Below are 194,186 nucleotides of genomic sequence, written 5' to 3' on the forward strand. Positions count from 1 at the left end.
GCCCACTCGGCGATGCGCTCGTCCTCGGGGCCCGGCTCGCCGAGCAGGCCGAGGGTCTTCTCCAGAGCCGCCAGGGACTCCTCGTACGCGCCGACATAGGCGTGCACGCGTCCGTGCTCGTAGGACAGGGCGGTGTCGAGCGAGCGGCCGTGTGCCTGGTGTCCGGCCGCGCGGGCCTCTTCGGCCAGCCGGGCCGCGTCGGCCAACAGGGCGAGCGCGTCGTCGAGGCCGTCGGTCCCTTGCTGCTGGGCCTGGAGCCGGGCGACCTCGCGCAGGCCGTTGCTGACGTTCTCGTAGTTCGGGGCCTTGGCGTGGGCGGCCAGGGCCTGGCCGAGGGCGTCGTGTGCCGGGCCGAACTCGCCGGACTCGGCGAGGAGCATGGCCGTCTCCGCCGCGATCATCGCGTGGCTGCCAGGGTCGTCGTCCCAGCCGGCCGACTCGGCCGCGAGGGCGGCGAACTCCGCCGTGGCCGCCTTGAGGTCGCCACCCGCGTGCAGCGCGCGGGCGCGGGTCAGCCGCAGCTGGGCGGTGAGCCGGTCGTCCAACTCGCCCTTGGTGACGTCCGGTTCGGCGAGGACGGAGTCCAGCAGGGCGATGCAGTCCTCGATCCGGCCCAGGTCGAGGCTGAGCTGTGCGGCGTTGCTGTACGAGCAGAAGCCGTCGATCCGCTCGTCCTCGCGCAGTTGGAATTCGGCCGCGCGGGTCAGATGCCGCAGGGCTTCCTCGGGGCGGCCCAGGTGCATGGAGGCTTCCGCCAGGTCGCCGTGGAGGCGGCCGCGGTCGACCGTGCGGGCGGGCCAGTCGGCGGCAAGACGCAGCGCCTCGGTCAGGTCGGCGTGGGCGGTCTGCGCGTCGCGCAGGCCGAGCTGGATGCGGCCGCGCAGGCCCAGGGTCCGGGGCAGGTGCCAGGCGGGTCCCTGCGCCCGCAGCAGGTCGAGGAGGGCGTCGATCTCGGCGACCGCGGCGGGCAGGTCCCCGGTGAGGGCGTGCGTGCTCGCCCGCAGCAGCCGGGCACCGGATATCTGGGTGGCGACGTCGTGCCGGACGGCGAACGTGTGCAGCAGGTCCACCTCGGCGGTGGCCGCCGCGGCGTGCTCGGCGCCGGGCGACGTCTGCAGGCGGAGCCCGGCCGAGGTCGCCCGCAACCGCAGCAGCCGGGCCTCCAGCTCCGGCGCGAGACCGTTGGCCTCTTCGTGAAGGCGTACGACGGTCGCGTGGGCGTCGGTCAGCGCCACGACCCTCGCGGCGACGACGGCCGCCTCGTCCTCGTCGGCGCCGGGACGCTTCTCCGCGAGGAGCTCGGCGGCTGCCACGGCCGCACCGGCACGGCAGAGCACCGTCCGGCCCGGCAGACCCGCGTCCTCGTAGAGCCCCGCCGCCTCCTCGAACAACTCGACGGCGACGGCGTGGTCGTCCTTGGCCCAGGCCCGCTCCGCCTCCTCGTTGAGCAGGTCCGCGCGCAGGCGGACGAGCGTGCCGACCGTCTCGATCTCGGGGTGCGTGTAGTCGCGGGCGGCGACGAGCGTACGAAGGCGCGCCCAGCACGCGTCCGCGTCCGGGTGGCCCTGATCGCCCAAGTCACGTGCGCGGGCGATGAGTTCGGGCAGCGACTCGGGTACGGGTGAGACGGTCCGGGCGGTGGGGACGGCGGCCGGGGCGAGCGGCTCGGACACGTCGTCGAGGCTGCGGGTGCGCAGGGTCAGTTCCAGCGCGTCCAGGAGCGGAGCGCGCTCCAGGCGGGCGCGGCGGCGGTCGGCGTGGGCCGTGGTGCCGTTACGGGCGTCGAAGCGGGCGGCGAGGTCGTCGGCCCGGCCGCGCACTTCGGTGTGCAGCTCCGCCACGGTCCAGGTGCGGCCCGCGTAGCCGGCGGTGGGGAGTTCGCCGCGGCCCAGGGCCGCGACGCGCCGGAGGAGGACCTCGACCCCGGTGAGGAAGTCGAGCTGCTCGCGCGGCGAGTCCACCTCCTCGAACAGGTTCCGGTTCTCGGCGAGCAGTTCGAGGCCGCGTGCCTCGTTGCCGGTCAGCGCGCAGAACTCCAGGTGGCGGCCGACCTCGGGGGACATCGAGGGGTTGCGGCGGCAGGCCCGGTACCCGGCTAGGTGCAGCTCGCGGGCCCGGTCGGCGCCACCGGTGCGCAGCAGCGGCAGCAGGGCGTACGAGACGGAGCGGGCGGGCTCCTCCTGGCAGGAGTCCTCGCCCTGGAGGACGGGTTCCCAGGTGCGCAGGGCCCGTTCGTCGTCGCCCGCCGCGAGGTGGAACCGCGCGCGCTCGCAGATCTCGCAGGCCTCGCAGTCGCTGAGCCGGCCGCGGGTGCGGCCCGCCCACAGCTCGTACGCGAGGGAGGTGTCCTCGCCGAGGTGGGCGGCGAGTTGGTACGCCTGCCCGTAGTACGGCTGGAGGTCGAGGCCGGCCGCGGTGTAGCGGTCGCGCATCTCGCCCAGCCACTGGCGCAGGCCGGCCAGGGGTACTTCGGGCAGGGCGAGCAAGGCGTTGGCGACCCACTTGAAGCGCCAGAAGAGCAGGTGCCGCAGGCGGTCGTCGAAGAGGTCGGGCTGCTCGTCGAAGAGGTTGAGCAGGCGGGCGAAGACGACGGGCGACTTACGGGGTTCGGAGCCGTAGGTGTACGCCTCCTGGAGTTCGAGGAGCGCGTGCACCAGGGCGGCCGGGTCGTCGAACTGCTCGGCGGCGTCGACGAGTTCCTCGGCGGTGACGGTGCGGGTGCGGCCGTAGGGGCGCTGGTCGTTCGCGGTCAGCGCCTCGTACAGCTCGTCGGTGTTCTGGGGGAGAGAGATGGTCGGCATCGTCGGCGGTCCTTAGCTGTCCTTGCGGAGGGCGTGGGCGAGGAGATCGAGGAAGGAGCGGTTGATGAGGCTCGACTCGGCGGGCCGCAGGGGGCGCCGGGAGAGCATCACGGCCTGCCCGTAGAGGGCTTCGGCGCTGGTGCGGGCCAGCTCGGGCTCCTCGATGGTGACGGCGGTGCGGACCAGGGGGTTGAGCTGGTTGAGGATCAGCTGGGCGCGGGGGGCCTCCTGGCGCAGGGCGCCGAGGATGTCGCCCCACAGGCCGCCTTCCTGCTCGCGGGCGAGCCGGGAGCGGGTGCGCTCGTGCCGGGCCTCGCGGCTGTCGACGAGCAGGGCCGGCGCGGAGGCCGGCTGGAAGGTGCGCAGCGCGACGTCGCAGTCGAAGACGGCGAGGGCGTCGCGGGCGCGGGCGAGGTAGGCCGCGGCGGCCAGTTCCGTCTCGCGGTCGACGGGGTCGAGGTGGGCGGTGAGGGTCTCCGGGTCGAGGTCGGAGACGGTGACCTCGGGCCGGATCTCGGGGAGCCGGTGGACGAGTTGACGGTCGTAGGTGTAACCGCCGTTGACGACGCCGAGTCCGGCGGCCGAGGCGATGGCGGCGACCTGCCGGAACTCCTCCACGCTGGAGGTGACGAGCACCGTGCGGTGGGTGCGGGCGAACTCGTCGAGGGTGGCGTGCCCCGCGGTGGTCTCGAAGGGCAGCCACGGCAGCAGCATCCGCAGGATCTCGTCGTCGTGCACGGCGAGGGACTTCACGGCCAGGTGATGGGCCTGGAGGAAGCGGCCGAGGAGGTCCGGGTCCTGGGCGGCCGTCCCGGCGATCCAGGCGCGCAGCCGCTCGGCGAGCGCGTCGCGGACGGCGGCGAGGGTGTCGTCCTCGTACAGCGACTCGCGGGACGCCGTCGGGCGCAGGCTCTCGGCGTCGACCACACAGCGGACGAAGAACGCCCAGTCGGGCAGGATCTCCTCGGCCTGCTCGGACAGCAGCATGCCCTTGACGTGCACGCGGTGCCCGTGGCGCCGCCCGGCCGGGACGGCCTCGGGCAGGATGCAGGCGATGCCCTTGAGTCCGACGGCCGGCAGGTCCAGCTCGATGGTGTCCAGCGGGGTGAAGCCGAAGACCTCCTCGCCGTACGCGGCGAGGGCGCGGGCCCGGGCGCCCGGCGTGGGGTGGTGGCGCGCCCAGGGGGCGGCCTCGGGGTTGACCGGCACGGCGGTACCCCCCGTCGCGCCGTCGTCGAAGGTCACCGGGTGGCGCAGCAGCGACCCGAAGTGCTGCGCCAGGGCGTGCACCTGGGCGGGGCGGGTCCATTCGACGGCGTCGGCTCGGGGCGTCAGCGTGACGGTCGTGCCGGGCCGGGGGCGGGCCGACGCGGGCAGCGTGCGGACGCTGTACGAGCCGTCGCCGCGGCCCCGCCACTCCACTGCGGGCGCGTCGGGGGTTCGGGCGGAACGGCTGACGACGTGGATCTCGTCCGCGACGAGGAAGCACGAGAGGAGGCCGATGCCGAACTGGCCGATGAAGTCTGCGCGTTGTTCGGCGATCCGCTCGGCGCGCTTGCTGCTGCGGCCGATCGTCGCGAGGAAGGTGTGCACGTCGGCCTCGGTGAGGCCGACACCGTCGTCCTCGATCCGCACCACTGAGCCGTCGGCGTACAGGCGGATGCCGAACTCCCCGGCGGAGGCTCCGGGTTCGAGGGTGTGGCGGGCGGTCAGCGCGTCGACCGCGTTCTGCATCAGCTCGCGCAGATAGACGCGGGGGCTGGAGTACAGGTGGTGGGAGAGCAGGTCGACGAGGCCGCGCAGGTCGACCTGGAAGGTGCGGTCGGCGGAGGTGTCGGGCAGAGTCATCGGGCAGTCCGGGGTGAGTGAGCGGCAGGTGGCGGGGCGAGGCGGGGCGGGCTCAGGCGTGACGCCGGAAACGGGCGTACGTCTTGTCCGGGTCCGACATGTAGGTCCACGGCCACAAGGTGTAGGCCCCGTCCAGTTCGTGGAAGACGCGCGCCGTGACGATGCTCTCGTCGGACAGGGCGAGGGCCAGGGCGAAGATGCTGAAGTCGTGCTGCCAGCCCGGGCGGCGCTCGTAGTCGGGGTGGAGGATGCTGTGCTGGGCCGCTTCCCTCAACTCGGCCTGGATGGCCGGTGTGTCGAGACAGTCGTGGCGGTCCGACTCCACCCAGTCCTCGATGTGCGCCATGGGGATCACACAGCCGATGCGGTGGCCCTCGGGGGAGCCGGCGAAGGCCCGGCGGGCGAAGGCGAGGGCCTCGCCCGGTTCGCCGGACCAGCGCGGCTGGAGCTGCGAGATCCAGTCGATGTGGGTCTCCAGGTCGAGCGGGGCGCGGCGCAGCGCGGCATCGAGACGGGTCTCGTTGACAGCGGGGCCCAGCGACATGCCGCGGCCCGAGGTGAGCAGGCGGCGCCACGGCGTGACCCAGCCGGGCCGCAACTCGGCGGCCTCGAACAGCTGCTCCTCCGCGATGTGGAGCCGCTCGTGGAAGGTGCGCCACTGCTCCTGCGAGACGTCCTTGGCGCGGGCGGCGGTGCGTGCCTCCCAGCCCCAACGGATCTGCCGCGCACCGGATATCAGCAGCGCGGTCGCCCGGTGCTCCTTGTCCTCCTCGACGGCCCGGCCGATCCAGTCCTGCACACCGTCGAGGTCGGCCAGTTCGTCGAGGACGAGGTGGTCGCGCCCGAGGTCGAACGGGGCCAGCGCCTCCTTGACCGCGCTCCAGTCCCCCGCGTCGGCCGCCTCCACCAGGGCGAGGACGCGCGTGTCGCCGAGGGCCCGCAGCCGGTACACGCCGTGGGACCTTTTGCGCGGGGCCGCGAGGGCGTACGGATCCGCCGATGCCCCTTCCCCACCCCTACCGAACAGCTTGCCGAACATGCCGCGCCCTCCCCAGGTCCCGCGTGAATCGTTTGCGCAGCATAAGCGGCCGCTCTGACAACGGCTTCACAGGGTGCCCGCGGGGCCTTCACACATTCACATCGGGACCGGGCAGGGGTGGATCGCCGTCCGCCGACCGAGGTCACACAGCTTCCGGAGAGGCCGACCACCCGCGGCGGAAGTGCGGCGAGTCGGCCTCTCATGGATCACCTCGTCCCGCACCGCGAACATCACGGCAGGACGTGAGGCACCACCCGCGTGGAGGGCATGGCAGGATCGCGAGCATGTCCCTCAGCGTTCCGCGTCTCCGGATCGGCTCGACCGAGATCATCGCCCTGGCCGACGGCGAGGGCCCGTTCTTCTCCCCGCGCGCCGAGGCCTTCCCCGAGGCCACGCCCACACAGTGGGCCGAGGCCGACCGCTACGACCCGGGCGCGGTCGACGCCGAGGGCCGCTGGCGGCTCCAGTTCCGCGCGTACGCGATCCGCGGCCCCAGGGGCCTCACCGTCGTGGACGCCGGGATCGGGCCTGCGGACAGCCCGGCCCGCTCATGGGCGCCCGTGCCCGGCGCACTCCCCGAGTCGCTCGCCGCCGCGGGCATCGACCCGGCCGAGGTCGACACCGTGGTGCTCACACATCTGCACACCGACCACGTCGGGTGGGCGGTCGTGACCGAGGCGGCCGTCCCGTCATCGGGCGGCGCGGTGCACGGCACCGCTTCGGCCATCGGCCGCCGCCCCTATTTCCCGAACGCCGAATACCTGCTCCAGCGGGTCGAGTTCGACGCCATCGACACCCTCAACCCGCAACTCCGCGAGACCCTCACCGACCCGCTCGCGGCAGCCGGTCGGCTCCGGCTCCTCGACGGAGACACACCGCTGCGCGCCGGGCGCGCGGTCGCCACGCCCGGTCATACGCCCGGCCACCAGAGCGTGCTGGTCACGGACGGGCGCGAGCAGGCGCTCGTCACCGGTGACCTCCTGGTGCACGCGCTCCAACTGCTCCACCCCGGACTCGCCTACGCGCACGAGGCCGACCCCGATGCGGCCCGGCAGTCAAGGAAGCGCATGCTCGGCCACGATGCCGCCACCACGCTGCACGTGGCGACGCCGCATTTGACGGAGCCGTTCCTTCCGGCGTGATCGCCGGAGCGCGGGCCACATCTGGTGCGGAGGTCCTGGCCTCCCACCCCACTTTGTCCCCGGCAAGGAAGAAGAAGACGGTTCATTGCGCGGAAGGGGTTACGCCCTTCGACGAAGGCCGCTAGCTTCCCTGAGGCGTGGTCGCCTCCACGGTGACCGGTGACCCGGTGACCGGTGATCGGCGACCCGTGACTTCATGGCGCGACGGCGCGCGCCCGCACTTCCCAGAGGACCACTCGGTAAGCCAACCCCTCACTCCTGGGAGACATTTGTGCGCACAAGACCGTTCAGACCCCTGAGACCGTCGAGTTCATCGAGTCCGTCGAGTTCATCGAGTCCGTCGAGTTCATCGAGTCCGTTAAGACCTTTGAGACCGTCACGGTCCCGCCCGTCCCGGCCCCGCCGGATCCGCTTCCTGGCGCTGGCCGCGATATGCGCCGTCGGCTGTCTCCTGCCGGGGACCCCCGCAGGAGCCGCCGGGCCCGCCGCCGCCTCGGTCGCCGGGGCCGCCGCGGCACCCGAGGACTTCCAGCAGGTCACCCTCGCCAAGGGCGTGGCCGAGACCGGTGAGCCGATGACCCTGGCGGTGCTGCCCGACCGTTCGGTCCTGCACACCTCGCGGGACGGCACTCTCAGGATCACGGACGCGGCCGGCACCACCAAGGTCGCGGCGAAACTGAACGTCTACAGCCACGACGAAGAGGGCCTTCAGGGCGTCGCGGCGGACCCCGCATTCTCGTCCAACCGGTACGTCTACCTCTACTACGCGCCCCAGCTCAGCACCCCCGCCGGTGACGCACCCTCGGACGGTTCGGCCGCGGACTTCACCCCGTTCGACGGCGTCAACCGGCTCTCCCGGTTCGTGCTGAAAGCCGACAACACCCTGGACCTCGGCAGCGAGAAGAAGATCCTCGACGTCCCCGCCTCGCGCGGCATCTGCTGCCACGTCGGCGGCGACATCGACTTCGACGCGGCCGGCAACCTGTACCTGTCGACCGGTGACGACTCCAACCCGTTCGCCTCGGACGGATACACCCCGATCGACGAGCGCGCCTCCCGCAACCCCGCCTACGACGCCCAGCGTTCGGCGGGCAACACCAACGACCTGCGCGGCAAGGTCCTGCGCATCAAGGTGAACGCGGACGGGTCGTACTCCGTCCCGAGCGGCAACCTCTTCGCGCCGGGCACCGCCAGAACCCGCCCCGAGATCTACGCGATGGGGTTCCGCAACCCGTTCCGGATGAGCGTGGACAAGGCCACCGGCATCGTCTACCTCGGTGACTACGGCCCCGACGCCGGCACCGCGAACGCCTCGCGCGGACCGGCCGGCCAGGTCGAGTTCAACCGCATCACGAAGGCAGGCAACTTCGGCTGGCCGTACTGCACCGGCAAGAACGACGCCTACACGGACTACGACTTCGCCACCGGCACCTCGGGCTCGAAGTTCAACTGCTCCGCCCCCAAGAACACCTCGCCCCGCAACACCGGCCTTGCCGACCTGCCGCCCGTCCAGCCCGCCTGGATCCCGTACGACGGCGGCTCGGTGCCGGAGTTCGGCAACGGCTCGGAGTCGCCGATGGGCGGCCCGGTCTACCACTACGACGCCTCCTCCACCTCCGAGGTGAAGTTCCCGCAGGAGTTCGACGGCGACTTCTTCGCCGGTGAGTTCGGGCGCCGCTGGATCAAGCGGATCGAGGCCGGCGGCGACGGCACCGTACAGTCCATCAACGCCTTCCCCTGGAGCGGCACCCAGGTGATGGACATGGCCTTCGGCCCGGACGGCGCGCTGTACGTCCTCGACTACGGCACCGGCTACTTCAACGGCGACGAGAACTCCGCCCTGTACCGCATCGAGCACGTCACCGGCGGCCGTGCCCCGGTTGCCCAGGCGAAGGCGAACGTGACCTCGGGCAAGGCGCCCCTCGCGGTGTCGTTCTCCTCGGCGGGCAGCTCGGACGCCGACGGCGACGCACTCACCTACGCGTGGAACTTCGGCGACGGAGCCACCTCCACCCAGGCCGACCCGTCACACACGTACAACGCCGACGGCCAGTACTCGGCGACGCTCACGGTGACCGACTCCACCGGCAAGTCCGGCTCGGCCTCCGTACTCGTCACGGTCGGCAACACCGCACCCAAGGTCACCCTGAACCTGCCGACGGACGGCCGCATCCACGACTTCGGCGACGCCATCCCCTTCACGGTGACGGTGACCGACGCCGAGGACGCCTCGATCGACTGCACCAAGGTCAAGGTCACCTTCATCATCGGCCACGACAGCCACGGCCACGCGCAGACCTCGGCCACCGGCTGCTCCGGAACCCTGCAGACCCTGGCCGACGGCGAGCACGACCCGAACGCCAACATCTTCGGTGTGATCGACGCCGAGTACACCGACCGGGGCGCGAACGGTCAGCCGGCGCTCACCACCCACGACCAGCACATCACCCAGCCCTCCCACCGGCAGGGCGAACACTACGGCGCCTCCTCCGGGGTCTCGGTCGTGAACCACTCCCCCGCCCGCGGCGGCAAGACGGTCGGCAACATCGAAAGCGGCGACTGGATCTCCTTCCAGCCGTACGCGCTCGACAACGCGACCGCCTTCACCGCCCGCGTCTCCTCCGCGGGCAGCGGCGGCACCATCGAGGTCCGGGCGGGCTCCGCGACCGGCACACTCCTGGGCACGGCCACCGTCCCGGTGACCGGCGGCTGGGAGACGTTCCAGGACGTCACCACCACGCTTACCAACCAGCCGCGCGGCTCGACCACCCTCTACCTGGTCTTCAAGGGCGGCGCAGGTGCGCTCTTCGACGTGGACGAGTTCTCCTTCACCACACCGCAAGGGTCACGTTCCGGTGCGGTGAAGGGCGTGAACGGCAAGTGCCTGGACGTGTCCGGCGGCGCCACCGCCGACGGCACCCAGATCCAGCTCTGGACCTGCAACAACACCACAGCCCAGACCTGGACCCTCCCGGGCGACAACACCCTGCGAGCCCTGAACAAGTGCCTGGACATCTCCGGCGGCGCCACCGCCGACGGCACCAAAATCCAACTCTGGACCTGCAACGGCACCCCAGCCCAGACCTGGACCCCGCAGACCGACACCACCCTGCGCAACCCCCAGTCCGGCAAATGCCTCGACGCATCCGGCGGCACCTGGAACGACGGCACACCCGTCCACCTATGGACCTGCCACACCGGAGCCAACCAGAAATGGACCCTGCCGTAGCGAGAGGAGGCAACACCTCATGCGACACCTCATGCGCCATCTCATGCGCAAGCAACTGAGCACAGCTACCGCCCTGTTCGCGAGTGCCCTGTTCTGCATGGCATCGCAGTCACACGTATCGGCTACGCCCGCGTCCGACACGACCGCGGCCGTAGCCGAAGCCGAAGCCGTAGCCGATCCCGCCTACAAGATCCTCGTCTTCTCCAAGACGGCCGGTTTCCGCCACTCCTCCATCGACGACGGCATCGCGGCCCTGCGGGACCTCGGGACGGCGAACAACTTCACCGTCGACGCGACGGAGGACGCCGCGGCGTTCACCACCGGCAACCTCTCCCAGTACAGAACGCTCGTCTTCCTGTCCACCACCGGCGACGTGCTGAACGGCACCCAGCAGACCGCGATGGAGCAGTACATCAAGGGCGGCGGCGGGTACGTCGGCATCCACGCCGCCGCCGACACCGAGTACGACTGGCCCTTCTACGGAGGCCTTGCCGGGGCACTGTTCCAGTCCCACCCCGCGATCCAGCAGGCCACGGTCGACGTCGAGGACCGGGCGCACGACGCCACCGCACACCTCGGCCCCGTATGGCAGCGCACCGACGAGTGGTACAACTACCGCGCCAACCCCCGCTCGACGGCGCACGTCCTGGCCTCGCTCGACGAGTCCACCTACTCGGGCGGATCGATGTCCGGGGACCACCCCATCGCCTGGTGCAAGGACTACCAGGGCGGCCGTGCCTTCTACACCGGGCTCGGCCACACCGATGAGTCCTACGCCGACCCCGCTCTTCGCCGGCACCTGCTCGGCGCCGTCCGCTGGGCGGCGGGCATGACCGAGGCCGACTGCCGCCCCGAGACGGGCTATCGCGCCCTCTTCGACGGCACCGGCACCAGCGGCTGGAAACAGGCGGGCCCCGGCGGGTTCACGCTCGCCGACGGCACGCTCACCTCCCACGGCGGCCTGGGCATGTACTGGTACGACGGCAAGGAGTTCACCGGCGACTACTCGCTGAAGCTGGACTGGAAAGCGAGCGGCGACGACAACTCGGGGATCTTCGTGGGCTTCCCCGCCTCCGACGACCCGTGGTCCGCGGTCGACAATGGCTACGAGATCCAGATCGACGCCACCGACACTCCCGACCGCACCACCGGCTCCGTCTACGGCTTCCAGTCGGCCGACATCCCCGCGCGGGACGCCGCACTCAACCCGCCGGGCGAGTGGAACACGTACGAGATCCGGGTCACCGGCGAACGCCTCGAGCTGTTCCTCAACGGCCGCAAGATCAACGACTTCACCAACACCGACCCGGCGCGAAGCCTGAAGCAGGGCCACATCGGTATCCAGAACCACGGTGACGGCGACGACGTGGCGTTCCGCAACATCCGGATCAAGGAGTCCGGCAGCACCCCGGGGCCACGTTCCGGTGCGGTGAAGGGCGTGAACGGCAAGTGCCTGGACGTCTCCGGCGGCGCCGGCGCCGACGGCACCCAGATCCAGCTCTGGACCTGCAACAACACCACAGCCCAGACCTGGACCCTCCCGGGCGACAACACCCTGCGAGCCCTGAACAAGTGCCTGGACATCTCCGGCGGCGCCACCGCCGACGGCACCAAAATCCAGCTCTGGACCTGCAACGGCACCGCAGCCCAGACCTGGACCCCGCAGACCGACACCACCCTGCGCAACCCCCAGTCCGGCAAATGCCTCGACGCATCCGGCGGCACCTGGAACGACGGCACACCCGTCCACCTATGGACCTGCCACACCGGCCCCAACCAGAAATGGGCGCTGCCCGGTTAAGTGCTTCGTCCGGATCCCCGAACCGCGGCGCTCCACCGTCAGGTCCTCCGGCCCCAGCCCTCATCGGCGGACCTGACGGTGTGCGCCGCCTCGCAAGCAGGGCCCGCTGACAGGCCCTGAGCGCTTCTCCTCAGCGGACCGGGGGGCGGGCAGGATCCGGACGGTGCAGTTGCCCGACGCCTCGACCCGTTCCTTCGCCCAGTGGACACCGTCGGTGTCTGTCACCACCCCGTTCTGCAAGAAGGGGACGTTCCCCACCCTGGCGGTGTCGTGTCGCCGCTCAGGCGCGTGACCCAGAGCCCTTCAGTATCCGAATCATCGCGCAGTGACCTGCATGCATCGAACGAAGGCCCGGCTGCCCTCACTCGGCCTTCCTGAACAGCTCCGACATCCGGTCCCCCGCCTCATGGTCGAGCGGTCCCGCCTCGTCCGCCCCGGTCAGGCCGATCCGCCCGGCCAGTTCCCGGCCGTGGACGTCGACGGCGGCCTCGATGAGTCCGGCGAGCGCGTCGAGGGCGTCGCGGGCGCGGGAGCGGGCGACCGCGGCGCAGCCGACGGCGACCAGCGCGGCCGGCCACCACCAGCAGGCGAGCAGGGCATAGCCCACGGCCCAGGCGGCGAGGCGGGCGGCCGTGCTGAAGGAGTCGTGCGCCGACTGGATGTGGCGTACGGCGGGTTCGGGAAGGATCAGCCACAGGCGGGGCCAGAGAGCGGCGAGGTCCACGCCGTAGGCGGCCTCTACGCGGTCTGCCGTCGCCTGCATGCGGTCGCCGTGCCAGGTGGGTCGGGTGGGTTCGCGCAGTGCTACGCGGTCACGGGCGTCGGTGAGTGCCTGGATCCGTGCAAAGTGCTCGACCGGGGTCGGCACCGCGTCACCGTCATGGGCAGGGGCAGGGGCAGGGGTAAGGGCATCGGCATCGGCGTCGGTGCGCGTGACAGGGTAGGCCGCATCGAGTTCCTGCTCCCGGCGCCCCCACCTCCGCCTGCGCCGGTCGACCAGGACGTGCGACAGCGGGTCGCGGGCGAAGCGGAGCCAGTACCGCTCGATCACGCCGCCGAGGAACTGCGCGGCGAGCGAGGCCGCCGTCGCGGTGAGCAGGACGAGAGCGACCAGGAGCGCGGCAGTCCCGGTGCGGTCGAGCGCGGGGCGGGCGGCGAGGTCGTCCAGGGTGGTGCGCAGCCGGTCGATGTCGTTCCAGTGCCGGTGGCCCAGGGTGGTGCCGACGGCCGTAGCGGCGAGGAAGAGTGCGCCGGGCAGGACCAGCAGGTTCAGCCAGCGTTCGGTGAGTTTGCCGCCCAGGGTGGCGAGGAGAGCGTTCATGCGGGCGGGGTCACTGAGCGGAGCCCAGTCGGCCCTTGCGCATGCGGGTGTCGTTGACGGCGCAGTGCGGGGCCGGGATCAGGTCGCGGGCCCGTGCGACGCGGTTGCACTCGGCCGGCCCCGGACATACGGCCACCTTGATGTGGGGCGTGATGCCGGGGACCACCCTGCTCCGGGACGCGTTGACGAGGCCGCGTGCGTCCCCGGCCCGGCGCAGCAGCACGTCCAGGGCGCGGAAGGAGGCGGCGAGTTCGTCGGAGCCCGCGCCCGACCGCAGCAGGTCCCGTGCCCGCTCGGCCGCCTCCCGGACCCCGGGCTGCCGCAGGTCCTCCGGCGAGCCGAGCAGCGCGCACAACGCCGCTGCCGCCCTGCGGCCGGGTCGGGGGAGCTCGGGGGATGCCGTCATGGTCCAAGTGTGCCGTAGATCGGGCAGAGTTGAGGGAGAGTTGACGCGCCGTCGAGGGTGGCGGCCGGGGGGAGCGAAGCCGTGAGGTACGACCGGGAGTGGTTCCTCCAGGCGGTCCGCGTGCGCCTCGACCGGGCCGTGACGGCGGACGGAGGTGTGGACGCGGACGTGGTGTTCGGTCCCTTCGCGGACGCCGAACTCCGGGGGCTGCTACGGACTTGCGACGTACGCACCGACATGGAGGCCCGGCACACGGCCGGCTGGCTCTGTGCCGCCCGTGCGATGGCCGCCCCGGGGGCCGGCGGCACCGTCCACGGGTGCATGTCCGGGACCCTGCTCTACCCGGTGTGGGTCGCCGAACCGGGCCTGGTGCCGCCGGAGTTGGCGGCGAGTTATGCGTCCAACGATCCCGCCACGCACCCCGACCCGGCGGACGCGGACGGCCCCGACGCGTGGGCGGCCCAGGTCGCCGCGTTCGAGATCGTCGTACAGGGGCGGCAGCACAAGCCGCCGCCGGACGCCTCCGAGGACGTGCGCCGACTCCACGAGATGGCCGAGGTGCTGGCCGCCATGCCGTTCTCGCCCGAGGTCCGGCTCGCCACCGCGATCGGGCTCGGCAGCCTCGCCGTCCTCGCGACACCTGAGTACGACCCCTGGTTCCCGGGGCGGCTCAGAGGCGTAGCCGCCCTCGTGACCCTCACGGGGGCGGCCTGGCCGTTCGGGGACCTGGCGGACGCGGATCCGGTCCGGTTCGTCCACGGTGCCCTCAAGCGGATCCCGGCCGGCTCCCCCGAACGGCCTCGTGTTCTCACCGGTCTGAGCCGGCGCCTCCTCGACCGCTACGTGGACGCGCACGACCCCGAGGACCTGCACGAGGCGGTGGGTATCGCGCGGGACGTAGTGGCCCAACTGCCGCCCGGCGACCCGCACCTGCCCCACTCCTTCAGCGCTCTGGGGACAGCGCTGATGCTGTTGCGGCAGGAGGAGGGGGCGACGCCCGAGGAGTGCGACGAGGCGGTGGACGTGTGCCGCCGCGCCGTCGCCGGCCATCCGAAGGGCGCCGCGGCGGCGGGCCACGACCTGGGCACGGCGCTCGTCCTCAGGGCGCACCACACCGGCCGTGTGGCGGATCTGGACGAGGCGATCTCCGTGTTCACCGAGGCCCTGCGGGTGGCAGGGGATCCGGGAGAGACCACCGCCCTGCGCAACACACTGCGCAACGCGCTGGGCAACGCTCTGCGCGCCCGCTCCGTAGCGACCGGCTCCCAGGCCGATCTGGACGCGGCGCTCGGCCTCACCGACCACTCCCAGGCCTCCGCCTCCGCCTCCGCCTCCACCGCCGCCTCTACCTCTACCTCTACCTCCGCGTCCGCCTCCGCCTCCGCCTCCGCCTCCGAGGACGCTGGGGACGGCCCGCAACCGCCGCTCATCGCCCCCGCGATGGCCCTGTACAACCGCTACCTGCGCGACCCGACGGCGAACGGGGCCGATCTGGACGAGGCGCTGCGCCAACTACGGCACGCCGAGGCGCTCATGCCGCCGGGCCACCCGACCCGGCCCGCGGCACTCGACGACCTGGGCCTGGTACTGGTCGCCTGCTATCAACGCTCGGGAAAACCGCAGCAGTTGAACGAGGCCGTACTGGCTCACCGGGAGTCGGCGTCACTCACCCGGGAGGGGCACGGGTCGCTCGGACCGCGGCTGCTCAACCTCGGTGCCGCGTTGAATCTGCGGCACCTGCTGACCGAGGACGGCGACGATCTGCGAGAGTCCCAGGAGTGCCGGCGACGGGCCTTCGAACTGCCCGGCATGGGCCCGGCGCACCGGGCGGCGCTCCGGAGTTCGGCCGGGCTCAGTCTCATGACGGGCTTCGAGCGTGCCCCCGACCCCGTGGCCCGACTCGACGAGGCGGTACGGCTCCTGAGGGAAGCGCTCGCCCTCACCCCGGAAGGTGACCCGGGGCTGCCCCGGCGTCGCCACAACCTCGCCGTCGCCCTCATGACACGTATCTCGAAGACGATGCGGATCGACGAGGCCCGCGAGGCCCGCGAGTTGGCCGACGCGGTGATCGCGGCGCTGCCCCCGGACTCCCCCGACCTGCCCCGCGCCCTCACGGTGGCCGCGGGCGCACGGCGCGCGAGCCTGCGTGCCCTGCTGTCGTCGGCTGCCCGGGACGAGGTGGTCGCGCTGTACCGGCGGGCGGTCGAAACCACTCCGCCCGGTCACCCCACACGCACGCAGCGCCTGTCGAACCTCGGCGGTGCCCTGCGCGACCTGGGGCCCCGCCGCCGTCGCCGCCCGGCCGATCTGGTCGAAGCGGCCGAGCGGTTCCAGGAAGCGGCCCTGGAGCAGCAGTGCGCGCCGGTCCTGCGCCTGGACGCGGCGCGGTCCTGGGGCGAGGTCCGAGCGGAGCTGGGTGACTGGGGCGGCGCCCTGGACGGCTATGTCGTGGCGGTCGACCTGCTGCACTCGGTCGCGCCCCGCCATCTCGTCCGCGACGACCAGGAGTTCCTGCTGAGCCGTACCGTCGGTCTCGGCGCCGCCGCCGCTGCCTGCGCGGTGCGCTGCGGCCGGCCCGGGCTCGCCGTCAAACTGCTCGAACAGGCGAGGGGCGTGATCCTCTCCCACGCCTTCGACGCAGACAGCGATCTGACGCGGCTGCGGGAGAGCGCCCCCGGCCTCGCCGACCGCTTCGAGGAGCTCCGGGAGGCCCTCGACACGGCGACCGGCAGCCAGAGTTTTCTGGCGGAGGAACCGTCCGGCCCCGCCGACACCCCCGCTGACACCCCCGCCGATGCCCCCGCCCCCGCTGACGCCCGGGCCGACGTACGGCAGCGCCTGGCCGCCGAGTGGCACGACCTGACCGCCCGGATCCACGCCGAGCACCCCGAACTGGGTCTGCTGCGTCCGCTGCGGGACTGGGACGAGGACGAGCTGCGGGCCACGGCCGCGGCGGGCCCGGTGGTCCTGGTCAACGTCTCCCCGTACGGCAGCGACGCCCTCATCGTCACCGAGCACTCCATCGACGCCGTTCCGCTCCCGGGTCTCGACCCGCGCACGACGGCCACACGCCGGCAGACCTTCCAGAACGCGCTGATCCGCATCGCGACACCCGGGACCTCCCGCAAGCAGTCGCAGCGCGCGCAGCAGGACGTACGGGAAACCCTCGCCTGGCTGTGGCAGGCGGTCACCGGCCCGGTCCTCGACCACCTCCCCGCGGCAACCCGCGTGTGGTGGTCGCCCGGCGGCCTCCTGGGCACGCTGCCCCTGCACGCGGCGGCGCCCGCGGACACCGCTCCGGGCGCCCTGGACCGGGTGGTCTCCTCCTACACGCCGACTCTGCGCGCCCTGCACCACGCCCGGCTGCGCGCCGCGCGCCCGACGGGCACCGGAACGCTCGTCGTCAGCGTCGCGCAGGCCACCGGCCAGCCCCCGCTCCCCGGCGCACGCGGCGAGGCCGAACACCTGGCCCGCCTGCTCCCCCGGGCCACGCTCCTCGCGGACGCCTCCGCCACACACTCCGCGGTCGTCTCGGCCCTGCCCCGCCACGCCTACGCCCACTTCGCCTGCCACGCCCTGGGCGACCTGGAGCGCGCCTCCGGCAGCCGGCTCGTCCTGCACGACCACACCGAACACCCGCTGACCGTCCGCGACCTGGCCCGGCTACGGCTGCCGTCGGTCCGCCTCGCCTACCTGTCCGCCTGCGACACCCTGCGCACCAGCCCCGAACTCGCCGACGAGGCCGTCCACATCGTCAGCGCCTTCCAGATGGCCGGCTTCCCCCATGTCGTCGGCTCCCTGTGGCACGTCGACGACGAGATCGGGGCGGAAGTCGCGCTCAGCGTGTACGCCACCCTGCACAGAGGCGACGGCACACTCGACGTCGCCCGCACGGCCGAGGCCCTGCACCACGCCGTACGCACCCTGCGCGACACCTACCCCCGAACGCCCAGCCTGTGGGCATGCCAAGTACACGCGGGCCCCTGAGGACTACCTTCAGTGCGGAAAGCCGCGGGACGGTCTGGTCGTGACGCCTTCCCGGAACTCGGCGATCCGCGCATGCACCTGACGCATCAGATACGTCTCCTCGATCCGGTCCAGGTAGAGGCAGCGGGCCGCCAGCCCTGGCAGTTCGAAGGTGAAGTACAGGGACATCAGCGGGTTGACGAAGAGTTCGCTGCCCCGGGTGCGGTCGGTGAAGCGCACGTCGCCGAAGGAGCCGCTCACCGCTGCCGCGATCGAGCCGTTGACGATGCTGGGGCGCTGCGGGGTGGCCTGCTGTGCGTGGGCCACCGCGTCGAGGTAGAGCGCGCCCTCGCGGGTGGCGCGGGGTATCGAGAACGCGCCGAGGTAGGCGCCGTCGCGTTCCAGGGCGGCGATGTTCTCCAGTACCTGGACGTGGTTGACGCCGTGGTACGCGTCCACGCCGAACCCGACCGACGCCACGAGCCGGGTCGGGACGCCGTCGAGGCCGGCCAGCGCCGCCACGCTGGTCAGGTCCTCCTCCGGGGTGCCCAGACCGGCTTCGTCGCCGCGCAGCAGGATGTCCGTACCACCGTCGACCAGCACCACCGCGTCGATGCGGTGCAGTTCGGTGAGCGCCCGGTAGGCGTCCCGCAGCGGTTGTACCCCGGTCTGCGGAAAGGCGTACACCGTGGACGGGTAGCCGTGCCGGTGCAGCCACTGGGCGAGGGTCCGTTCCGGGAAGTAGCTCTGGTGTGGCGCGCTGCCGGGGGTGACGGCGGCCAGGTCCGGGGCGGCCCAGTCGTCGACGGGGAGCCCGTCGAGCATGCTGAACGACAGGTTCGCGAGCCGGACCTCCTTGCCCTGGTGCAGGAGCGAAAGGGCGAGCGGCAGACCGGAGTAGATGTCGAAGCCGCCGCCCGCGCCCGCGACGAGGACCCGTTCGGCATCCGCCAGCCGTGCGAAGAACGGGTTGGTGTGAAGGGAGGTCATGGCGTCCATTGTCCCGGGCCGGTAGTGCCCCCGGCCTTTCGGTCGAAGCCGACGGTGTTCCTGCGCAAGCAGGCTTCCGGCCCCGATGCGGAGTGCTTCGCGCAGATGAAGTGTGCGTGTCGTGGAGCACGCACGTCGTTCCGGCGTTCACCACCTCCGGTTACGGTCGCCTCAGTTGATGTCCATCGCCCGAGGAGAGTCATGAGTCAGCCGACCCACGCTTCGCAGCAGGCGGCCTTACGAGGGCCTGGAGTTCTCGTCGTCACCGGTGGTACGGACGGGATCGGGCGGGCGCTCGCCGAGCGGCGGCTCCGGGAGGGTGACACGGTCGTCGTCATCGGGCGGGCGCGGGAGAAGGGCGAGGCGTTTCTCGCTCACGCCCATGGGCTCGGCGCCGCGGGCCGGGCGCATTTCATCCGCGCCGATCTGGGGCTGCTCGCGGACAACCAGCGAGTGATCGACGAGCTGCGCGGCGCCTTCCCGGTCATCGACACACTCGTCTTCTGCGCCCGCTACTACCGTTCCGACCGGGCGGAGACGGCCGAGGGCATCGAGGAGACGTTCGCGCACTTCTACCTGAGCCGGTATCAGCTCGGCCACGGACTGGCCGGCCCGCTGGGCCGGTCGGCGCATCCTGTCATCGTCAATGTGGCCGGACCGGGAGCCGGTCTGGACGTGATCCGGTGGGACGACCTGGAGTTCCGGGACGGCTACCACGGAGGTGCGGCGCTCGGGCAGGCCGGGAAGCTCAATGATCTGCTGGGGGTGACCTCCGCCGAACGGTACGCCGCCGCCGGACTGCGCTACGTACTCGTGCATCCCGGGGCGACCGTGACCAGCATCGCCGGACAGTACGACGAGGCGACGCGCCGGCACATCGAGGAGATGCAGCGCACCGCGAAGCCGGTCGCCGAGGCACTGGAGCCGATCGCCGCCGTCATCGGCCGTCCGCCCAGGCAGCCGCTCAGCGCGTTCGTCGAGGGCCACGAACTCGACGTGCTGACCGGGGACTTCGACCCGGCGGCCGCGCGACGGCTCGACGCGTTGACCGAGTCGTTCCTCAAGGACGCGTCGGCATGAGCCCCTGCCGCGGCGGGCCCGTCAGTCCACGTCGGGAGTCTCTGCCCCGTAGGCGTGCAGGAACGTGTCGACCGCGGCGTCGGCCAGCTCGCGCAGCTCCGCGGGGCCGATCCTGCGGGTGCCGAGCCGTGAGCGGACTTCCAGCGGGCCGGTGATCAGGGCGAGGAGCTGCTCGGCCGCGAGCTCGGGGTCGCATGGGCGCAGCCGGCCCGAGACGGTGAGGCGGGACAGCCGGTCCGCCAGGGCCTCACTGATCCGCAGCGAGGTGCAGCCCTGGACGACCTCGATCAGGTCGGGGAACCGGGCCACCTGCGCGTAGGTCAGCCAGCGCAGCGAGCGTGAGCGCTTGTCGCAACAGGAACGGGCGAGGCGGAGCGCCACCTCGGACAGCGCCGCGCGCAGGTCGTCGCCGGGCGAGCGCAGTCGGTCGAGCACATCGATGTTCTTCCGCATCACGGCCTCCGCCTCCGCCGTGAGGCTGGCCCTGAAGAGGGCCTCCTTGTCGGTGAAGTGGTTGTAGACCGTCGGCTTGGCGACGCCCGCCGCCTCGGCGATCTGCTGCACCAGAGTCTGCGCGTAGCCGTGGGTGGCGAAGACATCGAACGCCGCGGCGAGGATCGCGTTCCGTTTGTCGATGCGCCCGCGCGGGGGCGTCTTCGCTGCTGGTGCCGGTGCGGATGCCATGCCCCCAGCGTAACCGTCGCCCTCCCCGAGTGAACCCGTGGATACAGATTTCCTGACCTGCCTGTCGCGTTACTCATGAGGTTGGTAGATTGAACCTGCTGGTTCAGTTCGAGAGTGCCGACGTACGTCAGTGGAGACCGGGAGAGTCATGACCAACCCTCTGGAAGACAAGCTCGATCCGGCCTTGCGCCGGACGATCGGCGTGATCCTCATCGGCGGGATCATGGGTATCCTCGACAGCTCCATGACCGCCGTCGCGGTGGACACCCTGTCCACCGAGTTCGACGCCTCGATCAGTACGACCGGCTGGGTCTCCACCGGTTATCTGCTGGCGCTGACCGTGACGATCCCCGTCACGGCCTGGGCGGTCGACAAGGTCGGCGGCAAGAAGCTGTGGCTGTCCGGCCTGGTGCTGTTCATGGTCGGCTCCGTCGCCTCGGGGCTCGCCTGGAACATCGGGAGCCTCATCGCCTTCCGTGTCCTGCAGGGCTTCGGCGCCGGGCTACTCGATCCGCTGATGCTCACCCTGCTGGCACGCGCCGCGGGGCCGGCCCGGATCGGCCGGGTGATGGGCGTGATGGGCATCGTCAGCTCGACCGGTCCCGTCCTCGGTCCGATCGTCGGCGGTGTCATCCTCCAGGGCCTCGACTGGCGCTGGATGTTCTTCGTGAACGTGCCGATCGTGATCGTCGCGTTCCTGCTCGCCCGCCGTGATCTGCCCGCCGACGCCCCGGGTGAGCAGGCTTCCGTGGGCAAGCTCGACGTGGTCGGCGTCGCGCTCATCGGACCGGGTGTCGCCGTCGGCGTACTCGCCATGTCGGAGGTCGCGCTCCGCGGCACGTTCACCACCTGGCAGGTACTGCTGCCGCTGGCCGCCGCCGTCGTGCTCCTGGCCGGTTACGCGGTGCACGCGCTGCGCGAGCGCGAGACACCGCCGCTGATCGACCTGCGGCTGTTCAAGCGTGGCAGCTTCACCGCGAGTGTCGTCGCCGCGGCCATCCTGGGCATTGCCACGTTCTCCAGCATTTTCGTGATCCCGCTCTACTACCAGCAGGTGCGCGGCATGGACGTGTTCGAGGCAGGTCTTCGGCTCGCCCCGTTCGGCGTCGGTTCCGCGCTGGTGATGCCGCTGGCGGGCCGGCTGTCCGACCGCTGGGGCTCGCGCAATCTCGCCCTCACCGGAGCGGTGATCGCGCTCCTCAGTTCGCTGGCGTTCTCCCGGTTCGACGCCGGCACCAGCCAGTTCTGGCCGCTGCTGGCCGCGTTCACCCTCGGTATCGGCACGGGTTCCGCCGGAGCGCCGGTCATCGGCTCCGTGTACCGGACGCTGCCGCCCGCACTCGTCCCGCAAGGCAGTTCCGTGTTGTACATGCTCAATCAGCTCGGGGCGTCGCTGGGTATCGCCCTGGTGGCCCTGCTCATGCAGAACGCCGGTCCGGATCGTCCCGTCGACGGCTTCCAGCACGCGTACACAGCCGTCATCGCGGCGCTGGTCGTCATGATCGTCGCGGCCTTCTTCATCCCGGGGAAGGCCACTCCCCCGCTCACGCCACCCGCGGGACCTGACGACGCGGAGGCCCCGCCGGCCGCCGCGCAGGTCGGCGGCGAACAGCCCGCCAGGTGAGCGGTGGTGTGCCAGGACAGCCCGTCATGGAAGGTGATCCCCCTTGTCCGAGCCGTGGATCGACATCCTCCTCGCACCGGAGCGCGACCGGCTGTCCGTCGCGGAGGTCTGTCGGCGCAACGGAATCTCCCGCAAGACCTTCTACGTCTACCGTGACCGGTTCCGCGCCCTGGGCCCGGAAGGCCTCACCCCGCGCTCGCGCCGCCCGCTGAACTCCCCCCTGCGGACCGCGCGTTCGACGGAGCGGCTCATCCTGCAGATCCGCGACGCACACCCCGGTTGGGGCGCCCGCCGCATCCGGGGCGAACTGGTGCGGCAGGGCGTCTCGTCCGTGCCGGCCGTGTCGACGGTGCACGCGATCCTGCGCCGGGGCGGTCTGCTGACCGCCGCGCGGAAGACCACGGTGGCCGACGCGGGCGGAGCGCAGGAGTGCGCACGGGCCTGATACCGGCCGACGCAGCGGGTGGGCCCACCGGAACCGTCGGTGGGCCCACCCGCTGCGTCGCACCCGGCAACCGCTACCAGGTCACCGGCAGCCTGTTCACACCGAACACCAAGGCGTCCTCCCGGTATTCGACAGCCTCGAAGTCCACGTCGAGACGGAGTCCGGGCAGGCGTCGCAGCAGAGCGGGGAGGGCGATCTGCAGTTCCAGGCGGGCCAGTTGCTGACCGATGCACTGGTGGGCGCCGTAGCCGAACGCGAGATGCGCCACCGGGCCCCGCCGGACGTCGAGCCGGCCGGGGTCGTCGGGCACCAGGTCCCTTCCGTGGTTGGCGGCCAGTGTCGACAGGACGACCCTCTCGCCCGCTTCGACCGGCTGCCCGCCGAGGTCCAGACCGGTGTTGGCCTGACGCACCAGGGGCGGTGCCACGGACAGCAGCCGCAGCAGTTCCTCGACGGCGTCCGGCGCCGCCTTCTCGTCGTCGCGGACGATCGCCAGCTGCTCGGGGTCGCGCAGCAGCGCGAGCGTGCTCATGCCGATCATGCTGGACACGGTCTCGTGGCCCGCGACGAGGATGCTGTTGCCCATGCCGATCAGTTCGTCGTCGCTGAGCACGTCGCCGTGCTTGCGGATCAGGTCGCCGAGGATGTCGTCACCGGGCCGCTCGCGCTGCCGGCGGATCAGGTCGCCCATGTAGGCGGCCATCGCCGCGAAGTTCTCCAGTTGGTCGTCCAGGGTGTTGGCGACATCGGTGCCGGTGGCGCTGCGGCGCTGGATGTCGTCGCGGTCCTCCACCGGGACACCGAGCAGTTCGCAGATGACGAGCAGCGGGACCGGCCCTGCGAACGCCTCGATCAGATCGGCGCCGCGGCCGGTCTGCTCCAGGATGGCGAGCTGGGCCTCGATGATGCGCGTGATGGCGGGCGTGAGCGATCTGACCCGCTTGACGGTGAACGCGCCGGTGAGCATCCGCCGGTAGCGGGCGTGCTCCTCCCCGTCGTAGTTGAGCAGGATCCCGGGCTGGTTCATCACGGTGCGCGGGCCGGTGCGGTCGAAGGCGAAGCCGGCCTCGTACCGGGGGTCCGACAGGACCTGGCGGGCATCGGCCGCCCGGGTCACCAACACCGCGTCGAAAGCGCCGAGTTGAGGATTGCTCACCGGCACCCGGGGAATCTCCGGGTCCTCCCGGACGCGTTCCAGTTCCGCGTCGGGCCGGAACGGGCAGCCTGCGGGGCGCCGGTTGTTGGGCATGGGTACGGAACCCGTCATGGCGGGCCTCCTCTGGGTTGCGGGACGTACGGGACATGGGGGGATCCGCGGCCGCGGGTTCAGGGTCCGCGGGAGACACGCGCGGCCGGTCCGGACCCGGCGGTGTCGTGCAGCAGGCCGCGAGCCGTTCGGAGGCGGCCCGGGGCGTTCCAGCCGATGACAGCGACGAGTTGCCCCGCCGCCTCGGCATGGGCGACGAACCGGCGACTGTCGAGGGTCCCTTCGACGATCCGGATCGAGGAGCGCGCGGGCACGGTCCCGTAGACCTGGATGCGGGCCCGGTACTGATCGGACCAGAAGTACGGCACGGGCCGGTAGCGGGCGGCGGCGCCGAGGATGTCCGCGGCCACGAACATCGCCTGCTCGGTCGCGTTCGTACGGTTCTCCAGTCGTACGCCGCGCTCGGCGGTGCCGCCCGAGGCGCCGAACCGGGCGACGTCACCGACCGCGTACACCCCGTCAGCCGCGCGGCACCGGTCGTCGCAGACCAGCCCGTCGTCTACGGTGAGGCCGCTGCCGGCCAGCCAGTCCGTGGCGGGGCGGGCACCGACAGCGACCACGACCACGTCACCGGCAACCACCTCGCCGGAGGCCGTGCGCACCCCGGTGACCCGGCCGTCGGCTCCGGCCAGGCCCGTCACCGGTGTCGACGTCAGCATGCGGACGCCGTGCTCGGTGTGCAGCCGCGCGAGCTCGCCCCCGATCGTGGGCCCGAGCAGCCGTTCCATGGGGTACTGGGCGGGTTCGAGCAGCGCCACGGGCAGGCCGAGGCCCCGAAGCGTCGCGGCGATCTCGCAGCCCAGCACTCCGGCACCCACGACTACCGTCCGACGGGCGGTACGCAGGTCCTCGCGGAGCCGGGCGCTGTCGTCCAGGGTCCTGAGGGTGTGCACACCGGCGAGTTCGGCCTGGCCGGGGAGGCGACGGGCGTGCGCCCCGGTCGCCACGACGAGCCGGCCGTAGCGCAGGGTGCTGCCGTCGCGCAGGGTGACGCGGCGCCGTGCCGCGTCGAGGGCGACGGCCGGCCGGCCGAGGCGCAGGTCGAGGTCCAGGCCGTCGAGTTCGGGGCGCTCGCGCAGCCGGGTGCGGGCCGCCGGCCACTGGCCGGAGAGCACTTCCTTCGACAACGGCGGCCGGTCGTAGGGAAGTTCGCGCTCGGCGCCGATCAGTGCGAGCGAGCCGCGGAAGCCGCGCCGCCGCAGCGCCTGCGCCACCGTGAGACCGCCCACAGAAGCTCCGACGATCACCACGTCGGCGCCCGCCGCGCCCTCCGAATCCGCCGCGTCCGCCGCGCTCACGGCCCGCTCACGAGGCGGATGGCGGCAGCCGGGCACAGCAGCGCCGCCTCTTCGACGGCCGCCCGGGCACCGGCCGGGGGCCGTGGGTCGAGAAGGACGACGACGCCGTCCTCCTCCCGCTGGTCGAAGACCTCGGGGGCCGCCACGACGCAGTGTCCCGCGGCGACGCAGCGGTCCTCCTCGGTGCTGATGCGCAGCGTCCCGGGCTCGTGCGGCGACTTCATCGGAGCTCCTCGATGACCTTGGCGAACGCCTCCATCTCGGGTTCGAGCACACTGAAGTAGGTCAGCCCGAACCGTTCGCCGCGCTCGCGGAGCTGGTCGGCGCAGTCGCGGGGCGAGCCGATGAGGATCGAGGGGAGCTGGGCGAGTTCGGCGGCGTCGAGGTCGAGATTGTTCTGCCACACGTCGGTGACGTCGCCGAGTGGTCCCGACGCCAGCACGCGGTGGATCGGGACGTTGAGTTCGACGTCGCGGGCGCGGTCGCCGAGCAGCGCGCGCACCTCGTCGACCTGCCGGGTGATCTCGTCGAGGCCGCCGAGCCGCAGCCCTTCGCCGTCGCGTACGGGCACGGTACCGGTGAATCCGATGATGTCTGCGTGCTCGGCGGCCAGGCGCAGCACGCGGCGGCCCCGGCCGGCGATCATCAGGGGCGGTCCGTGCGGCTGGTCCGGTGGCGGGGTGAGGCCCGCTCGGCCGGGCCCGCCCAGGATGCGGCGCAGCTCCTCGACGGTGCGCTCCAGGTGGTCGACGCGTTCGCGCGGCGCCGACCAGGGCAGGCCCGCCGCGTCGAACTGCGCCTTGTCGTAGCCCGCTCCGAGGCCTATCTCCACGCGGCCGCCCGTGTAGTGGTCGACGGTCGCGATGTCCCTGGCGAGGACGGTGGGGTTGTAGAACTGCGTGTTGAGGACGAGCGTGCCGACCCGGATCCGTTCGGTGGCCTCGGCGGCCAGCGCGAGGGTCGTCATGGGGGCGGGCATGCCGAGGTGGTCGGAGACCGACACGACGTCGAAGCCGAGGCTCTCCGCCCGGCGGGCCTTGGCCACCCAGTCCGCCCGTGTGCGGGGGGTGAAGACGCCGAGGCCGAAGCGCAGGGGCCGGTGGTGCAGGCTGGTCACGGTGGAACCCTTCTGTCAGATGCGCCGAACCCGGAGGTGTCAGCGCTGATAGGGGCGCAGGGCGCGGGCGGTGCGCAGGGCGTCGGCCCACCAGACGAGCCGGTTCAGCATGGTCTTCGCGGCGACCTCGCTCTCCTCGGCGTCCCGGGGACGGCCGCCGTCGAATTTGTTCCAGGCCTGGTGGAAGATGAGCGACTCGCGCAGCGGCACGGCGTGGAGTTCGGTGAAGACATGGCGCAGATGGGCGACGGCCCACAGGCCGCCGCTCATTCCGCCATAGGAGACGAAGCCGACGGGCTTGGCCGCCCATTCGTCAAAGATCCAGTCGATGGCGTTCTTCAGGGCGGCGGGGATCGTGTTGTTGTACTCGGGGGTGACGACGACGAACGCGTCGGCCCTGCCGAGCCGTTCGGCGAGGTCGTCGCGGAGCCGGCCGGTGGCTTCGTCGGGCGCGTCGCCGGGCGTGGCCAGTTCCATCGGCAGCGGGTAGTCGATCAGGTCGATCGATTCGACGGCCACGTCGTCGCGTTGGGCGGCCTGCTCGGCGAACCAGCGGGCGACGGTGGGGCCGAAGCGACCGGCGCGGACGCTGCCGACGATGACGGCCACGTGCAGCGGCCCGGTGGGCGCGGTCGAAGTCGGGTTCGACGGGTGCTCGGTCATGTCGGTTGGCTCCCTGGGATGGAAGGGCTGCGGGGACCGGTGAGGGCGACGGCCAGTCCCGCGGCCCCGGCCAGCGCGATCACGAGCAGGGCGGGGCGCGGGCCCCCGCCGTGGGTGAGCAGGGCGGCGACCAGGGGCAGCATCACGACGCCGCCGAGCTGGACGCCCGTCTGGTAGAGCGGCACGGCCGAGCCGCGGTCCTGCGGTGAGAGGCCCTGCGTCGCCTGTAGGTTGAGCGCTGCGAAGGCGAGCACGAACGCGGCGCCGACCAGCAGGAGTGTCGGCAGCAGCACCGTCGCGTAGGACCCGGTCGTGGGCCGCAGCAGGAGCAGCAGCTGTCCGGCGAACGCGGCGGCGGCGCCCGCCGCGATGGGCCCTCGGGTGCCGAACCGCGCGCTCAGCCGCCCCGCGAACGCGGCCGACCCCGCGAGCGGAACACAGGCCGGCAACAGCGCGAGCGCCAACTGCCATGGTGCCCAGCCGAATTGACCGGTGACGCGGAATGTGATGAGCAGCAGCAGACTGGCGTACGTGCCGTTGAGGCTGGCGGCGACGAGCGCGGAGCGGAGCAGAGCGCGATGTCGCACGAGAGCCGAGACCGGCCGCCGCGCGCTGCGGCCGCCGTCGCTAGGGATCACCCGCAGGCCCCCTACCAGCAGGACCAGCGCGACGGGCGCCGGGAACAGGAAGGTCCAGCGCCAGCTCAGCGGCGTCAGCACTCCGGACAGCAGCAGGCCGAGTGTGAACCCGCAGGCGCCGAACAGCGAGTACACGGACACCGCCCGGCGCAGGCGCGGGCCTTGGGGGAAGGTGGCGCCGATCAGTGTCAGTCCCGCCGGCGCGGTGAGCGCGGCGCAGCCGCCCTTGACGACGCGTGAGGCGATGAGCAGCCAGAGTGTGTCGCCGAGCCCGCCGGCCACCGACGCCAGTGTGAAGACGAGCAGCGCGACGAGGTAGCAGCGGCGCAGCCCCCAGCGGGCCGTGAGCCGCGGGCCGATGAGCAGGACGGCCGCGAAGCCGAGCGCGAAGCCGGTCATCAGCCACTGCACCGTCCAGATGGACAGACGCAGATCGGCGGCGATCGACGGCAGGGCGACGAGCACCACGGACACCTCGACGGCGTCGAGGACCATGTTCCCGGACAGGACGAACAGCATCCGGCCCCCGTGGTCCTTGCGCGCCGGGGTGACGAGGGTCTCAGCCACCGGTCGGCACTCCGGCGGGCTCCGTACCGAGATGCTCGGCGAGCAGGACGGGCAGCCGCTCGCTGATCAGCTCGATGTTGCGTACGACGAGGTCGTCGGGCATGCCCGCGACGCTCGCCCAGAAGATCAGGTGGCGTACGGGAAGTCCTTTGGTCCGCTCGATGATCCGGGCCGCGGCGGCCTCGGGCGTCAGGATCTCCAGGAGCGAGAAGGAACCGTCCTCGTTCGGCCGCTGCGGGAACTCGTCCGCGCTGAGCAGGGGCGGGCGGGTCAGGTCGGTGCCCTCGACGGAGCCCTGCATGTAGCTGTTCATCTGGTGGGCGACATGGGGTGCGACCCGCGGCCAGGCGGCCTCGGGGTCGTCGGCCAGGATGATGGGGAGCAGATCCGACACCCGTGCCGACTCCGGGTCGTGTCCGCCTTCGGCGAGACCTTCGCGGTAGTGGCCGTACATCTCGTGGGAGATGTGCAGCAGTCCGATGCCGAGGCGCCCGGCGAGGCGTGCGCCGCGCGGACCGTAGAAGCCGCCCCACAGGGGCACGGGCGACTGGAGGGGCCCCGGGGTGACGCCGCCCTCGTCCCAGAGCCGCCGTATCTCGCGCACGTTGTCGCCGACCTGGCTGATACGCCGGTCGAAGTCCGCGCCGTACAGCTCGTATTCGGGTACCCGGTAGCCGGCGCCGACGCCGAGTTCGAGGCGGCCGCCGCTGATGAGGTCGACGACTGCGGAGTCCTCGGCGATCCGGGCGGGGTGATGGAGGTTCGGCAGGAGCACCGAGGTGCCGATGCGGACATGGCGGGTCCGGGCCGCGGCCGCGGCGGCGAAGGTCAGGGGCTGCGGCAGATAGCCGTCGTCGAACAGGTGGTGCTCGGTGAACCAGACACCGCCGGCGCCGCGCCGGTCCGCCTCCTCGCAGTACTCCAGGGAGCGGGCGTAGTGGTCGGCCCACGGGCGGTGCCACTGGGCGGGGTTGCGCAGGTCGAAGAGAAGTCCGACGTCCATCCTCAGGTCTCCGTTCGGGTGGCGCGGCTCGGGCGGGCGCCGTGGTGGTCGGGCACCGTGGCGAACACGCGGGCGACGAGCGCGCGCAGATCTCCGGTCTCGTCCGGTTCCCCTGCCGCGTACGCGGGAGGGCGGGGCGGGGTGGGCGGCCAGGGGGCGCGGGCGGGTGTCATGGGCGGTCACGCTCCTTGTCGGGTGGGCGGGCTCCGGGCCGGTCAGCCGAGCAGGGTGCCGCCGCTGGCGTCGATGAACGCCCCGGTGACCCAGCGGGCGTCGGGCGAGGCGAGAAAGGTCACGACGTCCGCCACGTCGACGGCCTCGCCTACGCGCTTGAAGGCGGAGAACTGTGCCATCTGCTCGACGGCCTCGGGGATGTCGAAGAGCGCGCTGCCGTTGTTGGTGATGCCGGGCGCGACGCTGTTCACGGTGATGCCCCGGGGTGCGAGGTGCCGTGCGAAGTGCAGGGAGATCTGCTCGACGGCCGCTTTGGTCATGGCGTAGGCGGCCTGGTCGGGGCTGGCGAACCGGGTGAGGCCCGAGGAGATGTTGATGATGCGGCCGTTCTCCCGCAGCAGCCCCAGGGCGCGCTGGACGATGAGGAACGGGGCCTGGGCGTTCACCGCGAAGAGCCGGTCGAGGTCCTCGGCCGTGACGTCCTCGGGCTGCACACCTGCCGGGGTGGTGATGCCCGCGTTGTTGACCAGGATGTCGAGTGCGGTTTCGCCGGTCCGCTCCTTCAGCCCCTGTTCCACGCCGAGGAACAGCTCGTGCACGTCGCCGGGCACGCCGAGTTCGGCGCGGACCGTGAAGGCGCGGCCACCGTCGCGTTCGATCAGCTCGACGGTGTGGCGGGCGGCGTCCTCGCCGGTGGAGTAGTGGACGGCCACCAGGGCACCCTCGTCGGCGAGGCGCCTCGCGATGGCCCGGCCGATGCCCCGGCTCGACCCTGTCACCAGTGCCGTCTTGTCGGTGAGCCTGCCCATGGTGTGAGTCCTCTCGGTTGTCCGTGTGTCGGGGTCGGTGCTGGTGGTGGCGGCCGGCGCGGCCAGGCCGCTGATGGACCGGGCCAGGCGGTGGCGTACGGGCGCCAACCGCAGGAGTTCGCCGAAGAGTTCGCGCAGCGGCTCCACCTCGGCGCCGCCGAGCAGCAGGAACGACTGGGCCTGGATGTCGGTGAGGGTGCGGGCGCCGACCGCCCTGCGGATCTCGTCGTAGGTGTCGAGAGCTCCTGGGTCGTGCGGGGCGGCCAGGTGTGCGGCGAGCCGGGCGCCGAGTTCAGCGGCGTCCTGGAGGCCGAGGTTGAGGGCCTGTCCGCCGACGGGCATCTGTACGTGGGCGGCGTCCCCGGCGAGCAGGACCCGGCCCCTGCGGTAGCGGGTCGCCTGGCGGCGTGTGTCGTCGAAGGCGTTCAGCCACGTCGGCCGTCCCTGGCCGATGTCCTCGCCCGTCACCTCGGCCCAGGCGGCCACGATCTCGTCGAATGCGGGCGGTCCTGTGCGCCGACCGGGGGCCGTGCCGAAGACATGCACCATCACCCGGGTGCTGCCGTCCGGCCAGCGGTGGGCGGTGGCGAGACCGCGGGGGTGGCGTTCGAACCGGCGGTCCGGGATGCGCAGGCCTTCGACGTCGGCCCGGAGCATCTCGCGTCGGGCGTCCGTTCCGGCGAAGTCGAAGCCTCCCAGCCGGCGTACGGTGCTGTCGCCGCCGTCGCAGCCGATGACGTGGGAGCAGGTGAGGCTCTCCCGACGGCCGTCGGCAGCGACCGCCTTGACGCTCATGCGGCCCCCGGTGTCGCGCAGGGCGACGAGGCGCAGGCCGCGCCGGACGACGGTGCCCAGTTCGACGGCCCGTTCCTGCAGCACCGCCTCGAGGCGGGTCTGCGGGCATTTCCACTGTCCGGCGTACGGGTGGTCGGGGTCGGCGGCCGTGAGGTCGAGCGGCATGCCGCCGAAGTGGCCGGGGCCGCCGCCCGGCAGCTCGCCGAGCCGTGCCAGGATGCCGCGCCGCTCCAGCAGTTCCATGGTGCGGGTGTGCAGAGTGGATGCCCTGGACTCGGTCATCGGCTCGGTGAGCCGCTCCACGACGACCGTCGGCACGCCGTGGGTGCGCAGGTCCCCGGCGAGGAGGAGCCCGACCGGTCCGGCGCCGACTATCACCACTGCGTCGTCGGGCATGGGTCAGCGCCGCGCTTCCGCGTACCCCTTGGCGTGCTCCAGGGTGGCCCGGCTGTTGGCCCCCAGCGCCTTGCGGACGAAGTCCCGTGCCTCGGGCACCCCGGCGTCCGGTCCGAGGACCTTGGTGATGTTGTCGGCGTTGAGCACGACGGTGTGCTGGGAGCTGGCGGTGACGCCACCGTCGTCGTCGCGGAACTCCCAGTACCCGGTGTGCAGGGCCATGAGCGCCGGCAGCGTCGTCTGCTTGTACACGATCTTCTGATGGGGGAAGCAGACCCGTACGGACTCCGTGGTGTGGGTGCTGCCGTCGACAGCCTTGGTGTCCATGCGCAGGACCTGGAGTCCGGGAGTGTCCTCGGTCAGCCGGACCTCGCTCACGTGCGGCAGCCGCTCGGTCCACCGGTCGGCCTCGTTCACGAAGTCGTACAGGTCCTTCGCGGAGCCCTCGACACGGACCGAGTCGACGAACGACAGGGTCAACTCGGCTTCGGTCGTGGCCTGTTCGAGGCCGTCCTTGAGACCGGGGAGTTCCTCGCGGCTGTTGCGGTCGACGGCCTGGTCGATCCAGGTCAGCCCGTCGGGGTCGTCGTCGACGGCGCGGTAGGTGTGCAGGAGCCGCAGCCGGGTCTCGTCCGGGCCCTGCGGTTCGACGATCCAGGTGCCGCTCATCTCCGCGACGGGCGGTGCGGAGACCTCCTGGCGGAACGTGATGCGCAGCGCCTCGGGGTCGAGTTCGCGCCGCGAAGTCCAGTTCTTCGCCTCGCCGTTGGCGGTGGCCCAGATCCGGATGCGTTCATGGCCGGGCTCCCGCTCCAGGTACTCGACGTGGACGTTCGGCGGGAAGAGGCGCGGCCAGTTCTCCACCTCGGCGAGCAGCCGGTAGACATCGGTGGCCGGGGCGTGCACGGTGATGCCGTGTTCGACCTCACGGACGGTCATGGGTGTGTTCCCTTCAGCGGTCGGTGACTTCGGTGGTGGGCTCAGAAGTTGCCGAGGCCGCCGCAGACGTTGAGGGCCTGCGAGGTGATGGAGGCGGCGGAGTCGGAGGCGAGATAGCCGACGAGACCGGCGACCTCCTCCGGCGTCGAGTAGCGGCCGAGCGGGATCTTCGACTGGAACTTGGTGAGGATCGCGTCCTCGGACGTGTCGTAGGCGGCCGCGTAGCCCTGGCGCACGCGCTGGGCCATCGGTGTCTCGACGTAGCCGGGGCAGACCGCGTTGACGGTGATGCCGGTCGGCGCGAGTTCGTTGCCCAGCGCTTTGGTGAAGCCGACGACGCCGTGCTTGGAGGCCGAGTAGGGAGCGCCGAGCACGACGCCCTGCTTGCCCGCGGTGGACGCGATGTTGATGATCCGGCCGCGGTCCTTGCCGCGCATGCCGCCGGTGTTCAGGGCGGCGCGGGTGACGAGGAAGACGCTGGTGAGGTTGGTCGCGATGACGTCCTCCCAGAGCGCGTCGTCGATGTCGGCCGTCACGCCGCCGCCGGAGCGGCCCGCGTTGTTGACCAGGACGTCGAGCGGCCCGAACCGGGCGACGGCGGCCCGTACGACCTCCTCGACCTGCTCCTTGGAGCGGACGTCACCGGTGGCGCCGTCGACGTCGAAGCCTTCGTTCTGGAGGGACTTGACCGTGTCCGCGACCGCCTGCGCGTCGCGGGCGCACAGGAAGACCCGGTGGCCCTGTTCGGCGAGGAGCCGGGCAGAGGCCAGGCCGATGCCGCTGGTGGCCCCGGTGACGAGGGCGACGCGGGCCGTCTTGTCATGGATGTCCGTCATGGCTCGTCCTTTGGGTCAGGCGGTCGCGGCGGTCAGGTGGCTGTTGACGAGGTCGATCAGCCGGCGCGGTGTCCTGGCCTCGGCCAGTGCCTCCTCGTCGAGGCTGATCCCGTGGGTGCGCTCGATGCGTCCGGCGGTCTCCAGGAGCGCCAGCGACTCGTAGCCGAGCTGCTCGAAGTCGCTGTCGAGGATGTCGCCCGCGAGGTCGACGTCGTCGTCGGCACCCGCGGCCTCCAGAAGGACGGTCCTGAGGTCGTTCAGAGTGAATGCGCTGGCTGGCATGTCAGGCCTTTCGCAGGGGAGTTGAGGGTTCGGCGGCGCGCACGACCATCGCGGAGTTGAAGCCTCCGTGGCCGCGGGCGAGGACGAGGGCCGTGTGCGGCGCGGTGGGGCGTGGGGCTCCGGTCACCAGGTCGATGTCGTATGCCGCGGAGAGCACGGTGTGGGTGGTGGGCGGGATGACGCCGTCGCGCAGGGAGAGCAGGGCGGCGGCGAGATCGAGCGGGGCCGCTCCCGAGTACAGGCGGCCCGTCGTCGTCTTCGGCGCGGTCACCGGTACGCCCCGCACACCGAACACCTTGGTGATCGCCTCGGCCTCGGTCCGGTCGAGCTCGGGGACCGCGGCCGCGTCGGCGAAGACCACGTCGACGTCGTCGGGAGTCACGTCGGCGTCGGTGAGGGCCAGCTCGATGGCGCCCTGCAGGGCGGGATCGCGGTCGCTGCCGGGCCTGGGGTCCATGGTGGAGGCGTAGCCCGCGATCTCTCCGTAGATGTGGGCGGCGCCGCGTTCTCGGGCGTCGTCTGCGTTCTCCAGGACGAGGAGCGCTCCGCCCTCTCCGGGTACGTGTCCGGCGGCGCGGTCGTCGAAGGGGAGGTAGGCGCGCTCGGGGTCGTCGCCGGTGTTCAGGCGTCCGCTGGTCAGCTGTGCCACCCAGCCCCAGGGGCAGATGGAGGCGTCGACGGCACCGGAGATCACCATGCGGGTGCCCTTGCGGATCTGCCGGCGGGCCTGGGCGATGGCGTCGAGACCGCCGGCCTGGTCGCTGACCACCACGCTGCTCGGCCCGCGCAGTCCGCCGCGGATCGATATCTGGCCGCTGTTGACCGCGTAGAACCAGGCGAACGACTGGTAGGCGCTGACGTACTGGCCGCCCTGGCTCCACAGCGCCCGCAGTTCGTTCTGGCCGAACTCGAAGCCGCCGGAGTGGCTCGCCGTGATGACACCGACGTCGTAGTCGGGCAGCTCGGCCGGGACCACGCCCGCATCCGCGAACGCCCAGTCGGCGCCGACGAGGGAGAGCCGGGTCATCCGGTCGGTCTGCGGCAACAGCCGGCCCGGCAGATGTTCGGCGGCGTCGAAGCCCCTGATCTCGCCCGCAAGGCGCGCCGGGTATCCGGAAGCGTCGAACCGGGTCACCGGGCCGATGGCGCCGCGTCCGGCGAGGGTCGCCGCCCAGTACTCCTCGACGCCCAGGCCGGTCGGCGCGAGCACGCCGAGACCGGTGACGAGTGTGCGTCGCGTCATCGCTGCTCCCGCTCGGGGTCGGCGAGCACGATCGCGCTCTGGAACCCGCCGAACCCGCTGCCGACCGAGAGGACCGCGTCGGTCAGCTGGTCACGGGCCGTCAGCGGTACGTAGTCCAGATCGCACTCGGGGTCGGGCGTGTGCAGGTTCGCGGTCGGCGGTACGACGTCGTGGACCATGGCGAGCGCGGAGGCGGCCACCTCGATGGCCCCGATGGCGCCCAGGGAGTGCCCCACCATCGACTTGATGGAGCTGACCGGCGTGCGGTACGCGTGATCGCCGAGGCTGCGCTTGAAGGCGGCCGTCTCGTGCCGGTCGTTCTGCTTGGTGCCCGAGCCGTGGGCGTTGATGTAGTCGATGTCCGTCGGGTTCATCCGGGCCTCGTGGAGCGCGACCCGGATCGCTTCCGCCATCTCCTTGCCATCGGGGCGCAGGCCCGTCATGTGGAACGCGTTGGAGCGGGTCGCGTACCCGGCCACCTCGGCGTAGACGCGGGCGCCGCGGGCTCGGGCGCTGTTCAGTTCCTCCAGGACGAACACGGCGGCGCCCTCGCCCAGGACGAAGCCGTTGCGGCTCGCGTCGAAGGGGCGGGAGGCGTGTTCCGGGTCGTCGTTGCGCGGGGTCGTTGCCTTGATCGCGTCGAAGCAGGCGACGGTGATCGGGGAGATCGGCGCGTCGGACGCACCCGCGATCATGACGTCGGCGGTGCCCTCGCGAACCAGGTCGGCGGCGTAGCCGACCGCGTCGAGGCCGGAGGTGCAGCCCGTAGAGACGACGGTGGCCGGGCCCTCGGCACCCACCGCCCAGGCGACCTCGGTCGCGAAGGAGCTCGGCACCATGAAGTTGTAGAGGTGCGGCACCGCGTAGGTGTGGTCGACGAGTTCCAGGCGGCCGTCGTCGCTGACGGTCCGGTACTCCTGGTCGAGGCCCATCGTGGCACCGACCGCGCTGCCGATGGTGACGCCGGTGCGGCGCGGATCGAGCGCCTCGAAGGCGAGCCCGCTGTCGGTCACCGCCTCCCGCGCGGTGACCACGGCGAACTGCGCGGCCCGGTCCATCCGCCGGATCTCCTGCGGTGTCAGGCCGGCCAGTTCCGGGTCGAAGTCGACCTCGGCGGCCACCTGTGAGCGAAACGGCGAGGGGTCGAAGGCGGAGATGCGGCGGGTGGCGGTGCGGCCGTCGGTGAGCAGATCCCAGAAGGCCTTGGCCCCGACGCCGCCCGGTGCGCTCACGCCCACTCCGGTGATGACGACCCGCCGTTCACCGGCGCTGCCCACGTTGTTTCCCATCACGCGCCCCACTCGTAGAAGCGCCGGGCCATGGCGTCGGCGGGTGAGCGCCAGGTCGCCGGGTCGTACGCCTCGATGTACGGCTTGAGGTCCTGGCTGATCGCGGTGAAGCGCGGGTCGGTCCTGGCGTCCTCGATGCGTCCCGCGCCGTCGTTCTCGTCGAAGTCCTGCAGGTGGAAGTAGAGGCCGCGGTAGGCGAAGAGCTGCCGGCGTCGGGTGCCCATCCGGGCGGGCATGTCGGTGCGGTCGAACGCGCCGAAGAGTTCGGCGACGTTCTCGGCGGAGGCCGGGGCCATCCGCGCCACGATCAGTGTGCTGTGCATGGTTCTCCTTGGTCGCTTGTGCGGCGGTCGCTCACGCGGCGGTAGCTCGTGCGGACAGGGCCGGGCGGGCGGGGCCGAACCACCGGGTCAGCGCCATGGGCAGGTCGTGGTGGCTGCCGGGTGCGGCCCACGCGACGTGTCCGTCGGGACGCACGAGCACGCCCGTGGTCCCGGTCAGCGGGCCGGACTCCGGGAGGCCGCGCGCAGCGGCCGTCACCACGTCGATCCGGTGGTTCCAGGGCTGGGCACGGCGGCGCAGCCCGGCGCTGTCGTCGAGGTCGAGGAGCAGCCCGCGTCCCGGGCGCAGCAGTTCGGTGGAGGTGGTGGTCCGGCGCCCGTCGTGCAGGGCGAGTTCGGGCAGGCGGGCGCCGAGCAGTGGGTGCCGGCCACCGCCGACGTCGTAGCGGATGTCGAGACCGGCGGCCCGTTCGGCGAGCCTGCGGGCCACCTCGTCGATGTCCAGGAGAGAACCGAGCACGTCGCGCAGCGGTGCCACGTCGTCGCCGCCGAGGATCAACAGGCTCTGGGCGCGCGTGTTGGCGAGCAGCCGGCGTCCGACCTCGTGCCGCTCCTCGTGGTAGGTGTCCAGGAGCGCCTCGGGGGCGGTGCCGCGGACCACGGAGGCCAGCTTCCAGCCCAGGTTGACGGAGTCCTGCAGCGAGGTGTTCATGCCCTGGCCGCCGGCCGGGAGGTGGATGTGGGCGGCGTCTCCGGAGAGCAGCACCCGGCCGCTCCGGTACTGGGTGACCTGCCGCGCGGCGTCGGTGAAGGCGCTGAGCCAGACCGGACGGGCGGCGGAGATGTCTACGTCGGTGAGGCGCTTGAAGACGTCCGCGACCTCGCTGAACTCCGGCGGCTCCGTGCGCCGCACCGGGGGTGCGCCACGCTCGGCGGCGATGATCCGCGTGATCCCGTCGGGCAGGTGCGCCACCATGACCAGGCCGCCGGCCGACGGGTCCGCGGTCATCTTCGCCGCGAGGTCCACGCCGCGCAGGTCGGCGACGAACAGCTCGGTCGTCGCGGGCGTGCCGGGGAAGTCGAAACCGGTGAGTTTGCGGACGGTGCTGCGGCCTCCGTCGCAGCCGACGACGTAGCGTCCGCGCAGGGCACGGTCGGCGCCCTTGACGGCGACGCTGACCCCGTCGGCGTCCTCGGTGAGCCCGGTGACCTCCTGGCCGCGGCGGATGCCGGCGCCCAACTCCCGTGCCCAGGCTTCGAGTACGGCCTCGGTGCGGGACTGCGGGACGGTACGGACGGCCTCGTGGGCGGCGCCCAGGACGCCGAGGTCGAGCGGCAGCCCCCCGAAGTGTCCCGCGGTGCTGGTCTCGATGGCGCCGAACCGGGGCAGCAGGCCCCGCTGGTCGAAGATCTCCATGGTGCGGACGGTGAAGCCGATGCCGCGGGACTGGCCGGTGGGCCGTTTTAGGCGTTCGAGCACGATGACGTCGATGCCGGCGAGTCGGAGTTCACCGGCCAGCATGAGCCCGGCAGGGCCTGCGCCGACGACGATGACAGAGGTGTCCGTGCGGTCCATGCGATCCCCCTAGAGGTAGGCCGAGTTGGGTTCGAGGCCGCACAGGGACCGGCCGTAGAGCTCCACGTTGACGCCGGGCGTGATCATGGCGTGCAGGGTGGCGGCGTGCAGATCCCGCTGGATCCGGGTGATGGGCACGTCCTGGTGGATCGAGGAGCCGCCGCTGGCCTGCGCGAGGATGTCGACGGCCTTCTTGCACTGCTGGGCGATCCAGCCGATCTGCACCCGGGAGGCGACCCGCTCGTCGGTGCTCCACGACTCGCCGCGCTCGGTCTTGCCCGCGATCAGGTCGGCGAAGCGATGGGCGCGGCTCTCGGCGTCCTCGATGAGCAGGGCGGCCTCGCCGACCTGGAGGTGGGTGAGCGGGGCCTCGCGCTGGCTCGGGTAGTCGGTGTAGGTCATCGGGCGGCCGGGGAGCCGTTCGAGGAACGCGGACAGTGCGTACCGGGCGGCGCCGATGAGCTGGCCGACCTGGATGGCGTTCGTGGTGACGAGGACCGGGACGCCGTAGGCGGGCTTGGCGGCGTTGACCAGGGACCGGCCGCCGCTCTGGTAGAAGTCGGCGCCGGTGATGACCCGGTGCTCTGGGACGAAGACGTCCTCGGCCACGGTGGTGACGCTGCCGGAGCCGCGCAGCCCCGTGGTGTACCAGTCGTCCTTGATCCGCAGGTCGGAGACGGGGACGAGGCAGAAGAGCGGGATCGCGGGTCCCGTGGAGTCCTCGGGCATCGCGACGTTGATCTTCCACTGGCTGTGCAGGACACCGCTGTTGAAGCCCCAGCTGCCGTTGAGGACATAGCCGCCCTCGGTGCGGCGGGCGGTTCCGGTGGGCGCCGTGGTGCCGCTCACCCGCACCTGGGGGTCGGTGTACACCTCGTCGAGCGCCTCGTCCGGCCACAGTCCGGTCATCCAGCCGAGCGAGGCGTACACGGAGAGGCAGAAGGCGACGGAACTGTTGCCCCTGGCCACCTCGGCGAGTACGTCGACGTAGGCGCGGATGTCCGACTCGTATCCGCCGTACTGCGCCGGCACCTGCATCTTCAGCAGTCCGGAGTCCTCGATCGCCTCGATGACGTCGTCCGGCAGCCGCCGGTGCTCGTCGATCCACAGGGCGCGGGAGCGCAGCAGGGGTACCAACTTGGCTGCGGCGTCGACGAGTTCGGCGCGGCTCGGGGCGGTGCGGTGCGGCATCAGATCCTCCGGCGGGGGCTTGTCGCGGTCTCGGGCACCTGGCGCTCCGTCACTCGCGCTCGAGGTTGGCGGCGATCCGGGCCAGAACGTCATTGGCGGCGAGGAATTCGGCTTCCGTTATGCCCGCCAGGGAGTTCGCGGCATGTGCGTTCACGAGCTTTTCGGCCCGCTCGTGCGCAAAGTGCCCGTTGTCGGTGAGGGCGACCTGTTCGCCGGTGGCCGCGACCCAGCCGCGTCCGATGAAATCGTCGACCACCGGCTGATAGGTTTCTTCGCCGTCGATGGCCAGGAACGGCGCGAAGGCGCTGTCGATGGCGGAAACCGTGGGAAGTCCGATACTGATGGCGTGCAGCACCTGCCATTGCCGTCGATTCAGTTCTTCCTCGGTCAGCGCGTGCGCGGTCGCCTCGTCGAAAAGCCGGTGCAGATGGAGCAGCCAATAGCCGAGACGCTTCGTCGTGTTCTTCTGGAGCATGAGAATTCTGCCTGCCTCGCTCGATGGTGGACGGTTCAGGCGGCTGCACCGTCTTGCGCGGATAGTCCCGCGGGGTGGGGAAGAACCCAGTAGAGGGTCAGTTCGATGCGGGAGAAGAGCCACGTGCCGTTCTCGCGCACATAGGTGTCGGTGAACTTGCCGGCCACCATGGCGCTGTCGTCGTCGAAGACGACCCGCTCCTCGAAGAAGCTGACTCCGGTGGCCCGGTCGCCGTGCACCTGCACGTCGTGGGCGTGCAGGAACTGCTTGACCAGCAGCCGGGAGCCGGGCCTGTCCTGCTGAATGAGGCCCGGCAGCGCGCTGAAGTAGGCGTGGATCGCGTCCTTTCCCGCGGCCTGGCCGAGGTGCGCGTAATCGAGGTGCGAGTCCTGTGCGAAAAGGTCCGCGACCCGGTCCCACTGTTCGTCGTTGATGCGGCGCGGCAACTCGGCACGCAGTCGGCCGAGTTCCTGGATGTCCTCCAGAATCCGGACCCGCTCACCGAGCGACTTCACGAGGTCGGCGAGTTGCGCCTCTTCCGGATTTTCTGCGTTTTTCGTGTACTGCGACATGGACGAAGGGGCCCCTCGGTCGACGGTACGGTCATCGGGAAGCTGTCCGGCTATTCGACCTTCGCAGTCGGTACCGGTTCCTCACAAGGGGCGCCGGGAGAGTCTACGGTTCGACCGTAGGCTTCTTTGCGGGTTCACTGCGGGCAGGCGTATGCGCTACGGAAAAGCGCCGCCCACCCGGTGTTCGGGTGAGCGGCGCGTCGGGGACGCTCAAGCAGGACGGCTTCTATTGCCCCGAATGGACCGAGCCGAGGGCGGAATGCAGTTCCCTGCGACCGGAGATGCCGAGCTTGCGGTAAACGCTGGACAGATGGAACTCGACGGTGCGGACGGCGAGGAACAGTGACTCGGCGATCTCCCGGTTGCTGTATCCCGACCGTGCCAGCCGGCTGATGCGCAGCTCCTGGCTCGTCAGCAGGGGGACGTCCTGTCGGTCGAGCGAGGCCCTGATGCGGTCGAGCCACAGGCCGTTGCGGCTCTCGCGGGCCACCGCGGCGGCGGTCTCCAGCCGGCCGCGCCCCGCGGCCGGGTCGCCGCGTTCGCCGTGCAGAGTGGCGAGGTCGTGCAAGGCGTGGATCAACTCGCCACGGGCGTGGGCGAGATCGAGCAGGTCTACCGCCTCCTCCAGGAGTGCCACGGCGGGGCCGTCACCACGGGCCACCGCGACGGCGTGCAGGGCGAGGCCGATGCCTCGCGGCGAACCCCAGGTGCGGGCCGCGGTGAGTTCGTCGTCGGCCAGGGCGGCCGCGAGATCGCGGCGTCCGGTGCCGAGGGCCGCGAAGACGGCGCGTGAACGCCAGGGGATGACGGCGGGGTTGGCGACGTTCCAGGTGACGAGCAGCCGGCCGCACGCGGTGAAGTCGTCCAGTGCGTGCTGGAAGTGGCCGGTCGCCATGTGCAGCGAGCCGCGGGCCGCGAGGACGTGGACGACGTCAGGCATGTCCGCGGCCAGCCGGCCCGCGAGTTCCTGCTGGAGCAGGGTCCGATGGGCGTCGTCGAGGCGGCCGGTCAGGATCTGCGCCTCGATGAGCCAGGCGGCGGCCAGCCGGGAGACGGATTCCGGCATGTCCTGGCCGAGGGCGTCGGCGAGCAGCCCCGCCGCCTTGACGCCGTCCCCGGCGAGCAGGCTGATCCGGGCGCGCAGCAGCGTGAGCATGACCTGGTGCTGCGGCGAGCCCAACCACCGCGGATCGCGGGCCAGTTGACGGCACTCCTCGTGGGCGGAGGGGAGGTCACCGGTGTAGAGGAGGGTGAGGAGCGCGAGCCACATGCAGTATGCGTGCCCGCGTCGGTCCTTCTGTCCGAGGATGCTCTCGACCTGCTCGTGCACGGCGGCCCGGCGGACGCCGAGATGAGCGAGTTCCAGGCTGTGCAGGGACAAGCAGACTTCGTCCGGAGGTATTCGTTCGGTGTCGGCCGGGTCGAGCCGGCCGGGTATGTAGATCGCCGAGCCCTCGCGGAACAGGCCGGGGCCGCCCCGTGTCCCGCCGCATGCTGCGGCCGGGGCCGCGGCGGCTCGGGTCGCCGCCGTGGGTCTCACGCTCGCGGTCGTCTTCATCATCGATTCCCCCTGGCCTGGCTTGTGGATTCCGTTCTCGTGCCGCAGGTACTCCTGCGTGCGAGCCCTCGGCCACGCCCGGACGGACGTCATGGCCTGCTCGGCGACCGGGAGTTGAACGACGATCCGGTGTGGGGGGAGGGCGGGCGCCGACGCCGGACGCGCCTTCACGGGCACGTTCGGTTCGTCGGGGTGGCGCGCGGTGCGTCGGAGGAGACGGCCGGTGCCCGGGGTAGGGCGGCTGGGGGCGGTCGTCGTTGTCCGCGCGCCTGGCCGCGCCCCTGTGGGGCGGGGGCCGGAGTGCTTCGTGCCGACCGTACACTCCTGACATTGCTGCCGTGTGAAACCGCAGACCGGCCGGTACGGCTCATTTCTGCCGCCGTGGAACGGTCGCCTGCAGACAGGAGCGGGGCGGTCTTCGTGCACATCCGGTAACGCGGCGGCTCAATCGGCCCTCAATTCCCGTCCGGGAAAGACTCCGGCACTGTCCGGAAAGCGTCGTCCGAGACCGGACCGCACTGTTGAAACGTGAAGATTGCCACAACCGGGAGTCGGTCGCGGCCCCATCGGTCGCCACTGTCCGTGAATTACACGGACTGCCCGCGGAATGTTCCGGGAACATAGGTGACAGTTATCGCGACAGGACGGCCCAGTATTCGGATACATAGGTAACAGGTATTCAGGAACACCCGCCCTCGAGTGTGCGTGGGCACTGGTGAAAGGCATTCGGATACATAGGTGACAGGTGACGGCAGACCAGTGCGCCGCACCGCGGCGGCACCGGTGCGACGCTACATCGGCCCCCTCCCCGCCGCGACGAGCCCGGCGACCGGCGCGACATGGCGGCGGCTGATCAGCCAGCGGCCGTCCTCCTGCTCGAAGTCGTCCTCCACCAGGCCCACCACGGTCCAGTCGGCAGGGCGGTGGCGACCGTCGGCGGTGCGGGTCGCGCTCCAGTGCCAGACGGTGGCATAGGCCTGGACGTGCGGCTTGCCGTCCGTCCACTCGACGATGGTCTGGCCCAGTACGTGGGCGACGGTCGGTTCACGCTTCCACGGCAGACTCCGCGACATGAAGGCGGTGAACTCGTCACGTCCGTGGAACCGCTGGACCGGTCCGGGCATCACGTCGTACTCGATCAGCGCGTCCTTGGTGAAGCACTCGACCAGTTGCTCGTACCGGTTGGTGTCCACCAGCCGGAAGAACTTGTAGAAGGTCTGGTAAATCTCCCGCTCCGCGGCGACGGTGGCGAGGAGCTCGTCGTTCGATGACGTCACTTCTTTCCTTTCGGACAGGTTCGCTGAGTTCTCGCTCATGATGCCACGACGGCTCCCGATGCCCGGCCGGCGCTGAACCGTTGTGGAATTTCCGCGGACGCATATTCACGCAGGCCGCTGTTGACCACGTTCCCGGGACATCTGTATGGTTCCCGGCATTCGGCGGTCCGGCATCCGCAGGCAGGAGGTTCATTCACCATGCGGAAGTCGCGATTCCCCGCCCTTTCAGATCTGCCCGTAGCGGCCCGCCTCTTCTTCGCGCGGCGTCACATCGATCTGGCGCGTGTCAGCAGCGCGGCGTGTCCCGCCGGCTGACCGACCCACCCTCTCTCGTCCCGGCGGCTTCTCTCCCGCGGTGACGACCCCCGTACGCCACATCTGCCGTGCGCTGCCGCCCTGCCGGCGCAGCGCCCCTCCCGCATGGAGTTGCGCCTGTGAAGACGTTGCGATCCCGGCCGGCCCGGGTGTTCTGGATGCCCGCCCTGGCCATGATGACCCTGTTCTCCGTCGGCGCTTGTGGCGGCGCCGTGTCCGGCAGCCAGAACGGCGACGCCGGTCCCCCGCGGTCGGGCGGGAATCTGACCTTCGCCGTGGGCACCGACGCCGGGTGCCTGGACCCGCAGCAGGTCGGCAGCAGCGACACGCTGTACGCACTGAGACAGACGGTCGACTCACTCACCGACCAGGACCCGTCCTCGGGCCGTATCGTCCCATGGCTTGCCCGGAGTTGGCAGGTGAGCGACGACGCGCGGACTTTCACCTTCCAGCTGCGCCCCGGCGCCACGTTCAGCGACGGGGTTCCGGTGGACGCGGCAGCGGTGAAGAAGAACTTCGACGCGATACCGGAGCTCGGCGGCCTCGCCATCCTCGCCCAGGGACATCTTGACGGTTACCGACGGGCCGAGGTCATCGGCCGGCACACCGTCAGAATCACTTTCGACCGACCCAACGCCCAGTTCTTGCAAGCCACTTCGACGGCTGCGCTCGGCCTGGTGTCCCCCGCCGACACCGCCCGCACCCCTCAGCAGCGATGCACTGACGGTGTGCACGGCTCGGGCCCGTTCACGGTCTCGCGCTATCGCCCCAGCCAGTCCCTCGTCCTGAAGAAGCGCGCCACGTACGACTGGGGACCGACGCGGTGGGCGAAGAGGGGCGCGGCGTACCTCGACACCGTGACGTTCGACGTCGTCGCCGAACCGGGGGTGCGCGCCGGGAGCCTGGGTTCCGGGCAGGTCGATGTGATCGGCGGCATCCGCCGCCAGGACGAGGTGTCCCTGCGCCGTTCGGGATCGGCGGTCGTACGGCGCGCCAACCCGGGCGTGGTGCTCAACCTTGGCTTCAACAACGACCGTCCGCTCACCCGTGACGTCCGGGTGCGCCAGGCGGCGCAGGTGGCGGTCGACCGCAAGGAGATCACCGCCGCGGTCTTCCCCTCCGGCACGCGTCCCGCGACGAGTGTGCTGTCCCGTACGACGCCGGGCCACGTGGACCTGACAGCCGATCTCGACTTCGCCCCGGCACGGGCGAAGTCCCTGCTGAAGGCCGCGGGTTGGCGCGAGGGCGGCGACGGCATCCGCCGCAAGGGCGGGCAGCGGCTGAGCCTGACCGTGGTGTCGTTCAGCACGGCCGGGGCCCAGCGCACCGCTCTCGAACTGGTGCAGCAGCAGCTGAAGGACGTCGGCATCGAGCTGACCGTCCGGCAGCTCCAGGTACCGCAGTTCCCGGAGACCATACGGGCCGGGAAGTACGACGCCCTGTGGGGCGGTGACCTCACCCGTGCCGACCCCGACGGCCTGCGCACCCTCTACTCCACGCGCCTCGTGAACTCCTACCGTCTCCCGGACGGCGCCGGGCTCGACTCCCCGCTGGACCGGCAGGCAGCCACCCTCGACCCCGAGAAGCGCGACGGCTTCGTGTCACAGGCACAGAAGTTGATTGTCCGTCAGGCATACGTCGTACCGATCGCCGACCAGGAAACGCTGATCGGTGCCTCGGGCCAGGTGCACGGACTGACCATCGGCGCCTCGGGCGGCGTACAGCTGCACGACACATGGAAGCGCTGAAGCGCCGGCCGGGCGGGGCCGGGATCGTACGGAACATGGGGAGAGCGAGATGAGACGGTACGTGGCCTGGCGTCTGGCCCAGACCGCCGGCGTGCTGTGGGGGGCGTACACGCTGACCTTCTTCCTGCTGGATCTGCTGCCCGGCGACCCGGTCGCCGCGATGGCGGGGACGGGGTCGGACTCCGGACCCGTGGGTCAGCGGCGGCTCGACGAACTGCGGGCGCAGTACGGCTTCGACGAGCCGGTCCTGGTCCGGTACGCGAGTTCGCTCGGCCGTGCGCTGCACGGTGACTTCGGCAATTCCCTCGCGACCGGCCGGCCGGTGACGGACATCCTCTCGGATGCGTTGCCCCCGACACTGCAACTGACGGGTGTGGCACTGCCGTTGGCGGCACTCCTCGGCGGTGGCCTCGCCCTGACCGCGACGTCCGTACCGCGACGCCGGCTGCGCAATCTGCTGCTCTCGGTGCCCGCCGTGGGCATCAGCCTGCCCTCGTTCTGGGTCGGCCTGATGCTCGTCCAGCTGTTCGCGTTCCGGGTCCCGCTGTTCCCCGCGTTCGGCGACGGCGGTCCGGCCGGGCTCGTGTTGCCCTCACTCACCCTGGCGCTTCCCGCGGCGGTGCTCGTGGCGCAGGTGCTCTCCAAGAGCCTGCTCACCGAGCTCGGCACGCCGTACGTGCACACCGCGCGAGCCAAGGGCGCGGGGCGGGCCCGCGTGCAGTTCCATCACGCGCTGCGCAACGCGTCGCTGCCCGCACTCACGGTGGTCGGGGTGCTCGCGGGTCAGCTGACGGCCAACGCCGTCGTCGTCGAGAACGTCTTCTCGCGGCACGGTCTGGGCCGTGTCACCACGGACGCCGTCACCGTCCAGGACGTGCCGGTCGTCCAAGGCGTCGTGGTGTTCGGCGCGCTGGTCTTCGTGCTCGTCAATCTCCTGGTCGACCTGGTGTATCCGCTGCTCGACCAGCGCATCGCCGTCTCCGTACGAAGGAGCCCCGCATGAGTCCGGACACCGAGGCGGCGAGCGTGCAGGAACGGCTGGACCTCGCGCCGCCGCTCCCCCTCGCCGGGCGCGGGCACGACTCCGGCGGCTGGCGTCTGCTGCGTTTCCTGGTGCGCCGCCCGGGGCTCGTACTGGCCCTGCTCGTGGTCGCCGCGCTGGTGGTCGCCGCGTTCTGGCCCGAGGTGTTCACCGGCCGTGATCCGCTGCGCGGCGTGCCCGCCGAGATACTCCGACCGCCGAGCGCCGCGCACTGGTTCGGCACCGACGAGCTGGGCCGTGACCTCTTCGCGCGGGTAGTACACGGTGCGCGGGTCTCGCTGCGCGCGACGCTGGTCGCCGTGGCCGTCGCGTTCGTCGTGGGCGGCGGGCTCGGGCTCGTCGCCGGATTCGTCGGAGGGCCGGTCGAAAGCGTGCTGATGCGGATCGTCGACGTACTCCTGGCCGTGCCCGGCCTGTTCCTCTCCCTCGCCGTGGTGACGGCGCTCGGCCGGGGCACGATGCCGGTGGCGCTGGCGGTCGGGGTGGCCGGTGTGGCCGGGTTCGCCCGGGTCACACGCGCGGAGGTGCTGCGGGTGCGGCACGCCGAGTACGTGGAGGCGGCCCGCCTCGGCGGAGCACGGTGGTACTCCGTCCTGGCCCGCCACGTGGTGCGGAACGCTGCCGGGCCCGTACTGGTCCTGGCCGTTCTCGACCTCGGGACGGCCGTCCTGTCCGTGGCGTCGCTGAGCTTCCTCGGTTACGGAGCGCCGCCGCCCGCACCCGAGTGGGGCACCCTCATCGCCCACGGCCGGGACTATCTGTCCGACGCTTGGTGGATGTCGACGATCGCCGGTCTCGTCGTCGCCGCGTTCGTCCTGTCCACCCACCGCATCTCCCGTGCGCTGGGCGGCGAATGGGAGGAGAGCCGATGACCATGGTGCGCGAGAGCGACAGCGTACAAACGGACTCGGCCCTGCTGTCGGTACGCGGCCTGACGGTCTCCTACCCGAGCCGGGCCGGCCGGGCGGAGGCCGCGCGGGGCGTGGATCTCGACATCGCGGCCGGGGAGATCGTCGCGCTCGTCGGCGAGTCCGGGTCGGGCAAGAGCAGTACGGCACACGCGATCACCGGGCTGCTGCCGCCCGGCGGCCGGGTCGACGCCGGGCGGGTCACGTTCGGCGGGCGTGAGCTGACCGGCCTGGCGGAGCGGGAGCTGCGGGCGTTGCGCGGCGCTCATATCGGCCTGGTCCCGCAGGATCCGGCCGTCTCCCTCAATCCGGTGCGCCGCGTGGGGACGCAGGTCGCCGAGGTGCTGCGCATCCACCGTCTCGCGTCCCGGCGCGACGCGCGCGAGCGGGCCGTCGAACTGCTCGAGCTGGTAGGACTGCCCGAGCCGCGCACTCAGGCGCGGCGCCACCCCCATGAACTGTCGGGCGGGATGCGGCAGCGTGTCCTCATCGCGATCGCGATGGCGGCGGGCCCACGTCTGATCGTCGCCGACGAACCCACCAGCGCCCTCGACGTCACCGTGCAGCAGAGCATCCTCGACCACTTTCAGTCCCTGGCCCGGGACACCGGAACCGCGGTACTGCTCGTCACGCACGATCTCGGCGTCGCCGCCGACCGAGCCGACCGGATCGCGGTCATGGCCGACGGACGGATCGTCGAACAGGGCCCGACCGCGCAGGTCCTGACCGCACCGGCGGCCGCCCGCACGCGCCGTCTTCTCGACGCCGTACCCCGGTGGGACGTCCGGCCCGCCCCGGTGTCGGGGTCGCCGGCTGCCGCCGGTGTGACGCCACTGCTGGAGGTCGAGCACCTCACCAAGGACTTCCCGCTGCCCCGCTCCGGCGCCGGGCCGCGCACCGTCCGCGCCGTCGATGATGTCGCACTGACACTGCGCCGCGGCGAGACCCTGGCGCTGGTCGGTGAATCGGGCTCCGGCAAGACGACGACGGCCCGGCTGATCCTGCGCCTGCTCGCGCCCACCGCCGGCCGGATCCGGGTCGACGGCGACGACGTCACCGAGGCCACCGGCAGCAGGCTGCGCGCACTTCGCCGACGCATCCAGCTGATCCACCAGAATCCGTACGCCTCCCTGGACCCGCGCCAGGACATCGCCGACATCGTGGCCGAACCGCTGCGCGCCTTCCGGGTGGGCGACAGCGCGGCCAGGGCGGACCGGGTCCGCGACCTGCTGGACCACGTCGCCCTGCCTTCCGACGTAGGGACACGCCGGCCCGCCGAGCTCTCGGGCGGGCAGCGCCAGCGCGTGGCGATCGCCCGAGCACTGACCCTCTCCCCCGAGCTGGTGATCTGCGACGAACCGGTGTCGGCGCTGGACGTCGCGGTGCAGGCGCAGATTCTCGACCTGCTCACCACGCTCCAAAAGGAGACCGGTGTGGCGTACCTGTTCGTCTCGCACGACCTCGCCGTGGTGCGCCGGATCGCCCACCGCGTCGCCGTGCTGCGCTCGGGCCGGCTGGTCGAGTCGGGGCCGACCGGGGACGTGTTCGCCGCGCCCTCCCATCCGTACACCCGTGCCTTGCTGGACGCCGTACCGGGCCGCGCCCGGATCGCCTGAGAGGAGACCGACGTGCGCATCCTGGTGGCCGAGGACACCCGGGCGACGGGCTGGTCGCCGGTGGGCGATCTGCGGCGCAACGGCCACCGGACCGTCGTCGTCGGCACCGGACGCGCCGCCGTCACGGCCTGCCGGCAGACGGACCTGGTCCTGCTCGACCTGCGGCTCCCGGACATGGACGGCCTGGAGGTGTGCCGCCGGATCCGGGAGAGCACACGGGCCCCGGTCATTGCCCTCACCGACGGGACAACCGGGATCGAGCGGGTCCTCGCTCTGCGAGCGGGAGCCGACGCCTGTCTCGACAAGCCCTGTACGTTCCAGGAACTCCTCGCCCGTATCGAGGCGTTGGCCCGCAGGTCCGACACCCGCCCGTGGGCGCCCCCGGCCGTTGGTCCCATGACACTGGGCCCGCTGCACATCGACACCGGCGCCCGCGAGATACGTGTGTCCGGGGCTCCGGTCGCGCTCACCCGCAAGGAGTTCGACCTACTGCGCTGTCTGGCCCGGCATACCGGTTCGGTGGTCGGCCGGCAGCACCTCATGCGGGAGATCTGGCAGCTGGACGAGGGTGCCGGAGTACGGGCCTCGCGCACGCTCGACACCCATGTGAGCTCGCTGCGGCGCAAGTTGGGGCACAGCGAGTGGATCCGCACCGCGCGAGGCGTCGGGTTCCAGCTCGCCCTCGAACCCACCGGCGCCGCGGCAGCAGCGTATCCCCGGTCGTCACCGCCGCGCGGCGTGCTGGTCGCCGTGCCCGATGCCGACACACGCACGGCTCTGACGGCGCAACTGCGCCGGCACGGCTGTCACGCCCGCGCCTGTGGCACCGGGGCCGAGGCGCTGGCCGTGCACGAGGCGTTCGATCTGCTGCTGGTGCACGCCCAGTTGCCGGACATGGACGGCGTCGAGGTGTGCCGGAAAGTACGCGCCGCGAGCGACCTGCCCGTCATCGCCTTCACCGCGCCCGGCCGGACACTCGACCGGATCCTGTTCCTGCGGGCGGGCGCCGACGACTGCGTCGCCCACCAGGACGATCCGCGGGAGCTGCTGGCCCGCGCCGAGGCCGTGCTGCGCCGGGCCCGGTCCACTCGCCCGCATCCACATGGAACCGCGCTGTGCCGGGGGCGGCTAAGGCTGGACACGACGACCGGGGACGTGCGCTTCGCCGACCGAGCGGTCCGGTTGACGCGCAAGGAGTTCGCACTGCTGCACCGCCTGGCGTCGCAGCCGCGGACGGTGCACGCGCGGGCGCAGCTCATCGCCGACATCTGGGGCGGGCAACCGGGCTCTCCCGGCTCGGGCCCCGGCTCAGGGCGCACGCTCGACACACATGTCAGCACGCTCCGGTCCAAGATCGGCCTGCCGGGGCTCATCGTGACGGTATGGGGGGTGGGGTTCAGGTTCGGCGAGGCCTGAGGTCGGCGTCCGCCGGACCGGTCGGCGAGCAGGCCGCCGTGCGGCATCACGATGCGGAGCCTGGCGCCGCGCCGCCGGACGGTTCTGAGAGCTGCCTCGTACGGAGTGATTCCTCCAGGAAGGCGAAGGCGCGCAGGTGGTATGTGCGGGCGGCCAGGCCGAGGCTGATGTTGTGACCGGCGCCCGGCAGCCGGTCCAGGACGACGCGGGGCGCGCGGACCAGCCGCTCCCGGAGATCGGCCAGGTCCTCGTCGGTGTGCCGCCACCACGCCTCGTACTCGGCGAACGTCAGCCGGACCGGCACCCGGATCCGCGGCAGCAGTTCCTTGCTGCGGCTCTCCCAGTCCGCCACGTTCTCCGCCTCCCGGCGCGGCATGGGTGTCACGATGCGCGCGCTGGATCCGACGGCGCCGGGCGGATACAGCCGCGACGGGCCCCAGTTGAGGTGCCGTCCGCGCAGCCCTCGAATGCCGCCCGCCGGGTCGTTCAGGTCGGCGGCCGGACGGCGCCCGCACCCCGACACGTCCACGGCGATCACGGGGTTTGGGGCGGATGCGGCGACGACGCTCAGGGCGAGTTTGCCGCCGTAGGAGTGCCCGAGCAGCAGCACGCCCGCTCCCGTGGCGCGCTCGGCGGCAAAGGCCGCGATCGCCGAACGGACCGCCACCGTCTGCTCGTCGAGGCTCCTGCCGTCCGGGAAGCGCTTCGCGGACCGCCCGTAGCCGGGCCGGTCGAGGGCAAGGACGGTGTAGCCCAGGCGGGCCCCCAGGGTGAGCAGGGACAGATCGGGGTGGGCCGTGCTGTCGAAGTATCCGGCCCGCATGCCGCCGCCGTGCAGGGCGACGACCGCGGCCCGCGGGGGTCCGCCGGACGGTTCGCAGAGGAGCGCGGACAACGGGCCGTCCGCGGAGTCGAGCGTGACGTCCCGTACGCCGCGGGACATCGTCTCGGCCATGCTGGTTCCGCGCACGCCCGTCCCCCGCCTCACGTCGACCGCTCGCACATGCCGAAGTCCACCGAGCGGAACGGCGCCGTCGCTGCCATCAGGTCTGCCCCGTCGGCGCCGGACCCGTAGACCCCTCGCAGGGGAATCGTCCGTAGCGTGACCCGGTGGTCGTTCCGCGTACGGACAGCGACGGCCGCGACGGCCTCCCGGGCGTCAGCGCCTCCCCCGACATCACCCAGATCGCGCACGAGCCATTCGCCGACCGCTCCGGCCGGGCGTCCGCGGCCGCCGAAATAGTCGGCGTCGAGCCTGCGGGCCAGACCGAACCCGAGTCCTTTCAGGTACGCCTCCTTACGGGACCACAACCGGGCGAAAGCCAACGGCCGCTCACCGAAGGGGAGTTCGGACATCTCAGCCCGCTCCTGCGGGTGCAGTCGATGCCCGCACAACTCCATGGTTTCCAGCGGCGGAACGGTCTGGACATCGACACCGACCGGCTCCCTCGCCACAGCCACCATCGCCAGATCCCCGCTGTGCGACAGCGAGAAGTGGGGCGCGCCCGCGGCACCCCGCACCTCCGGCCGCCCGTGCGGTCCGCGGCAGCGCGGGCACTCGGCCCGGCCGAACCGGACGGCCCCCGGCTCCAGCCCCAGGTAGAGCGCCAGAACGCGGCGCAGCGCGACATGGGCGGCGACATAACGCAGCCGATCGCGCGTACGCAGGAATCCGGCGGCCCGGTGCCGTTCGCGCGGGTCGAGCTCCGCCAGGACCTGGCTCGGCGGCTCCTGCCCAGGGCCGGGGACACGCAAGGCCCAGAGGTGCGTCGCACGGAGGCCGAGGGGCAGGAGAGCCGTCGCGGACGGTGGCTCGGAAGGTGCCTGCCGATGGCCGCCGAGCAGTTCACACACAGTGCCCCCTCCCCCGGCCACCACCGGACGCGATTCCCCACGGACTCGGGGTGTCACGGACGCAAGGCCTCACGGACTCAACGCCTCACGGACTGACGGGAACCGGCGCAGTACCGGCCCCGTCCCCCAAGCCTCCCGGTCCACGAACCGGCGCTTCAATACCGTCCGGTGGAAATCCGCACGCGCAGATACAGGCGCGAGTCAGAAAGGTTCGGGCCACGTCAAGCAGTGTCAGGGGAACGTCAAATCAGGCGCCCTACGGGTCGGGGGACCGATGTCCGACGCCCGCCCCCCTGGCCACGTGCGTCCACCGGCTCTGACGAGCTCCAGGATCGGCATCCTCGGTAGCGTGACCATCTGCCGCATGGGGCGTCCATGTGTCCGGCCGGCCCGCGCGAGGGCCCCGACGGAGAGTGATGAGACGGCGATGAGTGAATCGACGAAACCCGAGGTCGATGTTCCGAAAGGGGACGCTCCTACCAAGCTGACCATCCGGGACCTGATCGTCGGGGACGGGGCCGAGGTGAAACCCGGCATGGTGGTCAGGGTCCACTATGTCGGGGTGACCTTCGAGTCCGGGAAGGAGTTCGATGCCTCCTGGGACCGGGGCGAGCCGTTCAAGTTCGCCCTGGGCGGTGGCAGGGTCATCAAGGGCTGGGACCGGGGACTGAGGGGGATGAAGGTCGGCGGCCGGCGCGAGATCATCGTTCCCCCGCGTCTCGGCTACGGCAATCAGTCGCCCTCGCCGTTGATCCCGGCGGGCTCGACCCTGGTCTTCGTGGTGGACCTGCTCGACTCGTACTCCAGCGCGACTGGGTGGAGCAGAGCCCAGCGACCCTGACCGCTCCTCCCCTGCGACAGGCTGCATCGCCGCCCAGGGGGGGGTACCACCGGCGCCTACCAGGTCGCGACCGCCCCGCACACTTTCCGCCAAGCCCCGAAGGCACTACCGGCTGGAACCACCCTTCAAGCTCCCATCTGTGTTCACTCTATTGACACCCGGGTTCGCTCAGCCATACGTTCCGGCCACTTGAGAGCGCTCTCAGGGAGCTACGACCGTGATGAGTCACTGAGTCAATAAGCCGATGAACCAATGAGCCAGTGAGCCACCCCGCACCACCCCTCCTGGCCGCCGCGCGGCTCCCCCGCCGCGCCGGCCGTGCCGAGCCGCCCTGTCCACCGTGAGACACGAGGTGTTGTTCATGCCAGTGACCCGAAGACGACCAGCCGCCGTGCTGGTCCTGGCCGCCGCCCTGGCCGCCGCCGGAATCGTTCCGGCCGCCTCCCCGGCAGCCGCCGCCAACGTCCCCGTGGGATCCGGCAGTTACTCCGACACCCGGCCCGCCGGCACGTCCGGCCCCACCACCAACACGGGTACGCCGGTCACCCCCAAGGTCACCGAGGCCGCGAAGGGCAAGCCCGTGCCCACCAACGACTGGTGGTCCTCGCTCGCCTTCCAGCGCTACGGCGACAACCCGTACTCGACCCCGATGTACGGCCATCCGCTCACCTACCAGGCCGTGTCCGGCGGCCTCGAGGTCGGCTATCCGACGTCCCCCGCGATCGTCGGCGACGGCCGCCAGTACGAGTACGCCCACAAGCGCGATCTGACCCTCGGGCTCTCCGGGCTCAACTCGGCTGACACCAAGGCCGATTCGTGGTCCGACTGGACCGTCACGCCCTACTGGTCCGACGGCAGCCGCACGCTGCGCACCACGATCGGCCACGGCATGCCGTTCGTGTACGCCAAGGGTTCCGGCGGCGACGCCAGGATCACCACGGCCGCCACGCCCACCGTCTTCGCCGACCAGGGCAACGTCCTCGGCATCACGGTCGCCGGACACCACTACGCCCTGTTCGCGCCGAGCGGCAGCGACTGGAACGTCTCCGGCTCGACGATCACCGCGGGCCTCGGCGGCAAGGACTACTTCTCGCTCGCCGTGCTCCCCTCCACCGACGCCCTCGCCACGTACCGGAAGTACGCGTACAGCTTCGTCACCGGCTCCACCACGGACTGGAGTTACAGCGGTGGCATTGTGCGGGCCACGTACACACTGACCACGGAGGCCAAGGAGGGCACCGAACGCGGCACACTCCAGGCGCTCTACCGTCACCAGTGGCTGCACACCAGCGATCCCCTCACCTCGTACACGTACGTCTCCCCGCGCGGCACCATGAAAGTCCGCGAGTCGGCCTCCTTCTCCACCGCGCAGAAGTCCTCCGCGGTCCTTCCCGGGCTGCCGAAGTCCAGCGGTGTCGACACCGCCCGGCTGCGTACGTATCTGAACGAGGTGGCGAACTCCTCCGACCCGTTCTCCAGCGCGGCCGACACCTACTGGACCGGCAAGGCGCTCGGCAAACTCTCCCAACTGGTGCCGTTGGCCGACCAGATCGGCGAGACCGCGGTCCGCGACAAGCTGCTCGGGCTGCTCAAGGGACGCCTTCAGGAGTGGTTCACCGCGGGCGGGGCCAGTGAGTTCTCCTACGACTCCGCCTGGAAGACCCTCACCGGCTACCCCGCGTCGTACGGCAGCGACACCGAGCTGAACGACCATCACTTCCACTACGGCTACTACGTGTACGCCGCCGCGATCGTCGCTCAGTACGACCAGGCCTGGGCGGCGAACTCCGCCTGGGGCGGCATGGTGAAGACCCTGGTCCGCGACACCGCCAACCCGAGCCGCACCGACGGCTCCTTCCCCTTCCTGCGCGGCTTCGACGTCTACGCCGGGCACAGCTGGGCCTCCGGGCACCAGGGCTTCGCCGCGGGCAACAACCAGGAGTCGTCGTCGGAGTCGACCAACCTCAGTGCGGCGCTCGTGCTGTGGGGTTCGGCAACTGGCGACAACTCCCTGCGCGATCTGGGTACTTACCTCCTCACCACGGAGTCCGAGTCGATCGCGCAGTACTGGTTCGACGCCGATGAGCAGGTCTTCCCCTCCTCCTTCGGACACGACACGGTCGGCATGGTCTGGGGCAGTGGCGGCGCCTACTCCACCTGGTGGACCGCCAACCCCGAGGAGATCCACGGCATCAACGTCCTGCCCGTGACCGGCGGTTCACTGCACCTGGGCGGTGAAAAGGCCGCGATCCGGCGCAACCTCACCGAGATGGAACGCGAGAACGGCGGCCCGGCCCAGGAGTGGCGCGACATCCTCTGGGAGTTCCAGTCCCTCGCCGACCCCGCCGCCGCCAAGTCCAAGTGGGACGCGGGCAACGCCTCGTACACACCCGAGGCCGGCGAGTCCAAGGCACACACGTACCACTGGATCAACACGCTCGACACCCTCGGCGCACCCGACGCCACCGTGACCGGTGACATCCCCACGTCCGCCGTCTTCACCAAGGGCACCACCCGCACCTACGCCGCCCACAACTACGGTTCCTCCGCGCGCACCGTGACGTTCTCGGACGGCAAGTCCCTGACCGTACCCGCCCGTTCGACGGCCACGGGCTCCGGAACCGGCGGCGACCCGGACCCCGACCCCGATCCACCGACCGGGAACACCTTCCAGCTGCGCTCGGGCGGCGCCCTGACCACGGCGACCGGCGGCACCGCGGGCAGCGACACGATCGCCTCGGGCGGCGGCGCCAACCACGACGGCACCCCGTACCAGCCGCTCGTCTACGAGGTCCGCGGCGTCAACGGCACGTACGCCTCCGGTGCGTCCACGGCGTTCCGCCTCCAGGTGGACGCGGGCACCACGGTCGGCCTCGGCCAGCAGGCCAGGGTCAGCTACGACCTCACCGGGGACGGCAGCTTCGATCGCGTGGAGACGTACCAGTACTTCGCGACCGACCCGGTGACCGGGTGGGAGGAGTACGCCCAGTCACGCGGCCTGAGGTCGGCCACGGGCAGCCTCGGGAAGATGACCGGCGGCACCGTCCGGCTCGAGGTGTGGAACGCCATCGGCAACGGAGCGTCGAAGCTTCAGACGGGTACGGACAAGTCCGTGCTGGTCATCCCCTATAGCTGAGCGCCCCACGGCGAACCGGCACCCGGCGGGCATCGGAGATCATGCCGATGCTCGCCGTACCAGTTCCGTCGGAGTGATCACCGACTCGGGGACCGAGCCGTCGGTCCCGTCGAGGAGCCGCATCAGCAGCCGCACCATCAGCCGGCCCATGCCCTCGATGTCCTGGTGCACGGTGGTCAGCGCCGGTTCCGTCGCGCCGGCCACCGACACCACGTCGTCGAAACCGACCACCGCCACGTCGTCGGGAACCCTCGCCCCCCGCTCCCGCAGGGTCCGCAGCGCGCCCGCCGCCATCAGGTCGTTGGCCGCGAAGACGGCGTCGAGATCCGGGCACCGGTCCAGGAGTTCGGCCATCGCCCGGGCTCCGCCCTCCTCCGTGAAGTCACCCTGGGACGTCAGCGCCGGATCCGCGTCGATCAGCACATCGCGGTACCCGTCGACACGGTCCACCGCGGCCATCAGGTCCCGTGGACCCGCGATGTGCCCGATGCGCCGGCGCCCCAGCGAGACGAGATGCCGTACGGCCTCCCGGGCACCGCCGCGGTTGTCGCAGTCGACATACGGCACGGCGAGTTCCTGCCGCGCCGGCGGCCTGCCGCCGAACACGGTCGGGATCCGGGCACGCGTGATCAGGGCGGGCAGCTCGTCGTCATCGTGCAGGGAGAAGGCGAGCGCGCCGTCGACATGTCCACCGCCGAGATAGCTCGCGATCCGGTCGTACTCGCCCGGGCTCTCGGCCCACAGCAGGACGAGCTGCGAGTCGAGCGCGGTCAACTCACGGCTGATTCCCCGCAGTTGCCGCTCGAAGAACGGATCGGAGAAGATCCGGAACTCCGGCTCCGCGATGATCACACCGACCGCGCCGTTGCGCCGGGTCACCAGCGTGCGGGCGGCGTGGTTCGGCACATAGCCGAGCTCCTCGACCGCCTGACGCACCTTGTCCGCCAGCGGGGCCCGCACACCCGCGCCGCCGTTCACCACCCGGGAGACCGTGGCTCGGGAGACGCCGGCTCGAGCGGCGACGACCTCCAGCGTGGGGCGCGGCTCCGTGGTCGGTTCGGTCAATGCAGGCGCTCCTCGACTGGCGCACCGTCGGTTCGGTGAGGTGTCCTGCGTCCAGGGTATCCGGCGCCCTTGCCTGTGCCGCTCGAGAACGCTCCGTCGCTCTTGGTGCCCGCGGTGGGCCGAGCAGGATTTCCACGTCGTCGGCCTCGAAGACAGCGTCGAAGACGCGTTCCACCTGCCGACCGACGGAGGCAGCGGCGGTCACGAAGGCAAGAGCGGCCACGGTGGGATGCAGCCCGCCTCGGCCGACGGCGCCGGAGGCTCGGGCGGCTCGGGCGGCTCGAAGAAGCGCACCTACATCGACCACATCGAGTTCGAGGACGGTGCGGACAAGGTCTCCGGGCACGGCACGCACCTCAAGTCGACGTCCACGCATCCAGGTAGAACTCCGCTCGGCGTCGGGGGCCGCAGCGGGGGACCCTTCGGCCTCGATCGTCGGGTTCGTCGGGTAAACCTGTGCGTGCCGGAAAATGCATCCGCGCCGGCCCGGCGGGAGTTGGTATCACCACCGGAGCTGCCGCCGCCTCCGGCCCAGCCCGGACAGGTACTCGCGAGCGCGCCTGGCAGCTTCGAATACGCGCCGAGCGGCCCGCCGCCACACCGCTGCCATCCGTACCGGATCGAGCGGGTAGACGGCCGTCGCAGCTGCGTACAGAGCCGTCCGCCGACCTCCGATATCAACGCCCCCTGCACTGATGCCTGCACCCGTCACCTGGGCCGGTGGGCACCGGCGCACCGGGTCCTGCGGCTCGACGTCTCACTGCGCGCGGCCCGAACCGGTGGCGACCGCGCGCAGCGGGTGCGGACGGCGACCTGTGTCGGTCCGTCTACGAGGCACGCCTCAGGCGCGCGGCGTCCGCCGACCCACGCCCCACTCGCCGAGCGGCGCGACGAGGTCGGATTCGGACAGCGTGGAGCCGAGGGCGACGGTCGTGTAGGAGGCAGGGGCGGAAACGGGCCGTCCCCGGTCCGCCGCGGACGCCTGGCCGGTGGCCGCGGCCGCGATGACGACACCACCGGCCACGGTCATGGCCCCGGCAAGCAAAATGCTCTTCTGCTTCATACTGGCTCTTACCTTTCGCTCTGCTCGACATGTCCCGCTGGGCAGCGCCCCTGCGGCAGGCCCAGTCGATCACGGTGGACGGGTACGGCCCCAGGCACTTCCACCGGCAGAAATACGGCCGGCGTTCTTTTGCCGGGCCGGGGGCCGAGCCCGCCGCATGTCGGGTGATCTCGTCAAGAGATCCGTCCTGGTGGAGCCAGCGTGCGGAGTCTGAAGCGTGGCAGATGCGGCTGATGGACCGGCCGGCCGCGCATCGTGCACTCCCTCCGGGCTCTGGTCCTGCGCCTGGCCCGGGAGAATCCCCACTGGGGTTACCGGCGCCTGCACGGCGAACTGCTGGTCCTCGGCGTGAAGGTGGCCGCCTCCACCGTCTGGGAGATCCTGCGGGAGGCGGGGATCGGCCCGGCGCCCGAACGAAGCTCAAGTACCTGGGCGGACTTCCTGCGCTCGCAGGCCGAGGCCCTGCTTGCCTGTGACTTTCTGGAGACGATCACCTTGTCCGGCGCGCATCTGGAACCAACACCATCTCCGCCATGCCCTGCGGGAGTTCGAAGACTTCTATGACTCCCATCGGCCTCACCAGTGCCTCGCGAACGCTCGCCGCTTGCGCCCCGCACCTGTGCCAGTCGCCGATCCAGAGGAGATCGCGCACCTGGCTATACGAAGACGTGAACGCCTCGGCGACATCCTGCACGAGTACCACCACGCCGCACGACCTGCGCGGACGGAAGCGTCGGCAAGGGCAGCATCCCGCACACGGTCCCCGAACGGGCCGAGCAGGCCGGCAACCGGGCCCGGCGAGGCAGCCGCGGAGGCCGCCGGCCTTCGACCGTGAGGTCTACAAACACCTCACCCTCGCGTATCCCTGATGTGGGCCTGAAGGCTGACGAATCAACTCAGTCCATGTCCTCGTCCTCGTCCTCGTCCTCGTCCTCGTCCTCCTCCATGCTCTCGTACCCGGAGCGGAACAGTGCGGAGAAGCTGGGGTACTTCGTCGGGTCGCCGTACTTCGGTGCGAACTCGTAGGCGGCCCACTCGCCGTCCGGCCCGACGTCGGTCGGATCGAGTAGCCAGAAGTCCTCTCCCCGGGTGAGCACGATGGACCGGCGAAACAACTGAACATCGTCCTCGTTGCCGGGTATGGAGTCGTAGATCTCGGTCACGCGTCTGCCGGCCTCGCTGTCCCGCATCCACAAGACGCGATCGCAGGAATGGACAGCGTCCACGCGGTCATCGAGGTGCGTCCACCCGTCGCTTGCCAGGAAGAATCCCCGCAGGCTGGGTGGGAACCGCACGCCGAGCCGCTCCTCGGATGCCGCCAGAGCCTCCTCCCGAGCAGGGGCTTCACCCAACCACAGCTCAACCCGCCCCCCTCGATCCAGAACCTCCAGCTGATCCTCATCCAGCAGGTCGACCAACTCTTCGTCGTCGGCACGGACCTTCACGTACAGCTCGCCGTATCGCTCCAGAAAGACACGCCACTCCTCCGGCGTGGCCAGAACAACGTCAACTTCATTCTCTACAGGCTCGGTTGTCTCACTCATGCCGATCATGGTGCCAGGTGGCTATGACAATGCCGACGGCTGCCGACCGTACCGTGCGAGGGCCAGCTCGTAGTTGCTGCCTCTGATGCGGACGTGGCATCTGACGACACCGCCTGAACTCCAGCAGGACTTCGCCGTCTGACCTGTGGCTTTGGCCGCGGCGGCTTCCCCTCAGGACGAGGCGGCCGGCCTGTCACGGCCGAGACGGACGAGGGCGCGGTCGTGGACGCGAGTCAGAAACAGCAGGGCACATGTGGCCCCGATCAGGGCACAGAGCATGTCCCACTGGGTGTCCCAGACGTCACCTTGCGTGCCCAGGAAGGCGTCTGCGGCCTCGCCTCCGGTGGCCGCCGCGAGCCATTCCAGCATCTCGAAGACGGCACTGAAGGCCAGGCACGCACAAACGGTGAGCGGGGCCAGCCAGCGGCTGCCACGCAACGGGGAGGTGCGGACGAGGAGTTCGCGTACCAGGACGGCCGGGACGAAGCCCTGCATCAGGTGGCCGAAGCGGTCATAGGGGTTGCGATCCCATCCGAGCCAGTCACACACCCAGTCCCCCGCCGGCACCTCCGCGTAGGTGTAGTGACCGCCCACGATGAGGACCAGCGCGTGCGCCGCCAGCAGCCCGCACAGCAGGCCACTCAGTGGGAAGCGATGGCGCAGCAGTACCGCCAGCGGCAAGCCCGCCATCACCCACACTGTCTCCAGCAGCCAGGTCGTCGGATCGGCCGCCCCGAATCGTGACACGACGAGCGCGGCGCTCACCGAGACGGCGAGGGCGACTGGCAACCGGCGCCGAGGCGACAGACTCGCCTCCCGCGTCGGGGCAAGGGCTGGGTGGGTAGAGGTCATCGCCTGCTCCTCGTGCCTGGGGCGGACCTCCACCTTCAGGCCCGGTCGCGATCGGGCCCATGAGTACGCGTACTCAAACCATCCGCTGGGCCACCCTGATCGGGGTGAGTAGGGCGCAGGGCAGGTCTTGCTTCGCGCTCCGATGTCGTGGGGGGCGGGCTACTGCCTTGCGCACGAGACGGCCGCTGTTCCTGCTCACAGGCGAGGTGAATCTTCGTTGTCCAGCCCTCGGGTGAGCAGGCCATCTGCCGAGCGCCTCCTCGACCACACTCACATCAGCTTCCCGCGCAGCGTTGATCCAGGCGCCGCGCTAGAGGGCCGCATGGTCCTGGCATGGGAAGGGGTCGGTGAGAAGCGCGAGGAGGCGCAGACGGCCTGTTGGAACTGACGACTACCGCAGTGTCGATCACCGCCCCACCGCCTCACCGTCACCGCCTCACCGGTGGTGCGGCGAGGTCAGGTAGTGCTGCCTGAGGAACTCCTTTCCGTAGTCGTTACCGTTGGGTGTGCGGATGATGGAGTGGACGTGTCTCTGGGTCGGGCCGCTGCCCGGTGTCGTTCCGTATGCGCCCGCCAGCGGGCCGGGAGCCTGGCAGTCGACCTCGACCCAGACGACCGGGCTGTGCACGCGGACGTAGAAGGCGTCGTCGTCACCGGTGCCGCCGGCCCAGGTGACGTACGTGTCGTCGAGATGTGCCCGCACCTCGGCCGTCCGCACCTTGGCGACGTCGGCCTTGGCCCGGTCGACGAAGGCCTCGACGATGCCGATGAGCTTGTTCTTCTGGGTGGAGTCGAGTGCGTTGCCGCGCAGACCCACGTACTCCTGAACCGTGTTGTCGGAGAACGCGAGGGCTCGAGGATCTGGGCGGGCAGGGCCGCAAGCGGCGGATCACCGAAGGGGAACGATCCCGGATCATCTCCCTGGTCAAGACCGTGCCGCCGGGGCGACTGCGGTGGGAGCCCGTCGGGGAGCTGTGGGCCTTCGACGAGTCCGGACCCGCCGAGTGGACCCTGAATTCCCTGACCGCCGCAGCGCGGGCCGAGGGGATCGAGGTGGGCCGCTCACAGGTCAGACGCATTCTGCTCGCCGAGGGCGTGCGCTGGCGCCGCACCCGGTCCTGGATGCGGTCGAAGGACCCGGACTTTGTCCCAAAAGGACAAGGATCATCGGCCTCTACACCCACCCGCCCGACGACGCGACGGTGATCTGCGCCGACGAGCTGGGGCCGGTGATCCCGCGGACTTTCCCACCCGCACCCGCCTGGTCACCGGAAGGCCACCGCATCAAGGCGGAACTCGACTACAGCCGCGGACCGGAGAAGACCTGGGTCTACGGCGGTCTGCGGCCAGCCGATGGCCAGGCCCTCACGATGACCGCGTCCTCCCGCAACAGCGTCTTCTACCAGCGGTTCCTGCAACTGATCGAGAACGCCAACCCGGAGGGAAGGATCTGGATCGTCACCGACAACCTGTCCAGCCACAGCAGCCTGTCCACCCGGACCTGGCTCGAGGACCATCCCCGCATCCACCACGCCTTCATCCCCGTCGGCGCGTGCTGGCTCAACCTGCAGGAAGGCTGGTGGCGCATCTTCCGCAAAGCCGCCCTCGCCGGCCAGTCATTCGCCAACCCCAATGACATCGCCCAGGCCACGAGCCTCGTAACCGACCAGCTCAACGCACGTGCCGGTCCATGGATCTGGGGCAGAACCACACCAACAACCCGTTCCCTACGACGCCGATATGTGTACCTCCTTTGAGGAATTCAGCACTATGTCGTGCACGAATGTTCACATCCGTTCCCGACCGTACGTCGACGGGGAAGCACAGGCTATCCTCCGTCCGAACCATGTCGGCTCTTCTCCTGACACGATCCCGACGTCCGCGGAGCGTGCCCAGGGCACGTAAGCCGCCGAGCATGGCCGTAAGCGCCGCTCAGTCCCTCTTCGTGGCCTGCTCGTAGGCCTGCCGCACCTCCGCCGGGATACGCCCACGCATGGGGACGCTGAATCCGTTCGCACGGCCCCACTGACGGATACTCTCCGGATCGGAGGACTGCTGTACCGACGGCATCGGGGGCGACCACTGATCGAGGACCGACGGCACGAAACCGACACCGCCCTCCCGGAGATCCTTGGGGAACTGCGGGACCACTGTCTCCCCAGTCAGCACAGACACCAGGAAGTGCGTCAGATTTCCTGCGAAGGTGAACCAGCGGGGCCCTCGTGCCTCGTTGACAGCGATCGTCCAAGCGTCCGGCTGCCCCTGCGGATCGGTCACCCAGAACAGTCGCTCACCGTTGTCCGTGCCACCGCAGGGGAGCAGGAGCGAGGGAGCCACGGGCGCGGGGTAGATGCCCTGAGATTGATCGGACCGCATCTGTTCCCGGAGCTGGCTGCTCGCGGGGCCTGTCAGGTTGACGTGAACCGAGGTGTGACGGGGGTCGTAGACCCAGAGGTAACCGGCAAAGCAGCCGGGGTCATACGCGGCGGTGAGTTGTTTGTAGTCGTCCGGAAGAGGGGTGCCCAGCGTGGACTCGACGTGTGCCCAGTCCACCGGCTGTTGGCGGACGGTGGGAGGGGGGCAGAGCTCCGTGAGGCGCTCAAGGGGACTCATTCGATTCCGCTCCTGCGTCGGATCTGCTGCGCGGCATGATCGGGGTTCTCAAGGTCGGCTCTGAGCTGGAAGCCCCGGTCACCGTCGGCTTCCATGGTTATCCACTTGGGCACAGAGGTCTTCGCGTCGTCGGTGTATTCAAGATAGACGCTGTACTGGACGATCTCACCCGGGTGGCCGGGGGCTCCGCGCACGGCGTCGCGGATCTGCAGTTCCAGATCCCGCATGTGCGGTGAGTTGGTGGGGTTCTGGGTGATGGTGAAAAGATTGTCCAGGGTGTCACCGGAGCCGCCCAGGGCCTGCGCGAGCATGTGGCCGCGCCCCTGGTTGTGGTCGGTGCCGTGGACGAAGCCGGGTGGCCGCAGGGACTTTTTGGCATCGGTGCCCTCGCCGAGCATGTCGCGCGTGATGGTGGCGTGCATTTCGTAGGGGCGGCCGTGTTCGTCCCGCACCCAAGACGACTTTGTCGCCCCAGGTGGGGTCCGGTTCGCAGCCGGCCAGGCCGAGCGGGTCGGCGAGGGTGAAGGGGTTGGGAACGTAGGCGTAATGATTCGTGGAGGGGGCGAGTCCGAGGGGGTCTGGGCTGAGATATCGGCCCAGGTGCGGGTCGTAGTACCGGTTGACGTTGTAGTGCAGGCCTGTTTCCGGGTCGTACTGCTGGCCGGGATAGCGCAGGGGCGTGTAAGTAGTGCAGTCGCGGTTCCATTGGGTGGATCCCCACACGCTGTCGCGGGCACGCCAGGCCAACGTGCCGTCGGGGGTCACGAGCTCGCTGGGCGCGCCGGTCAGGTCGGCCACGATGGCGAAGAAGCGCCGGTCAACGTCGTCCTGCTGGCCGTTCGGTTTGGCCTCGCGTTGGGCCAAGGGGCGAAGGCACAGGTAGTCCCAGGTCAGGGTGACGCCGTCAGCTTGCTGCTCGACCAGTTGCGCGCCGTCCCAGATGTAGGTGCTGCGCTCGACGGGGTGGTCGTTGTCGTCGAGGCGGTGTTTGGCGATACGGCGCCCCAGGGCGTCGTAGAGGTAGTGCCAGCGGCCGTGGTGGGGGGTGGTGGCGTGGGTGAGGCGGTCCTCCGCGTCCCAGGTGAAGTGCCAAGTGAGGGTCTTGCCGCTGAGTGTGGTGCTTCGACGGCGGATAACGCGGCCTTGGGCGTCGTAGTGATCGTGTGTGCGTCCCGCCTGGGCCAGACGGCTACCGCTGTAGCGGTGCTCACCGGTGCGGTCCTGTCCGGGGACACGTTCGGGCAGGCTGGCATGGGTGAGGTCGCCGGCTGTGTTGTAGGCGTAGGTCTCGTTCCAGCCGCGGGCGTGGACGGCCGTGACACGGCTGGCGGTGTCGAGGCTGTAGGTACGCTGTCCCGTAAGGCTGTCGTCGATGCCGGTGAGGGTGCCGTCGGCCTGGTAGGTGAACTCTCGCCGGAGCAGGCTCTCCTGGCCGCTGGTGAGGGATTGGGACAAGACACGGCCGACGCTGTCCCAGCTCTGGTGAAGGCTCAGGAAGCCGTCCAGGGTACGGGCCGTTTCGCGACCCAGGGCATCGCGTTCGAAGGTAAAGGTGTGATCGCCGCTGGTGTAGGAAGACAGTCCGCCGGTGTCGTAGACCAGGGTGCTGGTGGCGCCGGTGGGAGTGCGGCGGTGGATGCGGCGCCCGAGCGCGTCGAAGCCGTAATAAGTGGTGGCGCCGTTGACAGTCTCGGCCACGATGCGGCCTGCCGCATCCCGCTCCAGATCAATACAGGCGTGCGGGTTGGTGATCTGGGTGACGTGGCCGCGCTCATCACGGGTGAATGTGGAGACGGCGCCGTCGTCGTGGTGCAGGCTGGTGACGCGGCCCAGCACGTCGCGCTCGAAGGTGAGGGTCTGCCCCGCCCCGTTGGTTCGGGAGGTCAGACGCCCCAGGGCGTCGTGCCCGTAGCTGATGGTACGGCCGTCGAAGTCGGTTTCGGACACCAGGCGGCCGGCTGCATCATAGGTGTAACGCCACTGCAGGCCCTCTGCGTTGGTGACCTGGGTCAGACGCAGCTCGGTGTCGTGGGTGAAGCGGTAGTCGACTCCGTCTGTCGTGGTGGTGACACTGGGTTTGTCGAAGTGGGTGGCCTGATGGCGGCTGGTGCGGCCCATCCGGTCGGTGTGACTGGTCAGGTTTCCCTCGCCGTCCCAGTTCCACTCTTCTCTGCTGCCGTCGGGCAGTTCACGCCAGGAGGGTCGTCCTTCAATGGTCCAGCCTTGGCGCAGGACGCCTCCCAAAGCGTCGACGGCGTGGACGACGCGACCGAAGGCGTCGCGGGTCAAGGTCATCAAGGCGCCGTCGGGGGCAGTAATCCGGCTCGGAAGCCCGGCCGCGTCGGTGGTGATCCGGGTGCAGTCACCGACCGCGTTACGGATGGCAGTGATGTGTCCGCGGGAATTGTAGGTGTACTCCGTGCGCGCACCATCAGCCTCGATCACGGCGGTGCCGTTGCCGTGCTCGTCGTATTCGAAGGCACGGCGGGCGCCACCGCGTTCGGTGATACAGACCGGTAGGTCCCACTCGTTGTACACGGCGTGGCTGTAGGCGCCGTCCGCGGCGTGCAGACCGGTCAGATTGCCGCGTGCGTCACGCTCGTAACGGGTGGTAACCCCCAGGGGGTCGGTGTGGGCCAGGATCCGATCCTGGTCGTCGAAACTGAAGGAACTGGTGTGGCCCAACGGGTCGGTCTCTGCCACCACTTGGAGCGCGCTGTTGAGGTAGTAGGTGCTGGTAGCACCGGTGGAGTCGGTGTATCGGGTGATCCGGTCGCCGGTCTCGGTGTGTCGCGCGTAGGCGAAGGCGGACGAAAGGATGCCGTCCGGGCCGACGGTGCGGGTGATCCGCCCGTCGTCGTCGAAGACATAACGGAAGGTTGAATCGTTGCGGTCGGTCCAGGAGGTGTCGCGGTCCGCGTCGTCGTAGGTGAAGCGCAGGGGCAGGCCGGTGGAGTTGGTGACCGCATCCAGGCGACCCCGCCGGTCGTAGCCGTAGCGCAGCACGGGGAGCGGGCCCTCGGGAGTGCGCAGGGACAAGATGCGGATGCGGGCGTCCTCGACGGTGAGCGCCAGGTGGTAGCCGCCGCCGTGGGCGACGGCAGTCGGGGAGCCGTCGCCGTCGCGGTGCACGATGATGCGGTTGCCGTGACGGTCTTCGATCTCGCCGAGCCAGTAAGCGGGCGAGGCGTTGTAGGGGCTGCCGGTGAAGGTTCTCACGAGCCGGGTGACCGGCTCGGTTATCTGGTACGTGGTGGTGCCGTTGTCGTGCCCACCGTGCACCAGTGGCAGGCGGGGGCCCTCCAGAGGCAGGACGCCTTCCGTATCCCCCGGTGCGGGCAGAGCCGGGTAGACCAGTAGCGACCCGTCCTCACGCGCCCACACCGCTCCCTGCCCCTGGGGGTCGAGTTCGATGCGTTCATCCAGCGTGGAGGCCCAACTCCGGCCGAACCACTGCCCGTAGCTGTAGCCGGACAGGTGAGTGCGGCGCAGCACGAGCGGCAGGACGCCGGGCAGGGAGAGGTCTGTGTGCGGGAGGGTCATCTCTCCGGTCGCGATGTCGACCGGGTCGTTGAGGCATTTCTTCTTGAGCAGGGGAATGGCGTTGCGGCGCGGGTCGTTCTTCGCCCCGTCGAGCCGGGCCGGCTTGGCACGATCGCTGTCGAGCTTGCTGTGGGCGCCGGGGATTCCCGGCGCTTCACCGAAGCCCTTCCCGTCGCCGTGCTTGCCGACGTCGATGCCCTTGGCCTTGTTACGGACATCGATGTCGTTGTGCTTGTGCAGCCGCGATGTCGCCTTCGCCCGCTCGCTCGGGCACGATCTCCGTGATGTGCTTGGAGACTTTGCCGAGCGCCTTCTCGGAGCCCTTCAGCGCCCCGTGCAGCACACTGTCGAAGGCCTGCGTGAACGGGTCACGACCCTTGCTGCGGCCGAACGCACCGCGGGCCTTGCCCAGCGACGTGGACGAGGCAAGATGCAGCTCACTGCCGTGCTTGGAGACCTTGCCCGCGCCGTCCTCGAACTCGACATGGTCGATGTGAGTCCGCTTCTGCGCGCCACCACCAGAGCCACCCGAGCCGTCGGCCGAGGCGAGGTGCATCCCGCCCTTACCGTCGTGCCCGCCGCCCCCGCTGCCGTCGGCCGCCGGCATCGAGAACGCGCCCTCGGCCAGGTCGAGCACCATGTCCTCGACCATCGCCTCCAGCTTGGCGTTGACCGGCTCGGTGATCTTCGCGAGGACCTCGTCGACGATCCGGTCCACGGCCTCGTCGATGATCCGCTTGACGACCTGGCGCATCGCAGCGACCTCGGCCGCTCCGATCAGCGCCGACAGACCACCCGTGACCACCGCCAGACCGGCCGAGATGCCTACCGACCCCGCCATGACGGCGAGTTCGATCTCCGCCTTGGTCTTCATCCCGAAGATGATGTCCGCGAGCACATCACAGGCGTCCGCGAACAGCCGCGCCAGCTCCGGCATTTTCTCCAGGTGACTGGCCTTCACCTGGTTCCAGTGCTTCTCGAACGAGTCCACGGCCCAGCCCTCGGACGAGGACAGGATGCGCGTCACCGCCTTGTGCGCATCACCCCCGTGGCCCTCGAACTGCTCCGCGAACTCCCGCATGGCCGTTGCTATTTCACGGTAGTCGTCCTCGTCTACGTTCGGGAACTTGATCCCGATGAACTCCAGGACGTCGTCCAGCCAGCCCGGAATTGTGTAGCCCATCCCGTGTCTCCCCCCGTAAGCACGCCCTGCATCGCAGGCGCAACGTTTCTGCGGGCGCGAACAAGAACACTAGTAGACGGCAGTGACACCGGAGCAAGCAGGAACCAGTGGGGCCCGAAACCCGGCTATCCCTGCTGTCTTGGCCTTGCGGTCCAGGCCATGCGTGGCGAGATCCTGGGGTCTGTGACTGCTGTACCTGACCTTCTGGAAGGTCCTGGACGGATGGCGCTGCTGGCGCGATCCGAGGCTCCCAAGAGCGCGGAGATACTCGCACTGCGGCACCAACTGGCCGCCCTCAGCCGCCAGGTTGGCCGTGTGGGGCTCGTAAAGTCATCGCTGCAGGAGGGAGCCTACGTGCCAGGCCCTCCGCGGTGGCTGGGATGCTGCGCGTGTGATCATCTCGATGTTGTACCGGGCCACCCGGGCGCTGCTGTCCATACCCGCGGTCCTGCTGCGCCGGGACACGGCCAAGGACGCCGAACTGCTGGTGCTGCAGCACGAAAACTCGGTGTTGCGACGACAGCTCAGCGGTCCGGTCCGCTACGAGCCCGCGGACCGGTTCTGGCTGGCCGCGCTGTCGTCGCTGATTCCGCGCCGCTGCTGGAGCAGCGTCTTCGCGGTCACGCCGGGGACGCTACTGGCCCGGCACCGCAGGCTGATCGCCAAGGAGTGGGACTACTCCGACCGCCGCCGACGCACCGGGCGTCCGCCCACGGCGGTCCCGCCCAAGAAGCTGGTGTTGCGCCTGGCGCAGGAGAACCCGCGGTGGGGCCACCGGCGGATCCAGGGCGAACTGGCCCGACTGGGGCACCCGATCGCACCGTCCACGGTCTGGGAGATCCTGCACAAGGCCGGCATCGACCCCGCCCCGCGCCGCACCGGCCCGAGCTGGCGCGAGTTCCTCACCACGCAGGCCGAGGGGATCATCGCGGCGGACTTCTTCCACGTCGACACGATCACCGGCAGCCGGCTGTACGCACTGGCGTTCCTCGAACACGGCACCCGCAGACTCCACATCACCGGCGTCACCGCCCACCCCACCGCACAATGGGCGACCCAGCAGGCGCGCAATCTCGCCGATAACCTGGGCAGCCGCGTCGAGTCGCTGCGCTGCGTGCTCCGCGACCGCGACAGCAAGTACACCGGCTCCTTCGACGCCGTCTTCGAAGCCGAAGGCATGGACGTGCTGCTCAGCGCACCCCAGGCACCGCGCATGAACGCTCACTGCGAGCGAGTGATCGGCACGATCCGCCGCGAGGCACTCGACCACGTTCTGCTCCTGAACGAGGCCCACGCCCGGCAGGTCCTAGCCGAGTACCAGGACCACTACAACAGACATCGGCCGCACCGGTCCCGCGATCAACGACCGCCCGAGGCCTAGGAACAGCCAGCAGTCCTGGATGGTTTCGAGCCCCGCATGCTCTTGCGCACCCGGATCCTCAGCGGAGCAATCAACGAGTACCGGCACGTCGCTTGAACTGCAGCGATGACCTTTCGAGCCCCACACGCCGCTCAGGTTCGAAGCAGCGATACGCCGCCCAGCCACGACCCGCTCCCAGCCGCGTTCAACATCTCCATGCGTCACGCAACGGCCGTGCCCGAAAACCGGCATACCACCCACCCGAAATCGGAACTGGGGTCAAGAGTTCGCACGCCCCCATAACCCGGATTCCAGACATGGTGTCGCCGCTCCCGACCCCACTCCCACTGGGAGCAACCCCCACCAGCAGCAAGAGCGCCAGCCCATAACCAGAAACCCACCCATACGACGGGGAGCCACGGGTCACAGACCGGGCACGGATGTGAACGCCCGCGCAAGGAATCGAATATGCGCGCACCACCCCGAGTGGGAGCAAACAGACAAGGGGACAGTGGGAGCCCGCTCCCACTCCCCCGCTCCCTCCCGGGAGCGGGCCGGAAACAGAAAAAGGGCCGTTCGAAAACGGCCCTTCACCTGCGACGTTCGAATGTTCGAACTAGTCGGGACGACAGGATTTGAACCTGCGACCCCTTGACCCCCAGTCAAGTGCGCTACCAAGCTGCGCCACGTCCCGATACCCGCTGACCTGGGCTTTCCCCTGGCCGAACGTGCACCGAAACCATACCGCACTTGGGGCAGTGGTCGCGCATCCCTTTCCCGGGTGGGGCTTGACCTCAAGTTAGGTTGAGGTCGCAGGCTGACCGGCATGACGACGACAGTGCAAGCACACGCGTACGGGTATGCGGATCTGCCTCGCCTGATGAGTGCGATGACCGGGGACGAGAAGCACGGGCCCGCTGCCACCTCCACCCTCGACGTGTTGTGGGTGCTGTACGACCAGGTGCTGCGAGTCGGTCCGCGGACCGTCGAGGAGCCGGGGCGTGATCGGTTCCTGCTGTCCAAGGGGCACGGGCCGATGGCGTACTACGCGGTGCTCGCCGCGAAGGGGTTCGTGCCGGTCGAGTGGCTGGGCGGGTTCGGAGCGTACGAGTCGCCGCTCGGGCACCATCCGGACCGGGTGCTCGTGCCGGGCGCCGAGATCGGTAGTGGGTCGCTCGGGCACGGGCTGCCGATCGCGGTGGGGACGGCTCTCGGGCTGCGGGCGCAGGGGCTCGACGAGGCCGCCGTCTGGGTTCTGGTCGGTGATGCCGAGCTCGACGAGGGCAGCAACCACGAGGCCATCGCGTTCGCCGGGGCCGCCGGTATCGAGCGGCTGCACACCGTCGTGGTCGACAACCTGTCCGCCTCCTACGGCAGGGTCGGTGGCATCGCGGCGCGGTTCGAGCCGGCTGGTCGACGCTGACCGTCGACGGCCGGGATCACGCCGCTCTGTACGAAGCCTTCACCGCGCCGCATCCGGGGCGGCCGCACGTGGTCGTCGCGCGCGTCGAAGCGAAGTTCTCGTGATCTCCGCAGCTGACCAGGCCAGGCCGATCGGAAGGAACCTTCATGGACACCATGCGTGACCGCTTCGCCCCCGTCGTCTCCCGGCTGCTCGACGAAGATCCGCGGGTGGCCGTCGTGCTTGCCGACATCGGCCTCGTGCCGTTCGCCCGGGCCGCGCGTCGCCACCCCCACCGGGTCATCAACGTCGGAATCCGGGAGCAACTGCTGATCGGCGCCGGTGCGGGGCTCGCCCTCGCCGGGCTGCGGCCCGTCCTGCACACCTTCGCCAGCTTTCTCGTGGAGCGGCCCTTCGAGCAGGTCAAGCTGGACTTCGGGCATCAGGACGTGGGCGGGGTGCTGGTGAGCGCCGCCGGTTCGTACGACGTGTCGGCCGGTGGCTTCACGCATATGGCGCCCGGTGACGTGGCCCTGCTCGACACGCTCGACGGCTGGACCGTGCAGGTGCCGGGGCACCCCGACGAGGCGGAGGTGCTGCTCCGGCACGCCGTGAAGGACGGTGACGCGCGCGTGTACGTCCGGCTTTCCTCGCAGGCCAACCAGGAGCCGCTCGCCGTTGACGGGCAGCGGCTGATCACCGTACGCGAGGGGCGCGGGGGCGTCGTGGTCGCTGTCGGGCCGCTGCTCGACCCTGTGCTGGCGGCGACCGCGGGACTCGACGTCACCGTGCTCTACGCGTCGACGGTGCGGCCCTTCGACTCCGGGGCGCTGCGCCGGGCCGTGGGCGCGGGGCGCGCCGCCGACGTCGTTCTCGTCGAGCCGTATCTCGCGGGCACGTCGACGGCGGTCGCGAACGACGCGCTCGCCGATCTTCCGCACCGCGTACTCGGGCTCGGGGTGGGCCGTCGCGAGTTGCGGCGCTACGGCAGCCCGGAGGAGCACATCGCCGCGCACGGTCTCGACGCGGCGGCGCTGCGGGAACGGATCACCGCCTTCCTCGGCACGCCTGTCGCCGGTCAGGCGTGAGGACGGAGGCTACGGGCACGCGGCGTCCCTGCGGGGACGGGTCAGCGGGATCCTGGGCGGGCCGGCCGGCGGTCCGGCGTGGGCGCGGACCGTACGGGTGGCATGTCAGCCCGTACGAGGCCGCGGATCGGCCGGGCCGCGAGCAGGGCCGTCGCGCAGAGGACGGTGACGACGCCTCCGGTGAGGAGGACGTTCCGGGTGCCGAACGCTTCGGCCGCGGGGCCGGCGAGGGCCTGGCCGACCGGGGCCATGGCGAGGGAGCCGGCGACGTCGTAGGCGTGGATGCGGTTGAGGACGTCGCGCGGGACCTGGGTCTGCACGCTCGTCGCCCACATCACGCCCCAGAACGACATGCCCGCGCCGGCGACCGCGCAGCCCGCCATCATCCCGGGCACGCCGAGGCCCGCGCCGACGACGGTCGGGAACAGGGCGAAGGCGAACAGGGCGAGGGAGCCTGCGCGGAGCATGCGGCGAGGGCGCAGGCGCAGGGCGATCAAGCCGCCTATCACGGTGCCCGCGCCGAGCGCCGAGTTGATGAGGCCGTAGGCGCGCGGTCCGTGCTCCTGGGTGACCTGGGTGGCGATGAGAGGAAGGGCGGGGCCCGAGGCGCCGATCATCAGGACGCACCAGATGGCGATGACCCCCCACAGCCACGTGCGGGAGCGGAACTCCCGCCAGCCCTGGACGAGATCCTTGCGGAAGCCGTTGTCGGACGGGCGGCTGTCGGGCGGTGCCGGTGGCAGGCGCAGCAGGAGCAGGCATACGGCGCTCAGCGCGTACGTTGCGGCGTGCGCGGCGAAGACGAGGCCCGGGGAGGCGAACGCCACGAGCAGGCCGGCGACGGCGGGGCCCGCGAGCTGTGAGCCGGACTCGGCGACGCGGATCGCCCCGTTCGCAGCCTGTACGTCGTCGGCGAGGCGGGGCACGGTGCTGGCTACGCCGGGCTGGAAGAGGGCGGACGCCGCACCGTTGACGGCGCCGATGACGCAGATCTGCCAGAGCACGACGTGCCCGGTGAAGAACATCACGGCGGCCAGGGACTGGGAGAGGAGGCGGGTGGCGTCCGCGCCGATCATCAGCCATCGGGTGCTGAAGCGGTCCGCGAAGACGCCGCCGAAGATGACGAGCCCGGCGAAGCAGCCGACGGACGCGGCCGTCGCGAGACCGACAGCGCCCGCGCCGTACCCGTACTGGAGCAGTCCCGCGGCGAGGGCCACGGGCAGCATGGTGTCGCCGAGTTTGGCGACCGCCCGCGCCGTGAAGAACAGTCCGAAGTCGCGCGACCAGATGCCTGCCCGGCGGGGCTCGGAGCCGTCGTAGCGGCCCCGGCGTCGGCCACCGACGCGCCACACCGACCGGACATCCGACCCGAGCGGCCACCGTCTCCCACCGACGCGCCGTACCGGCTGGGCATCCGACCCCAGCGGCCACCGCCGCCCACCGACGCGCCGCACCGACCGGGCACCCGACCCCAGCGGCCACCGCCGCCCACCGACGCGCCGCACCGACCGGGCACCCGACCCCAGCGGCCACCGCCGCCCACCGACGCGCCACACCGACCGGACATCCGACCCGAGCGGCCGGTCATCCAGTCCAGGCGTCTGGCCATGCGGCCGGCGCACCGTCTGAGCATCCGACCCGGATGGCCGGTCATCCGCGTCAGGCGTCTGGCCATCCGACCCGAGCACCACGTCACCCGCGCCGAGCGACCGGCCCTCCGGCGACCGACCATCCGGCCCGAGCAACACGTCCTCCGGCTCGAGCAGCAGGCCATCCGGGCCAGGCGACCGCCCGTCCGGCCCGGCCGGTATCCGGCTCCCGTCGCCGTCGCCCTCCGGGCAGCCGTCGCCACCCGCCCCCGGGCAACCGCCTCCCGTCCCGTCCCCGTCCATGCCCGCCCCGACTCGTCCTCGACCGCTTCCACCCCGACGGGCGGATCATGCCACGCGGGCCGGGGCCGCCCCCACGGGATTTCAGTCCGTGGCCGGCGGGGCCAACTCCGGGTGGGCGTCGAGGAGTCGGGGCGGAGCGGCCTGGCGCCAGGAGTCGGTGAGGATGGCTCGTAGTTCGTCGGTGTCGTCAAGGGCGGCGAGCCGGGCGCGGACCCAGGCGGAGTACGCCTCGTGGTCGGCGATCCAGAACTTCTCGGGCTCGGCCAGGACCAGTTCGTCCCGCTCCGCCTTGGGGCAGCGCACGGCGATCGACGTCTCCCGCTCGGGCAGCGTGATGTACATCTTTCCCGCGACCCTGAAGGTCGGCATGGACCAGGCGATCTTCTCCGTCGTCTCCGGAAGGGACAGGGCGATGGCGCGTACATCCTCGGCGTCGGGCATGGGAGGAACCGTAGCCAAGGGCACTGACAGTGGGCACCGAGGGCACCGAGGGCACCGACAATGTGTACTGGCAGTCGCCGCGACGGCCCGGCTCACGGCACGCGTTTGTCCAGCCAGGCCGTGAGGTCGGCCTGGACCTCGTCGCGATTGGTCTCGTTGAGGATCTCGTGGCGGGCGCCCTCGTAGCCGCGCCAGGTCAGGTCGGTGACGCCGGCGTAGCGGAAGTCCTCGAGGAGTTCGTGGACGAGGATCATCCGCTGGTTGCAGGGGTCCTCGGTGCCGACCGCGATGTGGATGGGGAGGTCGGCGGGGATGCGGGCGAGGTTCGCCGGGTCGTTGATCCGGCGGACGGCGCGGACCCAGTCGAGGGTGAGGCCCGCCGAGAACGGGAAGCCGCAGCGCTCGTCGGCCACGTACCGGTCGACCTCGGCCTCGTCCCGCGAGAGCCACTCGAAGCCGGTGCGGTGCGGGTACGGGTCGTTGAAGGAGGCGAACAGGTCGGGGACGTAGGAGGAGAGCGCGGCGCGGCCGGAGCAGGCGATGTCCGCCTCCAGGGCGGCGATGGAACCCTCGTTGTCAGCGCTGGGCAGGGAGCGGAAGGTGCCGGAGAGGATCAGGCCGACCAGGTCGTCCGCGTGCCGCTGCGCGTAGTCGCGCGCGAGCAGCGAGCCGAGGCTGTGGCCGAGCAGCACGAAGGGGACGTCCGGGTACAGCGCCCGTGCCTGGTCGCCGATGGCCTTGAGGTCCTCGACGATGGCGACCCAGGCGTCGACGGTGCCGGGTTCCGCGTCGTCGGTGACGCCGTAGCCGCCGGTGGTCACGGCCGTGGCGCCGTGGCCGCGGTGGTCGGAGGCGATGACGCCGTAGCCGTGCGAGGTGAGGTGCCGGGCGAAGCGGTCGTAGCGCAGGCCGTGCTCGGCCGCGCCGTGGGCGATCTGCACGAACGCGCGGGGCCTGCCCCCTTCGGGAAGCCAGGTGTACGTGGCCACGGCGGCGCCGTCGCCGGTGCTGAGCGCGCTGGTGGTGTACGCGGGGTCGGTCATGGGGCGGCTCCTGATCACGGGTGGGGCGTGCGGGTTCTCTGCACCTCCCCTGCCCCGTCGGCGCTCATTCCTGCCGACCCGCCAAGAGGGTCTGTGCGAGGCGCTTGTAGAAAAGCGTTGTGGGGCGCAGGGTCCCGGCGGGGTCGGCCGCGTAGTCGGGGATGGTGCCGACCCGCGTCCAGCCCGCGGCGCGGTAGAAGGTCTCTGCGGGGCTGCCGGTCTCGGTGTCGAGGACGAGGAGGGTGAGGCCGGCGTCGGCGGCGGCTTGTTCCGCGGTCGTGAGGAGGGTGCGGCCGAGGCCCTTGCCGCGTGCGGAGTCGTGCACCATCAGCTTGACCACCTCGGCCCGGTGGCGACCGGTGGCCTTGTCGCTGAAGGCGAGGGAGACCGTGCCGAGGCAGCGGTCCGAGACTTCGTCCGCAACGGCCCAGACGGCGAGGGCGCCGCGCTCCACGGCGGGTGTGCGCTCGCGCCACCAGGCGGCGGCGGTCCGCCGGGTGAGTCCGTCGAGGAAGCCGAGGGAGTGGCCGCCGTTCACGACATCCGCGAGTAGCTGCCCCAACTGGTCGGCGTACGCGTCCACTTGAGTCGCCGTCAGCCTTCGGGCCCGGAGCGTCACGGGAGGACCACCACCAGTGCGTAGCGCACGGCCTCGGGGCCCGGGCAGTGGAAGTGCGTCGGACCCCATACGCGAAAGCGCAGGCAGTCGCCGGTGGTGAGGGTATGCGTGACGCCCTGCACGGTGAGGGCCATGCGGCCGCCGAGCACCCAGATGTGCTGTTCGAGGCCGGGAACGGGCGGCCGGTCGTAGACGATGTCGGCATACGGTTCGAGGTGGCCCTCGACGACCTCGGCGCGCAGGCCGGTGAGCGGCGGCGACACCGAGCGCCGCACGAAACCGCTCGCGCCGTCGCGCCACACGGGCTGCTCGGCGGCGCGGACGACCTGGGCCGGGGCGGACTCGACCTCGCTGAGCAGCTGCGACATGGTGCGTCCGTAGACGGCGCAGAGCCGGCTGAGGAGCGCGGCGGTCGGGCTGATCTCGGCGCGTTCGGCGCGGGACAGGGTGGACCTGCTGACGCCGCTGCGGTCCGCCAACTCCCCCAGGGACCAGCCTCGTTCGGACCGAAGCTCGGCCAGTCGCGCGCCGAGCCTGGCGTCGACCGGGTCCGATTCGGCGACGACGGTGGGACTCGTGGCGTCCGGGGCCGCTTCTCTCTCGCGTCTCATATTCGGCACGGTATCCCAGATATGAAACGAGAGAGGAAATGGTCAGGTTAAAAAATCAAGCACCCGATTCAGTCCCCGGCCGCCTCCCCCAGCGCATCCAGGACCGGCCGGATCAGCGGATGCGTCTCCGCACCGTGCCGGACCGCCGCGAAGACCTTGCGGGTGGGGGCGACGCCCTCGATCGGGCGGACGACGACCTCGGACAGCTCCATACCGACCAGCGCCGAGCGCGGGACGAGAGCGACGCCGGCGCCCGCCGAGGCGAGGGCGACGACGGCGCGGAAATCGTCGGACGAGTGCTCGAACTGCGGGGAGAATCCGGCGTGTTCGCAGGCCAGGACGACGACGTCATGGCACGGGTTGCCCGGGTAGGGGCCCATCCAGGTGTCCTTGGCCAGCTCGGCGACGGGCACCCGCTCGGCGTCCGCGAGCCGGTGCGCGACGGGCAGCACCGCGTCGAACGGCTCCGCGTAGAGGGCCAACCTTGTGATCCGGTCGTCGTCGGCCCCGGGAGCGCCCCGGTACTCGACGGCGACCGCCACGTCGATCCGCCGGTCGAGGAGCATCGGCAGGCTGGCGTCGCCCTCGGCGTCCTGGACCCGTACGCGGATGCCGGGCGCGGTGTGCGCGAGGCGGGCCAGGGCCGGGCCGACGACCAGGCCGATCCCGGTCGCGAAGGAGGCGAGGGTCACGGTGCCCGCCTCGCCTGTGCTGTACGCGGCGAGCTCCGCCTCGGCCCGCTCCAGCTGGGCCAGGACGGCGTTCGTGTGGGTGAGCAGGATCTCGCCCGCGGGGGTGAGCCGGACCCCGCGGGCGCCGCGCTCGACGAGCTTGTGACCCGTCTCCTGCTCCAGGGCGGTCAGCTGCTGCGAGACCGCTGACGGGGTCAGGTACAGCGCGGCGGCAGCCGCCGTGACCGTGCGGTGGTCGGCCACCGCCCGGAGGATGTGCAGCCGCCGCGCTTCGATCATGCCCCGATTATCACAAACCGGTCAGGGAGAGCCGTGACCGGTCAGCCCAGCTGCGCGCGGGCCGACACGAAGGCGTCCACGGCGCGGTTCACGTCCTCGGTCGAGTGCGCGGCGGAGAGCTGGACGCGGATCCGGGCCCGGCCCTGCGGCACGACCGGGTACGAGAAGCCGATCACGTACACGCCGCGCTCCAGGAGCAGCTCGGCCAAGCGGCCCGCGACCGACGCGTCACCGATCATGACGGGTGCGATCGCGTGGTCGCCGGGGAGGATGTCGAAGCCCTCCTCCATCATCCGCGTACGGAACAGCTTGGTGTTCGCGGCGAGGCGCATCCGCAGGTCACCGGCGGATTCCAGGAGGTCGAGGACCTTCAGGGAGGCGGCCGCGATTACCGGGGCGAGGCTGTTGGAGAACAGGTAGGGGCGCGAGCGCTGGCGCAGCAGTGCGACGATCTCGGCGCGGGCCGCGACGTAGCCGCCGGAGGCGCCGCCGAGTGCCTTGCCGAGGGTGCCGGTGATGATGTCGACGCGGTCCATGACGCCGTGCAGCTCGGGGGTGCCGCGCCCGCCGGGGCCGACGAAGCCGACCGCGTGCGAGTCGTCGACCATGACCATGGCGTCGTAGCGCTCGGCGAGGTCGCAGATGTCGGCGAGCGGCGCGACGTAGCCGTCCATGGAGAAGACGCCGTCGGTGACGATGAGCTTGCGCCGGGCGCCCGCTTCGTCGGCCGCCTTGAGCTGCGTCTCGAGGTCGGCCATGTCGCGGTTCGCGTAACGGAAGCGCTTGGCCTTGCTCAGCCGGATGCCGTCGATGATCGAGGCGTGGTTGAGGGCGTCGGAGATCACCGCGTCCTCGGGGCCGAGGAGGGTCTCGAAGACGCCGCCGTTGGCGTCGAAGCAGGAGGAGTAGAGGATCGTGTCCTCCTGGCCGAGGAAGGAGGACAGGCGCGCCTCCAGCTCCTTGTGCACCTCCTGCGTGCCGCAGATGAAGCGGACGGAGGCCATGCCGTAGCCCCAGCGGTCGAGGGCGGCGTGGCCGGCCGCGATGACCTCGGGGTGGTCGGCGAGGCCGAGGTAGTTGTTGGCGCAGAAGTTCAGCACCTCGCCGGGGCGGCCTTCCCCAAGCTCTCGGCTTCGCTCGAGCAGGGGAGACCCCAATGCCGTCACGGCGACGGTGGCGGACTGCGGGGTGCCGATGACCCGCTCGGGCTTGTGCAGGCCCGCGGCGACGATCTCGTCGAGGGTGGCCTGGAAATCTTCGCGTACGTTGTCGAACATGCCGTAAGTCCTTAGGTCTTCAAGTCCCCGGCGGGGAGGGCGGGTTCAGACGGTCCAGTCGAGGATGACCTTGCCGCCGCGGCCGCTCGCCGCGTCGTCGAAGGCCGCGTCGAAGTCGGTGTGCGCGTACCGGCCCGTGATCACCGGGGCGAGGTCGAGGCCGCCTTCGAGGAGGACCGACATCGCGTACCAGGTCTCGAACATCTCGCGGCCGTAGATGCCCTTGATGGTGATCATCGAGGTGACGATCCGGGCCCAGTCGACGGCGAACTCCTGCGCGGGCAGACCGAGCATGGCGATCTTGCCGCCGTGGGTCATGTTGGCGAGCATGTCGCGCATCGCGCCCGGGTTGCCGGACATCTCCAGGCCGACGTCGAAGCCCTCGCGCAGGCCGAGCGTGCGCTGGCCGTCGGCGATGGTCGAGTCGGCGACGTTCAGGGCGAGGCTGACACCGATCTTGCGGGCCAGCTCCAGGCGTTCGTCGCTGACGTCGGTGATCACGACGTGGCGGGCACCGGCGTGCTTGGCGACCGCGGCCGCCATCAGGCCGATGGGTCCCGCGCCGGTGATGAGGACGTCCTCGCCGACGAGCGGGAAGGACAGCGCGGTGTGCACGGCGTTGCCGAACGGGTCGAAGATCGCCGCCACATCGAGGTCGACGGGGACGCGGTGCACCCATACGTTCGACGCGGGCAGGGCCACGTACTCGGCGAACGCGCCGTCGCGGCCCACGCCGAGGCCGACCGTCGCGCGGCACAAGTGGCGCCGCCCGGCGAGGCAGTTGCGGCACTTGCCGCACACGAGGTGGCCCTCGCCGCTGACCGTGTCACCGACGGCGATGTCGGCGACGTCCCGGCCGGTCCCGACGACCTCGCCGACGAACTCGTGGCCGACGACCAGCGGCGCGGTGACCGTCGACCGCGCCCAGCCGTCCCAGTCACGGATGTGCAGGTCGGTGCCGCAGATCCCGGTCCGCAGCACCTTGATCAGTACGTCACCGGGGCCGATGGACGGCTCGGGTACGTCCGTCAGCCACAGTCCCGGTTCGGCCTTCTCCTTGACCAGCGCCTTCAACGGCTCGGCTCCTGTCGTCGCGCACCCGGACAGGGCGAAGCCGCCCGGGCACGGGATAAGGGTGGAAGAGTGAGGGTGGCGGCCGTCCGCCGCCGCCCCCGACTCTTCCGTACCGTGGCGCCCGGGTCCATCGAGGATTTCTTAAGCGCTGCCGCAGCTTTCCTTCAGGCGCAAGCCGGCCAGAGCCCGAGGCCGCGCCGGAGCCGGGTGCCGCGACGGTCACACCAACAGGCCCCCACGTCCACGCACCACCTCCATCAGCTCCCCGGCCGAGGCTTTGATCGTGGCGAGTCCGGCTCTCCCCCAGGGGCGAGGGGCCGTGTCCACCACGCATACGGTGCCGAGCGCGAGGCCCGTCCAGTCGTCGAGCAGCGGTGCACCCAGGTAGGAGCGGATTCCTATCTCGTCGACCACAGGGTTGCCCGCGAACCTCGGGTAGTCGCAGACGTCTTCGAGGACGAGTGCTTTGCGCCGCACGACCACATGGGGGCAGTAACCGTGATCGCGCGCCATGTAGCGGGCCGTCGCGCCGTCGCCCGCCCCGGCGGCGACCGCGCCCAGGTCGTCGCCGCGCTGGTTGCCGTCGGGGGTGTGCAGCCCCGCGAAGAACTGCCGGTTCTCGTCGATGAAGTTGACCATGGCGTAGGGCGCTCCGGTCACCTCGGCGAGCCGGTCGGCGAACAGGTCGAAGACCGGTTCCGGGCGCAGCCCCACGTCGAGGGCGCGCAGCCGGTACGCGCGCTCGGGGCCCTCCCGGTCGACCGGGGTCAGCAGCAGCCGCCCGGTCGCGTCGTAGGTCATCCGTGCGCTCCCCGGCCGGCGTCCGTCACGTGTGTGCCCCGAACCCGCTGGCCGTCGGGGCGGCGTGCGCCAGCAGGTGCCGGACCAGCATGAGCAGGGTCTGGATGCCGGAGCTGGAGATGCGCGCGTCGCAGCGGACCACGGGCACCTGGGGGTCGAGGTCGATGGCGGCGCGCACCTCCTCGGGTTCGTAGCGGTAGCCGCCGTCGAACTCGTTGACCGCCACGATGAACCCCATGCCGCGTTCCTCGAAGAAGTCGACGGCGGCGAAGCAGTCCTCGAGGCGGCGGGTGTCGGCGAGGATCACCGCGCCGAGAGCGCCCTCGGAGAGTTCGTCCCACATGAACCAGAAGCGCTCCTGGCCCGGTGTGCCGAAGAGGTACAGCACATGTTCGGGGTCGAGGGTGATGCGCCCGAAGTCCATGGCGACGGTCGTCTCGACCTTGTTCTCGATGCCGTCGAGGTTGTCGGTCGCGGCGCTGACGGTGGTGAGCAGCTCTTCGGTGCTGAGTGGAGCGATCTCGCTCACCGCGCCGACGAAGGTCGTCTTGCCGACCCCGAACCCGCCCGCCACCAAGATCTTCAGTGCGGTGGGAAAGGGGTCAGAGCTGTCGTCGTAGTCCATCGAGCACTGCCTCCAGTAGGGACCGGTCAGTGGGGTTGTCGTGGAACGTGGGGGGCTTGGTGGTGACGGCCCCGCAGTCGACGAGGTCGGACAGAAGGACCTTGGTGACGGCGGCGGGGAGGCCGAGATGACCGGCGATCTCGGCGACCGACGTGGGGTGCGCGCACAGTTCGAGCGCCTGGCTGTGCTCCGGCCCGAGGTAGCCGAGGGGGGTCGCCCCTGTGGCCATGACGAGGGAGAGCAGATCCATCGACGTGGTGGGCCGGGTGCGCCCGTTGCTGATCGTGTACGGGCGCACGAGCCGGCCGGCCGCGCCGTCGAGCCAGGGCCCGTCCTGCGGGGCCGACACTCTCAATTCCTCATCGCCGTGGGCTCGGCCGCGTGCTGACGGGGTGCGGTCATCAGGTAGGGGCGCACGCTCTTGACGAGCATGGCCATCTCGTAGCCGAGGACGGCGGCGTCGGCCTCCCGTCCGGCGAGCACGGCGAGGCAGGTGCCGGAGCCGGCGGTCGACACGAACAGCAGGGTGGAGTCGAGTTCCACCACCACCTGTCGTACGTCGCCGCCGTCACCGAACCGCAGTCCTGCGCTGCGGCCGAGCGAGTAGAGACCGGAGGCGAGGGCCGCCATGTGGTCGGCGCTGTCGGCGTCGAGTCCGTGCACGGACTTGACGAGACCGTCGGAGGAGAGCAGCACGGCGCTGTTCGTGTGGGGGACGCGCTGGACCAGGCCGCTCATCAGCCAGTCGAGATCGGACACATGACCCGTCGGCACATCGCTCGCCATGGGGGATCGACTCCTTGGTGGACTGCTCGGTGTGGTGCTGGTCGGGGGGACGGGGAGGGGCGGGGCGGGGCCCGCCGGGTATCACCCCGGGGTGCGGGGTCGCCCGGGCAACGGTCATCCGGCGCTACCGCCCGCGCCGCCCCCGGCGCCCGGCGCCTCACCGGGCAGCTCGCGCGGTTCGGCCGCTTCGGCGAGGGTGATCCCGCGCTGGAAGGCGGCCATGAGCCCGGGGTCGTGGCCGGCCGGCGGTTCGTCGTCCTGGCGTGGTGCGGGGCCGCCGCGCAGTTGCGGGGCGAGGTGTTCCTGGGCTCTGCGCCGCGGGAGCCGGGGGCGCTCCATGGTGCCGCGGACCGTGCCGTTGACCGCGAGGGGCGGCGGGGGCTGCTCGGGGCTCTGCCGGTCCTCGGGGCGGATGCCGGGCACGGCGTCGGCGGGGGTGAGCCGCGGGCCGCCCGCATGGCGCTGCGGGAGGGGCGCGGCGCCGGGCGCGCCGGGCGGCGGCTGCTTCAGATGCAGCTGCTGGAGCCGCTCCGTGGAGGGCTGATCGGGGCGCGGGCGCGGCACGGCGGTGATGCCTCCGTGCAGCGGGGCGGGGGCGGGTGTGACGCCTCCGGGCAGCGGGGCCGGGGCGGGTGTCATGCCTCCGGGCAGCGGGGCCGGGGCCGGTGTCATGCCTCCGTGCAGCGGGGCGGGGGCGGGTGTGATGCCTCCGGGCAGCGGGGCCGGGGCGGGTGGCGCCGAGGGCGCGTCGTCTCGTGTGTCGCCGGAGTGTCCGAGCGCGCTGTGGCCGTCGGCGATCGCGGCCCCCGGCGCCAGCACGCTGTCGGCGGTCGCCGCGGCGGCGGCTCTGCGCACGTGCGGGACCTGCTCGCCCTGGTCCATGCCGAGCAGTCCCTGCGGCAGTACGAGGACCGCCTGGACTCCCCCGTAGATATTGGTGCCGAGCCGTACGGTGATGCCGTGCCGCCGCGCGAGCTGCGACACCACGAAGAGGCCGATGCGCCCGTCCTGGAGCAGGCTGTCCACGTTGACCTGGTCGGGGTCGGCGAGCAGCGCGTTCATCTTGTTCTGTTCGGTGACGGGCATGCCGAGGCCGCGGTCCTCGACCTCGATGGCGAGGCCGGACGTCACCAGGTTGGCGCGGAGCAGGACCTGGGTGTGCGGGGCGGAGAACACCGTGGCGTTCTCGACGAGTTCGGCGAGCAGGTGGATGCAGTCCGCGACGGCGTGCCCGCGCAGGGTGCCGTCGATCGGCGGCACGAGCTTGACCCGCGAGTACTGCTCGACCTCGGCGATCGCGGAGCGCATCACCTCGGTCATGGAGACGGGGTGGCTCCACTGGCGCCGGGAGACGGCGCCGCCGAGCACCGCGAGGTTCTCGGCGTGCCGCCGGATGCGGGTGGCGAGGTGGTCGACGTGGAAGAGGCCCTTGAGCAGGTCGGGGTCCTCGACGTCGTTCTCCAGGTCGTCGAGGATGGAGATCTCGCGGTGCACCAGGGACTGCAGGCGGCGGGCGAGGTTCACGAAGACCTCGACCTTCTGCCGGCTGCCCGCCTGGCTGGACAGCCGGGTGGCCTGGACGACGGCGGTGACGGCGACGTCCTGGGCGCGGGTCAGATCGGCGGCGAGCTGGTCGAAGTCGTCGGCACCGGGCGCGGGCGCTTGAGGGGCGCGGCGCGGTGGCGGTCCTTCGCCCTTGCGCAACTGCTCGACGAGGCTCCGCAGTTCGGCCTGGCCCCGGGCGGTGGTGCGGCGCAGTGCGAGGACGCGGTCGCGGACGGTCGCGGCGGCACGGTCGGCGGCGACGGCCGCGATGACGATGCCGGCGACGGTGACGAGGCAGGCGCCGGCGAGCACGCTCCACAGGGCGGGGCCGGGCCGGGCGCCGGTGGACCGTACGGCGAACAGGACGGCCGCGGACGCGCTGAGCGCCACCGCGACCGGCGGCAGCACGGCGAGGCGCAGCAGCTGGGGCCGTATGTGGGTCTCGGCCGGGCGGGGCGCGGTCCGCCCGGCAGGCCTGCCGTGCCGGCCGCCTTCGCGACGGTCTGCGCGGGCGGCCGGCTGGCGAAGCTGAGACATACGGCGTCCTCGTCCTCGGTTCTCTCGGGGTTCGGGGCAGGTCGGGGCGACGGCAGGGATGTTCGACCGGGCGTCGCACGGCGAGCACTCACCGTAGTCAGCAACGGCTCATGTGCGAGGGGCAGTTGCCAAAGTCCGGTGGCTGACGTCCCGCTCTGGTATGAACCCTCGAACGGCCGGCCGATTACGACGCCGTACGCGCGGTGACCGCGCCCCGTCAGCATCCCGCCAGGGCCGGGCCGCCGGCCGTCAGCGTCGCGTCATGAGGGGGCAGGGCCCCCGCCACCCCGGGCATAGCGTCAGCAGCGACGTCCCGGCCCCCGTGATCGCGGGGGCGTTCGTCGCTTCTACTTCGCGAGAGTTCCCGAGGAGTCCCATGAACGACCTGCTGTGCGGTGAGGATCCGGAACCCGCCGAACGTGCCCCGGCCGGGCCGCTGCACGTTCCGGTCCGGCCGGGGCCCGCGGGGTGCGCCGCCCGCCTGTTCCGCACCCCGCTCGGTGAGCGCACCGCCGTCGGGTTCACCAGCCACGCGCGGCTCGTCGCCGCGCTGGGCCGGGACCAGCTCTGGGTCGAGCTCGGCGAACCCGCGCTGCGGGCCCTCGCCGCGCCCCTCGGCGTCACCGCCGTCACCGTCGACCCGGTCTTCGCCGCGCCGATGACCGCGGCGCCGCTCACCCGCACCGTCGATCCGGCCTTCGAGGACCGGCGCCGCCGTCGTCGCACACGCCCTCGCCCCGCGGAGCCGCTGAACAAGGGAGTCCGTACGTCATGACCGTCACGCACCCGCACGCTCCCGCCCCCGCCGCCCTGGACGATCTGTCGGTGTGGCCCGCCTCCACCGCCCGGGGGCCGCACGGCGACCTCACCGTCGGCGGGGCGTCGCTCGCCGAGGTCGCGGAACGGTTCGGCACACCGGCGTACGTGCTCGACGAGGCCGAGGTGCGGGAGCGCTGCCGCACCTACCGCGCCGCGTTCCCGGACGCCCACGTCCTGTACGCGGCCAAGGCGTTCCTGTCGCGGGCGATGGTCCACTGGGTCGGCGAGGAGGGCCTGGGGCTCGACGTGTGCTCGGCCGGCGAACTGGAACTCGCCGTCACCGCGGGCTTCCCCGCCGAGCGGACCGTGCTGCACGGCAACGCCAAGTCGCCGCACGACATCGAGGCCGCCCTGCGCCTGGGCGTCGGCCGCATCGTCATCGACAGCCCGGCCGAGATCGCCCGGCTCGCCGCCGCCGTCGGCCCGGACGGGCACCAGAAGGTGATGGTGCGTGTCGTGCCCGGCATCGCCGCCGGAGGCCACGAGAAGATCCGCACCGGCACCGACGACCAGAAGTTCGGCCTGTCCCTGACCGACGGCTCCGCGCACCACGCGATCGCCCGGATCCTCGACCAGCCGCAGCTCGAACTCAGCGGCCTGCACTGCCACTTGGGCTCACAGATCACCACGGTCAAGCCCTACGTCACCGCGGTGCGCCGGATGGTCGGGCTGCTGGCCCGGATCCGTGACAGCCACGGCGTCGTCCTGCCGGAGCTCGACCTGGGCGGCGGCCACGGCATCGCCTACCGCCCCGGCGAGGAGTCCCTGGACCTCACCGCGCTGGCCCGCCGGATGCGCGGCGAACTCGTCGAGAGCTGCGCGCGCGCCGGGCTGACCGTGCCGCGGCTGCTGATCGAACCCGGGCGGGCGATCGCCGGACCCGCCGGGATCGCCCTCTACCGTGTCCTCGCGGTCAAGCACACCGGCGCGAAGGTGTTCGTCGCCGTGGACGGCGGCATGAGCGACAACCCGCGGCCCGCTCTGTACGGGGTCCGGTACGCCCCGCGTCTGATCGGCCGCCGCTCCACCGCTGCGGCGACCCTGACGACCGTGGTCGGGCGGCACTGCGAGGCGGGCGACGTGCTGGCCGCCGATGCCGAGCTGCCGGGCGACGTCCGCCCGGGCGACCTGCTGGCCGTCCCCGTGACGGGCGCCTACCACCTCTCGATGGCCTCCGGCTACAACCTGGTGGGCCGCCCGCCCGTGGTCGCCGTCGCCGAGGGGCGTGCCCGGCTGCTGGTACGCCGCGAGTCCCTCGACGACTACCGCAGCCGGGACATCGGCTTGTAAGAAACAGTCCGTGCGTCTAGGGGCCGGGCCCCGGTCAGCGATCGCCCGCCAGGTCCAGCTCCGTGGCGGCCGGTCCGCTGTCCGTCAGGCTCGGCGCCGCCCGGCGCCAGGGGCGCTCGACGGGGGCGGACACGCCGCGCCACCAGGCGTCGGCCGGCACGTCACCGCCCGGCTCGAACGGCTCGCCGGGTCTCGGCGTGGCCAGGGTCTGCCCGGCGTCCCGCGCCACGTCGATGGACCATTCACCGGGCTCGGCCCATGCGTGGGGCGCCAGATTGAACGTGCCCCAGTGGATGGGCATGAGCACGCCGTGCGGCCGCCCGCCCTGTAGATCGAGGTGGGCGCGCAGCCCTTCCTCCGGGGTCATGTGGATGTCGGGCCAGAAGTCCGAGTACGCGCCCACCTGGATCATGGTCACGTCGAACGGGCCGTGCTCCGCGCCGATGTCCGCGAAACCCTGGAAGTAACCGGTGTCACCGCTGTGGTAGATCCGGTGCTCAGGGCCGGTCACGGCCCAGGACGCCCACAGCGTGTGCTGGGGGTTGCGCACGCCACGGCCGCAGAAGTGCCGGGCGGGCGTCGCCGTCAGGGTCACGGCGCCGACCTCGGTCGACTCGTTCCAGTCCAGCTCGCGCAGCCGGTCGGCCGGGACGCCCCAGTGCTCCAGGTGTGCGCCGACGCCGAGCGGCACGGCGAAGACGGTGTCCGTCCCCGCGAGCGCCTTGATCGTGGGCATGTCCAGATGGTCGTAGTGGTCGTGCGAGATGACGACCACGTCGACCGGGCCGAGCGCCGCGAGGGGCAGCGGCGCGGGGTGCAGCCGCTTGGGCCCCGCGAAGGCGAACGGGGAGCAGCGCTCGCCCCACACGGGGTCGAAGAGCACCCGGACGCCGTCGATCTCGGCGAGCACGCTGGAGTGCCCCATCCAGGTGATGCGCAGCCCGCTCGCGGCCGGTTTCGACAGGTCGGCGAGGGTCGTGGCGTGGACGGGGACGGTGCCCAGCGGAGCGCGCCGGGCGCGCTCCTCCTTACGGAAGTAGACCTTCGCGAAGTCGAGCATGGAGCCGTCGGGCCGGGTACGGGCCCCCAGCGGGTTCTGGAACTGCCCGTCGGCGAAGTTCGGTGACTTGCGGATCCGCTCCAGGCGCGCGCCGGTGGCCTCGGCGCCGAACGCGGCAGGCTGCAGCGAGCGCAGTCCGGGACTCAGGGAACGTGGCACAACGCCTCCTGTTGATCGATCAGGGTGTTCCATTATGTGCCGCACCTACGACAACGCGTCGCACCGCCCCTGGGACCATGCGGCCCGGACCGGTCCGGCCCCGCCGGTCCCCGCCCGCACCGCCCCCGAGGAGTTCCCATGACCAGCCCCGCGCCCGCCGCCTCTCCCGCGAAGCCGCTCATCGAGCTGACCTGGACGGACCATGTCACGGGCCGCACCGGCTACTTGGTGGTGGACCGGCTGGTGCGCGGCGTCTCCAGCGGCGGCCTGCGGATGCGCCCGGGCTGCACGCTCGCCGAGGTCGCGGGGCTCGCGCGCGGCATGACGATGAAAGAGGCGCTGCACTACGACCCGCAAGGGCGGTACATCCCGCTCGGCGGCGCCAAGGGCGGCATCGACTGCGACCCGCGCTCACCGGAGGCGTACGGCGTCCTGGTGCGCTATCTGCGGGCCATGCGGCCGCACATCGAGTCCTGCTGGACGACCGGCGAGGATCTGGGACTGACCCAGGACCTGGTCGACAGGGCGGCCGCGGAGGCGGGGCTCGTCTCCTCGATCCAGGCGGTGTACCCGCTGCTCGACGACGAGCGGGCGGCCCGCGCCCGGCTCGCGGCCGCGTTCGCGCTCTCCGTCGACGGGATCGGCCTGGACGAACTCGTGGGCGGCTGCGGTGTCGCCGAGTCGGTGCTCGTCGCGCTCGACCGCGCCGGGCTCCCGTACGAGGGCACCCGGGTCGCGCTCCAGGGCCTGGGCACCATGGGCGGTGCCACGGCACGCTTCCTCTCCCGGGCGGGTCTGAAGGTGGTCGCGGTCGCCGATCTTAAGGGCACGGTCGCCCACCCCGACGGGCTCGACGTGGAACGCCTGCTCGCCGCGCGCGACGCGTTCGGCACGGTGGCGCGCTCGGCGCTGCGTCCCGGTGACCGCGAGCTGCCGGGCGACGCCTGGCTCTCGGCCGACGCCGAGGTGCTCGTACCGGCTGCCGTCTCGTATGCGATCGACGCCGCGAACCAGGAGCGGATCACGGCGCGGTGGATCGTGGAGGCGGCCAACATGCCGGTGCTCGCCGACGCCGAGGAGTTGCTCGCGCGGCGCGGGGTGACCGTCCTGCCGGACGTCGTCGTCAATTCCGGGACCAACGCCTGGTGGTGGTGGACGCTGTTCGGTGACATCGGCGCGGACGCGGACGAGGCGTTCGCCCACACGCGGCGTTCCATGCGCGCCCTGATCGGTCAGGTGCTGGCGCGCGCGGAGGCCGACGGGACGACCCCGCGGGCCGCCGCGCACGCCCTCGTCGCCGACCGGCTGCCCGTCATCGCGGAGCGTTTCGGCTGGTACCGGTGACGGCGCCGCCCGGCGCGGCGTCAGTTCAGCTCGTACACCGCCGTCACGCTCACCGCGTCCTCGATCTCCCCGGCCGCCACCGGGACCTTCCCGGCCGCCTGGTCGAAGGCCATCGCGGGGACGGCCACCGGCCGGGGGCGGCCGCTCGTCGTCTCTTCGAGCGAGACGAGCCGGCCGAGCTTGTGACCGCTCGCCTTCGCGTACTGGACGGCCTTCTCGTGCGCGTCGGCGTACGCGGCCGCCCGGGCCGCGGACCGCAGCCGGCCGGGGTCGGCGATGTCGAAGACGACGGAGTCGATCCGCACGTCGTCGCCGGTCGCGTCCGCGATCGCCTGGATGAGCGCGCCGGTCCGGTCCAGGTCGCGGACCTTGACGGTGAAGGACTGGGTGGCCCGGTAGCCGGCGACCCGGGTGGCCGCGCCCGGCTCGGGGCCGGTCTCGTAGACGGCCGACGTCGCGAGGCTCTCCGTACGGATGTCCCGGTCGGCGACGCCCGCCTCGCGCACGGCGGCGAGCAGCGCGTCCGCCGCGCGGCTCTGCGCCGCCAGGGCGTCCTTCGCGGTGGGCCCGTTCGCCTCGACGCCCGCCGTGACGATCGCCATGTCGGGTTCGGCAGTGGCGCGGCCCTCGCCGGTGACGGTCAGGGTCGCGGGCTTCGGCGCCGCGGCGGCGGCCGCGTGCGGCGCCGCCTGGGCGGCTACGGCGGGTACGGCCGGCAGTACGAGGGCGAGCAGGGCGCCGGCGAGCACGGCGCTGCGGCGGGAGCGTACGGACATGGGATCGGGGTCCTTCCCGGTCGGGCCCGCCGACGCGGCGGGCGGCCGACATCCCAGCACCCGCACCCGGCCAGGCGAGGCACGCCACTCCGCCCGTCACCCCTAAGAGAACCCGCAGTACCTCTGGAAGGTGACCAGGAGGCGCAAGGAGAGTGGCTCGGCCTCCGGAAGGCGGCTAGGAAGCGGATTCCAGGTGCATCTTGATGAGGTGCGGGTCCACGAAGCCCTTCGCCTGCACGCGGTCCCCGGAGGACTCGCCGCGCAGCCGCCGCCCGATCCACGGCACCAGGAACTCCCGCGCCCAGTGGATGTCGTCGCGCCGCACCTCGAACGTGCCGCGCGGCGGCAGGAGCGGCCAGGCCTGCTCGGGGTCGGCGGGGACGTCGATGCCGAGCGCCTGTCCCGCGCGCAGGGCGACCCGGGTGTGGCCCTCCGCGGACAGGTGGAGCCGGTCCTCGTCCCAGGCCCGGCGGTCCTGGATGGACCTGAGGGACCACAGGTCGAGCATCGCGCAGCCGTGCCGGTCGGCGATGGCCCGCACATGCATGTTGTACGTGGCGATCTTGCCGCGCAGATGCTTGAGGACGGCCACGTCGCGGGTGTCGAAGCCGGTGGCCACCATGACGGTGCCGGCGGCCTCGGCGAGGCGTGCCACGGCCTTCTCGAAGCGTTCGGCCACGTCGTCCGGGTCGGTGCCGGGCCGGATGATGTCGTTGCCGCCGGCGACCAGGGTCACCAGGTCGGGGGCGAGTTCGACGGCGCGCGGGACCTGGTCCTCGACGATCTGGTCGAGGAGTTTGCCGCGCACGGCGAGGTTCGCGTACTGGAAGGTGTCCTCGGCCACGCGGTCGTCCAAGAGGACGGCGAGCCGGTCGGCCCACCCCACGAAACTGCCGTCGGGCCCGGGGTCCCCGACGCCTTCGGTGAAGCTGTCCCCCACCGCCGCGTAGGACCGAATCGTGCCGATGCTGAGTGATCTCGATTCGTTTGCCACGACCACACATCTTTCACCTTGAGGTGTGACCTACGCCAACGTAACCACGGGTTGACGAGCGGTGAGAAAACGCACTCGGCCCCCGGGGAATAACCCCGGGGGCCGAGTGGATCGCGCGAGACGCACGCGGTGCGGGTGGCTCAGATGCTGACGCCGTGCTCGCGCAGGTAGGTCAGCGGGTCGATGTCGGAGCCGTAGTCCGGCGAGGTACGGATCTCGAAGTGCAGGTGCGGCCCGGTGACGTTGCCGGTCGCGCCGGACAGGCCGATCTGCTGGCCGGCGGTGACGGTCTGCCCGGCCGAGACACCGATCGAGGACAGGTGGGCGTACTGCGAGTAGTCGCCGTCGGCGTGCTTGATGACGACCTCGTTGCCGTAGCTGCCGTCCCAGCCGGCGGAGACGACCGTGCCGTCGCCGACGGCCTTGACGGTGGTGCCGGTGGAGACCACGAAGTCCGTGCCGGTGTGGTAGCCGCTCGACCAGGAGGAACCGGAGGCGTGGTACGCGGTGCCGACGGAGCCGTCGACGGGCTTCACGTAGTCCGCGGTGCCCGTGCCGGTGCTGTCGCCGGTGCTCGACGCGGTGGTGGAGGCGGTCTTCGCGGCGCCGTCCAGCGTGAGCTTCATGCCGGGCTGGATGAGTCCGGCGTCGGAGCCGACGACGCTCTTGTTGGCCTCGTACAGCTTCTTCCAGCCGCCGTCGACGTCCTGCGCCTCGGCGATTCTCGAGAGCGTGTCACCGGCCTTGACCGTGTACGTCTTCGCGTCGGTCGAGGCGGCGTCGCCGGTCGCCGCGTGGGCGCCGGTGGCGCCGATGAGCGGCAGGGCGAGCGCGGCCCCGCCGGCCGAGGCCACGGCGGCGGCGCGAGTGATGCGCTGGGTCTTCGAACGGCGGTGCTTTCCCTTTGCGGGCATGGCGCTTTTCCTCTCCGTCGCCTACGAGGTGAGCTGTCGGGTTCGGGCTGGAGCTGCCCGGCCGCGCCCGGTTCACGGACACGGCTTCACCCCTAGCCGCATGGGGAATTCCCGCGGCGTACTGCCTGTGGGTCCCCCGCTCCTGCCGTCACGGGTCGTTGTTCGGAATCCGGGCGGCGGCAGGACTAGGCGTTCCGTCCGGATGGAGTGGTGACAGTAAGCCGACGAGAAAGGCGGCGACAAATGTCGAATTCACCGACGAGGCCGCTTTCTTGATCGACTGAGAGTTCCCTGTGTCACCCTGCGTCGATGTCCGCGCTTTGCCAGCGCCTTACCTTCTGGAATTCCCGAGGAAGAAATCCGGGACGGCCGCCACGGACGGTCACGAATATGAGCCTGCTCACGCGAACCGCACAATCCCCTTTGATAAATGGATAGTTAATACCAAAGCGGATAGAACGGACAGATAGTTGCCCCGGGAACCCATGTCGTATCGTCAGACGCGCGCCCGCAGACGCGCGCCCACCGACGAGCAACGCCGGTGACCCGACCGGGAGGAGCCCCCGTGACGCAGCACGCCCCGTCCACCGAGCCGGAGCTGTCCGGAGTGCGCAACTTCCGTGATGTCGGTGGCCTTCCGACCGTGGACGGCCGGCGCGTGCGTCCGGGTGTGCTCTACCGCAGCGGCCATCTCGCCCACGCCACGGCCGAGGACGCCGCGTTCCTCGCGGGCCTCGGCCTGCACACCGTCTTCGACTTCCGCAACGCCGCCGACCAGCGGCTCGAGGGCGCCGACGTCGAGCTGCCCGGGGTGCGCAACGTGAACCTGCCGCTCTCCGACCCGGCGGACGGCGCCGAGTTCTGGCAGATGGTCCGCGACGGCGACATAGAGCAGCTGCGCACCCTGCTGTCCGAGGGCCGCGCGGCGAACCGCATGATCACGTCGTACCGCACGATCATCTCCCAGCGCACCGCAGAGCACAGCCGCGTCCTGCACGCCCTCGCCGAGGAGAGCGTGCCCGCGCTGATGCACTGCGCGGCGGGCAAGGACCGGGCGGGCCTGTCGATCGCGGTGACGCTGCTCGCCGTCGGCGTGGAGCGCGAGGCCATCGAGGCCGACTACCTGGAGTCGAACGCCAAGCACCGCCGCTACAAGGTGCGCCGCAGCGCCACGTCGGGCGACGCCTACTCCCCCGAGGTCATGGAGCTGCTCAGCCCGCTCTTCGACGCCCGCGCCGCGTATCTGCACGCCGCCTTCGAGACCATCGACCAGACCTGGGGCACCACGGACCGCTACTTCGAGGAAGGCCTGCGCTTCAGCGCGGCCGACCGCGAGCGGCTGCGCGAGCGGCTCCTCGACTGACTCCCCGACGGACCCGGGTCACTGGCCGCCACCCAGCGTGAACAGCATGTAGATGAAGGCCGCGAGGGCGTGTCCCGCGAAGACGTAGACCAGGACCCGCACCCAGATGCCGCGCGGCAGCTTGTCCTCGATGTCCCGGCGGCGTGCGGGCCGTGCTTCGGCTTCGGTGGTGTGCTCGGTCGCGTCGCTCATGGTCAGACCTCCCGGATCGGGCCGGCCGCCGGGCCGAGACACAGCGCGGCGGTCGGACTCTGCAGCAGGGTGTGTACGAAGAGGAGCTCGGCCCCGCCCCGGTCCGCGGCGGCGATCCGGTGCGGGGTGAGCGAGTCGAAGTGCGCGCTGTCCCCGGGGTCGAGTCGGTGGGACGTGTCCCCGAGGCGCAGCCGCAGCCGTCCCTCGAGGGCGTAGAGCCACTCCTCGCCCGGGTGCACGCGCACGATGTCGCCCTGTGATCCGTACGGCACGTGGACCCGCAGGGCCTGCATGCCGCGGCCGGCGGAACCGGCCTGGAAGTACGTCCAGCCGCCTGCCTCGGTCGCCTCCATGGCGCCGCCCCTGATCACGGCGTCACGGTCGGCGGGGGTCTCGCCCAGGAGTTCGGAGACGGTCGTACTGTAGATACGGGCGAGCGCGAGCAGCATCGGCAGCGACGGCTGGCGCTGTCCGGTCTCCAGCCGCGACAGATGCGCCGGCGACAGACCGGCGGAGCGGGCCGCGACCTCGAGGGTGAGGGCGGCGCGACGGCGCAGGGCACGCAGCTGGGGCGCGACGGCGGGCAGCTCCGAGGGGACCGGAGCCTCCTCCGGGAGGGCAGGGCTCATACACTTGATTACGCCAGAGCCCTGCCTCGCAGGCAAATTTCTTGCCTCCGAGGCAAAGCCCGCTCAGGCACCGCCCCGGCGAACGGTGAGGGCGCGGGTCAGCGGTTGGCGACCGCCTGCTTGATCAGTGTCCTGCCGAAGTCCCACATCAGCCCGCCACCGCTGTGCGCGTCGTCCATCACGGCGGTGAACGCCTCCACGAACCGGTCGACGTCGGCCTCGTCCACGACCAGGGGCGGGATCAGCTTGATGACTTCGAGGTGATCGCCGGAGACCTGCGTGAGGATCCGGTGCTTCTGCAGCAGCGGCACGACCACCATCTGCGCGAACAGCCCCTTGCGCGCGGCCTGAAGCATGGCCCAACGACTGCGCAGCTTCAGCGACTTGGGCCTGCCGAACTCGATGCCGATCATCAGGCCGCGCCCGCGGACGTCGCTCAGCAGCTCGTAGCGGTCGACGAGCGCGGTGAGGCGGGCCGTCATCAGCTCGCCCATGGCCCGGGCGTTCGCGACGGTCTCCTCGTCCTCCATGACGTTCAGGACGGCGAGTCCGGCGGCCATGGCCTGGGCGTTGGCCCCGAAGCTCGCCGAGTGGACGAGGACGCGGTCCATGGACGAGTAGACCTTCTTGAAGATCCAGTCCTTTCCGATCGTCGCCCCGACCGGCACATATCCGCCGGACAGCGCCTTGGCGACGCAGACGAGGTCCGGCTCGACACCTTCCTCGTGCTGGTAGGCGTAGAAGTCGCCGGTGCGGCCGAGGCCGGTCTGCACCTCGTCCGCGATGAGCAGCGCCTTGTGCCCCCGCAGGAGTTCCTGCGCGGCCCGCAGATAGCCGGGCGGCGCCTCGTGCACGCCCTTGCCCTGGATCGGCTCGACGATGAGCCCGGCGACATCGCCCTTCTTCAACTCCCGTGCCAGCGCGTCGAGATCGCCGAGAGGGACGGCCGTGTCGGGCAGCAGCGGCGCGAATCCGTCGCGGAATCCGTCCTCGCCGTTGACCGAGAGCGAGCCGGTGGTCAGACCGTGGAAGGCGTGCGCGCAGTACAGGACGCGCGGCTTTCCCGTGGCGTACCGGGCGAACTTCAGCGCGGTCTCCACCGCCTCCGTCCCGCTGTTGCCGAAGAACACGCGGTCCAGGTGCGGGCTGTGCGTCAGCAGCTTCTCGGCGAGCAGTCCCGGCAGCGGCTGGCAGTCGAATCGGGTCAGGTCCGCGAGGGAGGCGTCGAGGACGTCGTGCAGCGCCTTGCGGACGACGGGGTGGTGGCGCCCGAGTCCCATCACGCCGAAGCCGGCGAGCATGTCCAGGTAGTCGTTGCCCTCCGCGTCCCAGAAGTGCGCACCCTCGGCCCGCTCGTACACCTTGTCGAAGCCGATGGTGTGGAGCATCTTCGGCAGCTGGTGGTTGAGGTACTTGGTGTGCAGCTCGTACCGTTCGGCGCCGCGCTCGGCCAGCAGCTTGCCGAGGTCGAACTCCTTGCTCATACGTCGTTCTCCTTGCCGACCTTTTCGGATGCGCTGGCTTTGGTGCCGGCTTTGATACTTGCTTCGGTACTTTCTTTGATACTGGCTTCTGCGCCGGCTTTCGCCTTCAGGCTCGTACTGATCCGGCCCGCGATCTCCACCGGCGTCAGTCCGATGTCGGCGAGCACCTCGGCCCGTTTCGCGTGTCCCAGGAACTGCTCGGGTATGCCGAACCGCCGTACGGGCACGTCGACTTCGGCCTCGCCGAGCGCCAGGGCGACGGCCGAACCGACGCCCGCGGCCCGGCTGTTGTCCTCGACGACCGCGACGAGCTCGTGCGCGGCCGCCAGTGGCGCGAGGCCGGGGTCGACCGGCTTGACCCAACGCGGGTCGACGACCGTGCAGTTGACGCCCCGCGCCTCGAGGAGTTCGGCGGCCTGGAGGCAGACGGGCGCCATGACGCCGACGGACACGAGCAGGACGCGGGGCGCGTCCGCGCGGTGCAGTACGTCGAGGCCGCCGATCCGGTCGACCGCGGGAACCGGCACCCCCACGGACTCCTTGGGGAAGCGCAGCATGGTCGGCGCGTCGTCGACGGCGACGGCTTCCCGCAGCTGCGCCCGGAGCTGTTCGGCGTCGCGCGGGGCGGCGATCCGCAGGCCCGGCACGACCTGGAGCACGGACAGGTCCCACATGCCGTTGTGCGAGGCGCCGTCGACGCCGGTCACCCCGGCCCGGTCGAGCACAAAGGTCACCCCACAGTTGTGCAGCGCGACATCCATCAGGAGCTGGTCGAAGGCCCGGTTGAGGAAGGTGGCGTAGACGGCGACGACCGGGTGCAGGCCGCCCGTCGCGAGGCCCGCGGCGGAGACTGCGGCGTGCTGCTCGGCGATCCCGACGTCCCAGACCCGGTCCGGGAACTCCTGCGCGAACCTGGTCAGGCCCACCGGGTGCAGCATGGCCGCGGTGATCGCGACGACGTCTTCGCGCTCCCGCCCGATCGCCGCGATCTCGTCCCCGAACACCGACGTCCAGGACGGCCCGTTGGACGGAGCGAGCGGCTCGCACGTCAGCGGGTCCATCACCCCCACGGTGTGGAAGCGGTCGGCCTCGTCGGCGAGCGCGGGCTCGTACCCCCGCCCCTTCTCGGTCAGGCAGTGCACGAGGACCGGGCCGTGGAAGCGCTTGGCCCGGCGCAGCGCGGACTCCATCGCGCCCACGTCGTGCCCGTCGATCGGCCCTACGTACTTCAGGCCGAGGTCCTCGAACATGCCCTGCGGGGCGAACGCGTCCTTGAAGCCCTTCTTGGCGCCGTGCAGGGACTCGTACACCGTGTGCCCGACCACGGGTGTGCGCAGCAGTACGTCCTTGCCCCAGGCCAGCACCTTCTCGTAGCTGTCCGTCGTGCGCAGGGTGGCGAGGTGGTTGGCGAGGCCACCGATGGTCGGCGCGTACGAGCGCTCGTTGTCGTTGACGACGATGATCAGGGGGCGGTCCTTGGCGGCGGCGATGTTGTTCAGCGCTTCCCAGGCCATGCCGCCGGTCAGCGCGCCGTCACCGATGACGGCGACCACGTGCCCGCGCTCGCCCTGCACCTGGCGCGCCTTGGCGAGTCCGTCGGCCCAGCCGAGGGCGGTGGAGGCGTGACTGTTCTCGACGATGTCGTGCTCGGACTCCTCGCGCGAGGGGTAGCCGGAGAGCCCGCCCTTGCCGCGCAGCTTGGAGAAGTCCTGCCGTCCTGTCAGCAGCTTGTGCACGTAGCTCTGGTGGCCGGTGTCCCAGACCAGCCGGTCGACGGGCGACTCGAAGACCCGGTGCAGCGCGATGGTCAGCTCCACCACGCCCAGGTTGGGTCCGAGGTGACCGCCGGTCCTGGCGACCGCGTGGATCAGGAACTCTCTGATCTCCGCGGCCAGTTCGCCGAGCTCCTCCTCGCTCAGCGCCTTCAGGTCGCGCGGCCCCCGGATGGTTTCCAGAATCGTCACGTTCGAGCCCCCTTCCCGTTCGAACTCAAGAACTCAAGAACTCAGAACCCAGAGCTCAGAACCCGGAACTTCGGATTCAGCTCACGGTGACGCCGGGCGCACCCGACGCGACGCCGTCCTTCTCCATCTGCTCGGCGATCTTCATCGCCTCTTCGATGAGCGTCTCCACGATCTTCGACTCGGGCACGACCTTGATGACCTCGCCCTTCACGAAGATCTGCCCCTTGCCGTTGCCGGAGGCGACTCCGAGATCGGCCTCGCGGGCCTCGCCTGGGCCGTTCACGACGCATCCCATGACGGCCACCCGCAGCGGCACTTCCATGCCGTCGAGTCCGGCGGTCACCTCGTCGGCGAGCTTGTACACGTCGACCTGGGCCCGGCCGCACGAGGGGCAGGACACGATCTCCAGGCGCCGCTGCCGCAGGCCGAGCGACTCCAGGATCTGGATGCCGACCTTGACCTCCTCGGCGGGGGGCGCGGACAGCGAGACGCGGATGGTGTCGCCGATGCCCTCGGAGAGCAGCGCCCCGAACGCCACGGCGGATTTGATGGTGCCCTGGAAGGCCGGGCCGGCCTCCGTCACCCCGAGGTGCAGCGGATAGTCGGACGCGGCGGCGAGCTGCCGGTAGGCGTTCACCATCACCACGGGGTCGTTGTGCTTGACGGAGATCTTGATGTCGCGGAACCCGTGTTCCTCGAAGAGGGACGCCTCCCACAGGGCCGATTCGACGAGCGCTTCCGGCGTCGCCTTGCCGTACTTCACCAGCAGCCGCCGGTCGAGCGATCCGGCGTTGACCCCGATCCGGATGGGTGTGCCCGCGTCGGACGCGGCCCGCGCGATCTGCTTCACCTGGTCGTCGAACTTCTTGATGTTGCCCGGGTTCACGCGCACCGCCGCACACCCGGCGTCGATGGCCGCGAACACGTACTTCGGCTGGAAGTGGATGTCCGCGATCACGGGGATCTGCGACTTGCGCGCGATCGTCGCGAGGGCGTCCGCGTCGTCCTGGGTGGGGCACGCGACCCGCACGATCTGGCAGCCGGAGGCGGTCAGTTCGGCGATCTGCTGGAGCGTGGCCCCGATGTCGGAGGTCCGCGTCGTCGTCATCGACTGCACGGACACCGGTGCGCCGCCTCCCACGGCCACCGGTCCGACCTGGATCCGACGGCTCACGCGCCGCTCGGCCAGTGGTCGGACCGGTACCTCGGGGAGGCCCAGTGAGACTGGTTCTCCGGAACTCATGGCATCGTCACCCACGGTTCCCGGCGACGGTCTCGGTCATCGCCCGCAGGGACTCCTTGAGGGAGCCCATGGTGGCGAGGACGGCGGTCGGCTCGTAGCCGCAGTGCGCCATGCAGTTGGCGCAGCGCGGGTCCTTGCCGCGGCCGTACGCCTCCCAGTCGGTCTTCTCGATGAGCTCGCGGTACGAGGGCACGTAGCCGTCGCTCATCAGGTAGCAGGGTTTCTGCCAGCCGAAGAGCGAGTAGTTCGGGATGGCCCACGCGGTGCACGGGAAGTCGACCTTGCCCTCGAGGAAGTCGAGGAACAGGGGCGAGTGGTTGAGGCGCCACCGCCGCCGGTTGCCGCCGGAGAAGGCCTTCTTGAACAGTTCGCGGGTCTGGGTGACACCGAGGAAGTGTTCCTGGTCGGGGGCCTTCTCGTAGGCGTACGCGGGCGAGATCATCATCTCGTCGACCGCGAGGTCGTCATTGAGGTAGTTCAGCACCTCGATGATGTTCTGCGGGGTGTCCGTGTTGAAGAAGGTCGAGTTCGTGGTGACCCGGAAGCCGCGCTTCTTGGCCTCCTTGATCGCCTCCACCGCCTCGTCGAAGACGCCTTCCTTGGCGACGGACTCGTCATGGCGTTCGCGCATGCCGTCGATGTGCACGGTGAACGCGAAGAACGGGGACGGCTTGAACTTGTCCATCTTCTTGCGCAGCAGCATCGCGTTGGTGCACAGGAAGACGTACTTCTTCTTCGCCACCAACTGCCGCACGATCTCATCGATCTGAGGGTGCATCAGCGGCTCGCCGCCGGCGATCGACACCATCGGCGCACCCGACTCGAGGACGGCGCCCACGGCCTGGGCGACGGGCATGCGCTGTTTGAGCACACCGGCCGGGTGCTGGATCTTTCCGCAGCCCTCGCACTTCAGGTTGCAGGCGTAGAGCGGCTCCAGTTCGACAATGAGCGGGAACTTGTCCCGCCTGCGGATCTTCTGTTCAGCGAGATACGTCGCAACCTTGATGGACTGACGAAGCGGCATGGCCATCTGGCTCACCTCCGAGGGAGCAGCAAAGAACGGTGCCATTCGAAAAATGCGGGCAGGACGGCACGAAGGACACGGAAAGCCGATAGTCCACCGCGAACTGTGCCGATCCGGACGAGTTCATGTTCTGGAGCGTCGACGACCACCCGGACGGCCGCAACCGGACGGCCGTCGGCTCCGCCGGCCGCCGTCGCCGCGCGCAGGGTCGCCGCGGACTCCATGTCGACCGCGATCGCGCCGGTGGCGAGGAGGTCGCCCCGCTCGTGACCGCGGATCACGTGATCGGAACCGATGAGCGGGCCGGTGTGCACGGTTCTCCCGGGCACCGCCCTGACCAGCTCTTTCACCAGAAGATCCGTACCGGCGCAGGGCGTACTGCCGTGCGCGTCGCGGGTCTCCCCGGCCACGACCAGGTCACCGGGGTGCATGCCGGGCGCGAGCCCGGCACAGAAGCCGGTGGCGACCACCGCGGCGTCGGCGAATGCCGCGCCTTCGAGGGCGCGAACCATGGCCCGTTCGGCGGCCCTGGGCCCCATGCCCGTACGCAGCACGGTGACGGGCGTGGTGGCTCCGGCGCGGCTGCCCGTGCGCAGGGCGAACTGTTCGATGCCCAGCGCGCACGCGACGAGCAGCGGCGAGGTCTCCGGCGGCGCCGCCGCCGGGTCCCGGGTCATCAGCCACCCTTGGCCGCGGTGGCGGCCCGGTCGGCGAACGGCTCGCCGTGCACGTACCGGCCGAGCGCGGTCAGCGGGAAGACCTGCCGGTACAGGTGATAGTTGATCGAGAAGTCCCAGGGGAACCCGGTCCCGGTGAAGTACGGCTCCTCCCAGGTGCCGTCCTCGGTCTGGGTGTCGGCGAGGAACTCGATCCCCCGCTCGACGGCCTTGGAGTCCCGCTCGCCGGCCGCGAGCAGCGCGAGGAGCGCCCAGGCGGTCTGCGAGGCGGTGGAGACGCCGCGGCCCTTCCAGTCCTCGTAGCGGTACGAGCGCAGGTCCTCGCCCCAGCCGCCGTCCTCGTTCTGGACCGACTCCAGCCAGGTGACCGCGCGCCGGATCGCCGGGTGCGAGGCGGGCAGCCCCGCCGCGGTCAGCGCGGGCACCACCGACCCTGTGCCGTATACGTAGTTGACGCCCCAGCGGCCGAACCAGGCGCCGTTCGCCTCCTGTTCGGCGAGGAGCCACTCGATGCCGCGCCGGGTGCGCGGGTCGTGCGACCTGCCCTCGATGGCGAGCATCTCGACGACGTGCCCGGTGACGTCGGCGGACGGCGGGTCGATGACCTCGCCGAAGTCGCAGAACGGCAGCCGGTTGGGGAACGGGCTGGTGTTGTCGACGTCGAAGGCGCCCCACGCCCCGTTCTTCGACTGCATCCCGAGGTTCCAGCGGACCCCGCGCTCAATCGCCTTCTCGACCCGCGTCTTGTCCGGGTGGTCCACCCGGCGCAGCGCGAGCACGACCTCGGCGGTGTCGTCGATGTCGGGGTAGTTGTCGTTCTGGAACTCGAACGCCCAGCCGCCGGACTCCAGTTGCGGCCTGCGCACGGACCAGTCGCCCGGCCGGTCGATCTGCTCGTCCATCATCCAGGTGACGGCCTTGACGAGGCTCGGATGGTCGGCGGGCAGTCCGGCGTCGGCGAGCGCGATGACCGCCAGACAGGTGTCCCACACCGGGGACTGGCAGGCCTCGATCATCCGGGCCCCGTCCTCGCGCCACACGGCGAACCGGTCGAGGGAGGCCAACCCGGCCTTCAAAACGGGGTGTTCGAGGTCGTAGCCGACCAGGTGCAGGGCGATCACGGAGTAGACGGCGGGGGGCTGGATGCCGCCCCAGCAGCCGTCGTTCTCCTGCCGCTCGATGATCCAGCGCGCCGCGGAGTTGATGGCGGACTTGCGCAGCCGCTTGAGGGCGACCTTCTGATAGCCGTGCATGATCTTGTCGAGGCGCTGGAAGACGCCGTCCCAACTCGCCACCGGGGCAAGGCGCTTGACCGGGTTCGGGTCGCTCGCGTCGGTGTGCAGTTCGTCCAGCGGGAACGGCGCGGGCCGCACCGGGCGCTTCGCGGACACGATGGTGAGCGGCACGATGGTCTGCCGCGCCCAGCATCCGAAGTCGTAGATGTTGAGCGGCATCCACTTAGGGAAGTAGATGAGTTCCGGCGGGAGTTCGGGGAGGTCGTCCCACTTCCACCAGCCGAACAGGGCCAGCCAGATCCGGGTGAAGACGCGGCTCGCCGCGATGCCGCCGCGCTCGCGGATCCACGCGGAGGCTCTGGCCATGTGCGCCTCGTCCGGGGCGTCCCCGGCGAGCCGCAGGGCGACGTATGCCTCGATGGTGGCAGAGAGTTCGCCGGGTCCGCCGTAGAAGGTGGCCCAGGTGCCGTCCTCGCGCTGCTCCCCACGGATGAAGAGGGCGGCGGCGTCGGTGGTGGCCTTGTCCCTGATGCCCAGGAACTGGCGCAGCAGCAGGTCCTCGGCGTCCATCGTCACATTGGTGTCGAGGTCGCCCTTCCACCAGCCCTGGGCGTCCTGCCGGGCCAGCAGGAAGTCCGTGGCGCGCTGTATGGCTCGGTCGGCGGCGCTCGGTGTCCCGGCCGCCCCGGGGATCGTGTCGGTCAGATGGGCAGTGGTGGCCGAGGTCGCCTCGGGAGTCACGGCTCCGGTGCTTCCGTCGGTCGTCGCTGTCATGGCTATCCCTTCGTGCAGTGGCTCTTCTCTGCTGGGTAACCGTCGGCCGATGCCCTGGAGGGACACCGGCCGGCGACGCGAGTCATATGCGGCCGATAATGATCATCTCTTTCGTACGACGACGAAGTCGGCGAGCGCCGCGAACTGGGCGCGCACCAGGTCCGGCATCTGGACGGAGTCCAGGGCTTCGAGGGCGACGGTGTGCTGACGCCGGGCTTCCTCGGTGGTCCACTCGCGCCCGCCGGCCTCCTCGATGAGGGCGGCACGGGCGGCGAACTCCGCCTCGGAGAAGGTGTCGAAGTCATTGTCCTTGGCGTCCGCGGCGAGGAGTTCGCCGAGCCGCTCGGAGGCCGGGCCGCCCGCGGCGAGCGCGGCGACGACCGGCAGCGACTTCTTGCGCTGACGCAGATCGCTCCAGGTCTGCTTGCCGGTGGAGTCGGGGTCGCCCCAGATGCCGAGCAGGTCGTCGACGGCCTGGAAGGCGAGGCCCAGGTGGTAGCCGTACCGCTCCAGGGCGTCGGCGGTGACGTCGTCGGCGCCGCCGAGGACCGCGCCGATGGAGGAGGCGCAGGCGAGCAGGGCGCCCGTCTTGTTGCCCTCCATCTCCAGGCACTCCTCGACGCTGACGCGCTCGCGGTGCTCGTAGGCGATGTCCTGCGCCTGGCCGTCGATCAGCGCGCGGCTGGCGGTGGTGAGGCGGCGCGTGGCGCGGCCCGCGTCGACCGAGGCGATCTCCAGGAGCACCTCGTTGGCGAGCGCGAACAGGGCGTCGCCGACCAGGATGGCCTGCGCGGGGCCGTGCACCTTCCACACGGTGTCGCGGTGCCGGCGCTGCTCGTCGCCGTCCATCAGGTCGTCGTGCAGCAGCGAGAAGTTGTGCACGAGCTCGACGGCGACCGCGCCGGGCACGCCGACCTCGGGGGCGGCGCCCGCGGCCTGCGCGGAGAGCACGGCGAGGGCGGGGCGCACGGCCTTGCCGCCGTCACCGTCGGAGGGGTTGCCCTCCGCGTCGATCCAGCCGAAGTGGTAGGCGGCGACGGTGTCCATGGGCGGCGCGAGGCGGCCCACCGCCTTCTTGAGCACCGGAGTGGCCAAAGTTCGGCCGCGCTCCAGAAGCGCGGTCACGTCCACCGCGTCGGCAGCCGTTCCGGCCGAGGGCACAGGTGGCACAGTCTCTCCTTGTTTAACCGATGTCGGCGTTGCCGCCGGGGTGAGTTCGATGCTCACGCCGCCTCCCGAAAGAGGTGGCCGCGCGGGCGGCCGAGTGCGGCGAGCGCCGCGTCCGCGGCGCTGGTACCGCTGCGGACTGCGCTTTCCATGGTCGCGGGCCACCCGGTGGCGGTCCACGCGCCGGCCAGGTACAGGCCGGGGGCATTGGTGCGGGCCGAGGGCCGCAGGGCTCCGACGCCGGGGGCCGGGGCGAAGGTCGCCGTCCGCTCCCGGGTGACGAAGAAGTCGTGCACCCCGGCGCCGCGCGCGGCGGGCAGCAGCCGCTCCAGCTCCGGCAGGTAGCGCTCGCGCAGCACCGCGACGGGCTCGTCGATCTCATCCTGCGCGGCCGACTGCGACACCGCCAGATACTGTCCCGCCCGTCGCCCGCCACCACCCTTGTTCGGAGGCCCTTCGGGCCCGCCCCTCAACAGGCCGGAGGCGTCCGTCCGGTCGAAGACCCACTGGACCGGCGAGCCGAGCGCGGCGAAGAAGGGGCGCTTGAGGACCTTGCGGTCGTAGACGACGTGCAGGTTGAGGATGGGCGCGGTGCCGATGGACAGCAGCCGGTCCGCGTCGTCGAGCGCGCCTTCGGGCAGCAGATCGTGCGCCTCGCGCTGCGGTACGGCGAGCACGACGGTGTCCGCGGTCAGAATCTGGCCGGAAGTGTCCGGCCCTTCGGGAACCTCGACGCCCCAACGCCCGTTCTCCATACGGGAGATGGAGGTCACGCGTGTACGGAGTTCAGTGCGTACGCCCGCGGAGTCGAGCGCCTTGCGGGTGAGAGTGTCGTGGAGTTCACCGAGGGGCACGCGGGCCCAGCCAATGTCGGCGGCACCGGGGTCGGACAGCAGCCCGGTCTTGAACACCATGGCGGCGAGCCCCAGTGAGGCCTCACCCGCCACGGCGTTCAGGGTCGCGACGCCGACCAGGTCCCACAGCGCCTCGATGGCCCGCTGCGACTGACCGTGCTCCGCCAGCCAGGAGCCGAAATCCCGCCCGTCGAGCGCCGGATCGGTGGGATCCAGGCCCTTGAGGGCGAGAGCGGCTCGTCCGACGTTGGCGCGTTCGGTCAATGACAGATGCGGGTAGGTGGCCAGGCTCCTGGCCAGATGCAGCGGTACGGGCAGCGCGCTGCGCCGCAGTCGGCCGAGCCGGTTGCGGTCCGCGTCGAGCACGGGCACGTCGAGACGTTCCTGCACGGGCGCGAGCGACGTGGCGTCGATCCGGTCCAGGAACCAGCGGTAGGCGGTGCAGCAGCGCAGATACACGTGCTGGCCGTTGTCGACGGTGAGGTCGCCGCGCTTGAAGGAGAAGGCCAGACCGCCGAGGCGGGGCCGCCCTTCGAGGAGCGTCACGTCCATGCCGCCGTCGGCGAGCGAGAGCGCCGCGGTCACGCCTGCGATCCCGCCGCCGACGACCACGGCGGCGGGCCTCGGTCGGGACCCGGCGGAGTCCGCGTCGCGCGCTTGCGGTGCCGTGTCGCCGGTGCTCATACGCTCTCCCCCTCGGTGCTGCCCACGGTGCGTGCGACCAGCGTGCGGTGGGGATCGACTGGTGTGGCGAACGCTCGGCAGGTCGTTGCATGCAGGGACGCCGGGCCACCCCGGAGGGTTGCGCGCCACTTCACGGCGGAGCCGACAGGGAGCACCGGAATGCCCATCAGGCGCGCCTCCTGAGCGCGGCCCGGGAGACGGTGCGCGCGTCGAGACCGGACAGTCCCCGCACGGCGACGTACGCCTTCTCGTGGCCGGGCAGCGAGACACGGCCGCGGAGCACGGCCTCCGGTTCCCGCTCGATCCGGTCGAGGAGGCGGCGGTAGATCCCGGCCATGGCGGCGACGCAGGCACCGGAGCGCCGGTCCAGCAGGGGCAGGAGCCGGTAGCCCTCGGCGAACAGGGCGCGGGCGCGCCGCACTTCGAAGTGCACGAGCCCCTCGAAGTCCGAGCCCGCCGGCATCACCGGGCTGTCGAACCCGGCCGAGCAGCCGAACTTGGCCAGGTCGTCGGCGGGCAGATAGGTGCGCCCGTCGGCGGCGTCCTCGCGTACGTCACGGAGGATGTTGGTCAGTTGGAGCGCGAGCCCGAGCGTGTCCGCATACTCGGGCGCGCGGTCGGCGCCACGCGCCCCCGGTTCGGTCCCGAACACGCCCAGGGAGACCCGCCCGATGGCGCCGGCGACGCACCGGCAGTACACCTTCAGGTCGTCCCAGGTCTCGTAGGTCGCGCCGCGCAGGTCCATCAGGACCCCGTCGATCAGCTCGTCGAGCCCGCCGAGCGGGATCGGGAACCGGTTCGCGGCATGCGCGAGCGCGACGGCCACCGGATCGGTGTCGTCCTCGTCGACCTTGCCGTCGTGGACCCGGGCGAGCAGCGCCCGGGTCTCTTCGAGCCGCTGCGCCTTCACCTCCGGCGCGAGCGTGCCGTCGCCGATGTCGTCGACACGGCGCGAGAACGCGTACACCGCCGACATGGCGCGCCGCTTCGCGGTCGGCAGCAGTCGGATGCCGTAGGCGAAGTTGCGGGCCTGTTGGCCGGTGACGGTCTCGCAGTAGCTGTATGCGGCGAGCACCGGTGCCGACACCTGCTGGTCAGACTCCACGGTTTTGCTCACCCCTCTCCTCGCAGAGTCGCTCCCACCTCGCGCAGCAGCTGGAGCTTGGTGGGTTTGGGCGGTCCAGGAAGGACGTCGTACGAAGCGGCGGTGATCGCGTGGACCGCCGCCTTCCCCCCTGCCACGAACCCGGCGAGCAGCAACTTCAGCCTGCCGTGGACGCTACCCACGAGGGGGGTGCCTTCATTCAGGAGCCGGAGGGCGCGTTCCGCTTCGAACGCGACCAGGGCGCGCACCGATGCGCCTGCGGTCGGTACGGCGAGATCCGACTCCTGAACGTGGAACTGTTTCATGTCTTCGGCGGGCAGGTAGATGCGGTCGCGCCCCAGGTCCTCGGCGACGTCCTGGAGATGCTCGACGATCTGCAGCGCCGTGCACACCGCGTCCGAGAGGCGGATGCGCTCGGGGGTCGCGGTGCCGGTGAGGGCGAGGACGAGGCGGCCGACCGGGTTGGCCGACAGCTCGCAGTAGGCGAGCAGGTCGTCGTAGGTCTCGTAGCGCGTGACGAGCTGGTCCTGCCGGTTGGCCTCGATGAGGCCGAGGAACGGCTCGGGGGTGAGCGAGCGGCGCCGGACGGTGGGCTGCAGGGCGCGCAGCAGCGGGTGCCCGGGCGTCGCGTCGAAGACCCGGCGCAGGTCGGCCTCGAAGGCGTCCAGCATCGCCAGGCGGTCGTCCGCCTGTTCGGGTGAGACGCCGAGGAAACGGGCGTCGGCGCCGCCGGGGGCAAGGTCACCGTCCCCGATGTCGTCGACGAGGCGCGCGAAGCCGTACACGGCCATCAGATCGTCGCGCCAGGCGCGCGGCAGGAAGAAGGGGGCGACCGGGAAGTTCTCGTCGGCGGCCTTGTCGAGGGTGGCGCTCACCGGGCTCTGCGAGGTCTCCGGGCGCACACGGGAAGTTGCGCTCACCGGGCGCGGTCCGCTTCCGGAACGACGGCGAAAGCCTCGTGGACCTGGAGAGTTTCCGTAGCCATTGCCGTCACATCTCCCGTTCTACACTGCGGACCTAATACATCCTATTTCGGACACGCCGCCCGGCAGTCCGCACAGTCGGCCCTCCCCCACCGGACCGGGACATCGCGCATTATCGCCCTACTTGCCGCGAATAAGCACTGGCACAGCTTACGTTGTACAACGATGGCCGCCACGGCGGGGTCCTCGGCACATCACAACAACACACCGATCGAGGCCAAGATTCCTTGCAGGCAAGGAAGTTGACCCACCCTTGACCGCGATCGCATCGCCACGACCAAGTAGTTGGCATATACAGGCATATATGAGGCCCCACCGGATGGAGTGCGGTGGGGCCTCATATGACGCGGCCGGGAAGGCGGGCGGTTACTTGCCCGTGAACTTCTCGTACTCCTTCAGTACCTCGGCCGTCGGACCGTCCATACGCAGTTCGCCGCGCTCCAGCCAGAGAACGCGGTCACAGGTGTCCCGGATCGACTTGTTGTTGTGGCTGACGAGGAAGACCGTGCCGGCCTCTTTTCGCAGCTCACGGATGCGGGCCTCGGAACGCTTCTGGAACGAGCGGTCACCCGTGGCCAGGGCCTCGTCGATCATCAGGACGTCGTGGTCCTTGGCGGCCGCGATGGAGAACCGCAGCCGCGCCGCCATGCCGGACGAGTACGTACGCATCGGCAGGGTGATGAAGTCGCCCTTCTCGTTGATGCCCGAGAAGTCGACGATGGACTGGTAGCGCTCCTTGATCTCCTCGCGGGACATGCCCATCGCGAGGCCGCCGAGGATCACGTTGCGCTCGCCGGTGAGGTCGTTCATCAGGGCCGCGTTCACGCCGAGCAGCGAGGGCTGGCCGTCGGTGTAGACCTTGCCCTTCTCCGCGGGCAGCAGACCGGCGATGGCGCGCAGCAGCGTCGACTTGCCGGAGCCGTTCGACCCGATCAGGCCGATGGCCTCGCCGCGGTAGGAGGTGAAGGAGACGCCGCGTACGGCGTGCACCTTGCGCACACCGCGCTCCTCGCCGCGCTTGAGTATGCGGCTGAGCGCCGAGGTGGCGCTGCCCTTGCCGGTCTTCGCGCCGTTGACGCGGTACACGATGTGCAACTCGTCGGCGATGACCGTCGGGATGCGCGCATCGGTCGTCTTGTCGAGATCAGCCACGGCCGTACCGCTCCTCGGACTTCCAGAAGTAGATGAAGCCACCGACGGCCACGACGACGGCCCAGCCGAGCGCCACCGCCCAGACGTGCGGCGGCAGCCACTCGCGGGGGTAGCCGTCGACCAGCGCGAAGCGCATCAGGTCCATGTAGATGGCTGCCGGGTTCCACTGCAGGACGTCCGCGATCCACTGCGGCTTGTCCTTGAGCATGATCGGGATGGCGAACATGACGCCGGACGCGTACATCCACGTACGCATCACGAACGGCATGAGCTGGGCCAGGTCCGGGGTCTTGGAGCCGGCCCGCGCCATGACGAGCGCGAGACCCACGTTGAAGAGGAACTGCAGCACGAGGGCCGGGATGATCAGCAGCCAGCGCAGGCCGGGGAAGCTGCCGAAGGCGCACGCCACGATGAACAGCACGATCATCGAGAACAGCAGCTGCTGGAGCTGCTGGAGCGCGAAGGAGACGGGCAGCGAGGCGCGCGGGAAGTGCAGGGCCCGCACCAGGCCGAGGTTGCCCGAGATGGCCCGGACGCCCGCCATCACGGAGGACTGCGTGAAGGTGAAGACGAAGACACCCGTCACCAGGAACGGGATGTAGACCTCACGGTCCATCCCCCGGTTCGCACCGAGGATCAGGCCGAAGATCAGGTAGTAGACGAGCGCGTTCAGGAGCGGCGTCGCCACCTGCCAGACCTGGCCGAGCTTGGCCTGGCTGTACTGGGCGGTCAGCTTCGCCTGGGAGAAGGCGAGGATGAAATGACGCCGGCTCCACAACTGCCGTACGTACTCGAACAGACCGGGACGGGCTCCGCTGACGGACAAGCCGTACTTGGCGGCGAGCTCGGCCGGGGAGAGCCCGTCGTCGGGCGACGGGGCCGCGGTCACCGCGACCGGTCCGTCATGCGTTGTCTCACTCACAAGGGGAACTTTCGTCTTCAAAAGCGCAGCCTGATCGGGCATAGGCGGGAGCCTGGCCGGGGGGTTCGGCCGAATGCTCTCAGACTCGAGCTTGTCAGATGACAGGAGGTCGGCCCAGTCGGGTCAGGCGCCACACCGTACGCCACTTCATGGGACGCCTGGGGCCGCAGGACGTGGTCCAGCCCTCCTTGAAACCGCCGAGCCAGGCCTTCAGGGCCGGGCCCGAAGGACGGCGGACCAGGGTGAGGAGCAGCCACACGCCGAGGTAGACGGGGACCAGGAGCGCGGGCAGGTTGCGGCGGGCGAGCCAGACGCGGTTGCGGGCCACCATGCGGTGGTAGACGGCGTGCCGGGACGGAGCCGTGGTCGGGTGGTTCAGGACCATGTCGGCGCGGTAGTCGATCATCCAGCCCGCGTCGAGGGCACGCCAGGCGAGGTCGGTCTCCTCATGGGCGTAGAAGAATTCGCCGGGCAGCGGCCCGACCTCGGCGATGACGCGCGTGCGGACGGCGTTGGCGCCGCCCAGGAACGTCGTCACGCGCGAGGAGCGCATCGGGTCGGCGGCGCGCAGCCGGGGCACGTGGCGGCGCTGGGTCTCGCCGGTGTCCGGGTCCGCGATGCGGAAGCTGATGATGCCGAGCTTCGGGTCGGCCGTGAAGGCCTCGCGGCACAGCTCGGCCGTGTCGGTCAGCGGCAGCAGCCCGTCGTCGTCGAGGAAGAGCAGGACGTCGACGTCGGAGCCGGAGGGCCCGAATGCCTCGATGCCGACGTTGCGTCCGCCGGGGATGCCGAGGTTCTCGGGCAGCTCCACGGTTCGTACACCTTCGGGTACGTCCGGGACCGGCGAGCCGTTGCCGACCACGACCACCTCGACCGGGTCGCCGTCCTGCTTGGCGACCGAGTCGAGGAGGGCGCGCAGCTCGGCCGGGCGGTTGCCCATGGTGATGATCACCGCGCCGACCTTGACGGACTGTGCCGGGGTGCTCACTTCAGCCTGCTCGAAGCGAGGATGGACACGAGGTGGAGCAGGGTCTGCAGGAGCGCGATGCCGGCGAGCACGGCCACCCCGAGGCGCGAGAAGAACAGGTCGCCCCGGATCTGGTCCACGATCGCGAGGACCAGGATCAGCAGCGTCGCCTCGATGCCCAGGATGAGGCGGTGGAACTTCAGCGCGGACGCCGCCTTGCGGGCGAGCGCCATGCCGGAGGCCTTGATCTCGGACGCCGACTCCTTGACCTGCTCGCGGCCGCTCTGCGCCCGGGACACGCCGACGAGGTCGGTCTCGGCCTTGATCAGGATGGCGCCGAGCGCGGCGAGCGTGCCGAGGAAGGCCCACAGCCAGTCGATGCGGCCCGTGCCGAACAGATCGGCGGCGCGCAGGCCGAAGCCGACCAGGACGGCGGCGTCGGTGAGGTACGCGCCGACGCGGTCCATCCAGACACCGGTGAGCGAGTACTGCTTGCGCCACCGGGCGATCTCGCCGTCGACACAGTCGAGCAGCAGGTACAGCTGGACCGCGACGACGCCGAGGACGGCACCCCAGATGCCCGGCACGAGCAGGGCGGGGGCGGCCAGGACGCCGCAGACGGTCATCAGGTAGGTCAGCTGGTTGGGCGTGACCTTGGTGTTCACCAGGTGGCGGTCGACACGCAGCGAGATCTCGCGCATGTAGAGCCGTCCACCCCAGTGTTCGCCGCTGCGTCGGTCCTTCACGCCCGCGGGGTGAACGACCGGGCGGAGCTCAGCTACCGATGGCTTGTGCATAGTCGGCGTAGGCGTCCCTGATCTGGTCGGTGGTGAGGTCGAGGTGTTCGAGGATCGTGTAGCGGCCCGGCCGGGTCTGCGGAGCGAACTCCACGACCTTGACGAACTCCTCCACGGTGAAGCCGATCTCCTCGGGCAGCACGGGCAGGCCGTGGCGGCGCAGCACCGAGACCATGTAGGCGGACTCCTCGCGGGCACCGCGCAGGTGCATCGCGAAGGCCGCGCCGAGGCCGCACTGCTCGCCGTGGCTGGCGGCGCGCTTGGGGTAGAGGAGGTCGAAGCCGTGGTTGATCTCGTGGCAGGCGCCGGAGGCGGGCCGCGAGTCGCCGGAGACCGACATGGCGATACCGGTGAGGACCAGGCCCTCGGCGAGGACCTGGAGGAAGCCGTCGTCGCCGACGCCGCCGGGGTGGCGCAGGACGGCCTCGCCGGCCTGGCGGGCCATGGCGGCCGCGAGCCCGTCGATGTCCTCGCCGCGCTCACGTGCGGCCAGCTCCCAGTCCGCGACCGCGGAGATGTTCGACAGGGCGTCGCCGATACCGGAGCGCACGAAACGGACCGGCGCCTCACGAATCACATCGAGGTCGATGACGACCGCTATGGGGTTCGGCACGCCGTACGAGCCGCGGCCCGCGTCGTTGTCGAGGGTCGCGACGGGCGAGCACAGGCCGTCGTGCGACAGGTTCGTCGCGACGGCGACCAGCGGCAGGCCCACGCGGGCCGCGGCGAACTTGCCGCAGTCCACGATCTTGCCGCCGCCCAGGCCGACGATGGCGTCGTAGCGGCCGGCCTTCTTGATGTCGTCGGCGAGCTGAATGGCGTCGTCGAGGGTGCCGCCGCCGACCTCGAACCAGTCGGCGCGGGGCAGCGAGGGCTCCAGGCGGGCGCGCAGGGCGGCGCCCGAGCCGCCGCTGATCGCGATGGCCAGGCGCCCCGTGGACGACGAGATCCTCTGGTCGGCGAGGACCCCGGCCAGGTCGTTGAGCGCCCCCGGCCGGATGTCGACGACGACCGGCGAGGGGATGAGCCTCGTCAGTACTGGCACGCGATCTCCCGGGCCTTGGCGAGGTCGTCGTGGTTGTCGATCTCGACCCACTTCACGTCGCCGATCGGGGCGACGTCGACCTTGAAGCCGCGGTTGACGAGCTCCTGGTAGCCGTCCTCGTAGTACAGCTGCGGGTCACGCTCGTAGGTGGCCTTCAGGGCGTCGGCCAGCTCGTCGGCGGCCTCGCCCTCGATGAGGGTGAGACCGATGTACTCGCCGGTGGCCTCGGCCGGGTCCATCAGCTTCGTGATCTTGCGGACGCCCGTCTCGGGGTCCACGACGACCTTCATCTCCTCCTCGCCGAGGTCCTTCACCGTGTCCAGGGCAAGAATGATCTTCTTGCCGTCGCCACGGGCGGCGAGCAGCGTCTTCTCGACGGAGACCGGGTGGACGGTGTCGCCGTTGGCGAGGATCACCGAGTGCTTGATGGCGTCACGGCCGCACCACAGGGAGTAGGCGTTGTTCCACTTCTCGGCCACGTCGTTCTCGATGAGCGTGAGCTTCAGGCCGTACTTCGCCTCGAGCGCGGCCTTGCGCTCGTAGACGACCTCCTTGCGGTAGCCGACGATGATGCCGACCTCCTCGAGGCCGATCTCGGCGAAGTTCTTGAGGGTGATGTCGAGGACGGAGAGCTCGTTCTCGGTTCCCTCGCCCGCGACGGGCACGAGCGCCTTGGGGAGCGTCTCGGTGTAGGGGCGAAGCCGGCTGCCGGCGCCGGCGGCCAGGACGAGGCCGATCATGCGGGTTCTCCTTCATCGTGTACGGCGGGTGCTCCAGCAGAGACCCAGAAGCGGATGCTCTCGGCGAGCACCACGAGTGCCACGGCCACGGCGAGCACCGTGAGCGCGAGCGTGAAATCTGTCGGTGTGAGCAGCGCGGCCAGCAGGGTGACCAGGAGGGTCCTGCCGTCGTGCCCGCCGATCGCGTGCACCAGCCAGCGCGGGGGCGCTCCCGTACCGCCGCGGATGCGGTACACCGTGTCGTAGTGATGGTAGGCGACCGCCCCCACCAGCCCGAAAGCCGCGGGCAGCGCTCCGTGCACGTCCGCCTTGGCCGCGAGCAGCAGGACCGTGCCGTACTCGGCGGCCCGGAAGACCGGCGGGACCAGCCAGTCCAGTGGGCCGGTCAGCGGTCCGGAGACGGCGAGCGAGGACAGGATCACGTAGACGCAGGCCGCGCCGAGGACGCCCCAGGAGCCGAAGTCCAGGAACGCGGTGGTGATCACAAGGATCGCCGCGGCGAGGGCGGCGAGCAGCGGGGCGGTGTAGCCGCCGCCGCGCAGCTTGCGGACGGTCCCGCCGGTCAGCAGGCCGGTGTCCGCCAGGTCGACGAGCGCCTGGGCGGCGCGCGGGGTGCGCTGTGCCTTGCGGGTCAGCGAGCGCAGGACGCGGCCCGCGGTGGTGTAGCAGGCGGCGAGGGCGCAGCCGACCAGCAGGACGTAGAAGGTGATGCGGGGGGTGGTCACCGCTGTGAGGACCGCGATCAGCGCCCAGCGTTCGCCGATCGGCAGGACTATCATCCGGCGCACCCAGACCGTCCAGCCGACGCTGTCGAGCTTGTCCGAGAGGGCGGCGGTGGGGCTGGTGTTGGCGGTCGCGTCGTGGTTCGCCTCGTTGAAGGAGAAGTCGACGACGTGCCGGCAGGTCTGGAGGACCATCGCGCCGAGCGCCAGGGCCCAGACGTCATCACCGGTGGCGTTGGCGGCGCCGAGCGCGAGGCCCGCGTAGTACGCGTACTCCTTGGCGCGGTCGAAGGTCGCATCGAGCCAGGCGCCGAGCGTCGAGTACTGCAGGGAGTAGCGGGCGAGCTGCCCGTCGGTGCAGTCCAGGACGAAGGAGGCGAGCAGCAGGATGCCCGCCGCGACGAAGCCGACGCGCGTGCCGGTGGCCGCGCAGCCCGCCGCTATCAGGGCGGTGAGCAGCGACGCGGTGGTGACCTGGTTCGGGGTCAGGCCGCGGCGTGCGCACCAGCGCGCGATGTAGCGGGAGTACGGGCTGATGCAGTACGTGGTGAAGAAGCCGTCCCGCGCCTTGACCGCGGTGCGCAGCCGGATCGCCTCGTCGTCGACGGCGGCGACGGCCTGGCGGGCCTCATTGCGGGCCTGCGGGTCGGCGGGGACCGCGGCGACGAGTTCGCCGAGCTCGGGGCGGTGCACCTCGGTGCCGGCCGTCTCCAGGCCCGCGGCCAGGGCGTCGGGCGCGATGCCGGAGGACTCGACCGCCCGGTGCAGGGCCTGGCGGCTCGCGGGCTGGGCGGTGACGGCGCCGGGGATCGCCGACGTGGGGAAGCGGGGGTCGGTGAGGCCGAGGCGCAGGGCGTGGACATGGCCCACGAAGCCCGCGTCGACGACCGCGACCCGCTGGTCGCCGGGGACGGTCGCGAGCGCCGCTTCGGCGTCCGCGAGGTCCGGGGCGAGTCGAACGTCGAAGCCGAGAGTCCGCAGGTCGCCCTCCAGGGACGACCCGGGAACCGGCTGACCGGTGACGATGGCGGTCGACAGACGAACTCACTCCTTGGGTGCCGACGCGAGCGCGCCGGGCTCATGCACGATGGAGGCGCCCGGGACACGGTCCCTAGGTCCTAGGGGTGGCCGGGCGGCATGTCGGCAGAGGCTATCGGATGTTGAGAAGCGGACGTTCATCGCCCGTTCACGGCCCGATCGACCCCTGTCCCACACGGTCTGCGTACTCCAGGCCGCCGGTGCATCATTGACGATCAACGCCCCGCGCCACAAACCCGTCGTCCACGGTGTCCCGCTTAGGGTGGTGCGTCATGACATGGCTGATCACCGGCGGAGCCGGATACATCGGGGCACATGTGGCACGGGCGATGACGGGCGCCGGAGAGCGCGTCGTCGTCCTCGACAACGTGACGTCGGGGGTGCCCGACCGGCTGCCCGCGGAGATTCCGCTCGTACGCGGCTCCGCTCTGGACGCAGATCTGGTGCGCCGGGTGTGCGCCGAGCACGAGGTCACCGGCGTCGTGCACCTCGCCGCGCACAAGCAGGTCGGCGAATCGGTCGAGAAGCCCGAGCCGTACTACCGCGACAACGTGGGCGGGCTCGCCACGCTCCTGGAGACGGTCGCGGCGGCGGGCGTGCGCCGCTTCGTCTTCTCCTCGTCCGCGGCCGTCTACGGCAATCTGGACACCGACCTCATCACCGAGTCCTCACCCTGCGCTCCCGTGAACCCCTACGGCGAGACGAAGCTGGCCGGCGAGTGGCTGGTGCGGGCGGCCGGGCACGCGCACGGCATGGCGACGGTGTGCCTGCGCTACTTCAACGTGGCGGGCGCCACCGAACCGCGGCTCGCGGACGTCGGCGTCTTCAACGTGATCCCGATGGTCTTCGACCGGCTCACGCGCGGCGAGGCCCCGCGGATCTTCGGCGACGACTACCCGACGCCGGACGGCACGTGCGTACGCGACTACATCCACGTCGCCGATCTCGCCGAGGCACATCTGGCGGCGGCCCGCAGGCTGGCGGAGCCCGGCGCGAGCGGTGACCTCACCCTCAACATCGGCACGGGCCGGGGCGTCTCGGTGCGCGAGCTGGTCGACGTGATCGCGGACGTCACCGGGAACCCCACCCCCGCGCTCGTCGAGCCGCGGCGCCCGGGCGACGCGCCCCGCGCGGTCGGCTCCTCGGCGCGGGCCGAGAAGGAGCTCGGGTGGACGGCGACGCGCGGGGTGCGCGAGATGGTCGAGTCGGCCTGGGCCGGATGGTGCCTGCGCCACCCCGAGGCAGCCGCTGAGTGAGCGTGCCGGTGCCCTGACCTGCGCACACGCGCCTTCGCTTCTTTTGAGGCGTTTCCGCAGGTCAGGGCACATGACAACGGTGTTCACTGCAATGTTTGCGGATACCCCTGCCCCGTAGTTCACTGTGATCGCCGCCCCGCACGGGAGCGGCGCGGCGAACCGGAACGGAGGGCGGTTTCCATGGGGGCCGGACACGACCACGGGCACAGCCACGGGCCGGCGACCGGTACGGCCGCCGCCGCTCACCGGGGCCGGCTGCGCATCGCGCTCACCATCACGCTGACCGTGATGGTGGTGGAGATCGTCGGCGGCATCATGGCCGACTCGCTGGCCCTGATCGCGGACGCCGCGCACATGGCCACGGACGCGCTCGGCCTGGCGATGGCGCTGCTCGCGATCCACTTCGCCAACCGCCCGGCCAGCGACCAGCGCACCTTCGGCTACGCACGCGCCGAGATCCTCGCCGCTCTCGCCAACTGCCTGCTCCTCCTGGGCGTCGGCGGCTACGTCCTGTACGAGGCGATCCAGCGCTTCATGGAGCCGGCCGCGACGGCGGGCGGCCTGACCATCGTCTACGGCCTCATCGGCCTGGTGGCGAACATGATCTCGCTCTCCCTGCTCGTCAAGGGCCAGCAGGAGAGCCTGAACGTGCGCGGCGCCTTCCTGGAGGTGGCCGCGGACGCGCTCGGGTCGCTGGCGGTGCTGATCTCGGCCGTCGTCATCCTGACCACCGGCTGGCAGGCCGCCGACCCGGTCGCGTCGCTGGTCATCGGCCTCATGATCGTCCCGCGTACGGTCAAGCTGCTGCGCGAGACCCTGAACGTGCTGCTCGAGTCGGCTCCCAAGGGCGTCGACATGGGGCAGGTGCGGTCGCACATACTGGCGCTGCCGGGCGTCGAGGACGTCCATGATCTGCACGCCTGGACGATCACCTCGGGGATGCCGGTGCTCTCCGCGCACGTGGTCGTCAGCCAGGACGTGCTCACCACGATCGGCAACGAGAAGCTCCTGCACGAACTGCAGGGCTGCCTCGGCGACCACTTCGACGTGGAGCACTGCACGTTCCAGCTGGAGCCCAGCGGGCACGCCGAGCACGAGGCGAAGCTCTGCCACTGACAGCCGCCACCGAGCGTGCTAGCGTGATCGGCGATCTTTGAGGAGGTGGGTTGATGACTGTCGTCGCGGTGAGCGCTGCCGTGCGCAGCGACAGGTGCATCCCCATCTCCCGGGCCCTCGCCTGAGCACATCCGAGCGAGGCCCCTTCACTCAAGGGTTCTACGTTGACTGACGACAGCAACGCCAACGCTGTACGCGATTCCTTCTTCGCCCTGCATCACGGGCTCCCCCGGCAGGGACCGGGCTCCGACGCGACCACGCGGCGCCTTCTGTCCTGGGCGGGTCCGCTGCCGGAGCGTCCCCGCATCCTCGACCTGGGCTGCGGTCCGGGCCGCTCCGCGCTGTTGCTCGCCGCCGAGACCGGCGGTGCGGTGACGGCCGTGGATCTGCACGAGCCGTTCCTCGACGAGCTGCGGGCGGCGGCGCACGCCCGCGGGCTCGCCGACCGGATCCGGGCCGTCTCGGCGGACATGGGTGAACTCCCGTACCAGGACGGCTCGTTCGATCTGATCTGGGCCGAGAGTTCGGCGTACAGCATCGGTTTCGACACCGCGCTGGCGCGGTGGAAGCCGCTGCTCGCGCCCGGCGGCGCACTAGCGCTCACCGAGTGCGAGTGGACGACCGACACCCCGTCCCCGCAGGCCCGGGCCTTCTGGGAGCCGCACTACGAGCTGCGGACCACCGAGGGGAACCGGCGGGCGTGCGAGGCCGCCGGGTACCGCGTGCTCGGGGCGTATCCGCAGCCCGAGTCCGACTGGGACGAGTACTACGGGCCGCTGGCCGAGCGGGCCGACGCCGCCGATCCGGAGCGTCCCGGCATGGCCGAGGCGCTGGCCGGCACGCGCGCGGAGCTGGCGATGCGGCGCGAGCACGGCGCCGAGTACGGGTACACGGGCTATGTGTTGAGGCCCGAGGCACAGCCGCCGCACGGGCGCTGATCCCCCGGTCCCGTCCGGCCGCAGGGCCGGGCGGGACATTCGGTCCGTGGCTTCGTCAGGGACTGCCCGTTTCGTACGGCAGACTGGGGTGCGAGGACCGAAGCGAAGGATGGGTATGCCGACCACACCTGCCACCGCGGCGAACAGCTCGTCGAACGGCACCGGAGAAGCGATCTTGCTGGAACTCGTCGACGAGGACGGCAGGACGATCGGCACCGCGGAGAAGCTCGCCGCCCACCAGCCGCCCGGCCGGTTGCACAGAGCGTTCTCCGTGTTCCTCTTCGACGAGCAGGGGCGGCTGCTGCTCCAGCAGCGGGCGCTCGGCAAGTACCACTCCCCCGGCGTGTGGTCGAACACCTGCTGCGGGCACCCGTACCCCGGCGAGGCCCCGTTCGCGGCCGCCGCCCGGCGCACCTTCGAGGAGCTGGGTGTCTCGCCGTCGCTGATGGCCGAGGCCGGCACCGTGCGCTACAACCACCCGGACCCCGAATCGGGCCTCGTGGAGCAGGAGTTCAACCACCTGTTCGTCGGGATGGTGCAGGCGCCGCTGGGCCCGGATCCGGAGGAGGTCGGGGCGACCGCGTTCGTGACCGCCGGCGAGCTGGCCGAGCGGCACGCCGAGGACCCGTTCTCCGCGTGGTTCATGACCGTGCTCGACGCGGCGCGGCCGGCCGTCCGGGAGCTGACGGGCCCGGCCGCGGGCTGGTAGCCGTCACACGTTCGGGGGTTTCAGGGGCAGGGCGGCCCAGATCACCTTGCCCCCGCTCGCGGTGTGCTCGACGTCGCAGACGCCGCCCGCCTCCGCGGTGATCTCCCGTACGAGCAGCAGTCCGCGGCCGCCGGTCTGACCGCTGGTCGCTTCGAGCGCCGTCGGGCGGTAGGGGTGGTCGTCCTCCACGGAGACCCGCACCCATTCCGCGCCGACGGCGACCTCCACGGCGAGCATCGGCGAGAGCAGGGCGGCGTGCTTCACCGCGTTGGTGACGAGCTCCGAGACGATCACGAGCAGCCCGTGGACCAGATCGTCACCGGCGGGCACCCCTTGCCTGGCGAGCAGTTCGCGCACCGCCCGGCGGGCCTGTGGCACGGAGGCGTCGGCCGCCTGCGCCGTGAACCGCCAGACCCCCTCGTACGGCAGCGGCACCTGCGCCGCCATCTCGGGGGGCGCTCCCCCATTGTGCTGAGGAAGTGCGCGGGCCCCCAACCCGTCGTCACTCATCGCCCGGTCGCCGCCCTTGCGCTCGATTGTCACCACCCTTCGAGTGTTGATAACGCCCAGGTCCGGACCGCATAACTGACAGGAAGTCAGCGAGTACTGGCGGAATTTGATCACTGACGTACGGCCGAGTCGGCTGTACGACTGATCCTGTCCCACTTGTTCCGCTTTCGAGGCTCTTCAGCTTGTTGTACGAGGGCCGCCACCCCTGGTCGTACGTTCGAGCCCGGCGGATAGCATCCGGCGCATGGCTCCCTCGTCCGCACCTCCCGCGTCGCCGCAGCAGCTCACGCACACCGTCACCGACGGGGTCGCCACGGTGGTCATCGACCATCCGGCCAAGCGCAACGCCATGACCGACCCGATGTGGGCGGCCCTGCCGCCGCTGCTCGCCTCCCTCGCGGTGGATCCGGCGGTACGCGTGCTGGTGCTGACCGGAGCCGGGGACACCTTCTGCGCCGGGGCGGACATCTCCATGCTCGCCTCGGGCGCGGGCGCGGCGCAGCGGCTGGCCGTCGCGGCCGAGGAGGCACTCGCCGCTTTCCCCAAACCCACGCTGGCCGTGGTCCGGGGCTTCTGCGTGGGCGGCGGCTGCCAGCTGGCGGCCGCCTGCGATCTGCGGTTCGCCGCCGAGAACGCGCTGTTCGGGGTGACCCCGGCGAAGCTGGGCATCGTCTACCCCGCGTCGTCGACCCGGCGGCTCGCGGCGCTGGTCGGCCCGGCGAGCGCCAAGTACCTTTTGTTCTCCGGCGAGTTGATCGGGTCGGAGCGGGCGCTGCGCACCGGGCTCCTGGACGAGGTCCTGCCCGGGGCCGAACTGGACAAGCGCGTCGCGGAGTTCACGCGGACCCTCGCCGGGCGCTCGCAGCTGACGCAGGCGGCGGCGAAGGAGTTCGCGGCGGGGCGCACCGACCGGGACGCGCACTGGGCCGGGCAGGCGCGCGACAGCGGCGACACCGCGGAGGGGGTCGCCGCGTTCCTGGAGCGCAGGGCGCCGCGCTTCGAGTGGACCGTCAGAGCCTGTCTTTGAACCCCCGTCGTCCGCGCGCTGCGCTGGGGGCACCTCCCAGCGTTAGCTGGGGGAGGGGGTTCAAAGACAGGCTCTCAGGCCCTGAGTGCGGCACGGAAGCGCTCTCCGTCAGGCCCTGACAGACGCACGGAAGCGCTCCACGAGGTGGGCGGGGGCCTTCTCCGGGGAGCCCGCGTCGTAGGGCGGCTGGGGGTCGTACTCGGTCATCAGCTGGATCGCCTGCGCCGTCTCGTCCCCGGCGATCCGGCCCGCCAGGGCGAGCCCCATGTCGATGCCGGACGAGACGCCCGCCGCGGTGACGTACTTGCCGTCGAACACCACGCGCTGTCCGGTCGACCGCGCCCCGAACCTGCCCAGCTCCTCCAGCGCGAGCCAGTGCGAGGTGGCCTCCCGCCCGTCGAGCAGGCCTGCCGCGGCGAGCGCCAGGGAGCCGGTGCACACCGAGGTCGTCCAGGTGGTGTGCGCGTCGGCCGCGCGCAGCCAGCCGAGGAGGGCCTCGTTCTCCGTCTGGTCGCGCTGTTCGGGGCCGCCCGGTACGACGACGATGTCCGGCCGCGGCACGTCGGCGAAGCTCTTGTCGGCGACGAGTGCGAGCCGCCCGGAGTCGTCCCGTACCGGGCCCGCCTGCTCGGCGACGAGGACGACGTCGGCGCCGGGCAGGCCGCCGAGGGTCTGGTAGGGGCCGATGGCGTCGAGGGCGGTGAAGCGCTCGTAGAGGGCGATGGCGATCTGCATGGGGTGCCTTTCCGTGCGGGTGGAAGGGTCCGGCCGCGGCAGGTGGGCCGGGTCAGCTCGGGGAAGGCGCGTGGAACCGGCGGCGGTACTCGGCCGGGGGCGTGCCCAGGTTCTTGAGGAAGGCGCGGCGCATCGCCTCCGGTGTGCCGTAGCCGCTGGCCCGGGAGACCTCCTCGACACCGTCGGTGGTGTCCTCCAGGAGACGGCGGGCGTGCTCGACGCGGACGCGTTCCACGTAGCGGCCGGGGGTGAGGCCCGTCTCCGTGCGGAAGGCGCGGGCGAAGTGGCGCGGCGAGAGGCGGGCGCGGGCCGCCATCGACTCGACGCACAGATCGTCGTCGGGGTGCTCGGTGATCCACTGCTGGACCTCGCGCAGCGGTTCGCGGCGGGCCGTCTGGGCGGCGAGCTGGGCGCTGAACTGTGCCTGGTTCCCGGGCCGCCGCAGGAAGACGACCAGGTGGCGGGCGATCGTCAGGGCCGTGTCCCTGCCGTGGTCCTCCTCGACGAGGGCGAGCGCGAGGTCGATGCCGGCGGTGACACCGGCGGACGTGGCCACGTTCCCGTCGCGTACGTAGATGGGGTCCGGGTCGACATCGATCGCCGGGTGGTCGCGGGCGAGGCGGTCGCAGTACGCCCAGTGCGTCGTCGCCCTGCGGCCGTCCAGGAGCCCCGCCTGCGCGAGGAGGATCGCGCCCGTGCACACGGAGACGATCCGTTGGGCGCCGGGCGCGTTCACCCGCAGCCAGTCGATCAGGCGCGGATCGGGGCGGCGCGTGCCCTGGCCGCCGGGGACCAGCACGGTGTGCGGGGCGGGGACAGCGGCTTCGGCGAGGGAGTGGTCGGGGAGCAGGATCAGGCCGCTCGACGTACGCACCGGAGCACCGTCCAGCGAGGCCGTGCGGACGCGGTACCCGCCGGAGGCGGAACCCGCGGCGGGCGCGGCGCCGGCGAAGACCTCGACGGGGCCTGTGACGTCGAGGCTCTGGACGCCGTCGAAGAGGAGTACGAGAACGGTGCGGGGCGGCATGCGCCTCATTCTTCGGGGGCCGCACACGCGGCCGCAATGACGAGTACCCCTCCTTTCCTGCCCTCGTCGGCTCCCCCGCATCTCTCCGCGTACCAACCGGTCGGTAACGTACGGGCATGACCCCTGACCCGCGCCTGCGCGCCGCCCGTCGCTGTCACAACGTCCTCAACCCGTTCCACTCGACCCACTACTTCTCGCCCGACCTGGGCAAGGAGCTCGCCGCGGTGGGCGTGGAGGACCGCAGCGCCGCCTACTTCGCGGCCCGCTCCGCGGCCATGGGAGCCGTCGGCGCCGGAACGGTGACCTCGGCCTTCTACAACTTCAAGCACGACCTCGTGGCCCAGCACGTGCCCGCCGTGTGGCAGACCGCCTCCCCGGAGACGGTGCTCGCGGCACGCGCGCGTGCCGTCGATTCCACGCTGCGGCGGCTGCTCGGCGAGGAGGCGCTCGCCTCCGAGGAGATGGCCGAGGCCGCCGCGCTGGCGCTGCGCGCCACGGAAGCCTGCACGCGACACGCCCGGCCCCTGTACGCGGCCCACGCCGACCTGCCCGTCCCCGAGGCGCCGCACCTCGCGTACTGGCATGCGACGACGCTGCTGCGCGAGCACCGCGGCGACGGACACCTCGCCGCGCTGCTCGCCGCCGAACTCGACCCGGTCGAGGCCCTTGTCAGCCATGTCGCGACCGGCAAGGGCATGGCCCCGAAGTGGCTGCTCGCCACGCGCGGCTGGACCCGCGCGGAATTCGACGACGCCGCCGAACGGCTGCGCGCGCGTGGGCTGCTCACCAAGGACGCGGAGCTGACGCTCACCGAGGAGGGCGCGCGCCTGCGTGCGGCCGTGGAGGAGCGCACGGACGTCCTGGACCGGGCGCCGTACGACCACCTCGGGGAGGCGGGCGTCGCCCGGCTGACCGAGCTGGCCACGGGCTTCGTCGGAGCGGCGCTCGGCAACGGCGCGTTCCCCGAGGACCTCATCGGCAAGGCCGCCTGAGGTCCGGGACGCACCCCGCCTCCGCCGGCCCGTGCGAGTGCGCAGCTCCGCGCCCTGATCCCCCGCTGTCGGTGCCACCTGCCACAATTGCCGCGCAACCTCATTCGACATAGGCGGTACGGGATCGTGGCGACACCCACTGTTGGGTCCATCGAAGGCAGGATTGCCGAGGAACTCGGCGTACGGGAGCGGCAGGTGAAGGCCGCCGTCGAGCTGCTGGACGGCGGCTCGACGGTGCCCTTCATCGCCCGCTACCGCAAGGAGGCGACGGAGTCCCTCGACGACGCCCAGCTGCGCACCCTGGAGGAGCGGCTGCGGTACCTGCGCGAGCTGGAGGACCGGCGCGCGTCGGTCCTGGACTCGGTGCGCGAGCAGGGCAAGCTCACCGAGGAGCTGGAGGCGCGGATCCGCGCCGCCGACACCAAGGCGCGCCTGGAGGACATCTATCTGCCGTTCAAGCCGAAGCGGCGGACGAAGGCGCAGATCGCGCGCGAGGCGGGCCTGGAACCGCTGGCGGACGGCCTGTTCGGCGACCCGTCGGTGGAGCCGCTGGCCGCCGCGGCCGCGTTCGTCGACGCCGACAAGGGCGTCGCCGATCCGCAGGCCGCGCTCGACGGGGCGCGCGCCATCCTCACCGAGCGGTTCTCCGAGGACGCCGACCTCATCGGTGAGCTGCGCGAGCGCATGTGGGTGCGCGGGCGGCTCGTCGCGAAGGTGAAGTCCGGCAAGGAGGAGGCGGGCGCCAAGTTCGCCGACTACTTCGACTTCGCCCAGTCCTTCAAGGAGTTGCCCTCGCACCGCGTCCTGGCGATGCTGCGCGGCGAGAAGGAGGACGTGCTCGAGCTCGTCCTGGAGCCCGAGGAGCCCGTCGACGACGGGGGTCCTTCCTCCTACGAGCCGATCGTCGCCGACCGTTTCGGCATCCGGAACCAGGGGCGGCCGGGCGACAAGTGGCTCGCGGACACGGTCCGTTGGGCCTGGCGTACGCGCATCCTGGTGCACCTCGGCATCGACCTGCGGCTGCGTCTTCGTACGGCCGCGGAGGACGAGGCGGTCAAGGTCTTCGCGGCGAACCTGCGGGACCTGCTGCTCGCCGCCCCCGCGGGCACGCGCGCGACGCTGGGTCTCGACCCCGGTTTCCGTACGGGCGTGAAGGTCGCGGTCGTCGACGCGACGGGCAAGGTCGTGGCGACCGACGTCATCCACCCGCATGTCCCGGCCAACCGGTGGGACGAGGCGATCGCCAGGCTGGCGCGGCTCTCCAAGGAGCACGCGGTCGACCTGATCGCGATCGGCAACGGCACGGCGTCGCGGGAGACCGACAAGCTCGCCGGTGAACTCATCGACAAGCACCCGGAGTTGAAGCTCACCAAGGTGATGGTCTCCGAGGCGGGCGCCTCGGTGTACTCGGCCTCCGCGTTCGCCTCCCAGGAGCTGCCGGACATGGACGTGTCGCTGCGCGGCGCCGTCTCCATCGCCCGGCGCCTCCAGGACCCGCTCGCCGAACTGGTCAAGATCGACCCGAAGTCGATCGGGGTCGGCCAGTACCAGCACGACCTGAGCGAAGTGAAGCTCTCGCGCTCTTTGGACGCCGTGGTCGAGGACTGTGTGAACGGCGTGGGCGTGGACGTGAACACCGCGTCGGCCCCGCTGCTAGCCCGGGTCTCCGGCATCGGCGCGGGACTCGCGGAGAACATCGTGTCGCACCGCGACTCCCACGGCCCGTTCGGCAACCGCAAGGGCCTCAAGGACGTGGCCCGGCTCGGCCCGAAGGCGTACGAGCAGTGCGCGGGCTTCCTGCGGATCCGCGGCGGCGACGACCCGCTGGACGCGTCGGCCGTGCACCCGGAGGCGTATCCGCTGGTGCGGCGGATGGCGAAGTCGACCGGTGGCGAGGTCGGTTCGCTGATCGGCGACACGGGGACGCTGCGTTCGCTGAAGCCGGCCGAGTACGTGGACACCACGTTCGGCCTGCCGACCGTGACGGACATTCTGAAGGAGCTGGAGAAGCCGGGGCGCGACCCGCGGCCCGCCTTCAAGACGGCCACCTTCAAGGAGGGCGTCGAGAAGATCGGCGACCTGGAGCCGGGGATGATCCTGGAGGGCGTCGTGACGAACGTCGCCGCGTTCGGGGCGTTCATCGACGTCGGTGTGCACCAGGACGGGCTCGCGCACGTCTCGGCGCTGTCCCGCACGTTCGTGAAGGACCCGCGCGACGTCGTGAAGCCCGGCGACATCGTGAAGGTCAAGGTGCTCGAGGTCGACGTCCCGCGCAAGCGGATCTCGCTGACGCTGCGTCTTGACGATGAGAAGTCGTCCGGCGGGGACCGTGGCGGGCGGGGCGGCGACCGCAAGCCGCCGCGTCAGTCCCGGCAGGGGCAGCCGGGCGGCCGTGGAGGGTCCTCCGGTGGCGGCGGCAAGGGCCGGCCCGCTGCCGGGCCGGCCAACTCCGCCATGGCCGACGCCCTGCGCAAGGCCGGCCTGACGTAGGCGCCGTCGGGGCGGATGACCGTGGGGAGCTGCGCGCCGGTTCGTGGCCGAGCGCGCGGTTCCCGCGCCCCTGAGCGGCGCCTCCTAGGCTTCTGCGACCTTGCCCGCCGCTACCTCAAGGCGCCTGGTCGTCTTCACCGCGTCCAGCATCCTGCGGTCGTGCGTGACCAGAAGCAGCGTGCCGTTGTACGAGTCCAGGGCCGACTCCAGCTGCTCGATGGCCGGCAGGTCCAGGTGGTTGGTCGGCTCGTCCAGGACCAGGAGGTTGACGCCCCTGCCCTGGAGGAGGGCGAGGGCGGCGCGGGTGCGTTCGCCTGGTGAGAGGGTCGCCGCCGGGCGCAGGACGTGGTCCGCCTTCAGGCCGAACTTGGCGAGCAGGGTGCGGACCTCGGCCGGTTCGGTGTCGGGGACGGCCGCGCAGAACGCGTCGAGCAGGGCCTCCGGGCCGTGGAACAGGGCGCGGGCCTGGTCGACCTCGCCGACCACGACACCGGAGCCGAGCGTCGCGTGCCCCGAGTCGAGCGGGATGCGGCCGAGCAGGGCGCCGAGCAGGGTCGACTTCCCGGAGCCGTTCACGCCGGTGATCGCGATCCGGTCCGCCCAGTCGATCTGGAGCGTCACCGGGCCGAACCTGAAGTCCCCGCGGACCAGTTCGGCGTCCCGGAGCGAGGCGACGACCGAGCCGGAACGGGGCGCCGCAGCGATCTCCATGCGCAGCTCCCACTCCTTGCGGGGCTCATCGACGACATCGAGCCGCTCGATCATGCGCTGCGTCTGGCGGGCCTTGGCGGCCTGCTTCTCGCTGGACTCGCTGCGGAACTTGCGGCCGATCTTGTCGTTGTCGGTCGCCTTGCGCCGGGCGTTCTTGACGCCCTTGTCCATCCAGGACCGCTGTGTCTGGGCGCGGCTCTCGAGCGCGGACTTCTTGTCGGCGTACTCCTCGAACTCCTCGCGCGCGTGCCGCCGGGCGACGTCGCGCTCCTCCAGGTAGGCGTCGTAGCCGCCGCCGTAGAGGTTGATCTGCTGCTGGGCGAGGTCGAGTTCCAGGACCTTGGTGACCGTGCGGGTGAGGAACTCCCGGTCGTGGCTGACGACGACGGTGCCCGCGCGAAGGCCCCGGACGAACGACTCCAGGCGCTCCAGGCCCGCGAGGTCCAGGTCGTTGGTCGGCTCGTCCAGGAGGAAGACGTCGTAGCGGGAGAGGAGGAGGGAGGCCAGGCCCGCGCGGGCCGCCTGGCCGCCGGAGAGCGACGTCATCGCCTGGTCGAGGCCGACGCTCAGGCCGAGCTGTCCGGCGACCTCCTCGGCCCGCTCGTCGAGGTCGGCGCCGCCCAGGTCCAGCCAGCGCTCCAGGCTGGTCGCGTACGCGTCGTCGGCGCCCGGAGCCTCGTCGACGAGGGCCTGGGTCGCTTCGTCCATGAGGCGCTGCGCCTCGTCGACGCCGGTGCGGCGGGCGAGGAACTGCCGCACGGTCTCGTCGGGCCTGCGGTCCGGTTCCTGCGGGAGGTGGCCCACGGTCGCGGTCGCCGGGGAGAGCCGCAGCTCGCCCTCCTCCGGGGTGGCGAGTCCGGCGAGGAGCCGCAGGAGGGTGGACTTCCCGGCACCGTTGGCGCCGACGAGTCCGATCACGTCGCCGGGCGCGACGACGAGGTCGAGTCCGGCGAACAGGGCACGGTCCCCGTGTCCGGCGGCGAGGTTCTTGGCTACGAGCGTGGCAGTCATCAGGGCTCTGATCCTAATCGGGCGCCGGAGCGGGGCACGCTCGCACTGCCCCGTCGGCGGTCAGCGCGCCATCGGCGCCACCAGCACGCTCCCGGTGGTGCGGGCCACGAGGAAGCACTCCCCCTTGGTCGCCTTGCTGTCGAGCGGGATGCGGTGCGGGCCGGGGCCGAGGACCTCGTCGAAGACATCGTGGGTGTGGGTGCGGTACAGGCGGTCGAGACGGTACGAGGTGAGCTGGACGCGGCATGTGGACGTGACTTCCAGGCCCGCCTCCCCGTCGGCGGCGACGAGCCTTGTCAGCCGGCGCTGTTCCTGCGGGCTGCGGTCGAGCGCGGCCTCGATCTGGGCGACGAGCAGCGGGATGATCGGGGCGAGTCCGTCGACGTAGGCGGGATCGGCGCCCGCCTGTTCGAACTGTCGCCGCACGACGGCTCGTCGGTGCTCATCGACGGTACGGCCGAAGGCGACGGCCCCGTACGTCCACAGTTCTTCGGCGGAGACGCCGGACGCGTCCTGGGTGATCTCGGCGCCGATACCGATGGTGCGCAGGGCGGCGGCGAGTTTGGCGAGGACGGCGACGCGGGCGCCGATGAGCAGGACCCGGCGGCGTTCTACGGGTTCGGCGGCCGCGTCGAGCAGAGCGCCGAGCGCCGTGCGGTAGGCGGCTCCGTGGAAGCGGAACGGGCCTATGCCGTGGTAGCCGTTGCGCTCCAGGTCGGCGTGGTCGTCGGTCTGCCAGGCGAAGTCGCGCCACACGAAGTCGTCACTGCCGTCGTCGGCCCGCTCGATCACGGCGGTGACCGCGCCGCACTCCAGACCCTCGCACTCGGGACAGCCGTAGATGACGTACCGGCCGTCGGCGAGCGGCGCCTCGGCCTCCATCAGCAGGCTCTTGACGTGGTCGGTGAAGATGGCGGGCGGGATGTCGGCGGCCAGCGGGGAGACCGCGTCGAGGTCGGAGAGCTGGAACAGCAGCGGGCGCCCGTTGACGATGAAGTCCACGAAGTCCCGGTGGACTTGGACCTCACCGTTGGCGAGCACTCCACCGGCGCGCATCGCCGGTGCCAGGCCGAAAGTCGCATACTCGGCAGACATGCGGTGAGTATCCCCACTTGCCACCTGTTGTGACCGCGGCATCAGATATTCCGCTACGGCACTATGGGGTCGGGACGCCGCCGCCGCGGAGCGGACCGCGGCGTCCCGTGTGAACCTCGGCCTCTGTGGACCTCAGTGTTTCCCGATGGGGTCGCCTTCTGTCTCCAGGCCTTCCCCGGGGCCGATCGTGATCTCGAACTCGCCGCCGTACTTCTGGTGTCCTGCGACCACGGCCGCCTCGACGACCTCGGTGCCCATGTCGCCGCGGACGATGAGCGGGTCCCGGCGCAGGTCGCGCATGAGGGCCACGCACATGCCGATCATCACGAGGGTGAAGGGCGCTGCCACGAGGATCGTGAGGTTCTGCAGGCCGGTGAGCGCGTTGCCCGAGCCGTCGCCGATGAGCAGCATGACGGCCGCCACCGCGCCCGTCACCACGCCCCAGAAGATGACGACGAACCGGCCGGGTTCGAGCGCGCCCTTCTGCGACAGGGTGCCCATGACGATCGAGGCGGCGTCCGCGCCGGAGACGAAGAAGATGCCGACCAGGATCATGACGAGCAGGCTCGTGGCGGTGGCGATCGGGAACTCCTGGAGTACGCCGAAGAGTTGCGCCTCCGGGGTGGTGGCGCCGGCGAGCTGCCCGTGCTCCTTCATCTTCATCGCCGTACCGCCGAAGATCGCGAACCAGAGCAGGCTCACGGTGGACGGGACGAGGATGACGCCGCCGACGAACTGGCGGATGGTGCGGCCGCGGCTGATGCGCGCGATGAACATGCCGACGAAGGGCGTCCAGGAGATCCACCAGGCCCAGTAGAAGACCGTCCAGCTGCCGAGCCAGTCGGCGACACCCTTGCCGCTGGAGGCTTCGGTGCGGCCGATGAGCTGGGGCAGGTCGCCGAGGTAGGCGCCGATGGAGGTGGGGAGGAGGTCAAGGACGATGATCGTCGGGCCTGCGACGAAGACGAAGACCGCCAGGACGAGCGCGAGCACCATGTTGATGTTCGACAGCCACTGGATGCCCTTCTCCACACCGGAGACCGCGGAGGCGACGAACGCGACGGTCAGGACGGCGATGATGGAGACGAGCAGCCCCGTGCCCGCCTTGTCCATCCAGTCGAGCTCCTCGAATCCGGAGCCGATCTGCAGCGCGCCGAGGCCGAGCGAGGCCGCCGAGCCGAAGAGCGTGGCGAAGATCGCGATGATGTCGATGACCCGGCCCCACGCCCCGTGGGCGTGCTTCTCGCCGATGAGCGGCACGAAGACGGAGGAGATCGTCTGCCGCCTGCGGCGGCGGAACGTGCTGTAGGCGATGGCGAGTCCGACGACCGCGTAGATCGCCCAGGGGTGCAGCGTCCAGTGGAACAGGGTGGTCGCCATGGCCGTTTCCATGGCGTCGGCCGAGTCCGCCGGGTCGGTGCCCGGCGGGGGCGTGGTGAAGTGCGCGAGGGGTTCGCTCACGCCGTAGAACATGAGACCGATGCCCATGCCGGCGCTGAACATCATGGCGACCCAGGAGACGGTGCGGAACTCCGGCTCCTCGCCCTCCTTGCCCAGCGTGATCTTCCCGTAGCGGCTGACGGCCAGCCACAGCGCGAAGACGACGAAGCCGGTGGCGGCGAGCATGAACGCCCAACCGCCGTTGTGGATCAGTCCTTTGAGCGCCTTGTTGGAGACGCTCTCCAAGTTGTCGGTCGCGACGGAGCCCCAGACCACGAAGGCCAGGGTGAGCACGGCGGTGACGCCGAACACGATCTTGTCGGTGGCGGGGCTCCGGCCGCCTGCTGCGCCCTCTTGGGGAAGGGACGCGTCGGGTGGTGGTTTCTGAGGGGTTGTCACCCCGTAGGGCCTACCACATCCGGCGCGTCCCACACCTGTTCAGCAGCGGGTGTCGGGCGCCCCTTCTGTCAGGTGGTACGGCGCGTGGGCGTCGAGCAGCAGTGCCACCAGGGCCCGTTCGGACTGCCGCAGCGGTACGTACGCCCCGCTGCCCGATCTGCGGACGGTGATGCCGTGCAGGGCCAACTCGTCCTTGTACTCGGCGTATTGGTCCGCGGTGAGCCGGTAGCCGCAGGGCGGGTCCTGGAGGGTCTCGGCCGGTTCGGCCGGGTCGTTGTCGGCGCCCCCGACGTAGACGGGCCCGGTGTCACGGAAGCCGGCGAGGCGGGCGGCGCCGGTCGCCGCCTCGATCCGGCCGGCCCGTTCGCCGCTGAAGCGGAACAGTCCGGTGAGTGCGGCGAGTTGTGAGTCGCGGCGGCGCCGGTTGTTCAGCGACTCGTCGGCTTCCTCGGCGGGAGTGCCGGGGTCGACGCGGCTCTCGATGAGCAGGCCGACCGCGTGCTTGATCCCGGACATGTTGCGCAGGATGCGCTCCTGTCCGTCGCCCGCGGTCTGCTTGATCGGGTCGCCGGTGACCGGGTCGGTCCAGATGCCGTACGTGCCCGTGGAGTGCCCGGCGGCCTGTGCGGCCGGGCGGACGTAGTCGAGGGACAGTGTCTCGGCCTCGTCGTGGACCCGGGCGTCGGTGTTCAGGTTGCGCGGCCAGAGGTCGAAGAGGGCCTTGTCGTAGTACTGGGGCGTGGCCCCGTACTCGTGCAGGTCGTAGATGACGTCGGGCTGCCGGTCGCGGATGACGGCCGCCATGGCCCGCGCCTCCGCCGTCTTGAGGGAGAGGTGGTCGCGGTTGATGTCGATGCCGTCGGAGTTGCCGCGGGTGTCGGCGGCGCGTCCGTCGGGGTTGGCGGTGGGCACGACGAGGAGGGTCGTCCGGGCCAGGAATGCCTGTGTGGCCGCGTCTTTGGTGTACTTGGCGTACGCGAGGTCGCGGATCTCGGTGAGACACGCCTCGCGGCCGGACGGTTCGTCGCCGTGCTGGCTGCAGATCAGCAGCACGGTACGGGCGGAGTGGCGCGCGCCGATGCGGACCAGCTGCACCGGACGGTCCTGCTTCGTCGTGCCGATGCGGGAGACGGAGACCTTGTCGGACGCCTTGTCGACGGCGGCGAGGAGGCGCTGCTCCTCGGGCTGGCTGGTCCAGCGGGCGCCGTTGGTCTGCTCGAAGCCGGTCCGCGGCGGGGTGGCGGTCGCCTGCGCCGGGACCGTGGCGACGAGGGGCGCGGCGAGCGCCGCCGCGGCGGCGGTGGCCAGGGCGAGGGTCTGTCTACGGGACTTCATCGGTTGCTGCCTCCCGGGAGGGGGCGGTCCAGACGGTACGTGCTCACGCCGTCGGCCGTCTTCGAACGGGGCGTGACCCCGTGGGATCCGGCGGTGGCCGCCGTGAACGCCTTGGCGCCGCCGACGACGGGGACGCGGGCCACGGTGCGGGACAGGTCGACGGTCAGGGTCGGCCTGGTCGACGGGGGGTCGATGAGGTCCTTGTCCGTCCCGGCGACGATCAGGGCGAGCCGGTGGCCCTTGGGCACGACGTGGTCGCTCGCGGCGAGCTGCAGGGTGACGGTGTACGCCTTGCCGGGGGTCAGCGGGCGGCCCTTGTCCGGGTTCGCGTAGGTGCCGAGGTCGGCCCAGCCGCGGCTGAAGATCGTCGAGTTGACGTCGGCGGTGGCGGCCTGGGTGTTCTTGTAGCAGGAGCTGTCACCGGTGGTGCTGGGGCCGTAGCAGCTGCGGTCGGTGAGGGTCGTGATGCCTTCGCCGGCGCCCGCGTAGTCGCGGATGGTGGCCGGGCCGAGGTCGACGAGGACGGCACTCAGGTGCGCGCTGCCGGTGGTCGGGGTCGCGGTGACCGTCACCTTCGAGGAGCCGGACAGGCGCAGGTCCTTGCCGAGCGGGCGGCTGATGAACCCGGCCTTGCCCGGGGTCGACGTGTCGATCTGTGCGGCCCAGTCGGTCTCGCTCAGGGCCGGGTCGTCGGTGAACGTCTCGGTGCCGCGGCCGGATGCGAGGCCGAGGGTGCCGACGCCCGCGGCGCTGCCCTTGCCGGGGTGCAGCGCGGTCGTCGCCGTCGTGCGCGCGGGCCACACCTTGTCGGTGCTCCAGTGGTCCGGGGTGCGCTCGATGTCGGCCATGGGCTCGCGGTCGATGCCGTTGTCGTAGCCAAGGAGTTCGTGGTCGAACCAGCGGTGCAGGGTGGGGACCCAGGCGTCACGGCGGTAGTCGAACGGGTCGACGTGGCCGGTCTGGGAGAGCCAGATCTTGCGGTCGACACCGTTCTTCGCGAGCGCGTCCCACCACTGGCCGAAGTGCTTGGCGCGGACGTTGAGGTCCTGCATGCCGTGCGTGACGAAGACGCTGGCCTTCACCTTGTGGGCGTCCTTGACGTAGTCGCGCTCCTCCCACAGCGAGGTCCAGTCACCGCTGCGGGGCGCTTCGTCGACAAGTCGCTTCTGCACGGCGGCGCAGCGCGCGCGGGCCTCGTCGCTCTCCACGGCGTCGGACAGCCACTCGGGGCCCGAGTCGTAGAGCGGGGCGCCCTGCTGGAAGTAGTAGTCGTACCAGGACGAGATCGCGCCGATCGGGACGATCGTCTCCAGGCCCTCGACGCCGGTCGCGGCGACGCCGTTGGCGATGGTGCCGTCGTAGCTCTTGCCGATCATGCCGGTGCGGCCGTTGGTCCAGGACGCCTGGGCGCGCTCGGTGCCGGTGCGGCTCGAGTAGCCCTTGGCGCGGCCGTTCAGCCAGTCGACGACGGCCTTGGCGGACTGGATGTCGGAGCGTCCGCCGACGTCGACGCAGCCGTCGGAGCGGTTGGTGCCGGCGAGGTCGACGGCGACGAAGGCGTAGCCGCGGGGCACGAAGTAGTTGTCGTAGTAGAGCGGCATCTGGACGACGTTGCCGTTGGCGTCGTACGTCTTGAGCTGGCTCTCGTTGCCGCGTCCGCAGCAGGAGTAGTACGGGCTCGCGTCCATGATGACGGGGATCTTGCGGCCCTGTGCGGCGGGTTCGCGCGGGCGGACGATGTCGACGGCGACCCGGTCGGTCTTTCCGTCGTCGTCCCCGTCGACGCGGGTGTCGACCCAGACGGACTCGCGGATCGCGTTCCCGTACGAGTAGACGGGCTGCGACTCGCGGGGAGCGGGCGCGGCCTGGGCGGCGCCGGGGACGACGAGAACGGCGAGCAGGGCGGTGGTGGCCGCGGCTGCGAACGTTCTCCAGAGGCGGTGGGTGCGTCTGGCAGGTATCGGCATGGCGCGGAAGGTACACGGGTCGACTCCCGCGCGACAGAGGGCCGTACGCACCGATGACAGGCGCATGGGACAGGAAGGCACATGTCGGCCGAATGGCGATCGTGTGACAGCGGGGGCCATGGACATGACCGGGACGGCAGGTGCTGAATAGGCTCGCGGACGAGATCAATCCTCGGCCTGCCCCTACGACTTGGAGCTTTCGTGTACCGCAGACTCATCGCCCCCGGCGCGCTCGCGGCCTCTCTGCTGCTGGCGATCCCGGCATCGGCCGCCGACTTCGAGCCGGGCGCCGCGGGCATCGGTGACCCCTACTACCCGACGTACGGGAACGGCGGCTACGACGTCTCCCACTACGACCTGCGTCTGGAGTACCAGCCGAAGACGGACCTGTTGGAGGGCACGGCGACGATCCTCGCCTCCTCCACGCAGGACCTGTCGCGGTTCAACCTCGACTTCGGGCTCACCGCGAGCGAGGTCAGGGTGAACGGCAAGAAGGCGCGGTTCGCCAAGTCGGGCGTGCAGGAGCTGGAGGTGACGCCCGCGGCCGGGCTGCCCAAGGGCACCCCGTTCACGGTCGTCGTGAAGTACGCGGGCAAGCCGTCCGAGGTGAAGCTGTGGGGGTTCACGTCCTGGCAGCGCACCCCGGACGGTGGCGTCGCCGCCAACGAGCCGGAGGCGGCCGCCTGGTGGTTCCCGTCCAACGACCACCCGCGCGACAAGGCGACGTACGACGTGTCGGTGTCCGTGCCCGACGGTACGCAGGCGATCTCCAACGGCACGCTCCAGTCGCAGAGTTCGAAGCTGGGCTGGACCCGCTTCAACTGGCGCTCCAGCAAGCCGCAGGCCACGTATCTCGCGACGCTCGCGGTCGGCAAGTTCGACATCACGACCGACACGACGGCGAACGGTCTGCCGGTCGTCAACGCCTACAGCAAGGACCTCGGCGCGAACGAGGGCGCCGCCAAGGCGAGCGTGGAGCGCACGACCGAGGTCGCCGAGTGGCTGGAGACGGTCTTCGGGACGTACCCCTTCGAGGCGCTCGGCGGGTACGTCCCGAACGTGCCGTCGTCGTTCGCCCTGGAGACGCAGACGCGCCCCTTCTACTCGCCGAAGCAGTTCGCGAACGGCTCGAACGTGTCCGTCGTCGTCCATGAGCTGGCGCACCAGTGGTACGGCGACAGCGTCTCCGTCGACGACTGGAAGGACATCTGGATCAACGAGGGCTTCGCCCGCTACAGCCAGTGGCTCTGGTCCGAGAAGGAGGGCGAGGGCACGGCCCAGGAACTCGCGGACTACGTGTACGCGCAGCACCCGGCGGACGACCCGTTCTGGCAGGTCGAGCCGGGTGACCCGGGGGCGGAGAACCAGTTCGACGCGGCCGTGTACGACCGGGGGGCCGTGGCGGTGCAGGCGCTGCGCAACGCGGTCGGAGAGAAGAAGTTCTTCGCGATTCTGAAGGGGTGGCCGAAGGTGCACGCGTACGGCAACGCGGGTGTCTCCGACTTTGTGCGGTATGCGGAGAAGGTCTCTGGTAAGCCGTTGGCGGGGTTGTTCGATACGTGGCTGTATCAGCCGGTGAAGCCTGCGGCGTCCGCGCTGGGGGCCTTGTCTGCGCCGGAGCAGCCGAAGTCCTGGAAGAAGATCGCGGCTACCAATGGGGTGCATGGGGAGCGCTGAGCGGGTGCGGGACGGTGGGGGCTGGTCGCGCAGTTCCCCGCGCCCCTGGAGCATGCGGCTTCGCCGCGGCTCCATGAGGTGGCGCACGAAGTGCGCCTCTCAGGGGCGCGGGGAACTGCGCGAGAAGCCCCCACCGGCCCGCACTCGGCGGACGGACCGCTCACGGCAGACGCGTCGCCGCCCTCGCCCGGCGCGCGAGCGGGAGGTATCTCAGGCGCTCCGGGAGGCGGGGGACGAGCCACCGGACCAGCACAGCCACCCGCCGCAACCGCCGCTCCTGCCGCGGGGTCCACTCGAGGCCGACCGCCTCGCGGGCCTCGGGCGGCAGCAGGCCGATCGACAGGAACCGGAGCACCCGGGTGAGCGCGGGGCGCAGCAGCGGCCACAGAAGACGCAGTACGCGGGGCCCGGGCGGCGGCGGGACGGCCCGGTCGGCGGCCGTCAGCTCCGCGACCACCGCGTTCGGCCCGACTTCCCGCGCGAGCACCTTCTCGTAGTACGGCCAGAACTCCTCGACCGTCTGCGGCATGTCCCGGTCGTGGATGCCGAGTATGCGCCCGACCATCAGCCACTCCGCGTAGAACCGCTCGTCCTCGGCGGGCGTGAAGGGCCGGGCGAAGTAGCGGCGGGCGTAGCGGGCGACGGGGTAGCCCGTGGCGTGGACCCAGGCGTAGTACGCGGGGGTCAGCGCGTGGTAGCGGCGGCCGTGCGGGTCCGTGCCCTGTATGGCGCGGTGCAGGCGCCGCAGTCTGCGGCCTTCCTCGGCCGCCTCGTCGCCGCCGTAGACCCACAGCAGGACCGAGGTGAGCGAGCGCTGCCCGCGGCCCCAGGGGTCGGTCCTGAACACCGAGTGGTCGTCGACACCGGCGCCGACGGCGGGGTGTGCGACCTGGAGCACGAACGCGGCCGGCAGCGCGAGCAGGGAGCGGATGTCGCCCGCGGTGTCCCAGAGGATCCCGCCGGGCGGGGGCGGCGGCGGATCCGGCTCGTGCTTCATACGGTTTCCTGTGGGACGGGTGGGGCTGTTGATGTCTGTGTTCCAGTATGCGCCGCCTGGTTTTCCGGTTCTTCGTCGGTGCTCTCGAAAGTGCGGGCGACTTGCGCTACACCCTGCCCATGGGCCGTTACAGCAGACTGCGTGAGATACGCCGCATGGACCCCGAGCGGGACTACGAACGGATCCACAAACTCATCTCCCAGTACGAGTTCCCGTGGGACTACAACCAGGGCATAGGGGTCGCTTTCCTGCGCGACTACGGGGTGCCGCGGATCTCCCGGCTCCTCGACCACACGCAGGAGTTCGAGCGAGCCGGGCAGAAGCGGTACGACGACACGGTGCTGTTCGCGTTCGAGATGACCGAGGACGGCTTCGACTCGGAGCGCGGGCGGGCGGCGGCCCGGCATCTCAACCGGGTGCACGGCCGCTACGACATCGCGAACGAGGACTTCCGCTATGTCCTCGCGACCACCGTCGTCGGGCCCAAGCGCTGGATCGACGCGTACGGGTGGCGGCCGCTGTGCGCGAACGAGACACAGGCGCTGGCCCTGGTCGGGCACAAGATGGGTCTGCTGATGGGGATCCGGGACGTGCCGCGCTCGTACGCCGACTTCGAGAAGCTGATGGACGACTACGAGCGGGAGATGTTCGCCTACGACCCGGCGAACCGACGGGTCGTGACCGCCACGTTCCGGGTCATCGCCTCCTGGTATCCCGGCCCGCTGCGGCCCCTGGTCGCCCGGTTCTCGCTGGCGGTGCTCGACGAGCCCCTGTTACGGGCGCTCGGATACCGGCCGCAGCCGCGCTGGGTGCAATCGCTGTCGGTACGGGCGCTGCGGGCGCGCTCGGCGTTCGTACGGCTGCTGCCGCCTCGCCCGAATCGCCGGCCTCGGCTGCCCGAACCGCGCACGTATCCGTTCGGCTACACGCTGGACGATCTGGGACCGCACTGGGCGCACGGGCGGCCACTGCGGCCTCTCCCGGACGAGACCCAGGGCTGACCTGGGGCTGACCCGGGGCTGACCCGGCGGCGGCCTCAGAGCTCTCCCCCGTAGCGCTTGGCCAGGTCGGAGGCGAGTTCGGAGACGCAGGTGCGCAGGTCGGTGACGGCGGCGGTGTGCTCGGAGTCGCCCCCGGCGGGGTGGGTCGGCACGACGTGGGCCCGCAGGTGCCGGGGCGCGGGCGGGGCGGGCGCCGCCTGCACCGGCCGGCGGGGCCGCCGCCGGACGGTGGTGAGAAGCATGGTCGTCAACGCGGCCGCGTACACAGCCAGTTGACCCGCCTTGAGGTGAACGTCCCACGGGACCAGTGCCATGCCTGGGTCCTACCCGGTCGGCACACGGTCGCAACGCTCCGAGGCGCCCGGGACCGAACCGCTCCGCGAGAGCGACCCGGCCCTCCGCTCACCCGTCGTGGTCGTACACCGTGACCGGTATCCCCCGGGCCGTGAGCCGCTCGGTGATCAGCGGCTCGACGCGGGGCCACTTGCCGCCCGCGAGACCGCACCCGATGCGCGGCATGTGGACGGAGGCGCCGAGTTCGGCGGCCTTCGCAGCCACGTCCGCGAGGCCCGCGCCGATCGCCTCGTAGCGGACCGGGACGCCCTTGCTGCCCGTGCGGGTGCCGCGCTGGCCGACCAGGTTCGCCACCCACAGGTACGACTCGACCTGGACGAACTGGACGGCGCCGAGCCCGAAGTCGTTCGTCGCGCGCTCGCGGTGCCAGCGGCGGTACGCCTTCTCCGGCTCGGGCCAGCGGCGCGACAGGGCGAGGACGAAGCCCTTGCCCCATCCCCCGATGTCGTTGCAGACATGGACGATCAGTCGTGGGCCCTTGCCGAACGGCTGGGTGGCGTCACCCCGGACGTACGTGATCTCCGACATGACGCCACCGTAGAGGCCGGCACTGACAACGGGGTCAGCGGCGGGTTTTCTCCATGGTCTATCGGCCCTTGGGGCTGTTCGTCAGCTCCTGGGTTCCCTCGCGCGCGATGCGGCGGCGGGCCGCGAACCAGCCCGCCACGAGCAGGACCGCGACTATCGGGATCAGGGAGAGCGTCTTGCGGCCGGTCTCCGCGTCGTTCCACATGAGGCCGAGGACGGAGAGCAGGAAGACGATCGTGACGATCTCGGTGACCGGGGACCACGGCAGGCGGAACGAGGGACGCTGGACCAGGCCCTGCTTGGCGCGGCGGACGAACGCCAGGTGGGCGACCATGATCATGACCCAGGTGCCGATGATGCCGATCGAGGAGACCTCGATGACGATCTCGAAGGCGTCGTGCGGGAGCAGGTAGTTCAGGCCCACGCCGAGGACGCCGACGCCCGCGGTGAGCAGGATGCCGCCGTAGGGCACCTGGCTGCGGTTCATCCGGGCGGTGAACTTCGGGGCGGAGCCCGACATCGCCATGGAGCGCAGGATGCGGCCCGTGGAGTACAGACCGGAGTTGAGCGAGGACATGGCGGCGGTCAGCACGACCAGGTTCATGATGTCGCCGATGCCGCCGATGCCCAGCTTGCTGAACACGGTGACGAACGGGCTCTCGTCCGACGAGTACACCGTCGACGGGAGCAGCAGGGCGAGCAGCAGCACCGAGCCGCAGTAGAACAGGGCGACGCGCCACATGATCGAGTTCACCGCGCGCGGGACGACCTTCTGCGGGTCCGCGGTCTCGCCCGCGGCGACGCCCACCAGCTCCAGGGCCGCGTAGGCGAACACGACGCCCTGCATGACGAGGACCACCGACATCAGGCCGCTCGGCATGAACCCGCCATGGTCGGTGATCATGCTCAACCCGGGTGTCTGGCCGTCGATCGGGTGCTGCGTGGCGACCAGGAAGATGCCCACGAACAGGAAGGCCACGAGCGTGGCCACCTTGACGATCGCGAACCAGAACTCCATCTCACCGAAGTACTTCACCGAGACGAGGTTCACGCTGAGCACGACGGCGAGGGCGATCAGCGCCAGTACCCACTGCGGGATGGTGGTGAAGGCGCTCCAGTACTGCGTGTAGAGCGCGATGGCCGTGATGTCGGCGATGCCGGTCATCGACCAGTTCAGGAAGTACATCCACCCGGCTACATAGGCGCCCTTCTCGCCGAGGAACTCGCGCGCGTACGACACGAAGGAACCGGAGGAGGGCCGGTACACGACCATCTCGCCGAGAGCCCGCACGACCAGGTACGCGAAGACTCCGCAGATGAGATACGCGACGGCCAGGGCGGGGCCGGCCGAGTGGAGGCGGCCGCCGGCGCCGAGGAAGAGTCCGGTTCCGATCGCGCCACCGATCGCGATCATGTTGACGTGGCGGGCCTTGAGGTCCTTGCTGTAACCGGCGTCGCCCGCGTCGGCGGGCGTCTGGGGCGCATCAGTGGGGGATGCGTCCACGGCCGTGTTCACGGCGTCCTTGCTCACGTGGGGGTGTCCACTCTCTGGTGCCCGGCGGCCGAGGGCCGGCCGGGGTCCGGATGTACTGAGGCCCGCGACACCCCTGACAGTGCGCGGACCGACTGTGCACCTTCCCCCAGAGATCACCGGGAATGCGGTGGCACAGATCACATAGCGGTTCTTCTCACAAAGCGGTATGAGGTCATGCCGGGCACTTTCACAACATCGGTGTGTCAGCAATACTGTTGAACCCGATCGACCCGAGGCGGATATGACGACGGACATCAAGGGCGCCGAGGCGGCGTCCGCTCCCACGCTGACCGTCGACGAGCTGGCCGCGCGCGCGGGCGTCACGGTCCGCACGATCCGCTTCTACAGCACGCGCGGGCTGCTGCCGCCGCCGGTGATCGGCCCGCGCCGGGTCGGCCACTACGGGCAGGACCACCTCTCCCGGCTCGCACTGATCGAGGAGCTCCAGGTCCAGGGCATGACGCTCGCCGCGATCGAGCGCTACCTGGAACAGCTGCCGGCGGACCTGAGCGCACACGACCTGGCCATCCACCGTGCGGTGGTGGCGAGTTGGGCGCCGGACACGGCGGAGGACATGGAGCGCGCCGAGCTGGAGAAGCGGGCCGGCCGCGCCCTGTCCGGCACCGACCTGGACCGGCTCTCGGCGATGGGCGTCATCGCGTACGAGGAGGACGCCGACGTGTACCGCGTGGACGTGGGCCTGCTGCGCCTGGGCGTGCAGCTGCTCGGCGTGCCGATCGCGCACGAGACGATCCTCGCCGCGCGCACGGTCCTCATGGAGCACACCCGGCAGGCGGCGCACGAGCTGTCCCGGCTGTTCCGGGACGAGGTGTGGGGGCCCTACCGGGAGCGCGAGTCGGACCCGGAGCATCTCGCGGCGATGAAGTCGCTGTCGGCCCATATGCAGCCGATGGTCGTACAGGCGCTGGTGACGGCGTTCCAGCGGTCGTTGAAGGAGGAGCTGCGGGAGGCGTTCCACGCCGAGGGCTGACACCCGGACCGGGCACCCGGGTGGACGCCTCCCGCGCCGGACGAGGTCAGTCCTTGAAGGTCTCGCCCTTCTCCGCCTTCTCCACGAGGAGCGCGGGCGGCAGGAACCGGTCGCCGTAGCGCTCGGCCAGTTCGCGCGCGCGGGCGACGAATCCGGTGAGGCCGCCCTCGTAGCCGTTGATGTACTGGAGCACGCCGCCGGTCCAGCCGGGGAAGCCGATGCCGAAGATCGAGCCGATGTTGGCGTCGGCGACGGAGGTGAGAACACCCTCCTCCACGAGCCGCACCGTGTCGAGCGCCTCCGAGAAGAGCATGCGTTCCTGCATGTCCTCGAAGGGGATCTCGGACCCCGCCTTGGTGAAGTGCTCGCGCAGACCCGGCCAGAGACCGGCGCGCTTGCCGTCCTCGCCGTACTCGTAGAAGCCCGCGCCGCCGCTGCGTCCGGGGCGGCCGAACTCGTCGACCATGCGGTCGATGACGCCCTCGGCCGGGTGCGCGGTCCACTCGCCGCCGGCCTCGAGAATCGCGGCCTTGGTCTCGTTGCGGATCTTGCGGGGCAGGGTCAGGGTCAGCTCGTCCATCAGGGACAGGACCTTGGCCGGGTAGCCGGCCTGGCCCGCGGCCTGCTCCACGGAGGCGGGCTCGATGCCCTCGCCGACCATGGCGACGCCCTCGTTGATGAAGTGGCCGATGACCCGGGACGTGAAGAAGCCGCGCGAGTCGTTGACGACGATCGGCGTCTTGTTGATCTGCCGTACGAGGTCGAAGGCGCGGGCCAGGGCCTCGTCGCCGGTCTGCTCGCCCCTGATGATCTCGACGAGCGGCATCTTGTCGACGGGCGAGAAGAAGTGCAGGCCGATGAAGTCGCCGCGGCGCTCGACGCCCTCGGCGAGGACGCTGATCGGCAGCGTGGAGGTGTTGGAGCACAGCAGCGCGTCCGGGGCGACGACGTGCTGGATCTCCTGGAACACCTTGTGCTTGAGCGACGGGTCCTCGAAGACGGCCTCGATGACGGCGTCGCAGCCGGCCAGTGCCTGCGGGTCGGCGGTGGGCGTGATGCGGGCGAGCAGCGCGTCCGCCTTCTCCTGGGTCGTACGTCCACGGGTGACGGCCTTGGCGCACAGCTTCTCGGAGTAGGCCTTGCCCTTGGCGGCGGCCTCTGCGGACACGTCCTTGAGGACGACGTCGATCCCTGCGCGGGCACAGGAGTAGGCGATGCCCGCACCCATCATCCCGGCGCCGAGCACGGCGACCTTGGTGACCTTGCGCGGCTCGATGCCCTTCGGGCGGTTGGCGCCCGAGTTGACGGCCTGGAGGTCGAAGAAGAACGCCTGGATCATGTTCTTCGCGGTCTGCCCAGTGACCAGCTCGGTGAAGTAACGGGCCTCGATGGTCAGGGCCGTCTCGAAGTCGACCTGCGAGCCCTCGACGGCCGCGGCGAGGATGTTGCGGGGGGCCGGGTAGGGCGCGCCGTTCAGCTGCTTCTTGAGGTTGGCGGGGAAGGCGGGGAGGTTCGCGGCGAACTTGGGGTGGGCCGGGGTGCCGCCCGGGATGCGGTAGCCGGGCTTGTCCCAGGGCTGCTGCGACTCGGGGTGGGCGTCGATGAAGGCGCGGGCCTTCTCGATCATCTCCTCGCGGGTGGCGGCCACTTCATGGATCAGGCCGTTCTCCAGGGCGCGCTTCGGGGCGTACTGGGTGCCCTGGAGCAGCACCTTGAGGAGGGCGTCGGCGATGCCCATGAGGCGGACGGTACGGGTCACACCGCCGCCGGCCGGGAGCAGGCCCAGGGTGACCTCGGGGAGGCCGATCTTCGAGCCCGGGGCGTCGAGCGCGACGCGGTGGTGGCTGGCGAGCGCGATCTCGTAACCGCCGCCCAGGGCCGCGCCGTTGATCGCCGCGACGACGGGCTTGCCTAGCGTCTCGATGCGGCGCAGCGAGTTCTTGATGCCGAGGCCGGTCTCGAAGACGGCCTGGGCGTCCTCGGGCCCGGCCTTCATCATGTCCTTCAGGTCGCCGCCCGCGAAGAAGGTCTTCTTGGCGGAGGTGTAGATGATCCCGCGGATCGCGTCGCGCTCGGCCTCCGCGCGGTCGGCGATCGCGGCGATGGAGTCCTTGAACGCCTGGTTCATGGTGTTCGCGGACTGGTTCGGGTCGTCGAGGACGAGGGTGACGATGCCGGTTTCGTCCTGTTCCCAGCGGATGGTTGTGCTGGCAGTCATTTGGGTCTCCGTGACGTCTTGTGCGGGGAGTTTTTGGGCGGGATCCGGGGAGGGGCTGGCTGTGTTTCGCGGCCGGGTGCGGGTCGGTGGGGCTTCTCGCGCAGTTCCCCGCGCCCTCATGGGGCTGCGGCGGAGCCGCATGCTCCAGGGGCGCGGGGAACTGCGCGACCAGCCACGACGAGACCCGCACCCGGCGACGAACACCGCCCCTACGGCGCTACACCCGCTCCACGATGGTCGCGATCCCCATCCCACCCCCGACGCACAACGTGGCCAGCCCATACCGGAGGTCCCTGCGCTCGAGCTCGTCCACCAGCGTGCCCAGGATCATCGCCCCGGTCGCGCCGAGCGGGTGCCCGAGCGCGATCGCCCCGCCGTTGACGTTGACCTTGTCGAGCGAGAGGCCCATGTCCCGGACGAAGCGGAGCACCACCGCCGCGAACGCCTCGTTGATCTCGACGAGGTCGATGTCGTCGATGGTCAGGCCCGCCTTGGCGAGGGCCTTGCGGGTCGCGGGCGCGGGCCCGGTGAGCATGATGGTCGGCTCGGAGCCGGAGACGGCCACGGAGACGACGCGGGCCCGCGGCGTCAGGTCGTAGCGCTCGCCGACCTCGCGCGAGCCGATGGCGACGAGGGAGGCGCCGTCGACGATGCCGGAGGAGTTGCCCGCGTGGTGCACGTGGTCGATCTTCTCGACCCAGTGGTACTTCTGCAGTGCCACCGCGTCGAAGCCGCCCAGGTCGCCGATGTCCTTGAAGGACGGCTTGAGCTTGGCCAGCGAGTCCGCGGTGGTGCCGGGGCGCAGGAACTCGTCGTGGTCGAGGACGGTCAGGCCGCTGCGGTCCTTGACGGGGACGATCGAGCGGTCGAAGCGCCCGTCCTTGACCGCGGCGGCGGCCCGCTCCTGGGAGAGCGCCGCGTACTCGTCGACGTCGCGCCGGGAAAAGCCCTCGATGGTGGCGATGAGGTCGGCGCCGATGCCCTGCGGCACGAAGCCGGTCTCGAAGTTGGTCATCGGGTCGGCGAACCAGGCACCGCCGTCGGAGGCCATCGGCACCCGCGACATCGACTCGACACCACCGGCGAGGACGAGGTCCTCCCAGCCCGAACGGACCTTCATCGCCGCCAGGTTGACGGCCTCGAGGCCCGAGGCACAGAAGCGGTTCTCCTGGACGCCGGCGACCGTGTCGGGCAGGCCGGCGGCGATGGCGGCGATCCGGGCGATGTCGGAGCCCTGGTCGCCGACCGGGCCCACGACGCCGAGCACGATGTCGTCGATCGCGGCGGGGTCCAGGCCCGGGAAGCGCGCCCGGATCTCGTGGATGAGACCGACGACGAGGTCGATCGGCTTGGTGCCGTGCAGGGAGCCGCTGGCCTTGCCACGGCCGCGCGGGGTGCGGATCGCGTCGTATACGTACGCGTCAGTGGTCACGGAAGTGCCTTTCGGGACATCGGAGCGAGGGGCAGGGTCAGGACAGCAGCGAACGGCCGATGATCTCCTTCATGATCTCGGTCGTGCCGCCGTAGATGGTCTGGATGCGGCCGTCGGTGAAGGCCTTGGCGACGCGGTACTCGGTCATGTACCCGTACCCGCCGTGCAGTTGGAGGCAGCGGTCGGCGACGCGCTTCTGCAGTTCGGTCGCCCACCACTTGGCCATGGAGGCGTGCACGGCGTCGAGGGTGCCGTCGGAGTGGTCCTCGATGCAGCGGTCGAGGAACGTGCGGGTGACGGCGCACTCGGTGGCCATCTCGGCTATCTCGAACCGGATGTGCTGGAGCTTGGCGAGCGGCCGGCCGAACGCCTCGCGTTCCTTGACGTAGCTCGTGGTGATCTCCAAGAGGTGCTCGGCGGCGGCGATGGCGGCGACGGCGATGCCCATGCGCTCCTGCGCGAGGTTCGTCATCAGGTGGACGAACGCGCCGTTGAGTTCGCCGAGCAGATTCTCCTTCGGGACGCGGACGTCGTCGAAGAACAACTCGGCCGTGTCCTGCGCCTTCTGGCCGATCTTGTCGAGGTTGCGGCCGCGCTCGAAGCCCTCCGTGCCGCGCTCGACGACGAGCAGCGACAGGCCGTGCGCGCCGCCTTCCTGCGTGGTCTTGGCGACGACGATCACGAGGTCGGCGAGGATGCCGTTGGAGATGAAGGTCTTGGAGCCGTTGAGCAGCCAGTGGTCGCCCCGGTCCTCGGCGGTGGTGCGGATGCCCTGGAGGTCGGAGCCGGCGCCGGGTTCGGTCATCGCGATGGCGGTGATCGTCGAACCGTCGCAGAACCCGGGCAGCCAGCGCCGCTTCTGCTCCTCGGTGCCGAGGGAGGTCAGGTACGGGCCGACGATGTCGTTGTGCAGACCGACGGCGAGGCCCGCGGCGCCCGCGCGCGTGAACTCCTCGGCCAGTACGGCGCTGTAGCGGAAGTCGGTGGTGCCGCCGCCCCCGAACTCCTCGGGCACGGCGAGACCGAGCAGCCCCTGGCGTCCGGCGGCGAGCCAGGCCTCGCGCGCGACGATGCCGTCCTTCTCCCACTGCTCGTAGTGCGGGGTCACCTCCTTGGCGAGGAAGGTGCGGACGGTCTCGCGGAACGCCTCGTGCTCGGCGCTGTACAGGCGTCGCTCCATGCTCGCGATCAACTGCCTTTCTTCGATGAGTCGGTGGGCTCGGAGTCGGTGGGCTCTGTCAGCTCCGGTACACCCCAGTCGCGGGCCACCTCCGCGGTGTCGGCGCCCGGCCGGGCGGGGCCCGAGCGGACCGCGGTGGGCGTGGCGGAGAAGCGGGGCGCGGGTGCGGGCTGGGTGATGCCGCCGTGGTCGACGAAGGTGGAGCGGGCGGCGAGATGCGGGTGGCCGGGGGCCTCACGCAGCGAGAGGACGGGGGCCGCGCAGGCGTCGGAGCCCTCGAAGACGGCCGTCCATTCGTCTCTCGTGCGCTGCTTGAACCGGGCGGCGATGGCCTCGCGCAGCTCGCCCCAGCGGGCCAGGTCCTTGCGTGCGGGCGCACTCCCGGTGAGGCCCATGAGGCGGATGAACTCGTCGTAGAACTGCTGCTCAAGGGCGCCGACCGCCATGTACTGGCCGTCGGCGGTCTCGTACGTGCCGTAGAACGGGCAGCCGCCGTCGAGGAGGTTGGCACCGCGCCGGTCCTGCCAGCCGCCGGCCGCGAGCATGCCGTGGATCATCGCGGCGAGATGGGAGGTGCCGTCGACGATCGCGGCGTCGACGACCTGTCCCGCGCCGGTCGCGCGGGCGTGGTGGAGGGCGGCGAGGATGCCGACGACGAGGTAGAGCGAGCCGCCCGCGTAGTCCCCGACGAGGTTGGCGGGGACGGTCGGCGGCTCGTCGGGCTTGCCGATCATGCCGAGGGCGCCGGTGAGCGCGATGTACCCGATGTCGTGCCCGGCGCGCTGGGCGAGGGGGCCTTCCTGGCCCCAGCCGGTCATCCGGCCGTAGACCAGCTTCGGGTTGCGGGCGTGACAGGTGCCGGGGCCCACGCCCAGGCGCTCGGCGACGCCCGGCCGGTACCCCTCGATCAGTACGTCGGCGCGGTCGGTGAGGCGCAGCACCCGCTCGGCGCCGTCCGGTGCCTTCAGGTCGATGATCACCGACCGTTTGTTGCGGTTGGTGACGTCGTACGCGGGGTCGATCGCGAGGCCCGTGCCGCCGGGCCGGTCGACCCGTACGACATCGGCGCCGAGGTCGGCGAGGAGCATCGCGGCGAACGGCCCCGGGCCGATTCCGGCGAGTTCGACCACGCGCACCCCGGCCAGCGGGCCGCCGCCGGATTCCGTGCCTGCCACTGCCATCCCGCCACGCCCCCAGTCTGTGACACAACTGATGTAACACCGGTGATGCTATGAACCCGTTCCGGTCAGCACAACCCCCCGACGAGCAAGCGCTTAGCCAATTTGCGGCCCGGCCGGGTCCGCCGGCCGCGCGCACGCTAGCCTCGGCCACCGGCAACGGCGCGGGAGCGCGGCGAGGAGTGTCATGAACAGGCCTGGAACCCCTGGATCCCCTGGTACCTCCGGGAACTCCGGGGGCCCTGAGCACCCGGGGAGCGCGGACAGGACGTACGACGTGGTGTTGTTCGGGGCGACGGGTTTCGTGGGGATGCTCACCGCCGAGTACCTCGCGGCGCACGCCCCGGAGGGCCTGCGCTGGGCGATCGCCGGCCGCTCCCTGGCCAAGCTGGAGCGGCTGCGCGAGCGGCTCACCGGCATCGACCCGGCGTGCGCGGTGCTGCCGCTGGAGCGGGCGGACGTGGCCGACGCGGCGTCGCTGCGCGAACTCGCCGGCCGCGCGCGTGTGGTGGCCACGACCGTGGGCCCGTACCTGGAGTACGGGGAGGGACTTGTGGCCGCGTGCGCCGAGGCGGGCACCGATTATGTGGACCTCACGGGCGAGCCCGAGTTCGTGGACCTCATGTATGTGCGGCACGACGCCCGCGCGCGCGAGACGGGTGCCCGGCTCGTGCACGCGTGCGGCTTCGACTCGGTCCCGCACGACCTGGGCGCGTACTTCACCGTGCGGCAGTTGCCGGAGGCCGTGCCACTGCGGGTCGACGGGTTCGTGCGGACGAACGCCGCACCCTCGGGCGGTACGTTCGCGTCCGCGCTGAACCAGTTCGGGCGGGCCCGGCAGATGCTCGCCGCACAGCAGGACCGGCGCCGCCACCAGCCGCGGGTCGTGGGCCGCAGCGCGTACGCGCCGGTGGGGACGCCGCGGTTCGCCAAGGAGGTCGGCGCGTGGGCCCTGCCGCTGCCGACGATCGATCCGCAGGTGGTGCAGCGCTCCGCGCGGGCCCTTGAGCGCTACGGACCGGACTTCCGCTACCGGCACTACGCGGCCGTGAAGTCGCTGCCGGTCGCGCTGGGCGGGGCCGCGGCCGTCGGCGCGCTGTTCGCGGCGGCCCAAGTGCCGCCCGTGCGGCGCTGGCTGAGCGGCCGGCTGCTGCCCGGCGACGGACCCGACGAGGCGCGCAGGGCCAAGAGCTGGTTCTCGGTGCGGTTCGTGGGCGAGGGCGGCGGGCGCCGGGTCTACACGGAGGTCTCCGGCGGTGACCCCGGGTACGGGGAGACCGCGAAGATGCTGGCGGAGTCCGCGCTCTGCCTCGCCCTGGACGAACTCCCGGACACCTCGGGCCAGGTGACCACCGCCGTGGCGATGGGCGACGCGCTGATCGCACGGCTCACGGCGGCGGGGATCGGCTTCCGGGTCGCCGCGGAGCGCTGAGAGGGCGCGGGCACGCGGGAGTTCACGGGCGGGCGCTGAGGTCGATCAGTGCGTCCCGGCACAGGCGGTCCGCCCTGCGGGTCGTCTCCGGGAGCCGGTAGGCGGGCGTCAGGGCCAGGGTGTGCGCGCACACGCCCGCCAGGGAGACGCGGTGGCCCACCGAGACGTACACCGGCTTCACGCCGTCGCGGGTGCGCAGGGCGCGGCCGACCTCCTCGTCCCCGTCCCGCAGCGCGACGGCGCTCCCCCGCTCTTGGCCCAGCGAGCCGTGCTCGAAGGCGAACGGATTCTTGGCGACGCCCATCGTGGGCAGCCCCGTGAGGACGCCGAGATGGCTGGCGAGGCCGAAGCGGCGCGGGTGCGCGAGGCCGTAGCCGTCGCAGACCACGAGCCCCGGGTCGGTGCGCAGCGCCTTCAGGGCGCCCAGGACCGCCGGGATCTCGCGGAACGCCAACAGGCCCGGCACGTAGGGGAAGGCGACGCGTCCGACGGCCGTGGCCTCCTCGACGACGTCGAGCGTCGCGGCGTCGAGGACGACCGCGGCCGCCGCTACGAGATCGCGTGCGTCGTCGTAGGCGACGTCGATCCCGGTGACCGTGCCCGTCCCCGGCGCGGGCCCGGTCTCGTCCCGTACGACGCGGTCGCGCAGCGCGTCCTGCACCGCGCGCGCCGCCGCCTCGTCCGTCGGCCAGCCTTCGGGGACCCCCGTGATCATCCGCATGGGTCAAGCCTAGAAGCTAGACGCTTCGGGCCGCGTTCTCCCAGGTGGTCGGCTTCCACAGGCCCGAGCGGCGCAGCGACTGCGGGCAGTGGAGGTAGATGTCGTCGATGTCCAGGAGCAGCGCCAGGGCGGGCCGTTGTCCCTTGACGGCCATGGCGTCGAAGAAGGGCGCGTCGGTGAGGATGCGGGCCCGGCCGTTGACCCGCAGGACGTCGGTGGCGCCGGGTATCAGGAACAGCAGGCCCGCGTGCGGGTTCTGAAGGATGTTGTGGAAGCTGTCGCCGCGGCGGTTGCCGGGCCGGTCCGGGAGGGCGAGCGTGCCGTCGTCGATGATGTGCGCGAATCCGGGGCCGTCCCCGCGGGGCGACACGTCGCAGTTGCCCTGGGCGTCGGCCGTGGAGAGCAGGCAGAACGGCGAGCGGGCGATGAGTCCGCGGTCCAGGTCGTCGAGGCGGGGGTGGACCTTGTCGATCACGATCGGGTGCGGCTCGCCGAGGAGTTCGCGCAGCCGGTCCGCGGAGCGCAGTTCCACGTATCCGGTGTCCGTGGTGTGCGGCAAGCCAACTCCTGAGTTCGAAAACGGGTCTCCGGCGGTGTCCGCGGAGGGCCCCGCCTGCCCGCTCAGAGTAGTTGCTGCGTGAACATTATCTGATATTAGGTTAGCCTCACCTTAGGCGTGGAACCTCGTGTTCCGATGCCGGCCGCTGCGCGGCTGACCAGCGAACACGGAACGGAACCAGTGCGACCCAGCAAGGCAGGACGAAGAACGGGACGGCTGCTCCTCGGGCTCGGCGGGGTCGCTCTCGTCCTCGTGGCCGCCGTGGCCCTGAGCCTCGGCGTCGGCTCGGGGCACGTACCGCTCGACGACGTCGTCGCCGGACTCCTCCACCCCGACCGCGGCAACCGCGCCCAGCTCATCGTGCAGGAGGTCCGGATCCCGCGCACGGCGGCCGGCCTGCTCGCGGGCCTGGCGCTCGGACTCGCGGGCACCGTCATGCAGGGCGTGGCCCGCAACCCCCTCGCCGACCCCGGCCTGTTGGGCGTCAACGCCGGAGCCTCCGTCTTCGTCGTCTTCGCCATCAGCGTGCTCGCCCTGACCGAGCCGCGGCAGTACATCTGGTTCGGTTTCCTCGGCGCCTGCCTCGCCGCCGTGCTCGTCTACGGGATCGGCAGCATGGGCCGTGAGGGCGCCACCCCGGTGAAGCTCGCCCTGTCCGGGGCCGCCGTGGCCGCCACCCTCTCCGCCGTGACCAGCGCGATGCTGCTCACGGACGGCAAGACCTTCGACCAGTTCCGCTTCTGGCAGGTCGGTTCCCTCACCGGCCGGGAGGGCGACGTGCTTTGGCAGGCCCTGCCGTTCATCGCCGTCGGCGGCGTGCTGGCCCTCGCGCTGGGCCCGCAGCTCAACACCCTCGCCCTGGGCGACGACACCGCCCGCGGACTCGGCCAGCGGATCGCCCTGGCCCGGCTCGGCGCCGCGGCCTGTGTGGTCCTGCTCTGCGGGGCCGCCACGGTCGTCGCGGGTCCGATCGCCTTCGTGGGCCTGGCCGTTCCGCACGCGGCACGCCTGATCACCGGACCCGACTACCGGTGGATCCTCCCCTACAGCGCCCTGCTCGCACCTGCCTCGCTGCTGCTCGCCGACGTCGTCGGCCGGCTGATCGCGCGGCCCGGCGAGGTCCAGGTCGGAGTCATGACGGCCGCGCTCGGCGCCATCCCCTTCGTCATCCTCGTACGCCGCAGAAAGACGGTGGAGTTGTGAGCGACACGCTCCGTCCCGCCCCGGCCGCGCGCGACGCCCGGCCGGACGAGGACACCCTGCGCGCGGCGAAGGCCCGGGTGGCCTCGGTACGGCGCCGCGGGCGTGCCCGGTTCACCGGCGTCAGCGGCGGCCTGCTCCTGGCCGCGTTCGCCGCGCTGTGCGCCGCGCTCAGCTACGGCGACTACACCGTGCCGATACCGGACGTCCTCGCCACCCTGCTGGGCGGCGGCGACAGCGGCTCGCGGTTCGTCGTCCTCGAACTGCGCCTGCCGCGCGCCCTGCTGGCCCTGCTCGTCGGCTGCTGCTTCGGCCTGTCCGGCGCCGTGTTCCAGACGCTGCTGCGCAATCCGCTGGCGAGCCCCGACGTGATCGGGGTCAGCTCGGGCGCGGGCGCCGCCGTCGTCCTGGCCGGCGGGCTCGCGGGGCTGAGCGGGACGCCGCTGTCGTTCGTGGCGCTTGCCGGTGCCCTCGTCGCGGGCGCCGCGGTCTATCTGCTCGCCTGGCGCAAGGGCGTGAGCGGCTACCGCCTCGTCCTCGTCGGCCTGGGCATCGGGACGGGCCTGTCGAGCGTGATCTCGTACCAGATGACCCGCTCGGACGTGACCGAGGCGCAGACCGCGTTCCTGTGGCTGGCCGGCAGCCTCAACGGGCGTTCCTGGCCGCAGTTCTGGCCCCTGCTCGTCGGCGCCGTGCTGCTCGTGCCGCTCACCGCCCTGGCGGCCCGCGCGCTGCCCGCGCTGCAACTCGGCGACGACACGGCCGGCGGGCTCGGCGCACGCGTCGAGCGGGACCGGCTCGCCCTGCTCGCCTGCGCCACCGCCCTCGCCGGGGTGGCGACGGCCGCCGCGGGGCCCGTCGGGTTCGTCGCCTTCGTGTCGCCGCCCATCGCCCGGCGTCTGGTGCCGGGGCAGGGTGCCGCGCTGCTGCCCTCCGCCGCGATCGGCGCCCTGCTCGTGATCGTCGCCGACTTCGCCGGGCATCACCTGATCCCCGGCACCCAGTTGCCGGTCGGCATCGTCACGAGCGTGATCGGCGCCCCCTACCTGCTGTGGCTCCTGGCCCGCGCCAACCGTGCCGGGCGGGGTGGCTGACCGTGCCCGCACCCCTCACACCCATCCGCCCCGACGACGAGGAGACGCCCGTGGCCTCCCCGCACACCCTGCAGGCCCGCGGCCTCGAACTCGGCTACGGCGAGCGCCGGATCATCACCGGGCTCGACGCCGACATCCCGTCCGGCCGGATCACCGTCGTGGTCGGCCCGAACGCCTGCGGCAAGTCGACCCTGCTGCGCTCGATGGCCCGGCTGCTCGCCCCGACGGCGGGCACGGTCCTGCTCGACGGGCGCAGCGTGCACTCCATGTCCACCAAGGAGGTCGCCGCGGTGCTCGGCGTGCTGCCGCAGACGCCGGTCGCGCCCGAGTCGATCACCGTCGCCGATCTCGTCGGACGGGGCCGCTATCCGCACCAGGGCTGGTTCCGGCGGTGGACGCCCGCCGACGACGAAGCCGTCGCCACGGCCCTGCACGCGACGGACGTCCTCGACCTCGCGGAGCGCTCCATCGACGAGCTCTCCGGCGGCCAGCGCCAGCGCGTGTGGATCGCCATGGCCCTGGCCCAGCAGACGGACGTCCTGCTGCTCGACGAGCCGACGACGTACCTCGACATCAGCCATCAGCTCGACGTCCTGGACCTGCTGACCGACCTCAACCGGGAGCGCGGCGTCACGCTCGTCGTGGTCCTGCACGACCTCAACCTGGCCTGCCGCTACGCCGACCACCTCGTCGCCATGAAGGACGGCCGGATCGTCGCGGAGGGCGCACCCTCCGACATCGTCAGCGAGTCCCTCGTCGAGCAGGTCTTCGGACTGCGCAGCACCGTCGTCCCCGACCCGGCGTCCGGCACCCCGCTCATCGTCCCGATGGGGCGCCATCACATCGCCGCCTCCTCCACCCCGGCCGCCCAGGCCCGACCCCTCTTGTGATCCAGGAAAAGAGCACACCCATGTCCAGCCCCACCACCCCCCGTACCGGCCGGCGCCGCTCCCGGTTCCTCGTCGGCGCTCTCGCTCTCGCGCTGGCCGGTTCCCTCGCGGCCTGCGGCTCCGGCACGGACGACGACGCCGACAGCGCGGGCCGGAAGTCCTCCGGCGCCTTCCCCGCGAAGGTGGCCACCAAGTTCGGCACCATCACGGTCGAGGAGCAGCCCAAGCGCGTGGTCGCTCTTGGGTGGGGCGACGCGGAGACGGCTCTCGCGCTCGGCGTGCAGCCCGTCGGGGCGAGCGACTGGCTGGCGTTCGGCGGAGACGGCCTCGGCCCCTGGGTCACGGCGAAGTACGACAAGTCGCCGCAGAAGATCGGCACCCTCGAGCCCGAGTACGAGAAGATCGCGGCGCTCGAGCCGGACCTCATCCTCGACACCAAGTCGAGCGGTGACCAGACCCGCTACGACACCCTCAGCAAGATCGCTCCGACCGTCGGTGTGCCCAAGGGCGGCGACCAGTACAAGCAGACCTGGAAGAAGCAGACGACGATGGTCGCCCAGGCGCTCGGCGTGCCCGAGAAGGGCGAGAGGCTGATCGCGGACACCGAGAAGCAGTTCAGCGAAGCGGCCGCCGCGCACCCCGAGTTCAAGGACAAGACCATCACCATCGGCTCCCGTACGGCCTCGACCTGGGGCGCGTACGTGCGCGGCACCGGCCGTGTCGACTTCGTCGAGCGGCTCGGCTTCGAGAACAACCCGGCGGTGGAGAAGAAGGCGGGCAAGGCGTTCTCCGTGCCCGTGTCGGAGGAGAACCTCCAGATGCTCGACGCCGATCTGATGGTGATGGCCCCGATCGGCACCACGGCGAAGAAGATCAGCTCCGACCCGCTCTACGCGTCGATCCCGGCGGCGAAGAAGGGGCATTCGGTGGTCTTCGACGACAAGGACATCAGCTCGGCCTTCGCCACCGACTCGATCCTGTCCGTCCAGTACGCGCTCGAGCACGTGGTGCCGCTGTTCGCCGAGGCCATGGAGAAGTAGAGCGGCGGACTACACCCGGCTGCCCGCCGCCGTGTCGGAGGACAGCCGCTGGGCCACGTAGACCGGGATCACCGACAGCAGGACGAGGACGACGGCGACGACGTTGACCACGGGGGCCTGCTGCGGTCTGGCCATGTTGGAGAAGATCCACAGCGGGAGGGTCTGGACGCCGGGGCCGGCCGTGAACGTGGTGACCACGATCTCGTCGAAGGACAGCGCGAACGCGAGCAGGCCGCCGGCCGCGAGCGCCGAGCGGGTCAGCGGGAACGTGATGTCACGGAACGTGCGGAAGGTACCGGCGCCCAGGTCCATGGCCGCCTCCTCGTACGAGCCCGGCAGGCGGCGCAGCCGGGCGGCGACGTTGTTGAAGACGATGACGACGCAGAACGTGGCGTGTCCGACGACCACCGTGAACAGGCCGAGGCCGATCCCGAGCGGTTCCAGGACCGTACGGAAGGCCGTGTTGAGGGCGACGCCCGTGATGATGCCGGGCAGCGCGATGGGCAGGACGACGGCGAAGGAGATCGCGTTCCGGCCGAAGAAGCGGTGCCGGGCGACGGCGTGGGCGATGAGCGTGCCGAGGACGAGGGCGATGAGCGTGGCGCCGAGGCCCGCCTTGACCGAGGTCCACAGGGCGTCCCTGGCGCCCGCGCTGTGCCAGGCGTCCCGCCACCAGCGCAGGGTGAGACCGCTCGGCGGCCAGCTCGAACTGCGGTCCTGGTTGACGGAGTTGACGATGACAAGGAGCAGCGGGACGTAGATGACGGCGAAGCCGGCGCAGGCGCCGACGCGCAGTGCGACGCGCGCGGGGCGGGACAGGTGCACCACGGGCTCCTTCAGAGGCTGCTGAGCGCGCCGGTGCGGCGCACGGCGAGCAGGTAGAGGACGATGACGACGACCGGCACGGTGCCGAGGGCGGCGGCCAGCGGCAGGTCGAGCGTGATGTTGGCGTAGATGACGTTGCCGATGAGCTGGGTCCTGCCGCCGACGATCTGGACGGCGATGTAGTCGCCGAGGCTGAGCGAGAACGTGAAGACGGAGCCCGCCGCGACGGACGGCAGGACGAGCGGCAGCAGCACCGTGCGGAAGGTGCGCCAGGTGCGGGCGCCGAGGTCGGCGGAGGCGTCGAGCAGCCGGTCGGGGACGCGTTCGAGACCGGCGTGGATCGGCAGGATCATGTACGGCAGCCAGAGGTAGGTCAGGACCAGGACCGTCGCGGTCAGTCCGTAGCCGGGCCCGCTGATCCCGAACGGGGTCAACAGCCAGTCCAGCAGGCCCCCTTCGGCGAGCATGACGCGCCACGCGTAGGCCTTGACGAGGTAACTCGCCCACAGCGGCGTGAGGAGGGCGACGACGAGCAGCGGGCGCCACCGGGGACGGGCGACGCGCGCCGTGTAGAACGCGATCGGAAACGCGAGCACGATGCACAGCGCCGTGACGCCGAGAGCAACTCCCACGCTGCGCAGGGCGACTTGGCGGTAGACGTCCGTCGTGAACAACGTCTTGAAGTTGGAGAGCGTCCAGCTGCGCACGATGTCCGACGTGAACGGGTCCGTGGTCCACAGGCCCGACAGGAAGAGCACCGCGAGCGATCCCAGGTAGGCGACGACGAGCCAGGTCAGGGGCGCCGCGAGGAGCAGGGCGAGGCGCAGCCGGGGGCTGCGGCGCAGCGCCCCGGCGGCCTTCTTCCCGACGGTCACGGCCACCTCAGCCCTTGATCCCGGTCCACGCCTGCACCCACTTCGCGTACGGCACACAGGTGACGTCGGTGCGTCCGTCGAGGCACTGCGGGATGGGTGTGGTCCAGAAGTGGACCTGCTTCCAGTAGGCGGCGTCGTCGGCGTGGTAGGTCGCGCAGTGCTGTTTGTCGGTCGTCCGCTCACAGGCCTTGGCGTTCGAGGGTGCCTCGCCGAAGTACTCGGCGACCTGCGCGTTGGCCTGGGGCGAGACGATCCAGTCGAGCCATTTGTAGGCGCAGTTGGGGTGTTCGGCCTTCGCGGAGACCATCCACGTGTCGGACCAGCCGGTGGCGCCCTCCTTCGGGAGGACGGCCTTGACGGGGGCCTTCTCGGCCTGGGCGGTGTTCACGATGACCTGCCAGCTGGTGCCGATCACCGAGTCGCCGCTCTTGAAGGCGGAGATCTCCTTCAGGTAGTCGCTCCAGTACTCGCCGACGTTCCCGTTCTGCTTCTTCAACAGGGCGACGGCGGCGTCGAATTGCTTCTGGTCGAGTGCGTACGGGTCCTTGATGCCGAGGCCGGGCCGGGTCTTCATCAGATACAACGCGGCGTCGGCGAGGTAGATCGGGGAGTCGTAGGCGGTGACCTTGCCCTTGTACGCGGACGCGTCGTCGAAGACGGCCTTCCAGGAGTCGGGGGCCGGGGACACCTTGTCGGTGCGGTACATGAGGAGGTTGGCGCCGCGGCCGTGCGGGATGCCGTAGGCGACCTTCTTGACGGAGTTCCAGGGTTGCATCTTGAGCCCCGGGAAGATGTCCGCGTAGTTGGGCACGAGGTCGGTGTTGACGGGGGCGGCGTCGCCGGAGGCGATCAGGCGCAGGGAGGCGTCGCCGGACGCGGAGACGGCGTCGTACTGGCCGGTCTTCATCAGGTTGACCATCTCGTCGGAGGTTCCGGCGACCTTGGTGCTGACCTGGCAGCCCGTGCGTTTCTCGAAGGGGGTGACCCAGTCGACCTTCGGGTCGTTCGAGCCGTCCTCGGCGTAACCGGCCCAGGCGATGAGGTTGACCTTGCCCTCGGTCTTTCCGAGGGAGGTGGGCGCGGACAGCTTCGGCGGGGTGAAGCCCTGCCCGCCGGGCGCGCCCGAGGAGCCGCCGCCCCCGTCGTCCGATGAGCCGCAGGCGGTGACGAGCAGCAGTCCGCCGAGGGCGGTGGCGGCCATGAGGGTTCGAGGTGCGCGCACGAGGTCTCCCTGTCGGTCGATTCGCGTGGGTCGCTCAAGTCGTGCTGTGCGGTGGGTCGCTCACGTCGTGCTGTGCGGCGTGGCGCTCAAGTCGTGTTGTGCAGTGGGACGTTGTGCCGTCGGTGCCAGCGGAGCAGGACGCGGCTGCCCGGCAGGGCGAGGGCGTCGGCCGCGGTCGTGTCGAGGTTCTGCCGTACGACGACGAAGCGCGCGCCGGCGTCGGTGTCGACGACGACGCGGGTGCTGTCCCCGAGGTAGACGGCGTCGGCGACAGTACCGCGCACCTCGCTGTGGTGGGCACGATCGTGCTCCCCCTCGTCGGGCAGCACACGGATCTTCTCGGGTCTGACGCCGAATGTCCCGGCTTTCCCCACGATCAGCTCGGCGGCCGCGCCGGTGAGGGTGTTGGACGTGCCGACGAAGGACGCGACGAACGCGGAGGCGGGCGTTTCGTACAACTCCCCCGGCGTGCCCACCTGTTCGACGCGCCCGGCGTTCATGACGGCGACGCGGTCGCTGAGCGCGAGGGCCTCGGCCTGGTCGTGGGTGACGAGGACGAAGGTGATCCCGCTTACCCGCTGCAACTCCTTCAGCTCGGTCTGCATCTGTTCGCGCAGCTTGAGGTCGAGGGCGCCGAGCGGCTCGTCGAGGAGCAGCACGCGGGGGCGTACGACCAACGCCCGTGCCAGCGCGACGCGTTGACGCTGGCCGCCGGAGAGCTGCCCTGGTCTGCGCCCGCCGAACCCTTCGAGTCGGACGGAGGCGAGAGCGGCGCGGGCCCGCTCGGCCTGCTCCCGGCGGCTCGCGCTGCGCACCTTGAGGCCGTAGGCGACGTTCTGCTCGACGCTCATGTGCGGGAAGAGCGCGTAGTCCTGGAAGACGGTGGTGACGTCGCGCTCGAAGGGGGCGTGCCGGGTGACGTCGGCGCCGTCGAGGAGGACGGCGCCGCTCGTCGGTGTCTCGAAACCGGCGACGAGACGGAGCACGGTCGTCTTGCCGGACCCGGACGGGCCGAGCAGCGAGAAGAACTCGCCCTCGGCCACGTCGAGTTCGACTCCGTCGACGGCGCGCACGTCACCGAACACCTTGTGCACCGCGCGCAGGGCGATCGCGGCGGCCGGTTGTCCTTTTTGCGGTTGTGCGGGCATGGCCATACGCGTAGATCATGCACATTTCAACGGCTCTCACAAGACCGCCGGTGACCCGTTGATCGGGTTTGTACCGTAATCGGAATGTGCGCTCCGCGGTCAGGACCGGTCCTGGCCGACCCGGTGACCGAGGCGTGCCACACGTCCCTTCTCGCCCGCCGCCCAGCACGCGCCGTCGTGCGTGCAGTCGACGGTGTCGTACGAGCCCGGGTCCACGGTGCGCCAGGTGCGGCCGCCGTTCGTGGTGAGGTCGGTGCCGGTCGGGCCGACCGCGAGCGCGGCGGTACGGCTGTGCGGGAGCCAGGCGACGCCGGAGCGATAGGCGGGCGGGGGCTGCGCCGACGGGGTCCAGCTGCGGCCCGCGTCGCCGGTCACCGCCGCGGCCCGCGGCGAGGGCAGCCCCGCGTTGTAGTCGCCGCCGACGGCGATGCCGTGGGTCCGGTCGCGGAAGGCGAGGCCGAAGACGCCCCGGGCGGCGTCGCCCGCCGGGATCGGGGTCTTCGTCGCGGTCCAGGTCAGACCGCGGTCGGCGGAGTGCAGCACCCGGGAGGCCGCGCCGCCGCCGGTGGCGAGCCAGACGTCGCGCGGCCCGGACGCCACCAGGCACTGCCCGGACGCGGCGAAGCCCGCCTCGCCGCTCTGCGCGGGCGGCATCCCGGTGTTCGGCAGGACCCGCCAGGAACGGCCCCCGTCCCGGGTCGACAGGATGCGGTACCTGCCGTCGACCGGGTCGCTCATCGCGAGGCCGTGGCGGCGGTCGAAGAACGTGACGCAGTCGTAGAACGCCTTCGGGTCGGTGTTGCGGAACGACTCCGTCCAGGTGGCGCCGCCGTCATCGGTGCGCAAGATCCGGGACGCCTCGCCCTCGCCGATGGCCAGGACCACCGCGCGGCGGGCGTCGAACGCCTCGATGTCGCGGAACTCCAGCGCGTCCGCGCCGGGCGGCGACACCGGCTTCCAGTGCGCGCCGCCGTCCGTGGTGCGCAGCACCGTGCCCTTGGACCCGGCGACCCACGCCGTGTGCCGGTCGACGGCGGCCAGCCCCCGGAAGCGGGCGTCGGTGTGCGTGTCCTTCAGCTCCCAGGCCGGTGTCCTGGCGGCGGCGGGCCCCGGTGCGACACCGAGCGCGACCGCCGCGAGGAGCGCCGCCGCGCAGGCCGCCGCCGTCCGTCCCGCCTTCCCCGTACGCCCCATGTTCCGCCCTGTCCTCACAGTCCTCAGTCGCGTCATGGCGCGCGAAGGTAGTCCACCATCCGGGTGGCGTCCAGAGCACCGGGATTGAAACCGGTGACAGAGGTCACTCGTGTTTCGTCCGGCTTCTGGTGCACGGATTTCCCCATTCCGACGTCTATTCAAATGAGCCCGTCCGACCGTCCGTCGTCGTCCGTGCAGTTGTCCCAAGGAGCTGGCGTTGTCCATCGTCATCGAGCAAGCCGTAGAGGCCCGTCTGGTCGCCGCCGCCCCCCGGATGGCGAGCATCCCCGCCACGCTGGGCTACGACGTACGCGACCCGTTCGCCGTGCGCATGTCCTTCCCGGCCCCCGCCACCCTGGAAGGCGTCGACGTGTGCTGGACGTTCGCCCGGGAACTGCTCACCTCCGGGATGACGGAGACCGCGGGCGCCGGTGACGTACGGGTCCGGCCGTACGGGTACGACCGGACGGTCCTGGAGTTCCACGCCGCGGAGGGCACCGCGATCGTGCACATCCGCACGGGCGAGATCCAGCGCTTCCTGTCGGACACGACGGCGCTGGTGCCGGTCGGCGAGGAGTCGCTCCACGTGGACCTGGACGGGGACCTGGCGGAGCTGCTGCGGGACGCGTACTGAGCGGTCCCGTGGGATGACCGCGGCTGCGGGACGGCGTAGCGGGCTCGTCGCGGACGCCGGGCCGAACCGCAGGTGAACCACATGCATCGCACAAAGAAGTTGCTGACAGCCGGGGCAGCGGATGCCAGGATGCGGTGGAACAGGCGTCCGGGGGACGTGGGAACAAGCGTCCGGGGGGACGCGCTCGGCGGGGGGCTCCATGGTGCACGGGGGGCAGGACGGACGCGGGACGACGTCCGGACCGTCCGCGGCGGTGATCGCCGCCGGGCTCGTCGTCCTGCTGTCCACGGCCGCGCTGGTGCTGCGCCCCGGTCACGGCCTCCTCCATTCCGGAAAGGGCGCGCTGGGCGACCGCGGGATCGTGGTGGTCGCGCTCGTCGCCGCCTGGACACTGGGCTTCACTCTCTGCACGAGGCGGCTGCGCACCCGGATCGGCGCGAACCGCACCACACCGTCGCCGGCCGGGGAACGGTTGCGACAGGTCGCCCTCCCCCTGCTCCTGGCCGGGCCGCTCCTGCTCGGGATCCTCGCCCTGGTCCTGCACCGCTTCACCCGGCACAGCTCGCCCGCCGAGCAGCCGCCCCCGCCGCCGAGCCTCGCGCCGATGACGGGCGGTGCTCAGGGGGGGCCGGCGGGCAGCGGGAACTCCACGCCCTGGCCGCTCTACCTTCTCCTCGGCGTGATCGCCCTCATCGCGGCGGCCGGGCTCGTGGTGATGCTCGTGGTCCTGGTACGCCGCCGGTTGCGCCGGGGTCTCACACTGCCCGAGCCCGGTGCGGGACCGGCCGCGGACGAGACCGACCAGGACCGGACACTGCTGCTGTCCGCCGTGGGGTCGGGGCGCCGGGCGCTGACCGAGGGCGGGGACGCGCGAGCGGCCGTGATCGCCTGCTACGCCGCCATGGAGGAGGCCCTCGCCGCCTCCGGCGTGGACCGCCGCGCCTCCGACAGCCCCGCCGACCTGCTCACGCGCGCCGCCCGCGCGGGCCTCGCCGCGGGCCCGGCCGCACCCCGCCTCACCGCGCTGTTCCGCGAAGCGCGCTACTCCTCGCACCCGATGGACGAGACCCGGCGCGAGGCCGCCGCCACCGCTCTCGAGGAGATCGCCGCACAGCTCGACGACCGGGAGGCCGCGGGGTGACCCAGCACTTCAGAGACCACGGCGACCCGCTGGTTCGCGCGCGCCAGGATCTGACGGCCCGACAACTCCTGCTGCTGCTCGGTGTGATGGGCGTGTCCGCCGCCGTTCTGGTGCTGCTTGTCGACGGGGCGGAGGCGGCAGGTGCCGTGGTGGCCGTGCTCGTCGTCACCGCGCTCGCCGTCGCACGGTACGTCGTCGGCGCGGGCGCCTTCGACTCCGGGCGGCGCGACGACGTACGGCTGCTGCGCGCGCGGGCCCCCGGCATGGGCGAGTGGCGGAGCAACATCCGCACGGCCGCCGGCTCCGACGGCGCCCTCTACTACCGCGCGGTGCTCCGGCCCGAACTGCGCCGCCTGTTCGCGGCCACGCTCGCCGAGCACCACCACGTCTCGCTCGACCAGCAGCCGGAGCGCGCCGCCGAACTGATCGGGGCGGACCTGTGGCCGTGGCTCGGGCCGGCGACGCCCCGCACCGGGCCCGACGGCGACGTGCCCGTCGACGTGCTGCGCCGTCTCGTCGACCGCCTCGAAGCGCTCGGCGACCCCCGTACCCGTACCCGCACCGACGACCCGGCAGGATGAGGAAGAACGACGTGACGCAGCACTCCGCATCGCAGCCCCTACCGGCCTCCGTACAGCCCCGGGTCTCGCCACCTCGGTCCATGACGCCCGAACAGGTCGGCGATCAGGCCTCCGCCGTGCTGCGCGAGGTCGGCCGTGCGGTCGTGGGCAAGCCGGACGCCCTCGAACTCGTGATGCTGGGCGTGCTGGCCGGCGGGCACGTGCTCGTCGAGGACCTGCCCGGCCTCGGCAAGACGCTGCTGGCCCGCTCGTTCGCCACCACGCTCGGCCTCGACTTCCGCCGCATCCAGTTCACCCCGGACCTGCTCCCGTCGGACGTCACCGGGGCGTCCCTGTACGACCAGCGGAGCGGCGAGATGGTGTTCCACGCGGGGCCCGTCTTCACGCATCTGCTGCTCGCCGACGAGATCAACCGGACGCCGCCCAAGACGCAGGCGGCGCTCCTGGAGGCGATGGCCGAGTCGCAGGTGACGGTGGACGGGGCGACGCGTCCGCTGGCCGACCCGTTCATGGTCATCGCGACCGCCAACCCCGTGGAGTACGAGGGGACGTACTCGCTGCCCGAGGCCCAGCTCGACCGCTTCCAACTCCGCGTGCGCATGGGCTACTTGGCCGCCGACGAGGAGCTGTCCATGCTGCGGGCCCGGGTCGACCGGGCCGCGCCCGAAGCCGTCCTCGACCGGCTCGCGGACCCTGCCGACGTGGTGGCCTGGCGGGCCGCGGTGGAGCGCGTCGAGATCGACGACGACCTTCTCGCGTACGCCGTCGCACTCGTCGGCGCCACCCGCGAGCACCCCCAGATCAGCATCGGCGCGTCCCCGCGCGGCGGACTCGCACTCGTGCAACTCGCCCGCGCCCGGTCGGTGTTGAACGGCCGCGACTTCGTGATCCCGGAAGACCTGAAGGCCCTCGCGGTACCGGCGCTCGCCCACCGGGTGTCGCTGCGACCGGAGTTGTGGGTGCGCGAGGTGTCCACGGACGACGTGCTGCGGGAGATCGTCGCCGGCGTCGCCACGCCCTCGACACGGCGCACCGCCGCCGTCCCGTCATGACGCCACCCGTGCGCCGGCCCGACGCCGCCGCGCTGCGCGCTCTCGAAGGCCGGACCGAGGCGGCGCAGGCGCCCGCCCCGCCGCCCGGCGGTCCGCGGCCGGGCGAACGGGCCCTGCGGCTGCTGTCCGCGGCCGTCGTCGCGCTCGGCGCGGCCCTTCTCACGGGTAAACCGTGGCTGCTCGCGCTCGCCGCGGCGCCGCTGGTGCTCCTCGCGCTGTCGCTGCCGCGCGCCTACGTCCGGCGGATCGAGACAGCGGTGACGGTGGAGCCGCGCCGCTGCTTCGAGGGGGACACCGTCACGGTGCGGATCTCGGTGGCGCACGACGGCGGCGCCGTCCGTCTCGACCCCGGTGTCACGCTCGGCCCCGGTTTCCGGCTCGACGAGGTCGTCGCGGGACGCTCCACGGTGACGCTGCGCCACACCGCGCTGCGCTGGGGCCGCTGGTCACTGGGGCCCGTGGACCTCGACGTGTACGACGCCGGGGGCACCGTGCGCCGCTCCGTGCGGGTCAACGCGGTGGACGTCTCGGTGTTCCCGCACGCCACGCACGCCCGGTTCACGCCCATCCCGGCGCGGCTGCCGCAGCGGCTCGGCGAGCACACGGCGGCGCAGACCGGTGAGGGCGTCGAGATCATCGGGGTGCGCGCCTGGGAGCCGGGTGAGCGGCAGCGGCGGATCCACTGGCCGTCGACGACCCGGCGGGGCACGGTGCAGCTGTACCGGTTCGCGGCCGAGCGGGCCGCCGACACGGTGATGCTGCTCGACGCGTTCGGTGACGTCGTCGACCCGGCGACCGGGGTCTCGTCGCTGGACGAAACCGTACGGGCGGCCACCGGCCTTGCCCGGGCGTATCTGCGCACCCACGACCGTGTCGGCGTCGTCTCGACCGGCGGCACGACGCGGTGGCTGCGGCCCGCGACCGGGGACGCCGCGTTCTACCGCATCGTCGAGAGCGTCCTCGACGTCCGCAAAGACCGCCGGTTCGACGCGCCCGGCCTGGAGCGCGTACCGCAGCCCGCACTGCCGGAGGGCGCCCTCGTGTACGTGTTCACGCCGCTGAGCGACGCCCGGATCCTCAAGGTGCTGCGGGATCTGCAGGGGCGGGCCCGGCGGCCCGTCGTCGTGGAGATCCCGAGCGGTGACCCCCGGGTCGAACCGGGCGATGCCGCGGGCGAGTTGGGGCTGCGGCTGTGGCACGCGGACCGGGACGCGATGCGGTTCGCGCTGCGGGACAGCGGGGTTCCGGTGCTGCGGCACACCGTGGGTGAGCCGCTGGACCTGGCCCTTGCGCCGCTGCTGTCGGGCCGGGTGGGCGGGCGGCCTCGATGACCGTACGGGAGCAGCGCGTGTCCTGGCCGCGCTACGTCGCCCACTGGGCCCGGCACGAGGCCCGGACGCTGCCCGTACGTGTCCTCGGCGTGGCCCTGTTGGTGATGGCCGGGCGGCCGTGGGAGACGGTGCACTCCGCGGTCTGGGCGGTGCTGTTCGCCGGGGCGGTGGTGTTCGCGGCGTGGGCGGCGCCCGGGGTGGACCGGCGGCCCTCATTGGCGTCGGCCCGCTGGACGCATCGGCTCGCACGGCACCGGACCTCGGTCCTGGCCTGCGGGGCGGTCGCCGTCGCGGGAGTCGGTGAGACGCGGGGGTGGCAGGGCGGTGGGGTGGCCGTGCTGCTGGTGGCGTACCTGGTGGCGAGCGATACGTGGCTTTTTGGGGCGGGCTCTTCTGGGGCGGGCTCTTCGGTGGGGCGGCGGGGTGTTGCGCGGGTGTGGGTTGAAGGGGCCGGGGCGGTTGTGGGGGCTCTGGTGGTGTTGGGGGCGGCTGCGGTGCCTGTGGGGGTTGTCGGGGGTGGGCGGGTGGTTGCTGCGGGGGTTCTTGTGGTGGGGGGTGCGGGGGTGTGCGTGTGGTTTGTGCGGCGGTGGTGTCGCTGACGGGCCCGTGCCGGGGGCTGGTCGGTGTGTCCGGCTCGGGTTGGTGGGGGCTTGTCGCGCAGTTCCCCGCGCCCCTCGGTGGGGGTCCCGTCGTTGGCGGGTGCGGGCCCGGTGGGGGCTTGTCGCGCAGTTCCCCGCGCCCCTGGCGGGGGTGGGGGCGCCGATCCTCGCGACCCCGGACGGGGTTGGGTGCGCCGATCCTCGCGACCCTGGACGGGGCTGGGGGCGCAGTTCCCCGCGCCCCTGGCGGGGGTGGGGGCGCCGTTTCTCGTGGCCTCGGGCCGGGCGGGGTTAGCCGCCTCCTCCGTTGGTTCTTGCTTCTTCTGCTGATTTGACTGCTTTTTCCAGGGCTCGGGCGATCGGGGGGAGGTGCGGGCCCGCGCGGTGGGCCAGGGCCTCCAGGCGGGTTTTGTGGTGGCGGCGGTCGCGGGAGGAGAGCAGGGCCCGGAAATGACCCGACGCGGCCAGGACCGCCAGGGTCGCGTCCTCGCGGGGGACCTCGGCGGGAGGCGTCGGGCCCGTCGCCGCGCCCAGCACCTCCGCGCGCAGGATCTCCACGTATCCGGCCCGCTCCAGCGCGTAGTGCGTACTGGGGAAGAGGCCCAGGACGCGGCGCCGGCCCGGGCGCAGATAGGCGTCCTCGACCAGCCCCTCCCGCACCAGCGCATGCGTGGACCGGGCCCGGTGCGTGATCCAGCCGCGCCACTTCCTGGGCCGGGACTCCTCGATGAGCTCCATGAGCTGGTCGAGGACGGGGTCGTCGGTCCGCGCGCCGAGCACCGGGGTCACGATGCCGTCGACTTCGTGGACCAGCTCCCGCCCGGCCAGCTCCGCGAGGACCGCCGCACGGATCGCGAGCGGCAGATCAGGGGCGCCGGCGCCCCGGTCCTTGCCGGTGTCGTACGCCAGGAGGAAGAGGCGGGCGGGGACGGAGAGGGAGCCATGGGGCACCCGCGCCACGTTAATCGGTTGACACCCCCGACGGCAGGTTCTTACGGTGTATAGCGGTTCTGTTGTCGTCGATCGGAGTAGGACGTTGCTCGTCTGAGGTCCTGAGACACCGCGCATGGTCACGCAGCGCACGTTTTCCCACGTGCCGCCCAGCCGCGTCCATGTCGCCGTGCGAGACCTCGGCATCCCGAGCCGTCCTCCCCGCCGGAACAGGCCCTTTTTTGTTGCCCGTGACCCGCGGTGTCTCGAACGCGTCGTATCCCGTCACCGTTCGCCACCGAGCAACCGCGAGGCATGTATGTCTACCAACGCTCCCCTGCACCACTCCGGCCCCGCGTCCGTCGCCGTCACCGCCCTCTCCTACGCCTGGCCGGACGGCACCGGGGTCTTCGACGGACTCCAGGTCGCCTTCGGCCCGGGCCGCACCGGCCTGATCGGCGTCAACGGGGCAGGTAAATCGACCCTGTTGAAGCTGATCTCCGGCGAACTGACCCCGGCCGAGGGCACCGTCCGCGTCTCCGGTGAGATCGGCTACCTGCCGCAGACCATCACGCTCGACACCACGCTGCGCGTCGACGAGGCCCTGGGCATCGCCGGCACGCGGGCCGCGCTGCACGCCATCGAGGCGGGCGACGTACGCGAGGAGAACTTCTCCGCCGTCGGTGACGACTGGGACGTCGAGGAGCGTGCCGAGGCCATGCTCGGCGAGCTCGGCCTCGGCCACGTCGACCTGGACCGCACCATCGGCGAGGTGTCCGGCGGCGAGTCGGTGCTGCTGCGGCTCGCCGCGCTGCTGCTGCGCCGGCCCGACGTACTGCTCCTCGACGAGCCGACGAACAACCTCGACCTGTACGCGCGGCAGCGCCTGTACGCGGCCGTGGAGGCGTGGCCCGGGGTGCTGATCCTGGTCAGCCACGACCGTGAACTCCTGGAACGCGTCGACCAGATCGCGGATCTGCGCGGCGGCGAGGTCACCTGGTACGGCGGGTCCTATTCCGCATACGAGGAGGCCCTCGCCGCCGAACAGGACGCGGCCGAGCGGCTGGTGCGCGTAGCCGAGTCCGATCTGAAGAAGCAGAAGCGCGAACTGGCCGACGCGCAGGTCAAGTTGGCGCGGCGCAAGCGCTACGGACAGAAGATGTGGGACACCAAACGCGAGCCGAAGATCGTCATGGGCGAGCGCAAACGCGCGGCCCAGGTCTCCGCCGGCAAGCACCGCATCATGCACGAGGGAAAACTCACCGAGGCGAGGGAGCGCCTGGACGAGGCGGTGGAAGCGGTACGGGACGACGACGAGATCCGCGTCGACCTGCCCCGCACCGCCGTACCGCAGGGCCGGTCCGTACTGACCCTGCGCGGTCTGCGTCTGGCCTACGGGGCCCGCGTGGACGGCGAGTTCGAGCTGCGCGGCCCCGAGCGCATCGCCCTGGTCGGGCGCAACGGCGCGGGCAAGACGACGCTGCTGCGCACGATCTCCGGCGAACTCGCCGCGGTGGAGGGCGAGGCGACGGCGCATGTGCCGCTCCGCTTCCTGCCGCAGCGACTCGACGTGCTGGACGAGGAGTTGAGTGTCGCGGAGAACGTGGCACGGTTCGCGCCGGACGCCACCAACAACCGGATCCGGGCCCGCCTGGCCCGCTTCCTGTTCAAGGGGGCACGGGCCGACCAGCCGGCGGCGACTCTGTCCGGCGGGGAACGCTTCCGGGCGACCCTCGCCGCGCTGCTGCTCGCCGAACCGGCGCCGCAGCTGCTCATGCTCGACGAGCCGACCAACAATCTGGACATGGCGAGTGTCCGGCAGCTGACCTCGGCCCTGGAGTCGTACGAGGGGGCGCTCATCGTGGCCAGCCATGACCTGCCGTTCCTGAGGTCGATCGGGGTGACCCGGTGGCTCGAGCTGGACGGCACCCTCCGTGACGTCCCGGCCCCGTGAGGGGCGCGGGGTAAGGCGACAGGAGGTGTCCGGTATCGGGCCTAGCGTCGGGAGCATGCCGAGTACAAACAGGCCCAGCCACCCCTTCGTGCACATCGTCGGCGCTCGTGAGAACAACCTCCAGGACGTGACCCTGCGCATACCCAAGGAACGCCTCACCGTCTTCACCGGAGTCTCCGGCTCGGGAAAGTCGTCGGTCGTCTTCGGCACCATCGCGGTCGAGTCGCAGCGCCAACTCAACGAGACGTATCCGTGGTTCGTACGCAACCGGCTGCCTAAGCACGAGCGGCCGCACGCGGATGCCCTGGAGGGCCTCTCCCCCGCGATCGTCGTCGACCAGAAGCCCATCGGCGGGCACTCCCGGTCCACGGTCGGCACGATGACGGACGTCTACTCGGTGATCCGGGTGCTGTTCTCGCGGTGCGGGACGCCGAGCGCGGGACCGGCGACCGCGTACTCGTTCAACGATCCGAGCGGCATGTGCCCGCGGTGCGACGGGCTCGGGCGCACGGTACGGCCCGACTACGACCGCATCCTCGATCCGGCGAAGTCGCTCGCGGATGGCGCCGTGCTGTTCCCGCCGTTCGCCGCCGGCACCTGGCAGGGCCAGACGTACACGAACACCACCGACCTCGACACGACGCGGCCGGTGGGCGAGTTCAGCGCCGCGGAGCGGGAGTTCCTCCTGCGCGGGCGCGGCGCGCGGGTGAACGTCGACAACACCGGCGGCAGCCGCGACATCGCCTTCGAGGGCCTCGCCGACCGGTTCGAGCGGCTGTACCTGAAGCGCGACCTGTCGTCGCTGAGCCAGCGCACCCGCGACATGGTGCAGCGGTACCTGAAGGACGGCCCGTGCCCGCTGTGCGAGGGGGCACGGCTCGCCGCCGCCGCGCTCGCCACCCGGATCGACGGCCGCTCGATCGCCGACTGCACACGGATGGAGGTCGGCGAGCTGATCCCGGTGCTGCGGCGTCTCGTCGAGGCGGGCGATCCGGTGGCCGGGCCGATCGCCGCGGCCGCCGTCGCCGCCCTCGAACGGATCGAGGCGATCGGGCTCGGCTACCTCAGCCTCGACCGGCCCACGTCGACGCTCTCCGGCGGCGAGGGGCAGCGCCTCAAGACCGTGCGCCACCTGGGATCGAGCCTGACCGGGATGACGTACATCTTCGACGAGCCGAGCGTGGGCCTGCACCCGCGCGACGTGGGCCGCCTCAACGACCTGCTGCTGCGCCTGCGCGACAAGGGCAACACGGTCCTGGTCGTCGAGCACGACCCCGATGTCATCGCCGTCGCCGATCATGTCGTCGACATGGGGCCCACGGGCGGCGCGGACGGCGGGCGCGTCATGTACGAGGGGCCCCCGGACGGGCTGCGCCGCGCCGACACCCTGACCGGCCGGTGCCTGCGCCGCTCCGGCGGCGTGAAGGAGCACCCGCGCGAGGCCACCGGCGGCATCCGTGTCGAGGAGGCCGCGCTGCACAATCTCAGGAACGTGACCGTGCGCGTGCCGACCGGGGTGCTGACCGCGGTGACCGGGGTCGCCGGGTCCGGCAAGAGCTCCCTCGTCTCGGGCGCCCTGCGCGCCGCGCACCCGGACGCGGTGGTCGTCGACCAGTCCTCCATCGGGATCTCGGGCCGCTCCACCCCGGCGACGTACCTCGGGATCATGGACACCGTACGCAGGACCTTCGCCCGCGAGACGGGCACGGAGGCGGGCCTGTTCAGCTTCAACTCCATCGGCGCGTGCGGGAGTTGTCAGGGGCGCGGGGTCGTGTACAGCGACCTCGCGTTCATGGACCCGGTCACCACCGGGTGCGAGGCCTGCGGGGGCCGGCGCTTCAGCGACGAGGTGCTGCGGCTCACCGTGCGCGGCCGCAGCATCGCCGACGTGCTCGACATGACGGCCGGGCAGGCCCTGACCTTCTTCGCCGGCCTCGGCGAGGAGCCGGTACGCCGCCGGCTGCGTGCCCTGCGCGACGTGGGCCTGACCTATCTCACGCTGGGCCGGGCCCTGAGCACGCTCTCCGGAGGCGAGCGCCAGCGCATCAAGCTGGCCACGCAACTGCACCGCACCGCCGCGACGTACCTCCTGGACGAGCCGACGACCGGACTGCACATGGCGGACGTCGACGGGCTCGTGGCGCTCCTGGACCGGCTGGTCGACGCGGGCAACACCGTGGTCGTCGTCGAGCACAACCTCGACGTGATCCGGCGTGCGGACTGGGTGATCGATCTGGGCCCCGAGGGCGGCCGGCACGGCGGGCAGGTCGTCTTCGAGGGGACACCCGCCCAGCTCCTCGACGCATCGGGCTCGTTCACCGCGGCGCACCTGCGGCGGGCCGTCCAGGGCGTGCAGGGGGCCGGTGAGGAGGAGGTGACGGCCGCGTAACAGGGGATTCCGCCGGGCCCCGCGGGCTGTGCATGATGAGCGCCGTCACCGTCATCAGCGCACAACTGTCACGAGCACCACGATCAGCACCAGCACCAGCACCAGCACCAGCACCAGCACCAGCACCAGCACCAGCACCAGTCATGGAGTACCCCGTGCCCAGCCAGAAGGCCCTCGTCCGCCGCCCCGGACCGCGTATCGCGGACGGGCTGGTCACGCACGTGGAGCGCACGCCCGTCGACGCCGGCAAGGCGCTCACGCAGTGGCAGGGGTACGTCGCCGCGCTGGAGGCGCACGGCTGGGAGACCTTCCTGGTGGAGCCGGCCGACGACTGCCCGGACGCGGTGTTCGTGGAGGACACGGTGGTCGTCTTCCGCAACGTCGCCCTGATCACGCGACCCGGTGCCGAGTCCCGGCGCGGTGAGACCCCCGGGGTCGAGGAGGCGGTGGCGCGGCTCGGCTGTTCCGTGAACTGGATATGGGAGCCCGGCACGCTCGACGGAGGCGACGTACTGAAGGTGGGCGACACCCTCTACGCGGGGCGGGGCGGGCGCACCAACGCGGCGGGCGTACAGCAGCTACGGGCCGTCTTCGAGCCGCTCGGCGCGCGTGGTGCCCGTGCCGGTCAGCAAGGTGCTGCACCTGAAGTCCGCGGTGACGGCGCTGCCCGACGGGACGGTCGTCGGACACGGGCCGCTGGCGGATCATGCCTCGCTCTTCCCGCGTTTCCTGCCGGTGCCGGAGGAGGCGGGCGCCCATGTCGTCCTGCTCGGCGGTGACCGGCTGCTGATGGCGGCGAGTGCTCCCAGGTCGGCGGAGCTGTTCGCGGATCTCGGGTACGACCCGGTGGTGGTCGACATTTCGGAGTTCGAGAAGCTGGAGGGGTGTGTGACGTGCCTCTCAGTCCGGCTCAGAGGGCTCCAAGCGTGACGCGACCCTTTATCGAGCGCTTAACCTACGGCAACGTAACCTACGACACCGTAGGTAATACCGCTCGCTGTACCTCCGTCCCCCAGGAGCCCTCGTGACCGTCATCTCTCCCCGCCTCGGATCGTCGACCACCTGGACCGACGCCCGCCTCCTGCACGCGCTGGAAGAAGTGGTCGAGACGGAGCTCAACCGGCATCTGCAGGTCGCCAAGGACTGGATGCCGCACGAGTACGTGCCCTGGTCCGACGCCCGTAACTTCCCCGGTTTCTTCGAGGACGGCCAGGCCTGGGAGAAGGAGCAGTCGCAGGTCACGGAGATCGGCAGGACCGCGTTGATCGTAAACCTGCTGACCGAGGACAACCTCCCCAGCTACCACCACGAGATCGCGTCGCTGTTCGGCCGGGACGGCGCCTGGGGCACGTGGGTGCACCGCTGGACGGCGGAGGAGGGCCGGCACGGCATCGTGATGCGCGACTACCTGCTGGCGTCGCGCGCCGTCGACCCGGACAAGCTCGAGAACTTCCGCATGGCGCACATGAGCGAGGGCTTCGAGTCGGACAACCGGCACTCGATGCTGCACTCGGTCGCCTACGTCGCCTTCCAGGAGCTGGCCACCCGCATCTCGCACCGCAACACCGGGCACCAGTCCGGCGACCCGGTCTGCGACCGCATGCTGGCGCGCATCGCGACGGACGAGAACCTGCACATGGTCTTCTACCGGAACCTGCTGAAGGCCGCCTTCGAGATCGCCCCCGACCTGACGATGCGCGCGGTGCGCGATGTCGTCGTGGACTTCCGCATGCCGGGCCACGGCATCCCCGGCTTCGAGCGGGCGGCGGCGCAGATGGCGATCGGCGAGGTCTACAACATCCGCATCCACCACGACGACGTGCTCCAGCCGGTGCTCCGGTTCCTCAAGATCATGGAGATCGACGGGCTCGGCCCCGAGGGTCTCCAGGCACAGGAGGAGCTGGGCCTGTTCATGAACGGGCTCGACAGCGAGGCCGCCAAGTTCGACGAGAAGCTGGCCGCCCGCAAGGCGCGACTGGCCGCGCGGGCGGCGAACGCCTGACGGACGGCCTCGGGCCGGATCGAACCGCCGGTTGTGCGCGACCGGCGGTTCAGCACGTCCGGCCCCGGATCGGTACCCGTACCCGCTTCTCAGGCCAGGCCCGCCGAGAGAGCGCGGCGCACCGCGTCGGCCCGGTCGCGGATCCCCGCCTTGGCGAACAGGTTGTTGATGTGGGTCTTGACCGTGGCCTCGCTGATGAACAGCTTCTCGGCGATGGCCCGGTTCGGCAGGCCCTGGCCAATGAGGGCCAGCACCTCGCGCTCCCGGGGCGTGATGTCCTGCGGCAGCGCCCCGCCGGGCGCCGGTGCCTTGGTCCGCACCGTGGCGAGCAGCCGGTCCTGGACCTCGCGGTCGAGGACGGACTGCCCGGCGGCGGCGGCCCGGATGGCCCGGACGATGCCCTGGCGCCCGGCGTTCTTCGTCAGGTAGCCGCGGGCCCCGGCGCTCAGCGCGGCCAGGATCGAGTCGTCGTCGGCGAACGTGGTCAGCACGACGACGGCCACCTCCGGATGCTCCTCGCTGAGCCGGCGGGTCGCCTCGGTGCCGTCCATGACCGGCATGCGCAGGTCCATCAGGACCACATCCACCGGCCCCGCTGCGGCCACCGCGGTCAGCACCTGCGTACCGTCCGCGGCGGCCGCGACGACCTCGATGTCCTCGGAGAGCCCGAGCACCGCGGCGAGCGGCTCCCGGACAGCGGCCTGGTCGTCGGCGACGATGACCCTCAACTTCGCCTGCCCTGCTGTCTGTTCACTCATCTCGGCCCGCTCACTCTTCTCGCCGTGCTCACTCATCTCGGCCCGTTTCACTCATCCGGGATCGCCGCCTCCACCTGCCAGCCGCCCTGGTCCGGTCCCTCGACGACCGGGCCCGCGGTGAGGGTGCCGCCCAGCAGGGCGACACGTTCGCGCATGCCGATCAGTCCCATGCCGCTGCCGGTCCCGGCGGTCGCCGCGCGGGCGGCCGGGCCGTTGCGGATCCGCAGCGTGGTCGACGCGGCGGTGAACGTCAGCTCCACGCGGACCTCCGCGCCGGGCGCGTGCCGGGCCGCGTTGGTCAGCGCCTCCTGGGCGATCCGCAGCAGATTCTGGGTCACCCGGGCCGGTACCTCCCGGGCGGTCCCGGTGACGGTGAGGGCGGAGCGGTGGCCGGACGATTCGATCATCGCGGTCAGGCTCTCCAGCAGCGGCAGGGCGTCCTCGCGCAGCGCGTGCACGGTCCACTGGGCCTGCTTCAGGCTCTCCTTGACCATGCTGTGGGCCTTGCCGTTGGCCTCGCGGACCTTGTCCAGGTCGCCGGTGTCGAGCAGGGCGTCGGCCAGTTCCAGCTGCATGTTGATCCCGGCCAGCGAGTGCGCCAGGACGTCGTGCACGTCCCGGGCGATCCGGCTGCGTTCGGTGAGTACGGCGGTGCGGGCCTCGGCACGGGCGGCCCGTTCGGCCGACTCCGCCGCGGAGATCACCGCCAGGATGGCGCGGTGCCGGCTGCGGTTGACGATGCCGACCACGACGGGGGCGCCGGTGACGAGGCCGAGGAGCCAGGGCACTTCGTGGTGGCCCGGGCCGAGGCGGAAGTACAGGACCGCGGCGCACAACAGGCTGCAGAACAGGGCGAGGACGAGGGCCGGTCTGGTCTCCAGGCGGTATCCGATGTGCCCGGCGATGAAGAAGGCGAACAGGTAGCCCGTTCCGCTGCGGCTGACACCGATCAGCGCGGCCGCCGCGACGATGCCGAGCGTCAGCCAGACCAGGGCGGCCCGTGGGGGCACTTTCACCTCGGGCAGCCGACGGGCCAGCAGCGCCGCGCAGTTGACCACGAAGAGGAGGGCCACCGCGAGGCCGTGGCCGCTGAAACCCATGGGCCGGATCGTCAGGATTCCGGCGACGATGACCGCGAGGGTCCCGACCCACTGCACCCGCGAATCGTGGCCGGGAACCGGCCGCTGGCCGGCCCCCTCGTGAGGGGCCGCCCCGGGCGGCGGATCGGTCTCGGTTGCGGGCACGGCCAGACCATAACGCACGGTCAGAGGGTGCGGTCGAGAACGGGCGCGGCGGGAGCGGTCGTCCCGGTGGTCGGCGCGGGACGCACCTTCCGGCTCCGTACGAAGATCGTGGCCAGCCGCGTGACCACCTCGGTGAGCGCCATCAGGACGAACGCGGCGACCCAGGCCTGGTCGCCGGTGATGTGGTGGGCGACGCTGAACCGGCCCACGGCGTCGGCACCGCCGTGCTCGGTCCACAGCTGGAAGCCCATCCGGGCGCCCATGCCGAGCACCCACAGGACCGCCGAGACCGCGCCGGCCTTGATCAGGAGGTGGCCGCCCGCGGCCCGGATCCGGGTGTAAACGCCGCCGGCGATGCCGAGCGCGGCGCCCACGCCCATCAGGACCCCGATAAGGAGCAGGTCGTTGCCGGCCGTCGGGATGGTGTCGAGGTACGAGTAGGCCACGAAGGCCACGATCCCCAGGGGGACGAGGAAGGACCTGAGGTCCAAGCGGCCCTCCCGCAGCTGCCGGAAGACGACGAGAAGGAGAGCGATGTCGGTGATCCACTCGGTCGTTGTCATGCCCTCAAGCCTGCTGTGACAAGGCCTCCGGCACCTGGACCCATGGGTGGAACCGTGGGTGGAGATGGCGCTGACAGGGCCTAGCCGAGGTGCTCCTGCGGTGCCACGGTGCGTCCAGGGGGTGAACTCCATGGCGCAGACGCACGAGTGGATGTTCTACGAGGTCATGTGGCGCAGCTGGGCCGGGCGGGCGCAGGTGCCGTATCCGGTGCCGTGGTGGGCGCAGCAGGCGCTGCGGCGGTGGAGCGACGACTTCGACGCCGGGACGTACGACTCCAAGGAGGCGGCCTTCGCCTCGAACGCGCTGTACCGGTACTGGGGCATGGTCGGGGTGAAGGACCATCGGCAGGAGTCCCTGGTCGGACAGGCGGGGGAGATCGAGCCGGTCTACGACAAGTACTGCCTGTCGTTCTTCCTCTTCGACCCGGCGACGGGCGTGCTGAGCCTGCCGCAGCTGACGGACGGCGGGACGGTGGAGCAGCGTACGGAGGCTCCGCATCTGCCCGTCGTGCTGACGACGTTCCGTACGGCGAACGGGGTCGAGTTCGTCCAGCGGACCTTCGCGACGCCGGTCGGGGCGCGGCAGCGGGACGCCGTCGTGACGCGGGTGACCGTGGGCTCGCCGACGGGGCAGACGCGGGACGGCCTGCTGTGCGCGGCGGTGTTGCCGGCCGGGCCGAGCGGGTTCCAGCGGCACGACCGCAACGGGCGGGAGATCACCGACCGTCGCCTGACGTTCCTGCGGTATCTGCCCGGTGAGCGGCGCGTCGAGACGAACAGCGGCTGGGGGCCTGTGTTCGACGCCGCTCCCGAGCAGTTCGGGGTGTACGGGAACCCGGAGTTCAGCACCGATCCCGATGTGTACGTGCGCCACAGCCCGTTCCGCGACCTGGTGATGGCCGGGAAGCTGAGCGGGGCGGCCGAGGCGCAGGACCAGGTCGCGGGGTTGTGCAGCGCCGTGTTCACCTGGCCGTACCGGGTGGCGGAGGACGAGCTGATGGAGGTCGATGTCCGGCTGCCCGTCGACCTGTACAGCGGGTCCGACGATCTCGCCGAGCTGCGTGCGGCCCCGGCCGACGCGCTGGAGGCCGCCAACCGGGAGTTCTGGACGGACAAGCTGCTCCATCAGGGAGTGCAGCCCGAACTGCCGCGTCCGGTGGCCCATTTGACGGATCTGTTCCGGCAGGCGCGGTCCGAGCTGCTCATCCTGTCCGACGTCGGGGAGATCCATCCGGGCCCGACCGTGTACGACTCGTTCTGGATCCGGGATTCGTCGGTGGAGGCGACGGCGTGCTCGCTGGCGGGCGATTCCGCGCTGGCCGAACGGCAGTTGGGCACGCACTACCCGCTGAAGTTCAACCGGGGCGGCGGGCGGATCGGGCCGTGCGCCGAGTACGGGTTCTACGGCGGTCCGCACGAGAAGGACGACCGGGAGTGGGACAGCAACGGGCAGGCGCTGTGGGCGATCGGCCGCTTCGACCGGACCTCGGGGCGGTCCGCGGCGTTCGGCACCAAGCTCTACACCCCGTACGTGGTGGACGGCGCGCGGTGGCTGCGGGACAACCGGGACGGGTTCGGTCTGCTGCACAGCGGGTGGAGCGCCGAGCACCTCGGCGAGCGCGACAAGCCGCACTACTGGGACGACCTGTGGGGCCTCGCCGGACTCTACGAGGCGGCGCGGCTCGCGGAGCGGATCGGTGCGCCGGAAGTGCCCGAACTATGGCATGCCTTCGATGACGTGAAGGCCGCGACCGCCGCGTCGATGCGCTGGGTCCTCGCCGAGCAGCGGCGGCGGGGCGCCTGGGAGACGTACCTTCCGACGGGTCCCGGCGACGTGGGCCGGCTCGATTCGACGATGATCGGCGCGGCGGCCTACTTCCATCCGCTGCGGCTGCACATGGGCAGCAAGCTCGGCGACGACATCGACCGGGCGGCCCGGTTCACGCTCGACACGATGTACGCGCACTTCGTGACCGGCGGCTTCCGGCACGAGGCGGCGTGGAACGCGTACGGGCCCTATCTGACCATGCAGTTGGCGCACGCCTATCTGCTGGCCGGGAACCCGGAGCGGGCCGACGCGCTGCTCGGCTGGGTGGTGCGGTCGGCGTTCCCGCGCACGCAGGACCGGGCGGTGGCGCTCGGCGCGTGGAACGAGCAGCACGCCTTCCCGATCGCGTCGGACTTCCAGGAGGTGCCCGACCGGCACTGGTACATGGGCGACATCCCGCACGGCTGGGCCGCCGCCGAGTATCTGCTGCTCGTCCGCGACATCCTGTTCTTCGAGGCGGACGAGGACCGGGATCCGCATCTGTACATCGCCCCGGGGGTGCGGCCGCACTGGGTGCCGGACGCGCAGAGCGTGGCGGTCGAGGACGCGCCGACCCTGTTCGGGCAGCCCTTCGGGTACCGGCTCACGCACGACGCGGGCGCGCGCCGGGTGAGCGTGCGGATCGGGGCGGCGCCGGACGGGGTGCGGTTCGTCTATCCGTGCCGCTTCGGGCCGGTGCGCTCCGCCGTCGCCGACGGCCGGAACCTGGACGTGACCGGTTTCGGCGACGACGTCCATGTGCCCGCCGGGACCCGGGAGTTCGAGGTCACGTACGCCTGAGGGGTCCCGGGCAGCTGGGAGGTTCCGGGCAGTCGAGGGGTCACGTACGCCTGAGGTGGTGGCGCTCCTTCTCGGAGAGGCCGCCCCAGACGCCGAAGCGCTCGTCGTGGGTGAGGGCGTACTCCAGGCAGGCCGGGCGGATCTCGCACATCTGGCAGATCAGCTTGGCCTCGCGGACGGAGCTGCCCGGCTCGGGAAAGAAGAAGTCTCCGCCGGTCTGGGCGCACAGGGCCTGGTCCTGCCAGGTGGGGCCGGCGGGCGTGAGGGTCGTGTTCGCGTGCATGGTGACGAGGGTGCCGCCCGGCGAAAAACGATTGATCAATGAACGATCAACGCGGCTCGCCGAGCGGCTCCGCACGCATCCCGAACGGCCGGTGCCGGCCGGTCACCGCAGGTCGGTCACTGTCGGCCGGTCACCGCGGCTCGGTCGGCGCTGGCCGTTCACTGCTGGTCGGGGTTGCCCTTGATCACCGCGAACCCGGCCCCGAACTGGTCGGAGAGCTTCGCGATGCGGCCCACCCCGGGCAGATCGACCGGCGCGGTGCGCACCGTGCCGCCCAGCCTCCGGGCCGCGTCGGCGGCGGCGTCGACGTCCGGCACATGGATGTACGGCGTCCAGTGCGCGCCCGCCTGCGCCTCGGCCGGGTCGACGTCCAGCGGGACGATACCCCCGAACATCGCGTCCTCGTCCGCGCCCGCCGGGTTGACCGTCGTGTATGAGCCACCCGGGAACTCGACGTCGAACGTGCTCCAGCCGAAGACCGATCCGTAGAACGCCTTCGCCGCGGACACGTCGGGGGCGTACAGCTCCACCCAGTTCAGCCCGCCGTCCTGCGTCACGTGGCCGAAACCCTTGTGCTCTCCCGGCTGCCAGATACCGAAGGCCGCACCCCCCGGGTCGGCGAGGATCGCCATGCGGCCCTGGTCGAGCACGTCCATCGGCTGGAGGAACACGGTGCCCCCGGCCTGCTCCGCGGCCTTGGCCACGGACTCCGCGTCCGTGCTGCGGAAGTAGACCGTCCAGCCCGGCGTGCCCTGGTCGGCGGTGACGGTCATGGCGCCCGCCACCGTCTTGTCCTCGAGCCGGAACATCCCGTACCCGCCGGTCTCGGGGCCACCGGCCCGGAACTGCCAGCCGAAGACTCCGCCGTAGAAGGCGATCGAGCCGTCCAGGTCGGGGGTGCTGAGGTCCAGCCAGTTCGGCGCGCCGTTCACGAAATCCGTGGTGATCATGGTGGTGCCCTCCTCGTCGAGGGTTTCTTCTCGTGGACTGCCGAGTCTTCCACCGCCCACTGACAATCGGCTTCGCACCGCGGTGACCAGGTCAGGTACGGACCAATGGCCCCGATACCTCCCAGCTTCAACCCTTGAACATAAACACAAATTGAGAGCGCTCTCCGTCTTAAGTCTTGACGCCCTCTGTCCCTCTGGCCACAGTGGGGCTCCCCACACACCCCCCACACTTCAGGAGAGCGATCGTGATATCGCGCAGGATGTTCCTCGCCGGCGCCGGGGCGACCGTCGCAACTGCCGCCGCCTCCCTGTCCGTTCCCGCCTGGACGGCGGGCGCCGCTCCCGCCACCTGTGAACTGGCTCTGCAGAACAAGTCGTTGCCCGGCACCGTGCGCGCGTACGTCACCGGCCACGAGCAGTCCACCGGCAACTGGGTGCTGTTGCGCGCCGACGGCAGTGTCTACCGCCCGGAGTCGCCGAGCGCCCCGCAGACACCGCTGCCCGTGGACTGCGCGATCCCGCTGGGCGCTGCGGGTTCCGCGCCGAAGGTGGTGACGCTGCCTCAGATGTACGGCGCCCGCGTCTACTTCGTCCGCGACGACACGCTGGACTTCTTCCTGAACCCCGGCCCCGGCCTGGTCGAGCCGGCCTTCGCCACGCCGACCGACGCGAACTACGGCAAGACCTGGTCGTTCGCCGAGTTCACCTTCAACTCCGACCAGCTGTACGCCAACATCAGCTACGTCGACCTCGTCACGGCCCTGCCGATCGGACTGACCCTGGAGGGCGACGCCACCCACACCGTCGCCCCGTTGCCGGACGGCGCCGTCGACAAGATCGCCGCGGATCTCACCGCGCAGGCCGCCAAGGACGGGCAGCCCTGGGACAAGCTCGTCATCAAGGGCGACGACGGAAAGGTGCTGCGCGTCATCTCGCCGCAGAACCTGATGGCGCCGTACTTCGACCGGCCCGCCGAGATGCCGTTCCGCTCCGTGTGGAACAGCTACATCGACCAGGTCTGGGACAAGTACCGCTCGACCGACCTCAAGATCGACCTTCAGGGCGGCCGCGGTGTGTTCACCGGCCGGGTCAGCGGTGACACGCTCACCTTCAACGGCGGGCACACCTTCACCAAGCCGACCTCGAAGGACATCTTCACCTGCAACCACGGGCCGTTCACGAACAACCCGGGCGACTCCGACGACAAGAAGGGCCTGCTGGCCCGGCTCGCCGCCGGATTCAACCGCAGCATCATGCTCACGCATCCCACGCAGCCGAACGGGGCCGGCTCGGGCGACTACTACAAGGACGCCACGACCAACCACTGGTCGCGGATCGTGCACGCCAACTCGCCCATCGGGTACGCGTTCCCGTACGACGACGTGCGTCCCGACGGGCAGGCCGACGTGTCGGGCGCGGCCAACGACGGCAATCCGCGCCGCTTCACGGTGAGCGTCGGTTCCTGACCGGTCCCTCTCTCGTCACCTCAGCCGGCGGCGTCCTCGCGGATCAGCTCGACAGCCTTCTCCGCGAGGGCGACCGTCGGCGCGTGCGTATGGCCGCGGGTGATGTGCGGCATGACGGAGGCATCGACGACGCGCAGCGCCTCGGTGCCGCGGACCCGTAGCCGCGGGTCGGTGACGGAGCCCGCGTCGGCGCCCATCCGGCAGGTGCCGACGGGGTGGTAGAGGGTCTCGGCATGGGACCGGATCGAGCGGGCGAGCGTCTCGTCGTCGACGACGCCCGGGTAGCCGGCCATGGGCTCCGAGTGCAGGGGCCGCAGCGCGCCGTCGGCGAGCAGTTCCTCGGCCCGGCGCACGCCCGCGACGAGTGTGCGCAGGTCCTCGTCGTCCGTCAGATAGCCGGGGTCGATGCGGGGGCGGGCGGCGGCGCCCGTACCCGTCGGTGTGATGCGGCCCGCGCTGCGCGGCTGGAGGAGGATCACGCCGAGGGTGATGCCGTGCTCGGTCGGCGGGGTCAGTCCGTGGTTCACGAACGGTACGGGTGCATACACCAACTCGATGTCCGGAGCCGGCAGTTCGGGCCGGGTCTTGAGGAAGGCGACGGCCTCGCCGATGTTCGAGGTGAGCGGTCCACGGCCGCCGAGCAGGAAGCGGGCGAGGTTGGCGGGGGTGTCCGCGCCGGTGAGGGAGACGGGGCGCGGGCAGCGGACGGTGACGGCGTAGGACAGGTGGTCCTGGAGGTGGCGACCCACACCGGGTGAGGAGACGCGGGTGTCGATGCCGGCGGCGGCGAGGGTGTCGGGGTCTCCGATACCGGCCTGTTGCAGCAGGTGCGGCGAGCCGATGGCGCCCGCGGCGAGGATCACCTCGCGGGTGGCGCGCAGGGTGCCGGCGGTTACGCCCTCGGCGACGACGCCGGCGGCGCGGAGGCCGTCGAAGTCGAGGCGGGTGACGCGCGCGCCGGTGTAGACGTCGAGGTTCGGTCGGCGCGCGGCGGGTTTGAGGTAGCCGTCGGCGGCGCTCCAGCGGCGGCCGCGGTGCTGGTTGACCGGGGTCAGGGCGAAGCCGCTGTGGTCGGGCTGGTTCAACTCGCCCAGGTCGCGCAGGCCTTGGGCGCGGCAGGCGGCGAGGAACGCGGCCGTGGTGGGGTTGGCGTGGCGCGGCGGCGAGATGTGCAGCGGGCCGAGCGTGCCGTACACGGACTTCTCGTCGCGGGGGCCGCCCCATCGCTCGGCGCGCTGGAAGTACCGTACGAACCGGTCGTACGCCCACTCGGGCCCGGCGGCCTCGCCCCACGCGTCGTAGTCGTCGCGGTGGCCGCGCACCCACATCATGGCGTTGAGCGACGACGAGCCGCCCAGCATGTGGCCGCGCGGCCAGTACAACTCACGATCCGCCAGGGCGCCTTGTTTCGACGTGGCGTGGTCCCAGTCGTACGGCGTCTTGAACAGCTTCGGGAACGCGGCCGGTATCCGGATCTCCGGCTTGCGGTCGCGCGGCCCGGACTCGACGAGGGCGACCCGCACCGACGGGTCCTCGCTCAGTCGTCCGGCGAGCACACATCCGGCGGACCCGGCCCCGACGATGACGTAGTCGTACGTACGGTCCTTGCTCAACTCGGCTCCCTCGACGGCGTATTGGCGCGTACAGGTGCTGCGGGTGTTGCCCATGGTCTACACCCGGGAGCGGGACCCGCGCACCTGTGCGCCGCTGTCGGCCGAGGACCGGCTCTCAGTGGTGCGGCGCCTCGTAACCGGGAATCGAGCCGTCCGCCTTCTTCACCAGGAACAGCCCCGCCATCCCCATGTCCGAGTGGCTCTGGACATGGCAGTGGTACATCCACGCCCCGGCCCCGACGCCCTCCCCCGCGATGAACTGGAAACCGAACGAGTCCGCCGGGCCGCAGATCTTGTTGTCGAGGACCTGGCTGGGGTCGTCGGGGCCGGTGAGCATACCGGTGCGGTTGTCCGCCCAGCGGTGACCGTGCATGTGGAACGTGTGGTAGTACTCGCCGTGCGTGATCATCACGATCTCGACCCGGTCGCCCACCGTGGCCTCGAAGTTCGGGGCCTCGTGCATGCCCTTGTTGTTGATCGTCATGTCGTTGAAGACGATGGTGAACGTCTTGCCGGGGTCGGGCAGGATGTCGCCCTTGCGGCGCACGATCACCGGGCCGTAGAGGCCCTTCTTGATCCCGCCGGTGCCGTGGTCGGTGCCGACGACGTGGTCGTGGTAGTGCCAGTAGCCGGCGGTGCCGGGGCGCCAGGTGCCGTCCTTGCGGCGGCCGGGCGTGTGGGTGCGCCAGGTGTAGGTGCGGGTGCCGCCGGGTTCGACGTGGCTGTGGTTCATCCGCGTACCGTCGCTGGAGATCTCGTAGTCCATGCCGTGCACGTGCAGGCTCGCGTCGACGTCGGTGAGGTTGTGGAACTCGATGTGTACCGTGTCGCCCTCGTTGAGCTCGATGAGCGGGCCGGGGATCGACGCCTTGCCCTTCTCGAAGCCGTAGCCGAGCTGGCCGCCCGCGAGCTTCTCCGCGTACATCGTCAGGCGTCTGACCTCGCCGCCCGCGGGGGCCGTGCGGGGCGGGGTGTCGGCGCCGGCCGCCGGAGGGGCGGAGGCGGCTATCGACAACGATGTCACACCGGCTGTCGCCGCCACCGCGCCGCCGATCAGCATGCGCCGGCTCAGCGCGCGCCGGTCGCCCTCGCTCGCCCGGTTCGGTTCGTCGCGCAGTTCATCGTATTCCGTCGTCACGGCCAACTCCCCAGCCTCGTACGAGCCTTCACGTCGCGCTGAGCACGGTAGCCAGACGCCCCCCGTTTATCCACACTCAGGACAAAGTTTGTGGAATCACGGTCATACCTATTGGCGAACCATGCAAAGAGGTCTAGCTTTCACCGCGCTGTGCCGTGTCCTATGAGGGGTGGGTGAACACATGCGGCGGATACCGCATCAAAAGCCGTTGCCCGTACGAGAGTTCAGAGCGAGCGGAACCAGACGCGGGCGCCTCGTGGCGGCCGGGGTCGCCGCGGGCGCGCTGGCCGCGGGGCTGCTGAGCGGGCCCGCCGCCAGCGCGTACCCGGACCCGAGTCCGTCCGTGACAACGATGTCCATCAAATCACCGCCCGGCGGTGCCGCGCCGCGGGTCCTGGTCTTCTACGGGTCCGCGGCCAGCGGCGACGAGTCGCCCACCGTGAACGCGGGCATCGAGGCGATCGAGAAGATCGGCCAGTCCGGTCCGGCGGCCCAGCAGTTCACGATCACGGCGACCGACGACGCCGCCGTGTTCACGAACGCCAAGAAGCTGGGCCGCTTCAACTCCATCGTGTTCCTGACCGGCGGCGGCGACGTCCTCGACCCCGACCAGGAGGCCGGGCTCGAGGCGTACATGGAGGCGGGCGGCGGCTTCGTCGGCATCCATGACGCGGCCCGCGCCGAACCGTACTCGGACTGGTTCACCGGTCTGATCGGGGCCCGGCCCGCCGCGTCCTCACCCACCGCCGTGCAGCGCGCGACCGTCGAGGTCGGCGACCGGCAGAACCCGGCGACGAAGGACCTGCCGGTGCAGTGGAAGCGGCCCGACCAGTGGCTGAACTGGGCGAAGAACCCGTCAGGCGACGTCCACACGGTCGCGCGGGTCAACGAGTCCACGTACAAGCCGGGCGAGGGCGCGAACGGCGCGGACCACCCGGTGTCGTGGTGCCGTGACTACGACGGCGGCCGGTCTTTCTACACCGGTATGGGCGGGACCGTCGCCTCGTTCGACGAGGTGGACTTCCGTGACCATCTGCGCGGGGCCCTGTCGTGGACGTCGCGGATCGTGCGCGCCGACTGCAAGGCCGCGATCAACGCCAACTACAAGGCGGAGCGCCTCACCCAGCCCAACCAGGCGGGGCAGAACGACCAGATCGGCGAGCCGCACGGGGTCGTCACCGCGCCCGACGGCCGGGTGTTCTACATCGGCCGCGGCGGCGCGGACTCGTCCCAGCCGGTGATCACCGACTGGAACAACCCGGATGTCGGCAAGGGCATCGGCCAGGTCCACGTCTACGACCCGAAGACCAAGGAGGTGACCCTCGCGGGGGCGCTGACCATCTTCGGCAACAAGGGCGGCGGCGACGAGCTGATCAAGGTCGAGGAGGGCCTCCTCGGCATCGAGCTGGACCCGAAGTTCGAGCAGAACGGGTGGGTGTACCTGCACTACACGCCGCACTCGGGGCTCGACCGCGACAAGCAGATGGCCGAGCGGCAGGTCTCGCGGTTCACGCTCGACCTGAGCACGAACAAGCTGGACCTGAGCAGCGAGAAGGTGCTGCTCAAGTGGCCGGTGCAGGTGCACAGTTGCTGCCACGCGGGTGGCGGGATGGCCTGGGACTCCAAGAACAACCTGTACATCGCGACCGGTGACAACAACTCCTCGCAGTTCAGCGACGGGTACTCGGGCAACAACCCGCAGCCGAACTACAAGGGTGTCTCGTTCGCCGACGCGCGCCGCACGGCGGGCAACACGAACAACCTGAACGGCAAGATCCTGCGCATCCACCCGGAGGCCGACGGGACGTACTCCCTGCCGGAGGGCAACCTCTTCACCGGCAAGGAGACGGCCGAGGGCGGCGGCAAGACGCGCGGCGAGATCTATGTGATGGGTGTCCGCAACCCGGCGCGCATCTCCATCGACAAGAAGACCGACACCCTGTACGCGGGCTGGGTCGGTCCGGACGCCGGTGAGCCGTCGACGACCTGGGGGCCGGCCAAGTACGACCAGTTCGCCGTGATCACCAAGCCGAGCAACCGCGGCTGGCCGTACTGCATGGGCAACAAGCAGCCCTACCGCGACCGCAACCTCCCCGACCCGACGAAGCCGCTGGGCTGGTACGACTGCGACCACCCGAAGAACGAGTCGCCGAACAACGACGGTCTCGTCAACCTGCCGCCGGTCACCGGGAACAACATCTGGTACTCGCCGCAGGGCGGGGCGCCGGACTTCCCGCGCGACGCCAAGGGCGTGCCCTCGTACAAGCAGTCGGAGGCGAAGTACCTGCTTCCGTGGCTCAAGGGCGGCGGCCAGGCGGCCATGGACGGCCCGGTCTACCGCTACGACGCGTCGATCCCGAACGCCGACAAGTGGCCGAGCTACTGGGACGGCAAGTGGTTCGTCGGTGACTTCTACGACTCGGACCAGCCGCGCAACGCGGTCCTCACCGACCCGAAGACGCACGGCGACGGATCGATCCCGGTCCACTCCGAATCGTTGAAGAAGATCATTCCGATCGGCAACGACGGCATCAAGAACCTCATGGACTGGAAGTTCGGTCCCGACGGTGCTCTGTACGTCCTCGACTACGGGCGCGGCTTCTTCACCTCCGACTCCAAGTCGGCGCTGTGGAAGGTCACGTACACCGGTGGCGAGGCGACTCCGGCGGCCGGCCAGCTGGTCAAGAAGGGCTGATCCCATGCGATCTCAACCACGCACGCACCTGCGCGTTCTGCGCAGACACAGGGTGCTGACCGCGCTGCTCGCCGCCGTGCTGATGTGCCTCGGGCTCGGCGCGCTGCCCGCGGCCACGGCGGCGCCCGCGCCGGAGGCGGCGGCCGACCAGGTGCTGACCTGGACGGCCGGGGACGACATCACGAAGTACGCGTCAGCGCCGACGACGGCGGTCGCCGGCAAGGCGACGATCGTCTTCGAGAACAGCACGGCGACCGGCAACACGATGGGCATGCCGCACACGCTGACGTTCGACGTGTCGGACCCCGAGTACAACAACGACGTGCCGCTGAACATCATGGCGAACCCCAACGACGACCAGGGCGGCAAGCACACCGCCGAGGTCACCCTCTCCCCCGGCAAGTACCGCTACCACTGCACGATCCCGGGCCACCTCTCCATGCAGGGGGTCCTGGTGGTGACGGACGGCGGCGGCGGTGACGACACGGCCGCGCCGGAGACCTCGGCGAAGGCCGAGGGGCAGACCAACGCCGACGGCGCGTTCGTCGGGTCCGCGTCCGTCTCGGTCACCGCGACCGACGCGGGATCGGGCGTCGACAAGATCGAGTACGCCCTCGACGGCGGCGGGTACACGCCCTACACCGCCCCCGTGGTCGTCGACCAGGTCGGCGCGCACACCCTGAAGTACAAGGCGACCGACAAGGCGGGCAACGCCGCCGCCGAGAAGTCCCTCGACTTCACGGTGGTCGCGCCGCCGACCGACGACACGACGGCGCCGGAGACCTCGGCGACGGTGACCGGTGACAAGGACGCCTCCGGCCGATACGTCGGCATGGCCACGGTGACGGTCTCCGCCTCGGACACCGGCTCCGGCGTCAACACCGTGGAGTACGCGCTCGGCGCCGACGGTGCCTGGCAGCCGTACACCGCTCCGGTGATGGTCCACGACCCGGGCACCTACAAGGTGCGCTACCGGGCCACGGACAAGGCGGGCAACCGGGCGGCCGAGAAGGCGGTCGACTTCACGGTCGTGGCACCGCCCGCCGAGGACACGACAGCGCCGACGGTGTCCCTCTCCGTCGCCGGGGACAAGAACTCCGACGGCGCGTACGTCAACAACGCGAAGCTCACCGTGACGGCGACGGACGACGACTCCGGTGTCGACAAGGTCGAGTACTCGCTCGACGGCGGCCCCTACCTCGCCTACACAGCCCCCGTGGTGGTGGACCGGGTGGGCGCGCACTCGGTGTCGTACCGGGCGAGCGACAAGGCGGGCAATGCCGCCGCGGCGCAGCTGTTCGTCTTCGCGGTCGCCTCGGGCGGCGGCGTGCCGGCGCCCAACTGCCCCGAGTTCGACGAGCGGACGACGGTGTTCGTCGGCTCGACGGACACGGGCATCCCGAACCGGGTCACCGACAACCGGTGCCGGATCGGTGAGTTGATCGAGGACGAGAAGGACTGGACGTCGCACGCGCTCTTCGTCAAGCACGTGAAGACGGTCACCGACAAGCTCCTCAAGGCCGGCGCGATCGACCAGCGCGAGTACAACAAGATCAACAAGGCGGCGAAGCAGTCCCCGATCGGTACGCCGGGCCAGACCGACGGCTACACCAAGATCCTGGACGGCACGCAGGAGCAGTTCGCGAAGTGGGAGCAGGTCGGCGGCGGCAAGTTCAATTTGAACGCCGACGGGTCGATCACCAGCAGCACGTCGGTGGACGGCATGGGCATGCTCTGGTTCCCACAGCGCAAGTACGCGAACTACTCGCTGAAGCTCCAGTGGCGCGACGACGCCCCGGGCACGGGCAACGCCAACGGCGGTGTCTTCGTCCGCTTCCCGTGGGTGCACAACCACCCCGAGGAGCCGAACCCGGAGTGGGTCGCCATCAAGTACGGGCACGAGATCCAGGCCCTCGACCGTCCTGACGGCGACATGTACAAGACCGGTTCGGTCTACGGCTTCGACCGGGTCGGCCTCGCGGGCGCGGGCGTCACCCAGAAGGGCACGTGGAACGATTACGAGGTCAAGGTGGTGGACCAGCACTTCTCGGTCTACCGCAACGGTGTGCTGATCAACGAGTTCGACAACACCGGTGGCCAGGTCTTCGAGCCGGCGCGCTCCGACGACCCGGGCACGGACGGCCGGCGCTACTCCTCCGGCTACATCGGGCTCCAGGTGCACAGCACGTCGGACGTCATCTCGTACCGGGACGTCCGCGTGAAGGAACTCCCGTAGGCACGGAACGCATGTGAGTCGAGCCGGGTCAGGCCTTGTGTCTGGCCCGGCTCGGCTGTACGCGCTTCGGCTCGCCCGGCATCTTCGGGTACTCGGGCGGGTACGGCAGGTCGCCGTGGCCGCGGTCCCTCTCGTCCTGGTTCGCGAGTTCGAGGAGGGCGTCGAGCGAGTGATGTTCGTCGTCCATGCCCGCGTGCAGGTCGCCCACCTCGGCGAACCGCTTGGGCATGGTGACGATGTCGAAGTCGCGCGGCTCGGCGTCGTCCAGCTCGTCCCAGGTGAGCGGGGCGGAGACGGGCGCGTGCGGGCGGGCGCGCACCGAGTAGGCGGAGGCGATGGTGCGGTCGCGGGCCGTCTGGTTGTAGTCGACGAAGATCTTCTCGCCGCGCTCCTCCTTCCACCAGGCCGTGGTGACGGCCTCGGGCATCCGGCGCTCCAGTTCCCGCCCGACGGCGATGGCGGCGCGGCGCACCTGCGTGAAGGTCCAGCGCGGTTCGATGGGCACGAAAACGTGCAGGCCGCGGCCGCCGGAGGTCTTGGGCCAGCCGCGCAGACCGCCGAACTCGTCCAGCAGGCCCCGGAGTTCACGGGCGGCGCGGACGGCGTCGGCGTAGTCGGTGCCGGGCTGCGGGTCGAGGTCGATGCGCAGTTCGTCGGGGTGGTCGAGGTCGCCGCGCCGCACCGGCCACGGGTGGAAGGTGAGGGTGCCGTACTGGGCGGCCCAGAGCACGGCGCCGACCTCGGTGGGGCACATCTCGGCGGCGGTGCGGCCGGAGGGGAATTCGATGGTGGCGGTGGGGGTCCAGTCGGGCAGGTTCTTCGGGGCCCGCTTCTGGTAGAAGGACTCGCCGGTGATGCCTTCGGGGTAGCGCTCCAGGGTCGTGGGCCGGTCGCGCAGCGCGCGCAGGATGCCGTCGCCGACGGAGAGGAAGTACTGCGCGAGGTCCAGCTTGGTGTACCCCGACGGCCCGCCTTCCGGGAAGTACACCTTGTCGGGGCTGGACAGCCGTACTGTCCGGCCGCCCGCTTCCAGTTCCACTGCCGCACCCTTGCTGCCCATGGGCCTACGCTAGGCCGAAGGGACACAAGGCGCATACCGGGCGGCTAGTGGGCTTACGGGACAGAATCGGTGCATGGATCTTCCCGTGATGCCGCAGGTCCGTCCGATGCTCGCCAAGTCCGCCGCCAAGCTGCCCGCCGGGATGCACTACGAGGCGAAATGGGACGGCTTCCGGGCGATCGTCTTCAGGGACGGCGCGGAGATCGAGCTGGGCAGCCGCTCCACCAAGTCGCTGACCAGGTACTTTCCCGAGCTGGTGGCGGCGCTCGCCGAGCGGCTGCCGGAGCGCTGCGTCCTGGACGGGGAGATCGTGGTCGCCCGGGACGGACGCCTCGACTTCGACGCGCTCAGCGAGCGGATCCACCCGGCCGCCTCCCGCGTGAAGACCCTGTCGGAGCGCACCCCCGCGTCGTTCGTGGCGTTCGACGTGCTGGCGCTCGGTGACGAGTCACTGCTCGACGCGCCGATGACCGAGCGCCGACAGCGTCTGGAGGAAGCCCTCGCGGACGTCTCGGCGCCGGTGCACGTGGCGCCGGCGACGACCGACGCCGAGCTGGCGGAGCGCTGGTTCGAGCAGTACGAGGGCGCGGGCCTGGACGGCGTCGTGGCCAAACCCCTCGACCTGCGCTACATGCAGGACGAACGCCGGATGATCAAGGTCAAGCACGAGCGGACCGCGGACTGCGTCGTCGCCGGATACCGCCTCCACAAGAGCGGCCCCGTCGTCGGCTCCCTGCTGCTCGGCCTCCACGACGACGCGGGCACGCTCCAGCACGTCGGGGTCTGCGCGGCGTTCACGATGAAGCGGCGCACCGAGCTGATCGCCGAGCTGGAGCCGCTGCGCATGGACTCGGCCGAGGACCATCCATGGGCGGCGTGGACGGACGGCGCGGCGCACGAGGCGTCCCGGATGCCTGGCGCGCCGAGCCGCTGGACCGGAAGGAAGGACCTGTCGTGGGTGGCACTGCGCCCGGAGCTGGTCGCCGAGGTGGCCTACGACCACATGGAGAACGGGACGCGTTTTCGGCACACGGCCCGTTTCCGCCGCTGGCGCCCGGACCGGACCGCCGAGAGCTGTACGTACGCGCAGCTGGAGGAACCGATGAAGTTCGACCTGGCGGACGTGCTGCGCTGAGCCGAAAATCGCCGGAGTTGGGGGGACCTCCGGGCGGGTATGCAGGGTCCGTGGACACCAAGGGGATTCGCAGGCGTGGGTTCGTCGCCGGTGCGCTAGGGCTGCTCGTGGCGGCCTGCGAGCCGACCGGGGTGCCGCCGGACGCGAACGGCTCCGCTCCCCCGGCCGGTACCGCACTGCTCGCCGTGAAGATCGACAACGTGGGTGCCGCGCGGCCGCAGACCGGCCTGGAGGACGCCGACATCGTGTACGCGGAGCAGGTGGAGGGCGGGCTCAGCCGGCTGATGGCCGTCTTCGGCTCGAAGTCTCCCGACGTCGTGGGGCCGGTGCGCAGCGCGCGGGAGACGGATCTGGAACTCCTGCGGCAGTTCGACCGGCCGACGCTCGCCTACTCGGGTGCCCAGAGCGCGCTGCGGCCGCTGATCGACGCGGCGCCGCTGCGCGCGGTGCCGCCGCCGGGCGAGAGCGGCGGGGCGTACTTCCGGAGCGGCGGCAAGCCCGCACCGCACAATCTCTATCTGCGGCCGGAGAAGCTGGGCCGGCCGACGCCGGGGACGAACGCGGGGGCGGCGGCCGGCTTCCGGTTCGCGGCGGCGGTACCGGCGGGCGGGCGGCCCGAGACGGCGCGGACGGTGCGCTTCCCCTCGGCCCGCTTCGGCTTCGACTGGTCGGCTGCCCAACGGCGTTGGCTGGTCAGCATGGACGGGAACGCGGCCGTGACGGCGGGCGGGACCCGGCTCGCCGCGGCGACGGTCGTCGTGCAGTACGTCGATGTCCAGGCGTCCCGCTTCCACGACAAGTTCGGCAGCACGTCCCCCCTGACGCGCACCGTCGGCTCGGGCCGGGCCGTGGTGCTGCGCGACGGGCGGGCGTACGACGCGCAGTGGTCACGGCCGGGCGCCGGCGGCGGCACCTCGTTCACCGCGGACGGGCAGCCGTTGCCGTTCGCGCCGGGGCAGGTGTGGGTGGTGTTCGCGAAGAAGTAGGCCCCTGGCCAGAGGTCTGGGGGTGGGGGCTCGCGACCGGCGGCCCGGCCGGGTCGCGCAGGCCCTCCGCCGCGTCGGCGACGCGCTGGATCAGGTCGAAGAAGACCGTCTGCTCGTCGGCGCTCAGCGGGGCCAGGAAGACCTGGTTCATCCGCGCGGTGCGCACGGTCAGCTTCTTGTGCGTGCGCAGGCCCTCCGGGGTCGGCCGCAGCAGCCAGCGGCGGCCGTCCTCCGGGTCCCGCTCCTTGTCGAGAAGCTCCCGCCGGGTGAGGCGGCTGACCACCTCGGCGATCGTGGACCGGTCGAGGCCGACGCGCTCGCCGACCGTGCGCTGGTCGAGGCCCGGCTCGGCCACGAGCGTGTTGAGGACCGCGAACTGCGGCGAGGTGATCTCCTCCGAGACCATCGTGTTCCACAGCAGATAATGCGCCTGCTGGAGTCGCCGGGCGAGGTGCCCGGGATGGGTGGTCAGGTCCACCGCGGCCATCACGGTCCTCCGGTCTCAGGGAACTATCCAGGCGCAACTATGCAGGTGCACTGAGTGATGCACTCAGGATCTTAGACCTCTTGACGGCCCACTTCACTGCTGGCAACGTGTGGCCCGCTCGGCAAATGCTCAGTGCGCTGAGTAATTCCTAGAGACGGGGTCCCGGCATGGCTCTCACCCAGCACGACATCGACGCGGAGACGGCGGCCGCGCACGCCGCCTACGAGAAGCGGGTGGCCGGCGGGGCTCCCGTCGAGCACCATCCGCGCCGCGACTACGCCCCCTACCGCTCGTCCGTGCTGCGCCACCCCAAGCAGCCGCCGGTCAGCATCGACGTGTCGAAGGACCCGGAGCTGGTGGAGCTCGGCTCCCCCGCCTTCGGCGAGCGGGACATCACCGAGCTCGACAACGACCTCACCAAGCAGCACGTGGGCGAACCCCTCGGGGAGCGGATCACCGTCTCGGGCCGTCTTCTCGACCGCGCCGGACGCCCTGTCCGCGGCCAGCTTCTCGAGATCTGGCAGGCCAACGCGGCCGGCCGCTACGCCCATCAGCGAGAGCAGCACGACGCACCGCTCGACCCCCACTTCACCGGCGTGGGGCGGACGCTGACCGACGCCGAGGGCCGCTACCGCTTCACCACGATCCAGCCCGGGCCCTACCCCTGGGGTCAGCACGTCAACGCCTGGCGCCCGGCGCACATCCACTTCTCGATGTTCGGCTCGGCGTTCACCCAGCGGCTCGTGACACAGATGTACTTCCCCGCCGACCCGCTGTTCCCGTACGACCCGATCATCCAGTCCGTCACCGACGACGCCGCCCGGCAGCGCCTGATCGCGACGTACGACCACAGTCTGTCCGTGCCCGAGTTCTCGATGGGCTACCACTGGGACATCGTGCTCGACGGGCCCTCCGCCAACTGGATAGAAGAAGGGCGCTGACCAGCCATGACGAAGATCGACACAAGCCGCCCCGAGAGCGTCCTGCCCACCCCCTCGCACACGGTCGGGCCGTTCTACGGGTACGCGCTGCCCTTCCCCGGCGGCGGTGACATCGCGCCGCTCGGACACCCGGACACCGTGACCGTGCAGGGGTACGTGTACGACGGCGCGGGCAAGCCGATCCCCGACGCCTTCCTCGAACTCTGGGGCGCCGACCCCGAGGGCGCGCTGCCGCGGGTCGACGGCTCGATCCGGCGTGATCCCGCGAGCGGCGGCTACCTCGGGCGCAACGGGGTGGAGTTCACCGGCTGGGGCCGCGTCCAGACCGACGCCAACGGTCACTGGTACGTACGGACACTGCGGCCCGGCGCGCGCGGGGCGGGTGCGCCGTACGTGAGTGTCTGCGTGTTCGCCCGCGGCCTCCTCGTCCACCTCTTCACCCGGATCTATCTGCCCGGCGACGACGCGGCCCTCGCCGCCGACCCGCTGCTCTCGCAGGTGGATCCCGCGCGGCGCGACACGCTGGTCGCACGGGAGGAGCCGGGCGGCACGTACCGTTTCGACATCCGCCTTCAGGGCGAGGGCGAGACGGTCTTCCTGGAGTTCACGTGAGTCTGTTCGACCCCGGCACCGAGGACGCCCCCGCCGAGCGCGCCACGTCCGAAGAGGCTTTTCTCCAGGCCCTGTTGGATGCGGAGGCGGGCCTGACGCGGGCCCAGGCGGCGCTCGGGCTCGCCCCCGCCGCGGCGGCCGACGCCGTGACGGAGGCCGCGGTGGCGACCTCTTTCGATCTGCGCGGCCTCGCGCGGCGGGCCCGCGCCGGAGGCAACCCGGTGATTCCACTGGCCGCCGACCTGACGGCGGCCGTTCCCGTGGAGTACGGGCCGTACGTCCACCGGGGTGCGACCAGTCAGGACATCCTCGACTCGGCGCTGATGCTGATGTCCGCGCGCACGCTGGATGTGACGCTGACCGAACTCGACCGCGTTGAGCGGGACTTGGCACGGCACGCCGCAGCACACCGTGACACCGCCATGCCGGGGCGCACCCTCACGCAGCATGCCGTGCCGACGACCTTCGGGCTGAAGGCTGCCGGGTGGCGGTCACTGGCGCTCGACGCGCGGGACCGGCTGCGGTCCGTCCGCGCGGGCCTTCCGGTGCAACTGGGCGGTGCCGCGGGCACGTTGGCGGCCTTCGAGGCGTACGGTGCGGCCGAACCGCTGGAACTGGTGTCGACGTACGCCCGCGAACTCGGTCTGGCGGAGCCGGGGTTGCCGTGGCATGTGCTGCGCACCCCGGTGGCCGATCTGGCGGGAGCGCTGGCGTTCACGGCCGGGGCGCTCGGCAAACTGGCGGTCGATGTGGCCACGCTCTCCCGGACCGAGATCGGCGAGGTGGCGGAGGGCGCCGGGGGCGGGTCGTCCGCCATGCCGCACAAGACCAACCCGGTGCGGGCCACGCTGATCGCCGCGGCGGCCGGGCGCGCGCCCGGGCTCGCGGCGACGCTGTACGGGTCGATGACCGCGCAGGACGAGCGGCCCGCCGGGGCCTGGCACGCCGAATGGGCCACGCTGCGGGAGCTGTTGCGGCTGGTAGGCGGGGCCGCGCGGGATGCCGCCGAACTGACCGGGGGCCTCGTGGTGCACGCCGACGTGATGCGCGGGCACCTGGCGCTGACCGGCGGGGCGATCGTCTCCGAGCGGCTGTCGGCGGAGCTGGCCGGGGTGCTCGGGCGGGCGCGGGCCAAGGAACTGCTCGGCGAGGCCACGCGCCGAGCCGCCGCCGAGGGCCGGACTTCGGCGGACGTCCTCGCCGCGGAACCGGAACTGGCCTCCCTGAATCTCCTCGAACTGACGGATCCGGAGCGGTACACGGGAGCGGCGACTGCCCTCGTGGACCGCGCACTGCACCGCCGCTGACACCGACCGAACGGCCTCGCGCCGACGCCGCCACCGCCACCGCCACCGCCACCGACCGAACCGGTCGCACGAGCGCCACGCCACGCTGAGCGCCTGTTTTTGAACCCCCGCCTGCGCCCCCGCCCCGACTGGAGCCCGTACATGGTCACCTCCCCCCTCCTCCATCACCGCCTCGAGGGCTCGCCCGCCGCGTCGCCGTTGGTGCTCGGGCCCTCGCTCGGGACGTCGATGGCCCTCTGGGATCAGGTCGCGCCCGAGTTGTCGATCAGTCATCGCGTCGTGCGGTGGGACCTGCCGGGGCACGGGAAGTCCGACGCGGGGCTGATCGGGCCGGGGGCCACCGTGGCGGATCTCGCCGGGCTCGTGCTCGACCTCGCCGACTCGCTCGGCCTCGACCGTTTCGCGTACGCGGGTGTGTCGCTGGGCGGCGCCGTCGGGCTGTATCTCGCCGTGCACCACGCGGAGCGGCTCAGCAGTCTCGCCGTGCTGTGTTCGTCCGCCCACTTCGGCGACGCCGGCCCCTGGCGGGAGCGGGCCGCGCTCGTCCGCGAGGAGGGCACGGGCGGCGTGGCCGAAACAGCTCCGGCGCGGTGGTTCACGCCCGGCTTTACCGTCCCGCGGCTGGTCGCGGACAACCGGGACGCCGACCCCGGGGCGTACGCCGCGTGCTGCGACGCGCTCGCCGCCTTCGACCTGCGCGACCGCCTCGGGGAGATCTCCGTCCCCACCCTGCTGGTCGCCGGGCGCGCGGACCCCGCCACGCCGCCCGCGCATCTGCGGGAGATCGCCGACGCGGTGCCGGGCGCCGAACTCGTCGAGCTGGCAGGGGCCTCCCATCTGGCCGTCGCCGAACGGCCCGAGGCGGTGCTCGGAGCGCTGCGGACCCACCTCGGGCAGGGCGCCCGGCGCGGCATGGAGGTGCGGCGGGAGGTGCTCGGCGATACGCACGTGGACCGCGCGCAGGCCCGGCAGACCCCGTTCACGGCCCGGTTCCAGGACTTCATCTCCCGCTACGCGTGGGGCGAGATCTGGACGGACCCGACCCTCTCCCGGCGCGAGCGCAGCATGGTGACCCTCACCGCGCTCGTCGCCCACGGGCACCTCGACGAACTGGCCATGCACGTACGGGCGGCCCGCCGCAACGGCCTGACCCCCGAGGAGATCGGTGCCGTGCTGCAACAGTGCGCCGTGTACGTGGGCGTACCCGCCGCCAACTCGGCGTTCGCCGTGGCCCAGCGCGTACTCGCCGAGCCTCAGCAGGAGGACCAGCCCTGAAGACCTGAAGACCCTGGGGCCTCTAGCGCAGCCCGCGTCCCGTCTCCAGGACCTCCCTGGCCCGCGCCGCGAGACCCTCCGCGCCGCAGGCGCGGGCGAGGGTGAGGCCCCGGTTGAGCTCGGACAGGGAGCGGGCCGCCATGCCGTACTCGACGCGCGCGAGGGCGTGCTCGTACGCGCAGGGCGAGGCTTCGAGGTAGGTGACGGCCTTGGCGTACAGGGTGAGCTGCTTCTGGCCCGTCTCCAGCGCCGCCGCGCAGCGCAGCGCTTCGCCTATCGCCGTGTCCGTGCCGAACCGCTCGGCCTGCACGCGGGCCTCCGCGACGAGTTCGGCGGCGCGGTGCGGGTCGGTGGGGGCGAGGGCGCGGGCCAGGTCGCAGGCCCACGGCGCCATGATCGTGTTGTGTCCGCCGCGGGCCGTGGCGGCCTTGGCGGCGATCTCCAGCTCGTTGATCCCCTCCTCGACCCGGCCGGTCGCGATGAGCAGGCGGCCACGGACCGAGTGGGCGTCGGGCAGCACGATCGTGGAGGGGTAGGGCGGCCCGAACGAGTACCGGTCGGCGACGGCCTGCGCCTCACCGGCCTTGCCGCGGGCGAGCAGCGTCTCGATGAGCATGC

The 194,186-nt window shown here is 71.2% G+C and carries 158 protein-coding genes, 1 tRNA gene, 7 pseudogenes and 1 riboswitch (1 of these 167 only partly in view); of the genes and pseudogenes, 57 read left to right on the top strand and 109 right to left on the bottom strand.

From position 1 onward, the window contains the following. The 3 genes in view from ABD366_RS10045 to ABD366_RS10055 are tightly spaced (at most 52 nt apart) and all read right to left on the bottom strand, a layout consistent with a single transcriptional unit that may run on beyond the window. Positions 1–2,801: the 5' portion of a hypothetical protein gene (locus ABD366_RS10045; RefSeq protein ID WP_324772549.1), read on the bottom strand. It extends 163 nt beyond the left edge of the window; only the first 2,801 of its 2,964 coding nucleotides appear in the window; the start codon lies at positions 2,799–2,801; its stop codon lies off the left edge, out of view. 12 nt (positions 2,802–2,813) lie between these two features. Then, positions 2,814–4,649, bottom strand: coding sequence for an HSP90 family protein (locus ABD366_RS10050; RefSeq protein ID WP_324772548.1), 1,836 nt, complete (start codon positions 4,647–4,649; stop codon positions 2,814–2,816). Positions 4,650–4,701: 52 nt separating this feature from the next. Beyond that, a complete protein-coding gene (locus ABD366_RS10055) occupies positions 4,702–5,688 on the bottom strand; it encodes a hypothetical protein (protein ID WP_324772547.1) in 987 nt (328 codons plus the stop codon). 284 nt (positions 5,689–5,972) lie between these two features. Here ABD366_RS10055 and ABD366_RS10060 point away from each other — a divergent pair, with 284 nt between their 5' ends. The 3 genes from ABD366_RS10060 (at position 5,973) to ABD366_RS10070 (ending at position 11,860) form a co-directional block, all read left to right on the top strand. Continuing rightward, positions 5,973–6,830 carry an MBL fold metallo-hydrolase gene (locus ABD366_RS10060; RefSeq protein WP_324772546.1) on the top strand — a complete coding sequence of 286 codons (858 nt, stop codon included), beginning with the start codon at positions 5,973–5,975 and terminating at the stop codon, positions 6,828–6,830. Between the two features lie 406 nt (positions 6,831–7,236). Continuing rightward, positions 7,237–10,059 carry a PQQ-dependent sugar dehydrogenase gene (locus ABD366_RS10065; protein WP_411293824.1) on the top strand — a complete coding sequence of 941 codons (2,823 nt, stop codon included), beginning with the start codon at positions 7,237–7,239 and terminating at the stop codon, positions 10,057–10,059. A 43-nt stretch (positions 10,060–10,102) separates the two neighbouring features. After that, positions 10,103–11,860 carry a ThuA domain-containing protein gene (locus ABD366_RS10070; RefSeq protein WP_344441636.1) on the top strand — a complete coding sequence of 586 codons (1,758 nt, stop codon included), beginning with the start codon at positions 10,103–10,105 and terminating at the stop codon, positions 11,858–11,860. A gap of 60 nt (positions 11,861–11,920) precedes the next feature. Here the strand turns inward: ABD366_RS10070 and ABD366_RS43450 are convergent, their stop codons facing one another. From ABD366_RS43450 to ABD366_RS10085, 3 genes are all read right to left on the bottom strand, one after another. Further along, positions 11,921–12,118 (bottom strand): hypothetical protein, encoded by a 198-nt coding sequence (locus ABD366_RS43450; protein ID WP_425576948.1) that lies wholly within the window; start codon positions 12,116–12,118, stop codon positions 11,921–11,923. 103 nt (positions 12,119–12,221) lie between these two features. Next, the gene (locus ABD366_RS10080; protein WP_324772545.1) at positions 12,222–13,181 is read right to left on the bottom strand and encodes a hypothetical protein; all 960 of its coding nucleotides are present in this window, start codon (positions 13,179–13,181) and stop codon (positions 12,222–12,224) included. Positions 13,182–13,191: 10 nt separating this feature from the next. Further along, on the bottom strand, positions 13,192–13,587 hold the full coding sequence (locus ABD366_RS10085; protein WP_324772544.1) for a hypothetical protein: 396 nt from the start codon (positions 13,585–13,587) through the stop codon (positions 13,192–13,194). A gap of 81 nt (positions 13,588–13,668) precedes the next feature. Between ABD366_RS10085 and ABD366_RS10090 the strand changes: the two genes are divergently transcribed. Beyond that, positions 13,669–17,574, top strand: coding sequence for a CHAT domain-containing protein (locus ABD366_RS10090; protein ID WP_324772543.1), 3,906 nt, complete (start codon positions 13,669–13,671; stop codon positions 17,572–17,574). A gap of 9 nt (positions 17,575–17,583) precedes the next feature. On the opposite strand, the gene ABD366_RS10095 is transcribed toward ABD366_RS10090, so the two are convergent. Then, positions 17,584–18,543, bottom strand: a complete 960-nt coding sequence (locus ABD366_RS10095; RefSeq protein WP_324772542.1) for a DUF1152 domain-containing protein — start codon at positions 18,541–18,543, stop codon at positions 17,584–17,586. Positions 18,544–18,744: 201 nt separating this feature from the next. Between ABD366_RS10095 and ABD366_RS10100 the strand changes: the two genes are divergently transcribed. Then, positions 18,745–19,623, top strand: coding sequence for an SDR family NAD(P)-dependent oxidoreductase (locus tag ABD366_RS10100; protein ID WP_324772541.1), 879 nt, complete (start codon positions 18,745–18,747; stop codon positions 19,621–19,623). Positions 19,624–19,644: 21 nt separating this feature from the next. Here the strand turns inward: ABD366_RS10100 and ABD366_RS10105 are convergent, their stop codons facing one another. Further along, entirely contained in the window at positions 19,645–20,307 is a 663-nt protein-coding gene (locus tag ABD366_RS10105) for a TetR/AcrR family transcriptional regulator (protein WP_324772540.1), read from the bottom strand. A gap of 148 nt (positions 20,308–20,455) precedes the next feature. On the opposite strand from ABD366_RS10105, the gene ABD366_RS10110 reads away from it, so the two are divergent. Both ABD366_RS10110 and ABD366_RS10115 read left to right on the top strand, forming a co-directional pair. After that, complete coding sequence (locus ABD366_RS10110) at positions 20,456–21,931, top strand: MDR family MFS transporter (protein ID WP_324772539.1); 1,476 nt, start codon at positions 20,456–20,458, stop codon at positions 21,929–21,931. 43 nt (positions 21,932–21,974) lie between these two features. After that, the gene (locus ABD366_RS10115) at positions 21,975–22,376 is read left to right on the top strand and encodes a helix-turn-helix domain-containing protein (RefSeq protein WP_324772538.1); all 402 of its coding nucleotides are present in this window, start codon (positions 21,975–21,977) and stop codon (positions 22,374–22,376) included. 73 nt (positions 22,377–22,449) lie between these two features. Here ABD366_RS10115 and ABD366_RS10120 read toward each other — a convergent pair whose 3' ends face one another. The 21 genes from ABD366_RS10120 to ABD366_RS10220 form a co-directional block, all read right to left on the bottom strand. Continuing rightward, positions 22,450–23,643, bottom strand: coding sequence for a cytochrome P450 (locus tag ABD366_RS10120; RefSeq protein ID WP_324772537.1), 1,194 nt, complete (start codon positions 23,641–23,643; stop codon positions 22,450–22,452). Between the two features lie 59 nt (positions 23,644–23,702). Continuing rightward, positions 23,703–24,941: an NAD(P)/FAD-dependent oxidoreductase gene (locus ABD366_RS10125; protein ID WP_324772536.1), complete on the bottom strand. Its 1,239-nt coding sequence runs from the start codon at positions 24,939–24,941 to the stop codon at positions 23,703–23,705. Then, positions 24,938–25,138: a ferredoxin gene (locus ABD366_RS10130; protein ID WP_324772598.1), complete on the bottom strand. Its 201-nt coding sequence runs from the start codon at positions 25,136–25,138 to the stop codon at positions 24,938–24,940. The genes ABD366_RS10125 and ABD366_RS10130 overlap by 4 nt, the downstream gene beginning before the upstream one ends. A gap of 23 nt (positions 25,139–25,161) precedes the next feature. Then, entirely contained in the window at positions 25,162–26,058 is an 897-nt protein-coding gene (locus ABD366_RS10135; RefSeq protein ID WP_324772535.1) for a TIGR03621 family F420-dependent LLM class oxidoreductase, read from the bottom strand. Positions 26,059–26,097: 39 nt separating this feature from the next. Beyond that, positions 26,098–26,721, bottom strand: coding sequence for an NADPH-dependent FMN reductase (locus ABD366_RS10140; protein WP_324772534.1), 624 nt, complete (start codon positions 26,719–26,721; stop codon positions 26,098–26,100). After that, positions 26,718–27,926, bottom strand: a complete 1,209-nt coding sequence (locus ABD366_RS10145) for an MFS transporter (protein ID WP_324772533.1) — start codon at positions 27,924–27,926, stop codon at positions 26,718–26,720. Before ABD366_RS10145 ends, ABD366_RS10140 begins: the two co-directional genes overlap by 4 nt. Then, on the bottom strand, positions 27,919–28,929 hold the full coding sequence (locus tag ABD366_RS10150; protein ID WP_324772532.1) for an LLM class flavin-dependent oxidoreductase: 1,011 nt from the start codon (positions 28,927–28,929) through the stop codon (positions 27,919–27,921). Before ABD366_RS10150 ends, ABD366_RS10145 begins: the two co-directional genes overlap by 8 nt. A 2-nt stretch (positions 28,930–28,931) precedes the next feature. Beyond that, on the bottom strand, positions 28,932–29,102 hold the full coding sequence (locus tag ABD366_RS10155) for a hypothetical protein (RefSeq protein WP_324772531.1): 171 nt from the start codon (positions 29,100–29,102) through the stop codon (positions 28,932–28,934). A gap of 42 nt (positions 29,103–29,144) precedes the next feature. Then, positions 29,145–31,103 carry an SDR family oxidoreductase gene (locus ABD366_RS10160; RefSeq protein ID WP_324772530.1) on the bottom strand — a complete coding sequence of 653 codons (1,959 nt, stop codon included), beginning with the start codon at positions 31,101–31,103 and terminating at the stop codon, positions 29,145–29,147. Positions 31,104–31,106: 3 nt separating this feature from the next. After that, entirely contained in the window at positions 31,107–32,042 is a 936-nt protein-coding gene (locus ABD366_RS10165) for an aromatase/cyclase (protein ID WP_324772528.1), read from the bottom strand. 41 nt (positions 32,043–32,083) lie between these two features. Beyond that, complete coding sequence (gene fabG / locus ABD366_RS10170; RefSeq protein WP_324772527.1) at positions 32,084–32,878, bottom strand: 3-oxoacyl-ACP reductase FabG; 795 nt, start codon at positions 32,876–32,878, stop codon at positions 32,084–32,086. Positions 32,879–32,893: 15 nt separating this feature from the next. Further along, positions 32,894–33,160 carry an acyl carrier protein gene (locus ABD366_RS10175; protein WP_324772526.1) on the bottom strand — a complete coding sequence of 89 codons (267 nt, stop codon included), beginning with the start codon at positions 33,158–33,160 and terminating at the stop codon, positions 32,894–32,896. Position 33,161: 1 nt separating this feature from the next. Continuing rightward, the gene (locus ABD366_RS10180) at positions 33,162–34,403 is read right to left on the bottom strand and encodes a ketosynthase chain-length factor (RefSeq protein ID WP_324772525.1); all 1,242 of its coding nucleotides are present in this window, start codon (positions 34,401–34,403) and stop codon (positions 33,162–33,164) included. After that, entirely contained in the window at positions 34,400–35,692 is a 1,293-nt protein-coding gene (locus tag ABD366_RS10185; RefSeq protein WP_324772524.1) for a beta-ketoacyl-[acyl-carrier-protein] synthase family protein, read from the bottom strand. Before ABD366_RS10185 ends, ABD366_RS10180 begins: the two co-directional genes overlap by 4 nt. Continuing rightward, entirely contained in the window at positions 35,692–36,015 is a 324-nt protein-coding gene (locus ABD366_RS10190) for a TcmI family type II polyketide cyclase (protein WP_324772523.1), read from the bottom strand. The genes ABD366_RS10185 and ABD366_RS10190 overlap by 1 nt, the downstream gene beginning before the upstream one ends. A 31-nt stretch (positions 36,016–36,046) precedes the next feature. Then, a complete protein-coding gene (locus ABD366_RS10195; RefSeq protein ID WP_324772522.1) occupies positions 36,047–37,549 on the bottom strand; it encodes an FAD-dependent monooxygenase in 1,503 nt (500 codons plus the stop codon). Positions 37,550–37,558: 9 nt separating this feature from the next. Further along, the gene (locus ABD366_RS10200) at positions 37,559–38,740 is read right to left on the bottom strand and encodes an acyl-CoA dehydrogenase family protein (RefSeq protein WP_324772521.1); all 1,182 of its coding nucleotides are present in this window, start codon (positions 38,738–38,740) and stop codon (positions 37,559–37,561) included. A gap of 49 nt (positions 38,741–38,789) precedes the next feature. Beyond that, complete coding sequence (locus ABD366_RS10205) at positions 38,790–39,215, bottom strand: hypothetical protein (protein WP_324772520.1); 426 nt, start codon at positions 39,213–39,215, stop codon at positions 38,790–38,792. Between the two features lie 35 nt (positions 39,216–39,250). After that, positions 39,251–39,787, bottom strand: coding sequence for a nuclear transport factor 2 family protein (locus tag ABD366_RS10210; RefSeq protein ID WP_324772519.1), 537 nt, complete (start codon positions 39,785–39,787; stop codon positions 39,251–39,253). A gap of 226 nt (positions 39,788–40,013) precedes the next feature. Further along, on the bottom strand, positions 40,014–41,348 hold the full coding sequence (locus ABD366_RS10215) for a LuxR C-terminal-related transcriptional regulator (protein WP_324772518.1): 1,335 nt from the start codon (positions 41,346–41,348) through the stop codon (positions 40,014–40,016). A gap of 788 nt (positions 41,349–42,136) precedes the next feature. Continuing rightward, on the bottom strand, positions 42,137–42,661 hold the full coding sequence (locus ABD366_RS10220; protein ID WP_324772517.1) for a nuclear transport factor 2 family protein: 525 nt from the start codon (positions 42,659–42,661) through the stop codon (positions 42,137–42,139). Positions 42,662–42,820: 159 nt separating this feature from the next. Between ABD366_RS10220 and ABD366_RS43455 the strand changes: the two genes are divergently transcribed. The 6 genes from ABD366_RS43455 to ABD366_RS10245 all read left to right on the top strand — a co-directional run bounded on the left by ABD366_RS43455 (position 42,821) and on the right by ABD366_RS10245 (position 49,667). Beyond that, positions 42,821–42,937: a putative leader peptide gene (locus ABD366_RS43455; RefSeq protein WP_411293820.1), complete on the top strand. Its 117-nt coding sequence runs from the start codon at positions 42,821–42,823 to the stop codon at positions 42,935–42,937. A 119-nt stretch (positions 42,938–43,056) separates the two neighbouring features. After that, entirely contained in the window at positions 43,057–44,685 is a 1,629-nt protein-coding gene (locus ABD366_RS10225) for an ABC transporter substrate-binding protein (RefSeq protein ID WP_324772516.1), read from the top strand. Positions 44,686–44,734: 49 nt separating this feature from the next. Beyond that, positions 44,735–45,688, top strand: coding sequence for an ABC transporter permease (locus ABD366_RS10230; protein WP_324772515.1), 954 nt, complete (start codon positions 44,735–44,737; stop codon positions 45,686–45,688). Continuing rightward, positions 45,685–46,599, top strand: a complete 915-nt coding sequence (locus ABD366_RS10235) for an ABC transporter permease (protein WP_324772514.1) — start codon at positions 45,685–45,687, stop codon at positions 46,597–46,599. Before ABD366_RS10230 ends, ABD366_RS10235 begins: the two co-directional genes overlap by 4 nt. Next, on the top strand, positions 46,596–48,251 hold the full coding sequence (locus tag ABD366_RS10240) for an ABC transporter ATP-binding protein (protein ID WP_324772513.1): 1,656 nt from the start codon (positions 46,596–46,598) through the stop codon (positions 48,249–48,251). Before ABD366_RS10235 ends, ABD366_RS10240 begins: the two co-directional genes overlap by 4 nt. A 12-nt stretch (positions 48,252–48,263) precedes the next feature. Continuing rightward, positions 48,264–49,667, top strand: a complete 1,404-nt coding sequence (locus ABD366_RS10245; RefSeq protein ID WP_324772512.1) for a response regulator transcription factor — start codon at positions 48,264–48,266, stop codon at positions 49,665–49,667. A gap of 46 nt (positions 49,668–49,713) precedes the next feature. Here ABD366_RS10245 and ABD366_RS10250 read toward each other — a convergent pair whose 3' ends face one another. Together ABD366_RS10250 and ABD366_RS10255 are read right to left on the bottom strand one after the other, a co-directional pair. After that, a complete protein-coding gene (locus ABD366_RS10250) occupies positions 49,714–50,622 on the bottom strand; it encodes an alpha/beta hydrolase (RefSeq protein WP_324772511.1) in 909 nt (302 codons plus the stop codon). Between the two features lie 29 nt (positions 50,623–50,651). Next, on the bottom strand, positions 50,652–51,422 hold the full coding sequence (locus ABD366_RS10255; RefSeq protein WP_324772510.1) for a 4'-phosphopantetheinyl transferase family protein: 771 nt from the start codon (positions 51,420–51,422) through the stop codon (positions 50,652–50,654). Positions 51,423–51,948: 526 nt separating this feature from the next. Between ABD366_RS10255 and ABD366_RS10260 the strand changes: the two genes are divergently transcribed. Together ABD366_RS10260 and ABD366_RS10265 are read left to right on the top strand one after the other, a co-directional pair. Next, positions 51,949–52,362 (top strand): FKBP-type peptidyl-prolyl cis-trans isomerase, encoded by a 414-nt coding sequence (locus ABD366_RS10260; RefSeq protein ID WP_324772509.1) that lies wholly within the window; start codon positions 51,949–51,951, stop codon positions 52,360–52,362. A 361-nt stretch (positions 52,363–52,723) separates the two neighbouring features. Then, complete coding sequence (locus ABD366_RS10265) at positions 52,724–55,498, top strand: glycosyl hydrolase (RefSeq protein ID WP_324772508.1); 2,775 nt, start codon at positions 52,724–52,726, stop codon at positions 55,496–55,498. 39 nt (positions 55,499–55,537) lie between these two features. On the opposite strand, the gene ABD366_RS10270 is transcribed toward ABD366_RS10265, so the two are convergent. From ABD366_RS10270 to ABD366_RS10295, 5 genes are all read right to left on the bottom strand, one after another. Then, positions 55,538–56,563: a LacI family DNA-binding transcriptional regulator gene (locus tag ABD366_RS10270; protein ID WP_324772507.1), complete on the bottom strand. Its 1,026-nt coding sequence runs from the start codon at positions 56,561–56,563 to the stop codon at positions 55,538–55,540. An 841-nt stretch (positions 56,564–57,404) separates the two neighbouring features. After that, positions 57,405–57,626, bottom strand: coding sequence for a hypothetical protein (locus tag ABD366_RS10275; protein WP_324772506.1), 222 nt, complete (start codon positions 57,624–57,626; stop codon positions 57,405–57,407). A gap of 896 nt (positions 57,627–58,522) precedes the next feature. Then, positions 58,523–59,179, bottom strand: a complete 657-nt coding sequence (locus ABD366_RS10285; protein WP_324772505.1) for an SMI1/KNR4 family protein — start codon at positions 59,177–59,179, stop codon at positions 58,523–58,525. Positions 59,180–59,341: 162 nt separating this feature from the next. Continuing rightward, entirely contained in the window at positions 59,342–60,022 is a 681-nt protein-coding gene (locus ABD366_RS10290) for a DUF2238 domain-containing protein (RefSeq protein ID WP_324772504.1), read from the bottom strand. 436 nt (positions 60,023–60,458) lie between these two features. Beyond that, a complete protein-coding gene (locus ABD366_RS10295) occupies positions 60,459–60,839 on the bottom strand; it encodes a DUF3500 domain-containing protein (RefSeq protein WP_324772503.1) in 381 nt (126 codons plus the stop codon). A 385-nt stretch (positions 60,840–61,224) separates the two neighbouring features. Here ABD366_RS10295 and ABD366_RS10300 point away from each other — a divergent pair, with 385 nt between their 5' ends. Next, the gene (locus tag ABD366_RS10300) at positions 61,225–61,779 is read left to right on the top strand and encodes a transposase (RefSeq protein ID WP_324772502.1); all 555 of its coding nucleotides are present in this window, start codon (positions 61,225–61,227) and stop codon (positions 61,777–61,779) included. Between the two features lie 175 nt (positions 61,780–61,954). Here ABD366_RS10300 and ABD366_RS10305 read toward each other — a convergent pair whose 3' ends face one another. Together ABD366_RS10305 and ABD366_RS10315 are read right to left on the bottom strand one after the other, a co-directional pair. Further along, entirely contained in the window at positions 61,955–62,635 is a 681-nt protein-coding gene (locus ABD366_RS10305) for an Lsr2 family DNA-binding protein (protein ID WP_324772501.1), read from the bottom strand. Beyond that, positions 62,632–67,361: pseudogene (locus tag ABD366_RS10315) on the bottom strand (RHS repeat-associated core domain-containing protein). Before ABD366_RS10315 ends, ABD366_RS10305 begins: the two are co-directional and overlap by 4 nt. 403 nt (positions 67,362–67,764) lie before the next feature. On the opposite strand from ABD366_RS10315, the pseudogene ABD366_RS10325 reads away from it, so the two are divergent. Beyond that, a pseudogene (locus tag ABD366_RS10325) lies at positions 67,765–68,838 on the top strand (integrase core domain-containing protein). Positions 68,839–69,341: 503 nt separating this feature from the next. Here the strand turns inward: ABD366_RS10325 and ABD366_RS10330 are convergent. After that, positions 69,342–69,415 (bottom strand) — tRNA-Pro (locus ABD366_RS10330). 132 nt (positions 69,416–69,547) lie between these two features. Between ABD366_RS10330 and ABD366_RS10335 the strand changes: the two are divergent. Together ABD366_RS10335 and ABD366_RS10340 are read left to right on the top strand one after the other, a co-directional pair. After that, a pseudogene (locus tag ABD366_RS10335) lies at positions 69,548–70,248 on the top strand (transketolase). A gap of 42 nt (positions 70,249–70,290) precedes the next feature. Then, positions 70,291–71,211, top strand: coding sequence for a transketolase family protein (locus ABD366_RS10340; protein ID WP_324772497.1), 921 nt, complete (start codon positions 70,291–70,293; stop codon positions 71,209–71,211). 41 nt (positions 71,212–71,252) lie between these two features. Here the strand turns inward: ABD366_RS10340 and ABD366_RS10345 are convergent, their stop codons facing one another. The 13 genes from ABD366_RS10345 to ABD366_RS10405 all read right to left on the bottom strand — a co-directional run bounded on the left by ABD366_RS10345 (position 71,253) and on the right by ABD366_RS10405 (position 83,433). Continuing rightward, positions 71,253–72,563 carry an MFS transporter gene (locus ABD366_RS10345; protein WP_411293819.1) on the bottom strand — a complete coding sequence of 437 codons (1,311 nt, stop codon included), beginning with the start codon at positions 72,561–72,563 and terminating at the stop codon, positions 71,253–71,255. 621 nt (positions 72,564–73,184) lie between these two features. Continuing rightward, a complete protein-coding gene (locus ABD366_RS10350; RefSeq protein WP_324772496.1) occupies positions 73,185–73,544 on the bottom strand; it encodes an MmcQ/YjbR family DNA-binding protein in 360 nt (119 codons plus the stop codon). A 92-nt stretch (positions 73,545–73,636) separates the two neighbouring features. Further along, positions 73,637–74,587, bottom strand: coding sequence for an alpha/beta hydrolase (locus ABD366_RS10355; protein ID WP_324772495.1), 951 nt, complete (start codon positions 74,585–74,587; stop codon positions 73,637–73,639). Between the two features lie 64 nt (positions 74,588–74,651). Further along, positions 74,652–75,170 (bottom strand): GNAT family N-acetyltransferase, encoded by a 519-nt coding sequence (locus ABD366_RS10360; protein WP_324772494.1) that lies wholly within the window; start codon positions 75,168–75,170, stop codon positions 74,652–74,654. A 32-nt stretch (positions 75,171–75,202) separates the two neighbouring features. After that, positions 75,203–75,817, bottom strand: coding sequence for a helix-turn-helix domain-containing protein (locus tag ABD366_RS10365; RefSeq protein ID WP_324772493.1), 615 nt, complete (start codon positions 75,815–75,817; stop codon positions 75,203–75,205). Between the two features lie 68 nt (positions 75,818–75,885). Further along, positions 75,886–76,788, bottom strand: a complete 903-nt coding sequence (locus ABD366_RS10370; RefSeq protein ID WP_324772492.1) for a LysR family transcriptional regulator — start codon at positions 76,786–76,788, stop codon at positions 75,886–75,888. 41 nt (positions 76,789–76,829) lie between these two features. Then, entirely contained in the window at positions 76,830–78,065 is a 1,236-nt protein-coding gene (locus ABD366_RS10375) for a glycine C-acetyltransferase (RefSeq protein WP_324772491.1), read from the bottom strand. Between the two features lie 45 nt (positions 78,066–78,110). Next, positions 78,111–79,139, bottom strand: coding sequence for an L-threonine 3-dehydrogenase (tdh, locus tag ABD366_RS10380; RefSeq protein WP_324772490.1), 1,029 nt, complete (start codon positions 79,137–79,139; stop codon positions 78,111–78,113). Positions 79,140–79,358: 219 nt separating this feature from the next. After that, positions 79,359–79,940 carry a GAF domain-containing protein gene (locus tag ABD366_RS10385; protein WP_324772489.1) on the bottom strand — a complete coding sequence of 194 codons (582 nt, stop codon included), beginning with the start codon at positions 79,938–79,940 and terminating at the stop codon, positions 79,359–79,361. 25 nt (positions 79,941–79,965) lie between these two features. Further along, positions 79,966–80,565, bottom strand: coding sequence for a GTP-binding protein (locus ABD366_RS10390; RefSeq protein WP_324772488.1), 600 nt, complete (start codon positions 80,563–80,565; stop codon positions 79,966–79,968). Further along, positions 80,543–80,914, bottom strand: a complete 372-nt coding sequence (locus ABD366_RS10395) for a DUF742 domain-containing protein (protein ID WP_324772486.1) — start codon at positions 80,912–80,914, stop codon at positions 80,543–80,545. Before ABD366_RS10395 ends, ABD366_RS10390 begins: the two co-directional genes overlap by 23 nt. Positions 80,915–80,916: 2 nt before the next feature. Continuing rightward, entirely contained in the window at positions 80,917–81,351 is a 435-nt protein-coding gene (locus ABD366_RS10400) for a roadblock/LC7 domain-containing protein (RefSeq protein WP_324772485.1), read from the bottom strand. Positions 81,352–81,465: 114 nt separating this feature from the next. After that, entirely contained in the window at positions 81,466–83,433 is a 1,968-nt protein-coding gene (locus ABD366_RS10405) for a sensor histidine kinase (protein WP_324772484.1), read from the bottom strand. A gap of 376 nt (positions 83,434–83,809) precedes the next feature. Here ABD366_RS10405 and ABD366_RS10410 point away from each other — a divergent pair, with 376 nt between their 5' ends. Continuing rightward, positions 83,810–84,208, top strand: a complete 399-nt coding sequence (locus tag ABD366_RS10410) for an SAV_915 family protein (protein ID WP_324772483.1) — start codon at positions 83,810–83,812, stop codon at positions 84,206–84,208. Beyond that, entirely contained in the window at positions 84,205–85,542 is a 1,338-nt protein-coding gene (lysA, locus tag ABD366_RS10415; RefSeq protein WP_324772482.1) for a diaminopimelate decarboxylase, read from the top strand. Before ABD366_RS10410 ends, lysA begins: the two co-directional genes overlap by 4 nt. A gap of 34 nt (positions 85,543–85,576) precedes the next feature. On the opposite strand, the gene ABD366_RS10420 is transcribed toward lysA, so the two are convergent. Continuing rightward, positions 85,577–86,761 carry an MBL fold metallo-hydrolase gene (locus ABD366_RS10420; RefSeq protein ID WP_344441523.1) on the bottom strand — a complete coding sequence of 395 codons (1,185 nt, stop codon included), beginning with the start codon at positions 86,759–86,761 and terminating at the stop codon, positions 85,577–85,579. Positions 86,762–86,899: 138 nt separating this feature from the next. Between ABD366_RS10420 and ABD366_RS10425 the strand changes: the two genes are divergently transcribed. Beyond that, complete coding sequence (locus ABD366_RS10425) at positions 86,900–88,105, top strand: glutamate dehydrogenase (RefSeq protein WP_324772480.1); 1,206 nt, start codon at positions 86,900–86,902, stop codon at positions 88,103–88,105. Between the two features lie 20 nt (positions 88,106–88,125). Here the strand turns inward: ABD366_RS10425 and ABD366_RS10430 are convergent, their stop codons facing one another. The 3 genes from ABD366_RS10430 to ABD366_RS10440 form a co-directional block, all read right to left on the bottom strand. Continuing rightward, a complete protein-coding gene (locus ABD366_RS10430; protein WP_324772479.1) occupies positions 88,126–88,881 on the bottom strand; it encodes an SIMPL domain-containing protein in 756 nt (251 codons plus the stop codon). Positions 88,882–89,056: 175 nt separating this feature from the next. Then, positions 89,057–89,875 (bottom strand): SGNH/GDSL hydrolase family protein, encoded by an 819-nt coding sequence (locus tag ABD366_RS10435; RefSeq protein ID WP_324772478.1) that lies wholly within the window; start codon positions 89,873–89,875, stop codon positions 89,057–89,059. A 140-nt stretch (positions 89,876–90,015) separates the two neighbouring features. Continuing rightward, entirely contained in the window at positions 90,016–90,789 is a 774-nt protein-coding gene (locus ABD366_RS10440) for a M23 family metallopeptidase (protein ID WP_324772477.1), read from the bottom strand. Positions 90,790–90,792: 3 nt separating this feature from the next. Then, positions 90,793–90,957: riboswitch (cyclic di-AMP (ydaO/yuaA leader) on the bottom strand. Between the two features lie 397 nt (positions 90,958–91,354). Here ABD366_RS10440 and ABD366_RS10445 point away from each other — a divergent pair. After that, positions 91,355–92,152, top strand: a complete 798-nt coding sequence (locus ABD366_RS10445) for a tyrosine-protein phosphatase (protein ID WP_324772476.1) — start codon at positions 91,355–91,357, stop codon at positions 92,150–92,152. Positions 92,153–92,170: 18 nt separating this feature from the next. Here ABD366_RS10445 and ABD366_RS10450 read toward each other — a convergent pair whose 3' ends face one another. The 19 genes from ABD366_RS10450 to ABD366_RS10540 all read right to left on the bottom strand — a co-directional run bounded on the left by ABD366_RS10450 (position 92,171) and on the right by ABD366_RS10540 (position 113,550). Further along, the gene (locus ABD366_RS10450) at positions 92,171–92,344 is read right to left on the bottom strand and encodes a DUF6126 family protein (protein WP_324772475.1); all 174 of its coding nucleotides are present in this window, start codon (positions 92,342–92,344) and stop codon (positions 92,171–92,173) included. A gap of 2 nt (positions 92,345–92,346) precedes the next feature. After that, complete coding sequence (locus tag ABD366_RS10455) at positions 92,347–92,973, bottom strand: helix-turn-helix domain-containing protein (RefSeq protein WP_324772474.1); 627 nt, start codon at positions 92,971–92,973, stop codon at positions 92,347–92,349. A 98-nt stretch (positions 92,974–93,071) separates the two neighbouring features. Then, positions 93,072–94,457 (bottom strand): aspartate aminotransferase family protein, encoded by a 1,386-nt coding sequence (locus ABD366_RS10460; protein WP_324772473.1) that lies wholly within the window; start codon positions 94,455–94,457, stop codon positions 93,072–93,074. Continuing rightward, entirely contained in the window at positions 94,454–96,421 is a 1,968-nt protein-coding gene (gene dxs, locus ABD366_RS10465; RefSeq protein ID WP_324772472.1) for a 1-deoxy-D-xylulose-5-phosphate synthase, read from the bottom strand. The genes ABD366_RS10460 and dxs overlap by 4 nt, the downstream gene beginning before the upstream one ends. A 76-nt stretch (positions 96,422–96,497) precedes the next feature. Beyond that, positions 96,498–97,664, bottom strand: a complete 1,167-nt coding sequence (gene ispG / locus ABD366_RS10470) for a flavodoxin-dependent (E)-4-hydroxy-3-methylbut-2-enyl-diphosphate synthase (protein WP_324772471.1) — start codon at positions 97,662–97,664, stop codon at positions 96,498–96,500. Positions 97,665–97,671: 7 nt separating this feature from the next. Then, positions 97,672–98,694 carry an adenosyl-hopene transferase HpnH gene (gene hpnH / locus ABD366_RS10475; protein WP_324772470.1) on the bottom strand — a complete coding sequence of 341 codons (1,023 nt, stop codon included), beginning with the start codon at positions 98,692–98,694 and terminating at the stop codon, positions 97,672–97,674. Between the two features lie 5 nt (positions 98,695–98,699). Beyond that, positions 98,700–99,365, bottom strand: a complete 666-nt coding sequence (locus ABD366_RS10480) for a phosphorylase family protein (RefSeq protein WP_324772469.1) — start codon at positions 99,363–99,365, stop codon at positions 98,700–98,702. Continuing rightward, the gene (gene shc / locus ABD366_RS10485; protein ID WP_324772468.1) at positions 99,365–101,374 is read right to left on the bottom strand and encodes a squalene--hopene cyclase; all 2,010 of its coding nucleotides are present in this window, start codon (positions 101,372–101,374) and stop codon (positions 99,365–99,367) included. The genes ABD366_RS10480 and shc overlap by 1 nt, the downstream gene beginning before the upstream one ends. A 102-nt stretch (positions 101,375–101,476) precedes the next feature. Further along, positions 101,477–102,535 carry a polyprenyl synthetase family protein gene (locus tag ABD366_RS10490; RefSeq protein ID WP_324772594.1) on the bottom strand — a complete coding sequence of 353 codons (1,059 nt, stop codon included), beginning with the start codon at positions 102,533–102,535 and terminating at the stop codon, positions 101,477–101,479. Between the two features lie 62 nt (positions 102,536–102,597). After that, positions 102,598–104,079 (bottom strand): hydroxysqualene dehydroxylase HpnE, encoded by a 1,482-nt coding sequence (gene hpnE, locus ABD366_RS10495; protein ID WP_324772467.1) that lies wholly within the window; start codon positions 104,077–104,079, stop codon positions 102,598–102,600. A 166-nt stretch (positions 104,080–104,245) separates the two neighbouring features. Continuing rightward, the gene (hpnD, locus tag ABD366_RS10500; RefSeq protein WP_324772466.1) at positions 104,246–105,196 is read right to left on the bottom strand and encodes a presqualene diphosphate synthase HpnD; all 951 of its coding nucleotides are present in this window, start codon (positions 105,194–105,196) and stop codon (positions 104,246–104,248) included. Continuing rightward, on the bottom strand, positions 105,193–106,104 hold the full coding sequence (hpnC, locus tag ABD366_RS10505; RefSeq protein WP_324772465.1) for a squalene synthase HpnC: 912 nt from the start codon (positions 106,102–106,104) through the stop codon (positions 105,193–105,195). The genes hpnD and hpnC overlap by 4 nt, the downstream gene beginning before the upstream one ends. Before the next feature lie 429 nt (positions 106,105–106,533). Further along, on the bottom strand, positions 106,534–107,319 hold the full coding sequence (locus ABD366_RS10510) for an ABC transporter ATP-binding protein (protein WP_324772464.1): 786 nt from the start codon (positions 107,317–107,319) through the stop codon (positions 106,534–106,536). Further along, positions 107,312–108,241 carry an ABC transporter permease gene (locus ABD366_RS10515; protein WP_324772463.1) on the bottom strand — a complete coding sequence of 310 codons (930 nt, stop codon included), beginning with the start codon at positions 108,239–108,241 and terminating at the stop codon, positions 107,312–107,314. The genes ABD366_RS10510 and ABD366_RS10515 overlap by 8 nt, the downstream gene beginning before the upstream one ends. A 94-nt stretch (positions 108,242–108,335) precedes the next feature. Then, positions 108,336–109,181, bottom strand: a complete 846-nt coding sequence (locus ABD366_RS10520; RefSeq protein ID WP_324772592.1) for a glycosyltransferase family 2 protein — start codon at positions 109,179–109,181, stop codon at positions 108,336–108,338. A 44-nt stretch (positions 109,182–109,225) separates the two neighbouring features. Continuing rightward, positions 109,226–110,005 carry a CDP-alcohol phosphatidyltransferase family protein gene (locus tag ABD366_RS10525; RefSeq protein ID WP_324772462.1) on the bottom strand — a complete coding sequence of 260 codons (780 nt, stop codon included), beginning with the start codon at positions 110,003–110,005 and terminating at the stop codon, positions 109,226–109,228. Then, entirely contained in the window at positions 109,983–111,050 is a 1,068-nt protein-coding gene (locus tag ABD366_RS10530) for an iron-containing alcohol dehydrogenase family protein (RefSeq protein ID WP_324772461.1), read from the bottom strand. The genes ABD366_RS10525 and ABD366_RS10530 overlap by 23 nt, the downstream gene beginning before the upstream one ends. Beyond that, a complete protein-coding gene (locus ABD366_RS10535) occupies positions 111,038–111,790 on the bottom strand; it encodes a phosphocholine cytidylyltransferase family protein (protein ID WP_324772460.1) in 753 nt (250 codons plus the stop codon). Before ABD366_RS10535 ends, ABD366_RS10530 begins: the two co-directional genes overlap by 13 nt. Beyond that, entirely contained in the window at positions 111,787–113,550 is a 1,764-nt protein-coding gene (locus tag ABD366_RS10540; RefSeq protein ID WP_344441639.1) for a DUF5941 domain-containing protein, read from the bottom strand. The genes ABD366_RS10535 and ABD366_RS10540 overlap by 4 nt, the downstream gene beginning before the upstream one ends. Positions 113,551–113,822: 272 nt before the next feature. Here ABD366_RS10540 and galE point away from each other — a divergent pair, with 272 nt between their 5' ends. The 4 genes and pseudogenes from galE to idi all read left to right on the top strand — a co-directional run bounded on the left by galE (position 113,823) and on the right by idi (position 117,569). After that, positions 113,823–114,806 carry a UDP-glucose 4-epimerase GalE gene (gene galE / locus ABD366_RS10545; RefSeq protein ID WP_324772458.1) on the top strand — a complete coding sequence of 328 codons (984 nt, stop codon included), beginning with the start codon at positions 113,823–113,825 and terminating at the stop codon, positions 114,804–114,806. Positions 114,807–114,986: 180 nt separating this feature from the next. Beyond that, positions 114,987–115,922, top strand: coding sequence for a cation diffusion facilitator family transporter (locus ABD366_RS10550; protein ID WP_324772457.1), 936 nt, complete (start codon positions 114,987–114,989; stop codon positions 115,920–115,922). A 164-nt stretch (positions 115,923–116,086) separates the two neighbouring features. Continuing rightward, a pseudogene (locus tag ABD366_RS10555) lies at positions 116,087–116,833 on the top strand (SAM-dependent methyltransferase); the annotation flags it as partial. 142 nt (positions 116,834–116,975) lie between these two features. Continuing rightward, on the top strand, positions 116,976–117,569 hold the full coding sequence (gene idi, locus ABD366_RS10560) for an isopentenyl-diphosphate Delta-isomerase (protein ID WP_324772456.1): 594 nt from the start codon (positions 116,976–116,978) through the stop codon (positions 117,567–117,569). 3 nt (positions 117,570–117,572) lie between these two features. On the opposite strand, the gene ABD366_RS10565 is transcribed toward idi, so the two are convergent. Next, the gene (locus tag ABD366_RS10565; protein WP_324772455.1) at positions 117,573–118,115 is read right to left on the bottom strand and encodes an ATP-binding protein; all 543 of its coding nucleotides are present in this window, start codon (positions 118,113–118,115) and stop codon (positions 117,573–117,575) included. A gap of 208 nt (positions 118,116–118,323) precedes the next feature. Between ABD366_RS10565 and ABD366_RS10570 the strand changes: the two genes are divergently transcribed. Then, positions 118,324–119,106, top strand: coding sequence for an enoyl-CoA hydratase/isomerase family protein (locus ABD366_RS10570; RefSeq protein WP_324772454.1), 783 nt, complete (start codon positions 118,324–118,326; stop codon positions 119,104–119,106). Positions 119,107–119,214: 108 nt separating this feature from the next. Here the strand turns inward: ABD366_RS10570 and ABD366_RS10575 are convergent, their stop codons facing one another. Beyond that, the gene (locus tag ABD366_RS10575; protein ID WP_324772453.1) at positions 119,215–119,841 is read right to left on the bottom strand and encodes a DJ-1/PfpI family protein; all 627 of its coding nucleotides are present in this window, start codon (positions 119,839–119,841) and stop codon (positions 119,215–119,217) included. A gap of 52 nt (positions 119,842–119,893) precedes the next feature. Continuing rightward, positions 119,894–120,868, bottom strand: a complete 975-nt coding sequence (locus tag ABD366_RS10580; protein WP_324772452.1) for a GlxA family transcriptional regulator — start codon at positions 120,866–120,868, stop codon at positions 119,894–119,896. Positions 120,869–120,984: 116 nt separating this feature from the next. On the opposite strand from ABD366_RS10580, the gene ABD366_RS10585 reads away from it, so the two are divergent. Both ABD366_RS10585 and ABD366_RS10590 read left to right on the top strand, forming a co-directional pair. Further along, on the top strand, positions 120,985–121,860 hold the full coding sequence (locus tag ABD366_RS10585) for an SCO6745 family protein (RefSeq protein ID WP_324772451.1): 876 nt from the start codon (positions 120,985–120,987) through the stop codon (positions 121,858–121,860). Positions 121,861–121,986: 126 nt separating this feature from the next. Continuing rightward, positions 121,987–124,350, top strand: a complete 2,364-nt coding sequence (locus ABD366_RS10590) for a Tex family protein (RefSeq protein WP_324772450.1) — start codon at positions 121,987–121,989, stop codon at positions 124,348–124,350. An 84-nt stretch (positions 124,351–124,434) separates the two neighbouring features. Here the strand turns inward: ABD366_RS10590 and ABD366_RS10595 are convergent, their stop codons facing one another. The 5 genes from ABD366_RS10595 to ABD366_RS10615 all read right to left on the bottom strand — a co-directional run bounded on the left by ABD366_RS10595 (position 124,435) and on the right by ABD366_RS10615 (position 132,308). After that, positions 124,435–126,072 (bottom strand): ABC-F family ATP-binding cassette domain-containing protein, encoded by a 1,638-nt coding sequence (locus ABD366_RS10595; protein WP_324772449.1) that lies wholly within the window; start codon positions 126,070–126,072, stop codon positions 124,435–124,437. Between the two features lie 60 nt (positions 126,073–126,132). Continuing rightward, a complete protein-coding gene (locus ABD366_RS10600; RefSeq protein WP_324772448.1) occupies positions 126,133–127,167 on the bottom strand; it encodes an oxidoreductase in 1,035 nt (344 codons plus the stop codon). 132 nt (positions 127,168–127,299) lie between these two features. After that, complete coding sequence (locus ABD366_RS10605) at positions 127,300–128,919, bottom strand: BCCT family transporter (RefSeq protein ID WP_324772588.1); 1,620 nt, start codon at positions 128,917–128,919, stop codon at positions 127,300–127,302. A gap of 126 nt (positions 128,920–129,045) precedes the next feature. Further along, positions 129,046–130,341, bottom strand: coding sequence for a M14 family metallopeptidase (locus tag ABD366_RS10610; RefSeq protein ID WP_324772447.1), 1,296 nt, complete (start codon positions 130,339–130,341; stop codon positions 129,046–129,048). Then, on the bottom strand, positions 130,338–132,308 hold the full coding sequence (locus ABD366_RS10615) for a Xaa-Pro dipeptidyl-peptidase (protein ID WP_324772446.1): 1,971 nt from the start codon (positions 132,306–132,308) through the stop codon (positions 130,338–130,340). The genes ABD366_RS10610 and ABD366_RS10615 overlap by 4 nt, the downstream gene beginning before the upstream one ends. 201 nt (positions 132,309–132,509) lie before the next feature. Between ABD366_RS10615 and ABD366_RS10620 the strand changes: the two genes are divergently transcribed. Then, a complete protein-coding gene (locus ABD366_RS10620) occupies positions 132,510–133,985 on the top strand; it encodes a M1 family metallopeptidase (RefSeq protein ID WP_324772445.1) in 1,476 nt (491 codons plus the stop codon). 160 nt (positions 133,986–134,145) lie between these two features. Here the strand turns inward: ABD366_RS10620 and ABD366_RS10625 are convergent, their stop codons facing one another. After that, complete coding sequence (locus tag ABD366_RS10625; protein WP_324772444.1) at positions 134,146–134,982, bottom strand: oxygenase MpaB family protein; 837 nt, start codon at positions 134,980–134,982, stop codon at positions 134,146–134,148. A 119-nt stretch (positions 134,983–135,101) separates the two neighbouring features. On the opposite strand from ABD366_RS10625, the gene ABD366_RS10630 reads away from it, so the two are divergent. Further along, entirely contained in the window at positions 135,102–135,983 is an 882-nt protein-coding gene (locus ABD366_RS10630; RefSeq protein WP_324772586.1) for an oxygenase MpaB family protein, read from the top strand. 35 nt (positions 135,984–136,018) lie between these two features. On the opposite strand, the gene ABD366_RS10635 is transcribed toward ABD366_RS10630, so the two are convergent. The 3 genes from ABD366_RS10635 to ABD366_RS10645 form a co-directional block, all read right to left on the bottom strand. Further along, positions 136,019–136,297 (bottom strand): hypothetical protein, encoded by a 279-nt coding sequence (locus tag ABD366_RS10635; protein ID WP_324772443.1) that lies wholly within the window; start codon positions 136,295–136,297, stop codon positions 136,019–136,021. 88 nt (positions 136,298–136,385) lie between these two features. After that, a complete protein-coding gene (locus ABD366_RS10640) occupies positions 136,386–136,865 on the bottom strand; it encodes a macro domain-containing protein (protein ID WP_324772442.1) in 480 nt (159 codons plus the stop codon). A gap of 58 nt (positions 136,866–136,923) precedes the next feature. After that, positions 136,924–138,396 (bottom strand): amino acid permease, encoded by a 1,473-nt coding sequence (locus ABD366_RS10645; RefSeq protein WP_324772441.1) that lies wholly within the window; start codon positions 138,394–138,396, stop codon positions 136,924–136,926. Between the two features lie 244 nt (positions 138,397–138,640). Between ABD366_RS10645 and ABD366_RS10650 the strand changes: the two genes are divergently transcribed. Continuing rightward, positions 138,641–139,390 (top strand): MerR family transcriptional regulator, encoded by a 750-nt coding sequence (locus tag ABD366_RS10650; protein WP_324772440.1) that lies wholly within the window; start codon positions 138,641–138,643, stop codon positions 139,388–139,390. A 46-nt stretch (positions 139,391–139,436) separates the two neighbouring features. Here the strand turns inward: ABD366_RS10650 and ABD366_RS10655 are convergent, their stop codons facing one another. The 4 genes from ABD366_RS10655 to ABD366_RS10670 all read right to left on the bottom strand — a co-directional run bounded on the left by ABD366_RS10655 (position 139,437) and on the right by ABD366_RS10670 (position 145,401). After that, positions 139,437–141,608, bottom strand: a complete 2,172-nt coding sequence (locus ABD366_RS10655) for a 3-hydroxyacyl-CoA dehydrogenase NAD-binding domain-containing protein (RefSeq protein ID WP_324772439.1) — start codon at positions 141,606–141,608, stop codon at positions 139,437–139,439. 217 nt (positions 141,609–141,825) lie between these two features. Then, positions 141,826–143,040, bottom strand: coding sequence for an acetyl-CoA C-acetyltransferase (locus ABD366_RS10660; protein ID WP_324772438.1), 1,215 nt, complete (start codon positions 143,038–143,040; stop codon positions 141,826–141,828). Positions 143,041–143,077: 37 nt separating this feature from the next. Continuing rightward, positions 143,078–144,220: an acyl-CoA dehydrogenase family protein gene (locus ABD366_RS10665; RefSeq protein ID WP_324772437.1), complete on the bottom strand. Its 1,143-nt coding sequence runs from the start codon at positions 144,218–144,220 to the stop codon at positions 143,078–143,080. An 8-nt stretch (positions 144,221–144,228) separates the two neighbouring features. Beyond that, positions 144,229–145,401 (bottom strand): CaiB/BaiF CoA transferase family protein, encoded by a 1,173-nt coding sequence (locus ABD366_RS10670; protein ID WP_324772436.1) that lies wholly within the window; start codon positions 145,399–145,401, stop codon positions 144,229–144,231. 274 nt (positions 145,402–145,675) lie between these two features. On the opposite strand from ABD366_RS10670, the gene ABD366_RS10675 reads away from it, so the two are divergent. Next, positions 145,676–146,830: a saccharopine dehydrogenase family protein gene (locus tag ABD366_RS10675; RefSeq protein ID WP_324772435.1), complete on the top strand. Its 1,155-nt coding sequence runs from the start codon at positions 145,676–145,678 to the stop codon at positions 146,828–146,830. 22 nt (positions 146,831–146,852) lie between these two features. Here ABD366_RS10675 and ABD366_RS10680 read toward each other — a convergent pair whose 3' ends face one another. Both ABD366_RS10680 and ABD366_RS10685 read right to left on the bottom strand, forming a co-directional pair. Further along, positions 146,853–147,551 carry an endonuclease V gene (locus ABD366_RS10680; RefSeq protein ID WP_411293818.1) on the bottom strand — a complete coding sequence of 233 codons (699 nt, stop codon included), beginning with the start codon at positions 147,549–147,551 and terminating at the stop codon, positions 146,853–146,855. A gap of 16 nt (positions 147,552–147,567) precedes the next feature. Continuing rightward, entirely contained in the window at positions 147,568–148,110 is a 543-nt protein-coding gene (locus tag ABD366_RS10685; protein ID WP_324772434.1) for an MSMEG_1061 family FMN-dependent PPOX-type flavoprotein, read from the bottom strand. 135 nt (positions 148,111–148,245) lie between these two features. Between ABD366_RS10685 and ABD366_RS10690 the strand changes: the two genes are divergently transcribed. Genes ABD366_RS10690 through ABD366_RS10705 form a run of 4 tightly spaced genes read left to right on the top strand, consistent with a single transcriptional unit; the run spans position 148,246 to position 152,334 of the window. After that, positions 148,246–149,313, top strand: coding sequence for a FecCD family ABC transporter permease (locus tag ABD366_RS10690; RefSeq protein WP_411293823.1), 1,068 nt, complete (start codon positions 148,246–148,248; stop codon positions 149,311–149,313). Beyond that, positions 149,310–150,404, top strand: coding sequence for a FecCD family ABC transporter permease (locus ABD366_RS10695; RefSeq protein ID WP_425576949.1), 1,095 nt, complete (start codon positions 149,310–149,312; stop codon positions 150,402–150,404). Before ABD366_RS10690 ends, ABD366_RS10695 begins: the two co-directional genes overlap by 4 nt. 2 nt (positions 150,405–150,406) lie before the next feature. Next, positions 150,407–151,294, top strand: coding sequence for an ABC transporter ATP-binding protein (locus ABD366_RS10700; RefSeq protein ID WP_324769473.1), 888 nt, complete (start codon positions 150,407–150,409; stop codon positions 151,292–151,294). Between the two features lie 20 nt (positions 151,295–151,314). Continuing rightward, on the top strand, positions 151,315–152,334 hold the full coding sequence (locus ABD366_RS10705; RefSeq protein ID WP_324769472.1) for an iron-siderophore ABC transporter substrate-binding protein: 1,020 nt from the start codon (positions 151,315–151,317) through the stop codon (positions 152,332–152,334). 9 nt (positions 152,335–152,343) lie between these two features. Here the strand turns inward: ABD366_RS10705 and ABD366_RS10710 are convergent, their stop codons facing one another. From ABD366_RS10710 to ABD366_RS10730, 5 genes are all read right to left on the bottom strand, one after another. Then, a complete protein-coding gene (locus ABD366_RS10710) occupies positions 152,344–153,159 on the bottom strand; it encodes an ABC transporter permease (protein ID WP_324769471.1) in 816 nt (271 codons plus the stop codon). Positions 153,160–153,170: 11 nt separating this feature from the next. Next, positions 153,171–154,034 (bottom strand): ABC transporter permease, encoded by an 864-nt coding sequence (locus tag ABD366_RS10715; protein WP_324769469.1) that lies wholly within the window; start codon positions 154,032–154,034, stop codon positions 153,171–153,173. A 7-nt stretch (positions 154,035–154,041) separates the two neighbouring features. Further along, positions 154,042–155,256 carry an ABC transporter substrate-binding protein gene (locus ABD366_RS10720; RefSeq protein ID WP_411293716.1) on the bottom strand — a complete coding sequence of 405 codons (1,215 nt, stop codon included), beginning with the start codon at positions 155,254–155,256 and terminating at the stop codon, positions 154,042–154,044. A gap of 86 nt (positions 155,257–155,342) precedes the next feature. After that, positions 155,343–156,404 carry an ABC transporter ATP-binding protein gene (locus tag ABD366_RS10725; RefSeq protein WP_324769467.1) on the bottom strand — a complete coding sequence of 354 codons (1,062 nt, stop codon included), beginning with the start codon at positions 156,402–156,404 and terminating at the stop codon, positions 155,343–155,345. Positions 156,405–156,503: 99 nt separating this feature from the next. Then, complete coding sequence (locus ABD366_RS10730) at positions 156,504–157,598, bottom strand: WD40/YVTN/BNR-like repeat-containing protein (protein WP_324769466.1); 1,095 nt, start codon at positions 157,596–157,598, stop codon at positions 156,504–156,506. A 217-nt stretch (positions 157,599–157,815) separates the two neighbouring features. Between ABD366_RS10730 and ssgD the strand changes: the two genes are divergently transcribed. The 5 genes from ssgD (at position 157,816) to ABD366_RS10755 (ending at position 162,337) form a co-directional block, all read left to right on the top strand. Further along, positions 157,816–158,232 carry a spore wall synthesis regulator SsgD gene (gene ssgD / locus ABD366_RS10735; protein WP_324769465.1) on the top strand — a complete coding sequence of 139 codons (417 nt, stop codon included), beginning with the start codon at positions 157,816–157,818 and terminating at the stop codon, positions 158,230–158,232. A gap of 199 nt (positions 158,233–158,431) precedes the next feature. Then, positions 158,432–159,373: a DUF4129 domain-containing protein gene (locus tag ABD366_RS10740; protein WP_324769464.1), complete on the top strand. Its 942-nt coding sequence runs from the start codon at positions 158,432–158,434 to the stop codon at positions 159,371–159,373. Then, the gene (locus ABD366_RS10745; RefSeq protein ID WP_324769463.1) at positions 159,370–159,954 is read left to right on the top strand and encodes a hypothetical protein; all 585 of its coding nucleotides are present in this window, start codon (positions 159,370–159,372) and stop codon (positions 159,952–159,954) included. Before ABD366_RS10740 ends, ABD366_RS10745 begins: the two co-directional genes overlap by 4 nt. An 80-nt stretch (positions 159,955–160,034) precedes the next feature. Next, positions 160,035–161,006 (top strand): AAA family ATPase, encoded by a 972-nt coding sequence (locus tag ABD366_RS10750; RefSeq protein WP_324769462.1) that lies wholly within the window; start codon positions 160,035–160,037, stop codon positions 161,004–161,006. Next, on the top strand, positions 161,003–162,337 hold the full coding sequence (locus tag ABD366_RS10755) for a DUF58 domain-containing protein (RefSeq protein WP_344441539.1): 1,335 nt from the start codon (positions 161,003–161,005) through the stop codon (positions 162,335–162,337). The genes ABD366_RS10750 and ABD366_RS10755 overlap by 4 nt, the downstream gene beginning before the upstream one ends. A gap of 890 nt (positions 162,338–163,227) precedes the next feature. Here the strand turns inward: ABD366_RS10755 and ABD366_RS10760 are convergent. After that, complete coding sequence (locus ABD366_RS10760; protein WP_324777017.1) at positions 163,228–163,887, bottom strand: GOLPH3/VPS74 family protein; 660 nt, start codon at positions 163,885–163,887, stop codon at positions 163,228–163,230. A 298-nt stretch (positions 163,888–164,185) separates the two neighbouring features. Here ABD366_RS10760 and ABD366_RS10765 point away from each other — a divergent pair, with 298 nt between their 5' ends. The 4 genes and pseudogenes from ABD366_RS10765 to ABD366_RS10780 all read left to right on the top strand — a co-directional run bounded on the left by ABD366_RS10765 (position 164,186) and on the right by ABD366_RS10780 (position 170,211). Then, a complete protein-coding gene (locus ABD366_RS10765) occupies positions 164,186–165,820 on the top strand; it encodes an ABC-F family ATP-binding cassette domain-containing protein (RefSeq protein WP_324777019.1) in 1,635 nt (544 codons plus the stop codon). 55 nt (positions 165,821–165,875) lie between these two features. Further along, positions 165,876–168,209 (top strand): excinuclease ABC subunit UvrA, encoded by a 2,334-nt coding sequence (locus ABD366_RS10770; protein ID WP_324777021.1) that lies wholly within the window; start codon positions 165,876–165,878, stop codon positions 168,207–168,209. A 155-nt stretch (positions 168,210–168,364) separates the two neighbouring features. Beyond that, positions 168,365–169,139 (top strand): annotated as a pseudogene (gene ddaH, locus ABD366_RS10775) (dimethylargininase). A 94-nt stretch (positions 169,140–169,233) separates the two neighbouring features. Next, positions 169,234–170,211, top strand: coding sequence for an acyl-ACP desaturase (locus ABD366_RS10780; protein WP_324777023.1), 978 nt, complete (start codon positions 169,234–169,236; stop codon positions 170,209–170,211). Positions 170,212–170,300: 89 nt separating this feature from the next. Here ABD366_RS10780 and ABD366_RS10785 read toward each other — a convergent pair whose 3' ends face one another. Genes ABD366_RS10785 through ABD366_RS10795 form a run of 3 tightly spaced genes read right to left on the bottom strand, consistent with a single transcriptional unit; the run spans position 170,301 to position 172,776 of the window. Continuing rightward, complete coding sequence (locus tag ABD366_RS10785; protein WP_324777025.1) at positions 170,301–170,969, bottom strand: response regulator transcription factor; 669 nt, start codon at positions 170,967–170,969, stop codon at positions 170,301–170,303. 47 nt (positions 170,970–171,016) lie between these two features. Next, complete coding sequence (locus tag ABD366_RS10790) at positions 171,017–172,231, bottom strand: histidine kinase (protein WP_324777026.1); 1,215 nt, start codon at positions 172,229–172,231, stop codon at positions 171,017–171,019. 2 nt (positions 172,232–172,233) lie between these two features. Beyond that, positions 172,234–172,776 (bottom strand): hypothetical protein, encoded by a 543-nt coding sequence (locus ABD366_RS10795; protein ID WP_324777028.1) that lies wholly within the window; start codon positions 172,774–172,776, stop codon positions 172,234–172,236. Positions 172,777–172,906: 130 nt separating this feature from the next. On the opposite strand from ABD366_RS10795, the gene ABD366_RS10800 reads away from it, so the two are divergent. Next, positions 172,907–175,384 (top strand): prenyltransferase/squalene oxidase repeat-containing protein, encoded by a 2,478-nt coding sequence (locus ABD366_RS10800; RefSeq protein WP_324777030.1) that lies wholly within the window; start codon positions 172,907–172,909, stop codon positions 175,382–175,384. A 40-nt stretch (positions 175,385–175,424) separates the two neighbouring features. Here the strand turns inward: ABD366_RS10800 and ABD366_RS10805 are convergent, their stop codons facing one another. Together ABD366_RS10805 and ABD366_RS10810 are read right to left on the bottom strand one after the other, a co-directional pair. Continuing rightward, complete coding sequence (locus tag ABD366_RS10805; RefSeq protein WP_324777032.1) at positions 175,425–175,667, bottom strand: WhiB family transcriptional regulator; 243 nt, start codon at positions 175,665–175,667, stop codon at positions 175,425–175,427. A 158-nt stretch (positions 175,668–175,825) separates the two neighbouring features. Continuing rightward, positions 175,826–176,617: a VOC family protein gene (locus ABD366_RS10810; RefSeq protein WP_324777034.1), complete on the bottom strand. Its 792-nt coding sequence runs from the start codon at positions 176,615–176,617 to the stop codon at positions 175,826–175,828. A 245-nt stretch (positions 176,618–176,862) separates the two neighbouring features. Here ABD366_RS10810 and ABD366_RS10815 point away from each other — a divergent pair, with 245 nt between their 5' ends. After that, entirely contained in the window at positions 176,863–178,083 is a 1,221-nt protein-coding gene (locus tag ABD366_RS10815) for a glycoside hydrolase family 64 protein (RefSeq protein WP_324777036.1), read from the top strand. Between the two features lie 20 nt (positions 178,084–178,103). On the opposite strand, the gene ABD366_RS10820 is transcribed toward ABD366_RS10815, so the two are convergent. Together ABD366_RS10820 and ABD366_RS10825 are read right to left on the bottom strand one after the other, a co-directional pair. Beyond that, a complete protein-coding gene (locus ABD366_RS10820; RefSeq protein WP_425576953.1) occupies positions 178,104–179,696 on the bottom strand; it encodes a GMC family oxidoreductase in 1,593 nt (530 codons plus the stop codon). Positions 179,697–179,811: 115 nt separating this feature from the next. Next, positions 179,812–180,756, bottom strand: a complete 945-nt coding sequence (locus tag ABD366_RS10825) for a multicopper oxidase domain-containing protein (RefSeq protein WP_324777059.1) — start codon at positions 180,754–180,756, stop codon at positions 179,812–179,814. 259 nt (positions 180,757–181,015) lie between these two features. On the opposite strand from ABD366_RS10825, the gene ABD366_RS10830 reads away from it, so the two are divergent. Both ABD366_RS10830 and ABD366_RS10835 read left to right on the top strand, forming a co-directional pair. Further along, entirely contained in the window at positions 181,016–183,529 is a 2,514-nt protein-coding gene (locus ABD366_RS10830) for a ThuA domain-containing protein (RefSeq protein ID WP_324777040.1), read from the top strand. Positions 183,530–183,533: 4 nt separating this feature from the next. Then, entirely contained in the window at positions 183,534–185,765 is a 2,232-nt protein-coding gene (locus tag ABD366_RS10835) for an OmpL47-type beta-barrel domain-containing protein (protein WP_324777042.1), read from the top strand. A 28-nt stretch (positions 185,766–185,793) separates the two neighbouring features. Here ABD366_RS10835 and ligD read toward each other — a convergent pair whose 3' ends face one another. Continuing rightward, complete coding sequence (gene ligD, locus ABD366_RS10840; protein WP_324777044.1) at positions 185,794–186,825, bottom strand: non-homologous end-joining DNA ligase; 1,032 nt, start codon at positions 186,823–186,825, stop codon at positions 185,794–185,796. A gap of 73 nt (positions 186,826–186,898) precedes the next feature. Between ligD and ABD366_RS10845 the strand changes: the two genes are divergently transcribed. Then, on the top strand, positions 186,899–187,960 hold the full coding sequence (locus ABD366_RS10845) for an ATP-dependent DNA ligase (protein WP_324777046.1): 1,062 nt from the start codon (positions 186,899–186,901) through the stop codon (positions 187,958–187,960). A gap of 50 nt (positions 187,961–188,010) precedes the next feature. After that, positions 188,011–188,946, top strand: coding sequence for a DUF3048 domain-containing protein (locus tag ABD366_RS10850; protein WP_411293911.1), 936 nt, complete (start codon positions 188,011–188,013; stop codon positions 188,944–188,946). A 31-nt stretch (positions 188,947–188,977) separates the two neighbouring features. Here ABD366_RS10850 and ABD366_RS10855 read toward each other — a convergent pair. After that, positions 188,978–189,433: pseudogene (locus tag ABD366_RS10855) on the bottom strand (MarR family winged helix-turn-helix transcriptional regulator); the annotation flags it as partial. Between the two features lie 167 nt (positions 189,434–189,600). On the opposite strand from ABD366_RS10855, the gene pcaH reads away from it, so the two are divergent. The 4 genes from pcaH to pcaDC all read left to right on the top strand — a co-directional run bounded on the left by pcaH (position 189,601) and on the right by pcaDC (position 193,568). Continuing rightward, complete coding sequence (gene pcaH, locus ABD366_RS10860) at positions 189,601–190,374, top strand: protocatechuate 3,4-dioxygenase subunit beta (RefSeq protein WP_324777048.1); 774 nt, start codon at positions 189,601–189,603, stop codon at positions 190,372–190,374. A 6-nt stretch (positions 190,375–190,380) separates the two neighbouring features. Then, positions 190,381–190,986, top strand: coding sequence for a protocatechuate 3,4-dioxygenase subunit alpha (pcaG, locus tag ABD366_RS10865; protein ID WP_324777050.1), 606 nt, complete (start codon positions 190,381–190,383; stop codon positions 190,984–190,986). Next, positions 190,983–192,293 carry a 3-carboxy-cis,cis-muconate cycloisomerase gene (pcaB, locus tag ABD366_RS10870; RefSeq protein WP_324777052.1) on the top strand — a complete coding sequence of 437 codons (1,311 nt, stop codon included), beginning with the start codon at positions 190,983–190,985 and terminating at the stop codon, positions 192,291–192,293. The genes pcaG and pcaB overlap by 4 nt, the downstream gene beginning before the upstream one ends. 141 nt (positions 192,294–192,434) lie before the next feature. Continuing rightward, positions 192,435–193,568, top strand: a complete 1,134-nt coding sequence (gene pcaDC / locus ABD366_RS10875; protein WP_324777055.1) for a bifunctional 3-oxoadipate enol-lactonase/4-carboxymuconolactone decarboxylase PcaDC — start codon at positions 192,435–192,437, stop codon at positions 193,566–193,568. Positions 193,569–193,590: 22 nt separating this feature from the next. On the opposite strand, the pseudogene ABD366_RS10880 reads toward pcaDC, so the two are convergent. Further along, positions 193,591–194,186: pseudogene (locus tag ABD366_RS10880) on the bottom strand (ATP-binding protein); the annotation flags it as partial.

The sequence above is a fragment of the Streptomyces kunmingensis genome (assembly GCF_039533535.1).
Classification (GTDB): Bacteria; Actinomycetota; Actinomycetes; order Streptomycetales; family Streptomycetaceae; genus Streptomyces; species Streptomyces kunmingensis.

What these genes read in the sequence shown, in the direction of transcription:
- ABD366_RS10050 (WP_324772548.1), bottom strand. Translation starts at nt 4,649, where the DNA reads ATGACTCTGCCCGACACCTCCGCCGACCGCACCTTCCAGGTCGACCTG.
- ABD366_RS10055 (WP_324772547.1), bottom strand. Translation starts at nt 5,688, where the DNA reads ATGTTCGGCAAGCTGTTCGGTAGGGGTGGGGAAGGGGCATCGGCGGAT.
- ABD366_RS10060 (WP_324772546.1), top strand. Translation starts at nt 5,973, where the DNA reads ATGTCCCTCAGCGTTCCGCGTCTCCGGATCGGCTCGACCGAGATCATC.
- ABD366_RS10070 (WP_344441636.1), top strand. Translation starts at nt 10,103, where the DNA reads ATGCGCAAGCAACTGAGCACAGCTACCGCCCTGTTCGCGAGTGCCCTG.
- ABD366_RS10080 (WP_324772545.1), bottom strand. Translation starts at nt 13,181, where the DNA reads ATGAACGCTCTCCTCGCCACCCTGGGCGGCAAACTCACCGAACGCTGG.
- ABD366_RS10085 (WP_324772544.1), bottom strand. Translation starts at nt 13,587, where the DNA reads ATGACGGCATCCCCCGAGCTCCCCCGACCCGGCCGCAGGGCGGCAGCG.
- ABD366_RS10095 (WP_324772542.1), bottom strand. Translation starts at nt 18,543, where the DNA reads ATGACCTCCCTTCACACCAACCCGTTCTTCGCACGGCTGGCGGATGCC.
- ABD366_RS10100 (WP_324772541.1), top strand. Translation starts at nt 18,745, where the DNA reads ATGAGTCAGCCGACCCACGCTTCGCAGCAGGCGGCCTTACGAGGGCCT.
- ABD366_RS10105 (WP_324772540.1), bottom strand. Translation starts at nt 20,307, where the DNA reads ATGGCATCCGCACCGGCACCAGCAGCGAAGACGCCCCCGCGCGGGCGC.
- ABD366_RS10110 (WP_324772539.1), top strand. Translation starts at nt 20,456, where the DNA reads ATGACCAACCCTCTGGAAGACAAGCTCGATCCGGCCTTGCGCCGGACG.
- ABD366_RS10120 (WP_324772537.1), bottom strand. Translation starts at nt 23,643, where the DNA reads ATGACGGGTTCCGTACCCATGCCCAACAACCGGCGCCCCGCAGGCTGC.
- ABD366_RS10140 (WP_324772534.1), bottom strand. Translation starts at nt 26,721, where the DNA reads ATGACCGAGCACCCGTCGAACCCGACTTCGACCGCGCCCACCGGGCCG.
- ABD366_RS10150 (WP_324772532.1), bottom strand. Translation starts at nt 28,929, where the DNA reads ATGGACGTCGGACTTCTCTTCGACCTGCGCAACCCCGCCCAGTGGCAC.
- ABD366_RS10155 (WP_324772531.1), bottom strand. Translation starts at nt 29,102, where the DNA reads ATGACACCCGCCCGCGCCCCCTGGCCGCCCACCCCGCCCCGCCCTCCC.
- ABD366_RS10160 (WP_324772530.1), bottom strand. Translation starts at nt 31,103, where the DNA reads ATGCCCGACGACGCAGTGGTGATAGTCGGCGCCGGACCGGTCGGGCTC.
- ABD366_RS10165 (WP_324772528.1), bottom strand. Translation starts at nt 32,042, where the DNA reads ATGACCGTCCGTGAGGTCGAACACGGCATCACCGTGCACGCCCCGGCC.
- fabG (WP_324772527.1), bottom strand. Translation starts at nt 32,878, where the DNA reads ATGACGGACATCCATGACAAGACGGCCCGCGTCGCCCTCGTCACCGGG.
- ABD366_RS10175 (WP_324772526.1), bottom strand. Translation starts at nt 33,160, where the DNA reads ATGCCAGCCAGCGCATTCACTCTGAACGACCTCAGGACCGTCCTTCTG.
- ABD366_RS10180 (WP_324772525.1), bottom strand. Translation starts at nt 34,403, where the DNA reads ATGACGCGACGCACACTCGTCACCGGTCTCGGCGTGCTCGCGCCGACC.
- ABD366_RS10185 (WP_324772524.1), bottom strand. Translation starts at nt 35,692, where the DNA reads ATGGGAAACAACGTGGGCAGCGCCGGTGAACGGCGGGTCGTCATCACC.
- ABD366_RS10190 (WP_324772523.1), bottom strand. Translation starts at nt 36,015, where the DNA reads ATGCACAGCACACTGATCGTGGCGCGGATGGCCCCGGCCTCCGCCGAG.
- ABD366_RS10195 (WP_324772522.1), bottom strand. Translation starts at nt 37,549, where the DNA reads ATGGACCGCACGGACACCTCTGTCATCGTCGTCGGCGCAGGCCCTGCC.
- ABD366_RS10200 (WP_324772521.1), bottom strand. Translation starts at nt 38,740, where the DNA reads ATGCCGCACCGCACCGCCCCGAGCCGCGCCGAACTCGTCGACGCCGCA.
- ABD366_RS10205 (WP_324772520.1), bottom strand. Translation starts at nt 39,215, where the DNA reads ATGCTCCAGAAGAACACGACGAAGCGTCTCGGCTATTGGCTGCTCCAT.
- ABD366_RS10210 (WP_324772519.1), bottom strand. Translation starts at nt 39,787, where the DNA reads ATGTCGCAGTACACGAAAAACGCAGAAAATCCGGAAGAGGCGCAACTC.
- ABD366_RS10215 (WP_324772518.1), bottom strand. Translation starts at nt 41,348, where the DNA reads ATGATGAAGACGACCGCGAGCGTGAGACCCACGGCGGCGACCCGAGCC.
- ABD366_RS10220 (WP_324772517.1), bottom strand. Translation starts at nt 42,661, where the DNA reads ATGAGCGAGAACTCAGCGAACCTGTCCGAAAGGAAAGAAGTGACGTCA.
- ABD366_RS43455 (WP_411293820.1), top strand. Translation starts at nt 42,821, where the DNA reads ATGCGGAAGTCGCGATTCCCCGCCCTTTCAGATCTGCCCGTAGCGGCC.
- ABD366_RS10230 (WP_324772515.1), top strand. Translation starts at nt 44,735, where the DNA reads ATGAGACGGTACGTGGCCTGGCGTCTGGCCCAGACCGCCGGCGTGCTG.
- ABD366_RS10235 (WP_324772514.1), top strand. Translation starts at nt 45,685, where the DNA reads ATGAGTCCGGACACCGAGGCGGCGAGCGTGCAGGAACGGCTGGACCTC.
- ABD366_RS10240 (WP_324772513.1), top strand. Translation starts at nt 46,596, where the DNA reads ATGACCATGGTGCGCGAGAGCGACAGCGTACAAACGGACTCGGCCCTG.
- ABD366_RS10250 (WP_324772511.1), bottom strand. Translation starts at nt 50,622, where the DNA reads ATGGCCGAGACGATGTCCCGCGGCGTACGGGACGTCACGCTCGACTCC.
- ABD366_RS10260 (WP_324772509.1), top strand. Translation starts at nt 51,949, where the DNA reads ATGAGTGAATCGACGAAACCCGAGGTCGATGTTCCGAAAGGGGACGCT.
- ABD366_RS10265 (WP_324772508.1), top strand. Translation starts at nt 52,724, where the DNA reads ATGCCAGTGACCCGAAGACGACCAGCCGCCGTGCTGGTCCTGGCCGCC.
- ABD366_RS10275 (WP_324772506.1), bottom strand. Translation starts at nt 57,626, where the DNA reads ATGAAGCAGAAGAGCATTTTGCTTGCCGGGGCCATGACCGTGGCCGGT.
- ABD366_RS10285 (WP_324772505.1), bottom strand. Translation starts at nt 59,179, where the DNA reads ATGATCGGCATGAGTGAGACAACCGAGCCTGTAGAGAATGAAGTTGAC.
- ABD366_RS10290 (WP_324772504.1), bottom strand. Translation starts at nt 60,022, where the DNA reads ATGACCTCTACCCACCCAGCCCTTGCCCCGACGCGGGAGGCGAGTCTG.
- ABD366_RS10305 (WP_324772501.1), bottom strand. Translation starts at nt 62,635, where the DNA reads ATGAGTCCCCTTGAGCGCCTCACGGAGCTCTGCCCCCCTCCCACCGTC.
- ABD366_RS10340 (WP_324772497.1), top strand. Translation starts at nt 70,291, where the DNA reads ATGGACACCATGCGTGACCGCTTCGCCCCCGTCGTCTCCCGGCTGCTC.
- ABD366_RS10350 (WP_324772496.1), bottom strand. Translation starts at nt 73,544, where the DNA reads ATGCCCGACGCCGAGGATGTACGCGCCATCGCCCTGTCCCTTCCGGAG.
- ABD366_RS10355 (WP_324772495.1), bottom strand. Translation starts at nt 74,587, where the DNA reads ATGACCGACCCCGCGTACACCACCAGCGCGCTCAGCACCGGCGACGGC.
- ABD366_RS10365 (WP_324772493.1), bottom strand. Translation starts at nt 75,817, where the DNA reads ATGAGACGCGAGAGAGAAGCGGCCCCGGACGCCACGAGTCCCACCGTC.
- ABD366_RS10370 (WP_324772492.1), bottom strand. Translation starts at nt 76,788, where the DNA reads ATGATCGAAGCGCGGCGGCTGCACATCCTCCGGGCGGTGGCCGACCAC.
- ABD366_RS10375 (WP_324772491.1), bottom strand. Translation starts at nt 78,065, where the DNA reads ATGTTCGACAACGTACGCGAAGATTTCCAGGCCACCCTCGACGAGATC.
- ABD366_RS10385 (WP_324772489.1), bottom strand. Translation starts at nt 79,940, where the DNA reads ATGACCTACGACGCGACCGGGCGGCTGCTGCTGACCCCGGTCGACCGG.
- ABD366_RS10390 (WP_324772488.1), bottom strand. Translation starts at nt 80,565, where the DNA reads ATGGACTACGACGACAGCTCTGACCCCTTTCCCACCGCACTGAAGATC.
- ABD366_RS10400 (WP_324772485.1), bottom strand. Translation starts at nt 81,351, where the DNA reads ATGGCGAGCGATGTGCCGACGGGTCATGTGTCCGATCTCGACTGGCTG.
- ABD366_RS10405 (WP_324772484.1), bottom strand. Translation starts at nt 83,433, where the DNA reads ATGTCTCAGCTTCGCCAGCCGGCCGCCCGCGCAGACCGTCGCGAAGGC.
- ABD366_RS10410 (WP_324772483.1), top strand. Translation starts at nt 83,810, where the DNA reads ATGAACGACCTGCTGTGCGGTGAGGATCCGGAACCCGCCGAACGTGCC.
- lysA (WP_324772482.1), top strand. Translation starts at nt 84,205, where the DNA reads ATGACCGTCACGCACCCGCACGCTCCCGCCCCCGCCGCCCTGGACGAT.
- ABD366_RS10425 (WP_324772480.1), top strand. Translation starts at nt 86,900, where the DNA reads ATGACCAGCCCCGCGCCCGCCGCCTCTCCCGCGAAGCCGCTCATCGAG.
- ABD366_RS10430 (WP_324772479.1), bottom strand. Translation starts at nt 88,881, where the DNA reads ATGTCCGTACGCTCCCGCCGCAGCGCCGTGCTCGCCGGCGCCCTGCTC.
- ABD366_RS10440 (WP_324772477.1), bottom strand. Translation starts at nt 90,789, where the DNA reads ATGCCCGCAAAGGGAAAGCACCGCCGTTCGAAGACCCAGCGCATCACT.
- ABD366_RS10450 (WP_324772475.1), bottom strand. Translation starts at nt 92,344, where the DNA reads ATGAGCGACGCGACCGAGCACACCACCGAAGCCGAAGCACGGCCCGCA.
- ABD366_RS10455 (WP_324772474.1), bottom strand. Translation starts at nt 92,973, where the DNA reads ATGAGCCCTGCCCTCCCGGAGGAGGCTCCGGTCCCCTCGGAGCTGCCC.
- ABD366_RS10460 (WP_324772473.1), bottom strand. Translation starts at nt 94,457, where the DNA reads ATGAGCAAGGAGTTCGACCTCGGCAAGCTGCTGGCCGAGCGCGGCGCC.
- ispG (WP_324772471.1), bottom strand. Translation starts at nt 97,664, where the DNA reads ATGAGTTCCGGAGAACCAGTCTCACTGGGCCTCCCCGAGGTACCGGTC.
- hpnH (WP_324772470.1), bottom strand. Translation starts at nt 98,694, where the DNA reads ATGGCCATGCCGCTTCGTCAGTCCATCAAGGTTGCGACGTATCTCGCT.
- ABD366_RS10480 (WP_324772469.1), bottom strand. Translation starts at nt 99,365, where the DNA reads ATGACCCGGGACCCGGCGGCGGCGCCGCCGGAGACCTCGCCGCTGCTC.
- shc (WP_324772468.1), bottom strand. Translation starts at nt 101,374, where the DNA reads ATGACAGCGACGACCGACGGAAGCACCGGAGCCGTGACTCCCGAGGCG.
- hpnE (WP_324772467.1), bottom strand. Translation starts at nt 104,079, where the DNA reads ATGAGCACCGGCGACACGGCACCGCAAGCGCGCGACGCGGACTCCGCC.
- ABD366_RS10520 (WP_324772592.1), bottom strand. Translation starts at nt 109,181, where the DNA reads ATGGGCAACCGCCCGGCCGAGCTGCGCGCCCTCCTCGACTCGGTCGCC.
- ABD366_RS10525 (WP_324772462.1), bottom strand. Translation starts at nt 110,005, where the DNA reads ATGCACAAGCCATCGGTAGCTGAGCTCCGCCCGGTCGTTCACCCCGCG.
- ABD366_RS10535 (WP_324772460.1), bottom strand. Translation starts at nt 111,790, where the DNA reads ATGATCGGCCTCGTCCTGGCCGCCGGCGCCGGCAGCCGGCTTCGCCCC.
- galE (WP_324772458.1), top strand. Translation starts at nt 113,823, where the DNA reads ATGACATGGCTGATCACCGGCGGAGCCGGATACATCGGGGCACATGTG.
- ABD366_RS10550 (WP_324772457.1), top strand. Translation starts at nt 114,987, where the DNA reads ATGGGGGCCGGACACGACCACGGGCACAGCCACGGGCCGGCGACCGGT.
- idi (WP_324772456.1), top strand. Translation starts at nt 116,976, where the DNA reads ATGCCGACCACACCTGCCACCGCGGCGAACAGCTCGTCGAACGGCACC.
- ABD366_RS10570 (WP_324772454.1), top strand. Translation starts at nt 118,324, where the DNA reads ATGGCTCCCTCGTCCGCACCTCCCGCGTCGCCGCAGCAGCTCACGCAC.
- ABD366_RS10575 (WP_324772453.1), bottom strand. Translation starts at nt 119,841, where the DNA reads ATGCAGATCGCCATCGCCCTCTACGAGCGCTTCACCGCCCTCGACGCC.
- ABD366_RS10580 (WP_324772452.1), bottom strand. Translation starts at nt 120,868, where the DNA reads ATGCCGCCCCGCACCGTTCTCGTACTCCTCTTCGACGGCGTCCAGAGC.
- ABD366_RS10585 (WP_324772451.1), top strand. Translation starts at nt 120,985, where the DNA reads ATGACCCCTGACCCGCGCCTGCGCGCCGCCCGTCGCTGTCACAACGTC.
- ABD366_RS10595 (WP_324772449.1), bottom strand. Translation starts at nt 126,072, where the DNA reads ATGACTGCCACGCTCGTAGCCAAGAACCTCGCCGCCGGACACGGGGAC.
- ABD366_RS10600 (WP_324772448.1), bottom strand. Translation starts at nt 127,167, where the DNA reads ATGTCTGCCGAGTATGCGACTTTCGGCCTGGCACCGGCGATGCGCGCC.
- ABD366_RS10610 (WP_324772447.1), bottom strand. Translation starts at nt 130,341, where the DNA reads ATGAAGTCCCGTAGACAGACCCTCGCCCTGGCCACCGCCGCCGCGGCG.
- ABD366_RS10615 (WP_324772446.1), bottom strand. Translation starts at nt 132,308, where the DNA reads ATGCCGATACCTGCCAGACGCACCCACCGCCTCTGGAGAACGTTCGCA.
- ABD366_RS10625 (WP_324772444.1), bottom strand. Translation starts at nt 134,982, where the DNA reads ATGAAGCACGAGCCGGATCCGCCGCCGCCCCCGCCCGGCGGGATCCTC.
- ABD366_RS10630 (WP_324772586.1), top strand. Translation starts at nt 135,102, where the DNA reads ATGGGCCGTTACAGCAGACTGCGTGAGATACGCCGCATGGACCCCGAG.
- ABD366_RS10635 (WP_324772443.1), bottom strand. Translation starts at nt 136,297, where the DNA reads ATGGCACTGGTCCCGTGGGACGTTCACCTCAAGGCGGGTCAACTGGCT.
- ABD366_RS10640 (WP_324772442.1), bottom strand. Translation starts at nt 136,865, where the DNA reads ATGTCGGAGATCACGTACGTCCGGGGTGACGCCACCCAGCCGTTCGGC.
- ABD366_RS10650 (WP_324772440.1), top strand. Translation starts at nt 138,641, where the DNA reads ATGACGACGGACATCAAGGGCGCCGAGGCGGCGTCCGCTCCCACGCTG.
- ABD366_RS10655 (WP_324772439.1), bottom strand. Translation starts at nt 141,608, where the DNA reads ATGACTGCCAGCACAACCATCCGCTGGGAACAGGACGAAACCGGCATC.
- ABD366_RS10665 (WP_324772437.1), bottom strand. Translation starts at nt 144,220, where the DNA reads ATGGAGCGACGCCTGTACAGCGCCGAGCACGAGGCGTTCCGCGAGACC.
- ABD366_RS10670 (WP_324772436.1), bottom strand. Translation starts at nt 145,401, where the DNA reads ATGGCAGTGGCAGGCACGGAATCCGGCGGCGGCCCGCTGGCCGGGGTG.
- ABD366_RS10680 (WP_411293818.1), bottom strand. Translation starts at nt 147,551, where the DNA reads ATGCGGATGATCACGGGGGTCCCCGAAGGCTGGCCGACGGACGAGGCG.
- ABD366_RS10690 (WP_411293823.1), top strand. Translation starts at nt 148,246, where the DNA reads ATGCCGGCCGCTGCGCGGCTGACCAGCGAACACGGAACGGAACCAGTG.
- ABD366_RS10705 (WP_324769472.1), top strand. Translation starts at nt 151,315, where the DNA reads ATGTCCAGCCCCACCACCCCCCGTACCGGCCGGCGCCGCTCCCGGTTC.
- ABD366_RS10725 (WP_324769467.1), bottom strand. Translation starts at nt 156,404, where the DNA reads ATGCCCGCACAACCGCAAAAAGGACAACCGGCCGCCGCGATCGCCCTG.
- ABD366_RS10730 (WP_324769466.1), bottom strand. Translation starts at nt 157,598, where the DNA reads ATGGGGCGTACGGGGAAGGCGGGACGGACGGCGGCGGCCTGCGCGGCG.
- ABD366_RS10740 (WP_324769464.1), top strand. Translation starts at nt 158,432, where the DNA reads ATGGTGCACGGGGGGCAGGACGGACGCGGGACGACGTCCGGACCGTCC.
- ABD366_RS10750 (WP_324769462.1), top strand. Translation starts at nt 160,035, where the DNA reads ATGACGCCCGAACAGGTCGGCGATCAGGCCTCCGCCGTGCTGCGCGAG.
- ABD366_RS10755 (WP_344441539.1), top strand. Translation starts at nt 161,003, where the DNA reads ATGACGCCACCCGTGCGCCGGCCCGACGCCGCCGCGCTGCGCGCTCTC.
- ABD366_RS10765 (WP_324777019.1), top strand. Translation starts at nt 164,186, where the DNA reads ATGTCTACCAACGCTCCCCTGCACCACTCCGGCCCCGCGTCCGTCGCC.
- ABD366_RS10770 (WP_324777021.1), top strand. Translation starts at nt 165,876, where the DNA reads ATGCCGAGTACAAACAGGCCCAGCCACCCCTTCGTGCACATCGTCGGC.
- ABD366_RS10785 (WP_324777025.1), bottom strand. Translation starts at nt 170,969, where the DNA reads ATGAGTGAACAGACAGCAGGGCAGGCGAAGTTGAGGGTCATCGTCGCC.
- ABD366_RS10795 (WP_324777028.1), bottom strand. Translation starts at nt 172,776, where the DNA reads ATGACAACGACCGAGTGGATCACCGACATCGCTCTCCTTCTCGTCGTC.
- ABD366_RS10800 (WP_324777030.1), top strand. Translation starts at nt 172,907, where the DNA reads ATGGCGCAGACGCACGAGTGGATGTTCTACGAGGTCATGTGGCGCAGC.
- ABD366_RS10805 (WP_324777032.1), bottom strand. Translation starts at nt 175,667, where the DNA reads ATGCACGCGAACACGACCCTCACGCCCGCCGGCCCCACCTGGCAGGAC.
- ABD366_RS10810 (WP_324777034.1), bottom strand. Translation starts at nt 176,617, where the DNA reads ATGATCACCACGGATTTCGTGAACGGCGCGCCGAACTGGCTGGACCTC.
- ABD366_RS10825 (WP_324777059.1), bottom strand. Translation starts at nt 180,756, where the DNA reads ATGCTGATCGGCGGCGCGGTGGCGGCGACAGCCGGTGTGACATCGTTG.
- ABD366_RS10830 (WP_324777040.1), top strand. Translation starts at nt 181,016, where the DNA reads ATGCGGCGGATACCGCATCAAAAGCCGTTGCCCGTACGAGAGTTCAGA.
- ABD366_RS10835 (WP_324777042.1), top strand. Translation starts at nt 183,534, where the DNA reads ATGCGATCTCAACCACGCACGCACCTGCGCGTTCTGCGCAGACACAGG.
- ligD (WP_324777044.1), bottom strand. Translation starts at nt 186,825, where the DNA reads ATGGGCAGCAAGGGTGCGGCAGTGGAACTGGAAGCGGGCGGCCGGACA.
- ABD366_RS10845 (WP_324777046.1), top strand. Translation starts at nt 186,899, where the DNA reads ATGGATCTTCCCGTGATGCCGCAGGTCCGTCCGATGCTCGCCAAGTCC.
- pcaH (WP_324777048.1), top strand. Translation starts at nt 189,601, where the DNA reads ATGGCTCTCACCCAGCACGACATCGACGCGGAGACGGCGGCCGCGCAC.
- pcaG (WP_324777050.1), top strand. Translation starts at nt 190,381, where the DNA reads ATGACGAAGATCGACACAAGCCGCCCCGAGAGCGTCCTGCCCACCCCC.
- pcaDC (WP_324777055.1), top strand. Translation starts at nt 192,435, where the DNA reads ATGGTCACCTCCCCCCTCCTCCATCACCGCCTCGAGGGCTCGCCCGCC.